This is a genomic window from Microcella alkalica, from assembly GCF_014595885.1.
Lineage (GTDB): Bacteria > Actinomycetota > Actinomycetes > Actinomycetales > Microbacteriaceae > Microcella > Microcella alkaliphila_B.
On sequence record NZ_JABUKC010000001.1, the window covers coordinates 618,513 to 842,168 of the forward strand.

Annotated in this window: 215 protein-coding genes, 3 tRNA genes and 1 other RNA gene (2 of these 219 running past the window's edge); 140 read left to right on the forward strand and 79 right to left on the reverse strand. The window is 72.9% G+C overall.

All coding sequences use genetic code 11. The features are described from left to right. On the forward strand, window positions 1-31 hold the 3' portion of the coding sequence (locus ID804_RS03005) for a hypothetical protein (protein ID WP_169077456.1). Its footprint begins 230 nt before the window's first position; the window shows 31 of its 261 coding nt (coding positions 231-261); its start codon lies off the left edge, out of view; its stop codon occupies window positions 29-31. 24 nt (window positions 32-55) lie between these two features. Here ID804_RS03005 and ID804_RS03010 read toward each other — a convergent pair whose 3' ends face one another. Then, on the reverse strand, window positions 56-1,138 hold the full coding sequence (locus ID804_RS03010) for a phosphotransferase (protein ID WP_169077457.1): 1,083 nt from the start codon (window positions 1,136-1,138) through the stop codon (window positions 56-58). Between the two features lie 79 nt (window positions 1,139-1,217). Here ID804_RS03010 and nudC point away from each other — a divergent pair, with 79 nt between their 5' ends. Together nudC and ID804_RS03020 are read left to right on the forward strand one after the other, a co-directional pair. Beyond that, a complete protein-coding gene (gene nudC / locus ID804_RS03015; RefSeq protein ID WP_169077458.1) occupies window positions 1,218-2,156 on the forward strand; it encodes an NAD(+) diphosphatase in 939 nt (312 codons plus the stop codon). Continuing rightward, the gene (locus ID804_RS03020) at window positions 2,153-3,898 is read left to right on the forward strand and encodes an ATP-dependent helicase (RefSeq protein WP_169077459.1); all 1,746 of its coding nucleotides are present in this window, start codon (window positions 2,153-2,155) and stop codon (window positions 3,896-3,898) included. The genes nudC and ID804_RS03020 overlap by 4 nt, the downstream gene beginning before the upstream one ends. Here ID804_RS03020 and ID804_RS03025 read toward each other — a convergent pair. Both ID804_RS03025 and ID804_RS03030 read right to left on the reverse strand, forming a co-directional pair. Then, window positions 3,870-4,664, reverse strand: coding sequence for a hypothetical protein (locus tag ID804_RS03025; protein ID WP_169077460.1), 795 nt, complete (start codon window positions 4,662-4,664; stop codon window positions 3,870-3,872). The genes ID804_RS03020 and ID804_RS03025 overlap by 29 nt on opposite strands. A 34-nt stretch (window positions 4,665-4,698) precedes the next feature. Next, the gene (locus ID804_RS03030) at window positions 4,699-6,066 is read right to left on the reverse strand and encodes a zinc-dependent metalloprotease (protein ID WP_169077461.1); all 1,368 of its coding nucleotides are present in this window, start codon (window positions 6,064-6,066) and stop codon (window positions 4,699-4,701) included. 175 nt (window positions 6,067-6,241) lie between these two features. Between ID804_RS03030 and ID804_RS03035 the strand changes: the two genes are divergently transcribed. The 5 genes from ID804_RS03035 to ID804_RS03055 all read left to right on the forward strand — a co-directional run bounded on the left by ID804_RS03035 (window position 6,242) and on the right by ID804_RS03055 (window position 12,729). Next, window positions 6,242-7,351, forward strand: coding sequence for a YlbL family protein (locus ID804_RS03035; RefSeq protein ID WP_317451144.1), 1,110 nt, complete (start codon window positions 6,242-6,244; stop codon window positions 7,349-7,351). 112 nt (window positions 7,352-7,463) lie between these two features. After that, window positions 7,464-10,382 (forward strand): UPF0182 family membrane protein, encoded by a 2,919-nt coding sequence (locus ID804_RS03040; RefSeq protein WP_188219139.1) that lies wholly within the window; start codon window positions 7,464-7,466, stop codon window positions 10,380-10,382. A 6-nt stretch (window positions 10,383-10,388) separates the two neighbouring features. Next, window positions 10,389-11,258, forward strand: coding sequence for a class I SAM-dependent methyltransferase (locus ID804_RS03045; protein WP_169077463.1), 870 nt, complete (start codon window positions 10,389-10,391; stop codon window positions 11,256-11,258). 111 nt (window positions 11,259-11,369) lie between these two features. After that, on the forward strand, window positions 11,370-12,599 hold the full coding sequence (locus ID804_RS03050) for a GAF domain-containing protein (protein WP_169077464.1): 1,230 nt from the start codon (window positions 11,370-11,372) through the stop codon (window positions 12,597-12,599). 53 nt (window positions 12,600-12,652) lie between these two features. Further along, a tRNA-Met gene (locus tag ID804_RS03055) sits at window positions 12,653-12,729 on the forward strand. 432 nt (window positions 12,730-13,161) lie between these two features. Here the strand turns inward: ID804_RS03055 and ID804_RS03060 are convergent. Next, window positions 13,162-14,055, reverse strand: coding sequence for a ribokinase (locus tag ID804_RS03060; protein ID WP_211160895.1), 894 nt, complete (start codon window positions 14,053-14,055; stop codon window positions 13,162-13,164). Between the two features lie 41 nt (window positions 14,056-14,096). On the opposite strand from ID804_RS03060, the gene ID804_RS03065 reads away from it, so the two are divergent. Then, a complete protein-coding gene (locus ID804_RS03065; protein ID WP_169077466.1) occupies window positions 14,097-14,903 on the forward strand; it encodes a carbon-nitrogen hydrolase family protein in 807 nt (268 codons plus the stop codon). 30 nt (window positions 14,904-14,933) lie between these two features. Here ID804_RS03065 and ID804_RS03070 read toward each other — a convergent pair whose 3' ends face one another. Further along, window positions 14,934-16,133, reverse strand: a complete 1,200-nt coding sequence (locus ID804_RS03070) for an aminotransferase class I/II-fold pyridoxal phosphate-dependent enzyme (RefSeq protein WP_169077467.1) — start codon at window positions 16,131-16,133, stop codon at window positions 14,934-14,936. Window positions 16,134-16,189: 56 nt separating this feature from the next. Further along, the gene (locus ID804_RS03075; RefSeq protein WP_169077468.1) at window positions 16,190-16,843 is read right to left on the reverse strand and encodes a TetR/AcrR family transcriptional regulator; all 654 of its coding nucleotides are present in this window, start codon (window positions 16,841-16,843) and stop codon (window positions 16,190-16,192) included. Between the two features lie 229 nt (window positions 16,844-17,072). On the opposite strand from ID804_RS03075, the gene ID804_RS03080 reads away from it, so the two are divergent. Together ID804_RS03080 and ID804_RS03085 are read left to right on the forward strand one after the other, a co-directional pair. Next, entirely contained in the window at window positions 17,073-18,527 is a 1,455-nt protein-coding gene (locus tag ID804_RS03080; RefSeq protein ID WP_169077469.1) for a S1C family serine protease, read from the forward strand. 18 nt (window positions 18,528-18,545) lie between these two features. Further along, the gene (locus ID804_RS03085; RefSeq protein WP_169077470.1) at window positions 18,546-19,589 is read left to right on the forward strand and encodes a glycosyltransferase family 2 protein; all 1,044 of its coding nucleotides are present in this window, start codon (window positions 18,546-18,548) and stop codon (window positions 19,587-19,589) included. A 12-nt stretch (window positions 19,590-19,601) separates the two neighbouring features. On the opposite strand, the gene ID804_RS03090 is transcribed toward ID804_RS03085, so the two are convergent. Continuing rightward, on the reverse strand, window positions 19,602-22,385 hold the full coding sequence (locus ID804_RS03090) for a CDP-glycerol glycerophosphotransferase family protein (RefSeq protein ID WP_169077471.1): 2,784 nt from the start codon (window positions 22,383-22,385) through the stop codon (window positions 19,602-19,604). Window positions 22,386-22,486: 101 nt separating this feature from the next. On the opposite strand from ID804_RS03090, the gene ID804_RS03095 reads away from it, so the two are divergent. Beyond that, window positions 22,487-23,785: a CDP-glycerol glycerophosphotransferase family protein gene (locus ID804_RS03095; protein ID WP_396789695.1), complete on the forward strand. Its 1,299-nt coding sequence runs from the start codon at window positions 22,487-22,489 to the stop codon at window positions 23,783-23,785. A 45-nt stretch (window positions 23,786-23,830) separates the two neighbouring features. Here ID804_RS03095 and ID804_RS03100 read toward each other — a convergent pair whose 3' ends face one another. The 4 genes from ID804_RS03100 to ID804_RS03115 form a co-directional block, all read right to left on the reverse strand. Next, a complete protein-coding gene (locus tag ID804_RS03100) occupies window positions 23,831-24,727 on the reverse strand; it encodes a hypothetical protein (protein WP_169077472.1) in 897 nt (298 codons plus the stop codon). Then, window positions 24,724-25,467 carry an ABC transporter ATP-binding protein gene (locus tag ID804_RS03105; RefSeq protein WP_169077473.1) on the reverse strand — a complete coding sequence of 248 codons (744 nt, stop codon included), beginning with the start codon at window positions 25,465-25,467 and terminating at the stop codon, window positions 24,724-24,726. The genes ID804_RS03100 and ID804_RS03105 overlap by 4 nt, the downstream gene beginning before the upstream one ends. Continuing rightward, a complete protein-coding gene (locus ID804_RS03110; RefSeq protein ID WP_169077474.1) occupies window positions 25,467-26,285 on the reverse strand; it encodes an ABC transporter permease in 819 nt (272 codons plus the stop codon). The genes ID804_RS03105 and ID804_RS03110 overlap by 1 nt, the downstream gene beginning before the upstream one ends. Window positions 26,286-26,406: 121 nt before the next feature. Next, window positions 26,407-27,099: a phosphocholine cytidylyltransferase family protein gene (locus ID804_RS03115; protein ID WP_169077475.1), complete on the reverse strand. Its 693-nt coding sequence runs from the start codon at window positions 27,097-27,099 to the stop codon at window positions 26,407-26,409. Between the two features lie 302 nt (window positions 27,100-27,401). Here ID804_RS03115 and ID804_RS03120 point away from each other — a divergent pair, with 302 nt between their 5' ends. Genes ID804_RS03120 through ftsY form a run of 4 tightly spaced genes read left to right on the forward strand, consistent with a single transcriptional unit; the run spans window position 27,402 to window position 31,198 of the window. After that, a complete protein-coding gene (locus ID804_RS03120) occupies window positions 27,402-28,457 on the forward strand; it encodes an ABC transporter ATP-binding protein (protein ID WP_317451146.1) in 1,056 nt (351 codons plus the stop codon). Then, on the forward strand, window positions 28,433-29,983 hold the full coding sequence (locus ID804_RS03125) for an ABC transporter permease (protein WP_169077476.1): 1,551 nt from the start codon (window positions 28,433-28,435) through the stop codon (window positions 29,981-29,983). The genes ID804_RS03120 and ID804_RS03125 overlap by 25 nt, the downstream gene beginning before the upstream one ends. Before the next feature lie 20 nt (window positions 29,984-30,003). Beyond that, window positions 30,004-30,273, forward strand: a complete 270-nt coding sequence (locus ID804_RS03130; protein WP_169077477.1) for a DUF3039 domain-containing protein — start codon at window positions 30,004-30,006, stop codon at window positions 30,271-30,273. A 52-nt stretch (window positions 30,274-30,325) separates the two neighbouring features. Further along, window positions 30,326-31,198, forward strand: coding sequence for a signal recognition particle-docking protein FtsY (gene ftsY, locus ID804_RS03135; protein ID WP_169077478.1), 873 nt, complete (start codon window positions 30,326-30,328; stop codon window positions 31,196-31,198). 12 nt (window positions 31,199-31,210) lie between these two features. Here the strand turns inward: ftsY and ID804_RS03140 are convergent, their stop codons facing one another. Continuing rightward, entirely contained in the window at window positions 31,211-31,723 is a 513-nt protein-coding gene (locus tag ID804_RS03140) for a gamma carbonic anhydrase family protein (protein WP_169077479.1), read from the reverse strand. A gap of 59 nt (window positions 31,724-31,782) precedes the next feature. Here ID804_RS03140 and ffh point away from each other — a divergent pair, with 59 nt between their 5' ends. Further along, the gene (ffh, locus tag ID804_RS03145) at window positions 31,783-33,372 is read left to right on the forward strand and encodes a signal recognition particle protein (RefSeq protein ID WP_169077480.1); all 1,590 of its coding nucleotides are present in this window, start codon (window positions 31,783-31,785) and stop codon (window positions 33,370-33,372) included. A 9-nt stretch (window positions 33,373-33,381) separates the two neighbouring features. On the opposite strand, the gene ID804_RS03150 is transcribed toward ffh, so the two are convergent. Further along, a complete protein-coding gene (locus ID804_RS03150) occupies window positions 33,382-33,822 on the reverse strand; it encodes a DoxX family protein (RefSeq protein ID WP_169077481.1) in 441 nt (146 codons plus the stop codon). Between the two features lie 9 nt (window positions 33,823-33,831). Between ID804_RS03150 and ID804_RS03155 the strand changes: the two genes are divergently transcribed. The 7 genes from ID804_RS03155 (at window position 33,832) to ID804_RS03185 (ending at window position 38,813) form a co-directional block, all read left to right on the forward strand. Then, complete coding sequence (locus ID804_RS03155) at window positions 33,832-35,274, forward strand: amidase family protein (RefSeq protein WP_223158890.1); 1,443 nt, start codon at window positions 33,832-33,834, stop codon at window positions 35,272-35,274. 4 nt (window positions 35,275-35,278) lie between these two features. Further along, window positions 35,279-36,070 carry an LLM class F420-dependent oxidoreductase gene (locus ID804_RS03160; protein ID WP_169077482.1) on the forward strand — a complete coding sequence of 264 codons (792 nt, stop codon included), beginning with the start codon at window positions 35,279-35,281 and terminating at the stop codon, window positions 36,068-36,070. 186 nt (window positions 36,071-36,256) lie between these two features. Then, window positions 36,257-36,742 (forward strand): 30S ribosomal protein S16, encoded by a 486-nt coding sequence (gene rpsP / locus ID804_RS03165; protein WP_169077483.1) that lies wholly within the window; start codon window positions 36,257-36,259, stop codon window positions 36,740-36,742. A gap of 6 nt (window positions 36,743-36,748) precedes the next feature. Then, complete coding sequence (locus ID804_RS03170; RefSeq protein WP_169077484.1) at window positions 36,749-36,985, forward strand: RNA-binding protein; 237 nt, start codon at window positions 36,749-36,751, stop codon at window positions 36,983-36,985. A gap of 5 nt (window positions 36,986-36,990) precedes the next feature. Beyond that, on the forward strand, window positions 36,991-37,641 hold the full coding sequence (rimM, locus tag ID804_RS03175) for a ribosome maturation factor RimM (protein WP_169077485.1): 651 nt from the start codon (window positions 36,991-36,993) through the stop codon (window positions 37,639-37,641). A 9-nt stretch (window positions 37,642-37,650) separates the two neighbouring features. Continuing rightward, the gene (gene trmD / locus ID804_RS03180) at window positions 37,651-38,334 is read left to right on the forward strand and encodes a tRNA (guanosine(37)-N1)-methyltransferase TrmD (protein ID WP_169077486.1); all 684 of its coding nucleotides are present in this window, start codon (window positions 37,651-37,653) and stop codon (window positions 38,332-38,334) included. Window positions 38,335-38,336: 2 nt separating this feature from the next. Next, a complete protein-coding gene (locus tag ID804_RS03185) occupies window positions 38,337-38,813 on the forward strand; it encodes a hypothetical protein (RefSeq protein ID WP_169077487.1) in 477 nt (158 codons plus the stop codon). Between the two features lie 40 nt (window positions 38,814-38,853). Here ID804_RS03185 and map read toward each other — a convergent pair whose 3' ends face one another. Both map and ID804_RS03195 read right to left on the reverse strand, forming a co-directional pair. Continuing rightward, window positions 38,854-39,621: a type I methionyl aminopeptidase gene (gene map / locus ID804_RS03190; protein WP_169077488.1), complete on the reverse strand. Its 768-nt coding sequence runs from the start codon at window positions 39,619-39,621 to the stop codon at window positions 38,854-38,856. A gap of 22 nt (window positions 39,622-39,643) precedes the next feature. Continuing rightward, a complete protein-coding gene (locus tag ID804_RS03195) occupies window positions 39,644-40,297 on the reverse strand; it encodes a TetR family transcriptional regulator (protein WP_169077489.1) in 654 nt (217 codons plus the stop codon). Between the two features lie 204 nt (window positions 40,298-40,501). Between ID804_RS03195 and rplS the strand changes: the two genes are divergently transcribed. From rplS to ID804_RS03235, 8 genes are all read left to right on the forward strand, one after another. After that, entirely contained in the window at window positions 40,502-40,849 is a 348-nt protein-coding gene (rplS, locus tag ID804_RS03200) for a 50S ribosomal protein L19 (RefSeq protein ID WP_169077490.1), read from the forward strand. 158 nt (window positions 40,850-41,007) lie between these two features. Beyond that, entirely contained in the window at window positions 41,008-41,817 is an 810-nt protein-coding gene (gene lepB / locus ID804_RS03205; RefSeq protein ID WP_169077491.1) for a signal peptidase I, read from the forward strand. A gap of 3 nt (window positions 41,818-41,820) precedes the next feature. Further along, window positions 41,821-42,501, forward strand: a complete 681-nt coding sequence (locus ID804_RS03210; protein ID WP_169077492.1) for a ribonuclease HII — start codon at window positions 41,821-41,823, stop codon at window positions 42,499-42,501. 10 nt (window positions 42,502-42,511) lie between these two features. Continuing rightward, on the forward strand, window positions 42,512-42,835 hold the full coding sequence (locus ID804_RS03215; RefSeq protein WP_169077493.1) for a DUF2469 family protein: 324 nt from the start codon (window positions 42,512-42,514) through the stop codon (window positions 42,833-42,835). Window positions 42,836-42,942: 107 nt separating this feature from the next. Next, complete coding sequence (locus ID804_RS03220) at window positions 42,943-43,293, forward strand: YraN family protein (protein ID WP_169077494.1); 351 nt, start codon at window positions 42,943-42,945, stop codon at window positions 43,291-43,293. Beyond that, complete coding sequence (locus tag ID804_RS03225) at window positions 43,293-44,825, forward strand: YifB family Mg chelatase-like AAA ATPase (protein WP_169077495.1); 1,533 nt, start codon at window positions 43,293-43,295, stop codon at window positions 44,823-44,825. The genes ID804_RS03220 and ID804_RS03225 overlap by 1 nt, the downstream gene beginning before the upstream one ends. Beyond that, entirely contained in the window at window positions 44,825-46,063 is a 1,239-nt protein-coding gene (dprA, locus tag ID804_RS03230; protein ID WP_223158891.1) for a DNA-processing protein DprA, read from the forward strand. The genes ID804_RS03225 and dprA overlap by 1 nt, the downstream gene beginning before the upstream one ends. A gap of 95 nt (window positions 46,064-46,158) precedes the next feature. Beyond that, window positions 46,159-47,091 carry a phosphodiesterase gene (locus ID804_RS03235; protein ID WP_169077789.1) on the forward strand — a complete coding sequence of 311 codons (933 nt, stop codon included), beginning with the start codon at window positions 46,159-46,161 and terminating at the stop codon, window positions 47,089-47,091. On the opposite strand, the gene ID804_RS03240 is transcribed toward ID804_RS03235, so the two are convergent. Further along, window positions 47,088-47,636 carry a MarR family winged helix-turn-helix transcriptional regulator gene (locus ID804_RS03240; RefSeq protein ID WP_169077496.1) on the reverse strand — a complete coding sequence of 183 codons (549 nt, stop codon included), beginning with the start codon at window positions 47,634-47,636 and terminating at the stop codon, window positions 47,088-47,090. The two genes, ID804_RS03235 and ID804_RS03240, sit on opposite strands and share 4 nt — an antisense overlap. 107 nt (window positions 47,637-47,743) lie before the next feature. On the opposite strand from ID804_RS03240, the gene ID804_RS03245 reads away from it, so the two are divergent. Continuing rightward, entirely contained in the window at window positions 47,744-49,891 is a 2,148-nt protein-coding gene (locus ID804_RS03245; RefSeq protein ID WP_169077497.1) for an MMPL family transporter, read from the forward strand. Window positions 49,892-49,966: 75 nt separating this feature from the next. Continuing rightward, the gene (locus ID804_RS03250) at window positions 49,967-50,890 is read left to right on the forward strand and encodes a tyrosine recombinase XerC (protein ID WP_169077498.1); all 924 of its coding nucleotides are present in this window, start codon (window positions 49,967-49,969) and stop codon (window positions 50,888-50,890) included. A gap of 6 nt (window positions 50,891-50,896) precedes the next feature. Here ID804_RS03250 and ID804_RS03255 read toward each other — a convergent pair whose 3' ends face one another. After that, window positions 50,897-51,457, reverse strand: coding sequence for a M23 family metallopeptidase (locus tag ID804_RS03255; RefSeq protein ID WP_188219140.1), 561 nt, complete (start codon window positions 51,455-51,457; stop codon window positions 50,897-50,899). A 277-nt stretch (window positions 51,458-51,734) separates the two neighbouring features. Between ID804_RS03255 and rpsB the strand changes: the two genes are divergently transcribed. The 10 genes from rpsB (at window position 51,735) to ID804_RS03305 (ending at window position 59,237) form a co-directional block, all read left to right on the forward strand. Next, window positions 51,735-52,652: a 30S ribosomal protein S2 gene (gene rpsB, locus ID804_RS03260; protein WP_169077500.1), complete on the forward strand. Its 918-nt coding sequence runs from the start codon at window positions 51,735-51,737 to the stop codon at window positions 52,650-52,652. Window positions 52,653-52,684: 32 nt separating this feature from the next. Further along, the gene (gene tsf, locus ID804_RS03265) at window positions 52,685-53,512 is read left to right on the forward strand and encodes a translation elongation factor Ts (RefSeq protein ID WP_169077501.1); all 828 of its coding nucleotides are present in this window, start codon (window positions 52,685-52,687) and stop codon (window positions 53,510-53,512) included. Window positions 53,513-53,623: 111 nt separating this feature from the next. Further along, window positions 53,624-54,334, forward strand: a complete 711-nt coding sequence (pyrH, locus tag ID804_RS03270) for a UMP kinase (protein ID WP_169077790.1) — start codon at window positions 53,624-53,626, stop codon at window positions 54,332-54,334. Between the two features lie 21 nt (window positions 54,335-54,355). After that, a complete protein-coding gene (locus tag ID804_RS12405; RefSeq protein WP_169077502.1) occupies window positions 54,356-55,249 on the forward strand; it encodes an EamA family transporter in 894 nt (297 codons plus the stop codon). A gap of 56 nt (window positions 55,250-55,305) precedes the next feature. Continuing rightward, window positions 55,306-55,860 carry a ribosome recycling factor gene (gene frr, locus ID804_RS03280; RefSeq protein ID WP_169077503.1) on the forward strand — a complete coding sequence of 185 codons (555 nt, stop codon included), beginning with the start codon at window positions 55,306-55,308 and terminating at the stop codon, window positions 55,858-55,860. After that, entirely contained in the window at window positions 55,861-56,877 is a 1,017-nt protein-coding gene (locus tag ID804_RS03285; protein WP_169077504.1) for a phosphatidate cytidylyltransferase, read from the forward strand. After that, window positions 56,874-57,461 (forward strand): DivIVA domain-containing protein, encoded by a 588-nt coding sequence (locus tag ID804_RS03290; RefSeq protein WP_169077505.1) that lies wholly within the window; start codon window positions 56,874-56,876, stop codon window positions 57,459-57,461. Before ID804_RS03285 ends, ID804_RS03290 begins: the two co-directional genes overlap by 4 nt. A gap of 36 nt (window positions 57,462-57,497) precedes the next feature. Then, window positions 57,498-58,184 carry an aggregation-promoting factor C-terminal-like domain-containing protein gene (locus ID804_RS03295; protein ID WP_317451147.1) on the forward strand — a complete coding sequence of 229 codons (687 nt, stop codon included), beginning with the start codon at window positions 57,498-57,500 and terminating at the stop codon, window positions 58,182-58,184. A 10-nt stretch (window positions 58,185-58,194) separates the two neighbouring features. Beyond that, window positions 58,195-58,497, forward strand: a complete 303-nt coding sequence (locus ID804_RS03300; RefSeq protein WP_169077506.1) for a hypothetical protein — start codon at window positions 58,195-58,197, stop codon at window positions 58,495-58,497. Window positions 58,498-58,517: 20 nt separating this feature from the next. Continuing rightward, entirely contained in the window at window positions 58,518-59,237 is a 720-nt protein-coding gene (locus ID804_RS03305; protein WP_188219141.1) for an alpha/beta hydrolase, read from the forward strand. A 36-nt stretch (window positions 59,238-59,273) separates the two neighbouring features. Here ID804_RS03305 and ID804_RS03310 read toward each other — a convergent pair whose 3' ends face one another. Beyond that, entirely contained in the window at window positions 59,274-60,335 is a 1,062-nt protein-coding gene (locus ID804_RS03310) for an AI-2E family transporter (protein ID WP_169077508.1), read from the reverse strand. 77 nt (window positions 60,336-60,412) lie between these two features. Beyond that, a complete protein-coding gene (locus tag ID804_RS03315; RefSeq protein ID WP_169077509.1) occupies window positions 60,413-62,836 on the reverse strand; it encodes a DivIVA domain-containing protein in 2,424 nt (807 codons plus the stop codon). A gap of 264 nt (window positions 62,837-63,100) precedes the next feature. On the opposite strand from ID804_RS03315, the gene ID804_RS03320 reads away from it, so the two are divergent. Together ID804_RS03320 and ID804_RS03325 are read left to right on the forward strand one after the other, a co-directional pair. Beyond that, the gene (locus ID804_RS03320) at window positions 63,101-64,978 is read left to right on the forward strand and encodes a DUF8094 domain-containing protein (RefSeq protein ID WP_169077510.1); all 1,878 of its coding nucleotides are present in this window, start codon (window positions 63,101-63,103) and stop codon (window positions 64,976-64,978) included. Then, the gene (locus ID804_RS03325; protein WP_188219142.1) at window positions 64,978-65,907 is read left to right on the forward strand and encodes a co-chaperone YbbN; all 930 of its coding nucleotides are present in this window, start codon (window positions 64,978-64,980) and stop codon (window positions 65,905-65,907) included. The genes ID804_RS03320 and ID804_RS03325 overlap by 1 nt, the downstream gene beginning before the upstream one ends. 24 nt (window positions 65,908-65,931) lie before the next feature. Here the strand turns inward: ID804_RS03325 and glgB are convergent, their stop codons facing one another. Together glgB and ID804_RS03335 are read right to left on the reverse strand one after the other, a co-directional pair. Then, a complete protein-coding gene (gene glgB, locus ID804_RS03330; RefSeq protein WP_223158892.1) occupies window positions 65,932-68,190 on the reverse strand; it encodes a 1,4-alpha-glucan branching protein GlgB in 2,259 nt (752 codons plus the stop codon). Further along, window positions 68,190-70,211 (reverse strand): alpha-1,4-glucan--maltose-1-phosphate maltosyltransferase, encoded by a 2,022-nt coding sequence (locus tag ID804_RS03335; protein ID WP_188219143.1) that lies wholly within the window; start codon window positions 70,209-70,211, stop codon window positions 68,190-68,192. The genes glgB and ID804_RS03335 overlap by 1 nt, the downstream gene beginning before the upstream one ends. A 499-nt stretch (window positions 70,212-70,710) precedes the next feature. Here ID804_RS03335 and glgP point away from each other — a divergent pair, with 499 nt between their 5' ends. Together glgP and cofC are read left to right on the forward strand one after the other, a co-directional pair. Further along, window positions 70,711-73,263 (forward strand): alpha-glucan family phosphorylase, encoded by a 2,553-nt coding sequence (gene glgP / locus ID804_RS03340; RefSeq protein WP_169077795.1) that lies wholly within the window; start codon window positions 70,711-70,713, stop codon window positions 73,261-73,263. 8 nt (window positions 73,264-73,271) lie between these two features. Further along, on the forward strand, window positions 73,272-73,904 hold the full coding sequence (cofC, locus tag ID804_RS03345) for a 2-phospho-L-lactate guanylyltransferase (RefSeq protein ID WP_317451148.1): 633 nt from the start codon (window positions 73,272-73,274) through the stop codon (window positions 73,902-73,904). Window positions 73,905-73,920: 16 nt separating this feature from the next. On the opposite strand, the gene ID804_RS03350 is transcribed toward cofC, so the two are convergent. Beyond that, entirely contained in the window at window positions 73,921-76,542 is a 2,622-nt protein-coding gene (locus ID804_RS03350) for a bifunctional FO biosynthesis protein CofGH (RefSeq protein ID WP_317451149.1), read from the reverse strand. A 681-nt stretch (window positions 76,543-77,223) separates the two neighbouring features. Between ID804_RS03350 and ID804_RS03355 the strand changes: the two genes are divergently transcribed. Next, window positions 77,224-77,757 (forward strand): type IV toxin-antitoxin system AbiEi family antitoxin domain-containing protein, encoded by a 534-nt coding sequence (locus tag ID804_RS03355; RefSeq protein ID WP_169077512.1) that lies wholly within the window; start codon window positions 77,224-77,226, stop codon window positions 77,755-77,757. Here the strand turns inward: ID804_RS03355 and ID804_RS03360 are convergent. Beyond that, window positions 77,697-78,380 (reverse strand): HAD-IA family hydrolase, encoded by a 684-nt coding sequence (locus ID804_RS03360; RefSeq protein ID WP_317451150.1) that lies wholly within the window; start codon window positions 78,378-78,380, stop codon window positions 77,697-77,699. The two genes, ID804_RS03355 and ID804_RS03360, sit on opposite strands and share 61 nt — an antisense overlap. Then, on the reverse strand, window positions 78,377-79,414 hold the full coding sequence (gene cofD, locus ID804_RS03365; RefSeq protein ID WP_169077513.1) for a 2-phospho-L-lactate transferase: 1,038 nt from the start codon (window positions 79,412-79,414) through the stop codon (window positions 78,377-78,379). Before cofD ends, ID804_RS03360 begins: the two co-directional genes overlap by 4 nt. Before the next feature lie 196 nt (window positions 79,415-79,610). On the opposite strand from cofD, the gene ID804_RS03370 reads away from it, so the two are divergent. The 13 genes from ID804_RS03370 to mutM all read left to right on the forward strand — a co-directional run bounded on the left by ID804_RS03370 (window position 79,611) and on the right by mutM (window position 92,041). Continuing rightward, complete coding sequence (locus tag ID804_RS03370; protein ID WP_169077514.1) at window positions 79,611-80,459, forward strand: nitrilase-related carbon-nitrogen hydrolase; 849 nt, start codon at window positions 79,611-79,613, stop codon at window positions 80,457-80,459. An 11-nt stretch (window positions 80,460-80,470) separates the two neighbouring features. Beyond that, complete coding sequence (gene hydA / locus ID804_RS03375; protein WP_169077515.1) at window positions 80,471-81,934, forward strand: dihydropyrimidinase; 1,464 nt, start codon at window positions 80,471-80,473, stop codon at window positions 81,932-81,934. Between the two features lie 27 nt (window positions 81,935-81,961). Next, window positions 81,962-82,978: a TIGR03842 family LLM class F420-dependent oxidoreductase gene (locus tag ID804_RS03380; RefSeq protein WP_169077516.1), complete on the forward strand. Its 1,017-nt coding sequence runs from the start codon at window positions 81,962-81,964 to the stop codon at window positions 82,976-82,978. Further along, entirely contained in the window at window positions 82,975-83,898 is a 924-nt protein-coding gene (locus ID804_RS03385) for an ABC transporter permease (RefSeq protein WP_396789711.1), read from the forward strand. The genes ID804_RS03380 and ID804_RS03385 overlap by 4 nt, the downstream gene beginning before the upstream one ends. Beyond that, window positions 83,895-84,728, forward strand: coding sequence for an ABC transporter ATP-binding protein (locus tag ID804_RS03390; RefSeq protein WP_169077517.1), 834 nt, complete (start codon window positions 83,895-83,897; stop codon window positions 84,726-84,728). Before ID804_RS03385 ends, ID804_RS03390 begins: the two co-directional genes overlap by 4 nt. Beyond that, on the forward strand, window positions 84,725-85,501 hold the full coding sequence (locus ID804_RS03395; protein WP_169077518.1) for an ABC transporter permease: 777 nt from the start codon (window positions 84,725-84,727) through the stop codon (window positions 85,499-85,501). The genes ID804_RS03390 and ID804_RS03395 overlap by 4 nt, the downstream gene beginning before the upstream one ends. Before the next feature lie 101 nt (window positions 85,502-85,602). Further along, a complete protein-coding gene (locus ID804_RS03400) occupies window positions 85,603-86,751 on the forward strand; it encodes an ABC transporter substrate-binding protein (protein WP_169077519.1) in 1,149 nt (382 codons plus the stop codon). A 97-nt stretch (window positions 86,752-86,848) separates the two neighbouring features. Continuing rightward, entirely contained in the window at window positions 86,849-88,078 is a 1,230-nt protein-coding gene (locus ID804_RS03405) for an FAD-binding domain-containing protein (protein ID WP_169077520.1), read from the forward strand. 41 nt (window positions 88,079-88,119) lie between these two features. Next, the gene (locus ID804_RS03410; RefSeq protein ID WP_169077521.1) at window positions 88,120-89,487 is read left to right on the forward strand and encodes an aspartate aminotransferase family protein; all 1,368 of its coding nucleotides are present in this window, start codon (window positions 88,120-88,122) and stop codon (window positions 89,485-89,487) included. Between the two features lie 74 nt (window positions 89,488-89,561). Beyond that, a complete protein-coding gene (locus ID804_RS03415) occupies window positions 89,562-90,089 on the forward strand; it encodes a YceD family protein (RefSeq protein ID WP_169077522.1) in 528 nt (175 codons plus the stop codon). Window positions 90,090-90,133: 44 nt separating this feature from the next. Beyond that, the gene (gene rpmF / locus ID804_RS03420) at window positions 90,134-90,337 is read left to right on the forward strand and encodes a 50S ribosomal protein L32 (protein ID WP_055856078.1); all 204 of its coding nucleotides are present in this window, start codon (window positions 90,134-90,136) and stop codon (window positions 90,335-90,337) included. Window position 90,338: 1 nt separating this feature from the next. Further along, window positions 90,339-91,091: a ribonuclease III gene (gene rnc / locus ID804_RS03425; RefSeq protein WP_169077523.1), complete on the forward strand. Its 753-nt coding sequence runs from the start codon at window positions 90,339-90,341 to the stop codon at window positions 91,089-91,091. Next, entirely contained in the window at window positions 91,091-92,041 is a 951-nt protein-coding gene (gene mutM, locus ID804_RS03430; protein WP_169077524.1) for a bifunctional DNA-formamidopyrimidine glycosylase/DNA-(apurinic or apyrimidinic site) lyase, read from the forward strand. Before rnc ends, mutM begins: the two co-directional genes overlap by 1 nt. 406 nt (window positions 92,042-92,447) lie before the next feature. Here the strand turns inward: mutM and ID804_RS03435 are convergent, their stop codons facing one another. Then, the gene (locus ID804_RS03435; protein ID WP_169077525.1) at window positions 92,448-93,521 is read right to left on the reverse strand and encodes a GNAT family N-acetyltransferase; all 1,074 of its coding nucleotides are present in this window, start codon (window positions 93,519-93,521) and stop codon (window positions 92,448-92,450) included. Window positions 93,522-93,638: 117 nt separating this feature from the next. Here ID804_RS03435 and ID804_RS03440 point away from each other — a divergent pair, with 117 nt between their 5' ends. After that, a complete protein-coding gene (locus tag ID804_RS03440; RefSeq protein ID WP_169077526.1) occupies window positions 93,639-97,358 on the forward strand; it encodes a chromosome segregation SMC family protein in 3,720 nt (1,239 codons plus the stop codon). A 39-nt stretch (window positions 97,359-97,397) separates the two neighbouring features. On the opposite strand, the gene ID804_RS03445 is transcribed toward ID804_RS03440, so the two are convergent. From ID804_RS03445 to ID804_RS03460, 4 genes are all read right to left on the reverse strand, one after another. After that, entirely contained in the window at window positions 97,398-97,835 is a 438-nt protein-coding gene (locus ID804_RS03445) for a VOC family protein (protein WP_169077527.1), read from the reverse strand. A 56-nt stretch (window positions 97,836-97,891) separates the two neighbouring features. Further along, window positions 97,892-99,547 carry an alpha-amylase family protein gene (locus tag ID804_RS03450; protein WP_169077528.1) on the reverse strand — a complete coding sequence of 552 codons (1,656 nt, stop codon included), beginning with the start codon at window positions 99,545-99,547 and terminating at the stop codon, window positions 97,892-97,894. Further along, window positions 99,544-100,533 (reverse strand): TIGR03885 family FMN-dependent LLM class oxidoreductase, encoded by a 990-nt coding sequence (locus ID804_RS03455; RefSeq protein WP_169077529.1) that lies wholly within the window; start codon window positions 100,531-100,533, stop codon window positions 99,544-99,546. Before ID804_RS03455 ends, ID804_RS03450 begins: the two co-directional genes overlap by 4 nt. Window positions 100,534-100,644: 111 nt before the next feature. After that, complete coding sequence (locus ID804_RS03460) at window positions 100,645-101,937, reverse strand: nicotinate phosphoribosyltransferase (RefSeq protein WP_169077799.1); 1,293 nt, start codon at window positions 101,935-101,937, stop codon at window positions 100,645-100,647. A gap of 69 nt (window positions 101,938-102,006) precedes the next feature. On the opposite strand from ID804_RS03460, the gene ID804_RS03465 reads away from it, so the two are divergent. The 6 genes from ID804_RS03465 to ID804_RS03490 all read left to right on the forward strand — a co-directional run bounded on the left by ID804_RS03465 (window position 102,007) and on the right by ID804_RS03490 (window position 107,886). After that, entirely contained in the window at window positions 102,007-103,497 is a 1,491-nt protein-coding gene (locus ID804_RS03465) for a cryptochrome/photolyase family protein (RefSeq protein WP_169077530.1), read from the forward strand. Window positions 103,498-103,506: 9 nt separating this feature from the next. Next, window positions 103,507-104,346 (forward strand): glutamate racemase, encoded by an 840-nt coding sequence (gene murI, locus ID804_RS03470; protein ID WP_169077531.1) that lies wholly within the window; start codon window positions 103,507-103,509, stop codon window positions 104,344-104,346. Beyond that, the gene (rph, locus tag ID804_RS03475) at window positions 104,343-105,104 is read left to right on the forward strand and encodes a ribonuclease PH (RefSeq protein ID WP_169077532.1); all 762 of its coding nucleotides are present in this window, start codon (window positions 104,343-104,345) and stop codon (window positions 105,102-105,104) included. Before murI ends, rph begins: the two co-directional genes overlap by 4 nt. Beyond that, window positions 105,101-105,709: an RdgB/HAM1 family non-canonical purine NTP pyrophosphatase gene (gene rdgB, locus ID804_RS03480; RefSeq protein WP_169077533.1), complete on the forward strand. Its 609-nt coding sequence runs from the start codon at window positions 105,101-105,103 to the stop codon at window positions 105,707-105,709. The genes rph and rdgB overlap by 4 nt, the downstream gene beginning before the upstream one ends. Before the next feature lie 191 nt (window positions 105,710-105,900). Then, entirely contained in the window at window positions 105,901-106,605 is a 705-nt protein-coding gene (locus tag ID804_RS03485) for a metal-dependent transcriptional regulator (protein WP_169077534.1), read from the forward strand. Window positions 106,606-106,614: 9 nt separating this feature from the next. Continuing rightward, window positions 106,615-107,886 carry an Nramp family divalent metal transporter gene (locus ID804_RS03490; protein ID WP_169077535.1) on the forward strand — a complete coding sequence of 424 codons (1,272 nt, stop codon included), beginning with the start codon at window positions 106,615-106,617 and terminating at the stop codon, window positions 107,884-107,886. 27 nt (window positions 107,887-107,913) lie between these two features. Here the strand turns inward: ID804_RS03490 and ID804_RS03495 are convergent, their stop codons facing one another. Further along, a complete protein-coding gene (locus ID804_RS03495; protein ID WP_169077536.1) occupies window positions 107,914-108,765 on the reverse strand; it encodes a DedA family protein in 852 nt (283 codons plus the stop codon). Window positions 108,766-108,988: 223 nt separating this feature from the next. Between ID804_RS03495 and ID804_RS03500 the strand changes: the two genes are divergently transcribed. Further along, window positions 108,989-109,282, forward strand: a complete 294-nt coding sequence (locus tag ID804_RS03500; RefSeq protein WP_169077537.1) for a hypothetical protein — start codon at window positions 108,989-108,991, stop codon at window positions 109,280-109,282. A gap of 1 nt (window position 109,283) precedes the next feature. Here ID804_RS03500 and ID804_RS03505 read toward each other — a convergent pair. Beyond that, window positions 109,284-109,365: transfer RNA gene (locus ID804_RS03505), tRNA-Leu, on the reverse strand. A 90-nt stretch (window positions 109,366-109,455) separates the two neighbouring features. Here ID804_RS03505 and ID804_RS03510 point away from each other — a divergent pair. Together ID804_RS03510 and ID804_RS03515 are read left to right on the forward strand one after the other, a co-directional pair. Then, on the forward strand, window positions 109,456-109,647 hold the full coding sequence (locus tag ID804_RS03510; RefSeq protein ID WP_169077538.1) for a hypothetical protein: 192 nt from the start codon (window positions 109,456-109,458) through the stop codon (window positions 109,645-109,647). A 65-nt stretch (window positions 109,648-109,712) separates the two neighbouring features. After that, window positions 109,713-109,961 carry a hypothetical protein gene (locus ID804_RS03515; RefSeq protein WP_169077539.1) on the forward strand — a complete coding sequence of 83 codons (249 nt, stop codon included), beginning with the start codon at window positions 109,713-109,715 and terminating at the stop codon, window positions 109,959-109,961. On the opposite strand, the gene ID804_RS03520 is transcribed toward ID804_RS03515, so the two are convergent. After that, window positions 109,958-111,436 (reverse strand): helix-turn-helix domain-containing protein, encoded by a 1,479-nt coding sequence (locus ID804_RS03520; protein ID WP_169077540.1) that lies wholly within the window; start codon window positions 111,434-111,436, stop codon window positions 109,958-109,960. The two genes, ID804_RS03515 and ID804_RS03520, sit on opposite strands and share 4 nt — an antisense overlap. A gap of 101 nt (window positions 111,437-111,537) precedes the next feature. Here ID804_RS03520 and gabT point away from each other — a divergent pair, with 101 nt between their 5' ends. The 3 genes from gabT (at window position 111,538) to ID804_RS03535 (ending at window position 115,318) form a co-directional block, all read left to right on the forward strand. Continuing rightward, on the forward strand, window positions 111,538-112,896 hold the full coding sequence (gabT, locus tag ID804_RS03525; RefSeq protein WP_169077541.1) for a 4-aminobutyrate--2-oxoglutarate transaminase: 1,359 nt from the start codon (window positions 111,538-111,540) through the stop codon (window positions 112,894-112,896). Between the two features lie 64 nt (window positions 112,897-112,960). Next, entirely contained in the window at window positions 112,961-114,421 is a 1,461-nt protein-coding gene (locus tag ID804_RS03530) for an NAD-dependent succinate-semialdehyde dehydrogenase (protein WP_169077542.1), read from the forward strand. A 144-nt stretch (window positions 114,422-114,565) separates the two neighbouring features. After that, the gene (locus ID804_RS03535; RefSeq protein WP_169077543.1) at window positions 114,566-115,318 is read left to right on the forward strand and encodes a type 1 glutamine amidotransferase; all 753 of its coding nucleotides are present in this window, start codon (window positions 114,566-114,568) and stop codon (window positions 115,316-115,318) included. A gap of 42 nt (window positions 115,319-115,360) precedes the next feature. Here ID804_RS03535 and ID804_RS03540 read toward each other — a convergent pair whose 3' ends face one another. The 3 genes from ID804_RS03540 to ID804_RS03550 all read right to left on the reverse strand — a co-directional run bounded on the left by ID804_RS03540 (window position 115,361) and on the right by ID804_RS03550 (window position 116,765). Next, window positions 115,361-116,146: a ZIP family metal transporter gene (locus ID804_RS03540; RefSeq protein WP_317451152.1), complete on the reverse strand. Its 786-nt coding sequence runs from the start codon at window positions 116,144-116,146 to the stop codon at window positions 115,361-115,363. A 66-nt stretch (window positions 116,147-116,212) separates the two neighbouring features. Next, entirely contained in the window at window positions 116,213-116,575 is a 363-nt protein-coding gene (locus tag ID804_RS03545) for a hypothetical protein (RefSeq protein ID WP_169077544.1), read from the reverse strand. Next, the gene (locus ID804_RS03550) at window positions 116,559-116,765 is read right to left on the reverse strand and encodes a hypothetical protein (RefSeq protein WP_169077545.1); all 207 of its coding nucleotides are present in this window, start codon (window positions 116,763-116,765) and stop codon (window positions 116,559-116,561) included. Before ID804_RS03550 ends, ID804_RS03545 begins: the two co-directional genes overlap by 17 nt. 165 nt (window positions 116,766-116,930) lie before the next feature. Between ID804_RS03550 and ID804_RS03555 the strand changes: the two genes are divergently transcribed. The 7 genes from ID804_RS03555 to ID804_RS03585 all read left to right on the forward strand — a co-directional run bounded on the left by ID804_RS03555 (window position 116,931) and on the right by ID804_RS03585 (window position 122,254). Continuing rightward, window positions 116,931-118,157 (forward strand): CpaF family protein, encoded by a 1,227-nt coding sequence (locus tag ID804_RS03555; protein ID WP_169077546.1) that lies wholly within the window; start codon window positions 116,931-116,933, stop codon window positions 118,155-118,157. After that, entirely contained in the window at window positions 118,154-119,014 is an 861-nt protein-coding gene (locus ID804_RS03560) for a type II secretion system F family protein (RefSeq protein WP_169077547.1), read from the forward strand. The genes ID804_RS03555 and ID804_RS03560 overlap by 4 nt, the downstream gene beginning before the upstream one ends. Next, window positions 119,002-119,949 carry a type II secretion system F family protein gene (locus ID804_RS03565; RefSeq protein ID WP_317451153.1) on the forward strand — a complete coding sequence of 316 codons (948 nt, stop codon included), beginning with the start codon at window positions 119,002-119,004 and terminating at the stop codon, window positions 119,947-119,949. Before ID804_RS03560 ends, ID804_RS03565 begins: the two co-directional genes overlap by 13 nt. 316 nt (window positions 119,950-120,265) lie before the next feature. Beyond that, entirely contained in the window at window positions 120,266-120,469 is a 204-nt protein-coding gene (locus ID804_RS03570) for a hypothetical protein (RefSeq protein ID WP_169077548.1), read from the forward strand. Window positions 120,470-120,555: 86 nt separating this feature from the next. Then, window positions 120,556-120,810, forward strand: a complete 255-nt coding sequence (locus ID804_RS03575) for a hypothetical protein (RefSeq protein ID WP_169077549.1) — start codon at window positions 120,556-120,558, stop codon at window positions 120,808-120,810. Window positions 120,811-120,951: 141 nt separating this feature from the next. Then, window positions 120,952-121,632, forward strand: a complete 681-nt coding sequence (locus ID804_RS03580) for a DNA cytosine methyltransferase (protein ID WP_169077550.1) — start codon at window positions 120,952-120,954, stop codon at window positions 121,630-121,632. 10 nt (window positions 121,633-121,642) lie between these two features. After that, a complete protein-coding gene (locus tag ID804_RS03585; protein ID WP_169077551.1) occupies window positions 121,643-122,254 on the forward strand; it encodes an HNH endonuclease in 612 nt (203 codons plus the stop codon). A gap of 4 nt (window positions 122,255-122,258) precedes the next feature. Here the strand turns inward: ID804_RS03585 and ID804_RS12530 are convergent, their stop codons facing one another. From ID804_RS12530 to ID804_RS03625, 9 genes are all read right to left on the reverse strand, one after another. Next, complete coding sequence (locus ID804_RS12530; RefSeq protein WP_432612527.1) at window positions 122,259-122,594, reverse strand: DUF7169 domain-containing protein; 336 nt, start codon at window positions 122,592-122,594, stop codon at window positions 122,259-122,261. 132 nt (window positions 122,595-122,726) lie between these two features. Next, window positions 122,727-123,080 (reverse strand): hypothetical protein, encoded by a 354-nt coding sequence (locus tag ID804_RS03590; protein WP_169077552.1) that lies wholly within the window; start codon window positions 123,078-123,080, stop codon window positions 122,727-122,729. 290 nt (window positions 123,081-123,370) lie between these two features. Further along, window positions 123,371-123,628 carry a hypothetical protein gene (locus ID804_RS03595; RefSeq protein WP_169077553.1) on the reverse strand — a complete coding sequence of 86 codons (258 nt, stop codon included), beginning with the start codon at window positions 123,626-123,628 and terminating at the stop codon, window positions 123,371-123,373. Then, window positions 123,625-123,927 (reverse strand): hypothetical protein, encoded by a 303-nt coding sequence (locus ID804_RS03600; RefSeq protein ID WP_169077554.1) that lies wholly within the window; start codon window positions 123,925-123,927, stop codon window positions 123,625-123,627. The genes ID804_RS03595 and ID804_RS03600 overlap by 4 nt, the downstream gene beginning before the upstream one ends. After that, on the reverse strand, window positions 123,924-124,280 hold the full coding sequence (locus ID804_RS03605) for a hypothetical protein (RefSeq protein WP_169077555.1): 357 nt from the start codon (window positions 124,278-124,280) through the stop codon (window positions 123,924-123,926). Before ID804_RS03605 ends, ID804_RS03600 begins: the two co-directional genes overlap by 4 nt. Before the next feature lie 456 nt (window positions 124,281-124,736). Further along, window positions 124,737-125,873 carry a phage major capsid protein gene (locus ID804_RS03610; protein ID WP_169077556.1) on the reverse strand — a complete coding sequence of 379 codons (1,137 nt, stop codon included), beginning with the start codon at window positions 125,871-125,873 and terminating at the stop codon, window positions 124,737-124,739. 374 nt (window positions 125,874-126,247) lie between these two features. Continuing rightward, window positions 126,248-126,610 (reverse strand): HNH endonuclease, encoded by a 363-nt coding sequence (locus ID804_RS12490; RefSeq protein ID WP_169077557.1) that lies wholly within the window; start codon window positions 126,608-126,610, stop codon window positions 126,248-126,250. After that, entirely contained in the window at window positions 126,610-127,155 is a 546-nt protein-coding gene (locus ID804_RS03620) for a hypothetical protein (RefSeq protein ID WP_169077558.1), read from the reverse strand. Before ID804_RS03620 ends, ID804_RS12490 begins: the two co-directional genes overlap by 1 nt. 330 nt (window positions 127,156-127,485) lie before the next feature. Beyond that, window positions 127,486-129,084, reverse strand: a complete 1,599-nt coding sequence (locus ID804_RS03625) for a recombinase family protein (RefSeq protein ID WP_169077559.1) — start codon at window positions 129,082-129,084, stop codon at window positions 127,486-127,488. Window positions 129,085-129,198: 114 nt separating this feature from the next. Between ID804_RS03625 and ID804_RS03630 the strand changes: the two genes are divergently transcribed. The 4 genes from ID804_RS03630 (at window position 129,199) to ID804_RS12175 (ending at window position 131,829) form a co-directional block, all read left to right on the forward strand. Further along, window positions 129,199-129,585, forward strand: coding sequence for a TadE/TadG family type IV pilus assembly protein (locus tag ID804_RS03630; protein WP_169077560.1), 387 nt, complete (start codon window positions 129,199-129,201; stop codon window positions 129,583-129,585). A 16-nt stretch (window positions 129,586-129,601) separates the two neighbouring features. Then, window positions 129,602-130,045: a hypothetical protein gene (locus ID804_RS03635; protein ID WP_169077561.1), complete on the forward strand. Its 444-nt coding sequence runs from the start codon at window positions 129,602-129,604 to the stop codon at window positions 130,043-130,045. Continuing rightward, window positions 130,045-130,500, forward strand: a complete 456-nt coding sequence (locus ID804_RS03640) for a pilus assembly protein TadG-related protein (protein ID WP_169077562.1) — start codon at window positions 130,045-130,047, stop codon at window positions 130,498-130,500. The genes ID804_RS03635 and ID804_RS03640 overlap by 1 nt, the downstream gene beginning before the upstream one ends. A gap of 63 nt (window positions 130,501-130,563) precedes the next feature. Beyond that, on the forward strand, window positions 130,564-131,829 hold the full coding sequence (locus ID804_RS12175; RefSeq protein ID WP_211160898.1) for an SDR family NAD(P)-dependent oxidoreductase: 1,266 nt from the start codon (window positions 130,564-130,566) through the stop codon (window positions 131,827-131,829). A 21-nt stretch (window positions 131,830-131,850) separates the two neighbouring features. Here ID804_RS12175 and ID804_RS03650 read toward each other — a convergent pair whose 3' ends face one another. Then, complete coding sequence (locus ID804_RS03650) at window positions 131,851-133,074, reverse strand: MFS transporter (protein ID WP_169077563.1); 1,224 nt, start codon at window positions 133,072-133,074, stop codon at window positions 131,851-131,853. Between the two features lie 58 nt (window positions 133,075-133,132). Here ID804_RS03650 and prfB point away from each other — a divergent pair, with 58 nt between their 5' ends. After that, entirely contained in the window at window positions 133,133-134,242 is a 1,110-nt protein-coding gene (prfB, locus tag ID804_RS03655) for a peptide chain release factor 2 (protein ID WP_169077564.1), read from the forward strand. Between the two features lie 36 nt (window positions 134,243-134,278). On the opposite strand, the gene ID804_RS03660 is transcribed toward prfB, so the two are convergent. Continuing rightward, window positions 134,279-134,650, reverse strand: a complete 372-nt coding sequence (locus ID804_RS03660) for a rhodanese-like domain-containing protein (RefSeq protein ID WP_223158893.1) — start codon at window positions 134,648-134,650, stop codon at window positions 134,279-134,281. A gap of 113 nt (window positions 134,651-134,763) precedes the next feature. On the opposite strand from ID804_RS03660, the gene ID804_RS03665 reads away from it, so the two are divergent. The 5 genes from ID804_RS03665 (at window position 134,764) to ID804_RS03685 (ending at window position 138,917) form a co-directional block, all read left to right on the forward strand. Then, complete coding sequence (locus ID804_RS03665) at window positions 134,764-134,925, forward strand: hypothetical protein (protein ID WP_169077565.1); 162 nt, start codon at window positions 134,764-134,766, stop codon at window positions 134,923-134,925. 112 nt (window positions 134,926-135,037) lie between these two features. After that, window positions 135,038-135,805: a cell division ATP-binding protein FtsE gene (ftsE, locus tag ID804_RS03670; RefSeq protein ID WP_169077566.1), complete on the forward strand. Its 768-nt coding sequence runs from the start codon at window positions 135,038-135,040 to the stop codon at window positions 135,803-135,805. Next, complete coding sequence (ftsX, locus tag ID804_RS03675; RefSeq protein ID WP_169077567.1) at window positions 135,802-136,716, forward strand: permease-like cell division protein FtsX; 915 nt, start codon at window positions 135,802-135,804, stop codon at window positions 136,714-136,716. Before ftsE ends, ftsX begins: the two co-directional genes overlap by 4 nt. Window positions 136,717-136,798: 82 nt before the next feature. Beyond that, window positions 136,799-137,275, forward strand: a complete 477-nt coding sequence (gene smpB, locus ID804_RS03680; protein ID WP_169077568.1) for an SsrA-binding protein SmpB — start codon at window positions 136,799-136,801, stop codon at window positions 137,273-137,275. A gap of 85 nt (window positions 137,276-137,360) precedes the next feature. After that, a complete protein-coding gene (locus ID804_RS03685) occupies window positions 137,361-138,917 on the forward strand; it encodes an MFS transporter (RefSeq protein WP_317451154.1) in 1,557 nt (518 codons plus the stop codon). 40 nt (window positions 138,918-138,957) lie between these two features. On the opposite strand, the gene ID804_RS03690 is transcribed toward ID804_RS03685, so the two are convergent. Beyond that, window positions 138,958-139,620, reverse strand: coding sequence for an SIMPL domain-containing protein (locus ID804_RS03690; RefSeq protein ID WP_169077570.1), 663 nt, complete (start codon window positions 139,618-139,620; stop codon window positions 138,958-138,960). 187 nt (window positions 139,621-139,807) lie between these two features. On the opposite strand from ID804_RS03690, the gene ssrA reads away from it, so the two are divergent. Both ssrA and ID804_RS03700 read left to right on the forward strand, forming a co-directional pair. Beyond that, window positions 139,808-140,178, forward strand: a transfer-messenger RNA (tmRNA) gene (ssrA, locus tag ID804_RS03695). A gap of 56 nt (window positions 140,179-140,234) precedes the next feature. Beyond that, entirely contained in the window at window positions 140,235-140,609 is a 375-nt protein-coding gene (locus tag ID804_RS03700) for a YccF domain-containing protein (RefSeq protein WP_169077571.1), read from the forward strand. On the opposite strand, the gene ID804_RS03705 is transcribed toward ID804_RS03700, so the two are convergent. The 7 genes from ID804_RS03705 to ID804_RS03735 are packed head-to-tail and all read right to left on the reverse strand — an operon-like array spanning window position 140,606 to window position 149,198. Then, the gene (locus ID804_RS03705; RefSeq protein ID WP_317451155.1) at window positions 140,606-142,753 is read right to left on the reverse strand and encodes a S9 family peptidase; all 2,148 of its coding nucleotides are present in this window, start codon (window positions 142,751-142,753) and stop codon (window positions 140,606-140,608) included. The two genes, ID804_RS03700 and ID804_RS03705, sit on opposite strands and share 4 nt — an antisense overlap. Window positions 142,754-142,762: 9 nt before the next feature. Then, entirely contained in the window at window positions 142,763-144,244 is a 1,482-nt protein-coding gene (locus ID804_RS03710; protein WP_169077572.1) for a sodium/solute symporter, read from the reverse strand. Next, the gene (locus ID804_RS03715; protein ID WP_169077573.1) at window positions 144,241-144,660 is read right to left on the reverse strand and encodes a heavy metal transporter; all 420 of its coding nucleotides are present in this window, start codon (window positions 144,658-144,660) and stop codon (window positions 144,241-144,243) included. The genes ID804_RS03710 and ID804_RS03715 overlap by 4 nt, the downstream gene beginning before the upstream one ends. Further along, complete coding sequence (locus ID804_RS03720) at window positions 144,657-145,418, reverse strand: LytR/AlgR family response regulator transcription factor (RefSeq protein ID WP_169077574.1); 762 nt, start codon at window positions 145,416-145,418, stop codon at window positions 144,657-144,659. Before ID804_RS03720 ends, ID804_RS03715 begins: the two co-directional genes overlap by 4 nt. Then, the gene (locus ID804_RS03725; RefSeq protein ID WP_169077575.1) at window positions 145,415-146,617 is read right to left on the reverse strand and encodes a histidine kinase; all 1,203 of its coding nucleotides are present in this window, start codon (window positions 146,615-146,617) and stop codon (window positions 145,415-145,417) included. Before ID804_RS03725 ends, ID804_RS03720 begins: the two co-directional genes overlap by 4 nt. Window positions 146,618-146,650: 33 nt before the next feature. Further along, window positions 146,651-146,899 (reverse strand): YbdD/YjiX family protein, encoded by a 249-nt coding sequence (locus ID804_RS03730; RefSeq protein WP_169077576.1) that lies wholly within the window; start codon window positions 146,897-146,899, stop codon window positions 146,651-146,653. Between the two features lie 13 nt (window positions 146,900-146,912). Then, window positions 146,913-149,198, reverse strand: a complete 2,286-nt coding sequence (locus ID804_RS03735) for a carbon starvation CstA family protein (protein WP_169077577.1) — start codon at window positions 149,196-149,198, stop codon at window positions 146,913-146,915. 292 nt (window positions 149,199-149,490) lie between these two features. On the opposite strand from ID804_RS03735, the gene ID804_RS03740 reads away from it, so the two are divergent. Genes ID804_RS03740 through ID804_RS03750 form a run of 3 tightly spaced genes read left to right on the forward strand, consistent with a single transcriptional unit; the run spans window position 149,491 to window position 151,167 of the window. Continuing rightward, window positions 149,491-149,919: a hypothetical protein gene (locus ID804_RS03740; RefSeq protein ID WP_169077578.1), complete on the forward strand. Its 429-nt coding sequence runs from the start codon at window positions 149,491-149,493 to the stop codon at window positions 149,917-149,919. Further along, entirely contained in the window at window positions 149,913-150,134 is a 222-nt protein-coding gene (locus tag ID804_RS03745) for a helix-turn-helix transcriptional regulator (RefSeq protein ID WP_169077579.1), read from the forward strand. The genes ID804_RS03740 and ID804_RS03745 overlap by 7 nt, the downstream gene beginning before the upstream one ends. A 7-nt stretch (window positions 150,135-150,141) precedes the next feature. Then, entirely contained in the window at window positions 150,142-151,167 is a 1,026-nt protein-coding gene (locus ID804_RS03750) for an NAD(P)-dependent alcohol dehydrogenase (protein ID WP_211160899.1), read from the forward strand. Between the two features lie 31 nt (window positions 151,168-151,198). Here ID804_RS03750 and ID804_RS03755 read toward each other — a convergent pair whose 3' ends face one another. From ID804_RS03755 to aroA, 4 genes are read right to left on the reverse strand one after another with little or no spacing between them, the layout of a single operon-like run. Next, a complete protein-coding gene (locus ID804_RS03755) occupies window positions 151,199-151,708 on the reverse strand; it encodes a septum formation family protein (protein ID WP_169077580.1) in 510 nt (169 codons plus the stop codon). Between the two features lie 4 nt (window positions 151,709-151,712). Then, entirely contained in the window at window positions 151,713-152,564 is an 852-nt protein-coding gene (locus tag ID804_RS03760; RefSeq protein WP_169077581.1) for an inositol monophosphatase family protein, read from the reverse strand. 50 nt (window positions 152,565-152,614) lie between these two features. Continuing rightward, on the reverse strand, window positions 152,615-153,661 hold the full coding sequence (rsgA, locus tag ID804_RS03765; RefSeq protein WP_169077582.1) for a ribosome small subunit-dependent GTPase A: 1,047 nt from the start codon (window positions 153,659-153,661) through the stop codon (window positions 152,615-152,617). A 10-nt stretch (window positions 153,662-153,671) separates the two neighbouring features. Further along, window positions 153,672-155,072, reverse strand: coding sequence for a 3-phosphoshikimate 1-carboxyvinyltransferase (aroA, locus tag ID804_RS03770; protein WP_169077583.1), 1,401 nt, complete (start codon window positions 155,070-155,072; stop codon window positions 153,672-153,674). 132 nt (window positions 155,073-155,204) lie between these two features. On the opposite strand from aroA, the gene ID804_RS03775 reads away from it, so the two are divergent. Both ID804_RS03775 and ID804_RS03780 read left to right on the forward strand, forming a co-directional pair. Further along, window positions 155,205-155,810: a sigma-70 family RNA polymerase sigma factor gene (locus ID804_RS03775; RefSeq protein WP_188219145.1), complete on the forward strand. Its 606-nt coding sequence runs from the start codon at window positions 155,205-155,207 to the stop codon at window positions 155,808-155,810. Further along, window positions 155,807-156,049 carry a zf-HC2 domain-containing protein gene (locus ID804_RS03780; protein ID WP_169077585.1) on the forward strand — a complete coding sequence of 81 codons (243 nt, stop codon included), beginning with the start codon at window positions 155,807-155,809 and terminating at the stop codon, window positions 156,047-156,049. The genes ID804_RS03775 and ID804_RS03780 overlap by 4 nt, the downstream gene beginning before the upstream one ends. Window positions 156,050-156,115: 66 nt before the next feature. Here the strand turns inward: ID804_RS03780 and ID804_RS03785 are convergent, their stop codons facing one another. Continuing rightward, window positions 156,116-159,874 (reverse strand): multifunctional oxoglutarate decarboxylase/oxoglutarate dehydrogenase thiamine pyrophosphate-binding subunit/dihydrolipoyllysine-residue succinyltransferase subunit, encoded by a 3,759-nt coding sequence (locus ID804_RS03785; RefSeq protein WP_169077586.1) that lies wholly within the window; start codon window positions 159,872-159,874, stop codon window positions 156,116-156,118. Between the two features lie 128 nt (window positions 159,875-160,002). Between ID804_RS03785 and guaB1 the strand changes: the two genes are divergently transcribed. From guaB1 to ID804_RS03800, 3 genes are all read left to right on the forward strand, one after another. After that, complete coding sequence (gene guaB1 / locus ID804_RS03790) at window positions 160,003-161,442, forward strand: GMP reductase (protein ID WP_169077587.1); 1,440 nt, start codon at window positions 160,003-160,005, stop codon at window positions 161,440-161,442. A gap of 115 nt (window positions 161,443-161,557) precedes the next feature. Further along, window positions 161,558-162,880, forward strand: a complete 1,323-nt coding sequence (locus tag ID804_RS03795) for a hemolysin family protein (RefSeq protein WP_317451156.1) — start codon at window positions 161,558-161,560, stop codon at window positions 162,878-162,880. Next, complete coding sequence (locus ID804_RS03800; RefSeq protein ID WP_169077588.1) at window positions 162,877-163,926, forward strand: hemolysin family protein; 1,050 nt, start codon at window positions 162,877-162,879, stop codon at window positions 163,924-163,926. Before ID804_RS03795 ends, ID804_RS03800 begins: the two co-directional genes overlap by 4 nt. Here the strand turns inward: ID804_RS03800 and ID804_RS03805 are convergent. Further along, window positions 163,923-165,017, reverse strand: coding sequence for an NADH:flavin oxidoreductase/NADH oxidase (locus tag ID804_RS03805; RefSeq protein WP_169077589.1), 1,095 nt, complete (start codon window positions 165,015-165,017; stop codon window positions 163,923-163,925). The two genes, ID804_RS03800 and ID804_RS03805, sit on opposite strands and share 4 nt — an antisense overlap. Window positions 165,018-165,223: 206 nt before the next feature. Between ID804_RS03805 and ID804_RS03810 the strand changes: the two genes are divergently transcribed. Further along, window positions 165,224-166,069 carry an ADP-dependent NAD(P)H-hydrate dehydratase gene (locus tag ID804_RS03810; RefSeq protein WP_169077590.1) on the forward strand — a complete coding sequence of 282 codons (846 nt, stop codon included), beginning with the start codon at window positions 165,224-165,226 and terminating at the stop codon, window positions 166,067-166,069. A 59-nt stretch (window positions 166,070-166,128) separates the two neighbouring features. Here ID804_RS03810 and ID804_RS03815 read toward each other — a convergent pair whose 3' ends face one another. The 4 genes from ID804_RS03815 to ID804_RS03830 form a co-directional block, all read right to left on the reverse strand. Next, on the reverse strand, window positions 166,129-166,857 hold the full coding sequence (locus ID804_RS03815) for a hypothetical protein (protein ID WP_169077591.1): 729 nt from the start codon (window positions 166,855-166,857) through the stop codon (window positions 166,129-166,131). Window positions 166,858-167,358: 501 nt separating this feature from the next. Next, entirely contained in the window at window positions 167,359-168,144 is a 786-nt protein-coding gene (locus ID804_RS03820) for an amino acid ABC transporter ATP-binding protein (RefSeq protein WP_169077592.1), read from the reverse strand. Beyond that, window positions 168,141-169,004 (reverse strand): amino acid ABC transporter permease, encoded by an 864-nt coding sequence (locus ID804_RS03825; protein ID WP_169077593.1) that lies wholly within the window; start codon window positions 169,002-169,004, stop codon window positions 168,141-168,143. The genes ID804_RS03820 and ID804_RS03825 overlap by 4 nt, the downstream gene beginning before the upstream one ends. Then, window positions 169,004-169,849: an ABC transporter substrate-binding protein gene (locus ID804_RS03830; RefSeq protein WP_169077594.1), complete on the reverse strand. Its 846-nt coding sequence runs from the start codon at window positions 169,847-169,849 to the stop codon at window positions 169,004-169,006. Before ID804_RS03830 ends, ID804_RS03825 begins: the two co-directional genes overlap by 1 nt. Window positions 169,850-170,092: 243 nt before the next feature. Between ID804_RS03830 and ID804_RS03835 the strand changes: the two genes are divergently transcribed. The 4 genes from ID804_RS03835 to ID804_RS03850 are packed head-to-tail and all read left to right on the forward strand — an operon-like array spanning window position 170,093 to window position 174,216. Then, entirely contained in the window at window positions 170,093-171,391 is a 1,299-nt protein-coding gene (locus ID804_RS03835; protein ID WP_211160901.1) for a glycosyltransferase 87 family protein, read from the forward strand. Beyond that, on the forward strand, window positions 171,388-171,705 hold the full coding sequence (locus tag ID804_RS03840; RefSeq protein ID WP_169077595.1) for a thiamine-binding protein: 318 nt from the start codon (window positions 171,388-171,390) through the stop codon (window positions 171,703-171,705). Before ID804_RS03835 ends, ID804_RS03840 begins: the two co-directional genes overlap by 4 nt. A gap of 6 nt (window positions 171,706-171,711) precedes the next feature. Next, window positions 171,712-172,908 carry a benzoate/H(+) symporter BenE family transporter gene (locus ID804_RS03845; RefSeq protein WP_169077596.1) on the forward strand — a complete coding sequence of 399 codons (1,197 nt, stop codon included), beginning with the start codon at window positions 171,712-171,714 and terminating at the stop codon, window positions 172,906-172,908. Window positions 172,909-172,917: 9 nt separating this feature from the next. Then, window positions 172,918-174,216: a GNAT family N-acetyltransferase gene (locus ID804_RS03850; protein WP_169077597.1), complete on the forward strand. Its 1,299-nt coding sequence runs from the start codon at window positions 172,918-172,920 to the stop codon at window positions 174,214-174,216. A gap of 4 nt (window positions 174,217-174,220) precedes the next feature. On the opposite strand, the gene ID804_RS03855 is transcribed toward ID804_RS03850, so the two are convergent. Beyond that, window positions 174,221-176,251 (reverse strand): M3 family metallopeptidase, encoded by a 2,031-nt coding sequence (locus tag ID804_RS03855; protein ID WP_169077598.1) that lies wholly within the window; start codon window positions 176,249-176,251, stop codon window positions 174,221-174,223. A 132-nt stretch (window positions 176,252-176,383) separates the two neighbouring features. Between ID804_RS03855 and ID804_RS03860 the strand changes: the two genes are divergently transcribed. Further along, window positions 176,384-177,031: a helix-turn-helix domain-containing protein gene (locus tag ID804_RS03860; RefSeq protein ID WP_169077599.1), complete on the forward strand. Its 648-nt coding sequence runs from the start codon at window positions 176,384-176,386 to the stop codon at window positions 177,029-177,031. Further along, the gene (locus tag ID804_RS03865; RefSeq protein ID WP_169077600.1) at window positions 177,028-177,249 is read left to right on the forward strand and encodes a hypothetical protein; all 222 of its coding nucleotides are present in this window, start codon (window positions 177,028-177,030) and stop codon (window positions 177,247-177,249) included. Before ID804_RS03860 ends, ID804_RS03865 begins: the two co-directional genes overlap by 4 nt. A 75-nt stretch (window positions 177,250-177,324) precedes the next feature. Here the strand turns inward: ID804_RS03865 and ID804_RS03870 are convergent, their stop codons facing one another. The 3 genes from ID804_RS03870 to valS form a co-directional block, all read right to left on the reverse strand. After that, window positions 177,325-177,558: a hypothetical protein gene (locus tag ID804_RS03870; protein ID WP_169077601.1), complete on the reverse strand. Its 234-nt coding sequence runs from the start codon at window positions 177,556-177,558 to the stop codon at window positions 177,325-177,327. 2 nt (window positions 177,559-177,560) lie between these two features. After that, complete coding sequence (locus ID804_RS03875) at window positions 177,561-178,013, reverse strand: GNAT family N-acetyltransferase (protein WP_169077602.1); 453 nt, start codon at window positions 178,011-178,013, stop codon at window positions 177,561-177,563. Window positions 178,014-178,106: 93 nt separating this feature from the next. Then, a complete protein-coding gene (valS, locus tag ID804_RS03880; protein ID WP_169077603.1) occupies window positions 178,107-180,692 on the reverse strand; it encodes a valine--tRNA ligase in 2,586 nt (861 codons plus the stop codon). Between the two features lie 265 nt (window positions 180,693-180,957). Here valS and ID804_RS03885 point away from each other — a divergent pair, with 265 nt between their 5' ends. Beyond that, window positions 180,958-181,905 (forward strand): trypsin-like serine peptidase, encoded by a 948-nt coding sequence (locus tag ID804_RS03885; RefSeq protein WP_169077604.1) that lies wholly within the window; start codon window positions 180,958-180,960, stop codon window positions 181,903-181,905. Window positions 181,906-181,975: 70 nt separating this feature from the next. Here ID804_RS03885 and ID804_RS03890 read toward each other — a convergent pair whose 3' ends face one another. Both ID804_RS03890 and ID804_RS03895 read right to left on the reverse strand, forming a co-directional pair. Next, on the reverse strand, window positions 181,976-182,917 hold the full coding sequence (locus tag ID804_RS03890) for a hypothetical protein (protein ID WP_169077605.1): 942 nt from the start codon (window positions 182,915-182,917) through the stop codon (window positions 181,976-181,978). Between the two features lie 88 nt (window positions 182,918-183,005). Next, window positions 183,006-184,379: an MFS transporter gene (locus ID804_RS03895; protein WP_317451157.1), complete on the reverse strand. Its 1,374-nt coding sequence runs from the start codon at window positions 184,377-184,379 to the stop codon at window positions 183,006-183,008. Between the two features lie 313 nt (window positions 184,380-184,692). On the opposite strand from ID804_RS03895, the gene ileS reads away from it, so the two are divergent. From ileS to ndk, 4 genes are all read left to right on the forward strand, one after another. Continuing rightward, entirely contained in the window at window positions 184,693-187,953 is a 3,261-nt protein-coding gene (ileS, locus tag ID804_RS03900; RefSeq protein WP_169077606.1) for an isoleucine--tRNA ligase, read from the forward strand. Next, entirely contained in the window at window positions 187,950-189,332 is a 1,383-nt protein-coding gene (locus ID804_RS03905) for a bifunctional folylpolyglutamate synthase/dihydrofolate synthase (RefSeq protein ID WP_169077607.1), read from the forward strand. Before ileS ends, ID804_RS03905 begins: the two co-directional genes overlap by 4 nt. Further along, complete coding sequence (locus ID804_RS03910; protein WP_169077608.1) at window positions 189,329-189,718, forward strand: DUF4233 domain-containing protein; 390 nt, start codon at window positions 189,329-189,331, stop codon at window positions 189,716-189,718. Before ID804_RS03905 ends, ID804_RS03910 begins: the two co-directional genes overlap by 4 nt. 62 nt (window positions 189,719-189,780) lie before the next feature. Next, window positions 189,781-190,203, forward strand: a complete 423-nt coding sequence (gene ndk, locus ID804_RS03915) for a nucleoside-diphosphate kinase (RefSeq protein WP_169077609.1) — start codon at window positions 189,781-189,783, stop codon at window positions 190,201-190,203. Window positions 190,204-190,295: 92 nt separating this feature from the next. Here ndk and ID804_RS03920 read toward each other — a convergent pair whose 3' ends face one another. After that, complete coding sequence (locus tag ID804_RS03920) at window positions 190,296-190,952, reverse strand: vitamin K epoxide reductase family protein (RefSeq protein ID WP_317451158.1); 657 nt, start codon at window positions 190,950-190,952, stop codon at window positions 190,296-190,298. 337 nt (window positions 190,953-191,289) lie between these two features. Here ID804_RS03920 and ID804_RS03925 point away from each other — a divergent pair, with 337 nt between their 5' ends. Genes ID804_RS03925 through ID804_RS03940 form a run of 4 tightly spaced genes read left to right on the forward strand, consistent with a single transcriptional unit; the run spans window position 191,290 to window position 197,267 of the window. Beyond that, the gene (locus tag ID804_RS03925) at window positions 191,290-194,016 is read left to right on the forward strand and encodes an Rne/Rng family ribonuclease (RefSeq protein ID WP_169077610.1); all 2,727 of its coding nucleotides are present in this window, start codon (window positions 191,290-191,292) and stop codon (window positions 194,014-194,016) included. A 6-nt stretch (window positions 194,017-194,022) separates the two neighbouring features. Continuing rightward, window positions 194,023-195,066, forward strand: coding sequence for a permease (locus ID804_RS03930; RefSeq protein WP_169077611.1), 1,044 nt, complete (start codon window positions 194,023-194,025; stop codon window positions 195,064-195,066). 1 nt (window position 195,067) lies between these two features. Next, a complete protein-coding gene (locus ID804_RS03935; protein WP_317451159.1) occupies window positions 195,068-195,808 on the forward strand; it encodes a TIGR03943 family putative permease subunit in 741 nt (246 codons plus the stop codon). Between the two features lie 34 nt (window positions 195,809-195,842). Then, complete coding sequence (locus ID804_RS03940) at window positions 195,843-197,267, forward strand: hypothetical protein (RefSeq protein WP_169077613.1); 1,425 nt, start codon at window positions 195,843-195,845, stop codon at window positions 197,265-197,267. A gap of 3 nt (window positions 197,268-197,270) precedes the next feature. Here ID804_RS03940 and ID804_RS03945 read toward each other — a convergent pair whose 3' ends face one another. Beyond that, window positions 197,271-197,552, reverse strand: coding sequence for a DUF4031 domain-containing protein (locus ID804_RS03945; RefSeq protein WP_169077614.1), 282 nt, complete (start codon window positions 197,550-197,552; stop codon window positions 197,271-197,273). A 154-nt stretch (window positions 197,553-197,706) separates the two neighbouring features. On the opposite strand from ID804_RS03945, the gene rplU reads away from it, so the two are divergent. The 16 genes from rplU (at window position 197,707) to ID804_RS04025 (ending at window position 212,659) form a co-directional block, all read left to right on the forward strand. Next, window positions 197,707-198,015, forward strand: coding sequence for a 50S ribosomal protein L21 (rplU, locus tag ID804_RS03950; RefSeq protein WP_169077615.1), 309 nt, complete (start codon window positions 197,707-197,709; stop codon window positions 198,013-198,015). 15 nt (window positions 198,016-198,030) lie between these two features. Further along, on the forward strand, window positions 198,031-198,282 hold the full coding sequence (rpmA, locus tag ID804_RS03955; protein WP_169077616.1) for a 50S ribosomal protein L27: 252 nt from the start codon (window positions 198,031-198,033) through the stop codon (window positions 198,280-198,282). 130 nt (window positions 198,283-198,412) lie between these two features. Continuing rightward, complete coding sequence (obgE, locus tag ID804_RS03960) at window positions 198,413-199,924, forward strand: GTPase ObgE (protein ID WP_169077617.1); 1,512 nt, start codon at window positions 198,413-198,415, stop codon at window positions 199,922-199,924. Next, complete coding sequence (gene proB / locus ID804_RS03965) at window positions 199,921-200,709, forward strand: glutamate 5-kinase (RefSeq protein ID WP_169077618.1); 789 nt, start codon at window positions 199,921-199,923, stop codon at window positions 200,707-200,709. The genes obgE and proB overlap by 4 nt, the downstream gene beginning before the upstream one ends. A 42-nt stretch (window positions 200,710-200,751) precedes the next feature. Beyond that, on the forward strand, window positions 200,752-202,026 hold the full coding sequence (locus ID804_RS03970) for a glutamate-5-semialdehyde dehydrogenase (protein WP_169077619.1): 1,275 nt from the start codon (window positions 200,752-200,754) through the stop codon (window positions 202,024-202,026). A 51-nt stretch (window positions 202,027-202,077) separates the two neighbouring features. Continuing rightward, a complete protein-coding gene (locus ID804_RS03975) occupies window positions 202,078-202,284 on the forward strand; it encodes a hypothetical protein (RefSeq protein WP_169077620.1) in 207 nt (68 codons plus the stop codon). Window positions 202,285-202,297: 13 nt separating this feature from the next. Next, window positions 202,298-202,921 (forward strand): nicotinate-nucleotide adenylyltransferase, encoded by a 624-nt coding sequence (gene nadD, locus ID804_RS03980; protein WP_169077809.1) that lies wholly within the window; start codon window positions 202,298-202,300, stop codon window positions 202,919-202,921. Next, complete coding sequence (locus tag ID804_RS03985) at window positions 202,918-204,441, forward strand: hypothetical protein (RefSeq protein ID WP_169077621.1); 1,524 nt, start codon at window positions 202,918-202,920, stop codon at window positions 204,439-204,441. The genes nadD and ID804_RS03985 overlap by 4 nt, the downstream gene beginning before the upstream one ends. A gap of 31 nt (window positions 204,442-204,472) precedes the next feature. Beyond that, complete coding sequence (gene rsfS / locus ID804_RS03990; protein ID WP_169077622.1) at window positions 204,473-204,859, forward strand: ribosome silencing factor; 387 nt, start codon at window positions 204,473-204,475, stop codon at window positions 204,857-204,859. Between the two features lie 99 nt (window positions 204,860-204,958). Next, a complete protein-coding gene (locus tag ID804_RS03995) occupies window positions 204,959-205,348 on the forward strand; it encodes a TFIIB-type zinc ribbon-containing protein (protein ID WP_169077623.1) in 390 nt (129 codons plus the stop codon). A gap of 121 nt (window positions 205,349-205,469) precedes the next feature. After that, window positions 205,470-205,545 (forward strand) — tRNA-Ala (locus ID804_RS04000). A 167-nt stretch (window positions 205,546-205,712) separates the two neighbouring features. After that, window positions 205,713-207,062, forward strand: a complete 1,350-nt coding sequence (locus ID804_RS04005; RefSeq protein WP_169077624.1) for a pyridoxal phosphate-dependent decarboxylase family protein — start codon at window positions 205,713-205,715, stop codon at window positions 207,060-207,062. 45 nt (window positions 207,063-207,107) lie between these two features. After that, entirely contained in the window at window positions 207,108-209,000 is a 1,893-nt protein-coding gene (locus ID804_RS04010; protein ID WP_169077625.1) for an outer membrane protein assembly factor BamB family protein, read from the forward strand. Beyond that, entirely contained in the window at window positions 208,997-210,838 is a 1,842-nt protein-coding gene (locus ID804_RS04015; protein ID WP_169077626.1) for a hypothetical protein, read from the forward strand. Before ID804_RS04010 ends, ID804_RS04015 begins: the two co-directional genes overlap by 4 nt. After that, complete coding sequence (gene pdxH, locus ID804_RS04020; RefSeq protein ID WP_169077627.1) at window positions 210,835-211,506, forward strand: pyridoxamine 5'-phosphate oxidase; 672 nt, start codon at window positions 210,835-210,837, stop codon at window positions 211,504-211,506. The genes ID804_RS04015 and pdxH overlap by 4 nt, the downstream gene beginning before the upstream one ends. Before the next feature lie 88 nt (window positions 211,507-211,594). Next, window positions 211,595-212,659 (forward strand): LLM class flavin-dependent oxidoreductase, encoded by a 1,065-nt coding sequence (locus ID804_RS04025; protein WP_169077628.1) that lies wholly within the window; start codon window positions 211,595-211,597, stop codon window positions 212,657-212,659. Here ID804_RS04025 and ID804_RS04030 read toward each other — a convergent pair. The 4 genes from ID804_RS04030 to ID804_RS04045 are packed head-to-tail and all read right to left on the reverse strand — an operon-like array spanning window position 212,656 to window position 215,583. Continuing rightward, window positions 212,656-213,855 (reverse strand): cation:proton antiporter, encoded by a 1,200-nt coding sequence (locus ID804_RS04030; protein ID WP_169077629.1) that lies wholly within the window; start codon window positions 213,853-213,855, stop codon window positions 212,656-212,658. The two genes, ID804_RS04025 and ID804_RS04030, sit on opposite strands and share 4 nt — an antisense overlap. A 2-nt stretch (window positions 213,856-213,857) precedes the next feature. Beyond that, the gene (locus ID804_RS04035; protein WP_169077630.1) at window positions 213,858-214,358 is read right to left on the reverse strand and encodes a cation:proton antiporter regulatory subunit; all 501 of its coding nucleotides are present in this window, start codon (window positions 214,356-214,358) and stop codon (window positions 213,858-213,860) included. Window positions 214,359-214,406: 48 nt separating this feature from the next. Next, window positions 214,407-215,279, reverse strand: coding sequence for a UbiA family prenyltransferase (locus tag ID804_RS04040; protein ID WP_169077631.1), 873 nt, complete (start codon window positions 215,277-215,279; stop codon window positions 214,407-214,409). Between the two features lie 52 nt (window positions 215,280-215,331). Then, window positions 215,332-215,583: a hypothetical protein gene (locus ID804_RS04045; RefSeq protein ID WP_169077632.1), complete on the reverse strand. Its 252-nt coding sequence runs from the start codon at window positions 215,581-215,583 to the stop codon at window positions 215,332-215,334. Between the two features lie 215 nt (window positions 215,584-215,798). Here ID804_RS04045 and ID804_RS04050 point away from each other — a divergent pair, with 215 nt between their 5' ends. Together ID804_RS04050 and ID804_RS04055 are read left to right on the forward strand one after the other, a co-directional pair. After that, window positions 215,799-217,010, forward strand: coding sequence for a phosphotransferase family protein (locus ID804_RS04050; RefSeq protein ID WP_188219146.1), 1,212 nt, complete (start codon window positions 215,799-215,801; stop codon window positions 217,008-217,010). A gap of 46 nt (window positions 217,011-217,056) precedes the next feature. Next, on the forward strand, window positions 217,057-217,530 hold the full coding sequence (locus ID804_RS04055; protein WP_169077634.1) for a hypothetical protein: 474 nt from the start codon (window positions 217,057-217,059) through the stop codon (window positions 217,528-217,530). Window positions 217,531-217,600: 70 nt separating this feature from the next. Here ID804_RS04055 and ID804_RS04060 read toward each other — a convergent pair whose 3' ends face one another. The 3 genes from ID804_RS04060 to ID804_RS04070 all read right to left on the reverse strand — a co-directional run bounded on the left by ID804_RS04060 (window position 217,601) and on the right by ID804_RS04070 (window position 220,982). Continuing rightward, complete coding sequence (locus tag ID804_RS04060; RefSeq protein ID WP_169077635.1) at window positions 217,601-218,269, reverse strand: response regulator transcription factor; 669 nt, start codon at window positions 218,267-218,269, stop codon at window positions 217,601-217,603. Then, complete coding sequence (locus tag ID804_RS04065; protein WP_169077636.1) at window positions 218,266-219,843, reverse strand: sensor histidine kinase; 1,578 nt, start codon at window positions 219,841-219,843, stop codon at window positions 218,266-218,268. Before ID804_RS04065 ends, ID804_RS04060 begins: the two co-directional genes overlap by 4 nt. A gap of 62 nt (window positions 219,844-219,905) precedes the next feature. After that, window positions 219,906-220,982 (reverse strand): App1 family protein, encoded by a 1,077-nt coding sequence (locus ID804_RS04070; RefSeq protein ID WP_169077637.1) that lies wholly within the window; start codon window positions 220,980-220,982, stop codon window positions 219,906-219,908. Window positions 220,983-221,139: 157 nt separating this feature from the next. Between ID804_RS04070 and ID804_RS04075 the strand changes: the two genes are divergently transcribed. From ID804_RS04075 to ID804_RS04090, 4 genes are all read left to right on the forward strand, one after another. Beyond that, entirely contained in the window at window positions 221,140-221,784 is a 645-nt protein-coding gene (locus tag ID804_RS04075; RefSeq protein WP_169077638.1) for a TetR/AcrR family transcriptional regulator, read from the forward strand. 238 nt (window positions 221,785-222,022) lie between these two features. Then, window positions 222,023-222,859: an ABC transporter ATP-binding protein gene (locus ID804_RS04080; RefSeq protein WP_169077639.1), complete on the forward strand. Its 837-nt coding sequence runs from the start codon at window positions 222,023-222,025 to the stop codon at window positions 222,857-222,859. Next, complete coding sequence (locus ID804_RS04085; RefSeq protein ID WP_169077640.1) at window positions 222,856-223,584, forward strand: ABC transporter permease; 729 nt, start codon at window positions 222,856-222,858, stop codon at window positions 223,582-223,584. The genes ID804_RS04080 and ID804_RS04085 overlap by 4 nt, the downstream gene beginning before the upstream one ends. Continuing rightward, on the forward strand, window positions 223,581-223,656 hold the beginning of the coding sequence (locus ID804_RS04090; protein WP_169077641.1) for an ABC transporter permease. The gene runs 656 nt beyond the window's last position; the window shows 76 of its 732 coding nt (coding positions 1-76); its start codon is at window positions 223,581-223,583; its stop codon lies off the right edge, out of view. The genes ID804_RS04085 and ID804_RS04090 overlap by 4 nt, the downstream gene beginning before the upstream one ends.

Sequence of the window (223,656 nt, forward strand, 5' to 3'; positions counted from 1 at the left end):
CATCGCGCGCGCGATCGCCGCGGGCTCCTAGCCCGCCCGGGAGGCGCCGCGCCGGTCAGTCGCGCGGCGTCGGGGGCGTCGGCGGGGTCACCGCGCTGCCCGCCGATGCCGGCGAGGCCGGCGATGCGGCTGACGCCGGCGAGCCGGCCGGCGCCACCGGCGCCCCGAGGTCGGCGAGCTCGTGCGCCTCGGTGAGCGTCGCCGGTCGGTCGGCTGCCGCGGTGAGCGGGTTCGTCATGTCGCGATGCACGCGGTCGAGCAGGGCGTGCAGCATCTCGACGGCGTCGTCGACGATCTCGGTCGAGCGCGTCGTCGTGCCGTGCAGCAGCCAGCGGGCCACTTCGAGCTCGGCGGCGAACACGGCGCGGCGGCCGAGCTCGCGGTCGTGGATGCCGCGCGCCTCGTGATAGGCCGCGAACGCCGCGTCGGGCACGGCGGCGTCGGAGGAGCCGAGCAGCCAGAACAGGTCGCGGGCCGGGTCGGCGACCTGCAGTCGAGCCCAGCCGAGCACGCCCGTGACGGTCTCGCCGATCGAGAGGAACGAGCCGGCCGAGAGCGAGCCGTTGATGACGGTGGGGGTGAACTGCCACAGCGACTGGTCCTCGCTCGCGAGTTCCCAGCGGCGCAGCAGGCCGGCCGGCACGAGTCCTGTCTCGTGCGCGCGGTCGAGCGTGGCGACGGCCTCGCGCATGACGTCGACGGCGCGCAGCTGCGGCAGCCCGACGTCGGCGACGACACTCGTCGGCAGCGCGTGCACGGCGGCGATCGCATGCCCCATGGAGGCGGCGAGCCCCGGCGTGATGGCCTCGAGCGGCACGCTCGTGCCCTCGACGAGCTCGTGCACGACGGCGCGGGAGCCGCCCGCGGGCGTCTGCCCGACGAAGCGCGGCACGGCGAACGGCAGGCGCGCGCGCACGCCGTCGCTGAGCGCGCGCAGCGCGATGAGGTCGGCCGACTGCTCGGCCTCGGCGGGCTCGGTGCGCGGCAGCCGGATCACGAGCCGCCGCCCGTCGCGGCTCGTCAGCACGGCCGCGTCGACGTCGCCGCGGCTCGAGCCGAGTCGGGCGGCGTGGGTGACGTCGAGGCCGGGCACGGCCGCCGTCGCGAGCGCGGCTAGAGTGAGGGGGGATCCGGCCATGCCCCCCAGGGTAGGCGGCGGGCACCCCACCATCGCCCTGCGCCACGCAGTTCCCGACCGGCAGACGGAGGCAGCCACCATGCATCGATCGCTCACCGCGATGCTGCCGCTCTCGCGCTACCGCGTCGACCGCGACGACGCCGCCCGCACGCGCCCGGCGCTCTTCGACGAGCTGTGGGCCGAGCCGACGACGCGCATCCTGCCGGTGTGGCGCGGCGAGCTGCTCATGGCCTCGCTCGATCCGGCGGCGCTCGCCCTGCTGCCGGTGCAGGCCGCCCCGACGGATGCCCTGCGCATCTACCTCGGCCGCTCGACCGACGACGCGCCCGACCTCCCGGCCGGCGCGGCCATCGTCGCCGTCGTGCTCGACGACGCCAGCGCTCCGGCCCTCGCGAGCGACATCGCCCAGTGGGCGAACCCGCGCACGCTCGGGCACGCGCTCGGCGATCGCGATGCGGGGCTCGCCGTCGAGGCGCTCGGCATCGCGAACTGGCACGCCGCCCACGCCTTCTCGCCGCTCAGCGGCGCCCCGACCGACCCGGCCCGCGGCGGCTGGGTGCGCGTCGACCGCGAGACCGGTCGCGAGCTCTTCCCGCGCACCGACGCCGCCGTCATCGTGGCGGTGACCGATCCCGACGACCGGCTCGTGCTCGGCTCGAACGCGCAGTGGGAGGCCAATCGCTTCTCGCTGCTCGCGGGCTTCGTCGAGCCGGGCGAGTCGCTCGAGGCCGCCGTCGTGCGCGAGGTGCGCGAGGAGTCGGGGCTCACCGTCGTCGACCCGGTGTACGCCGGCTCGCAGCCGTGGCCGTTCCCGGCCTCGCTCATGCTCGGCTTCCGCGCCCGCCTCGATGCGGATGCTCCGCAGGAGCTGCGCCCCGACGGCGCCGAGATCCTCGACCTGCGGTGGTTCAGCCGCACCGAGCTCGCCGCCTCGCTCGACGAGATCAGCCTGCCAGGGCGCACCTCGATCGCCCGCGCCCTCATCGAGGACTGGTTCGGGGGCCCGATCGACGCATGAGCGGCACCGACCCCGATCGGCTGCTCGCGCAGCTCGACGAGCAGCAGCGCGTCGTCGCCGAGAGCCTGCTGGGCCCGGTGTGCGTGCTCGCCGGCGCGGGCACGGGCAAGACCCGCGCGATCACGCACCGCATCGCCTACGGCGTCGCGACCGGGGCCTACGACCCGAAGCGCGTCATGGCGCTGACCTTCACGACGCGCGCGGCCGGTGAGCTCGTCGGCCGGCTGCGGGCGCTCGGGGCCGAGGGCGTCTCGGCCCGCACCTTCCACTCCGCGGCGCTGCGGCAGCTGCACTACTTCTGGCCGACCGTCGTCGGCGGCGCCCCGCCGCGCGTGCTCGACGGCAAGGGACCGCTGCTCGGCCAGGCGGCCTCGACGCTCAGGCTCGGCCTCGACACCGCCGCGCTGCGCGACGCGGCCGCCGAGATCGAGTGGCGCAAGGTGCAGAAGCTCTCGCTCGACGACTACGCCCGCGCGGCGGAGAGCCGCACGATGCCGGCGAAGCTGCCGGTCTCGGCGATGGTCGACCTGCACCGGCAGTACGAGGCCATCAAGGACGAGCGGCGGCAGATCGACTTCGAGGACGTGCTGCTGGCGATGGCGGGGATGCTCGAGGTCGAGCCGCGCGTCGCCGAGCAGGTGCGCGAGCAGTACCGCTTCTTCGTCGTCGACGAGTACCAGGACGTCTCGCCCCTGCAGCACGACCTGCTGACGCTGTGGCTCGGCGGCCGGCGCGAGCTGTGCGTCGTCGGCGACGCCTCGCAGACCATCTACTCGTTCGCGGGGGCCTCGAGCGACTACCTCGTGCGCTTCGGCAGCGAGTACCCGGAGGCGACGGTCGTGCGCCTGGAGGACAACTACCGCTCGACCGAGCAGATCGTGACGCTCGCCAACCGGCTCATGCGCGGCCGGCCGGGCGCCCTGACGCTGCGCGCGGCCGCCGCCGAGGGCGGGCCCGCTCCCAGCGTCACGGCGCACGCCGACGACGCGGCTGAGGCATCCGCCGTCGCCGAATCGATCGCGCGCCGCATCGCCGACGGTGCGGCGCCCGAGTCGATCGCGGTGCTGTTCCGCATCAACACGCAGTCGATCGCGCTCGAGGCGGCGCTGCGGCGCGCGGGCGTGCCCGTGCTGACGCGCGCGAGCAGCCGCTACTTCGACCAGCCGGAAGTGCGCCAGGCCATCATGCTGCTGCGCGGCGCGGCGATCTCGATCGGCGACGAGCCGCTGTTCAAGAGCGTCAGCGACGTGCTGCGCGGGCTCGGCTGGCGGCAGGATCCACCGGAGGGCGCGGGGGCCGAGCGCGCCCGCTGGGAGAGCCTGACCGCTCTGCTCGGCCTCGCGGAGGAGGCGCCCGCGGGCACGACCCTCGCCGAGTTCGTGCGCGAGCTGCAGCGCCGCGCCGAGCAGCAGCACGCGCCCGCCCGCTCGGCCGTCACCCTGGCGACACTGCACGCGGCCAAGGGCCTCGAGTGGGAGACCGTCTACATCGTCGGTCTCAGCGAGGGCACCGTGCCGATCACCTTCGCGTCGAGCCTCGAGGCGATCGACGAGGAGCGCCGGCTGTTCTACGTCGGCATCACGCGCGCGCGGCGCTCGCTCGAGCTGTCGTGGGCGCAGCGACCCAGCGCGAGTCGCGCCGAGCGCGCGCCGAGCCGGTTCCTCGACGAGGTGCGCGCGCCGGGGCAGCCGCCCGTCGGCGTGACGGGCGGGGTCAGCCGGCGAGGGGCTGCACGGCGCTGAGCCCCAGCCCGAGGCAGCCGCAGCGGTCGGAGGGCGCCCACGACTGGCGGTGCCGGCGACCCGTGACGGCGTCGATGCGCACGCTCAGGGTGTCGCGCTCGCGCAGGATGCGCAGCGCCTCGATCGCCGCCTCCGTCGCCAGCAGGGGAGCATCGGCGTGCGCGGGCATGCCCCACAGCTGCGCCTCAATCGCCGGCCACGAGGGGTCGGCGGCCGTGCGCGCCTGATCGACGCAGGCGAGGCACGCCGTCTCGCCCGGCTCGACACGCGGGCCCACCGTCGCCGACTGCTCGCCGATGATGATCGGCACGTGCACGATGTCGCGGCGCAGCCAGGCGAGGTGCTCGGTCGGGTCGATGACGTGGTGGCTCACGAGCACGGCGGCGTCGATCGAGGCGTCGACGACGCCCGCGCCGTGGGCGGCGGCGATGACGGGATGCCCGGCATCGGCCACGACGCGCGCGATACGCCCCGCGGCGGGCACCGCTCCGATCACAGCGACGCGCCGCACCGCGGGAGCGGGCAGCGGCGCGAACGCGGGCTCGAGAAGCGCCAGCAGCTCGGCGACGCGAGCGGGGGTGACGCCGAGCGTGGAGGCGAGCATGCCGACGCCGGTGCGCGGCACGCCCGTGGCGAGCGCGGCGATGAGCCGGGCATCCCCGTCATCGACCGGATCGATGACGGCGACGACGGGGTCGACGCCGATCTGCATGCTCGTCGGCGTGCGCCAGACGAGCGGGCGACGGGGGTCGATGCGCAGAACCATGCGCACATGATGCGCGGGGCCCTGCGGGGTGGCCCTAGTTGCTCACAGGGGGGCCGTCGCCCTCGACGGGCCGGTCGCCCTCGTCGGCGAGCAGCTCGCTGAGCGCCTGGTCGAAGGCGTCGTCGTCGACGGGGCCCGCCTGCAGGGTCGCGATGACGCGCGAGGGGTCGTCGATGTCGTCGCCGGTCGGCAGCAGGTCGGGGTGATCCCACAGCCCGTCGCGCGCCTCGGTGCCGACCGCGTCGGTGACGGCCCGCCAGAACGCGGCGGCCTCGCGCAGTCGGCGCGGGCGCAGCTCGAGCCCGACGAGGGTCGCGAAGGCAGACTCGGCCGGGCCGCCCGCGGCGCGACGGCGCCGCACAGTCTCGGCGACGGCGTCGGCGCGCGGGAGGCGAGCCGTCGCATCCGCCGTCACGACGTCGACCCAACCCTCGATGAGGGCGAGCGTCGTCTCGAGGCGGCCGAGCGCGGCGAGCTGCGCCTCGGTCTTCGGCGGGATGAGCGCGCCGCTGGAGAGGATCTCGCGCAGGCTCTCCGGGTCGGCGGGGTCGAAGTCCTCCGCGACCGACTCGATGCGCGTGGCGTCGATGCTGAGCCCGCGGGCGTAGTCGGTGATGGCGCTGATGACGTGGGCGCGCAGCCACCGCGCGTGCCGGAACAGCCGCGCGTGAGCGAGCTCGCGCACCGACAGGTAGAGGTGCACCTGGTCGGCCGAAATGTCGAGGCCCTGCCCGAAGGCGGCCACGTTCTGCGGCAGCAGCGCCGCCTGCACATCGTGGTCGTCGCGGCCCGGCAGCAGGGGGATGCCCACGTCGCCGCCCGAGACGACCTCGGCGGCGAGCTGGCCGACGACGTGGCCGAGCTGGATGGAGAACAGCGTGCCGCCGAGCGAGCGCATGATGCCGCTCGCGTCGCCCATCATCGCCTTCAGCTGCTCGGGCACCTGAGTGTCGAGCGCCTCGGTGAGGGCGTCGGCGATCGAGCGCGCGACGGGCTCGGCGAGACTGCTCCAGATCGGCAGGGTGCGGCGCGCCCAGTCGGCGCGCGTCAGCAGCGCCGGCTCGGAGGTCAGCTGGGTGATCGCGGTCGCCTCGTCGAGCCACAGCGCGGCCACGTGCAGCGCCTGGCGCAGCGCCTCGACCTCGGCATCGGTGGGCGTGAGGGCGCCGGTCGCGGCGATGCGCCCCGCCTCCTCGCGCGCGAGCTTCTCGTCGATGCCGTCGACGGGCGCACTCATCGCCCGCTGCAGCTGACCCATGAGCCGCGCGATCATCGCCGGATCCGCCGGCAGGCCTGCGGCGCCCGCGAGCTTCGCGGGGTCGATGTCGCCCTCACCGGCCAGGAAGCGGCGCATCATCTCGCGGAAGTCGTCCTCGGGCCCGCCGAGGGAATCGTCAGCCATGCGCTTTACGCTAACGCCGCGCCCGCGCTCGTCGAGCGGGTTTCGCCCTAGGCTGACGAGCGGTGCGCCCGCGGCGGGCCCGCGCCGGGCATCCGCCCCGCGCCCCGATCGCAGCCTCCTCGCCCGCCCGCCCCGACCTGACCACGCCGCCCGGCCGGCGACGGAAGGACAGCCCGTGTCGCTCTTCACCGACGGCGTCGACGTCGACCACGAGTCGGCGCGCTCGCGCAGCCGCCGCGTCGGCTGGCTGCTGCTCGCGGTGACGCTGTTCGGCGTGCTCGGCATGGCCGTGCTGCCCTCGCCGTACGTCATCGAGCGCCCCGGCCCCGTCTTCGACACCCTCGGCTCGGTCACGGTCGACGGCGAGGAGGTGCCGCTCATCACGATCCCCGACGAGCCGACCTACCCGACCGAGGGCTCGCTGAGCCTGCTGACCGTGAACGTGCTCGGCAACCCGGAGACGCGGCCGTCGTGGTTCGAGGTCGCGCGCGCGTGGCTCGACCCGCAGCAGTCGGTGGTGCCGCTGGAGTCGGTGTTCCCGCCCGGCGTCTCGACGGAGGATCGCCGCGAGCAGAGCCGCGTCGACATGGAGAACTCGCAGCAGGAGGCCATCGCGGCGGCGCTGCGGGCCATCGGCGAGCCGTACGAGAGCGTGCTGTACGTCGTCGAGCCGCAGGAGGGCGGCGCCTCCGAGGGCATCCTCGAGGCTGACGACGTCATCGTCTCGGTGAACGGCGAGGCGGTGCGGGATGTCACGGCGCTGCGCGCCGCGATCGCGGAGAACGGCACGACGACCCCCGTGTCGCTCGGCATCGAGCGCGACGGGCAGGAGCGCACGGTCGAGGTCACCCCGCGCTTCAGCGAGGGCCCCGACGCCGTGCCGGTCATCGGCATCCTCGTGGCGGGCGAGTACGAGTTCCCGTTCGACGTCGACATCGAGCTGTCGAACGTCGGCGGCCCGAGCGCGGGCATGATGTTCGCGCTCGGCATCATCGACAAGCTCACCCCCGGCTCGCTCGCCGGCGGCGCCGAGGTCGCGGGCACGGGCACGATCGCGGCCGACGGCACGGTCGGCCCCATCGGCGGCATCGTGCAGAAGATGTACGGCGCGATCGACGCCGGCGCCGAGGTGTTCCTGTCGCCGAGCGAGAACTGCGGCGAGCTCGCCGGCAGCATCCCCGACGAGCTCGAGGTGTTCCGCGTCGCGACGCTCGACGACGCGATCGAGGTGTTGCAGACGGTCGCCGACGAGGGCGATCTGAGCGCGCTGCCGCGCTGCGAGTGAGCGGGTTCGGGCGGCGCGCGCCCTGAGCGAACGGCGCTCGCATCCGAGGCGCCCACCAAGGTTGCCCCCGATAGGCTGACGGCGCTCGCCACCGACTCCTGGGAGACCCTCCGTGACGTCCACCGCAACGCCGCCCGCCAACCGAAGCCGGGCGACTCTCGCGATCTCGGCCGGCATCCTCGCCGTGCTCGTCGTGCTGTTCTTCGTCTTCGCGAACTTCTACACCGACGTGCTGTGGTTCGACCAGCTGGGCTACCTGCCGGTGCTGACGACGCAGTGGTTCGCGACCGCGGGGATGTTCCTGGTCGGCTTCCTGGGCATGTTCATCCCGGTCTACGCGAGCCTGCAGATCGCCTACCGCCTGCGCCCCGTCTACGCCAAGCTCTCCAGCCAGCTCGACCGCTACCAGGAGGTCGTCGAGCCGCTGCGCCGCGTGGCGATGCTCGGCATCCCGGCGGTGCTGGGCCTCTTCGCGGGCGTCGCGGCCGCGAGCCGCTGGCCGGTCGTGCTGCAGTGGTTCAACCGCACGCCGTTCGGCGAGACCGACCCGCAGTTCGGCCTCGACATCTCGTTCTACATCTTCGAGCTGCCGTTCTGGCGCGGCGTCGTAGCGTTCGCTTCCGGCGCCGTGCTGCTCTCGGCGATCGCCGCGGTCGCGACGAGCTACCTCTACGGGGCGATCCGCTTCACGGGCCGCGAGGTGCGCATCAGCCGCACCGCGCGCATCCAGCTCGCCGTCACGGCGGGCGTCTACATCGCGCTGCAGGCAGTCTCGATCTGGCTCGACCAGTACGCGGCGCTCGTGCAGCCCAGCGACGGGTTCCTCGCCGCCGGTGCCGGCTACACCGAGGTCTTCGCGACCATCCCCGGCCGGCAGATCCTCGCCGGCATCGCCGCGCTCATCGCGGTGCTCTTCATCATCACGGCCATCATCGGCCGCTGGCGCATCTCGATCGTCGGCACCGCGCTGCTCATCGTCTCGGGGCTGCTCATCGGCAGCGTCTACCCGTGGATCGTGCAGCGCTTCCAGGTCGAGCCGAGCGCGCGGTCGCTCGAGGCGCCCTACATCGAGCGCAACATCGAGGCCACGCGCGACGCCTACGGCATCACCGGCATCGAGGAGGTGCCCTACGCCGCGACTGTGACGGCGGAGGAGGGGGCGCTGCGGGAGGACGCGGAGACGACCGCGAACATCCGCATCATCGATCCCGCGCTCGTCACCGACGCCTTCGCGCAGCTGGAGCAGTTCCGGCCGTACTACGGCTTCCCTCCCTACCTCGACGTCGACCGCTACGAGATCGACGGGCAGACGCAGGACACGGTGATCTCCGTCCGCGAGCTCAACCCCAACGAGCAGACGGAGGAGAGCTGGTACAACTCGCGCATCGTCTTCACGCACGGCTACGGCGTCGTCGCGGCCGCGGGGAACGAGCGCGCGGCTGACGGGCAGCCCGTCTTCCTCGAGTCGGGCATCCCGGCCAGCGGGCCGCTCTCGGAGGCGGTCGGCGAGTACGAGCCGCGCATCTACTTCGGCGAGACCTCGCCCGAGTACTCGATCGTCGGCGCGCCGGAGGGTGCGCCCGCGCTCGAGCTCGACTACCCCTCGGAGGGCGGCGACGAGAACGACGCCTCGGGCAACCAGACCTACACCTTCACCGGCGACGGCGGCCCGGCGCTCGACAACCCGTTCAAGAAGCTGCTGTACGCGATCAAGTTCCAGTCGGAGCAGATCTTCCTCTCCGACGCCGTGAACGAGGAGTCGCAGATCCTCTACGACCGCACGCCGCTCGAGCGCGTGCAGAAGGTCGCGCCGTACCTCACGCTCGACCGCGACCCGTACCCGGCGATCGTCGATGGGCGCATCCAGTGGATCGTCGACGGCTACACGACCTCGGCGAGCTACCCGTACTCGACGTCGGTCGCGCTGTCGGCCGCGATCGCGGACACGTACACGCCGGCGCCGACCTTCCCGATCGACGACATCAACTACATCCGCAACTCGGTCAAGGCGACCGTCGACGCCTACGACGGCTCGGTGACGCTCTACGCGTGGGACACGGAGGACCCGCTGCTGCAGACGTGGCAGAAGATCTTCCCGTCGACGCTGCAGCCGATGGAGGAGATGGGGCAGGAGCTGCTCGATCACGTGCGCTACCCCGCCGACCTGTTCAAGGTGCAGCGCGACATCCTCGGCGAATATCACGTGACCGACCCCGGCTCGTTCTTCTCGCGCGACGACGAGTGGGTGACGCCGAACGACCCGGCAGCGCCGGGCGGCCTCGAGGCGCTGCAGCCGCCGTACTACCTGACGATGCAGATGCCCGGCTCCGAGGCCCCCGCGTTCACGCTGTACTCGACGTTCATCCCGGCCTCGGCGGGCGGCAACAGCCGCAACGTGCTCTACGGCTACCTCGCGGCGAACGCCGACGCGGGCGACGACTACGGCAAGCTCACACTGCTCACGCTGCCGCGCCAGACGACCGTGCCGGGCCCCGGCCAGGTGCAGAACCAGTTCGACTCGAACGCGACGGTCGCCCAGCAGCTCAACCTGCTGCGTCAGGGCGAGACCGAGGTCATCAGCGGCAACCTGCTGACCCTGCCCGTCGGCGGCGGCCTGCTCTACGTGCAGCCGGTCTACGTGCAGTCGACCGGTGGAACGAGCTACCCGCTGCTGCGCAAGGTGCTCGTCGCGTTCGGCAACGAGGTCGCCTTCGAGGACACGCTCGACCAGGCGCTCGACAGCCTGTTCGGCGGCGAGTCCGGTGCCGAGGCCGGTGACGGCGACGTCGACCCGGTCGACCCCGAGCAGCCCGACCCCGAGCAGCCGACCGACCCGGAGGCGCCGACCGAGCCCGAGCAGCCCGGTGACGCGACCTTCGAGGCGGCGCTGCAGGAGGCCCGCGAGGCGCTGCTGGCCCGCGAGGCCGCGTACGCCGCGAATGACCTCGTCGCGGCGGCGGAGGCCGACGAGCGCCTGCAGGCCGCGCTCGAGCGCCTCTTCGCGCTCAGCGAGCAGCAGCCGGAGGAATAGGGGGCCATGGGAGCGGGCGTCGAGCCCGAGTGGGTCGCGCTCAACCGCGCCCACTGGGACGAGAAGGTGCCCGTGCACCTGGCGAGCGAGTTCTACGACCTCGCGCCCCTGCGGCGCGGCGAGGGGCGGCTCTACCCCATCGAGGAGGCGGAGCTGCCCCGCATCGCCCCGCACGGCTGGGAGGGCCTGCGGGTGCTGCACCTGCAGTGCCACTTCGGCGCCGACTCGCTCGTGCTCGCGCAGCGCGGCGCCGAGGTCGTCGGACTCGACTTCTCGATGCCGGCCATCCGCGCCGCGCGCGAGCTGGCCGACGAGCTCGGGCTCGCCGACCGCACGCGATTCGTGTGCGCCGACCTCTACGACGCGCGTCACCGGCTGCCCGACCCGGAGGGCTTCGACGTCGTCTTCACGACGTGGGGCACGATCGGCTGGCTGCCCGACACCGCGGAGTGGGCGCGCATCATCGCGTGGTTCCTGAAGCCCGGCGGGCGGCTGTACTTCGCCGACGGGCATCCGACCGCGTTCGTGTTCGACGAGAGCGACGGCACGGTGCCGGTGCGCGGGGTGCCGTACCCGGTGCCGACCTACGGCTACTTTCGCGCCGAGGGACTCTCGCTCGACGACGATGCCGACTACGCCGACCCCGAGGCGACGCTCGCGAACTCGCGCACCGTCGAGTGGATGCACCCCCTCGGCCGCACCATCACCGACCTCATCGACGCCGGGCTCTCGATCGACTTCGTGCACGAGCACGACGCCGTGCCGTGGCAGATCTTCTCGGCCGCCGAGCGCGGCGATGACGGGCTGTGGCGCATGCCGGGTGAGCCGCTGCTGCCCCTCGGCATGAGCCTGGGGGCGACGCGTCGCCTCGACTGAGCGTCGCTGTCGTTCGCATTCCGAACGTTCGTCGTGTCCCCCCTTCTGCGGACACTGCGAAGGCGAGCACCGTTCGCCTATCCTGACCGCACCACGACACGGAGGTGCGATTTGACGACCGATCTCGCGGACGCGATGGCTGTCTCGCTGCGCCCGGTGCTCCGCGCGGCGGACGTGCTCGCGGGCGACGCGCGCTCCGCCCTGCCGCGCCCCACCGACGCCCCGCGTGCCGTCGCCGACGGGCCCACCGCTGACCGCATCCTCGTCGTCGGCTCCGGGCCGGCCGTGGGCTGGGGCGTCGTCTCGCACGAGCTCGGTGTGCCCGGCGCCCTCGCTCGCTCACTGCGCGCCGCGAGCGGCCGCGGCGCCCTCGTCGACCTCAAGGCCGACGAGCGCTGGAGCGCCCACGACATCGCCGATCGCCTCCGGCAGGCCTCGCTCGGCCGCTACGACGCCGCCGTCGTCGTGCTCGGCGACACGGACGTGCTCGCCGGGCAGACCTCGCGCGCCTGGCGCGACGGGCTGCACGAGCTGCTCGCTGCGTGGCGCGAGACCGGCGGCGCCGCCTCGCACCTGCTCATCGTCGAGATCCCGCGCCTCGACGCGGCCCCCGGGCTCCAGGGCGCCGTGCAGAGCTGGGCCGCCCGCCGCGCGCAGGAGTTCAACGCCATCCTCCACGAGCGCGTGGCGAGCGAGCCCGGCGTCACCGTCGTGCGCCTGCCCGAGACCCTCGCGCTGCGCCCCGACGGCTGGGCGCGCGGCGACTACGCCTTCCTCGGCACGCTCATCGCGGCGGCCCTCGTCGACGAGCTCGATCTCGCCGCGGGCGAGCCCGTCCAGCGGCGACCCGCCCTCGAGTCGGCCGACGCCGCGCGCAACGAGCTGCTCGTGCTCTCGCTCGCCGAGCACCGCGCGCGCCTGGAGTGGATCGTCACCGTCGCCGCCTCGGCCTTCAAGGCACCGACCGCGCTCGTGACGGTGCTCGGCCCCGACCGGCAGTGGCACGTCGCGCGCATCGGCTACCCCTCGGAGAGCCTGCCCATCGAGGACTCGTTCTGCCTCTACGCCGTCGAGCTCGACGAGCCGCTCATCGTGCTCGACGCGAGCGGCGATCCGCGCTTCGCCGGCAACCCGCTCGTCACCGGCCCCACCGGCGTGCGCTTCTACGCCGGCGCCGCGATCGAGGGCGCCGACGGCCGACCCGTCGGCGCGCTCTGCGTGCTCGACCGAGAGGCGCGCGCCGGCGTCACCGCCGCCGAGCGCACGCTGCTGCTGAGCCTCGCCCGCCGCGCGCAGGACGTCGTCTGGGCGGCCGAGCGCGAGCTCGCCATCGCCTCCTGACGCCGCCCCGATTCGACGGATGCTCTCGCCCCTGGTATCGTGGATTCTCGTGCCGCGGGGTGGAGCAGCTCGGTAGCTCGCTGGGCTCATAACCCAGAGGTCGTAGGTTCAAATCCTGCCCCCGCAACCACGTGAAGGCCCGGAATCCTCGGATTCCGGGCCTTCTGCATGTCGGGCGCACGGTGTCTCGAGCGCCCTGCTCGGCCGGCCGGTCGCGCCGCCGGAGCGTCACCCGGAGGGGTGGCAGACGGCCCGGTGCGCGTTCGCAAAACGCACGGGCGACGTGTCGTCGTGGCGCGCGCTCAGCGAGCGTTCGCCAGAGTGAGGAGCGGGAGTTCCGGGCCCCGCCCGGACGCGATGCCCCCTCGTGATCCCGCAGGGCCGGTGCCCGCCACGCTCGCCCCCCGAGCTCGCGCGCACCGGCCCCACCTCGTTCCGGGGACGGCGCACGCGGCGCGGCGGATGACCCCGCCTCCGCGGCGCGGAGGATGACCCCGCCTCCGCGGTGCGGAGGATGACCCCGCCTCCGCGGTGCGGAGGATGACTCCGCCTCCGCGCTCGGTCAGTCGCGAGGCGGCTGCGCGCCCCTCCACTGCACGGCGGCCGAGCCCGCGGCGACGCCGCGCTCGACGGCGGTCACGAGGTCGCCCCCGCGGTGCAGCTCCGCCGCGACGGCGCCGACGAACGCGTCGCCCGCGCCCGTCGTGTCGACGACCGGCACGCGCGGCGCCGGCACGGCGGCCGACTCGGCCGCGCCGCCCTCCGCGCGGCGCGCGAGCACGGCGCCCTCGCCGCCGAGCGTGACGACCGCGCTGCGGCAGCGCTCGAGCAGGGCGAGCGCGGCAGCGGCCGCCGAGCTCGCATCGGCGACGACGGTGCCGGTGAGATCGGAGGCCTCGGACTCGTTGACGACCAGGGGGTCGCAGACGGCGAGGAGGGCATCCGGCACGGGGCGGCTGGGGGAGAGATTCAGCACGACGCGCCCGCCCGCCGCGGCCACGGCGGCGGCGGCGGCCTCGACGGCGGGCAGCGGCACCTCGAGCTGCGCGAGCAGCACCGTGCCGGCGTCGAGCAGGGGTGCGATCGCCGCCGTGACGCGCTCGGGAGCGAGGCGGCCGTTCGCGCCGGGAGCGACGACGATCGAGTTCTCGCCGTCGCGGTCGAGGGTGATGAGCGCGACGCCCGTGGGTGCGTCGTCGCGTCGCTCGACGAGCGCGGTGTCGACGCCGCCGCCGTCGAGCGCCGCGAGCAGCTCGGTTCCGCCCGCGTCGGCGCCGACCGCGCCGACGAACACCGGTCGCGCGCCCTCTCGGGCGGCCGCGAGCGCCTGGTTGGCGCCCTTGCCGCCGGTGCCGACGACGACGTCGCCGCCCATGACGGTCTCGCCCGGGCGAGGGTGCCGTTCGACGGTCACGGTGGAGTCGGTGTTGGCCGAGCCGAGCACGATGAGGGTCATGGGCTCCATGCTCGCAGAGCGCGCGTGCGTAGGCTGGCCCCATGACCGACCGCACGGGCGTCGCCGTCGCGCAGTTCGCGCCGGGGGCCGATCGCGACGAGAACCTGGCGCGACTCCGAGCGCTCGCGGCGCTCGCCGTCGACCGCGGCGCGGGGCTCGTCGTGGCCCCCGAGTACAGCAGCTTCTTCGCCCCCGAGCTCGGGCCCGAGTGGGTGGCCGCCGCCGAGCCGCTCGACGGCCCGTTCGTGCGGGGGCTCGGGGCGATCGCGCGCGAGCTCGGCATCGTGCTCGTTGCGGGGCTGGTCGAGGTCGGCACGCGCGACGATCGGTTCCGCAACACGATCGTCGCCGTGGGGGTCGACGGGGGAGTGCTCGCCGTCTCGCGCAAGCTGCACCTCTACGACGCCTTCGGGGCGCTCGAGTCGCGCTGGGCGGAGGCGGGCGAGATCGAGCCGCCGCAGCTGTTCGCCTTCGCGGGGCTGCAGGTGGGCATCCAGACCTGCTACGACGTGCGGTTTCCCGAGGTGACGCGCCGCCTGGTCGACGCGGGCGCCGAGCTCGTGCTGATCCCTGCCGAATGGGTGCGCGGCCCGCAGAAGGAGCACCACTGGCGCACGCTCGTCACCGCGCGCGCCCTCGAGAACACGATCTACGTCGCCGCGGCCGACCATGCGCCGCCGATCGGCGTCGGCTGCAGTGTCGTCGTCGACCCGATGGGCGTCGTGGTCGCCGCCCTCGGCGAGCAGGTGGATGCGGCGGTCGCCTTCCCCACGCGCGCCCGGCTCGACGAGGTGCGCGCCGTCAATCCCGCACTGCGTCTGCGCCGTTTCGACGTCGTCGCCCGCTGACGCGTCACCGCGCACCGATGCGGTGCGCGGTCAGCCCCGCACGCCGCGTAGCCGCCGCGCAGCCTCCTCGATCGCCGCGTCGCTGCGGCAGAACGCGAAGCGCAGCGAGCTGCGGATCGCGGGGTCCGGGGAGCCGGGCGCGAACGCGCTCAGCGGGATCGACGCGACCCCGGCATCCCGCACGAGCTCGCGCGCGAAGGCCGCCGCATCGGTCACGCCCAGCGGGGCGGCGTCGGCCACGACGAAGTACGAGCCGCAGCTCGGTGCGACCGCGAAGCCGGCCTCGCGCAGCCCCTCGCTCAGCAGGTCGCGCCGTCGCGCGAGCGTCGAGCGGCACCGCTCGAAGAACGCGTCGGGCAGGCCGAGCCCGACGGCGACGGCCGGCTGGAACGGTGCGCCGTTGACGTAGGTGAGGAACTGCTTGACCGCCACCACCCGCTCGATCAGGTCGGCCGGCCCGGTGACCCAGCCGATCTTCCAGCCGGTGACGCGGAAGGTCTTCGCGGCGCTCGAGATCGTCAGCGCGCGACCGACCGCGCTCGGCACGGCGGCGATGGGCGTGAACGGGGCGTCGTCGAAGACGAGGTGCTCGTACACCTCGTCGCTCACGACGACCGCGCCGTGCGCGGCGGCCCGGGCCGCGATGCGCTCGAGCAGCTCGGGCGCGATGACCGAGCCGGTCGGATTGTGCGGGTTGTTCAGCAGCACCACGGTCGTGCGCGGTCCGATCGCCGCATCGATGTCGGCGGGGTCGGGCTGGAAGTCGGGCGCCCGCAGCGGGATCGTCGCGTGCCGAGCGCCGAGGAGCCCGATGATCGCGGCGTACGCGTCGTAGAACGGCGAGAGGGTCACGACCTCGCCGCCCCGCGGCACGAGCGCCAGCAGGGTCGCCGCGATCGCCTCCGTCGCGCCCGCCGTGACGAGCACCTCGGTCTCCGGGTCGGGCTGTGGGGCGCCGAATCGGGCGCGGTGCTCGCTGATCGCCGCGCGCAGCACGGGCATCCCTCGGCCGGGCGGGTACTGGTTGACCCCGGCCCGGATCGCCTCGACGGCCGCCTCGAGCACCTCGGCTGGTCCGTCCTCGTCGGGGAAGCCCTGGCCCAGGTTGACGGCGTCGTGCTCGGCGGCGAGCGCCGACATCTCGGCGAAGATCGTGGGCCGGGTCGACCCGTCGGGCGCGAGCAGGCCGGCGGCGGCGAGCGCGGCCCGCCACGGCTCCGAGGCAGTCATGGCGCTCACCCTACCGAGCGCGCCGAGCGGCGTTCCGCGGCGCGAGGAGGTGGCGCTCAGTCGTCGGCGGCGGCGCGCGAAGGCAGAGTGAGGCTCGTCGCCCAGTCGTAGAAGACGAGCTTGCCCGGCTGCGTGTCCTCCACCTGGGCGTCGACCCCGCGCGCCAGCAGGTCGCTGATGCCGCGGATGATCGTGTCGAGGTCGTCGTGCGGGGCCGTGATCGCGAGCCCCGCCGAGCACACCGACAGCACCGACGAGATCATCGTCGCGTCGACGTCGCGGCGCACCATGCCGACCTCCTGCAGACGCTGGATCATCTCGCCCCTGATGCCCACCTTCGGCACGTAGCGGAACGAGTGACTGCTGCGCATGATGCGGTTGAGGGCGTCGCGATCGATGACGAACAGCGTGCGCGAGAGGGGGCGCTCGTAGATGCCGGAGAGGATGTAGAGGTAGATGCGCGACAGCAGGCCGCCGCGCGGGTCGCGCTCGATGTGGTCGACGATGCCCGCGTACATCGCCGCGAACTCGCGATTGAGCATCGCGACCATGGCCTCGCTCGGCGACTCGAAGAGTTCGGCGACGCTGGGTTCGTCGAGGCCCGATCGCTCGGCGATCGAGGGCAACGTCACGGCGTCGTAGCCGCCCTCCATGAGGATGTCCGCCGTCGCGGTCAGGATGCGGTCGACGTCGTTGAGCGGTGGGGGCATCGGCGGCCTCGAGTTTCGGGTGGTGAGGTGGCGTTCGCAGTCTAGACGACGGAGGTGGAACGCCGAGTCCACCCCCTTCGGGGGACGCGATCGGGGTACAGGCGACCCCGTGCGGTGCTCCGACGTCGCAGAGACGCCACCAGTGCAAGCGGCAGGCCGCCCTCAGGCGCGGCAAATAGACTGCACAGGTTTGCGGAGGACGCTGACTGCGGCCGAAAGGAGACTCGCCATGACCGAGCACCCCACCACCCCCGAGCCGCCCCAGCAGCCCGAGTCCGGCGCGCAGCCGCAGCCTGCGGCGGGCGCCCAGCCCACCCCCGAGACGCCGGCGCAGCCGATCGCCGAGGCCCCCGCGACCCCCGCGCAGCTGAACGCCGACTCTGCCGCGACCCCCGCGCAGCCGACCCCCGGCGTCGCCGCGCCGCCCGCCGCGAGCGAGACCGCCGCAGCCGCGGCCCCGGCCGCGACCCCCTCGCCCGCCCCTGCCCCGGCTCCCCGCCGCTCGCTCGCCCCCACCATCGCGGCGCTCGCCGTGGGCGCCCTCATCGGCGGCGCGGCCGGAGGCGGCATCGCCGCCTGGGCCCTGTCGAACGACGGCGACGGCGGCGCGACCCCCGCCGGCCCCGCCGCGATCACCGTCAACGACCCGCAGGATGCGACGGTCGTCACGGGCGTCGTCGCGAAGGCGATGCCCTCGGTCGTCACGATCGAAGTCGCGGGCGGCGGAGCGCAGGGCAGCGGCTCGGGCGTCATCATCAGTGAGGACGGCTACGTCGTCACGAACGCCCACGTCGCGACGCTCGACGGCGCGGCGGCCGAGCCGAGCATCCGCGTCACGACCTCCGACGGCCGCCTCTGGAACGCGACGCTCGTCGGCGCCGACCCGATCGCCGACCTCGCCGTCATCCAGCTCGAGGGCGCGACCGACCTGACCCCGATCGAGTTCGCCGACTCCGACGAGCTCAACGTCGGCGACCGCGCGATTGCGATCGGCGCGCCCCTCGGGCTCGCCGGCACCGTCACCGACGGCATCGTGTCGGCCCTGAACCGCTCGATCACGGTGCAGTCCTCAGCAGTGCCCGACGCGCCCGAGGCGCCCCAGCCCGAGGGCGGCCAGAGCCCCTTCGAGTTCTGGAACTTCGACCTCCCCGGCGAGCGCCAGCAGGGCCCCTCGGCGTCGACGACGATCTCGCTCGCCGTGATCCAGACCGACGCGGCCATCAACCCCGGCAACTCCGGCGGCGCGCTGCTCGACAGCGAGGGCCGGCTCATCGGCATCAACGTCGCGATCGCGACGGCCGGCGGCGGTCAGGGCCAGGCGGGCAGCATCGGTGTGGGCTTCTCGATCCCGGCGAACCTCGCCGAGCGCATCGCGCAAGAGCTCATCGCGACCGGCTCGGCGAGCCACGGCCTCCTCGGCGCGACGGTCACCGACGCCGGCAGCGCCGCTTCGAGCGAGGTCGTCGGTGCGCTCATCGACTCGGTCGTGGCGGGCGGCCCGGCCGAGCAGGCGGGCCTGCGCGGCGGCGACATCATCACCGAGTTCAACGGCGTGCCGATCACCGATCAGGTCGACCTGACGGCGCAGGTGCGCGCCCTCGCCGGGGGCGCGAGTGCCGAGCTGACATACGTGCGCGGCGGCGACAGCGAGACGGTCACGGTGACGCTGGGCGAACTGCAGTAGGCACTAGCCTCGGGAGCTATGCAGCCCCCCTCGTCGCCCGGCGTGAGCTACGTCATGCCGGTCTACAACGAGGCGGCCTACATCGACGACGCGGTCGCGAGCGTGCTCGCGCAGCGGTACGAGGGCGAGCAGGAGCTCGTGCTCGCGCTCGGCCCGTCGACCGACGGCACCAGTGAGCGCGTCGCGGCGATCGCGGCGCGTGAGCCCCGCGTGCGCATCGTGCACAACCCGGAGATGGCGATCCCGATCGGGCTGAATCGCGCCATCCGGGCCGCGCGCCACGACGTCATCGTCCGGGTGGATGCCCACACCGAGCTCGCCCCCGACTACACCGCCACCGCCGTCGCGACCCTCACCCGCACGGGCGCGGCGTCGCTCGGGGGCCTCATGGTCGCCGAGGGGCGGACGCGCTTCCAGCGCGCCGTGGCTCGCGCCTACAACTCCAGGCTGGGGCTCGGCGGCGGCGCGTACCACGGCTCGGCCGTCGAGGGTCCGGCCGAGAGCGCGTACCTCGGCATCATGCGGCGCGAGGCGATCGTCGCGGTGGGGCTCTACGACGAGGGCCTGAAGCGCGCGGAGGACTGGGAGCTCAACTTCCGCCTCCGCAGCGCGGGCGAGGTGGTCTGGCTCGACCCGGCGCTGCGGGTCACCTACTGGCCGCGCGACACGTGGTCGAAGCTGTCGCGCCAGTTCGTCGCGACGGGCATCTGGCGCGGCGAGCTCGTGCGGCGCCACGGCGGGCGCCACCCGCTGCGCTACTTCGCGCCGCCGGCGCTCGTGCTCGCGAGCGCCGCCAGCCTCGTGGTGCTCGCGCTGCAGCTCTCCGGGGTGCTGGCGGGGCCCGCCTCGCTCGTGCTCGGGCTCGTGCACCTCGCGCCCGCGCTGTACCTGCTGCTGCTCGCGGCGCTGCTCGTGGTGCCGTCGAGCGGTCGCAGCCTCGCCGACCGCGCGACCTTCGCGCTCGTCATCGCGACGATGCACGTCAGCTGGGGTGCGGGGTTCCTCCGCGGCGCCCTGCTGGGCGCCCGCGACGCCGTCGACCGCTCGCGCATCGAGTCCTGAGGCGCGGCCGCCTCAGTCGAGCAGCCCTTCCGCGAGGATGCGCGCGACGACGCGCTCACTCGCCCGACCGTCGTCGAGCGGGTTGAACCGCGCGCGCCACGCGGCGAGGGCCGCGGGGTCGGGCGCGAGCGCGCCGCTCGCGAGATCGCGCAGGGTCGCCAGCAGCGCATCCCGCTCGGTGACCACGGGGCCGGGAGCCTCGGCGGCGACGTCGAAGTAGAAGCCCCGCAGGTCGCGGCGGTAGTGGTCGAGGTCGGGCATGTAGAGCACGAGCGGGGCATCCGTCGCCGTCACGTCGAACATGATCGAGCTGTAGTCGGTGACGACGACGTCGGCGGCGAGCAGGAGCTCCGTCATCGAGGGCGCGCTCGTCACGTCGAGAAGGCCGGGGGCGTTGAGGTCGCGCCCGTGCCGCAGTGTGCGGCTGTGCCCGCGCACGAGCAGCCCGTGCTCGCCGGGCAAGGCTCGCAGGTCGCGCGCGAACCCTGGCAGGTCGAGGTAGTCGACGATCTCGGTGCGGTCGTCGCGCCAGGTGGGGGCGTACAGCACCGCTCGCTGGCCGGGCGCGAGCCCGAGGCGGGCGCGCGCCGCGTCGCGGTCGCCGGTGACGAGCGCGTCGTCGCGCGGGTAGCCCTCGACCCAGATCGGCCCGCCGAAGTCGTACGCGCGGCGCAGGATCTGCGCGGCGTACGGGTTCTGCGCGAGCAGGATGCTCCAGCGGCGGCTCTCGCGGGTGACGGCCACGCGCGTGCGCAGGCCGACCTCGGGCCGGTCGAGCGCGAGGCGCTTGAGCATCGTGCCGTGCCAGGTCTGCAGCACGCGCTGGTGCGGGCGGGGCCGCCACCGCTTGCGCAGCCAGTCGTTGACGACGAGCAGGCGCGCGTCGGCGCGCACGCGCCACCACTCGGCCGAGCCCTCGACGATCGGCACGGCGCCCTCGGGCACGGCGACCGAGCGGTCGACGACCGACCAGTAGCGCACGACGTCCGGCCGCACGCGGGCGAGCTCACGGTCGATCGCGAGCGGGTTGCACGCCGCGACCTGGCTGTAGAAGCTCTCGAAGAAGACGGCGTTCTCGGGCGTCGCGGTGCGCGTGCGGTAGGCGCGCTCCAAGCGGCGCTGGGCGGATGCTCCGCGCTCGTCGTCCGCCAGGGGCGGCTCGACGCGCAGCACGAGGGTGCCCGCGTCGGCCTCGAGCCGCGCGCGCAGCAGCTCGGAGCGCACTTCGCCGCCGAGCTCCGCCTCGACGACGGCGCGCGCGCTCGGGCGCTCGGCGCCCTCGAGCGCGACCTCGAGCCGGTAGGCGTCGCTGCGCGGCGGGAGGGGCGGCGAGCCCCAGCGCGAGGCGAGCAGCGGACCTTGGGCGCGGTAGCGCGCGCCCTCCTGCTCGACCGCGAGCTCGATCGTCTGCCGAGGGCCGACGAGCGCCAGTCGCGCGATGCGCCCCGGCGCCTCGCCCTCGAGCGCGACCTTGCTCGCGCCCAGGTCGGCGCGCGTCACGCGCAGCCGCTGCGGGCCGTGCGGGGCGGCGGCGGGTTCCGTCGCCGCCGGCTCGCCGAGCAGCGCCAGCACGGCCGCGCGCACGCGCTCGGTCGCGCGCCCGTCGAGGTGGTCGACGTGCTCGTCGCGCAGCCACGCGGCGTGCGCGAGGGCCGCGTCGCGCGCGGGCCCCGGCTCGAGCACGGCGTCGAGGCGCTCGAGCGCCTCGGCCCACGTCGTCGCCGGGTCGCCGCCGCTGAACGCCCGGTACGGCGTGTAGAGCCCTCGCGTCGAGAGGTACCGGGCGAGGTCGGGGGCGAAGAACACGCTCGGCACGCCCGCGATGGCGGCGTCGAAGGCGATCGAGCTGTAGTCGGTGACGAGTGCGTCGAGGGCGGGCAGGGCGGGCGTGACTTCGACGAGCACGTCGGCGCCGAGCATCCTGATGCGATCGGAGGCCGCGGGCCCGCCCGCGTACGATCCGGCCCCGAGCGGGTGCGAGCGCACGAGCAGCGTCGTGCCCGTGCGCGCCGCCCACGCCGCGATCGTGCGCCACTCGTCGGGGGAGGGGATCGCCGCGTCGCTCTCGCCGTCGCGCCAGGTGGGCGCGTAGAGCACGACGCGGTCGCCGTCGCGCAGCGACCCGATCGTGCTGGCCACCAGGTCGCGCGCCTCCGCCCGCCGCGTCGCCGGCGTGCCGCGCAGCAGAACGTCGTCGCGCGCGTCGCCGAGTGCACGCACCCGATCGGCGGGCATCCCGAACGCCGAGCGGATGCGCGAGGCCACGAGCTCGGAGGCGACCGGGAAGAGCGTGATGCGCCCCGAGCCCGCGCGGTACAGCCGCGCCATGAGCGCGCGGGCGCCCGGCAGCGACCCGACGAGCGGCAGCCGCAGCGCGGCGCCCGTGTCGAGGTGCAGACGCTTGAGCGGGATGCCGTGCCACAGCTGCACGACGACCGCACCGCTCGAGCCGTAGCGGTTCGCGTCGCCGAGGCCGTGCGTGACGACGACGACCTTCGCCCGCAGGGTCTCCCAGAAGCCGCGGATGCCCGCCTTCGGCACCGCGCGCATGCCCCGTGCCGTCGCCGCCGCGAGCTCGTCGTCGCTCGAGGTGAGCCACGTCAGGTGCCGCTGCGGGTCGCGATCGCGGCAGAGCTCCCACAGCGCGAGAGCCCCCTCGCCCACCCCGATGCCGGAGGCGAAGACCCAGCGTCGCGGGTCGCGCGGCACGAGGCGCGCGGCGAGCGCGCCGAGCCCGTACAGCGGGGCGCGAGCGAGAGCGCGCGCGTTGCCGGCGCTGAACGTGAAGCGGGCCATCGCGGGCGATTCTTCCACGGCGCGGGCTGCGAGCGAACAACTGCATAACGGTTCGCCCGTTCCGTCGGCCGAGCATCGACGGCTGTGACCATGATGGATCAGTGAGCATCCTCAAGCAGCTGGCCACGGCGCGTCGGCTCGTCCGCAACATCCTGCGCTCGCGTCGCAATCGCGCCGCCCTCGAGACCCGCATGGCGAGCGTGCGGCCGCCGGCCGCCGGCAGCGTCGAGATCGCCGTCTACTTCGCCGACACGCGCGTCAACCTGTACCAGATACGGCAGTGGTACGCGCCGCTCGCCGAGCTCGCGCAGTACCACCCGGTCGCGATCATCGCGCGCAGCCCCGGCACGATGCTGACCCTGCTCGACGAGGCGCCCGTGCCGGCCGTGTACCTGCGCCGGGTCGTCGACCTCGAGCGCTTCGTCGCCGAGCAGCCGCTGCGCATCGTGTTCTACGTCAACCAGAACGCCAAGAACTTCCAGATGTTCCGCTACAGCCGCATGTGGCACGTGTTCATCAACCACGGCGAGTCCGACAAGATGTACATGACCACCAACCAGTACAAGGCCTACGACTACGCCCTCATCGCCGGCGACGCCGCCAAGGAGCGCCTGTCGCGCAAGCTCTGGAACTACGACGTCGAGGCCAAGACGATCGCGATCGGCCGCCCGCAGGCCGACCACTTCGCCGGTGAGCTGCCGTTCGCGCCCGACGACCGCACCGTCGTGCTCTATGCGCCTACGTGGGAGGGCGACCGGCCGGCGGCCGCGTACGGCTCGATCGCGAGCCACGGCGAGACGCTCGTGCGGGCTCTCATCGCGACCGGTCGGCACCGCGTGATCTACCGCCCGCACCCGCGTAGCGGCGTCGTCGACGCCGAGTACGGTCGCGCGAACGACCGCATCATCGCCGCGCTCGAGCGGGCGAACGCCGCCGACCCGGATGCCCAGCACGTGTTCGACGACGGCCCCGAGCTCGGCTGGCAGCTCGCCGCCGCGCACGTCGCGATCACCGACATCTCGGCGATGGTCTACGACCGACTGGCGACGGGCAAGCCGATCCTCATCACGCGCCCTGCGTCGCCCGAGGCCGAGATCGACGCGACCGGGTACCTCGGCGCGTGCGAGTGGCTCACCGCCGAGCGCGCCGACGAGATCGTGCCCGAGATCGACCGCGTGCTGACGAGCTCCGAGGCGCACGAGCGGCTGCGGCACTGGGTCGAGCGCTACTTCGGCGACACCACGCCGGGTGCGGCGACGGCTCGCTTCCACGCGGCGGTCGAGTCGCTCATCGCCGAGTGGGAGCGTGCCGCCGCCGTGCACGCCGGCGACCCGATCACGAGCGAGTCGAACCCCTTCGACGACGACGTCGACGAGGACGCGGCGCCCGGCGAGGGCTGAGCTCGCCGCCGCGAGCGGCGCGGCCGCCCGCACCTCGGCGCTTCGTCAGATCTCGAACTCGTCCTGCTCCGCGTCGTCGGCACGGCGCCGCTCGAGGCCGAGCCGCGGCAGCCGCACGGGCCCGAGCATGGCGCGCTCGCGCACGACGACGCGCCGCGGCTTCGGCGCGCCCGGCACGCGCGTCTCGAGCTCGAGGCTCGCCGGCCACACCGAGGGTGCTGGCCCGAAGGCCTCGCGCGCGTTCTGCACGATCTTGCGGCCGAGGATGTGGTTGCCCGTGCCGCCGATGACGGCGCCGATGCCGAACGGGATCGCCCGCCCGAGCACCGAGCCGCCCTGGGTGACGGTGAAGCGCCGCACAAAGCTCGTGCGCAGGCGGTCGGCGAGCGTGTCGAGCAGCGCCCGCGGCATGCTGCGGGTCACAACCTCGCCCCAGTAGGCGGTGCGCGGCGCGCCGCCGGTCATCTGCTTCGCGAACTGCGTGACGAGGTCCTTCCCGGCGCCGCCGAGCATGAGCGCCATGACAAGGCTCTGCGCGCGCTCCGGGTCGTCGACGGCGATGCCGTGCACCTCGGTCACCGACTGCGCGAAGAGCGCGCTGGCCTCCAGGAAGGCCACCGTCTCCGCCCCGCTCAGCGCGAGCGACGCACCGATCCCGACGGCCGGCACGACCGAGGCGGCGCCGACGGATGCTCCGCTCGCGGTCACGAGCGTCAGGTAGTGCCGCTCGAGCATGCGCACGATCTCGTCGGGCGACGCGTTCGGCGAACGGCGGCGCAGGCGTCGCACGTGGGCAAGCACGGCGGGGCGCTGCGACGACATGACGGCCTGCAGCACCCGCACCAGTCGCGGGTCGGCCTCGCCGCCCGGTGCGGCCCCGACACGGGCATCCGTCATGAGGGTCGGATCGGTGGGGGAGGGCTCGGCGGGCGTCGCGTTCATGAGGGGGAACCGTAGTCGCTGTTGTACGCCGCGAGAACCCCCTCGATCGGCCCGTCGAGCTGCAGTCGGCCCTTGTCCAGGTAGAGCCCGCGGGTGCAGAAGCGCTTGAGGTCGCGCTCGTTGTGCGAGACGAAGAACAGCGTGCGCCCGCCGGCGAGCAGCTCGTCGATGCGCTGGTAGCACTTGTCGCGGAAGGCCCTGTCGCCGACGGCGAGCACCTCGTCGACGAGTAGGATCGGCTCCTCCAGGCGCGAGATGACCGAGAACGCCAGACGCACCTTCTGCCCGCTCGAGAGGTGCTTGTACGGGGTGTCGACGGCCTCGCGCAGCTCGGCGAAGTCGATGATCTCGTCGTAGCGCTCGTCGATCTCGGCGCGCGTCATGCCGTGCAGCCCTGCGGTGAGGTGCACGTTCTCGCGCACCGTCAGGTCGTCGACAAAGCCGCCCGTGATCTCGATGAGCGGCGCGACGCCGCCGAGCACGTCGACGCGGCCCTCGTCGGGCAGCATGACGCCGGCGACGAGCTTCAGCAGCGTCGACTTGCCCTGGCCGTTGCGACCGACGACCCCGATCGCCTCGCCCGCGCGCACCTCGACGTCGACGCCGCGCAGCGCCCAGAACTCGTTCGGTCGAGACCGGCGGTTGCGGCCGGCGAACAGGTCTTTGAAGCTGCGGCGCCCGCGGCGGTTGCGCCGGAACCGGATGCCCGCCCCGACGACGCGGATGACGACGTCGCCCATCAGATCTCCTTCAGCACGGCGCGCACCATGCGCCGGAAGACGAGGATGCCCAGCCCGAGCGCAGCGAGGCTCATGACGGCGGCGATGATGACGGGCAGCGCCTCGACCTGGTCGGGGAAGAACGCCGCGCGGTAGAGCGAGATGATGCCCGCGAGCGGATTGAACGCCATCCACGTGTCGAGCCCGGCCGGCAGGTCGCTCAGGCCGTAGATGATCGGCGAGGCGTAGAACAGGAAGCGCAGCACGAGCTTGACGGCGCGCTCGAGGTCGCGGAAGAACACCACGAGCGGAGCGATGACGAGGCCGAGCCCGAGCGTCAGCGTCGCCTGCAGCGCGATCGCGACCGGCAGCCACAGCACGCCCCAGGTCAGCTCGGCGCCGAACACGATCGCGAACGCGACGACGACCGGGATCGCGAGCACGAACTCGACGCCCTTCGACAGCACGATGCGGGCGACCCAGACGCTGCGTGGCAGGCGTGTCGAGCGCACGAGCTTCGCATCCTTGATGAACGCGCGCGTCGAGTCGCCGATCGCGCCGTTGAACCACGTCCACGGCAGCAGGCCCGCGAGCAGGAAGACGATGTAGGGCGCCTCGCCGATCGAGCGGTCGACGATCTGCGTGAAGACGAACCAGTAGATGAGCGCCATCACGAGCGGGTCGAGCACCGACCACAGGTAGCCCAGGAACGACGTCGAGTAGCGCACCCGCAGGTCGCGGCCCGTCAGCAGCCACAGCGTCTGGCGATAGACCCGCGCGGGGGAGCGCGGCGGGCGCGACGGCGAGGCGAGGGTCACAGTCGATAACGCTAGCGGCATCCGCCCGGGGGTCGCCCTGCGGCGGGCGGGCGCACCGCGACCGAACGCGGAACGGCCCGCCCCCCGTGCGGGGAGAGGGCCGTCGCGCTGGCGTCAGGAGCCGATCAGCGGCGCGAGCCGATCAGACGAAGAGGTTCGCGCGCTCGAGGTCTTCCGCGAAGTCGATCTCGACCGCGTACAGGTCGGAGATGTCGAGCGGCTCGACCTTGAGGCCGTTCTGCTCGATCGCGAGCTCGATGCCGCGCTCGAAGTAGTCCTGGTCGGCCACGCGCTGCAGGTGGTGGATGAGCGTGGGCTTGTCGGTCGACGAGACGTAGTTGATGCCGACGGCCTCGCCGAGGCCACCGACGACCTGCTTCGAGAGCTCCTTGATGAAGCCCTCGGCGTCGACGGTGTACTTGACCTCCTCGTCGGAGACCTTCGAGGTGTTCACGCTGACGAATGAGCGATCGGCGTGCACGAGGCTCGCGGCGCGCACGAGCGCCTGCGGGTCGAAGACGACGTCGCCGTTCATCCAGAGCACGCCCTGCGAGCCGGTCGCCTTGAGGGCGCGCAGCAGGCTCTTGGAGGTGTTGGTCTGGTCGTACTGCTCGTTGTAGACGTAGTTGACGTCGGGGAAGGCGTCGATGATGTGCTCAAGCTTGTAGCCGACGACGGTCGTGATCGTCACGTCGGTGCCGAAGGCGGCGGCGATGTTGTCGTGCTGCTGCTGCATGATGGTGCGGCCGTCGCTGAGCTCGGTGAGCGGCTTCGGAAGGGAGCGGCCGAGGCGGCTGCCCATCCCCGCGGCGAGGATGACGATCTGCGTGGTCATGAGACCTCCTGTGTCTTCAGTCTGCGGCGCAGGCTCTGGGTGCGAGACGCTCCTCGCGAGATGCTCCTCCCGGGCGATTCTGCCCCGGGAGCGGTCGACCGGTCGGTGGTTGTTCACCGCGGCGACGGCTGCGCGCTATGGATCAGACACTCCGTTGTGCTCCCGGGAGTTTACCGGCCGTTCACCGAAAAAGGCAGGGTGATCGGCCGTTCCGTTGCCCAACCGTGACCACCCGTGCCGGAACTGCACAGCGTGCCCGGGGCGGCCCTCCGCGGCACGACCCCCGTTGCTAGCGTGGACGCGTGGAACCGTCGACACCGCCCCCGCCCCCCGACGCGGCTGCAGTCGTCGACGCGCCCAGCGGCCCCGACTCGAGCGCGACGTCGTCGGCGCCGCGATCGGGGAAGCGGGCCCCCGCGCAGCGCGCGCCGCGCACGCCGGCAGCGGGCGCCGTGAAGAAGGGCGGCGGGACGAAGAAGAGCACCGCAACGAAGAAGAGCGTCGCGGCGACGCAGGGTGCGACGCAGCAGCGCGAGTCGCCCGCGCCCGCCCCGCCCGTGCCCGCCTCACCCCCGCCCCCAGCCCCCCGCCGCGACGCACCCGTCGTGCTGCGCGTCGAGGGCCTGCGCAAGCGCTTCGGGCGCACGACCGCCGTCGACGGCATCGACCTCACGGTGCGTCGCGGCGAGATCTACGGCTTCGTCGGCCCCAACGGCGCCGGCAAGACCACGAGCCTGTCGATGATGACGGGGCTGCTGCGCCCCGACGGCGGCTCGGTCGTCGTCGGCGAGGACGACGTGTGGCGATCGCCGGAGGAGGCCAAGCGCGCGCTCGGCGTGCTGCCCGACCGCATGCGGCTGTTCGACCGACTCACGGGTGCGCAGATGCTCTACTACTGCGGCGTGCTGCACGGTCTCGATCGGCACACGGCCCGCTCCCGCTCCGACGATCTGGCGCGCGCGCTCGCGCTCGAGGGCGCCCTTGACCGCCCGGTCGCCGACTACTCGATCGGCATGATCAAGAAGGTCTCGCTCGCGGCCGCCCTCATCCACTCGCCCCGGCTGCTCGTGCTCGACGAGCCCTTCGAGGGCGTCGACCCCGTGTCGACCGCGCAGGCGATTGACCTCCTGCGCGCCTACGCCCGCGCGGGCGGCACGGTCGTGCTCTCGAGCCACAACATGGATCTCGTGGAGCGCGTGTGCGACGCGGTCGCGGTCATCGTGGGCGGCGCGATCCTCGCCGAGGGCTCGCTCGACGAGGTGCGCGCCGGCTCGAGCCTCGAGGAGCGCTTCGTCGAGCTCGCCGGCGGGCGCACGGCGGTGGAGGGGCTCGAGTGGTTGACGACGTTCTCCGACTGAGGCTCGCGCTGCTGGCCTCCGCCTTCCGCGGCGGTCGTCGTCTCGCCCGCACCGCGGTCGTCGCGGTGCTGCTCGTCGGCGGCGCCTGGGGCGCCCTCCTGCTCGCCGACCGCTTCGACCCGCAGGACTCGGGGCATCGGGCCGCGCTCGTCGTCATCGCGAGCGTGCTCGCCCTCGCGCTCGCCGTCGCCCCGCTCACCTCGGGGCTCGGCTCGGCCATGGAGCCCCGCCGCTTCGCCCCCTTCCCGATCCCCGCCCCGCGGCTCGCCGGCGCGCTCGCCCTCGCCGGCGCGCTCGGGGTGCAGGGGCTGGGGGTGCTCGTGGGGCTCGTCGCCTTCCTCACCGCCTGGGCGGGCACCGAAGCGGAGGGCGTCGCCGCGGCGACCGGTCTCGCCGGCGCGGTCACGGTCATCCTCGCCGGGCAGGCGCTCGTGGCGATCGCCGCGCAGGTCGCGGTCGCCCCGACAAGCGTGCGCACGGTGACCCACTTCGCGCGCGGCGTCGTCGCCCTGTGCCTCGTCACCGCGACGACCGCCGCCGTGCTCGCCGACCGCGGCCGCGACGACGACGAGCTCGGCGAGCTCGCGAGCGTGCTCGCCGCGACCCCGCTCGGCGTGCCGTGGGCGACCCCGGGCGCCGCGGGTGACGCGACCGGCTGGGGCATCGTCGGCTCGATCCTGCTCGCGGGGATGCTCGGCCTGGGCTGGGCGCTGCTCGTGCAGCGCCTGCTCGAGGCTCCCGAGCGCCAGCGCCTCGCCCCCCGCTCGCGCGGGCTCGGCCTGCTCGACGTCGTGCCGGCGACCCAGGGCGGGGTGATTGCCGCGCGGAGCATCCTCTACTGGACTCGCGACCCGCGGTACCGGCTCGCGCTCGTCGCCCTGCCGATCGCCCCCGTGCTCATGATGCTCGCCCTCGCCGTGGCGGGCGTCGACGCGTCGCTGCTGTGGCTCATCCCGCTGCCGGTGCTCGCGCTCTTCCTCGGCTGGTTCAGCCACAACGACGTCGCCTACGACCACACGGCCGTGTGGCTGCACGTGGCCGCGCACGTGCGCGGAGCATCCGACCGGTGGGGGCGCGCGGTGCCGCCGCTACTGCTCGGCGTGCCGCTCGTGCTGCTGCTCGCCCCGCTGTGCGCGCTGTGGTCGGGCCTGCCGGGCGCGGCGCCGCTGCTCGCCGGCGTGAGCCTCGGCCTGCTGCTGACCGGCATCGGCGTCTCGAGCGTCGCCTCGGCCGCCGCCCCGTACCCCGCGCCGCGGCCCGGCGCCGGGCCGTTCGACCAGCCGCCGCTCACGGCCGCGACCGCCGGCTGGTCGCAGGGGCTGTCGATGCTCACCATCCTCGTGCTCATGTCGCCCGCGCTCGTGCTGGCGTGGCTCGGGCTCACGAGCGACCCGGCGATGCTCGGGGTGGCCGCGGGCGTCGGCGCCGCCACGGGACCCGTCGTGCTCGTGCTCGGAGTGCTGCTGGGCGGGCGGGTGTTCCGGCGACGGGCCCCCGAGCTGCTCGACCTCGTGCTGCGCACCTAGGCGCGGCGTAGACTCGGCGCATGGCGACGACCGACAACTCCGGCACCGGTGGCGGCCTCGACGTGCTCGACCGTGAGCTCGAGAAGCTGCTCAACGAGGAGCAGCTGGAGGACGGCGATCACGAGCGCTTCAGCCACTACGTGCCGAAGAACAAGATCCTCGAGTCGGCTCTGACCGGCAAGCCCGTGCGGGCGCTGTGCGGCAAGAAGTGGACGCCCGGTCGCGACCCGGAGAAGTTCCCGGTGTGCCCCACCTGCAAGGAGATCTACGAGAGGATGCGCGACGAGTAGCGCCTGAGCGCGCTCGACCCGCACCGCGAGGCGCCCCACTAGCCTGGAGCGCATGGCGGAACGCTCCTGGAACCTCGGCGGCGCGCTGCGCGGCCTCTTCACGAAGCCGACGATCGACGAGTCGACGTGGGACGACCTCGAGACCGCTCTCATCCGCGCCGACTTCGGGCCCGACCTCACCGAGGCGATCCTCGACGAGCTGCGCGAGAAGGTCGCCCGCTACTCCACGACCGATCCAGCCGACCTCAAGCGCATGCTGCGCGAGTCGATCGAGGAGCGCCTGGCCCAGCACGACCCGACCCTCACCCTGAGCGCTCGCCCCGCCGTCGTGCTCGTCGTCGGCGTCAACGGCGTCGGCAAGACCACGACGATCGGCAAGTTCGCGAAGTTCCTCACCGGCTACGGCCGCAGCGTCGTGGTGGGCGCCGCCGACACCTTCCGCGCCGCCGCGGTCGAGCAGCTCGCCACGTGGGCCGACCGCGCGGGAGCATCCGTCGTCCGGCCGCAGCAGCAGGGGCAGGATCCCGCGAGCGTCGCCTTCCAGACGGTACAGCGCGCGATCGACGAGAGCATCGACATCGCCATCATCGACACGGCGGGGCGCCTGCAGACCAAGGCGGGACTCATGGACGAGCTCAGCAAGGTGCGCCGCGTCGTCGAGAAGCTCGGCCCCATCGCCGAGGTGCTGCTCGTGCTCGACGGCACGACCGGGCAGAACGGCCTCGCGCAGGCCGAGGCCTTCATCGAGCACGCGGGCGTCACGGGGCTCGTCATCACCAAGCTCGACGGCTCGGCGAAGGGCGGCTTCGTGCTCGCGGTGCAGGAGCGCACGGGCATCCCCATCAAGCTCATCGGCCAGGGCGAGGGCATCGGCGACCTGACGGGCTTCACGCCGCACGTCTTCGCGGCGTCGCTCGTGCCGTAGGCCCCGCGCGGCTCAGTCGGCGATCGCCGCGTGCGCGGCCGAGAGCATGAGGTAGGTCTCGGCGTTGCGGCGGATGCCCTGCCGCTCCTCTTCCGTCAGCTCGCGCCGCACTTTCGCCGGCACGCCGGCCACGAGCGACCCCGGCGGCACGATCGTGCCCTCGAGCACGACCGCTCCCGCGGCGACGAGCGAGCCTGCACCGATGACGACACCGTTGAGCAGGGTCGCGCTCATGCCGATGAGGCAGTCGTCCTCGACGGTGCAGCCGTGCAGCACCGCGCGGTGGCCGACGCTGACGCCCGCCCCGACGATCGTGGGATGCCCGGGGTCGCCGTGCACGACGACGCCGTCCTGCAGGTTCGAGCCCTCGCCGACGACGATGCGGTCGCGGTCGGCGCGCAGCACCGAGCCGTAGAACACGCTCGCCCTGGCGTGCAGCTCGACGTCGCCGATGAGCGTCGCCGTGGGCGCCACCCAGGCCTCCTCGTGCACGCGGGGCTCCGTCTCGAAAATGCGCCGTCGCATCCTCACTCCTCCCTCTCCCCGCCAGTCAAGCAGACCCGCCCGCCTAGAATGGGCGCATCATGGCGACCTTCGGCACCCTCTCCGACCGGCTGACTCAGACCTTCAGCGCCCTCCGCACGAAGGGCAAGCTGAGCCCGGCCGACGTCGATAAGACAGTGCGCGAGATCCGTCGCGCGCTGCTCGATGCCGACGTCGCGCTGCCCGTCGTGAAGGAGTTCACGAGCACCGTGCGCGAGCGCGCCCTCGCCGACGAGGTCAACCGCGCGCTCAACCCCGCCCAGCAGGTCGTGCAGATCGTCAACGAAGAGCTCGTGGCGATCCTCGGCGGCGAGCAGCGCCGGCTCGAGTTCGCGAAGAACCCGCCGACGGTCATCATGCTCGCGGGCCTGCAGGGCGCCGGCAAGACGACGCTCGCCGGAAAGCTCGCCAAGTGGCTCAAGGGCCAGGGTCACACGCCCCTGCTCGTTGCGGCCGACCTTCAGCGCCCGAACGCGGTCACCCAGCTGCAGGTCGTGGGCGAGCAGGCGGGCGCCGCGGTCTTCGCTCCCGAGCCCGGCAACGGCGTCGGCGACCCGGTGAAGGTCGCGAAGGATGCCGTGCAGCACGCCCGCACGCGTCTCCACGACGTCGTCATCGTCGACACGGCCGGTCGGCTGGGCGTCGACGCCGAGCTCATGAAGCAGGCGGCGAGCATCCGGAAGGCGGTCGACCCCGACGAGGTGCTCTTCGTCATCGACGCGATGATCGGTCAGGATGCGGTCGCGACCGCCCAGGCCTTCCAGGAGGGCGTCGACTTCACCGGCGTCGTGCTGTCGAAGCTGGATGGCGACGCGCGCGGCGGCGCCGCGCTCAGCGTCGCCTCGGTCACCGGCCGCCCCATCATGTTCGCCTCCACGGGCGAGGGCCTGGACGACTTCGAGCCCTTCCACCCCGACCGCATGGCGAGCCGCATCCTCGACCTCGGCGACATCCTGAGCCTCATCGAGCAGGCGCAGAAGGCCTTCGACCAGGAGGAGGCGCAGAAGGTCGCCGAGAAGTTCGCGACCGACAGCTTCACGCTGGAGGACTTCCTGGCCCAGATGCAGCAGCTCAAGAAGATGGGCTCGATCAAGGGCATGCTCGGGATGCTCCCCGGCGCCCGCGGCATGCGCGAGCAGCTCGACAACTTCGACGAGAGCGAGCTCACCCGCACCGAGGCGATCATCCAGTCGATGACGCCCGCCGAGCGGCGTATGCCGAAGCTGCTCAACGGCTCGCGCCGCCTGCGCATCGCGCGCGGCTCGGGCACGACCGTGACCGAGGTCAACGCGCTCGTCAATCGCTTCGAGCAGGCGGCGAAGATGATGAAGACCGTCGCGAAGGGTGGCGTGCCGAACGTGCCGGGAATGGGGCCCATCCCCGGCATGGGCGGGGGCGGCGGCGCTGCGAGCGCCCGCAAGGCCGCGGCGAAGAAGAAGGGCAAGGGCGGCTCGAAGTCGGGCAACCCGGCCAAGCGCGCGGCGGAGCAGGCGGCGCGCGCCCAGGGCGTGCGCCCCGGCGTCGCGGCCGGCGGCGCGGGATTCGGGCTCGGCGGCGTCGGCGGTGCCGGTGCCGGCACCGAGCCGACGGCGGAGGAGCTCGCGGCACTGCAGAAGTTCCTCGGGCGCTAGCGAGCCACCTCAGCGGTGCCGCACGGCGCGCGCCTCGCGCCAGGCCCGCCACGCCCCCGTCGACCACAGCGCCCACGCCACCAGCAGCGGCTGGAACAGCAGTCGGATGCCCCGCGCGAGGTCGGTGTCGAGCCCGAAGCCGTCACGGCCCTCGGTGAACTGCGCCACGTTGCCGGGGAAGATCGCGAGGAAGAACAGCGCCGTCGCCCAGCCGACCGGGATGCGCCAGCGCCCGAGCACGACGAGCGCCGCACCGAGCGCGATCTCGACGACCCCCGAGGCGACGACGACGAGGTCGGCGTCGACCGGCAGCCACGGCGGCACCTGCGCGAGGAACTCCTCGCGCGCGACGGTGAGGTGGGAGACCCCGGCGCCCGCGAGCGCGAGGCCGAGCAGCCAGCGCGCGAGCCGCTGCGGCCAGGAGGTTCCGGGTACGGGGCGGTCGCGCATCCGCCCAGCATGCCCGGCCGCGCCCGCGGAAGGCTGAACGGCGCCGTCGTAGGGTGGCGTCATGAGCCTCCCCGCCGCCGCGGAGCCCGCCGTCGCGACCGCCGCCGCCGTGCGCTCGGGCGCCTCGAGCGCCCTGGCCGAGACTCACGCCGCCCTCGACCGGATCGCCGCCCTCGACCCCGCGCTCGGGCGTTCCAGCTCGTGCGCGCCGAGCGGGCGCTCGCCGAGGCGGAGGCGGTCGATGCCCGCCTCGCCGCGGGCGAGCAGCTGCCGCTCGCGGGCGTGCCGATCGCCGTCAAGGACAACGTGCCCGTCGCCGGCGAGCCGATGCGCGTCGGCAGCGCGGCGACCTCCGACGCGCCCCAGCTCGCCGACCACGAGGTGGTCGCGCGGCTCCGCGCTGCGGGCGCCGTCGTCGTGGGCCTCACGCGCGTGCCCGAGCTCTGCGTCTTCGGCACGACCGACTCGGTGTTCGGCACGACCCGCAACCCGTGGAACCCGCAGCGCACGGCTGGCGGCTCCTCCGGCGGCTCGGCAGCGGCCGTCGCGAGCGGCATGGTCGCCGTCGCGCACGCCGCCGACGGCATGGGTTCGATCCGCATCCCGGCGGGGAACTGCGGGCTCGTGGGCGTCAAGCCCGGCTCGGGGCTCGTGCCGGCCGACATGGGCGCCCACAGCTGGTTCGGCATGAGCGAGCACGGCCCACTCGCGACCACCGCGGCGGATGCTGCGCTGCTGCTCGCCGTCATGGCCGGGGTGCCGGGCCTCGCCGCAGCGGCCGCGCCGGGGCCGAGGCTGCGCGTCGGGCTCGCGACGGGCATCCCGACGCCGCTCGCGATCCTCGACGACGCCTGGCGCCAGGCGGCGGAGCGCACCGCCGGGCTGCTGCGCGACGCGGGCCACGAGGTCGTGCCGCTCACGCTGCCGTACCCGGCCGACCCTGTGCCGGTGCTCGCGCGCTGGTTCGCGGGCGCCGCCGACGACGCCGCCGACGCGGGTCTTGACCTGCGCCTGCTCGAGCCGCGCGTGCGCGGCCACGTGCGCGCCGGCCGCGCGCTCGCGCGCCTGGGCGCCCTCCGGCCGGCTCCGGTCGACCGGCTGCGCCGCCGGGTCGAGGCCGCGACCGCCGACGTAGACGTCGTGCTGACGCCGGGCCTCGCGCAGGCGGGCCCGGTCGCCGAGGGCTGGCACCGCCGCGGCTGGGTCGCGAACCTGCGCGCCAACATCGGCTACGCCCCCTACGCGGCGCTGTGGAACCTGCTCGGTTGGCCCGCGGCGGTCGTCCCAGCGCCCGGCAGCACCGCCCACGGAACGCCGCTCGCCGTGCAGCTGATCGCGCGCCCGGCGGCCGACGGTGCGGGGGAGGCGCTGCTGCTCGCGCTCGCCGCCGAGCTCGAGGCGATCGCACCCTGGCAGCGCACAGCACCGGATGCCCGGGCATCCGTAGGCTGAGGGCGTGACCTCGCGACCCCTGCGCATCGGAGTCCAGCTTCAGCCGCAGCACGCCCCCTACGAGCTGATCCGCGACCGCGTCGCCGAGCTCGAGGAACTCGGCGCCGACATCGTCTTCAACTGGGACCACTTCTACCCGCTCTACGGCGAGCCCGACGGCCTGCACTTCGAGTCGTGGACGATGCTCGCGGCGATCGCCGAGCAGACCAGCCGCATCGAGCTCGGCGCGCTCGTGAACTGCAACTCGTACCGCAACCCCAACCTGCAGGCCGACATGGCCCGCACGATCGACCGCATCAGCGCGAAGGGCACGGGCACGGGCCGCTTCATCTTCGGCACCGGCTCGGGCTGGTTCGAGCGCGACTACGTCGAGTACGGCTACGAGTTCGGCACCGTGGGCTCGCGGCTGGACGACCTCGCGCGCGACCTGCCGATCATCCGCGACCGCTGGACGAAGCTGAACCCCGCGCCGACGCGCGACATCCCGATCCTCATCGGCGGCGGCGGCGAGAGGAAGACGCTGCGCATGGTCGCCGAGCACGCGAACATCTGGCACAGCTTCAGCGACGCCGCGACGCTCGAGCGCAAGCTCGGCATCCTCGACGACCACTGCGCCGCGGTCGGCCGCGACCGCGCCGAGATCGAGATCTCGGTCGAGCTGGGGTCGAAGTCGGTCGCCGAGATCGAGCAGCTGCGCGACCTGGGCGCGACGCTGTTCACGCTCGGTCTCACCGGCCCGGAGTACGACCTCGCCCCGGCGAAGGAGTGGCTGGCCTGGCGAGACGCCTTGCGCTGAGCATCCGGCCCATCGCGGATGCTCGCCCGCGGTAGGCGGCCGCCTCGGGAATCTGCAAGAATGGGGGGTCGAGTGCTCGCGCGCCCGACCCTCTAATCAGGCCAGCGAGCAACCCTTCCGAGCTCTCGCGCCGAGTGTGCCCCACGCAACCGGCCCGACTCACCCCCGTTCACACACTGGAGAATCGTGGCTGTCAAGATCCGTCTCAAGCGCATGGGCAAGATCCGTGCGCCGTTCTACCGCATCGTCGTCGCCGACTCGCGCACCAAGCGCGACGGCCGCGTCATCGAGGAGATCGGCAAGTACCACCCCACCGAGGAGCCCTCGGTCATCGAGGTCGACTCGGCGCGCGCGCAGTACTGGCTCAGCGTCGGCGCGCAGCCGACCGAGCAGGTCACCGCGCTGCTGAAGCTCACCGGCGACTGGGGCACCTTCAAGGGCGAGAAGGGTGCCAAGAGCACCGTTCGCGTCGCCGAGGCGAAGGAGGCCTTCCAGGTCGACGCCGCCAAGAAGCCCGTGCTGAAGCCCAAGGCCGAGAAGAAGGCCGAGGAGGCCCCGGCCGCCGAGGCGCCCGCCGCGGAGGAGGCTCCCGAGGCCGCCGAGGTCGAGGCGACCGAGGCTCCCGAGGCGGAGGCCGCTGAGGCCGACTCCGCCGAGGCCGACAAGGCCTGATGATTCGTGCTCGCTGACACGCTGGAGCATCTGGTCAAGGGGATCGTCGATCACCCTGACGATGTCGCCGTCGTCGCGCAGAGCACCGGTCGCGGCGAGGTCCTCGAGGTGCGCGTGCACCCCGAGGACCTCGGCCGCGTCATCGGCCGCGGCGGACGCACCGCCAAGGCCCTGCGCACCGTGATCTCGTCGCTCGCCGACGGTCGCCGGGTGCGCGTCGACGTCGTCGACACCGACCAGTAGCCGCTGTGGCCGAGGTCAAGATCCCGCGTCCGGAGGCGCCGGTGCCGCAGCTGCGCGTCGGCCGCCTGGTGAAGGCGCACGGGCTCAAGGGAGCCCTCAAGCTCGAGCTTTACACCGACGACCCCGAGCGCCGGTTCACCCCGGGCGCCGAGTTCGCGCTGCAGGTGCCGACGAGCTCGCCGTGGCACGGCCGCACGCTGACGCTCGCCGAGCTGCGCTGGTACAACGGCCAGCCCGTCGCGTTCTTCGAGGGCGTCGCCGACCGCACCGCCGCTGAATCGCTCGTGAAGGCGATCCTCTGGATCGACCAGGATGCCGCCGAGGAGCCCGAGGACGACGCCTGGTACGACTACCAGCTCGTCGGCTTGACGGCGCTGCGCGACGGCGAGCCCGTCGGCCGCGTCGTGCGCGTCGAGCACTTCCCCGCGCAAGACCTGCTCGTCGTCGACACGGGCGAGCGCGAGGTGCTCATTCCCTTCGTGAGCGCCATCGTGCCGAGCGTCGACATCGAGACCGGCACCGTGACGCTCACGCCTCCCACTGGGCTCTTCGAGGACATCGCCGAGGAGCCCGAGCCGGCTGCGGCGCCGAGCGCCGAGACGGGCGACACCGGCGATTCCGGCAACCCCGGCGACCCCGCGCGGCCCGAGCTCTAGGGTCGAGTCGTGCGCATCGACGTCGTCACGATCTTCCCCGAGTTCTTCGGGGTGCTCGACGTGTCGCTGCTCGGCAGGGCCAGGCAGGCCGGCGTCATCGATGTGCGCGTGCACGACCTTCGCGATGCCGCGCACGACCGCCACCGCACCGTCGACGACACCCCGTACGGCGGCGGCGCCGGCATGGTCATGAAGCCCGAGCCCTGGGGCGAGACGCTCGACGGCATCGTCACGCCGAGCTCGACCCTCATCGTTCCGAGCCCGGCGGGGCATCCGTTCACCCAGGCGACGGCGCGCGAGCTCGCCGGCCGCGAGCACCTCGTGTTCGCCTGCGGCCGCTACGAGGGCATCGACCAGCGGGTCGTCGACCACTACGCTGACCGCATCGAGGTGCGCGAGCTCAGTCTCGGCGACTACGTGCTCAACGGCGGGGAGGTGGCGGCGATGGCGATCATCGAAGCGGTCGGCCGCCTCGTGCCCGGGGTCATCGGCAACCCCGCGAGCCTCGAGGAGGAGAGCCACGAGGCGGGCCTGCTCGAGTACCCGAGCTACACCAAGCCCGCCGTGTGGCGCGAGCTGGCCGTGCCCGAGGTGCTGCTGAGCGGCAACCACGGTGCGATCGCCGCGTGGCGGCACGAGCGTCAGCTCGAGCGCACGCGGCGCGTGCGACCCGATCTGATCGGCGGCGAGTGACCGTGGGCGCGCGACTGTGGATGCTCGCGCAGCCGGCCGTCGCGGCCCTCGCGCTTGCGGGGTTCGCGGCGGCGATCGCATTCCAGGCCGCGGGCCGCACCGACCTGATCCCCTCCGTGCAGGCGCTCATCACGGCGTCGTTCGTCTACCCGGGGCTCGCCGTGTCGATGATCGTCAACCAGGCCATCGTGCTCGCCCGGCGGCCCCGCGAGCTCACGACGCTCGAGAAGCTGCTCGTCGTCGCCCAGCTCGGCATCGCCGGGCTGCTCGCGCTGACCTCGCTCGAGCCGGGCGCGCTGCTGCTGGGCTTCCTGCTCTGGCCGCTGCTCATCGCGGTGGCGGTCGCGGCGTGCTGGACGATGACGGCGACGACCGTGCGCTCGCGTCGCGAGCAGCGCCGACCGCTCGAGGAGGGCGATGACGGCGAGCTCGACGACCGCCCGGGCACGGGCGAGTTCGCGGCGGCGCCCGTCGCGTGAGGGCGGCGCCCGTCGTCGGAGGGCGCTCGGCCGAGCTGCCTCAGCCCCGAGCGGTGAGCACGAGCGGCCCGTCGGCCGTGATGGCGACCGTGTGCTCGGCGTGCGCGGCGCGCGCGCCGGTGCGGCTGCGCAGCGTCCATCCGTCGGCGTCGGTGTAGATCTCGTCGGTGTCGTGGATGAACCACGGCTCGATCGCGATCACGAGGCCTGCCTTGAGCTTGAGGCCCCGACCGGCGCGCCCGTCGTTGGGCACGTGGAGGTCGCCGTGCATCGTGCGGCCGACGCTGTGACCGCCGAAGTCGAGGTTCACGAGCAGGCCGGCGTCGTGAGCGACGTCGCCGATCGCGGCGGAGATGTCGCCGAGTCGGCCCCCGACGCGCGCCGCGTCGATGCCGGCGGCGAGGGCGCGCTCGGTCGTGGCGATGAGGCGCAGATCCTCCTCGCGAGGCGTGCCCACGACGATCGTCGTCGCCGAGTCGGCCACCCAGCCGTCGACGGAAGCGGCGAAGTCGAGCGAGAGCACGTCGCCGTCGCGCAGCACGTAGTCGTGCGGCAGACCGTGCAGCGCCGCGTCGTTGACCGAGGTGCAGATGACCTTGCCGAACGGCGAGCCGCCGAACGAGGGGTGGTAGTCGATGTAGCAGCTCTCGGCGCCCTGCGCCCGGATCATCTCGTGCGCGAGGGCGTCGAGCTCGAGCAGATTGACGCCCACGGCGGCGGCGGCGCTGGTGGCCTCGATGACGCTCGCGACGAAGCGTCCCGCCGGTCGCATCTGCTCGATCTCGGCGGGGGTTCTCAGTTCGATCATGGGAGCTCTCGGTGGGCCGCCGTCAGGGGCGGGGGAGCGGGATGTGCGTCTTCAAGTATGCGGTGCACAGCTCGCGCGTCGACTCGATGAAGCGCTCGTCGCCGTTGGGGTCGAGCTGGAACGCCCGCCCCAGCAGACCGCTCGCGATCTCGACGGCGACCTCCACGTGGAAGACCAGGTCGTCGTCGGGCTCGAAGTCGTAGGTCTGCCCGATCTGCTGCGCGAACGCCCGCGCCAGGATCGAGTTGTTGCTGAGCTCCGGGTTCAGGAACCGCTGGTCGATGACGTCGCCGAACCGCAGCGCGCGGAAGCCCGGCACCTCGCGGTTCATCTCGACGAAGATGTCGAGCGTGCGGTCGAACGACGACCAGGGCTCGGGCGGCGAGTTCTCGACGTTCTCGCGCACTCGCTCGAGGTACTGCTCCATGTTGCGCACGGCGAGCGCGCGCAGCAGCGTCTGGATGTTCGGGAAGTAGCGGTAGACGACGCCGACCGAGCTCTTGGAGCGCTTCGCCACCGCGCTCGTGGTGACGCCGTCGATGCCGCCCTCGTCGACGAGCACCGCGGCCGCGTCGAGCAGCGTCTCGATGCGCTCAGCGCTGCGCTGCTGGATCGGCTCGGTGCGCATGACGACCTTGTCGGTCGCGAGCGTCGGTTCCTGCGTCTCGTCGGACATCGCCCGTCTCTCCCCCTCGGCAGCGCCCGGGCGTCGGCGCGAGCGCTCGCGCGGATTCGCCGGACGGCGCCCAGTATGGCATCATTTCACTTTGTGCCTCGGCACGGCTCTGCCGCAGGGGAGCCGTCGCCACCGGGGCCTGCACACCCCACGACATCCTTCCTACCGCGACCGACCTGCGGCCGTCGCAGAGAGCGAACAGCCATGCACATCCTCGACCACGTCGACGCAGCCAGCCTGCGGTCCGACATCCCCGAGTTCCGCGCCGGCGACACCGTCAAGGTGCACGTCAACATCGTCGAGGGCAACCGCTCGCGCATCCAGGTCTTCCAGGGCGTCGTCATCGGCCGCTCGGGCGAGGGCGTCCGCGAGACCTTCACGGTGCGCAAGGTCAGCTTCCAGGTCGGCGTCGAGCGCACCTTCCCCGTGCACTCCCCGGTCATCGACCACATCGAGGTCGTCACCCGCGGCGACGTGCGCCGCGCCAAGCTCTACTACCTGCGCGGCCTCCGCGGCAAGAAGGCGAAGATCAAGGAGAAGCGCGACAGCTAGGCTGTCGAGCGCACTCGACAAGGGCCCCGTCGGCATCTCGACGGGGCCCTTCCGTCATCTCGGGCACGACCCTTTCCCCGAGGTGGGCGGGTCGGCCGCGGCGGGTCCGCTGCCTGCGCGGGGTGCCGCCTAGACTGATCGTGAGGCACAGGGGAGTCATGGACGAGAACGCAGCGCAGCCGGCGGACGCGGCATCCCCGTCGCCCGACGAGCGCGTCGAGGCCGGTTCCGCGACGCGGGCGGCCGACTCCGTCGATGAGCGCCCGAGCCGCCGTCGCGGTGTGCTGCTCTTCCTGCGCGACGTCGTCGTCATCGTCGGCGTCGCTCTGCTGATTTCGTTCCTCATCAAGACGTTCCTCATCCGCTCCTTCTACATCCCGAGCGACTCGATGATGGACACCCTCGTGCAGAACGACCGCATCATCGTCAACCAGCTCGTGCCCGAGGTCGTGCCGATCGAGCGCGGCGACGTCGTCGTGTTCCGCGATCCGGGCGGGTGGCTCGCGCCGCTGCCCGAGCAGGAGACGACGCCCATCCAGGCCGCCTTCGACTGGCTCGGCTCGCTCGTGGGCCTCTCCGCCTCCGACAGCGAGGAGCACCTGGTCAAGCGCGTCATCGGCCTGCCAGGCGACCGCGTGACCTGCTGCAACGACCTCGGTCAGATGAGCGTCAACGGCGTGCCCCTCGAGGAGCCCTATGTCCGACTCCCGGCCGGCGTGACTGCCGCGAGCGGCGAGGACTTCCAGGTCGAGGTGCCCGCCGACTCGCTCTGGGTCATGGGCGACAACCGCTACGACTCGTGCGACTCGCGGTGCAACCGCAACACCTTCACCGAGGGCTTCGTGCCGTTCGACGACGTCGTCGGTCGCGCCGTCGTCATCAGCTGGCCGCTGGACCGCTGGACCTGGCTCGACAACTACCCCTTCGTGTTCGACGGCGTCGGCGACGCCTCCGCCCCTGCCGAGTGACCGGTGCCGGTCGCTGACCCCACTCTCGACGTCGAGGCCGCCCTGCTGGAGCAGGGCGCCCCCGTCGTCATCGGCATCGACGAGGTGGGCCGCGGTGCGATCGCGGGCGTCGTCGCGGTCGGCGCGTGCGCGATCGTCTCGGTGGCGGATGCCCCTCCCGCGGGCCTGCGCGACTCCAAGCTGCTCAGCGCCCCGCGTCGTGCCGCGGTCGAACCGCTCGTGCACGCGTGGGCGGCGGCCGTGGCGGTCGGCGAGGCCGAGCCGGCCGAGGTCGACGAGCTCGGCATCGTGGCGGCGCTCGGCCTCGCGGGTCGGCGGGCCCTGGTGCGCCTGTTCGAGCTCGGCGTCGACGTGGGCGGCTCCACGGTGCTGCTCGACGGCAGCCACGACTGGCTCACTCCCGCGCTGGTCTCGCCGCCGCGCGTGCTCGCGCGCGTCAAGGCTGACCGCGACTGCGCGGCGGTGGCGGGAGCATCCGTCGTCGCGAAGCAGCATCGCGACGCGCTCATGGTCGCCGACCACGACCGCTGGCCGGTCTACGGCTGGTCGGGCAACAAGGGCTACGGCAGCGCCGCGCACCTCGCGGCGATCGCCGAGCACGGCCCGTCGGCGCGGCATCGGCTGACCTGGTTGCGCTCGTCGGCCGCAGCGGCCGCCGCGGAGCAGCTGCCCATCTCGGTCTAGACTGCGTGCGATGGACGACGACGATTTCGAGGACTACGACCGCGAGGTCGAGCTCGCCCTCTACCGCGAGTACCGCGACGTGGTGTCGCAGTTCCAGTACGTGGTCGAGACCGAGCGGCGCTTCTACCTCGCCAATGAGGTGACGCAGGTCGTGCGCGAGGTCGCCGGTGACTTCTTCTTCGAGCTGACCCTCACCGACGTGTGGGTGTGGGATGTCTACCGCAGCGACCGCTTCGTCAAGAGCGTCAAGGTGCTGACCTTCAAGGACGTCAACGTCGAGGAGCTCGGCAAGAAGGAGCTCAAGCTGCCCAAGGAGCTCGCGCTCGACGAGTAGAGCCTCCGCTCCTCCCCAGGCCCCCCTCTGGGCTCTTCTCCCGCGGTTCGCGGCTGCGCCGCCGTGCGCGGGCGGATGCTCGGCCATCCTCCTGCGCAGGAGGAACCATGGCGCGCAAAGACGTACTGGGTCGCACGGGTGAGCAGCTCGCGGTCGACCACCTGATCGACCAGGGCTTCGAGATCATCGAGCGCAACTGGCGCTGCCGCGACGGCGAGATCGACATCGTCGCGCGCGAGGGCCGCACGACCGTCGTCGTGGAGGTGAAGACGCGCGGCGGCACCGCGTACGGGCATCCGCTCGAGGCGATCACGCCCGTGAAGCTCGCCCGACTGCGCAGGCTCGCCGGGGCGTGGTGCGCCGCGCACGGGCCCGTCACGGCCCTGCGGATCGACGCCATCGCGGTCGTCGCGGGCCGCGCGGGCATCGAGATCGAGCACGTCAGGCAGGTGGCCTGATGCCGGTCGCGCGCACGAGGGCCGTCGCCCTGACGGGCGTCGAGGGCGCGCTCGTCGAGATCGAGGCCGACCTCGCCAACGGGCTGCCGGCCTTCACGATCATCGGGCTGCCCGACGCGGCGCTCGGCGAGGCGAAAGACCGGGTGCGCTCGGCCGCCGCGAACTCCGGCGTCGAGCTGCCGGCCCGCAAGGTCACCGTCAATCTCTCCCCGGCGTCGCTGCCCAAGCACGGCTCGGGCTTCGACGTCGGCATCGCCGTGGCGGCGCTCGCCACGACCGGTGCGCTCGCACTCGACCGGGTGGCCGAGACGGTGCACATCGGCGAGCTCGGGCTCGACGGGCGGCTCCGCCCCGTCGCGGGGGTGCTGCCCGCGGTGCTCGCGGCGCGGCGTTCGGGCGCGCGGCTCGTCGTGGTGCCGTGGGGCAACCGTGACGAGGCCGAGCTCGTGCCGGGCATCCGCGTCGTGGCGGCAGCGACACTGCGCGACGTGCTCGCGCTGCACGGCGCCGAGCTCGAGACGCCGGCCGAACCCGTCGAGCCGATCGCCGGGCCGCCGGTGGCCGCGGCGCGCGAGACGGGCGGCGACCTCGCCGACGTCATAGGGCATCCCGAGGCGATCGAGGCGCTGCAGGTGGCCGCGGTCGGCGGGCACCACCTGATGATGCTCGGGCCGCCCGGCGCGGGCAAGACGCTGCTCGCCTCGCGCCTGCCCGGGCTGCTGCCCGACCTCGACGTCGACGCGGCGATCGAGGTCTCGTCGGTGCGCTCGCTCGCCGGGCTCGGCGTGGGCTCGGCGCTCGAGACGAGGCCTCCCTTCGAGGCGCCCCACCACAGCGCGACGATGGCCGCGCTGGTGGGCGGCGGCAGCGGGCTCATCCGCCCCGGGGCGATCTCGCGGGCCGGGCATGGCGTGCTCTTCCTCGACGAGGCGCCGGAATTCTCCAGCGTCGTGCTCGACGCGCTGCGCCAGCCTCTCGAGACGGGCGAGATCACGATCCACCGTGCCCGCACCGTCGCTCGGTTCCCGGCGCGCTTCCAGCTCGTGCTCGCCGCGAACCCGTGCCCGTGCGGGCAGGCCGGCACGGGGGACGACGAGTGCACGTGCACGCCGAACACGCGGCGGCGCTATCTCGCCCGGCTCTCGGGGCCGCTGCTCGACCGCGTCGACCTGCGCCTGACCGTGCGGCGCGTGGGCTCGGTGCAGCTGACCGGTTCGGCGTCGGGCTCCCTCACGACGGCCGCCGCGCGCGAGCGGGTCGCGGCGGCGCGACGGCGCACGGCGTCCCGCTGGGGGCAGGAGGGCTGGCGGCTCAACGCCCACGTCCCCGGTGCGGTGCTGCGCGGGCCTCGCTGGCGCCTCGAGCCGCGCGAGCGCGCGCTCCTCGACCGCGCGCTCGAGCGCGGCGCCCTGACCATGCGCGGCTACGACCGCGTGCTCCGCGTCGCGTGGAGCATCGCCGATCTCGACGGCGACGATCGCCCGCTCGCCGAGCACGTCGGCCGAGCGCTGTTCCTGCGGAAGGGGATCTGATGATCGACTGGTCAATGCCGGCGCACGAGCGCGCGGCGCTCGTCACCGGGGTGGGGCGCTCGCCCGACTCGGAGGGCGACGTGCAGGAGGCGCTCGCGCGAGCGCTGTGGAGCATCCTCGTCGAGCCGGGTGATGGCGACGCGGGGCTCCTGCTCGGTGCGGTCGGTGCGATCGAAGCGGCGAGGCTGCTGCTGGAGGAGCCCGTGCCGCGTCGCCTCGTCGAGGCGACCCAGGGCGAGGTGGCGGATACCCGGGCGAAGGCCGCGATCGCGCGCTGGCTGCCGCGCCGCCGTCACGACGACCTCGTGCGGGCGCTGCGCTCCGCGCAGCGGGTCGGCGCGACGCTCGTGGTGCCCGGTGACCTCGACTGGCCCGCCTCACTCGACGACCTCGGCCCCCACGCCCCGGTCGCCCTCTGGGTGCGGGGCGACCCCGCGCTGCTGCGCCGTGACGGCATCGCCGTCGTCGGCGCTCGCGCGGCCACCGGCTATGGCGAGCACGTCGCGATGGAGCTCGCGGCCGGGCTCGTGCAGCGCGACCTCGCCGTCGTCTCCGGAGGCGCCTACGGCATCGACGGCATGGCTCATCGCGCGGCGCTCGCGTCAAGCGGCGACACGGTCGCCGTCCTCGCCGGCGGCGTCGATCGGTTCTACCCGACCGGGCATGACGGGCTGCTGACCCGTATTGCTCAGCAGGGGGCGGTCGTCGCCGAGGCGCCCTGCGGCACGGCGCCGACGCGGTGGCGCTTCCTCGAGCGCAATCGCGTCATCGCGGCGCTCGCCGGCGCCACGGTCGTCGTCGAGGCGGGCCGCCGATCCGGCGCCCTCAGCACCGCCCGCGCCGCGCTCAAGCTCGGCCGGCCCGTCGGCGTCGTGCCCGGCCCCGTCACGAGCGCCGCGAGTGCCGGGTGTCACGCCTTCCTGCGCGAGCAGCACGCCGAGTGCGTCACGAGCGCGGCGGAGGCCGCCGCGCTGCTGCCGAGCACGCGGGCGGCGGTGCTGGAGGAGCTCGACGCCGTCGAGGTCGGGGCCGGCTCGTCGCACTGGGATCCCGACGGGCTCCGCACGCGCGTGCTCGACGCACTGCGGCCCCGCAGGGAGCAGAGCGTCGACGAGCTCGCACGCGCCGTCGGGGAGTCGGCCGCGCGGATCCGCTCCGCGCTCGGGGCGCTCGCGCTCGACGACCGCGCGGAAGCCCGCGATCGCGGCTGGGTGCGGCGAGCGGCGCCGGTGGGCTGAGCACGGAGGTCGGAACGTCAGGAACGGTCGGGAACAATCAGGATCGGGGCAGAAGGCGAACGGAGTTCAGAGCCGAGCGCTAGGGTGCTCCCGTGATGCAGCTCGGGCAGTACCCACCCGCGGTGCGCGTCGTCGCGCACCTCTCCGACACCCACCTCCTCGGCGAGGGCCGCGCCCTCTACGGCGCCGTGCCCGTCGAGGATCGCCTGCGCGTCGCCCTCGAGCGGCTCGAGGCCTCGTCCGTGCGTCCCGACGCGATCGTGTTCACTGGTGACCTCACCGACCTCGGCGAACCGGACGCGTACCGCCGGCTGCGCGCCGCGGTCGAGCCGGTCGTCGGCCGACTGGGCGCCGAGCTCGTCTGGGTCATGGGCAACCACGACGAGCGCGCCGCGTACTCCGCGCTGCTGTTCGACGAGGAGCCGAGCGATCGACCGCAGGACCGCGTGCACGACATCGGCGGCCTGCGCATCATCTCGCTCGACACCACTGTGCCCGGCTACCACCACGGCGAGCTCGAGGCGCAGCAACTGGAGTGGCTGCGCGAGGTGCTGTCGACCCCGGCGCCCCTCGGCAGCATCCTCGCGGTGCACCATCCGCCGATCCCGACGCCGCTCGAGGTCATGTCGGTGCTCGAGCTCCACCGGCAGCACGAGCTCGCCGAGGTCATCACCGGCAGCGACATCCGCGCCATTCTCGGGGGTCACCTGCACTACTCGACGCACGCGACCTTCGCCGGCATCCCCGTCCATGTCGCCTCCGCCACCTGCTACACGCTCGACCTCGGGGCCGACGCGCGGCGGCTGCTCTCCGGCGTCGACGGCCAGCAGTCCTTCGACCTCGTGCACGTGTACGACGAGGTCGTCGTGAGCTCGACCGTGCCCCTCGCGGCCTTCCCGGAGGCGACCGGATTCTCGACCGATTACCGGCCCATGATCGAGGGCATGTCACCCGAGCAGCGGCTCGAGCAGCTCTCGAGCAAGCGCTCGCCGTTCAACCGCAACGAGGCCGCGGCGAGCGAGGTCTAGGCGCCCGGCCCGGCCACGCCGCGGTCGGCGGTTCCGGGCGGCGGGGGAGGGGCATCCGCCCGCCACGCCCGGGGCCGGCTCTCACCGCCCGCGTGGTCGCGATAGGTGTCGACGACGCGCTGCAGGTACCGGGTGATCGCGGCTTGCTCCGCCTCGTCGAAGTCGTGGATCGCACGGTCGACCGCGGTGACCATCGGCACGATGCGCTGCATGGCGCGACCCACCGACGCCGGCTCGGGCACGACGAGCGTGCCGCGGCGGTCGTCGGGGTTCGGCGTGCGGCGCACGTGCCCGAGGCCCTCGAGGCGGTCGATGACCGTCGTGACGGCTCCTGATGACAGCTCGAGCCGCTCGGCGAGCGCGGTCGGGCTGAGCGCACCGGCGACGATGAGGTGCTGCATGGCGGCCAGGTCGGTCGCGTTGACGGAGAGCTCGCCGCCGAGCGAGCGCTCGAAGTCCTCCGTCACGTCGAGAATCTCGCGCAGCAGGAGCGTCGCGAGGTGGGACGTCCCGAAGCTGGGAGTCCGCTGGGCCGATTCGCTCATCGTCACAGTGTACGGCTAGATTCTTCGAGAGTCATGTATCTCGATAATCGAGATAAAACTCGCCGTCAGCCCATCGGCGCTTCCCGCGCCCCTCCGAGGAGCCTCCCTTGATCGCGATCACGCGTTTCATCACCGCTGCCCGAACATCCTGGATCGTCCTCGTCGCCGGGCTCGCCGCGACGGTGGGGCTCTTCATCGCCGCCGGGTACCAGAGCGCCGACTCGGCGCCGCCGGTCGGTCTGCCCGATTCGGCCGAGTCGATCCAGGTCGCCGACCTGCAGGAGCAGTTCAGCGACGACGACGCTACGAGCGGCATCCTCGTCTTCGGCCGGGAAACCGGGGAGCTCGATGAGGCCGACCTCGCCGCGATCACCGAGCGCACCGTCGAGCTCGGCGACATCTCCCTCGACGGCTTCGTGCCGCCGCCCACCGTCTCGGAGGACGGCACCACGGCGCTCGTCGTCGTGCCGCTCGAGATCGAGGAGAGCGTCTCGGTGCAGGCCGAGCGCGCCGACGAGATCCGCGCGATCGCCGCCGACGGGCTCCCCGACGGCATCGAGGTCTGGTTCACCGGGGCGGAGGGCTTCCTCGTCGACATCTCCGCGGTGTTCGCGGGCGCCAACTTCGTGCTCCTGGGCGTCACGGCGCTCGTCGTGGCGGTGCTGCTCATCGTCACCTACCGCAGCCCGGTGCTGTGGATCGTGCCGCTCGCGGTCGTCGGCGTCGCCGACTTCATCGCGGGCATCGCGGCCCGCCTGGTCGCGGACGCCTCCGGCATCACGCTCGACGGCTCGGTCACGGGCATCCTCTCGGTGCTCGTGTTCGGCGCAGGCACCAACTACGCGCTCCTGCTCATCGCGCGCTACCGCGACGAGCTGCGCCTCAACCAGGATCGCCGCGAGGCGATGGCCATCGCCCTGCGCGGCGCCGGCCCCGCCATCATCGCGAGCGGCTCGACCGTCGCGCTGGCCCTGGCGACCCTGCTGTTCGGCGAGCTCTCCGGCAACCGCTCGCTCGGCCTCGCCGGCGCCGTCGGCATCGTCGTCGCCATGGCGTACGCGCTCATCGTGCTGCCGGCCGCCCTCGTCGTCTTCGGCCGCTGGCTGTTCTGGCCGCTCGTGCCGCGCTACGGCACGCGCGACACGATCTCGCGCAGCCCCTGGGGCAAGCTCGGCCGCGCCGTCAGCAAGCGGCCCATCGTCGTGGCGATCGTCGGGTTCCTCGTGCTCGGCGCCATGGCCTCGGGGCTCTCGACGCTCACGGTGGGCCTCTCGCAGAACGACCGCTTCATCGTCAAGCCCGAGGCAGTGCTCGGCCAGGAGCGCATCGCGGAGGCCTTCTCCGCCGGCAGCACGGCGCCCGCCGCCGTCATCGTGCCCGTCGGCGACGTCGACGAGGTGACCGAGGGTCTGCTCGAGGTCGCCGGCGTCGACGAGGTGCGCCCGGGCCCGGCGAACGACGACATCGCCCAGCTCGACGTCGTGCTCGACGCCGACCCCGAGAGCGCCGAGTCGTTCGCCATCATCGCCGACCTGCGCACCGCCCTCGACGACCTCGGCGACGGTTCGGGCCTCGTCGGCGGCATCGACGCCGAAGGGCTTGACCTGCGCGACGCGCAGCAGCGCGATCAGAACCTCGTGATCCCGCTCATCCTCGTGCTCGTGCTCGCCGTGCTCATCGTGCTGCTGCGCTCGCTGCTGGCTCCGCTGCTGCTGCTCGTCGCGGTCGTCGCGAGCTTCTTCAGCGCCGTCGGCATCGGCTCGATCCTGTTCGAGACCGTCTTCGGCTTCCCGGGCGTCGACACGAACGTGCTGCTGTTCAGCTTCCTGTTCCTCGTCGCGCTGGGCGTCGACTACTCGATCTTCCTCGTGACGCGGGCGAAGGAGGAGGTGCCGGTGCTCGGCACGTCGGAGGGCATGATCCGCGCCCTCGCGGCGACGGGCGGCGTCATCACGAGCGCGGGCATCCTGCTCGCTGCGGTCTTCGCGGTGCTCGGCGTGCTGCCGCTCATCACGCTCACCCAGGTCGGCGTCATCGTCTGCGTCGGCGTGCTCATCGACACCCTGCTCGTGCGCACGGTCATCGTGCCCGCGATGGCCTTCATCGCCAAGGACCGCTTCTGGTGGCCGCGTCGGCCCGAGCTGTCGGATGCCGATGCCGCCGCTCGCGGCGCGAACGGGCAGGCCGAGCGCATGCCCGACGAGGTCGCGGCGGCCACGCCTGCGACCGATCGCGAGGCCGTGCCCACCGCCTGAGCTGCGACTCGCCCGTCCCGCCCGCCCCGGCCTGTCGTCGGGGCGGGCGTCGGCGTTCGGGCGCATGCTGGGGGCGTGCACGAGCCCGCCACCCCGCTGCGTCAGGCGGTCGACGACTACCTGCGGTCGGTCGCGCTCGAGCGGGGCGCCTCCTCCCACACCGAGCGGGCCTACCGCGGCGACCTCGAGACCCTGCTCGCCTTCGTCGACGCGCGCGGAGCCGAGCCCGACCCGGCGCTGCTCGACCTCGAGCTGCTGCGCGAGTGGGTCTGGCGGCTCAACGACGAGGGCCTCGCCGCCTCGACACTCGCCCGGCGCACCTCGACGGTGCGGGGGTTCACCGCGTGGCTCGCGCGCACCGGCCGCGCCCCTGGTGACGCCGGCGCCCGGCTGCGGGCCCCCCGGCCTGGTCGCCACCTGCCTCGCGTGCTGACGCGGGCGCAGGTCGACGAGGTGCTCGAGGTGCTCGACGCGCGCGCCGGCTCGGGCGACCCGCTCGCGCTGCGTGATCGGGCGATCGTCGAGCTGCTGTATGCGAGCGCCCTGCGCGTGAGCGAGCTGGTCGGCCTCGACCTGGCCGACGTCGACGATGCTCGCCGCACCGTTCGTGTGCTCGGCAAGGGCGCGAAAGAGCGCGTCGTGCCGTTCGGGATGCCCGCCCAGCGCGCCCTCGACGCCTACCGCGACCGCGCGCGGCCCGCGATCGCGACCGAGCGCTCGGGCGATGCGCTGTTCCTCGGCGCCCGGGGGGCGCGCGAGTCGACGCGCGCCGTCTACGCTCTCGTCGCGGGGCTGCTGGCCGAGCTGCCGGGGTCGGGCCCCTCGGGCCCGCACGCGCTGCGGCACACGGCCGCCACCCACCTGCTCGACGGCGGGGCCGACCTGCGCGCCGTGCAGGAGCTGCTCGGCCACGCGAGCCTCGGCACGACGCAGATTTACACGCACGTGAGCGCCGAGCGCCTCGCCGAGGCCTACCGCACGGCGCACCCGCGCGCCTGAGCTCGTTCACGCGACGTCGCCGAGCGGCAGCAGCACCGCGCGCGGCAGCCCGCCTAGCCAGCGCAGCGGCGAGACGTACTCGCCCGCCTCGCGCACCCCGAGGTGCAGGCACGGGCTCGAGCAGTGGCCCGGCTCGAGCGTGCCGATGACCTGGCCCGCCTCCACCCGGTCGCCGACCGCGACGCTCGGCGACACCGGCTCGACGCTCACGAGCAGCTGGCCGGAGCGGATGGTGACCACGCCGCGGTCGACGACACGACCGGCGAAGTGCACGGCTCCGCCCGTCGCCGCGAGCACCTCGACGGCCTCCCCGGGGGCGGCGAGGTCGACCCCGCGGTGCCCCGCGGCGTACGGAGTCGGAGGAGGCAGAAACGGTCGCAGCACGCGGCGCGGGGCGTCGAGCGGCCAGACCCAGCCCGGCGCCGGCTCGGCGGCGGCGGCAGCCGCCGCGCGGGCCGGCGGGGCCGCCGCCGCGGGCGCGGGGGGCGCGGCCGCGGCAGCGGCGGGCGAGCTCGCCACGGCGACGAGCGCGAGCAGGGGGAGCAGGGCGAGGCGGCGCGGGCGCATGGCGTCCAGGGTGCGCGCCCCGGGCATCCGCGCACGCCGCTCGAGGGCGATCGGCGGAGAACCGGCGGCCGCCCGGGCGGGGGAGGCGCGGTGGTATGCTGGGCGACGCAGTCGGCGCGTCCGGCTGACTTCGCGTGCCCACCACGGCGCACACCTCCCTCAGTCCCGCACGACGCCCCGGCAACGGGGCGGACTCGCGCGGGTGGAGGCAGCGCCGGGCACCAGGACCCCACCCGTCGGGCGGGGCGACAACTGAGAACAGAACAGGAGTACGGCCATGGCCGTCGTCACCATTCGCCAGCTGCTCGACAGCGGCGTGCACTTCGGGCACCAGACCCGCCGCTGGAACCCGAAGGTCAAGCGCTTCATCCTCACCGAGCGCAGCGGCATCCACATCATCGACCTGCAGCAGTCGCTCGCCTACATCGACAAGGCCTACGACTTCGCCAAGCAGACCGTCGCCCACGGCGGCACGATCCTCTTCGTCGGCACCAAGAAGCAGGCGCAGGAGTCGATCGCCGAGCAGGCCACGCGCGTCGGCCAGCCCTTCGTCAACCAGCGCTGGCTCGGCGGTCTGCTGACCAACTTCTCGACCGTCTCCAAGCGCCTCGCGCGCATGAAGGAGCTCGAGGAGATCGACTTCGACGACACCACGAAGGGCTTCACCAAGAAGGAGCTCCTCATCAAGCGTCGCGAGCTGGACAAGCTGCACAAGACGCTCGGCGGCATCCGCAACCTCACCAAGACCCCGAGCGCCCTGTGGGTCGTCGACCCCAAGCGCGAGCACCTCGCGATCGACGAGGCCAAGAAGCTCGGCATCCCCGTGATCGGCATCCTCGACACGAACGCCGACCCCGACGAGCTCGCCTACCCGATCCCGGGCAACGACGACGCGATCCGCTCGGTCGCGCTGCTGACGCGCATCATCGCCGACGCCGCCGCTGAGGGCCTCATCGAGCGCCACCAGAAGCCCGAGGCCGCCGGCAACGTCTCGGCCGTTGAGCCCCTCGCCGAGTGGGAGCGCGAGCTGCTCGAGCAGAGCGCCGCCGCGGAGGCCGCCCCGGCCGCCGACGCCGCGCCCGCCGCTGAGGCCGCCCCGGCCGCCGAGGAGGCGCCTGCCGAGGCCGCCGCCGAGGCGCCCGCCGAGGAGGCGCCGGCCGACGAGGCCGAGGCTCCCGCCGAGAACGCTTCCTGAACCCACCGCGACCTACGAGAAGGAGTCCCTCCATGGCCAACTTCAGCCTGGAAGACGTCAAGAACCTGCGCGAGCGCCTCGGCACCGGCATGGTCGACACGAAGAACGCCCTCGTCGAGGCCGATGGTGACATCGAGAAGGCCGTCGAGATCCTGCGCCTGAAGGGCGCGAAGGGCAACGCGAAGCGCGCCGACCGCTCCACGAGCGAGGGCCTCATCGCCGCGCACGAGGCCGACGGCGCCGCGACGCTCATCGAGCTCGCCTGCGAGACCGACTTCGTGGCCAAGGGCGACAAGTTCGTCGCCCTCGGCGAGAAGGTGCTTGCGGCCGTCGCCGCCGCCGGCGCCTCGACCGTCGAGGAGGGCCTCGCGGCCCCCGTCGACGGCTCGACCGTCGCCGACGCGATCAACGACGAGGCCGCCATCATCGGCGAGAAGATGGAGCTGCGTCGCGTGGCGCGCGTCGAGGGCGAGAAGTTCGCCGTCTACCTGCACCGCACGAACAAGGACCTGCCGCCGCAGGTCGGCGTCATCGTCGCCTACACGGGTGACGACGCCGACACCGCGCGCAGCGTGGCCCAGCACATCTCGTTCGCCGACCCGCAGTACCTCTCGCGCGACGAGGTGCCGGCCGAGGCCGTCGAGAACGAGCGTCGCATCGTCGAGGAGATCTCGCGCAACGAGGGCAAGCCGGAGGCCGCCCTGCCGAAGATCGTCGAGGGTCGCCTCGGCGCCTTCTTCAAGCAGGTGGCCCTGCTCGAGCAGGACTACGCGCGCGACAACAAGCTGTCGATCGCGCAGGTGCTCAAGGACGCCGGCCTGACCGTGACGGGCTTCGCCCGCTTCAAGGTCGGCGCCTAGTTCCGATGCGGTGACGGGGTCCGGTTCGCGTGAGCGACCGGACCCCGTTCCCATGCCCGGCCCCCACTCACTACCCTGACGATGACGACCCCGACGAAGACAGAGGAACCCATGACCGATCGCCGCCGCCGTGTCCTGCTCAAGCTCTCGGGTGAGGCGTTCGGCGGTGGCTCTCTCGGCGTGAACCCCGACGTCGTGGGCGCGATCGCGCGCGAGATCGCCGAGGCGGCGAAGGAGGTCGAGGTCGCGATCGTCGTGGGCGGCGGCAACTTCTTCCGCGGCGCGGAGCTCAGCCAGCGCGGCATGGACCGCGGGCGCGCCGACTACATGGGCATGCTCGGCACCGTCATGAACGCCCTGGCCCTGCAGGACTTCCTCGAGCAGGCCGGCGCCCAGGTGCGGGTGCAGTCAGCCATCCAGATGACGCAGGTCGCCGAGCCGTACATCCCGCTGCGCGCCGAGCGCCACCTCGAGAAGGGCCGCGTCGTCATCTTCGGCGCCGGCGCGGGTCTTCCGTACTTCTCGACCGACACCGTCGCGGCGCAGCGCGCGCTCGAGATCGGCGCCGACGAGGTGCTCGTGGCGAAGAACGGCGTCGACGGCGTCTACTCCGACGACCCCCGTCGCAACCCGGACGCGCAGCGCCTCGACGAGGTCAGCTACCAGGAGGCGCTCGTGCAGGGCCTGAAGGTCGTCGACTCGACCGCCTTCAGCCTCTGCATGGACAACCGCATGCCGATGATCGTCTTCGGCATGGAGCCGCAGGGCAACATCGCCAAGGCGATCCGCGGCGAGCGCATCGGCACGCGCGTCTCGGCCTAGCGGCGAGCCCCGGCGCCCCGCGTGCTCGCCGCCCTGCTCATCGCGGGCGGCGCCGTCGCGCACGCCGCCTGGAACCTCGTGCTCAAGGCGACGCCCGCCGGCGGCGTGCGGTTCCTGGCGCTCACGGTCGTCGTCTCCGTCGCGGTGCTCGCCCCGCTCGGCGCTGCGCCGCTCGCCGCTGCCGTCGTCGAGCGGCCCTGGCTCGTCGCACCGCTGCTGCTGAGCGGAGCCCTGCACAGCGGCTACTTCCTGCTGCTGCAGCGCGCGTACCGGGCGGCCGACGTCTCCGTCGTATACCCGGCGGCCCGGGGCACCGGCCCGCTGCTGAGCGTCGTCGCGGCCGTCGTCGTGCTGGGTGAGCGTCCCGGCGCGCTCGCCCTCGTCGGTGCCGCGGTCGTCGTCACCGGCGTCGTCGTCATCGGTCTCGTGGGCGCCCGCGCGCCGGGCGCGCCGCGCAGCGGCGATGCGGCGGATGCCCGTGGCCGGCCCCGCCTCGCCCGCGGCGTCGCGCTCGGCGCGGCCGTCGGCGTCGTCATCGCCGGCTACACGCTCCTGGACGCGGTGGCGGTGACGCGGCTCGGGCTCGAGCCGGTCGCCTGGTTCTGGGGCAGTCTCGTGGTGCAGCTGCTCGTGCTGGGGCCGTGGCTGGCGGCGAGGCCGCGATCGGCGGCGGCGACCGCCCGCCGCCACCTGCCTGCGGTGCTCGCGGTGGGCATCCTCTCGCCGCTCGCCTACGTGCTCGTGCTCGCAGCCTACGAGCTGGCGCCGGTCGCGATCGTCGCTCCGGCGCGGGAGGCGAGCGTCGTGCTCGTCGCCCTCGCCGGCTGGCTGCTGCTGCGCGAGCCGCACCCGGCGCAGCGCCTCGTCGGCAGCGCGATCGTGCTCGCCGGGGTGGCGCTGCTCGCGGTCGGGTGAGGCCGTCGCCGGGCCCCCGCCCACTACACTCGACACCGACCCACGAAGGAGTTGCCGTGATCACCGATGTTCTCGCCGAAGCCACCGACAAGATGACGAAGGCCGTCGAGGTCGCGAAGGAGGACTACGCGACCGTGCGCACGGGCCGCGCGAACCCGCAGCTCTTCCAGAAGATCATGGTCGACTACTACGGCACGCCGACGCCGCTCGGCCAGCTCGCGAGCCTGCAGAACCAGGATGCCCGCACCCTCGTCGTGACGCCCTACGACAAGAGCGCCCTGAAGGAGATCGAGAAGGCGATCGTCAACTTCCCGAACCTCGGCGCGAACCCGAGCAACGACGGCACGATCATCCGCGTGACGATGCCCGAGCTCACGGAGGACCGCCGCAAGGAGTACGTGAAGATCGTCAAGGGCAAGGCGGAGGACGCCAAGGTCGCGATCCGCAACATTCGCCGCAAGGCGAAGGAGGACCTGGACAAGCTCAAGAGCGAGGTCGGCGACGACGAGGTCGCGCGCGCCGAGAAGGAGCTCGAGGCCCTCACCAAGCGCCACACCGATGCGGTCGACGAGGCGCTGAAGAAGAAGGAAGCCGAGCTGCTCGAGGTCTAGATGACCGACTCCTCTTCGGGCGCTCCCGACGCCGCGAGCCCCTCGACCCCCGCCGCCCCCGCGCCCGCGGGAGCGGCCCGCCGTCGTCGCGGCGCCGTCGCGCGCGCCGACGTCGAGGCGAAGATCCACGACGTCGAGGTGGCGCTCGCCGACCTCGAGGCGCGAGCCCGCGAGATGGATGCTCGCATCGAGGCTCGTGCCGGCCGCAACCTGCCCAAGGCCATCTTCTTCGGCCTCGTGCTGGGGCTGTCGCTGCTGTTCAGCCTCATCGTCGTCAAAGAGCTGTTCATGGTCTTCGGCGCGGCGCTCATGGTCTTCACCGTCTACGAGCTCGCGAGCGCGCTGCGGTTCGCGGGCCGCGACATCCCGCGCATCCCCCTCGTGATCGCCTCCCTCGCGGTCGTGCCCTCCGCCTTCTATCTCGGGGCCGAGGGGCTGTGGTGGTCGTTCCTGGCGGGCGCGGTGTTCGTGAGCCTGTGGCGCCTGGCGGAGTCGGTGCGGCCCTCGATGCGCCGACCGGGCGTCTCGCTGCCGGTCGACCTGGGTGCCGGCGTCTTCGTGCTCGCGTACGTGGCGCTGCTGGGCGGCTTCGCGATCGTCATGACGGCGGAGGAGGGCGGCCAGTGGTGGACCCTGGCGTACCTCATCGTCGTCATCTCGATCGACACGGGCGCCTACGTCTCGGGCCTGTCGTTCGGCAAGCACCCGATGGCGCCGCGCATCAGCCCCAAGAAGACGTGGGAGGGCTTCGCTGGCTCGGTGGTCGCCGCCCTCGTCGCGGGCGTGCTGCTGGCGTGGCTCATGCTTGGCGAGGAGTGGTGGGTCGGCGTGGTGCTCGGTCTCGCGCTCGTGGGCACCGCCACGCTCGGCGACCTCACCGAGTCGCTCATCAAGCGCGACCTCGGCATCAAGGACATCTCCACGTGGCTGCCGGGCCACGGCGGCTTCCTCGACCGGCTGGATTCGATCCTGCCGTCGACGATCGTCGCGTACGTGCTGTTCACGCTCCTGGCATGACGGCCGCGTCGGTCGCGGTCGGGCAGAATACTGGGGTGAGCGCGACCTTCCCGATGGCCCGCAAGGGCAAGCCGGGCTACGACGTCGACGAGGTCGAGACCTTCTTGGCGGATGCCCGGCGCGCGTACGCCACCCTCGACGGCGGCGGCCTCACGAGCGACGACATCCGCCACACGGCGTTCCGCGTGGTGCGCCGCGAGGGCTACTCGGTGCGGCACGTGGATGCTGCGCTCGAGCGCCTCGAGGAGGCCTTCGCCGCGCGCGAGCGCGACCGCGCGATCGCCGAGCGCGGCGAGGAGGCGTTCTACCGCGAGACGCGCGAGATCGCCCAGGAGATCGTCGACCGGCTCGCGAGGCCCGAGGGCCGCCGCTTCCGCCGGGCGAGCGCCCTCGCCCGCGGCTACCACCCGGCTGACGTCGACGCGTTCACCGCGCGGGTGTCGCGGTACTTCCAGGATGGCGACCCGCTCACGGTCGACGCGGTGCGCACGATCGCCTTCCGCAGCCGCTTCGGCGGGTACGACGAGACCCAGGTCGACGTGGTGCTCGACGCGGTCATCCGGGTGATGCTGGCCGTCCGCTGAACATCACGATCCGGTCTCGGGTAGACTGGCGAGATCGTGGGTAAGCATGCAGCGCAGAAGACGCGCCTCGCACCGCCGGCCAGGAGCCCCTTCTCGGGCCCGTCGAGCCGACGCGGCGGGGCCTCCGCCAGCCGACCCCAATTGCCGGAGCGCCACGTGCGCTCCCCGTGGTCGCTCCCGATCTTCAGCTCGATCGCGGTGGTCTCGCTCGCGCTCGTGTCGATCTCCGACACCTCGACGCCCGCCGCGGCGATCGAGGCGATGGCGCCCGGCGCCCCCATCGTGGGGCAGGAGTTCACGGCCACGGCCGAGCACTCCATCGCAGCCAGCGTCGCGAGCTACGAGATCGTCGAGCCCGAGCCCGAGCCGGAGCCCGCGCCCGCGGCGGCCGGGTTCGCCCCGGTCGCCGGCACCCCCGATCCGGGCACGGCTCAGGCGATCGCGGCCGACATGGTCGCCGCGCGCGGCTGGGGCTCGGCCGAGTTCGACTGCCTCGTCGCGCTCTGGAACAAGGAGTCCGGCTGGAACGTCTACGCGATGAACCGCAGCTCGGGCGCCTACGGCATCCCGCAGGCGCTGCCTGGCACGAAGATGGCGACGGCGGGTGCCGACTGGCAGACCAACCCGGCGACCCAGATCACCTGGGGTCTCGGCTACATCCAGGCCCGCTACGGCACGCCGTGCGGGGCCTGGGCGCACAGCCAGTCGGTCGGCTGGTACTAGCGGGCGCCGCGTGCCCCGCTCGAACCGGCCGCGGCATCGGCGTGCGGCCGAGCCCGACGACGACGCCCTCGACCTCGACCGCCTGCGCCGAGGCCTGAAGCGCGTGGAGTCCAAGCGCTCCGGCCAGTGGAACGTGCAGCCGGTGACCGCTGCCGGCGCCGTGAAGTCGTACGTCTGCCCCGGCTGCCGCGGCGAGGTGGTGCCGGGCGTCGCGCACCTGGTCGCGTGGCGTGCCGACGGGCTGCTCGGTGAGCAGGCCGACCTGGCCGATCGTCGTCACTGGCACGAGCACTGCTGGCGCATCGCGCCGTGAGCGTGGGGGAGGATGGTGCGGTGACCGATCTGATCCGCGGCGGCTCCCTGCTGCCCGCCCGACGCGAGAACATCGAGCTGTCGACGGATGACGGACTCACGCTCGTCGGCGAGCTGAGCCTGCCGCTCGAGCGCGACCCCGTGGCGACGCTCATCTGCCTGCATCCGCTGCCGACCGCGGGCGGATTCATGGATTCGCACATCATCCGCAAGGCCGCGGCTCGCCTGCCGGCGCTCGCCGATCTCGCCGTGCTGCGCTTCAACTTCCGCGGCGTGACGAGCCCGCGCGGCACGTCCGAGGGCTCGTTCGGCCACGGCGATGCCGAGCGCTTCGACCTCGCGGCGGCCGTGCGCTTCGCCGAGCAGCGCGGCCTGCCGAACCGCTGGTTGCTTGGCTGGTCGTTCGGCACCGAGGTCGCCCTCAAGCACGGGCTCGCGCACGACGTCGTGGGCGCCATCCTCCTGTCGCCGCCGCTGCACCGCACGAGCGACGACGAGCTGGCGGCGTGGGCGGGCAGCGGCAAGCGCCTCGTGGTGGTCGTGCCCGAGCTCGACGACTACCTGCGGCCGGCCGAGGCCGAGCAGCGCTTCGCGCTCGTGCCCGAGCGCGAGCTTGTCGCGGTCGAGGGCGGCAAGCACCTGTGGGTGGGCGAGAACCAGACCTTCCGCGTGCTCACCGAGGTGGTCGAGCGGCTGAACCCCGCGGCGCTGCCGCTGCCGACGACCTGGCCGGGGGCGTAGCGCCGCCGCGCGCCTCGCCGACGATTCGGTGAGGCGCTACAGCCGCTCCTGCCGCGGCACGACGACCTGGTCGATGATGAGCAGCACCGAGGCCGCGACGGGGATGGCGATGAGCGCGCCGAGCACGCCGAGCAGCGTGCCGCCGACGAGGGCGGCGATGACGACGACCGCGCCGGGCACCTTGACCGCCCGGTTCATGATGTTGGGGCTCAGCACGTACGCCTCGACCTGCATGTAGATCAGGTAGTAGACGCCCGCGGCGATGACGGTCGACATCGACTCGGGGTTCGCCACGAGCTGGGTCAGCACGATGAGCACCGAGCCGGAGAGCGTTCCGACGAGCGGCACGAGGGAGAACAGGAAGGCTACGAAGGCGAACAGCGCGGGGTACTCGGCGCCGATGATCGACAGGAACACGAAGCTCAGCACGCCGTTGACGAGCGCGAGGCTCGCCTGCCCGACGACGTAGCGGCCGACCGCGGAGGAGACCTGCTCGGCGATGCCGACGAACGTCGTGCGGCGCGACGCCGGCACGAGTCGGTAGAGGGCGTGCTTCATGCTCGACAGCGAGGCGACGAAGTACAGGGTGAGGATGAGGATGATGAGCCCGCCGAACACGCCGGAGGCGATGCCGATGCCCACCCCGAGCACGCCGCCGCCGATCTCGGCGAGGTTCGCGGGGTCGCTGACGAAGGCGATCCCCGCGTCGACGGCCTCCTGCACGTTCAGCAACTCGACGGGCACGAAGGTCTGCAGGGTCGCGATGAGCTCATCGAGCGAGCGCACCGAGCCCAGCAGATCGGTGACCTGCTGGATGAGGCGCGTAACCTGCTCCACGATGACGGGCACGATCGCGAAGATCAGGCCGGTGAAGATGCCGAGCACGCCGGCCAGCACGGTGACGATGGCGGCCCAGCGCGGCCACTTGCGCGCCTCGAGCCACGAGACGATGGGGTCGAGGCCGAGCGCGATGAAGAGTGCCGCGCCGATGTAGGTGATGATCGTCGCGAGCGAGGTGATCGCGCCGCCGATGAGCAGCGCGACGAGCACGCCGAGGCCGCCGAAGAGCCCGAAGCGGAAGGCGTTCTGGATCTTCACGCGGGCGACCTCTCGTCAGGGGGCGGATGCTCGCGCGCCTCCGTCGCGGATCGCGCGCCGAGAGGCACCCGGCCTGCTCACTCGTCGCTGATCGAGCCCGAGATCCTCTCTGCCTGCGACAGTACCCCGCGCAGCCCCTCGAGGTAGCCCGCCACGGCGTCGCGCTCGACGCGCAGACGGGCCAGGCGCTCCTCGGCCTCGGAGACGAGGGCGCTCGTGCGCTGCTCCGCCTCGGCGAGCATGGCTGCGGCGCGCTGCTCGGCGTTGGTGAGCACCTCGCGCGCGGTGGCGTCGGAGCTCGCGCGCAGCTCGTCGGCCTCGGCCCGGGCCTCGCGCGTGAGGCGCTCCGCCTCGGCGCGGGCCTCCGCCGCGGCCTGCTGCGCCGCAGAGAGCTGCGCGGTGGCCTCGTCGAGGTACTTCTGGGTCTGCAGGCTGGCCTCCTGCTGGCGGCCGAGGTAGTCGCGCTCGGCCTCGTCGCGGCGGGCCGCGAGCTCGACGTCGAGGTCGACGCGCGCCTGCTCGGCGGCGCGCTCGAGGGTCGCGCGCTGCTCGTCGATCTCGCGGGCGAGGGTGGCCCGTGCCTTCGCGGCCTCGTCGGCGAGGCGGCGCTCCTGGTCGCTCTCGGCCTTGGCGAGCCGCGCGCGGCGCGCGGTCTCGTCGGCTTCGAGCGCGGCGAGGCGCTCGGCGATCTCGGCGTCGAGGGCGCCGCGGGCCGCGGCCTCGGCGCGCTCGGCCTCGCCGCGGCGCTCGGCGAGCTCGGCCTCGAGCGCGGCGCGCGTCGTGGTGCGCTCGCGCTCGAGCTCGGACCGCGCGGCCGCGAGCTCCTGCGACAGGGCGCTGCGCGCGGTCGTCAGCTCGCGCTCGAGGTCCGCGCGGGTGGTGCTGCGCTCGCGCTCGAGCGCGGCCGCGGCCTCGCTCGAGCGCGACTCGAGGGCGCTGCGCTGCTCGTCGAGCGCGGCCTCCACCTCGGTGCGCTGCTGGGTCGCGTACGCATCGGCGGATGCTCGCACGTCGGCCGCGTAGGCGTCGGTCTCGGCGCGCAGGTCGAAGGCGTAGCTCTCGGCCGCGGTGCGCGTCTCGAGCGCGGCCGCCTCGGCGGCGCGACGGAGCTCGTCGGTCTCGGCCTTCGCGGTGGCGCGCAGCTCGTCGACCTCCGCCTTCGCGGTCGCGCGCAGGGCGAGCGCGTCGGCCTTCGCCTCGCCGCGCAGCTGCTCGGCGTCGGCCGCGGCGGCAGCGCGGGCCTCGGCGGCGGCGGCGTCGGCCTCCTGCCGGGTCGTGCGCGCGTACGCGTCGGCGGCGTCGCGCGCCTGGGTGGCATCGGTCTCGGCGGTCGTCCGCAGCTCGGCCGCGCGAGCCTCGGCCTCGGCACGCACGCTCGCGCCGTGCGCGTCGGCGGCGGAGCGGATCTCGACGGAGTACGCGTCGGCGGCGGTGCGAGTGCGCTCGGCGTAGGCGTCGATCTCGCCGCGCACCTGCTCGGCGTAGGCGTCGGCGTCGCCGCGCACCTGAGCGACGTAGCGGTCGGCCTCGGAGCGCGCCGCCTCGAGCTCGGCGCGGAGGTCGGCGCGCGCCGTCGTCAGCTCCGCCTCCAGCGCCGCGCGCGAGCTCTCCTGCAGCTCGTCGACGGTGCGGCGGGTCGTCGACTCGAGCGACTCGACGGCGGCGCGACGCTGCGCCTCCTCCGCCTCCCACTCGGATCGTGCGCGGGCCAGCTCGCTCTCGGTGCTCGCCCGTGCGGTCGTGAGCTCGTGCTCGAGCTCGGCGCGCCCCGCCTCGATGTCGGCGGCGAGCTGGGCGCGCAGGGTGGCGCTCTCGCTCTCGAAGCGCGCGCGCTCCTCCGCGGTCTCGCGGGCGAGCTCGGCCGCGGCCGCGCGGGCCTCGGCGGCCTCGCGGTCGGCGACGACGCGCAGCTCGGCGGCGTCGCGCTCGGCCTCGGCGCGCAGCGCGGCGGCCTCGCGCTTGGCCATGGCGCGCGCCTCGGCGGCCTCGGTGGCGACGGCACCGCGGATCGTCGCGGCCTCGCGCGTCGCCTCCTGCACGAGCTGGTCGGCGTCGTCGCGGGCGCGCTCGAGGGTCTCCTCGGCGGCGCGCGTGGCGTTCTCCATGGTCGCGGCGGCGCGCTGCGCCGCCTCGGCCACGAGCTGCTCGACGCGCTCGGCGGCCTCGGCCTGCAGCCGCTCGACGTCGGCCTGCGCGGCGGTGCGCACGCGCTCGGCGTCGATGTCGGCCTGGCTGATGAGTCGGGTCGACTGCTCCTCGGCGAGCCGCAGCGTCTGCTCGAGCTTGGTGCCCAGCCCGGCGTAGGTGGGGCGACCGACCTCGTCGAGCTCGGCCTGGAGGTCGTCGACGACGGCCTGGAGGCGCTTGAGCTCCTTCGCCGTCTCGGCACGGTCGCTGTTGGCCTTGATGACGTCGCGCCGCAGCTCCTGGATCGCCTTGTCGACCTCGTCACGCTTGTAGCCGCGCATCTCGGTGCCGAAGTCGCTGTCGATCGCTGCCACGTGTGGTCTCCCTGTCCGAAAGGCGAACGGGTTCGAGTGTATCCGTCACGTCGAGAACCCCCTCCTGGGCGTCGGCTGGGCCGGAGCGGGGCACGTGAGCCGGCTTCCGCTAAGCTGGAACGTCTTTGTTCTGCTGGCCGGAGCCCCCGAACCCGGGTGCTCCGTCCGAGATCCGTTGCTTGAGGGTGCGCGACCGCCGCCCGCAGCGGACGGTCGGGACGCGCGCGAGCGAGCGCGCCGGGCCAGCATGAGAGGAGTGAACCCGTGCGATTCATCATCGCGATCGTGCTGTTCGTCGTCGCCTTCGTCGGCATCGGGCTCGGCATCGCGGAGCGCACCGTCTTCGCCGAGGCCGACCGCGTCACCGAGACCGTCGAGCTCGACTCGACCGCCCCGGTGACCGTCGTCGACGGCTCGGCGCTCAACGCCTTCGACGGCCGTCAGACGCTCGCCATCCTCGGCGGCGTGCAGGCCGGCCCCGCCCCCGAGCCGAGCGCGGCCCCCTCCGGCTCGCCGAGCGCCTCGCCGAGCCCCGCACCGAGCGCCTCCGCGTCGGCCGAGGAGGCCGCGGCGAGTGAGACGGATGCGATCGCCGCCGCCTACGGCACGACGATCGACGTGCTCGGCTGGGTCGGCGAGTCGAGCTACACGCTCGTCACGTGGGATGCGGAGGCGGGCGAGCTCGTCACCGAGGAGATCACGGGCGCGGAGTCGACCGTTCCCTCGCCGCTCGGCAGCGACCTCTGGTACGGCGAGTTCGACGGTGCCGGCGAGCTCGGCCTGACCGTCAACGTGCCGGAGGACGTCTCGCTGCTCATCGTCTCCGACGGCACGCTGCCGGCGCCGCAGGAGTTCTCGATCACCTGGCCGCTCGACGTCACCTCGCCGCTCGCGACGCCGCTCACAGTCGGCGGCTTCGCCGCCCTGCTGCTCGGGCTGCTCGCGCTCATCTGGGCGCTGTGGCACATGCGCAAGCAGCGCGGCCCGCGCCGCAAGAGCTCGCGCGGCCCGCGGATGCCGCGCGTGCCGAAGCCCTCGCGCTACCGGCCCGCGAAGTCGAGCACGTTGCTCGGCCGCGCGAAGGGTCGCCGCGCGGCGCGACGCGTGGCTCTGCTGCCGCTCGGGCTTGCGGGAGCCCTCCTGCTCGGCGCCTGCTCGCCGAGCGGTGCGGTGCTGACCGAGCCCACGGAGGCCGCGAGCGCAACCGCGAGCGACGAGCCGGAGGCCGAGCTGCCGCACGTCGCGGTCACGGGCCGCCAGGCCGAGCGCGTCGTCGAGCGCGTCGCGGCGACGGTGGCCGAGGCCGACGCCGCCGCGAACGGCGACCTCGCCTCCTCGCGACTGACCGGCCCGGCGCTCGAACTGCGTCAGGCGAACTACGCGGCCCGCGCCAACAACGGCGAGATCGGCGCGCTGCCGGCGATCCCGACCGGATCGGTGGACCTCGTGCTGCCGCAGCAGACCGAGATCTGGCCGCGCCAGGTGTTCGCCGTCGTGACGAACCCCGACGACGAGACGGTCGCGCCGGTCGGCCTCGTGCTCACCCAGGCCAGCCCGCGCGAGCAGTACAAGGCGAGCTACATCGTCACGCTCGAGCCGCAGGCCGTGCTCCCCGAAGTGCCGCCCGCCTCGCTGGGCACGGCGTTCCTGCCGCCCGACACCCCGTTCCTCCCCATCCAGCCCGCGACGATCGTGCCGTCGTACGCCGAGGTGCTGCTGCTCGGCGAGGCCGGGGCCCCGAACTTCGAGCTCTTCCAGGCCGAGGGTGACAGCCTGCGCACGCAGATCGGCTTCGAGAAGAAGGAGGAGCGTCGCGCCGCGATCCCCTCGACGGCCGCGATCGACTTCACCAACGCGGCGAGCGACGCCGAGGTGGTCACGATGTCGACCCTCGACGCCGGTGCACTCGTGCTCGGCTACCTGACCGAGACCGAGACGGTGACGCCCGTGCAGTCGGGCGCCGCCGTCAACGCCAGCGGCGCGGTCGCGGCGCTCGCCGGCGTCGAGTCGAGCGAGCGCGGCATCACCGCCACGTACGGCGTGCAGCTGCTGTTCTACGTCCCCTCACTCGAGAACCCCGACGACCCCGTGGTGCTGCTCGGCTACACCCAGGGGCTCGTCGCCGCGTCGGAGGTGCCCTGATGGATCCCCGTTCCCTGCCCGCCGCGATGCGCGGCGCCGTCGACCTCTCCGGTCTCGTCCGGCAGGCGAGCGCGCCGCCGCCCGCGCCGCGCCCCGCTGAGGGGTCGAGCGGGTCGGCCAGCGGAGCCGCCGGCAGCGGCGTCGCGCGCGAGGCCGACGACGCGAGTTTCGGCGCGGTCCTCGAGCTCTCGCAGCGCGTGCCCGTCGTGGTCGAGTTCTACGCAGCCGGCATCGAGCCCGCGCTCGAGCCGATCGTGGCCGCGTACGGCGGCCGGCTCGCGCTCGTGACCGTGGACGGCAACCGCGCGCCGCAGGTCGCGCAGGCGTTCCAGGTGCAGCAGGTGCCCGCCGTCGCCGCCGTGATCGGCGGTCGACCGCTGCAGCTGTTCGTCGGCATGCCCGGCGAGGCCGAGGTGCGCCAGGTGCTCGATCAGGTGCTCGAGCTCGCGGCCCAGCAGGGCGTGACGGGCAGCCTCGATGCGGGCGACGCCGCCGCTGAGCCGGCCGAGGAGCCGCTGCCGCCGCTGCATCAGGAGGCCTACGACGCGATCGCCGCCGGCGATTACGCGACCGCAGCATCCGCCTATCGCACGGCGATCGCGCAGAACCCGCGCGACGCCGACGCCGTCGCCGGGCTCGCCCAGGTGAGCCTGCTGCAGCGGCTCGAGGGCGCGGTGGCGGCCGAGATCCGCTCCGCGGCGGCCGAGCGACCGACCGATGCGGATGCTCAGCTCGCCGTCGCCGACCTCGACCTCAGCGGCGGCCACGTGGAGGACGCGTTCGGGCGCCTGCTCGAGGTCTTCCCGAGCCTCGACGCCGACGGCCGCGGGGCCGTGCGGCAGCGCCTGCTCGACTACTTCGAGATCGTCGGCGCGGAGGACCCGCGCACGATCGCAGCGCGCCGGCGCCTCACTGCTCTGCTCTACTGAGCCGCGGCGCCGGGCGGCGCGAGGTCACTGCGGCGCGAGCCAGAGCCCGGCGAGCGGCGGCAGCGTGAGCTCGGCCGAGGCCGGGCGTCCGCCCCACGGGCTGTCGGTGCCGGTGACGACGCCGAGGTTGCCGACGCCCGATCCGCCGTACTCGTGCGCATCGGTGTTGACGACCTCGCGCCACGTGCCGCCGTGCGGCAGGGGCAGGCGGTAGGGGCCGACCGGGTTGCCGCTGAAGTTGAACACGCCGACAAGCGGGCTGCCGTCGGCGGCGCGACGCTCGAACGCGATGACGTTGTTGCCGGCGTCGCCGCCCTCGAGCCACGAGAAGCCCTCGGGTGAGTTGTCGAGCTGCCACAGCGCAGGGGTGGCGCGGTAGACGGCGTTGAGGCGCGCGACGAGCGAGTGCAGGCCGCGGTGCACGGGCTGGTCGAGGATCCACCAGTCGAGCCCGCGCTCCTCGCTCCACTCGCTGGGCTGGCCGAACTCCTGCCCCATGAACAGCAGCTGCTTGCCGGGGTGCGCCCACATGAAGGCGAGGTAGGCGCGCACGTTGGCGAGCTTCTGCCACTGGTCGCCGGGCATCTTGTGCAGCAGGGAGCCCTTGCCGTGCACGACCTCGTCGTGACTGATGGGCAGCATGAAGTTCTCGCTGAAGGCGTAGAGGAACGAGAAGGTGATCTCGTTGTGGTGGTGCGAGCGCCACATCGGGTCGCGCTGGAAGTACGACAGCGTGTCGTGCATCCACCCCATGTTCCACTTCATGCCGAAGCCGAGCCCGCCCTCGGAGGTCGCGCGCGTCACGCCCGGCCACGAGGTCGACTCCTCGGCGATCATGACGATGCCCGGCACGCGCTTGTACGCGGTCGCCGTGGCCTCCTGCAGGAAGCTGATCGCCTCGAGGTTCTCGCGCCCGCCGTGCTGGTTGGGCAGCCACTGCCCCTCCTGCCGCGAGTAGTCGAGGTAGAGCATGCTCGCCACGGCGTCGACGCGCAGGCCGTCGATGTGGAACTCCTCGAGCCAGTACAGGGCGTTGGCGACGAGGAAGTTGCGCACCTGGCTGCGGCCGAAGTCGAAGATGAAGGTGCCCCAGTCGGGGTGCTCGCCGCGGCGCGGGTCGGGGTGCTCGTAGAGCGCCTCGCCGTCGAAGCGGCCGAGCGCCCACTCGTCCTTCGGGAAGTGCGCCGGCACCCAGTCCATGATCACGCCGATGCCGGCCTGGTGCAGGCGGTCGATGAGGTAGCGCAGGTCGTCGGGGCTGCCGAAGCGCGACGTGGGCGCGAAGTAGCCCGTGACCTGGTACCCCCACGAGGGGCCGTACGGATGCTCGGCGAGCGGCATGAACTCCACGTGCGTGAAGCCCAGCTCGGTGACGTAGGCGATGAGCGGCTCAGCGATGTCGCGATACCCGAGCCCGGGCCGCCACGAGCCGAGGTGCATCTCGTAGACGCTCATGGCGCCGTCGTGCGGGTTCGCGGCGGCACGCCGCGACATCCACTCGCCGTCGCCCCAGGTGTAGTGGCTCTCGCCCACGACCGACGCGGTGGCGGGCGGCGTCTCGGTGTAGCGCGCCATCGGGTCGGCGCGCGTAACCCACGCGCCGTTCGCGCCGAGGATCTCGAACTTGTAGGTCGAGCCAGCCCCGAGGCCTGGCACGAAGAGCTCCCAGACGCCGTTGTCGTCGAGGCGGCGCATGGCGTGCAGGGCGCCGTTCCAGCCGTTGAAGTCGCCGATGACGCGCACGGCCTGCGCGTGCGGCGCCCACACGGCGAAGCCCGTGCCATCGACGCCCTCGTGCTGCTTGCGGTGGGCGCCCATCCAGTGCCAGAGCTGCTCGTGGCGGCCCTCGCCCCACAGGTGCAGGTCGATCTCGCCGACGCTCGGCACGAAGCGGTAGGGGTCGTCGGCGTTCCAGTCGGGGCCGCCGTCGTAGGTGGTGCGCACCGTGTAGGCCTGACCCTCGTCGGCTCCGCCCGGCAGCACACCGTGCCAGAGGCCGTCGGCGTCGTGCGCGAGCGGGTGCTCGCTGCCGTCGGCCCGCACGATCGTGACGGTGGCGGCGAGCGGCCGCACGACGCGCACGACCCAGCCCTCGTCGCCGAAGTGCTGACCCAGGGCGTCGTGCGGGCGGGGGTGGCGAGCCTCGACGAGCGCGCGGCGGTGGTCGGGATGCAGGGGTGCGGGCCTCGACGACGCGACGGGCGTCGAGGCGGTGGGCTCGGCATCCCCGCTCATGCCGGCGGTGCCGGAGGCGTGCGCGCGCGTCTGCTTCTCGTTCGCCATTACAGGCCCTTCGGGTAGTCGATGCGGAGGATGTGCACGGGCTCGGTGAACGCGTCGAGACGCACGTAGTTGTGGGCGCCCCAGCGGTACCGCGCGCCCGTGAGGAGGTCTTTCACGTCGAAGGTGCTGCCTGGCTCGAGGCCGAGCGCCGCCAGGTCGAGGTGCACGGTCGTCTCGCGCACCGAGTGCGGGTCGACGTTGGCGACGACGATGATGCCGTCGGTGCGACCCGAGCGTACGAAGCGGCCGGGCAGCACCTTCGAGTAGACCAGGATCGCGTCGTCGTCGCTGTAGTGCACCGTCAGGTTGCGCAGCTGCCGCAGCGCGGGGTGCTGCGCCCGGATCGTGTTGAGCTGCGTCAGGAACGGGGCGATCGTCGAGCCGTTCTTCGCCGCCGCGGCCCAGTCGCGCTGCTTGTACTCGTACTTCTCGTTGTCGATGTTCTCTTCGCTGCCCGGCCGCGCGACGTTCTCGATGAGCTCGTAGCCGGCGTAGACGCCCCACGTCGGGCTCGCCGTCGCGGCGATCGCGGCGCGGATGCGGTACGCGGGAATGCCGCCGAACTGCAGGTACTCGGTGAGGATGTCGGGGGTGTTGACGAAGAGGTTCGGGCGCAGGAAGGCGCTCGTCTCGTGGCTGAGCTCGGTGAGGTAGGCCTCGAGCTCGGTCTTGGTGTTGCGCCAGGTGAAGTACGTGTACGACTGCTGGAAGCCGACCGCCGCGAGCGACTGCATCATCGGCGGGCGCGTGAACGCCTCGGCGAGGAAGACGATGTCGGGCCGCTCGGTGTTGATCTCGTGCAGCAGCCACTCCCAGAAGTCGAGCGGCTTGGTGTGCGGGTTGTCGACGCGGAAGATCGTGACGCCGAGGTCGATCCAGTACCGCACGACGCGCAGGATCTCCTGCCGCAGCCCCTCGGGGTCGTTGTCGAAGTTCAGCGGGTAGATGTCCTGGTACTTCTTCGGCGGGTTCTCGGCGTACGCGATCGAGCCGTCGGGCAGCGTCGTGAACCACTCGGGGTGCTGCTGCACCCACGGGTGGTCGGGGGCGCACTGCAGGGCGAGGTCGAGGGCGACCTCGAGGCCGTTCTTGCGGGCGGCGCCGAGGAAGGCGACGAAGTCGTCGACCGTGCCGAGGTCGGGGTGGATGGCGTCGTGACCGCCCTCTGCCGCGCCGATGGCCCACGGGCTGCCGGGGTCGTGCGGGCCCGGCGTGAGGGTGTTGTTCGGCCCCTTGCGGTTGACGCGGCCGATGGGGTGGATCGGCGGCAGGTAGAGCACGTCGAAGCCCATCTGGGCGACGGCGGGCAGGCGCCGGGTCGCGGTGCGGAACGTGCCGCTGACCCACGAGCCGTCCTTCTTGCGCTTGGCGCCCTCGCTGCGGGGGAAGAACTCGTACCAGCTTCCGACGCCCGCGCGGCTGCGCTCCACGCGCAGCAGCTGCTCGGCGCTGAGCGTGACGTGGCTCATGAGCCGGTGGCGCTGCAGGGCTGCCACGACGCGGGCGTCGTTCGCGACGGCGAGCCGGGCCGCGGGCGTCTGCTTGGTGTTCTGCATGGCCTTGCGGGCATCCGCGAGGGTTCGGGCGTCGGGCGAGCCCTTGGCGAGGCCGCGGGCGCGCTCGAGCAGCTGCGCGCCGGCGAGCAGCATGACGTCGACGTCGACGCCGGCCTCGATCTTCACGGTCGCGTTGTGGTGCCAGGTCGCCCAGTCGTCGGTGTAGGCGCGGATCTGCCAGCGCCACAGGCCCTCCTGCTCGAGCAGGGCCTCGGCGTGCCAGCGGTCGGTGCCCTTCACGCGCATCTCGAGCGGCAGCTCGGTGGTCTCGCCGTCGGGAGAGAGCAGCACGAGGTCGCCGCCGAGCACATCGTGACCCTCGCGGAAGATCGTCGCGGCGAAGGGCACGACCTCGCCGGCGTAGGCCTTGCTCGGCCACCGGTCTTCGGGCTGCTGGGGTGAGAGGTGGCGGATGGGGATCCGGCCGATGCGGGGGCTGAAGGGGGAGTGCTCGATCGCTGCCACCCTTCGACGCTACCCCCGAGAGGTGCTCTGACGGCAGCGGATGTTGAGGGCGCGCCCAGTCGTGGGTGATGGATGCTCGGCGCGACTCGCACGGGCACGCTCGAGTGTCAGCAGAAGGGGGGACAGAAATGTACCCCGGCAGGGGTACGCGAATTGCGTTCATCTCCGTCGGAGAGAGGGCGCCGGAGCGTACTCTCGGCACTACGGGAGAGCAACTCCAGCGGTCGACCCGAAGTCGCCGGCGGCCCTCCCGAATCCGACGGGACCCGAATCCGGCGGATGAGCCGCAGGACCGAGACCCGCCTCAGGCGGGGACCGGTCCTGCTTCTCGTTGGGGGCCGCATCGACGGTCGTCGGGACGCGCGGCGGTCGTTCGCGGGCGAACGGGGTGGAACCGATTCCACGCCGGCGGCGCCGCGGTTGCGGCCGCCCAGTTGCTCTCGCCTAGGCTGTCCCTCCGTGGGCGTCACCACCCCGCCCGCGACGAGGAGTGATGAGCGTGAAGGCGATCCGCCGATTCACCGTCCGTACCGTGCTGCCCGAGTCGCTCGCCGCCGTCGGCGACCTCGCCGCGAACCTCCGCTGGTCGTGGCACGAGCCCACTCGACGCCTCTTCGCGCGGATGGACCCGCAGCGCTGGGACGAGCTCGGGCACGACCCCATCGCCCTGCTCGGCGGCATCGATCCCGAGCGACTTCAGGCCCTCGCCCACGATGAGAGCTTCATCGCCGAGGCCGAGGCGCTGCGCGACGACTTGCGCCGCTACCTCAGCGAGCCGCGCTGGTACCAGTCGCTGCAGGGCGCCCCCGCCCGCATCGCCTACTTCTCGCCCGAGTTCGGCATCGCCTCGGCGATCCCTCAGTACTCCGGCGGCCTCGGCATCCTCGCCGGCGACCACCTCAAGAGCGCGAGCGACCTCGGCCTGCCGCTCATCGGCGTCGGTCTCTTCTACAAGGCCGGCTACTTCCGGCAGGCGATCGACCGCGACGGCTGGCAGCGCGAGAGCTACCCCGTGCTCGACCCCGACGGCCTGCCCATGCAGCTCGTGCGCGACGCCGACGGCGCCGCCGTGCTCGTGACCCTCGCCCTGCCGGGCGGGCAGGCCCTGCACGCGCGCGTGTGGCAGATGACGGTCGGCCGGGTCGTGCTGCTGCTGCTCGACACCGACATCCACGAGAACCCGGAGGAGCTGCGCGGCGTCACCGACCGCCTCTACGGCGGCGGCGGCGAGCACCGGCTGCTGCAGGAGCTGCTGCTCGGCGTCGGCGGCGTGCGCGCCATCAAGCACTACGTCGAGGTGAGCGGCACCGCGGCCCCCGAGGTCTTCCACACCAACGAAGGCCACGCCGGGTTCCTCGGCCTCGAGCGCATCAGCGACCTCATCGCGCAGGGCCTGAGCTTCGACGAGGCGCTGCAAGTGGTGCGCGCCGGCACGCTCTTCACGACTCACACCCCGGTTCCGGCTGGCATCGACCGCTTCGACATCGGCCTCGTGGAGCGCTACTTCTCGACCGGACTGCTGCCGGGCGTCGACGTCGCCGACGTGCTCGCGCTCGGCGCCGAGGACTACGAGGGCGGCGACTCGGGCGTGTTCAACATGGCCGTGATGGGCCTGCGCCTCGCGCAGCGCGCCAACGGCGTCTCGAAGCTGCACGGCGAGGTCTCGCGCGGCATGTTCGGGCAGCTCTGGCCGGGCTTCGACGCGGCCGACGTGCCCATCACCTCGGTGACGAACGGCGTGCACGCCCCCACCTGGACCGACCCGCTCATGTCGGGCCTCGTGCACCAGCGCCTCGGTCACTTCGACACGACCGCCGCCGACTGGGCGGGCTCGGCGATCAGCGACGCCGACCTGTGGGAGGTGCGCCGCGCCATGCGCGAGCAGCTCGTGCAGGACGCCCGCTGCCGCGTGAAGGCGGCCTGGGCGGAGGAGAACCCCGGCATCGCGGCCCCCGCGTGGATGGACTCGCTGCTCGACCCCGACGTGCTCACGATCGGGTTCGCGCGGCGCGTGCCGACCTACAAGCGTCTGACGCTCATGCTCCACGACCAGGAGCGCCTGCGCGCCCTGCTCACCGACCCCGAGCGCCCCGTGCAGCTCGTCATCGCCGGCAAGTCGCACCCGGCCGACGACGCGGGCAAGCAGCTCATCCAGCGCCTCGTGCAGTTCGCGAGCGCGCCCGAGCTGCGCGAGCGCATCGTCTTCCTGCCGAACTACGACATCGCCATGGCGCGCGTGCTCTACCCGGGTACCGACATCTGGCTCAACAACCCGCTGCGCCCGCTCGAGGCGTGCGGCACCTCGGGCATGAAGGCGGCGCTCAACGGCTCGCTCAACCTGTCGATCCTCGACGGCTGGTGGAACGAGTACTACGACGGCGAGAACGGCTGGGCGATCCCGACGGCCGATGCCGCCGGTGACGGCGCCGAGCGCGACAAGCTCGAGGCGAACGCGATGTACGACCTCATCGAGCACCAGGTCGCGCCGCGCTTCTACGACCGCGACGAGGAGGGGCTGCCGCGCCGCTGGCTGCGCAGCATCCGGCACACCCTCGCGACGCTCTCGCCCGAGCTCTCGGCCGACCGCATGGTGCGCGAGTACGTCGAGCGCCTCTACGTGCCGGCCGCCGAGGCTCACCGCGTCATCGTGCAGCAGGGCCACGTGCCGGCGAAGCACCTGTCGGAGTGGAAGCAGCGCGTGACCGCCGAGTGGCCGCGCGTCGCCGTCACGCACGTCGAGTCGGGCGGCGTGGAGTCGCCGCAGCTCGGCGACGAGCTCGAGGTGCGCGCCTACGTCGAGCTCGGCGCGCTGTCGCCGGAGGACGTGCTCGTCGAGGTCGTGCACGGCCGCGCCCGCAACGGCGACGACCTCGTGGACGTGCAGCGCCAGCGCCTGGAGCTCTCGAGCCACGAGCTCGGCCAGCCCGCCGTGTTCGCGGGCACCGTGCGATTGGCCCGCTCGGGCCCCTTCGGCTACACCGTGCGCGTGACGCCGCGCCACGAGCTGCTGGCGTCGCCGGCCGAGCTCGGGCTCGTCGCCGTCGCGCACTGAGCCGGGTCGTGATCGCGGCGGCGGCGTCGGGGGCGGATGCCCCTGACGCCGCCGCCCCCGTCGGTCTCGTCGTCCCCGTGCGGGGCGGCGTTCGCGGCAAGAGCAGGCTGGCGCTCGAGCCGCACCGCCGCGCCGCGCTCGCGGCGGCCTTCGCGCTCGACACGGTGGCGGCGGCGCGGGCGGCGGCGCTCGTCGGCGACGTTGTCGTGGTGGGCGCCCTGCCGGAGCCGGTCGCGGGGGTGCGCGTGCTGGCTGACCCCGGCGAGGGGCTGCTCGCCGCGATCGCGGTGGGGCTCGCGGCGTTGCCGTCGGGCGGCGCGTCGGCGGTGCTGCTCGGCGATCTGCCCGCGCTGCGGCCGGAGGAGCTCGACGACGCCCTCGCCGCGGCCGGGCGTCACGAGCGCGCGTTCGTGCCCGACGCCGAGGGCTCGGGCACGGCGCTCATCGTTGCCCGGGCCGGGGCGCCGCACGTTCCAGCGTTCGGTGAGGGCAGCGCCGAGCGGCACCGCGCGGCGGGGTACGTCGAGCTCGTGCTGCCGGCCGGGTCGGGTCTGCGGCGCGACGTGGACACGCTCGAGCAGCTGCGAGCCGCGGCATCCCTCGCCCTGGGCCCGCGCACGCGCGCGCTGCTCGAGGCCTGACGCGGCTCGGCGGCGCCTACGCGCCGGCGCGCACCTCGGTGATCGTGAGCGAGAGGCGTCGCCCGGTGGCGGCGTAGCCCTGCTCGCGGTGCGCCTGGGCTGCGGCGCGGCGCTCCTCGCTCGGCTCGCCGTACGTCGTCGTGCGCTGCCACGCCTCGCGTCCGATGCCGGCGGCGAGCGCCTCGAGCTCGGCGACGGTCTTCTCCGAGCCGTGGTCGGCGCCGGCCATGCGGCTGATGGTCTCCTCCATGAGGGTGCCGCCGACGTCGTCGGCCCCGCCCTGCAGCATGAGCTGCGTGCCGGTGGTGCCGAGCTTGACCCACGAGGTCTGGATGTGGTCGATGCGCCCGTGCAGCATGAGGCGCGCGACGGCGTGCACGGCGCGGTTCTCCTGCGCGGTCGGGCCGGGGCGTGCGACACCGGCGAGGTAGACGGGCGAGTTGGCGTGCACGAACGGCAGCAGCACGAACTCGGTGAAGCCGCCCGTGGTGTCCTGGATGCCGGCGAGGGTGCGCAGGTGGCCGACCCAGTGCGTCGGGTTGTCGACGTGCCCGTACATCATGGTGCTCGACGAGAGGATGCCGAGGCGGTGCGCGGTGGAGACGATGTCGATCCAGGTCGACGCGGGCAGCTTGCCCTTGGTGAGCACCCAGCGCACCTCGTCGTCGAGGATCTCGGCTGCCGTGCCGGGGATCGTGTCGAGCCCGGCCTCCTGCAGCGACCGCAGGAACTCCTCGTACGACAGCCCGGTGCGGCTGGCGCCGTTGACGATCTCCATGGGGCTGAAGGCGTGCAGGTGGATGCCCGGCCGACGCCGCTTGACCTCGCGCGCGAGGTCGGCGTAAGCGGTGCCCGGCAGGTCGGGGTGGATGCCGCCCTGCATGCAGATCTCGGTCGCCCCCAGCTGCCACGCCTCGTCGACGCGGTCGCCGACCTGCTGCATCGACAGCGTGTACGCGTCGGCGTCGGTGCGCCGCTGGGCGAAGGCGCAGAACCGGCAGCCGGTGTAGCAGACGTTGGTGAAGTTGATGTTGCGATTGACGACGTAGCCGATGCGGTCGCCGACCGTGTCGCGGCGCACGTCGTCGGCGAGCGACGCGAGCGCGTCGAGGTCGGCGCCGTCGGCGTCGAGCAGGGTGAGGTAGTCGGCGTCGCTGAGCCCGGCGGGAGCATCCGCCGCCCTCATGAGCGCCGCGCGCACGCCTGTCGAGATCGCGAGGGATGCCCGGTGCGGCCTCGTCGTGTCGCCGACGGCTTCGCGCAGCGCCTGCCAGTCGCCGTACACGTCGTCGATGTCGCTGCGGGTCTCGGTGCGCCGGCCCTCGGTGTCGATCGCGGTGTGCAGGTCGACGCGTCCGGAGCCGGCCCAGTCGGGGTCGGGCTCCTGCCACGGCAGGCCGACGGGCAGCGCCGACTCGTCGGCGAGGCCGTCGGGGGCGGCGAGGGCGCGCACGTGGGGGAGGACGCGCGGGTCGAGCCAGGGCTCCTCGGCGCGCACGTAGTGGGGGTGCGCGGTGAGGCGCTCGCGCAGGGTGAAGCCCGAGAGCGCGGTGAGGCGCGCGAGCTCGTCGATCTGCGGCCAGGGCCGCTCGGGGTTGACGTGGTCGGGGGTGAGCGGGCTCACGCCGCCCCAGTCGTCGATGCCGGCGCGGATCAGCAGGCCGAGCTCCTCGGCGTCGGTGAGGTTCGGCGGTGCCTGCAGGCGCGCGCCCGGGCCGAGCACGAGGCGGGCGACGGCGACGGCGGCGATGTACTCCTGCAGGTCGAGGTCGTCGGCGGCGCGCATGGCCGTGCGGGGCTTGGCGCGGAAGTTCTGGATGATGACCTCCTGGATCGCCCCGAAGCGCCGCGAGGTGGCGCGCAGGGCGAAGAGGCCGTCGACGCGCTCGGCGTAGGTCTCGCCGATGCCGAGCAGCAGGCCGGAGGTGAACGGCACGGAGGAGCGGCCCGCGTCTTCGAGCACGCGCAGCCGAACATCCGGGTCCTTATCGGGGCTGCCGAAGTGGGCGAGGCCGCGCGTCTCGAACAGGCGCCGCGAGGTCGTCTCGAGCATCATGCCCATGCTCGGCGCGACGGGCTTGAGGCGCTGGATCTCCTCCCACGTCATGACGCCCGGGTTGAGGTGCGGCAGCAGCCCCGTCTCTTCGAGCACTCGGATCGCGACGGCGCGCAGGTAGTCGATGGTCGAGTCGTAGCCGTGCGCGTCGAGCCACTCGCGCGCGGCGGGCCAGCGATCCTCGGGCCGGTCGCCGAGGGTGAAGAGCGCCTCCTTGCAGCCGAGCGCCGCGCCCTGGCGCGCGATGTCGAGCACCTCGTCGGGGCTCAGGAAGGGCGCCTTGCCCTGCGCGGCGAGCTGGTTCGGGGTCTGCACGAAGACGCAGTAGTGGCAGCGGTCGCGGCACAGGTGCGTGAGCGGGATGAACACCTTCCGCGAGTACGTGATGACGTCCGGGCGGCCGGCGCGCTCGAGACCGGCGTCGCGCACCCGTCCGGCGACCGCGAGCAGGCGGTCGAGGTCGTCGTGCCGGCAGTGCAGCAGGGTCTCGGCCTCGGTCGCGTCGAGCGTCACCCCCGATTCGGCGCGCTTGAGCGCGCGCGAGAGGGCGGATGCGGTGGGCACGAACGCTGCGTCGGTCACGAGGTCTCCGTGGTCGGCTGCGGCCCGCGGCGCGCGTGCGGCGCCGTGGCGAGCGGAGGGGCGCGGGCACGCCGACCCGCGGAGGGTGCGGCGGGCGAGTGCCGCCGCGGTGAGCACTCCCAAGTCGGGCGCGCTGCGTGAGTGCGGCCAGCCTAGTGCGCGGGTCTGCTCGCTCGCCGGTCCGCGCGCCGCGCGTGCGAGCATCGAGCCGCTGGATCCCGTTCCGGCCGCCCGTGTCGCCCTGGTACAGCATCCGCCTGACACGCCCCGCCCCGCCCCGCCCCGACCTTCCCGCTCATCCCAGCCACCTCTCCTGCCCTCCGCTCCCCTTCGGTGGGCCGGCGTGGTGACTCTGCGAATTGCGGAAGATCGCGAGCCGGCTTCGCGAACTTCCGCCGTTCGCAGAGTGCCGTGGTGGCACCCAGGTGCCGCCCGCCGCCCGCCGCCCGTGCGCGAGGGCCAGCGGGCTGGACCGGCGACCTGGCGAGCCCCGCACAGGCCGCGTGGCGCCTGCGTCGCACGACCAGCACGCCGATACCGCCCCAGCGCGAGAGGCGAGGGACCGCCCGACGACGCTCCTCCCCAGCTCGACTCGCGCGTGCGTCGACCACGGGTCGGCCGGCATGAGCCCGTGCGCACGGTCTCGTGCATGAGCATCCGAGGGTGGCAGTGGGATGGAACATGGAGCCGGTGATCCGACGGTACGGCGGCATCGCGTCGCGGGCTGAGCTGCTCGCCGCGGGGTGGACGCCCACCGACCTGTGGCTCGCCGACAAGTACGGCGACCTCGACCGCATCCGTCGCGGCTGGTACGCCTCGAGCGACCTCCCCGACGATGCTCGAGCGGCCTGGGCGGCCGGCGGGCCGCTCGCCTGCGTGAGTGCGCTCCTGCACCACGGCATGCTCCCGCCCGACGACGACGACGCCGCCCTCGGCCTGCACATCGCGATCGCCGCCGATGCGCACCGAATCCGACGAGGCCCCGACGAGGCGCGTGCCGCCACCCTGGTCGTTCCGCACTGGAGCACCGCCGACCGGTGCTCCGGCTCGCGCCTGGCCGTGTCGCCCTCCGTCGCCCTGCGTCAGGCGCGCGGCTGCACGAGAGCCGTCAGAGCGCGCGTGCGCTCACTGCCGAGGGCTGCGCAGCCTGTCGTTCACCACGAGCCGCGGATGCGCGGGCTCTCCTCGTGCAGCGTCACCGTCGCGCGGCGGTAGTCGGCGAGCCGGTGCAGGCCCGCCGTCTCGGGGCCGACCGCATCACCGCGCACGACGACCCGGGCGCCCGCCGCGAGGCCCGCGCGCACCCCCGCCGCGGTGTCCTCGACGACGACGCAGCGGGCCGGGTCGACGTTCAGCTGCGCGGCGGCGAGCAGGTAGCACGCGGGGTCGGGCTTGCCCGCGGGCACGTCGTCGGCCGTCACGAGCACGGGCGGCGTCGGCAGCCCCGCCGCCTCCAGCCGCGCGCCCACGAGCAGGGCGTTCGCCGAGGTCACGATCGCCCAGGGCGCGCCGAGCTCGGTCAGCCGGGTCAGCAGCTCACGCGCCCCCGGCAGCGCCACGGTCTCGTGCACGAGCTCCAGCTCGCGCGCGTCGAGCCAGGCGGCCGCCTCGGCGGGGTCGCCGTCGGGCAGAAAGCGCCGGATCGTCTCCTCCGCCCGCACGCCGTGCGCGACGGAGAGCACCTCCTCCGGGTCGACGCCGAAGCGCGCCGCGAAGTCGCGCCATGCCTGGTCGACGGCGCTGGTGGTGTCGACGAGGGTGCCGTCGTTGTCGAAGAGCAGGGCATCCGCGTCGATCGCCGCCGTCGGCGCGGGCGAGGGGGAGGCCGCGGTGCTCACGGGCGTCTCCGCAGCTCGAGCGCGAAGTCGAGCGCGTCGCGAGCGAGGTCGGCGGCCGTGTCGAGGTCGCGCATCAACAGCGGCACCGCGCGCGCCTCGATGCCCGCATCCTCCACGTCGGCGAGCGCCGCGGCGTCCTCCTCGGCGAGCAGCCAGCCGTCGAGCAGGCCGCGGGCGCCCGACTCGGCGTGCACGACTCGCGACCGAGCGCCGTAGTGCCGAGCGACCGCCGCGGCATCCGTCGCCACGCCGATCGCCTGCAGGCAGGCGTCGGCCATGCCGCGCACCGCCGCGCCGGCGATGATCGGCGACACGCCCACGACGGTGCCGGGGGAGGCCGTGACCGCCTGCGCCATGCCGGGGATCGACAGGATCGTGCCGATCGACACGACGGGGTTCGAGGGCGCCACGAGCACGACGTCGGCGCCGAGCAGGGCGTCGAGCGCGCCGACCGACGGGATCGCCCGGTGCAGGCCGTGCTGGTGGAACCGCAGGGCGGGGATGCTCGCCCGATGCCGCGTCCACCACTCCTGGAAGTGCAGCTCGCGCTCGCCCGACGCGAGCTCGTCGTCGCCGGCTGCCTCCGGGTCGGCGATGACCACGTGCGTGTCGACCTCGTCGTCGGTCGCGGGGTGCAGGGTGACGCCGAGCTCCCAGCGCTGCTGCAGTCGGCGCACGACCTCCGAGGGCGTCAGGCCGTCGCGCAGCCACGCCGAGCGGGCGATGTGCGTGCCGAGGTCGAGGTCGCCGAGCGTGAACCACGGCGGCGTGACCCCGTACGCCTGCAGCTCGCCCGAGACGCGCTCGCTCTCGCCGACGCGGCCCCAGCCGCGCTGCTCGTCGTTCTGCCCGCTCAGCGTGTACAGCATCGAGTCGAGGTCGGGGGTGATGCGCAAGCCCGCGAGCCACCAGTCGTCGCCCGTGTTGACGATGACGTCGACGGATGCTCCCGGCCGGTGGCGGCGCACCTCCTCCCGTACGCCGCGCACGAAGCGCGCACCTCCGACGCCGCCCGCGAGCACAGTGATCCGCACGGCTCTACGGTATCCGCGCCCCGCTGGGGGGTCGGCGCTCGCCGCGGCTCGTAGCGGCGGTGCTCGTTCGTGCGCGTCTCTGGCCCGGCGCGCATCCGCGGGCCTAGGTTTTACGCACGCGTCATTGAGCGAAACGAGCCGGTAATGCTCGCCCCGCACACTGACCCCAGTTCAACGATGAGAAGGGGTTTCATCAATGTCAGTCATCCGCGCTGCGATCACTCAGACCACCTGGACGGGTGACAAGGAGTCGATGATCGCCAAGCACGAGCAGCTCGCGCGCGACGCCGCCGCCGACGGAGCGCAGATCATCTGCTTCCAGGAGCTCTTCTACGGCCCCTACTTCGGCATCATCGAGGACGCCAAGTACTACGACTACGCCGAGCCCGCCGACGGGCCCACCGTGCAGCGCTTCGCGGCGCTCGCCAAGGAGCTCGGCATCGTGATGGTCCTCCCGATCTACGAGGAGGACATGCCGGGGGTGTACTACAACACCGCCGTCGTGGTCGACGCCGACGGCACCATCCTCGGTAAGTACCGCAAGCACCACATCCCGAACCTCGACCGCTTCTGGGAGAAGTTCTACTTCCGCCCCGGCAACCTCGGCTACCCCGTCTTCGACACCGCCGTCGGCAAGGTCGGCGTCTACATCTGCTACGACCGGCACTTCCCCGAGGGGTGGCGCGAGCTGGGCCTGGGCGGCGCCGAGCTCGTGTTCAACCCGAGCGCGACGAAGCCCGGCCTGTCGAACCGCCTGTGGGAGCTCGAGCAGCCCGCCGCGGCCGCCGCGAACCAGTACTTCATCGGCGCCAACAACCGCATCGGCACCGAGAGCGACGAGTTCGGCGACCTCGCCGTGACGTTCTACGGCAGCTCGTACTTCGTCGACCCGCGCGGCAACTACGTCGGCGACGTCGCGAGCCAGGACCAGACCGAGATCGTCATCCGCGACCTCGACCTCGGGCTCATCCGCGAGGTGCGCAACAGCTGGCAGTTCTACCGAGACCGCCGGCCCGACTCGTACACCGCGACGGTGAAGCCGTAGGGGGCGCCGAGATGTCGACCCTGCTCATCCGCGGCGGCACCGTCGTCTCCGCCACCGGCCGCGGCGCGGCCGACGTGCTCGTCGACGGCGAGACCATCGTCGCCGTGCTCGCCCCCGGCTCGACCCTGCTCGGGCACGACCTGGCCGCATCCGTCGACACGGTCGTCGACGCGACGGGCAAGTACGTGATCCCCGGCGGCATCGACGCGCACACCCACATGGAGCTGCCCTTCGGCGGCACCGCCGCGATCGACACCTTCGAGACCGGCACGATCGCCGCAGCCTGGGGCGGCACCACGAGCATCATCGACTTCGCCGTGCAGACCGCCGGCCAAAAGGTCTTCGACGGGCTCGCCGCCTGGCACGAGAAAGCGGCCGGCAACTGCGCGATCGACTACGGGTTCCACCAGATCGTCGGCGGCGTCGACGCCGATTCGCTGGATGCCCTGCCCAAGCTCGTCGACGAAGGCATCACGAGCTACAAGATGTTCATGGCGTACCCCGGCGTGTTCTACGCCGACGATGCGCAGATCCTCCGCGCCATGCAGGTCGCCGCCGAGCACGGGCTCATGACGATGATGCACGCCGAGAACGGCCCCGCCATCGACGTGCTCGTGGCGCAGCTGCTCGAGCAGGGCAAGACCGACCCGTACTACCACGGGGTCGCCCGTGCCTGGCAGATGGAGGAGGAGGCCACGCACCGAGCGATCATGCTCGCGCACCTCACCGGCGCCCCGCTCTACGTCGTGCACGTGAGCGCCAAGCAGGCCGTCGAGCAGCTCGCCGCCGCGCGCGACCGCGGCCAGAACGTGTTCGGCGAGACGTGCCCGCAGTACCTCTACCTGTCGCTGGAGGAGCAGCTCGGCGCGGTCAGCGAGCAGTACGGCGCCTTCGAGGGCGCGAAGTGGGTCTGCTCGACGCCGCTGCGCTCGCGCGCCGAGGGCCACCAGGACCACATGTGGCAGAGCCTGCGCACGAACGACCTGCAGATGGTCTCGACCGACCACTGCCCGTTCTGCATGAAGGGGCAGAAGGAGCTCGGCCTCGGCGACTTCTCGAAGATCCCGAATGGCATCGGCTCGGTCGAGCACCGGATGGACCTCATGTACCAGGGCGTCGTCACGGGCGAGATCACGCTCGAGCGCTGGGTCGAGATCACGAGCACCACCCCGGCGCGCATGTTCGGCCTCTACGGCAGGAAGGGCGTCATCGCGCCCGGGGCCGACGCCGACATCGTCGTCTACGACCCGAACGGCCACACCTCGATCGGCATGCCCGTCGACGCGGCCGGCAACCCCACCGGCAGGAAGCACCACATGAACATGGACCACGCCGCGTGGGAGGGCTTCGAGATCGACGGGAAGGTCGACACGGTGATCTCGCGCGGCTCGGTCGTCATCCAGAACGACGCCTTCCACGGGCGGGCCGGGCACGGTCAGTACCTGCGCCGCGGCCTGAGCCAGTACCTGGTCTGAGCGCCGACGAGCACGAGAGGAGCATCCATGGAATTCGGCGCCGTCCTGCAGACCAACCCGCCCGCCAGCCGCACCGTCCACCTCGCCAAGCTCGCCGAGCAGTACGGCTTCAGCCACGTGTGGACCTTCGACAGCCACATCCTGTGGCAGGAGCCGTACGTCATCTACTCGGCGATCCTCGCGCAGACGCACCGGGTGAAGGTCGGGCCCTTCGTCACGAACCCGGCCACGCGCGACTGGACGGTCACCGCGAGCGTCTTCGCGACCCTCAACGAGATGTACGGCAACCGCACGATCGTCGGCATCGGCCGCGGCGACTCGGCGGTGCGCGTGACCAACGGCAAGCCGACGACGCTCGCCGAGCTGCGCGAGTCGATCCACGTGATCCGCGAGCTCGGCAACTCGCGGGCCGTCGAGTACCACGGCGCGACGCTGCAGCTGCCGTGGAGCCACGGCAGCGAGCTGGAGGTGTGGGTCGCCGCGTACGGACCCCTGGCGCTCAAGCTCACCGGGGAGGTGGGCGACGGCTTCATCCTGCAGCTGGCCGACCTCGACATCGCGAAGTGGATGATCGAGACCGTGCGCACCGCGGCCGATAATGCCGGGCGCGACCCGATGAGCGTGAAGTTCTGCGTCGCGGCGCCCATGTACATCGGCAGCGACTGGGATCACATGCGCAACCAGACGCGCTGGTTCGGCGGCATGGTCGGCAACCACGTCGCCGACATCGTCGCCAAGCACGGCGCGAACTCCGACGTGCCGCGCGCGCTGACCGACTACATCGCCGGGCGCGAGGGCTACGACTACAACACGCACGGCAAGGCCGGCAACGACCACGTCGACTTCGTGCCCGACGAGATCGTCGACCGGTTCTGCGTGCTCGGCACCGCGAAGGATCACCTCGAGAAGCTCGAGGCCCTGCGCGAGCTCGGCGTCGACCAGTTCGCCGGCTACCTCCAGCACGACAACAAGGAGGAGACCCTGCGGGTGTACGGGGAGACGATCATCCCCGCGATGCGCGACGCGAAGCGGGCCAAGGCGTGACCGACGCCGCGATCGCCCTCACGCCGCCGCGACGGCGCGCGCGCGATCGCGGTGCGCGCCTGCGACTGTGGGGGTACGGCCTGCTCGGCATCGTCGTGCTCGGGCTGGTCTGGGAGCTCTACAAGGCCCTCGGGCCGGAGGACGGCGTCGTCGTCGGCGGGGCGCGCGTGCTGCCGCGCACGACCGACCTCGCCATGCCGCACCTGTGGGAGATGGCGTCGCGGCTCGCCGAGCCCGTGACACGGGCCGACGGGGCTCGGCCGCTGTGGCTCGAGATCGTGCTCGCCGCCGCCCTCACGCTCGGCATCGCTGCGGCCGGGTGGGTCGTCGGCGTCGTCATCGGCATCGCGCTCGCGCTCGTCATGCAGCGCTGGCGCCTGGCCGAGTCGGCGATGCTGCCGTGGATCGTGCTGAGCCAGACGGTGCCGCTCATCGCCTTCGCGCCGCTCGTGCGCAGCTGGGGCGCGCGCATCGAGATCGGCGCCTTCGAGTGGCAGGACTGGATGAGCGTCGCCGTCATCGCGAGCTACCTGGCGTTCTTCCCCGTCGCGGTCGGCGCCCTGCGTGGGCTGCAGGCGCCCGACGCGATCCACCTCGAGCTGCTGCGCACCTACTCGGTGGGCTGGTGGGCGACGCTGCGCAGTGTGCGGCTGCCCGCCGCGGTGCCGTACCTGCTGCCCGCGCTGCGCCTCGCCGCGGCCAACGCCGTGGTCGGCGCGATCGTCGCCGAGGTCTCGACGGGCCTGCAGGGCGGGCTGGGGCGCCTCATCATCCAGTACGCCGGCCAGGCCAGCGGCGACCCGGCGAAGGCGTGGGCGCCCATCGGCGGCGCGATCGTGCTCGGGCTCGTCGCAGCGGGCTCCGTGGCGATCCTCGGCCTCATCTTCCGGAACTACCGACGCGCGGAGGCGACCGCATGACCACTACCCCAGCAGGCACGGCAGCGACCGCGAGCGCCGTGAGCGTGCGCGGCGCCGACAAGGTGTTCGCGACCAAGCGCGGCGAAGTCGTCGCGCTCACCGGCATCGACCTCGACGTCGCGCCCGGCGAGTTCGTCTCGCTCATCGGCCCCTCCGGGTGCGGCAAGTCGACCCTGCTGCGCCTCATCGCCGACCTCGACTCGCCCACGAGCGGCACGGTCGAGGTGTTCGGCACGAGCGCGCACCAGGCTCGCCTCGATCAGCGGTACGGCATCGCCTTCCAGCAGGCCGGGCTGCTGCCGTGGCGCACGGTCGCCGCCAACATCGCCCTGCCGCTCGAGCTGCACGGCGTCGGTGCCGCCGAGCGCGCGGCGCGCGTCGACGAGCTCATCGAGCTCGTCGGGCTCGGCGACTTCGCGCAGCAGTACCCGGACCACCTCTCCGGCGGCATGCAGCAGCGCGTCGCGATCGCGCGGGCGCTCGCCGAGAAGCCCGCGCTGCTGCTCATGGACGAGCCCTTCGGCGCGCTCGACGAGATGACGCGCGAGTACCTGCAGGCGGAGCTGCTGCGCATCGCGGCCGAGACTCGCGCCGCCGTGGTGTTCGTGACCCACTCCATCCCGGAGGCGGTGTACCTCAGCGACCGGGTCGTCGTGATGTCGCCGCGGCCCGGCCGCATCTCGGCGATCGTGCCGATGAACCTGGGGCGCAGCGCCGACCGCGCGGAGGACATCCGCGAGGACGCGGCGTTCTTCGAGATGATCACGGCCGTCCGCGAGGCGCTGCACGGCGCCCCCGTGACCGGTGCGCGCGGGGTCGAGACGCGATGAGCTCCGCGGCGATCGGGCGCGAGGCGAGCACCGCCGAGCGCGTCGGCGCGCCGATCGTGCTCGGCGTCGTCGTCGTCGCGCTCTGGCAGCTGCTCGCCGGCAGCGGGCTCATCGAGGCCTACCTGCTGCCGAGCCCGCTCGCGATCGGGCAGGAGATCGCCGAGTTCCTGCCCTCGATGCTGAGCGCCGCGGGGCTCACGGGGCTCAATGCGCTCGTCGGCCTGCTCGTCGGCACACTGCTCGGCATCGTCGGGGCGCTCCTGGCCTCCGCCACGCGCCTCGTCGACGGGATGCTCGCCCCCGTCGTCGCGGCGCTCTCGGTCGTGCCCATCGTGGCCCTCGCCCCCGTGCTCAACTCGGCATTCGGCGCCGACGCGCAGACCGGGCGGCAGCTCATCGCCGCGCTCGCCGCCTTCGTGCCCGTCTTCATCAACACCGCGCGCGGGCTGCGGCAGACCCGGCCCGTGCACCGCGACCTCATGCGCGTCTACGCCGCGTCGCCGTGGCAGACGATGCGCACCATCACGCTGCGCACGGCCGCGCCGTTCACGTTCACGGGCATCCGCCTCGCCTCCTCGCTCGCCGTCATCTCGGCGCTCGTCGCCGAGTACTTCGGCGGCCCGCGCGGGGGCCTGGGCGGCCTCATTTCGACCTCGGCCGCCTCGAGCGCCTACGCCCGCGCATGGGCCTACGTCGTCGCGGCGATCGTGCTCGGGCTCGTGTTCTACCTCGTCGCGCTCGCCATCGAGCGCCTCGTCTCCCGTCGCCGTTGACGCCGAGACGCCCCCGGCACCTCTCCGCACCACCCGCTCCATTCGTCCCACCCGCGTCACCACCGCACCACCACCCCCGGGAACCACCGAAAGGACAGCACATGACCCACAGCACCCGTCGCCTCGCGACGATCGGCGCGATCGGCCTGACCGCCGCGCTCGCCCTCTCCGCCTGCGCCGCCGACTCCGGCGGCACCGACGGCGGAGGAGGCTCCGACGAGCTCACGCAGGTGAAGCTCCAGCTCCAGTGGCTGCCGCAGGGCCAGTTCGCCGGCTACTTCGCCGCGCAGGATCAGGGCTACTTCGAGGAGGCGGGGCTGGAGGTCGAGATCATCCCCTCCGGCGGCGACATCGTGCCGCAGGACGCCCTCGCCAACGGCGACGTCGACTACGCCATCGCCTGGGTGCCGAAGGTGCTCGGCTCGATCGAGGCGGGCGCGAACGTCACGAACATCGCGCAGATCTTCCAGCGCTCCGGCACCCTGCAGGTCGCGTGGGCCGACAGCGGCATCGAGTCGGTCGCCGACTTCGAGGGCAAGAAGATCGGCTCGTGGGGCTTCGGCAACGAATGGGAGATCTTCGCCGCGATGGCCGAGGAGGGCCTGGACTCGACGACTGTCGAGATCATCACGCAGGACTTCAACATGAACGCCTTCCTCGCCGGCGACATCGACGCGGCGCAGGCCATGACCTACAACGAGTATGCGCAGGTGCTCGAGACGGTGAATCCCGAGACGGGTGAGCTGTACACGCCCGACGACCTCAACGTCATCAGCTACGAGGACACGGTCGGCGCGATGCTGCAGGACGCCATCTGGGCCGACACCGAGCGCCTCGAGAGCGACGAGGAGTACCAGGAGACGACCGTCGCCTTCCTCAAGGCCGTCATCAAGGGCTGGGTCTACGCCGCCGAGAACCCGCAGGAGGCCGCCGACATTGTGGGCGCCGCCGGCTCCGGCTGGGGCCCGAGCCACGAGCTCTGGATGGTCAACGAGACGAACAAGCTCATCTGGCCCGCGCCGAACGGCATCGGCTACATCGACGAGGCCGCCTTCGACGCCACGGTCGAGGCCGCGCTCATCGCCGTCAACGAGACCGGCGCGCGCCTCATCACCGAGGAGCCCGGCGACGGGGTGTGGACCAACGAGTACATCGAGCGAGCGCTCGCCGAGCTCGAGGAGGAGGGCGTCGACGTGCGCGGCGAATCCTTCGAGCCGATCGAGGTCGAGCTCAGGGAGGGCGGCAACTAGCCCGGCCTCGCCGACCGATCGGGGGCGGGATGCTCGCGCCGAGCATCCCGCCCCTCTTCGCCCCTCGCTCTCAGCCGACAGGCCCCACGATGGCGGCATGACGATCGACGCCACGCGCGCCGCGGGCCTCGCACGGCTCGCCGACTTCGTGCCCCGAGCTGGCCGCGCCTACGCCGCCGAGCGCAACCACGACCGCGGCCCGGGCGACCGCGCGAACGTCTCGACGCTCGCGCCGTGGGTGCGGCACCGGCTCGTGACCGAGCGAGAGGTCGTCGAGGCGGTGCTCGCGCGGCACTCGCCGCAGGCCGCGGAGAAGTTCGTGCAGGAGGTGCTGTGGCGCACCTACTGGAAGGGCTGGCTCGAGCTGCGGCCGAGCGTCTGGGGCCGCTACTGGGCGGGCCTCGAGCCCGTGCTCGCGGGCCTCAACGCCGACGCCCGCTCGCGCTACGACGACGCGATCGCCGGCCGCACCGGCATCGACGGCTTCGACGACTGGGCGCGCGAGCTCGTCGAGACCGGCTACCTGCACAACCACGCGCGCATGTGGTTCGCGAGCATCTGGCTGTTCACCCTGCGCCTGCCGTGGCAGCTCGGCGCCGACCTCTTTCTGCGCCATCTGCTCGACGGCGACCCGGCCTCGAACACGCTCAGCTGGCGCTGGGTCGCGGGCCTGCAGACCGCGGGCAAGACCTACCTCGCGACCGCCGACAACATCGCCCGGTACACCGACGGCCGCTACCGGCCGCGCGGGCTCGCGACCGAGGCGATCGTGCCCGACGACGACCCGGTGCCGCCCGCGGCGCCCGCGCCGACGCCGACGCCGCTGCCGAGCGGGCGCGTCGTGCTGCTGCTGCACGAGGACGATCTGCACGCCGAGAGCCTGCTGCCGGCGATCGCCGCCGCGGGCGCCGAGGTCGTCGCGGTCGCGGCGCCGACCGCGGGGGAGCGGCGCTCACCGGTCGCGGCGACGGCCGAAGGGCCGGCACGGTTCACCGCGCAGGCGCTCGACGACGGCCGCGATCGCGCCGCGCGCGCCCTCGCAGTGCCGGCGATCGCGCTCGACGGGCTCGAGGCATCCGTCATCGCCGCGGCCGCGCGCGAGCACCGCGCGACCGCTGTCGTCACCCCGTATGCGCCCGTCGGCCCGACCCGCGACCCGCTCGACCGGGCCAGCGCGGATCTCGCGACCGAGGGCCTGCCGCTCGCGACGGCGCTGCGCGAGTGGGATGCCCTCGCCTGGCCGCACGCGACGCGCGGGTTCTTCCCCTTCAAGGAGCGCATCCCTGCTCTGCTGCGCACGCAGCGAATCGGCCTCGACCGGGGATAATGAGCGACATCCCGTCCCTCCGACACAAGGACCGATAACCGATGACCGACACTCTGCACCGGTCGCCCCTCACCCAGCCCGACCTCGACCCGGCCGACGGCGCCCGGGCCCTCGAGCTCGATCGCCAGTACGTCTTCCACTCCTGGAGCGCGCAGGCCACCCTCAACCCCTTCGTCATCGCCGGCGCCGCCGGCAGCGAGGTGTGGACGCACGACGGCGAGCGCTACCTCGACCTCTCGAGCCAGCTCGTCAACACCAACATCGGCCACTCGCACCCGAAGGTCGTCGAGGCGATCCAGCGCCAGGCCGCCGAGCTCGCGACCGTCGCGCCCGCGCACGGCAACCTCGCCCGCGGCGAGGCCGCGAAGCGCATCGTCGAGAAGGCCGGCCCCGGCTTCGCGAAGGTCTTCTTCACCAACGGCGGCGCCGACGCCATCGAGAACGCCATCCGCATGGCGCGCCTCACCACTCGCAAGCACAAGGTCATCTCGACCTACCGCAGCTACCACGGCAACACGGGCGCCGCGATCGCCGCGACCGGCGACTGGCGCCGCATGCCCAACGAGTACGCGTGGGGCCACCTGCGCGTGTTCGGGCCGTTCCTGTACCGCAGCGAGTTCCACGCCACGACCGAGGCGGAGGAGTGCGAGCGCGCCCTGCAGCACCTCGAGCGCACCATCCAGGCCGAGGGCGCCGACACGATCGCGGCGATCGTGCTCGAGTCGGTGCCGGGCACGGCGGGCATCTTCGCCCCGCCGGCCGGGTACCTCGCTGGCGTGCGCGAACTGTGCGACCGGTACGGCATCGTCTGGATCGCCGACGAGGTCATGGCGGGCTTCGGCCGCACCGGCGAGTGGTTCGCCTGGCAGGGCGAGTCGGTCAACCCGACCGGCGTCGTGCCCGACCTCATCGCCTTCGCCAAGGGCGTCAACTCCGGCTACGTGCCGGTCGGCGGCGTCGTCATCTCGCCGGAGATCGCGGCGGCGTTCGACGAGCGCGTCTTCCCCGGCGGACTCACCTACTCGGGCCACCCGCTCGCCATGGCGTCGATCGTCGCCTCGATCGACGCGATGACCGACGAGGGCATCGTCGAGAACGCGAAGATGATCGGCGAGCAGCACCTGGGCCCCGGCCTGCGGGCGCTCGCCGAGAAGCACGAGATCATCGGCGACGTGCGCGGCCTCGGCGTGTTCTGGGCGCTCGACCTCGTCACCGACCGCGCCACGCGCGAGCCCGTGCCGGCGAGCGTCATCGCGACGCTCAAGGCCGAGCTCATGGCGCGTCGCGTGCTGCCGTTCGCGGCCGACAACCGACTGCACGTCGTGCCGCCGTGCATCATCACCCCCGACGAGGTCGCGCGCGGCCTCGCGGCGATCGACGAGGCGCTGTCGGCGGTGGCGGCGGGCTAGTCGCCGCACCCTTGGCGAGGGGCGGGCATCCATCAGGCGGATGCTCGCCCCTCGTCATGCGAGAATGGAGCGTTATGCCTTCCTCGCCCTACCGCTTCGACGTGCGCGACCTCTGGCACCGAGCCGGAGAGATGCGCGAGACGTCGCGCAGCTTCGACGTGCCCGAGCAGCTCGGAGCCTCCGTGGCGACCGTGCCCGCCGGCACGCCCCTCACGCTCGACGCGCGCTTCGAGGGGCTGCACGAGGGCATCCTGGTCTCGGGCCACGTCACGACGACCGCCGTCGGCGAGTGCGTGCGCTGCCTCGACCGCGTCGAGCTGCCCGTCGACGTCGCATTCCAGGAGGTTTTCGCGTATTCTCCTGACGACGCCTTCGACTACACGGTTCACGACAACCACGTGGATTGTGAACCGGTTGTTCGGGATGCGGTAGTGCTGTCGCTGCCGTTCCAGCCGGTGTGCCGACCTGACTGCCCCGGTCTCGACCCCGAGACCGGCGAGCGACTGGCCGACCACCCGGAGCGGAAGCCGCGCGAGGTCATCGACCCGCGCTGGGCCGCCCTGCAAGGCTTTGCGACAGAGACCACCGAGACCACCGACTGAGACTCCGGCGCCGCTGCGCGCCGACACGAGAGAGAGAAGAGATCATGGCTGTTCCCAAGCGGAAGAAGTCGCGCGCCAACACCCACGCGCGCCGCTCGCAGTGGAAGGCGGAGGTTCCCACCCTCGTCAAGACCATCGAGAACGGCAAGGTCGTCTACAGCCTGCCGCACCGCGCCCGCGTGGTCGAGGACTCGGCGGGCACCCCGCTGTTCCTCGAGTACAAGGGCCGCAAGGTCGCTGACGTCTAAGGTGACCCAGGCCGCGTCGTCTCCCTCGAGGCGCACGCTCACGCCCACGAGCGCTCGTGCGAGCGCGCCGGATCGTTCGGCGCTCGCCCGAGCGCTCGGCGTCGTTATCGACCCCGCCCTTCTCGAGCTCGCGCTCACCCACCGGTCGTGGGCGTACGAGAACGGCGGGGCGGCGAACAACGAGCGCCTCGAGTTCCTCGGCGACGCCATCCTCGGGCAGGCCGTCACGGTCATGCTCTACACGCGGTTCCCGGACCTCGACGAGGGCGACCTCGCCAAGCGGCGCGCCTCGCTCGTGTCGGCGGCGGCGCTCAGCGAGGTGGCCCGCACGATCGGGCTCGGCGACCACCTCAAGCTCGGCAAGGGCGAGGAGCTCACCGGCGGCCGCGACAAGTCGTCGATCCTCGCCGACACGCTCGAGGCGATCATCGGCGCGACCTTCCTCGACTGCGGCGACGACGCCGCCACCGAGCTCGTGCTGCGCCTCGTCGCCCCGCTCGTCGCCGACCCGGCCCGCTTCGGTGCCGCCATGGATCCGAAGACCTCGCTGCAGGAGCTCGCCGCGCAGCTCGGGCACGGCCTGCCCGTCTACGAGCTCAGCGACACCGGCCCCGACCACTCCAAGCGCTTCACCGCGACCGTGCTGCTCTCGGGCGAGGCGGTCGCCTCCGGCGAGGGCACGAGCAAGAAGCAGGCCGAGATGGCCGCCGCTCTCGCCGCCTGGCAGTCGCTGCAGGGTCGCACCTCGGCCTGATGCCCGAGCTGCCCGAAGTCGAGGTCGTGCGCCACGGCCTCGCCCCCGCCGTCACCGGTGCCACCGTCACGAGCGTGCGCGTGCTCGACGAGCGCTCGCTGCGCCGCCACGACGGGCCGGCCGAGGACTTCGTCGACCGCCTGACCGGTGCCCGCATCGACGCCGCGGTGCGGCGCGGCAAGTTCCTGTGGATGCCCGTGGCCGTCGGCGACGCGGCCCCCGCCGGCCAGACCGGTGCGTTCAGCGACCCGGTCGAGGCCGTGGTGGTGCACCTGGGCATGAGCGGGCAGGTGCTGCTGCGCGGCGTCGACGCCGAGGTGGCACCGCTGACGCGCATCGTGCTCGGCATCGAGCATCCGCAGCACGGAGCCCTGCGCGTCGACTTCGTCGACCAGCGCATCTTCGGGTCGATGGCGATCGACGCCCTGCAGCCGACCGGCGACGGCGCCGCCGGCGGCTACGGCAGCGCGCTGCCGCTCGTGCCGGGCCAGGTCGCGCACATCGCGCGCGACCCGCTCGACCCCGCGTTCGACGAGGCGCGCTTCCTCGCCGCGCTGCGCGGGCGCCGCACCGGCATCAAGCGCGCGCTGCTCGACCAGGGGCTCGTGAGCGGCATCGGCAACATCTACGCCGACGAGTCGCTGTGGGCGGCGCGCCTGCACTACGACCAGCCGACGTGGTCGATCTCGACGCGCAAGGCGCGCGAGCTGCTCGGCGAGGTGCGCATCGTGCTGCGGCGCGCGCTCGAGGAGGGCGGCACCTCGTTCGACGCGCAGTACGTCAACGTCAACGGCGCCTCCGGGTACTTCAGCCACTCGCTGCGCGCCTACGGCCAGCACGGCTCGCCGTGCTCGCGGTGCGGGCGGCTCATCGTGCGCGAGCAGTTCATGAACCGCGGCTCGCACTTCTGCCCGCGCTGCCAGCGGCTGCGCGCCGCGGCTGCGGCCTGAGCCGGGCATCCGCCGCTCGGCGTGAGGCGGGCATCCGCCGCTCGGCCCACGTCGCCGCCCCACTCTCCCCGCGCATTGTCCTCTCGTCACGCTGCCCAAAGTGCTCACGCGCGGTCTCTCGGTCAGTTGTTGCTGCCCGATGCGCATGCGACCGCAACAGCTGACCGACAGACGCCGTCGGTGACGCGGGCGACGCCGTTCGGGGCGATGGTCGCCGCACGACCAGCGCGCCACGACCATCGCTGGACGAGCCGCGGCGGGCGACCCGCGGCGGGCGACCGCCGACGCCTCAGCCGGCGCCTGAGCCGAGAAGTGGCACCTGAGCCCGAATATTCCGGCACACATGCCACTTCTCGGCTCACTCGCGCGGCGGCGCGCGAGTGCGGGCATCCGCCGACGCGCGTCGCTACAGGTCCTTCCGCCAGGCGCCCTCATACACGAACGGCACGAAGCCGAGCGCCTCGTTGACCGAGAGCATGTGCCGGTTCTCTTCGGCGTTGTAGGTGATGATCGCCGGATGCCCGGGCGACACCTCGTCGAGGAACCGCAGGTTCTCGGCCTTCAGCAGCATGCCCAGGCGGTGCCCGCGGTGCTCGCGCAGCACGATCGTGTCCTCCTGGTTGACGGGCCGCGAGCGCTCGGCCGGCACGGTGAACTCGGTGAAGCCCACCAGCTGCCCCGAGGGCACGTGCTCGGCGGCGGCGACGACCGGGGTGCGCGGGCTCGCGGCCTCGAGCGCTTCGTCTTCGAGCAGCCGCTCGACGGTCCAGACGTCCTCCGGCTCCTCGAGTCCCGCGCTGGGCGCGTCGGTGCTCATGCGGGTGAGCAGGTGCGCGATGTCCTCCCGCCATTCGGGCGGCGTCGGCCCCGCCCAGGTGTGCACGCGGTAGTCGGCCCCCGCGGCGGCGCGCGACGCCTCGCGCACCGAGGCGAGCACTGAGGCGGCGAGCGGCAGCGGCAGGCGGCTGCCGCGCTCGACCTGCTCGAGCCGGTAGCCGAGCGACTGCAGCAGTCGCACCTCGGGCGTGCCGGCGGGCACCGAGCCGAAGCCCGTGGGGGAGGGGATGCGGATGCCGCCGCGCTTCCACGACGGCGCATAGACGATCGCGCGGGTGCGGCCGTCGGCGCGGGCGATCGTCTCGAGGTGCGCGGCGAGGGCGGCGCCGACACCGGCGCCCCGCGCATCCGGCAGCACTTCGACGCCCAGCCACGCGGTGTCGGCGGCCTCCTCGGTGCGCGTCTCGTAGATGGCGCGCGCGACGAGACGGCCGTCGAGGCGCGCCGCGAACAGGCGCTTGGGCTCGAAGGTGGTCTTGCGCCAGCCCGGCAGCAGCTCCTCGGCGGTGTAGCTGAGCTCGTCGGTGCCGGAGTCGTGCTCGTTGACAGCGTTGCGCACGTCGACGCAGGCGATGAACTCGGCTGCGTCGGCGGCGTCGAGGCTCGCAGGGATCGTCACCTCGGTGATCGTGATCTCGGGCATCGGATGCCCTCCTCTCGCAGTGCGCGGGCGCGCGGCCAGCCCGCCAGACTAGCCGCCCGCGACCCGGTACGGTAGGCGCAGTCCACCCCGACCCCTCGCCCGCGGAAGGAGCTGCGCGTGCACCTGAAGAGCCTCACGCTCAAGGGCTTCAAGTCGTTCGCGCAGCCGACCACCTTCCAGTTCGAGCCGGGCGTCACGTGCGTCGTCGGGCCGAACGGCTCGGGCAAGTCGAACGTCGTCGACGCCCTCGCCTGGGTCATGGGCGAGCAGGGCGCGAAGACGCTGCGCGGCGGCAAGATGGAGGACGTCATCTTCGCCGGCACCGCCACGCGCGGGCCGCTCGGCCGTGCCGAGGTGCAGCTGACGATCGACAACAGCGACGGCGCGCTGCCGATCGAGTACACCGAGGTGACGATCTCGCGCACGCTGTTCCGCAACGGCGGCAGCGAGTACGCAATCAACGGCACCGCCTGCCGTCTGCTCGACGTGCAGGAGCTGCTGAGCGACTCCGGTCTCGGCCGCGAGATGCACGTCATCGTCGGCCAGGGTCAGCTCGACGCCGTGCTGCACGCGAGCCCGGAGGAGCGACGCGGCTTCATCGAGGAGGCCGCCGGCATCCTCAAGCACCGCCGCCGCAAGGAGAAGACGGTGCGCAAGCTCGAGGCGATGCAGGCGAACCTGACGCGCTTGAACGACCTGGCCGGCGAGATCCGCCGTCAGCTGACCCCGCTGGGTCGGCAGGCGGAGATCGCGCGTGAGGCGCAGACGACCGCCGCGATCGTGCGGGATGCCCGCGCTCGACTGCTGGCCGACGAGGTGGTCTCGCTGCGCACCGCGCTCGCCGACCACCAGCGCAGCGAGAGCGAGCGCACGAGCGAGCGCATCGTCGTGCAGGAGCAGCTCGACCAGGCCCGATTGCGCGTCGCGCGCATCGAGAGCCAGATGGTGGGCGACGCCGTCGACGAGGCGCGCCGCATCGCCCACGGGCTCGAGCAGATGCAGGAGCGCGTGCGCTCGCTCAGCACGCTCGCCCAGCAGAAGCTCACGCTGCTGAGCCAGCAGGCCGAGCTGCCCGGCATGCAGTCGACGGTGACGCAGGCGATGGTCGACGAGGCGCTCGCCGAGGCCGAGGCGCTGCAGGCCGGCGTCGCCGACGTCGAGCGCGCCGTCGGCGAGGCGGCCGCCCGCACCGCGACCTCACGCGCCGCGCTCGACTCGCTCGACGAGGAGATCGCCGCGCAGTCGGCGCTCGTCTCGCAGCACGACCTCGAGCTCGCGGGCCTCGCGAGCCGCGTCGACGTCGCCCGCTCGACCCTCGCCGCCGCGCGCGGCGAGCTGCTGCGCCAGCAGAACGCGCTCGAGGCGGCGCTCGCCCGCCAGGAGTCGACGCGCGCCGAGCTCGCCGCCCTGCCCGAGCTCGACGGCGGCGACGAGGCCGACGCCGAGCTGGATGCGGCGCTCGCCACGGCCGACGCGCGCGTCGCGCAGCTCACGACGACGATCGACGGCGAGCGGGATGCCCTGCACGCCCTGGAGCGCGAGCGCGACGCTCTCGCCGCCCGCGTGAGCGCCCTCTCGCAGGCGATCGACTCGGGTGACGGCGCCACGGGTCTCATGGGCTCGGAGGGCGTGCGCGGTCTCGTCGCCGACCACCTGCAGGTCAAGCCCGGTTTCGAGGCCGCGATCGCGGCGGCGCTCGGCAGCCTCGCCGAGGCGGTGCTCGTCGACGACCTCGACGCCGGGCTCGCGGCGCTCGACCGCGCGCGCGAGGCGGAGGCCGGCCGCGTCGAGGTCGTGCTCGCCGAGCTGCGCGGCGCACCCGCCGAGGGTCTCGGCCTGCGCTCGACGAGCGGCCTCACGCCCGCCGTCGACATCGTCACCGCCCCGCCCGGCGTCGCCGACTTGCTCGCCCGCACCCTCATCGCCGACGACCTCGCCGCGGCGCGCGCCGCGTGGCCCGCGATCGAGCGCCTCGGCGCCGTCACCGACTCGGTCAGCATCGTCACGCGCGACGGCGACGTGCTCACCCGCAGCGTGCTGCGCGGCGGCTCGGGCGCCGGTCGCAGCCGCCTCGAGCTCGCCGCCGAGCGCGACGCCGCAGCCGACCGTCTCGCCGAGGTGACGACGGGCATCGAGCGCGCCCGCTTCGCCCTTGACACCTCGCGCACCGCCCTCGCCGACGCGAAGCGCGCGGCGACCGAGGCGCTCGCCGCCGTGCGCGACCAGGATGCCCAGCGCGCCGCACGCAGCGAGCAGGTCTCGCGCGCTCGCGCCCAGGCCGAGGCGGCCGAGGCGGAGGCCGCGCGCCTGGCGACCTCGCTCGAGAAGGCGCAGGAGGTCGTTCGCGAGGCCGAGTCGGGCGTCGCGCGCGCTGAGAGCGCCCACGCCGATTTCGCGGCCCGCCCGCGCCCGATGCTCGACGCGAGCGCCCGCGACGGCCTGGTCGCCGAGCTCGAGCGGGCGCGCGCGACCGAAATGGAGCGCCGCATCGAGCTCGAGACCGCGCGCGAGCGCGTGCGCGCCGAGCGCGAGAAGGCCGTGCAGCTCGAGCGCCGCCGCGAGGCCGAGCGCGCCGCGGCCGAGGATGCCGCGCGCCGCGCCGTGCTGCGGCAACGCCAGGTCGAGCGCGCCGCGGTGGTCGCCGACGCGCTGCCGGCCGTGCTGAACGCCGTCGACCGCTCGGTCGCCGAGGCGCGCGTCGCCCTGCACGCCGCCGAGGCCGCGCGCGCCCAGCAGAACGAGGAGCTCGTCGAGCTGCGCCGCACCGAGTCGCAGCTGCGCGAGCGCCTGCACGCGATCACCGAGAACGTGCACGGCCTCGAGCTGCAGATCTACGAGAAGAAGCTGCACCTCTCGCAACTGCTCGAGCGCGCGGGCGACGAGCTCGGTCTCGTCGAGGAGGTGCTCGTCGCCGAGTACGGCCCCGCCGTGCCGGTGCCCGACGACGACGACCTGACCGCGGCCGCTCGCGCGGTCGCCGACGCGGTTGCCGCCGAGGCCGCCTCGCGCGTGAACCCCGACCCGGATGCTCCGCTCTTCGACCCGACGAGCGACGAGGAGTCGGCCCGCGTCGCCGAGCTCGTCGCCGAGGGCCGCGCGCACCCGCTCGCGCAGCCCGGCGCGGGCGCGGCGGCCGAGACTGCCGAGGCCCCCGCGGGTCGGCCCTTCGTGCGCGCCGAGCAGCAGGCGCGCCTGGCCCGCGCCGAGCGCAAGCTCAGCCAGCTCGGCCGCGTGAACCCGCTCGCGCTCGAGGAGTTCGCCGCGCTCGAGCAGCGCCACAAGTTCCTCAGCGAGCAGCTCACCGACCTCGCCAACACGCGCCGCGACCTGCTCGCGATCATCGACGAGCTCGACGAGACGATGCAGCACATCTTCGCCGCCGCCTTCGCCGACACGAAGGAGGCCTTCGACCGCGTCTTCCCGATCCTGTTCCCGGGCGGCACGGGGCAGCTGCTGCTGACCGACCCGGAGAACATGCTCACGACGGGCATCGAGGTGACGGTCAAGCCCGCCGGCAAGAAGATCGAGCGCCTGAGTCTGCTGTCGGGCGGCGAGCGCTCGCTCGCGGCGGTCGCGCTGCTCATCGCGATCTTCAAGGCCCGGCCGAGCCCGTTCTACATCATGGACGAGGTCGAGGCCGCCCTCGACGACGCGAACCTCGGCCGCCTGCTGACGATCTTCCGCGACCTGCGCGAGAACTCGCAGCTCATCATCATCACGCACCAGAAGCGCACGATGGAGATCGCCGACGCCCTCTACGGCGTGAGCATGCGGCAGGACGGCGTGAGCGCCGTCGTCGGCCAGCGTGTGCAGGCGCCCGAGGCCGCTGCGAGCTGATCCGCGCAGTTGCCGTGCTCGCGGGCGCGACTCGGCGCGTCAGCCGGTGGTGAGCCACTGGGCCAGCATGACGATGATCCCGCTCGGCCCCCGCACGTAGGTGAGCTTCACCGCGCCCTGGTAGTCGGCGACGCCGCGCAGGGGGTGGAACCCGTGTCGCGCGGCGGTCGCGAGGGCGGCGTCGAGGTCGTCGACCGAGAAGGCGACCCGGTGCATCCCGATCTCGTTCGGCAGCGTCGGATCGGTCTCGATCGCCTCGGGGTGCAGGTACTCGAACAGCTCGATCTGGCCGTCGCCCCCGGGCGTCCGCAGCATGGCGATGCGCGCGTGGTTGCCGTCGAGCCCGACGGCCGTGTCGGCCCACTCGCCGCTGACCTCGTCGCGCCCCACCACCATCAGCCCGAGGTCGGTGAAGAACGCGATGGCCTGGTCGATGTCGCGAACGGCGATCCCGACGTTCTCGAACCTGATGGGCATGGTCGGATGCTAGACCTCGCGACGGCCGCTCGACCAGTGCCGCGATCGCGCCGCAGTCACGACAGCCTCTTGTCGTCGCCGTCGTGCACGCGCAGCCACCGGTGGTCGAAGGCATCGAGCGCGAGGGCCACCCGGCCGCGGTCGTCGGCGACGACGTCGCCGTCGCGCAGCAGCTCGACGAGCTCGCTGCTCGGTCCCATGCCGTCGGGCAGCGCGAACTCGACCTCCTGCGGGTCGGAGGAGAAGTTGTGCACGGCGATCATGCGCCCCTCCGCCCCCTGAACCGCGTGCACGAGCACCGCGTCGACCCCCGAGTCGATGAGCGTCAGCTCGCCCCAGCCGATCTCGGCCGAGGCGCGGTAGCGCCGGATGAGCTTCTCGAAGAACGCCAGCAGCGAGTCGGGGTCGGTGCGCTGGTCGGCGGCGTTGACGTGCGCGGGCCCGAAGCCGTCGGGGGTGACGGGCGCGACGAGCCGCCGAGCCCGAGCGCGCGAGAACCCGCCGTTCGCCCCCGAGTTCCACTGCATGGGCGTGCGCACGGCCAGCCGGCCGGCCTGGTCGAGGTTCTCGCCCATCCCGATCTCCTCGCCGTAGAAGATGACGGGGGTGCCGGGCAGCGAGAACAGCAGGCTGTAGACCATCCGCACGTGCCGCGGGTCGCCGGCGAGCATCGGGGGCAGCCGGCGGCGGATGCCCCGGTCGAACACGCGCATGCCCTCGTCGGGGGCGAAGGCCTCGAAGACCTCCTGCCGCTCGGCGTCGCTGAGCTTGTCAAGGGTGAGCTCGTCGTGGTTGCGCACGAAGTTGGCCCACTGGTTCTCCTGCGCGAGCACGGGCCGCTCGCGCAGCGCCTCGGCGAGCGGCCGGGCATCCTGCCGGGCGAGCGAGAGGTAGAGGCGCTGCATGCCGACGAAGTCGAACTGCATGGTGAGCTCGTCGGCCGCCTCGCCGCCGAAGTACGCGTACTGCTCGGCGTAGGGCAGGTTGACCTCGCCGAGCAGCACGGCGTCGCCCGTGCGCCGGGTGAGGTACTTGCGCAGCGAGCGCAGCAGCTCGTGCACGTCGACGTTCGGGTCGCTCTGGTCGAGGAAGGGCACGGCGTCGACGCGGAAGCCGCTGAGGCCTAGCTCCATCCAGAACCCCATGACCTTCGCGATCTCGTCGCGCACCTTGGGGTTCGCGAGGTTGAGGTCGGGCTGGTGCCGGTAGAAGTTGTGCAGGTAGTACTGCTCGGTCTTCTCGTCGTACTGCCACACGCCGTCCTCCTGGTCGGGGAAGACGTTGGTGGGGGCATCCTTCGGGATCTCGTCGCGCCACACGTAGAAGTCGCGGTAGGGGTTCGTGCGGCTCGAGCGCGCCTGCTTGAACCACGGGTGCTGATCGGAGGTGTGGTTGACGACGAGGTCGGCGATGACGCGCATGCCGCGATCCTTGGCGGTGCGCAGCACCTCGACGAGGTCGCCGTGGTGGCCCAGCCTCGGGTCGACGCCGTAGAAGTCGATGATGTCGTAGCCGTCGTCGCGCCCCGGCGTCGGGTAGAAGGGCATGAGCCACAGGCACGTCACGCCGAGCTCGGCGAGGTAGTCGACGCGGTGGGCGAGCCCTTCGAAGTCGCCGACGCCGTCGTCGTTGAAGTCCATGAAGGTCTCGAGGTCGAGGCAGTACACGACCGCGGTCTTCCACCACAGGTCGCCGGTGTCGGTGAGCCTCATGCGCGCGCCCCCGCGGGCTGCGCCGACTCGGTGAAGGCGGCGAGGATGCTCGGCGCGACCTGCTCGAGGAACGCGCGCTGCTCGGTCGGCACGTGATGCACGTAGGCGCCGTCGAAGCCCTGCGCGAGCATCCCCCCGATCGCGTCGACGACGGCGGAGGCGCTGTCGGTGACGACGACGGAGCCGCGCACGTCGTCGGGCCGCACGTGCGCCGCGGCCTGCGCGAACGCGCGGGGCGAGTCGAGATCCCAGCACAGCGGGGGAGCGAACACGTTGGTGCGCCACTCGTGGAAGGCCTGCTCGAGCGCCCGCTGCTCGGTCTCGGCCCACGCGACGTGCACCTGCACGAGCACGTCGCCGCGACCGCCGGCGTCGCGGTAGGCGTCGGAGACCCGACGCAGCTTCTCCTCCGACTGGTTCACCGTGATGAGCCCGTCGGCCCACTCGGCCGCCCAGGCGGCGGTCTCGGGCGTGACGGCGGTGGCGATGAGGGGCGGCGGCGTCTCGGGGCGGGTCCAGAGCCGGGCGTGGTCGACGCGCACGAGGCCGTCGTGGGTGACCTCCTCGCCGGCGAGCAGGCGGCGGATCACATCGACGCACTCGCGCAGGCGCGCGTTCCGCACCTCCTTCGGCGGCCACGCGTCGCCCGTGATGCGCTCGTTGAGGTTCTCGCCGCTGCCGAGCGCGACCCAGTAGCGGCCCGGGTTCATGACCTCGAGCGTCGCGATCGCCTGCGCGCTGATCGCGGGGTGGATGCGCTGCCCGGGCGCGTGCACCTGCCCGATGCGCAGCGTCTTCGCGCGCTCGAGCGCGGCGCCCATCCAGGCGAACGAGAAGGCCGAGTGGCCCTGCTCCTCGCTCCAGGGGGCGAAGTGGTCGCTGCCCATCGCGTCGGTGAAGCCCACCTGCTCGGCGAGGGCGACGGCGTCGAGCAGCGTTCTCGGGTCGAGCTGCTCGTGCGAGGCGTGGAATCCGATGCGGGTCATGCGTCCTCCTTCGACCGCACCGACCCTAGAGAGGGCGACGGATGCGCGTCGCGAAGCGTCCCCCGCGCCCGGCGCCGCGGCCGGCGGCGAGACGCGCCCCGCCTCGCGCCCCTACCGGAAGACGGTCGGCAGCACCGGCTCGCCCCGCGCGAGGCGGAACGCCTCGGGCGGCAGCTCGGCGATCACGGCGGCGTGGTGCTCGCGCGCCCGCCGCACGCCCTCGGGGCCGGTATAGCGAACATCCGCCTCGCCGTCGCGCAGCAGCGTCGCGGTGAGCGGCCGCACGGTGCCGCCGTGCGTCTCGACGACGGTCGCCTCGGCCTCCGGCTCGCCGTCGCGGTCGTCGTCGACGACGACGTGCTCGGCGAGGGCCCGCCCGTGCAGCAGCAGCCGCTCACCGCGCTTGGCGCCGCCGAGCGACACCTTGTCGATGCTCTTCTTCGCGACGGGCATCCACGCCTCGTCGGCGTCGCCGCGGTGCGCGACGAGCTTGTAGACGAAGCCCGCCGCGGGCGAGCCGGAGCCCGTCACGACGGAGGTGCCGACACCGAAGCTGTCGACGGGGGCACCGCGCAGCGCCGCGATCGTGTGCTCGTCGAGGTCGTTGGTGACGGTGATGCGGGTGCCGGTGGCGCCGAGCGCGTCGAGCTGCTCGCGCACCTCGCGCACGAGCGAGGGCAGGTCGCCGGAGTCGAGCCGCACCGCGCCGAGCTCGGGCCCCGCGACGCGCACGGCCGTCTCGATGGCCGCGCGCACGTCGTAGGTGTCGACGAGCAGCGTCGTGCCGGTGCCGAGCGAGTCGACCTGGGCGCGGAAGGCCTCCTCCTCGGTGTCGTGCAGCAGCGTGAACGAGTGCGCGGCGGTGCCCATGGTGGGAATTCCCCATCGACGCCCCGCCTCGAGGTTCGACGTCGCGCTGAAGCCGGCGATGTAGGCGGCGCGGGCGGCGGCGACGGCGGCCTCCTCACCGGTGCGGCGCGAGCCCATCTCGGCGAGCGGGCGGCCCTCGGCGGCGGCGACCATGCGGGCGGCGGCCGTCGCGACGGCGGTGTCGTGGTTGAGGATGCTCAGCACGACCGTCTCGAGCACGACCGCCTCGGCGAACGTGCCAGTGACGGTCAGCAGCGGCGAGTTCGGGAAGTACAGCTCGCCCTCCCGGTAGCCGTGCACGCTGCCGGTGAAGCGGAAGTCGGCGAGGTAGGCGAGCGTCGCGTCGTCGACGACGCGGTGGTCGCTCAGCCAGTCGAGCTCAGGCGTGCCGAAGCGGAAGTCGGCGATCGCCTCGAGCACGCGCCCCGTGCCGGCGACGACGCCGAACCGGCGACCGCCCGGCAGGCGGCGCCCGAACACCTCGAACACGCACCGCCGATGGGCGCGACCCGACCGCAGCGCGGCCTCGATCATCGTCAGCTCGTAGCGGTCGGTGAGCAGCGCTGTCGTCACGCGCTCAGCCTAGGCCTCTAGCTTTCGACCGTGACCGATCCCGTCCGCTGGCTCACGGCCGAGCAGCTCGGCCCGCACTTCGATGACGGCGGGCTCGTGATCCTCATCGAGAACCACGAGGTGTTCCGGCGGCGCCCGACGCATCGGCTCAAGGCGCACCTGTACCTGAGCGCGCTGCGGCACCGGGCGCGCGAGCTCGGTGACCGGTGCGAGTACGTGCAGGCGAGCTCCTACGCGGCGGCGCTGCGCGAGCGCGGGCTCATCGGCGAGCGGCTCGAGGTGGTCGGAGCGACGTCGTGGGCGCAGGCCCGGCTGGTGGAGGGGCTCGGGGCGAGCATCCTGCCCGATCGGGGCTTCGTGACCGACCGCGCGACGTTCGCGGCGTGGGCGGAGGGGAAGAAGCCGACCCAGCTGCTCATGGACCGCTTCTACCGCGAGGTCAGAGAACGGACCGGCATCCTCATGGAGGGCGACCAGCCCGTCGGCGGGCAGTTCAGCTTCGACCACGACAACCGTCAGCGGCCGCCGAAGGGTGCCGTGTCGCTCGGGCTGCCCGAGCCGTGGAAGCCCGTCGAGGACGACATCGATGCGGGCGTGCGCGAGACGCTCGATCGGCTCGAGGCCGACGGCGTGCGGTTCCTGGGCGCGGATGCTCCGCGCGCGTTCGCCGCGACGCGCGACGAGGCCCTCGCCGCCCTCGACGACTTCATCGCCACGAGGCTGCCCGATTTCGGCCCGTTCGAAGACGCCTCGCTGCAGGGCGACGACACCATGGCCCACAGCCGGCTCAGTGTGCCGCTCAACCTGGGGCTGCTGCATCCGCTCGAGATCGTCGACCGCGTCGTGGCGGAGCACGACGCGGGGCGCGCCCCCCTCAACAGCGTCGAGGGCATCGTGCGGCAGCTCATCGGCTGGCGCGACTGGGTGTGGCACCTGTACTGGCACCTGGGGCCCGACTACGTCGAGCGCAGCAACTTTCTCGCGGCGACGACGCCGCTCCCGGCCGAGTGGTGGCAGCTCGACGGCGCAGAGGTGCAGGCCCGCTGCCTGTCGCACGTGCTCGACGCCGTCGGACGCACCGGCTACGCGCACCACATCCAGCGCCTCATGGTGCTCGGCAATTTCGCGCTGCAGCGCGGGTACGACCCGGCCGAGCTGACGGCGTGGTTCCAGGGCGCGTTCGTCGACGGTACGCCGTGGGTGATGCCCGCGAACGTCGTCGGCATGAGTCAGTTCGCCGACGGCGGCATCGTCGCGACGAAACCGTACGCCTCGGGCGGTGCGTACATCGACCGCATGAGCGACTTCTGCGGGTCGTGCCGCTTCTCGCCCTCGAAGCGACTGGGCGAGGATGCGTGCCCGTTCACCGCCGGGTACTGGGCCTTTCTCGACCGGGTCGAGCCGCGCATCCGCGGCAATCACCGCATGGCGCAGCCGCTCGCGGGGCTGCGCAGGCTCGCCGACCGCGAGGAGGTCGTCGCGCAGGAGCGCGCGCGGACCGCGTACGGAGGCGCCCTCTAGACTTCCGGGGTGAGCAGCGCGCCGATCGGAGTCTTCGATTCCGGCGTCGGCGGCCTCACCGTCGCCCGCGCGATCATCGACCAGCTGCCGCGCGAGCAGTTGCTCTACCTCGGCGACACCGCGAACGGCCCGTACGGCCCGCGCCCGATCGCCGAGGTGCGCGAGCACGCCCTCGCGGTGCTCGACGAGCTCGTCGACCAGGGTGTGAAGGCGCTCGTGATCGCGTGCAACACGGCGAGCGCGGCGATGTTCCGCGACGCGCGCGAGCGCTTCGAGCAGGGTCACGGCATCCCAGTGATCGAGGTGATCCAGCCGGCCGTGCGCCAGGCGGTGCGCCGCACCCGCTCGAAGCGCATCGGCGTCATCGGCACCGAGGGCACGATCCGCTCCGGCGCCTACACCGACGCCTTCGTCGCCGACCCCGAGCTCGTCGTCACGACGGCGGCCGCGCCGCGCTTCGTCGAGTTCGTCGAGGCCGGGGTCACGACGGGCCCCGAGCTCATGGCCGTCGCCGCGGAGTATCTGGCCCCCCTGCGCGAGGCCGACATCGACACGCTCGTGCTCGGCTGCACGCACTACCCGCTGCTCGCCGGCGCGATCCAGTACGTGATGGGCCCGGAGGTCTCGCTCGTCTCGAGCGCCGAGGAGACCGCCTACGACGTCTACCGTCGCCTCGTCGAGCACGACCTGCTGTCGCAGTCGGCAGATGCTCCGCGCCACGTCTTCGAGGCCACGGGCCCCGACACCGCACGCTTCCGGCAGCTCGCCGCCCGATTTCTCGGCCCCGAGGTCTCGCGCGTCGAGACCTTCGCGACCGGCACCATCCCTCTCCCGAAAGGCACCCCATGACGACGATCGCCGAATCCACCGGCCTCGGCTCGACGAAGCGCGCCGACGGTCGCGCCGCCGACCAGCTGCGGCCGGTCACGATCGAGCGCGGCTGGAGCGCGCAGGCCGAGGGCAGCGCGCTCATCAGCTTCGGCGGCACGAAGGTGCTGTGCACGGCGAGCTTCACCAACGGCGTGCCGCGCTGGCTGACCGGCAAGGGCACGGGCTGGGTCACCGCCGAGTACGGCATGCTGCCGCGCTCGACGAACAGCCGCATGGATCGCGAGAGCGTCAAGGGCAAGGTGGGAGGCCGCACGCACGAGATCTCGCGCCTGATCGGCCGCAGCCTGCGCGCCGTCGTCGACACGAAGGCGCTCGGCGAGAACACGCTCGTCATCGACTGCGACGTGCTGCAGGCCGACGGCGGCACGCGCACCGCCGCGATCACGGGCGCGTACGTCGCGCTCGCCGACGCGATCGAGTGGGGCCGCGCGCAGGGCTTCATCGGCAAGAAGGCCGTCGCGCTCAAGGACTCGGTCGCGGCCGTGAGCGTCGGCATCATCGACGGCGTGCCGCTGCTCGACCTCGCCTACGTCGAGGACGTGCGGGCCGAGACCGACATGAACGTCGTCGTCACGGGCTCCGGCCACTTCGTCGAGGTGCAGGGCACCGCCGAGGGCGCGCCCTTCGACCGCGCCGAGCTGGATGCCCTGCTCGACCTCGCCGTCGGCGGCTGCCGCACCCTGGCCGAGGCGCAGCGCGAGGCGCTCGGGCGATGAGGGTCGTCGTCGCGACGCACAACGCGCACAAGGTGGCCGAGCTGCAGCGCATCCTCGGGGCGCAGGTGCCCGACCTCGAGCTCGTCGCCTACGACGGCCCCGCGCCGGCGGAGGACGGCGACTCGTTCGCCGCGAACGCCCTCATCAAGGCCAGGACCGCTGCGGCGCACACGGGTCTTCCCGCGATCGCCGACGATTCCGGCATCTCGGTGGATGCCCTCGACGGTGCGCCGGGCATCCACTCGGCCTACTACTCGGGGCAGCGCGATGACGCGGCCAACGTGCGCCACCTGCTGAGCGAGCTCGCCGCCCTCGGCTCCGACGCCGACCGCACCGCGCGGTTCACGTGCGCCGCGGCGCTCGTCGACCCGACCGAGACGGTCGACGGTGCACCGTTCGAGCTCGCCGCCCTCGGCGTCTGGCCCGGCCGCGTCGCGGCCGAGCCGGCCGGTGGGGGAGGCTTCGGCTACGACCCGATCTTCGTGCCCGACGGGCTCACCGTCACGAGCGCCGAGATCAGCGCCGACGAGAAGAACGCGATCAGCCACCGCGCCCGGGCCTTCGCGGCGCTCGCCGCGGTGCTACGCGCCCGCGCCGCCCGCTAGCGCGCCTGCCGCGCGCGCCGCGACCCTCGCGGTGCTCGCGGCCCAGAAGTGTGCCGATTCGTGGCGAATGGGCCGAAACATTTGGGCTCATTCGCCACAAACCGGCACTTTCGCGTGCGGGGGTGAATCAAACCGCCGCACGCGCGGCCCTGCTCCCGGTGCCCGCGGCCCCGCCCCGTACCCTGGAGGGCATGGTCGAGTCGGGGGTGCGCGCGGCGCTGAGCGGCGCCGCCTCGACCGCCGCCGACGACTACCTCAAGGTCATCTACTCGCACACCGAGTGGCAGCCCGAGCCGATCACGCCGAGCCAGCTCGCCACGCGACTGGGGCTCGCGCCGTCGAGTGTCACCGAGATGGTGAAGAAGCTCGCCACCGCGGGCCTCGTCGACCACCGCCCGTACTCGGCGATCACGCTCACGGCCGAGGGCGAGCGCCGCGCGCTGCGCATGCTGCGCCGCCACCGCCTCATCGAGACCTGGCTCGTGCGCGTGCACGGCTACGGGTGGGATGAGGTCGACGACGAGGCCGAGGTGCTCGAGCACGCGATCAGCGACCGCCTGCTCGACGCGATCGACGCGCAGCTGGGGCGGCCGACGCGCGACCCGCACGGCGACCTGATCCCGACGGCGAGCGGCGAGCTCGTGCGCCCCGACGCCGTGCGGCTCGACGCGGCGCCGTTCGGCTTCACGGGCCACGTGGTGCGCATCAGCGACCGCGATCCCGACGTGCTGCGCGTGCTCGACCGCCTCGGCATCGCGCTCGACGCGCCGCTGTGGGTCGCGCACGAGCCGACCGAGGGCGCCGGCATCGCGATCGTGCGCGCGGAGGGCGGCGAGGTCGTGGTGTCGCCGAGCGTCGCTGCCGCGGTGTGGCTCGAGCGGAGCATCCGGCCCTAATATTTCGGCATGCCGAAAAATGCGACGGATGCCCTGCCGCGCGATCCCCGCCCGGTGACCGCCGCGCGCCGCGGCCTGCTCGTCGCTCCGCTGCTCGGCCCCGCGCTCGTCGCCGGCGTCGCCTACCTCGACCCGGGCAACGTCGCCGCGAACATGACCGCGGGAGCCCTGTTCGGCTACCTGCTGGTGTGGGTCGTCGTGACGGGCAACGTCATGGCGTGGCTGATCCAGTACCTGTCGGCGAAGCTCGGCATCGTCACTGGGCAGAGCCTGCCCGAGGCGCTCGGGCGGCGGTTCCGGCGCCGGCCGGCGCGACTGGCGTACTGGCTGCAGGCCGAGGCGGTCGCGATGGCGACCGACGTCGCCGAGGTCATCGGCGGTGCCGTCGCCCTGTACCTGCTCTTCGATCTGCCGCTCATCGTCGGCGGGCTCATCACGGGCGTCGTGTCGATGCTGCTGCTCGTCGTGCAGTCGAGCCGCGGGCCGAAGCCGTTCGAGCGCGCCATCACGGGGCTCATGCTCGTCATCGCGATCGGGTTCTGCGCCGGCCTCGTCATCGGCCCGCCGGATGCGCAGCAGACGCTCGGCGGCCTCGTGCCGCGCTTCGACGGCACCGAGTCGGTGCTGCTCGCGGCGAGCATCCTCGGCGCGACGGTCATGCCGCACGCGATCTACGCGCACTCCTCGCTCACGCGCGACCGCTTCGGGCTCGTCGCGGCGGGCGCCGAGCGGCGCCTCGTGCTGCGGGCCACGAAGGTGGACGTGACGATCGCGCTCGCGATCGCCGGCAGCGTCAACGTGGTGATCCTGCTGCTGGCGGCCGCGAACCTGCAGGGCGTCGAGGGCACCGACTCGCTCGAGGGCGCGCACGCCGCGCTCGGAGCCGCCCTCGGCGAGCCGGTCGCGCTGCTGTTTGCGATCGGGCTGCTCGCCTCGGGCCTCGCCTCGACCTCGGTCGGCGCCTACGCGGGCGCCGAGATCATGCGCGGGCTGCTGCGGGTGAGCATCCCGCTGCTGGCGCGGCGGGCGATCACGATCGCGCCCGCGCTGCTGCTGCTCGTGCTCGGCGTCGACCCGACGCTCGCGCTCGTGCTGAGCCAGGTCGTGCTGAGCTTCGGCATCCCGTTCGCGCTCATCCCGCTCGTGCGGCTCACCGCCGACCGCGGGCTCATGGGCGACTCCGTCAACGCCCGCGTCACGACGGCGCTCGCGATCGTGGCCGCGGGCCTGCTCGTCGCCCTCAACGTGACGCTGCTGGTGCTGCTCGCGCTCGGCGGCTAGGGCCGAGTCGAGGGTGGCGCTCGGCGGCTAGAGCAGTCCGTCGGGCTTCTCGTGCTTGCCGTCGGGCTTGCCGACGAGCTTGCGCGGGTCAGGGCGGTGCTCGCCGTCGTGCTCGGCGGAGTCGTGCCCGCCGCCGTGCCGCGCGTGCGCCGGAGCCTCGTGACGGCCGTCGTGTTCCGGCTCGTCGAGCTCGACGACGTCGACGACGACGGGCGTGCCGGCCGCCTCGAGCGCCTCCTCCTTCTTGCGCTCGCGGCGCTCGTGCAGGGCGTGGTAGCCGATGCCGAGCAGCGCGAGGCCGATGACGGTGAGCAGCACGACGTCGATGTACTCGGTCACGACCTCCGAGACGCCCGGGATGTGCGCGACGCCCCAGCCGAGCACCGTGAGCCCGACGGCCCACAGGAACGCGCCGAGGGTGTCGAAGAGGAAGAAGCGGCGGTAGGGCATCCGGCCGACGCCCGCAGCGACCGGCGCGATCGTGCGCACGACGCCGATGAAGCGGGCGATCGTGATGGCGAAGCCGCCGTACTTGGCGAAGAAGGCCTCGGTGCGCGCGACGCTGCGCTTGGAGAAGAAGCCCGCCGACTTGCGCTCGAAGATCGCCGGGCCGGCCTTGCGCCCGATGAGATAGCCCAGGTTGTCGCCGCCCATCGTCGCGATCATGATCGACAGCGCGACGAGCCAGATCGGCTGCGGGATGACGCCGGTGTAGGTGAGCACGCCCGTGATGATGAGCAGCGTGTCGCCCGGCAGCAAGAAGCCGACGAGCAGCCCAGTCTCGACGAACACGATCGCGCAGACGACGATGAGCGCCCACGGCCCGGCCGTCGTGATGATGCCCTCGACGTCGAAGAGTCCGATGTCGGTGGCGAGCATGGCGGCTCCGGAGGTGAGGGCGGTTCGGCGGTGGTCGGCTCAGAGTATCGCGCGCGAGGCTATGCACCGACTGGCGGGCGGGCGAACGCTTTGTGACGGGGGGTGGATGCTCGGCGCGCGCCGCTCAGCGGCCGCGCCCCGACTCGCCCGACGTCGGCAGCCCGCTCTACGCTGGTGCCCACGGTGGCCGGACCGCTCGAGCAGCGTCCGGAGGGAGCCACGCGTGCACCGCACGAACCACTGGCACCCGATGCTCGCCGCCGTCGAGGTCGAGCCCGGCGTGTGGCAGCTCACGAGCCAGACGGGCCCGTACGCGATCGTGCGCCTGCTCGAGATCGGGGGCGAGCGCGGCTACCGGGCGACGACGTACGCCGAGCCGCGCATCCTCATCGGGTATCGACGCACGCTGCGGGCGGCCTGCGAGGCGGCGCACCGGCACTGGCTGCGCCAGCACGGGCCCGACCCAGGCGAGCACCAGTACCCCGACCTCTCGGGCTGGCGAGGGCGATCGCGCTGAGTGCGGAAGGAGGGACTTGAACCCTCACGCCCGAAGGCACAGGAACCTAAATCCTGCGTGTCTGCCGATTTCACCACTCCCGCTGGTGAGGCGTCAGTCTAACGAGGCGGCGTGCACCCGGCGGGTCGGCCGACCCCTCGCGGCGAGGCCAGCGCAGGCGTAGCATCCGCGGCATGAACGGCAGCGAGCCGCGCAGCGGCACCTCTGAGACGCAGGCGGTGTGCCCGCTCTGCGCGCACGCCATGGACGAGCACCGCATCGACCATTCCGGCCGTGACGCGGTGCTGCACTGCCCGGTCGACTATCTGCCCGAGCCGGACGATCGCCGCCCGCTCAACGAGCTCGGCATGCCGCGTCGCGACTGACGCGCCGCGGGCTCGGTCGCGATGCGTGCTTCCGGGGCGACGGATGCTCGGCTAGCGTTCGACGCATGATCGCGCGCCTCGCCCTGCCGCTGCTCGGCCTCCTGCTGCTCGGCGCCGGGGTGTGGGTGCTCGCCACCTACCCGATCGAGGTCGGCTGGTTCGCGTTCGGGTTCGGCGAGGGGGCCGCGCCCGACCTCACGCCGGCGATCTCGACGCTGACGACGATCGGGCTCGCCCTGCTCGTGCTCGGCGGCGTGCTGCTCGGCGCCGCTCTGGGCTTCGCGCTCGGCCGACGTCGCCCGTCGAGCGCCTAGGCCCGCCCGGCCGCGACGAGGGCCGCCCACAGCTCGGCGCGCGCCGGGAACGACCCGAGGTCGCGCCCGAGCAGCTGCTCGGCGCGCTTGACCCGTGCGCGCAGCGTGTGGCGGTGGATGCCGAGCCTCGCCGCCGCCGACTCGGCCACCGCGTCGGCCGCGAGCCACTCGCTGAGCGTGCGCACGAGCTCGTCGCGCGAGCGGGCGTCGTGCTCGTCGAGCGGAGCGAGCACGGAGGCCGCGATGCGGCGCGTGTCGTCGCCCGAGAGCGAGGCGAGCACGCCGTCGTCGCGCAGCATCGCGTAGTCGACCAGGCGCTGGTCGCCGCTCGCCCGGTCGGCCGCGCGCCCGGCCTCGTCGACCGCGGTCGACAGGGCCGCGTAGCGCGCACCGCGCACGAAGCCGCCGGTGAGGCGCACCCGGTCGGCGAGGTAGTCGAGCACGGGGGTCTCGGCCTCCGGCACGATGATGACGACGCGCTGCCCGTCGCGCGCGTGGAACACGGCGCCGCGCGCGCGCTCGGCGCGGGATTCGAGCAGGTCGAGCAGCGCCGCGCGGCGCGCCCCCCGGGCATCCACCACCGCGACCGTGAGCGGCTCGCTCGGCAGGGCGCCCCACAGCGCACGGGAGGTCGCGGCGACGAGCTCGCGCTCGCCGCGCAGCAGCGCCGCGAGCAGCCCCGAGCGCAGGTGGTCGAGAGTGCGGGCGAGGGTGCGATCCTGCTCGAGGGCGAGACCGGTCATCGCGACGACGCTCGTGATGACGGCGCGCACGGCGTCGTCGTGCTGGGCGGCGGCGCCGACGACGAGCACGCCGCGCAGCGCCTCCGAGCGACCGAGGGTCTGCAGGGCGACCCCGTCAGCGACGACCGCGGCGCGTCGACCCTCGGCGAGCATCCGCCTGGCCTCCTGCAGCGCCTCGGGGGTGACGGGCCCGCCGTGCACGACCTCAGCGTCGGTGCCGAGCAGTGCGACGGGGGCGTCGACGCGGCGGCCCAGCTCGGCGACGACCTCGGCGAGGCCCCCGGGCTTGAGCGCGGCGACGGCGATGGCGCGCTGCGCCTCGAGGGTCCAGCGCACGCGGGCGTAGCGCTCGGCAGCGATCGCGTCGGCGGCGGCGCGCGCGACCGCGATGAAGGGGATGCGGTAGGGCACCTCGAACAGCGCGATGCCCGCCGCCTCGCACGCGGCCGCGAGCGGCTCGGGCGTGCCGGCGCGCACCACCTCGGTGCCGAAGCCGACCGCCGGCACCCCGCGCTCGGCGAGCCGAGCGACCCATGGCGCGATGTCGGCGTCGTCGTGCCACTGCGTGCCCGTGGTGAGCAGAGCATCGCCCGGGGAGAGGAACGGGGTCGGGTCGGCGAGGTCGCTCGAGTGCACCCAGGCCCAGCGGCGGTCGAGGGCCGCGTCGTCGGCGCGAACCAGGCGCAGGGCGAGGCTGCGGTCGGCGAGCATCGTGCGCAGCGAGACGGGCATGGGGCCTCCAGAGGGCGGATGTCCACGCTGTACAGCGGGAGCATCATCATTGTACGAAGCGAACAGAAGCGATCGCGAGCCGCCGCCCTACGCTGGCCCGCATGAGCATGACCGTCACCGCGCCCGAGATCGTCGGCGGCCCCTCGCTGCCGCAGGAGCGCCGCCTCGTCACGAGCATTCCGGGCCCGCTGAGCGAGCAGTGGATCGCGCGCAAGCAGGCGGCCGTCTCGAGCGGCGTCGGCACGATGATGCCCGTCTACGCGGTCGCCGCGGGCGGCGGCGTCATCGTCGACGTCGACGGCAACTCGCTCATCGACCTCGGCTCGGGCATCGCCGTCACCAACGTCGGCAACGCCGACCCGCACGTCACGGCCGCCGTCATCGAGCAGGTGCAGCGCTTCACGCACACCTGCTTCACGATCACGCCCTACGACGGCTACGTCGAGGTCGCCGAGGCGCTCAACCGGCTCACCCCCGGTGACCACGCCAAGCGCACCGCCCTGTTCAACTCGGGCGCCGAGGCCGTCGAGAACGCCATCAAGATCGCCCGCTACTTCACCGGCAAGTCGGCCGTCGTCGCCTTCGACCACGGCTACCACGGCCGCACCAACCTCACCATGGGCCTCACCGCCAAGGCGATGCCCTACAAGGCCGGCTTCGGCCCGTTCGCGCCCGACATCTACCGCGCGCCCATGTCGTACCCGTTCCGCGACGGCCTCAGCGGGGCCGAGGCGGCCGAGCGCGCCATCCACATGATGGAGCGCCAGATCGGCGCCGACCGCATCGCCGCGATCATCATCGAGCCCATCCAGGGCGAGGGCGGCTTCGTCGTGCCCGCGAAGGGCTTCCTGCCCGCGCTGCAGGCCTGGGCGAACGCCAACGGCGTCGTCTTCATCGCCGACGAGGTGCAGACCGGCTTCGCGCGCACCGGCCAGATGTTCGCGAGCGAGGACGAGGGCATCGTGCCCGACCTCATCACCCTCGCCAAGGGCATCGCGGGCGGCCTGCCGCTCGCCGCCGTCACCGGCCGTGCCGAGATCATGGATGCTCCGCACGCGGGCGGCCTCGGCGGCACCTACGGCGGCAACCCCATCGCGACGGCCGCGGCGCTCGGCGCCCTGGCCGCCTACGACGAGCACGACCTGCTCGGCCGGGCCCGTGAGCTCGAGGCGATCATCCTCGCCGAGCTCACGGCCCTCCAGCAACAGGATGCGCGCATCGGCGACATCCGCGGGCGCGGCGCCATGATGGCGATCGAGCTCGTCGACGCCGACGGCAAGCCCGACGCCGCCCTCACCGGCCGCGTCGCGAAGCACTGCCACAACGCCGGCGTCATCGTGCTGACCTGCGGCACCGACGGCAACGTCATCCGCCTGCTGCCGCCGCTGTCGATCAGCGACGAGCTGCTGCGCGAGGGCATCGGCGTCATCGGCGAGGCGCTCGCCGCGAACGCCGCCTAGCCGCACCCACCGACCACCCCGCGGGCCCGCCACCACCGCATCCTTCGAAGCGAAAAGGGACACCATGATCACCGAAGCCGAACTGCTCGCCAAGCTGCCCCGCGGCCTGTACATCGACGGCGAGTGGGTCGACGCCGAGGGCGGCGCGACGCTCGCCGTCAATGACCCGTCGACGGGCGAGCTGCTCGTCGAGATCGCGAGCGCCTCCGTCGCCGACGGCAAGCGCGCCATGGACGCGGCCGCGAACGCCCAGGCCAGTTGGGGCGCCACGGCGCCGCGCGTGCGCGGCGAGATCCTGCGGCGCGCGTTCGAGCTCGTCACCGAGCGCGCCGACGAGTTCGCGCTGCTCATGACGCTCGAGATGGGCAAGCCGCTCGCCGAGTCGCGCGGCGAGGTCGCCTACGGCGCCGAGTTCCTGCGCTGGTTCAGCGAGGAGGCCGTCCGTATCACCGGCCGCTTCGGCTCGAACCCCGAGGGCACCGGCCAGATCGTCGTCTCGCACGCACCCGTCGGCCCCTCGTTCCTCATCACGCCCTGGAACTTCCCGCTCGCGATGGCGACCCGCAAGATCGCGCCCGCGATCGCCGCCGGCTGCACCTCGATCATCAAGCCCGCCGCGCTCACGCCGCTCACGACGATGTACTTCGTGAAGGTGCTGGAGGAGGCGGGGCTGCCCAAGGGCGTCGTCAACGTCGTCACGACCGCCAAGTCGGGCGCGCTGTCGGCCGAGATCATCGCCGACCCGCGCCTGCGCAAGCTGAGCTTCACGGGCTCGACCGAGGTCGGCCGCATGCTCATGAAGCAGGCCGCCGACGGCATCCTGCGCACGTCGATGGAGCTCGGCGGCAACGCCCCCTTCGTCGTGTTCGAGGATGCTGACCTCGACAAGGCCATCGACGGCGTCATGCTCGCCAAGTTCCGCAACATCGGCCAGGCCTGCACGGCGGCGAACCGCATCCTCGTGCAGGCGTCGGTCGCCGACGAGTTCGGCCGCCGCGTCACCGAGCGCGTCGCCGCCATGAAGATGGGCCGCGGCACCGAGGAGGGCGTGCAGATCGGCCCGCTCGTCGACGACAACGCCGTGCAGGGCTCGCACGAGCTCGTGCAGGACGCCGTCGCGAAGGGCGCCACGGTCACGACCGGCGGCGTCGTGCCCGACCGCGCCGGCTCGTTCTACCCGCCGACGGTGCTCACGGGCGTGCAGCCCGGCACGCGCCTGCTGAGCGAGGAGATCTTCGGCCCCGTGCTCGCCATCGTGCCCTTCGAGACCGAGGACGAGGCGGTCGAGTTCGCCAACGCGACCGAGTACGGCCTCATCAGCTACGTCTACACGCAGGATCTCGCGCGCGGCATGCGCATGATCGACCGCCTCGAGACCGGGATGATGGGCCTCAACGCCGGCGTCATCTCCAACGCGGCGGCCCCGTTCGGCGGCGTCAAGCAGTCGGGCATCGGCCGCGAGGGCTCGCTCGAGGGCATCGACGAGTACCTGACGACGAAGTACACGTTCATCCCGAAGGCGTAGTCCTTCCGCGGAGGCCAGGTCTCCGCCGCCGGGCGCTGTGGTGGCCGCCCGGCGGCGGATCCCGTCCCCGCCGGGCGCTGTGGTGGCCGCCCGGCGGGGAATCTCCACTCCCGCCCCGCGCTGGCGCGCCCTACCCTCCGGAGCATGCTCGTGACCCCTGCATCGCAGACCGCCCAGCCCGCCGTGCTCGTCGTGCAGCACGACGTCGACGACAACCTCGGCGAGCTCGCGCCGCCGCTCGCCGAGGCGGGCATCCGCATCGTCGTGTGGGATGCCGGTCGCGTGCCCGACGGCGCCCCGGCGAGCCTCGATGGCTTCAGCGGCGTCATCTCGCTCGGCGCGTACGCGGGCGTGCGCGACGAGGCCGAGAAGCAGTGGATGCCGGTCGAGAAGGCGCTGCTGCGCGAGGCGATCGATCGGCGGATGCCCGTGCTGGGTCTCTGCTTCGGCGCCCAGCTGCTCGCCGCCGCGTCGGGCGCCGCGTTCCGCCCGTCGCCCGTGCCCGAGCTCGGCTGGACCCGCGTGACCCCCACGCCGGAGGCCGCCGCCGACCCGGTGGTCGCACCGCTCGCTTCCGACGGCGAGCTCGACGTCTTCCACTACCACTTCGACTCGTTCGAGCTGCCCGAGGGCGCCACGCTGCTGGGCGAGACGAACGGCATCATCGAGGCCTTCCGGGTGGGGGAGTGCGCGTGGGGCCTGCAGTTCCACCTCGAGGTGGGGCTTGCGACGCAGCTGGCGTGGATCGCCGGCGACCGCCCCGGCTTCGAGCGCGTCGGCGCCGACCCCGAGCACCAGGAGGCGCTGAGCCACGAGAAGTGGCGCGAGTACCGCGACCGCGCGCACGCGGTCGGCGCGGCGTTCGCGGCCGAGGTGCGGCGGTTCGCGCAGACGTGAGCCGGGCATCCGTCGCCGGCCGCACGAGCGGGGGCGGCGGGGTCAGCCGAGCTGCGTGAGCGCGAACGACAGCGCGAACCCGAGCGCCGCCCACAGGCCGGTGAGCGAGCGGTCGGCGTCGAACGCCTCCGGGATCATGGTGTTGGCGACCATGGCGAGGATGCCGCCCGCCGCGACCGTCTGCACCCCCGCGATCACGCCGCTTGGCGCGTCGGCGAGCACGAGGAACCCGAGCGCCGCGGCGAGCCCCGAGGCGAGCGCGATGCCGCCCCACACGCCGAAGACGTAGCGGGCGCTGCGCCCCTCGTGCCGCATGCCGGCGGCGCTCGAGAGCCCCTCCGGGATGTTCGAGACGGCGACCGCGATGAGGATCGGCAGGCTCACCGCGCCGCCTTCGGCGAGCGAGAGACCGAGCACGAGGCTCTCGGGCACGCCGTCGAGCAGCGCGCCCACGGCGACCGCGAGCCCGATAGCCGTGCTCGCGGCGGGGGCGGGCGAGGCGTGGATGCCCGGCGCGCTCTGCAGCGCGATCGACCGTTTGCGCGCGCGGGCGCCCTGCCGCGCGAGCAGCAGGTCGGCAACGACGAAGATGACCGCCCCGAGCAGGAACCCGGCGAGGGTCGGAGCGAGGCCGCCGGTCTCGTGCGCCTCGACGACGAGCTCGAAGGCGAGCGTCGAGATGAGCGCGCCGGCGCCGAACGCCATGACGCCGGCGACGACGGCGTGGGGCACGCGCGCGAGCCAGCCGATGACGGCGCCGACGACGAGGAAGGCGGCGGCGCCGAGCCCCGCGCCGCCGGCGGCGAGGGCTCCGAGCAGGTCGGGCACGGCTCCTCCGATCCGCCGGCGCGCGCGGCCGTCGGGGTCAGCCTACGACCGCGCGCGGCGTTCGGCTCAGCGCCGCACGGCGGCCCGCGAGCGCAGGCGCGCGAGCAGGTGCGCGGTGGCGACCGCGACGATGATGCCCGCCCAGACGAGGCCCGCGCCGAGCAGCAGCAGCTCGGCCTCGAGGGAGCTCGCGGCGACGATCTCGTCGATCTCGGCGCGCGTTGCGGGGCGCGGCAGCGCGTCAAGCAGGGCGACGCGCGAGGCGCCGATGGCCCACAGCGTCGCGGTCAGTGCGGCGCCCAGCGCGAGCAGAGCGATCGCGAGCGGGTAGCCGCGGTGCAGCTCGCGCTCGCGCCGTCGGAACTCGCCGACGGTCAGGATGCGCGACGCGGGCGGCGCGGCCCGGCCGGCGTCAGCCGACGGCCGCATCCGTCGAGGCCGACGAGCGCTCGGGCCGCGGCGGGGTCGCGGTCTCGCCGCCCTCCAGTCGGTGGCCGAGCTTCCACATCCAGCCCAGCAGCACGGTCACGCCGATGGCGAGCACGACCCCGAGCACCGTGGTGACGCCGCTCAGGTCGAGGTCGATGGCCTGCGTCGAGCTCATCGCGATCACGGTCATCGTGCGCCTTCGGGGGTCGGGGGAACACCAGCGGAAAACGGGGTTTCGTCAATAACAGCACATTCCGCGGTAGAACGCACGGGTTTTTTCTCGAGCGTGCGGCGGGCATCCGCACTGTGGAGAAGCGACGGATGCTCGGCCGCGGCTCGGGTGATCATCCTGCGCATGTCCTCCGCCGTCTCCGTCATCACCGACCGGGTCCGCGAGCGCATCCGCAGCGAGCGACTCGACCTGCGCCGCGACCCGGATGCCGCCGAGCGGCTCGTCCGGGAGGAGCTGCGCTCGTACGCCGAGCGCTCGCTCGCCGGATCGTTGCCGCGCATCGCCGACGAGGCGCACGCCTTCGGCCAGGTGCTCGCGGGCATCACCGGCTACGGCCCGCTGCAGCCGTACTTCGACGACCCGACCGTCGAGGAGATCTGGATCAACCGCCCCGACGCCGTCTTCATCGCCCGCGCGGGCGTGAGCGAGCGCGCGGACGTGCGCCTCACCGACGAGCAGGTGCGCACGCTCGTGGAGCGCATGCTGCAGGCGACCGGCCGCCGCGTCGACCTGAGCTCGCCCTTCGTCGACGCCTCGCTGCCCGACGGCTCGCGCCTGCACGTCGTCATCCCCGATGTCACGCGCTCGCACTGGGCGGTCAACGTGCGCAAGTTCTCGCAGCGCATCCGCAGCCTCTCGCGCCTGGTCGAGCTCGGCTCCCTCACGCCGCAAGCCGCCGAGTTCCTGCGCATGGCGGTGCTCGCCGGCTGCAACATCCTCGTGTCGGGCGCGACGCAGTCGGGCAAGACGACGATGCTCGGCGCGCTGCTGGCCGGTGCGCGGTCGAGCGAGCGCATCGTCACGGTGGAGGAGACCTTCGAGCTCGACCTGCACGCCCCCGACTGCGTCGCCATGCAGTGCCGCACGCCGAACCTCGAGGGTCTCGGCGAGATCTCGCTGCGGCGGCTCATCAAGGAGGCGCTCCGCATGCGCCCCGACCGCCTCGTCGTCGGTGAGGTGCGCGAGGCGGAATCGCTCGACCTGCTCATCGCCCTCAACAGCGGGCTGCCCGGCGCCTGCAGCCTCCACGCCAACAGCGCGCGCGACGCCCTCGTGAAGCTGTCGACCCTGCCGCTGCTCGCCGGGCGCAACATCGACGCCTCCTTCGTCGTGCCGACCGTCGCGAGCGCCATCGACTTCGTCGTGCACTGCGAGCTCACGCCCGGCGGTCAGCGCCGCGTGGCGGAGATCGTGGCGCCGACCGGTCGCGTCGAGGGCTCCGGCATCGAGGCCGACACCCTGTTCCGGCGTGCAGGAGACCGGCTCGTGCCGACCGGGCTGCACCCCGCTCGCGTCGAGAAGTTCGTCACCGCGGGGCTCGACGTCCGCATCGTGACGGAGGCCGCATGACCGCGATCGCCGCCCTGCTGCTCGCCGCCGGTGTGCTGCTCATCGCCTCGCCCTGGCTGTGGCCCCGCACTGCTGAGCCCCGTGACCGACGGCGCTCGCTCGCCCCTTTCGCCGAGCTGCTCGCCCGCGCCGGCTTGTCGACCGCCAGCCCCGTCGTGCTCCTCGCGGTCGTCGTGCTCTCCGGCGTCGTCGGTGGGGCGCTCGTGCTGCTGCTCGTGCCCGTCGTGGCGCTCGCGCCCGTCGCGGGCGTCGTCGGCGCGAGCCTGCCGATCCTCGCGCTGCGAGCGCGGGCCGCCGCGCGACGTCGCGCGCTGCGGCAGGTGTGGCCTGACGTCGTCGACCACCTCGTGTCGGGCATCCGCGCCGGTCTCGGTCTGCCCGAGGCGATCGGCGCGCTCGCCGAGGCGGCACCCGAGGCCGTGCGGGGGCCGTTCCGCGAGTTCCGCCGCGAGTACACGCGCACCGCCCGCTTCGGCGAGGCGCTCGACGACCTCAAGACCGCGCTCGCCGACCCCGTCGCCGACCGCATCGTCGAGACCCTGCGCATGGCGCGCGAGGTCGGCGGCACCGAGCTGCCCGCCGTGCTGCGCGCGCTCGCGCAGTACCTTCGCACCGACGCGGCCGTGCGCTCCGAGGTCGACGCCCGGCAATCGTGGGTGCGCAACGCGGCGCGATTGGGCGTGGCCGCGCCGTGGGTCGTGCTGCTGCTGCTCGGCACACGGCCCGAGGCCGCGGCGGCGTACAACACCGCGGGCGGCGCCGTGCTCGTGCTCGTCGGCCTCGGGGTCTCGCTCGTGGCCTACCGGCTCATGATTGCGCTCGGTCGGCTGCCGGAGGAGGGGCGGTGGTTCCGGTGACGCCCTCGATCGCCCTCGCCCTGCTCGCCGGCGCCGCCCTCGGCACGGGGCTCTGGCTGCTCGTGTCGCTCGCGCCCCGCATCGGGCGCCCGCGCCTGACGACGCGGCTTGCGCCGTACCTCGTCGACGTGTCGGCGGAGGCGCGCGAGATGACGAGGCCCCGCAGCGTCGACCCGCTGCCCATCGTCGGCGCCGTGCTGGCGCCGCTCGTCGCCGGCCTCGGCCGCGTGCTCGAGGGCGTGCTCGGCGGCGCACCCATCATCCGCACGCGCCTGCGGCAGGCCGGCTCGACGCTCACCGTCGACGCCCACCGCGCGCGCCAGCTGCTCGGCGCCGCGGCCGGCGCCGTCGTCGGGGCGGTCGCGGGGCTCATCGCCGGCCGTGAAGGGGTCGGGCCGATCCCGATCGCCGCGGCGGGCCTCGTGGCCGGCGCGATCGCTGGCATCGGGGCGACGGATGCCCTGCTCGCGCGCGCCGCCCGACGACGAGTCGCCCGCATGAGCGAGGAGCTGCCGACCGTGGTCGAGTTCCTCGCGCTCAGCGTCTCGGCGGGCGAGTCGATTCTCGACGCCCTGCGCCGCATCGCGACGACCGGTTCGGGAGAGCTCGCTGGCGAACTGGGGCGCGTCGTGTCGCGCGTGGACGCCGGGCAGCCGATCGCTCGCGCGCTCGCCGAGCTGCGCGACGAGCTCGCGATGCCCGCGGTCGCCCGCCTTGTCGATCAGATGCTCGGTGCGCTCGAGCGCGGCACACCGCTCGCCGACGTGCTGCGCGCGCAGGCGCTCGACGCACGAGAGGAATCCAAGCGGCGCATCCTCGAGGCCGCCGGCAAGCGCGAGGTGGCGATGCTCGTGCCGCTCGTGTTCCTCATCCTCCCGGTCACCGTGCTGTTCGCCATCTGGCCAGGCCTCATGGTGCTCCAGCTGGGTCTCTGAGTCGAGCAGGGGGCGCTGTGGAGAGCTCGCGCCTCGCTCGACGCGCGCCGCGCATCCTGTCGGCGCTCCACCGTACGAAAGGATCCGTCATGTCCCGCACACTCGCCCTCGTCGACCGCCTTCGCCGGGAGGATCGCGGCGACGTGCCCGGCTGGGTGCTCATCACCTTGATGACTGCCGGAACGGTTATTAGCTAGTGATCTAGCTGTGGGAGTTATCTAGCTATGAAGTAGCTGAGTAAGCCCCGATAGTCCCTGGACGTATGCTTATGCTTTCCTGGACGTCGATGCCGGCGTCGTCACCCAGGAGGAACACCATGCCCGTCCCCATCATCACGAACCGCCTGATGGCGGGCCACGCGGAGAGGCTCGCCGCCATGGAGAGACGGGCGACGCGGCTGGCTGCGGAGGCTGAGCTCGCGGCGGCAGAGGTGGAGATTGCTCGCCACGGCAAGACGAGTGAGAACGTCGCGAGGTGGCAGGCGGCGTGGTACGCGGTGAAGGCGACTGCTCGGAGGTGACGCGACTCCAGTGGCCGTCCCGTGTTGGCGGGCCACATTTCTACTTAGCAAGCACCACCCCACCGCCACCGCTAAGGAGAACGATCATGAGCAGCAAGAACATCAGCGCCGCCATCAAGGCCCTCGACGCCGAGCTGAGCGCCGGCCACGTCGAGCAGGAGGACGTCGCCGCCTACCTGGCCAGCGTGGACGAGGTCATCGAGACCGCCCGCGCCGTCAAGAAGCTCTACGCCGCTGAGGTCGCACGCGAGGCTAGCAAGAAGTCGCGGGCCAAGAAGGCCGCCGAGGTCGCCGCCATGCAGGCTCGGCTCGCGGAGCTGGAGGCCAGCGCCACCGCGTGAACCGCCTACACGACTAGCCCCCGCGTCCAGATGGATGGCGGGGGCTTCGTCGTTGTCTCATCTCACGCCTCGACACTCGGGGGTCGCTCGGATTCGGCGCGTTCGGCCTCGAACGTCGCACCCCCTCGGTACTCTGAAGCCATGTCTTCAAAGCCTCGCCTCCTCGACCTGTTTAGCTGCGCTGGTGGGGCTGGGATGGGCTATCACCGGGCAGGATTTGAGGTCGTTGGTGTCGATATTGATCCGCAGCCGCGTTACCCGTTTGAGTTCATTCAGGCCGACGCCCTGACTCTCGACCCGGACTTCCTCGCCTCGTTTGACGCCATCCACGCGTCGCCGCCCTGCCAGTCGTACTCCGACCTTGCGAAGCGGAACGCCAACGCCCACATGTGGCCTCGGCTGATCGAGCCGGTGCGCGAGATGCTGCAGAGCCTCGGTGTGCCTTACATCATCGAGAACGTCGAGGGCGCTCCTCTGCTCAACCCGACGGTGCTCTGCGGAACGATGTTCCCTGGGCTGCGCGTGATCCGCCACCGCCTGTTCGAGTCGAACATCGAACTGGTGGCGCCGCCCCACGGAAAGCACCCTCTCGTCTTCACGCATGACAAGCGCAAGGCGCATTACGGGAAGCTGGACCAGAACGTCTCCTTCGTTCAGGTCACCGGAGGCGGGAACTGCTCCATCGCGAACGCCCGTGACGCGCTTGGCATTGACTGGATGAACAAGCACGAGCTGAACGAGTCGATTCCGCCCGCATACACGGAGTACCTCGGCGCTGCGCTTATGCGTGCCGTGAAGCAGGAGACGCAGATCGCGGCCTAAGCTCACCTTTATGGCGGGCAGCGCAAAGTCGCGAATCAGGCAGTATTTCCGCGACCACGCGGGCGAGGTGGTTACCGCTGCGCAGCTGCAAGCGGTCGCGCAGCCGGTCAGTGAGTGGGCTCGCCGCGTGCGTGAGCTGCGCGACGAAGAAGGCTGGCCCATCCGCACCAACCACGACACGCAGGACCTGAAGCCCGGCGAGTACATGCTTGTCGGTGAGCCGCCTGCTCAGTCCACCAAGGCGATGGTGCGCACCATGTCGCAGCGGTTGCGAGCGCAGGTGCTTGACCGCGACGGCTCGACCTGTCAGATGTGCGGCAAGACCGCCGGTGACATCGACCCGGACACTGGTCGGCTAGTTCGCCTACACATTGGCCATATCGTGGACAAGAGCTTCGGCGGCGAGGACAAGCTCGCGAATCTTCGCACCCTCTGCTCCACCTGCAACCAGGGCGCCAAGAACATCACGACCGAGAAGCCTTCGACCATCTGGCTCCTGTCCCAGGTGCGACGCGCTGGGAACGGGGAGCAACTCGCCGTCTACAACTGGCTGAAGTCGAAGTACGAAAGCCAGCCCACAAGCCCTGTGGCCAGTTCTGAGCTCCCCGGATTCGATGGCTGACGTTCTATCCGTCGGTAGCTTCTGAGGCCTCAGAATCCAACCGAGCGAGAGCAGCCTCCAGCCGTTTGGTCGCGACATGGAGAGTCCGGTCGGCGTGGGCCATGGCGCGGCGGGCCTTCACGGCCGCGTCGTGGACGTGGCGGCGGCGGGTGTCCATCACGATGTGGGGTGTCGGGTCGGAGACGAGGCCTTTGCTGCGCTCGGTGGTGTCCTCCTTCAGGACGGGTGTCCGTCCGAGGCGCCACTCTGCCTCGGTGGCATCCACGTCGATGAGGACCTGCCGCACTCGGAGCTGAGCCGTAGCCAGTGCTCGGACTCGCGGATCAGTCAGACCGGCCATCAGAGCTCCCAGTCCTTCGGCAGGTGGCGCGGCGGCTGCGGGGTCGGCTGCCAGATCGACGGCGTGTCGTCGCCATCGGGCAGGACAGTGGTTTCGTCGGGCTTGGTCATGGTGCGGTCCTTTCGACTGTGTTCATGCGTGCAGTTGCCCGTACTTCTCCTGCGCGCGAGTCACGCGACACGGCGAGCAGGTCTGATTCAGTCCGGAGAGCCGGCGCAGGTCAGGGGCGAAAGCGGAGAACGGGAGCGCGACGCAGCAGCGGTTGCAGGTCTGCAGGCCGTCGGGACGGACACGGGCGCGGTCGGCCTCGACCTGCTCAGGGGTTCGGGCGCGAAGGTCGGCAGCGCGGCGAGCTCGATACGCCTTGGCCTTCTCGGCTTTGCGCTCGGCGTGGCAGCGGGTGCAGATCGTGCGGCCGGGCTCGAAGTTGTTGGCGGGCTGGCGAGTGTCGCAGTGCGGACAGCGGCGGTACAGCTCGGGAGTCATCGCACACCTCCACCGAGGGCATAGGCGAGCGGTGCGAAGGGCAGCGCGAGGAAGGCGATGGTGGACAGTGCCAAGGCGGCGCTGCGGAGGGTGGTGAGAAGGTTCGTCATGTCTAGCGGGCTCCAAAATAGGAATAGACCCCCGAGGCCATCCCTGCCGCTAGAAAGGGATGACCCCGAGGGTCTGGTCTTGATGCAGCCGAAACGAGCTAGCGGCTCTCGGCTGAGCTCGGCGCGGGGCCGAGGTGAGTCGGGGTGGTAGCGACAGTTCGAATATGTCGCGACCGGGGCTCAGTTCAGGGCGTTCCCGGGGTATCCCGGACTACGTGGCGTGTGGCCGAAGCGCTCGACCGCGCGACGGTAGGACTCACGGTTCTGGGCGCGGCGGCGCTCGGCTTTGACGGGGTCCTGGCGCATGGCGCGGAAGCGCTCCCGCTCGCAGGCTTTGCAGCGGTATGCCAGGCCGGTGACGCGGGATCGGTCGAAGCCGAAGGCGTCAGCCGGCTTCCACTCGTGGCAGTGACTACAGGGGTACTCGCTCGCGGTCATGAGGCGGCCTGCTGCTGGGCCTGCTGCTTGATGAGCGCCAGGCGGGTCGCCGTTCCCTTCGGGGCCTGGGCCGTCTTGCGGGCCTGGTCGCGCTCGTCACGGAGGACACGGCGCAGGCTGTTCACCGAGCCAGCGAAGGTCGCCAGGGTGCGGGTCTGGGCGGCGCCGGTGGTTGCGATCTGGTCGTCGAGCTCGCGGGCGAGTTCGCGGGCGAGGGCGACGGCGGCTGCTTGCTCGGGGAGGGAGTAGATCGGGTCGGCCGCGAGGGTGACCTCTAGGGCTTCGGCCATCGTGGTCATCGGTTCACCCCGTACTTCCGCTCGAAGTAGGCCACCAGCGCGCGGGCGAAGTGGCTGTTGCCCGCGTCCTTCCCGGCGTCCGAGGCCTGCGCGAGGCTGTGGAGCTGCGTCAGCTCGGCCGAGCGGCCGTGAAGGGTGCCGAGCGAGGCCACGAGATTGACGTTCGAGCCGGCGAGGTAATCGCGGACGCTCGGGTGAATGGATTTCGCGGCGGTCAGCTCAGCGGAGAGACGCTCGTTGTGGGCGCGGAGGTCGGTGAGCTCGGCGTCCAGCTGCGAGGCCTTCTCCTCGGCTTCCACAAGGAGTCGCTCCAGCAGCCGAACGCGGCCAGAGGCGGATTGGAAGTTGAACATGATGCCTCCAGAGGCGGAATGGTGCTGCGGGCAGGGTTGGGGATTCGAAAGGCCAGCAGGGAGGGACGAAGGTTGCCGGGAGTCTGGCCCGGGGGCGTCCAGCCACGGGAATGACCCCGCCTACCCCCCCTGGCGCGGAGATTGTGGGTGGCGCGGGCAACAAGAGCGGCTGTGTCATGCCTGCTCTCGTCACCCGCGCCGGTACTGGCTGAAAGTGCACAAGCCACCTTCAGACAGCAGTTGAGGGCAGCGCCGACACCGGCGGAGACCAGACGAGGCAGAGACGTCTGATCGATCACGGTCACGGTGTCGGCGCTGCGGGCGCGGCAGCTGCTCCCAACCCCAGAGAGCGGCTGCTACTTCACCGGTGGGTCGCCTTCATCGGCACCGGTGCGTGGTGACCTGGCCGGCTGTTGAGGCCGACCAGGCCTGCTGACCGAGGTCAGCGGGTGCTGCTTACGCGGCGGTCAGGTCCACCAGCGCGAGCGCAGCGGGCGACTTCACGTCGAAGCCGAAACGGCCCTCGGTGCGAGCGCGGACGCGGTTCGAGTCGAAGCCGCTGATCGCGTCCCACTCGGTCACGATGCCCGAACGGTCCACGCTGATCGACACCGCGTTGGTGTCGAGGACCAGCGCGGTGCCAGCCGGGATGCCCGGCGTCGTGAGAGTGGTCAGCCCCCAGATCGCCTTGAGGGGCGAACCCTCCAGCGGCTCGCCCGACACGTAGTGCTGGTCCGAGCCCTTGGCCAGTCGGATGGTCCGGTAGTCAGCCGGGTTCACGATGACGAGGTTCGGGTTGTACCCGAGTTCGGACACGCTGTCCGCGCCAACGTAGATGCTGTCGGCGGGGCTGTTCGTGTAGGCGATCGACTGGATGCCCGAGGCGGTCGTGAAGGCAGTGAGCGCGAGCTCCGTGACCTTCTGCAGCACGCCGAACTGGAGCTCGCCGGACAGGAACGACTCGAGGTCGCGGTTGTCCTCGAGCAGGTACTTATCGACGTACTCGGACAGGTGCGCGACGACCTTCAGCTCGTTCGGCACGGCCGCCACGGTGAAGACCGAGGTCGGCTTGGTTGCACCAGCAGCGACGACGTCCGCGTTGTTCGTGCGCACCGACTGGCGGAGGTACGAGTATTGCGGGGTGTCGCGGATGATCGTCGGGACCAGCGAGAGGAGGCCGATGTTGCCGCCGCCCATCGGGATGGGCTTGGACTCCAGCGCGACCGGGCTGGTCGAGCTGCCAGCGGCCACGAGCGCCTTCACGCCCGGGGCCGCAGCGGTGCGGGTCATCGACTTGATCGAGTCAGCCGAGAGGTAGCCACGGTCGTCGCCGTGACCGTCCACGGTGGCCGACTTGGCGCCGGGGCCAGGCTGGAAGGCCGAGTCGGAGCCAAGTGCTGCCACCTGGCCGATGAGCTCGGCGTTCTGCTCGCCGCGGTCGATGGCCGCCTTGAGCTCGATGGCACGGGCAGAGCCCGCCTGAATCTCGGCCGCCTCAGCCTCGGTGAGGTCGCGGCCGGTGGCCTTGGCACTGGCGACGATCGCCGACAGCTTGGCCTGGATGGAACGGAGTTCCTGAATGGTGTTGCTCATGGTGATGCTCCTTGGGAAGGGACTGGATGCCACCGTGCTGGTGGCGGGAGTCCGCTTCTCCTGGCGGGAACGCGCACGGCACTGCACCGCTCTCTGCTCGCCTGAGCCTCGGAGACGGTGGTCGACGTGTCGTCGCGAACTGGCCGGCCAGATGGTCTGCGCTTGCAGGTCTGGGGCGGGGTTGCTGCTGGCGCGACAGGGACAGTCGCGGGATGCAGCTGACCGGCGCGAAGCCGGTGGACTGTGGGGGCGGCGGGACTCTGCCCACTTTCTCCCTACACCTTCATATACCACATCGGGGGCGGGTGCCCGGGGTGCCGTCGAGCTGGTTTGGGGCCCTGGGGCAGCGTTGTTGCGCGGTTGTTGCAATGCCCCTAGCGGCGCGGTGTTGAACGGTAGGTCAGGGGCACCGGGTCGATGCGGAGGTTACGGGTAGCCCGGAAGGTCGGTTCGGCATAGATCGCGAGCAGCCAGGCGATGCGGTCGGGCGGGACACCGACTGCGGTCATCCACTCGACTGGGTCGGTGTTGCTCTTGTCTCGGTTGCACGGGCCACACGCTGGGACGAGGTTGTGGGGCAGGCTGCTGTCTCGGTGGGTGTACGGGTAGAAGTGGTCCACCTCGGTGGCCGGCGCTCCGCAGTAGACGCAGAGCCACCGGCGGATGGTGGGGGAGCCCCAGCGTCGGGCCGCGCGATCACGGAGGAGGCGGGTCTCGCGGAAGGGGGCGTGCGGCATCAGAGGGCGAGGGCGCGGGCTTCGAGGTCCCACGGGCGCTCGGTCCAGAAGTACCAGCAGGCGTCGCGCTCGCTCGGCGCATCGGGGTGACAGCGGGTGACGTCGCTCGACCGGTTGTGGCGCTGGCACTGGGTCAGCTCGTCGTTCCACAGCTCACCGGGCTGGAGGAAGGCCGGGGGCTCCGGGAGCGGGTCGTCTCGGTAGAGCTCGGCGACCTGGCGCTGAAGTCGCCGCGCTTCACGGGCCTCCCGGCTTCGATCGCCTCGGCGGTAGCTCGCCGCTGAGTGCTGAGGGACCAGGCGGGGCGCCGCCGCCAGGGCAGGCGAGACGCGGAACCCGTGGAAGCCGGCCACACCGCGCCGGGTGGACTCGCGGAAGCCGCGCCGGCGAAGCAGCTCGAAGAAGGCTCGGTCGGAATACGGGTAGCCGCCTGCCACGGCAAGGCGGTAGAGCGCCTTACGCGGGGCCCAGCCGTCGGGGTCGAGGTCGAACAGGCGGGACAGGCCAGCGGTGTACGGCGGGCGCTGAAGCGTGAATGCAGTCATGGTGTGGCTCCGGGGGTAGGGCGAAGCGAGCAACGTCGTTGCTCCGAGTGACTGCGTTGGAATCGAGTGTGGCGCAGTCGGGCGGGGATTGGCCGGGTGAGTTTCGGGTGGGCGTGTCGCCGAGGGCTCCGGCCGCGCTATTGAGGGTGGGGTGAGAAAGGGACCCCAGGGTGTGAAAGTGACAGGTATTAACAACTAATAGGGAAGGGGGTGCCCTTCGCGCCCTTTCTACCCTTGGCAGAGCCAGCAACCCAGCGTTTGCAAGGAAGTTGCAAGGGCGGTTTTGGGCGGCAAGGGCAGTTTCGGAGGGGGCAGAAGTGCTGCGAGGGCTCAGTCGGGGTCGCTGGCGTAGTACCCCGTGCTGACTTCGCGAGGCGCCGGCTGGCGCGGGAGCAGCAGTCCACGGCCCAAGAAAGCGGGTGCGTCGGGGTCGTCGGGGTCGATCCAGAGCGGGACAAGGCGCTCCGGCTGGTACACCGTGGAGCCCTTGGTCTGGGTAGGGAGGAGCTCAACCCGGTCGAGGCCGAAGCGCTGGAGCAGGTCACGGCGTGCGAAGTCGTCGGCGTCGGCCCAGGCTTCGGCGATGGTGCGACCGGTGGGGACCCAGCGCTGCGTGATCGTCGCAGGAGTCGCCTGGAGCTCCGCACGGCGGCTCTTCAGGGTCTGGAGGGCGGCGGCAAGCCGGGATACGTCCGCGTCGTCGTGGGCCATCTGGGCGAGGGTCTGATCGATGGCCGTCTGCACGGAGGCCAGTTCGTCGGCGGTAGCGGGGTTGGTGACGACTTCTTCAAGGCTGGCTTCCGGCCAGTGGCCGCGGTCCTGGAGGAACTGGTCTGAGATGGCACGGTCAGCCAGTTCGGCGGTCATGTTCGGAGCGGGGCAGGTGCCACCGGCTTTGCGGGAACAGGTGTAGGTCGGGCGCCCTGAGCGAACCGTGACCCACAGCTTGGCCCCGCAGACGCCGCAGAAGAGCAGGCCGCTCAACAGGCGGGCCTTGCGCGGGACTCTGCGAGGCTGACCGGATGAGACCTTCCCGCTCTTGATACGGGCGCGAAGCTTCGCGCTGGTGTCGGAATCGAGGGCAGCGGGAAAGGGCTGAAGCGGGAGACCGTTGTCGTCGAGGACGAGCGACCAGACCTTCTTGCCGTCCACGAGGCGGGAGACGCTGACGCGGCCGAGCACGGCATCGCCGGTGAGGATGGCCGCCACGGCAGGCCAGGACCAGACGCCGGTGCTCAAGCCGGTGGGGTCCGTGCCAGCCAGCTGGGCGAGGCGATAGGGCGAGCGAGTGGTCGGGACGCCTTCCACCGTCAGGATGTCGGCAAGGCTGTTGATCGGGCGACCATCGAGAGCCCACGCCGCCATGCGGCGAATGGTTGCGACCTCGGTGGGCTCCAGCACGAGGGTCCGGCCTCTGCCGCTGGGATGCGGGGCCGAGCGATAGCCGTAGGGGACCGTACCGCCCTTGAAGCGACCCTGCTTCTGGTTGGAGCGGATGGCCGCAGAGACGCGCATCGCGGTGTTGTCGGCCTCGGTGCGGGCGACTTCTGAGAGGACGGCTGCGGTCAGACGCCAACCGGACTGCGACGACCGGATGCCATCCTTCCAGGCGATGAACTCGGCTGACGGGTTTCGGTCGAGTACGTCGACCAAGCGGCCCATGGCAGAGATGCCCTGGCGGCTCCAGCGGTCGAGCTTCCACACGATGAGGACTGCAGCCTCACCGCTGTCCAGCATGCGGAGGGCTTCGTCGGCGTTGGCGCGTGACTTGCGCCCGGAGAGGCCGTCATCGGCGAAGACGCGAACTACGGTGAGACCCTCGGCGTCCGCGAAGGCACGGAGGTCCGCCTCCTGGCGCTGCACGCTGTCGGAGACACCGTCGTTGGCATCCGACACCGAGAGCCGAAGGTAGAGGACAGCTGCTTTCATGAGAATAGATTACTGCGAAAAGTCCGGCGGTCTCGTGATCGTGATCTGGGCGCTCGCGGGGCCTGCGCTCTCCGGAGTGTTCCAGCAGGCGATCGATCGGGTCACCGGCTTCTGATGCGGCAGTGGCGCAGCGACGCGGGCTCGGCCACGGTCGAGTTCGTGCTCGTCGGCACCCTGCTGACGCTGCTCGCCCTGTCAGTCATGCAGATCGCCCTCGCCGCCCACGTGCGCTCGACCCTCATCGACGCGGCGGCCGAAGGGGCGCGGCAGGCGGCGCTCGCCGACAGTTCGCTCGCCGCCGGGGTCGAGCGCAGTCGCGACCTCATCATCACGGCGCTCGGCCCCGGGTACGCACGCGCGATCGAGGCGACGACGAGCGAGGGCGAGGGCTATCCGATCGTCGTCGTCACGGTGCGCGCACCCCTGCCCCTGCTGGGGCTCGCAGGGCTCGACGAGGGGCTGGAGGTGTCAGGCCGTGCGGCCATCGAGCCGCGCGGCTGAGGCGCTCCGCGCACGCGTGCGTCGAGCATCCGCCGCGGAGGTGGGCTCGGCGTCGATCGAGTTCCTCGTCGCCGGGCTGCTGCTGCTCGTGCCGATCGTCTATCTCGTCGTGCTCGTCGCGACCGTGCAGTCGGCCGCACTCGCGACGGAGGGGGCCGCGCGTCAGGCGGCGCGCGTGTTCGTGCAGGCGCCGAGCGTCGGCGACGGTGAGGCCGCCGCCGTGCGAGCCCTCGAGCTCGCGCTGGCGGACCACGGCGTGACCGCCGAGACGAGCATCGCGGTGACCTGCCGACCCGAGCCGACCGAGTGCCTCGCGCGCCGCGGGTGGGTCACGGTGTCGATCGAGGCGAGCGTGCCGCTGCCCCTCGTGCCGAGCATCCTCGATGTGACCGCGCCGCTCGCCGTGCCGATCGAGGCGAGCGCGACGCAGCAGGTCTCGCGGTTCCGGGGTGCGCCGTGATGACGAGCACTCGCCTGCGGGGCGCGGGCGCTGACGACGCCGGCTCGATCCTGCCGCTCATCGCCGGCTTCGTCGCGCTCTCCCTCGTGCTCGTGCTGCTGGTCACGGCCGCCACTTCGCTCTACCTGGAGCGCAAGCGGCTCTTCACGCTCGCCGACGGCGCCGCACTCGCCGGCGCGGAGTCGTTCGAGCTCGACGACATCGAACTCGCGGGCGAGTCGCTGCGCCCGCGCCTCACCTCCGCCGCGGTCGCGCGCGACGTCGCCGCGTACCTGCGCGAGGCGCCGCTCGGCGGGCTCGACGAGGTGAGCCTCGACCGCGCCGCGACCGACGACGGCACGACCGCGGTCGTCACGCTCTCGTCGTACTGGCGGCCTCCCGTCGTGACGCTCTTCGTGCCCGAGGGCGTGCGCATCGAGGTGACCGCCGAGGCGCGCAGCGTGCTGCGGAGGTAGCGTGCCCTCAAGCCGGCTGGGCGGCTTCTGCATGCTCCCAGAGGGTGTGGTTAGGTTGCTTGCATGGCTGAACTGGCTGGCTCCTCGATCCTCATCCTCGGCGCGACCGGGGGTTTGGGTCGGCACCTCGTTCGACAGCTCGCCGACGCCGGCGCCCGCCTCGTGCTCACCGGCCGCTCGCAGGCCGCGCTCGACGCGCTCGAGGTTCCGGGCATCGCCATCGCCGGCGACCTGCGCGATCCCGAGCTGCCCCGTACCCTCGTCGCGACCGCGATCATGGCCTACGGCCGCCTCGACGGCGTCGTCAACGCCACCGGTGTCGTCGCCTTCGGCCCCGCCGCCGAGGTGAGCGACGAGGTGCTCGACGAGCTGTGGCAGATCAACGCCCTCGCCCCCATGCGCATCGTGCGCGCCGCCGCTCCCGCCCTCGCCGAGGCGAAGGCCGAAGGCTCGCAGCCGTTCATCGTGCACTTCAGCGGCCTCGTCAGCGAAGCCCCCACCGCCGGCCTCGGCGCCTACTCGGCCGTGAAGTCGGCCCTCGCCGTCTACCAGCAGGTCGCCGGCCGCGAGCTGCGCCGGCAGGACATCCGTGTGCTGGATGCCCGCCCCGGCCACACCGAGACCGAGCTGTCGCGACACCCCATCGCCGGCGAGACGCCGAAGCTGCCCACCGGCTACGACCCCGAGGGCGTCGCCCGCCGCGTCATTGCCGCCATCGTCGCCGACGAGAAGGATCTGCCCTCGAGCGCCTTCACCGAGGTGCCGGCCGCCGAGTCGCAGATGGTGCCCGTCGAGCCCGCCGACATCAACACCGGCGCGCACCCCGCCGTGCGCATGGCTGCGCAGATGCCGCTCGAGGCGTCCGCCCCCGTGACGAGCAGCTCCGAGCCGTCGAGCGCTGCCGAGCAGGCACCGGTCGAGGAGGCCTCCCCCGAGGCGCCGGCCGAGGGCGAGGCGCCCGTCGAGGCGACCGCGACGGATGAGGCTCCGGTCGACGCGCCCGACGTCGAGGAGGCCGACGGCGGCTCCGCGGCGAGCGCGGCGAGCGCGGCCTCAGTCGCGAGCCCGGCGTCGCCCGACAGCGCGGCGAGCCCCGCGAGCGTCGACAGCCCCGCCTCCGTCGAGAGCGCTCCGTCTGCGCCCGACGACGCCGCCGCGGAGGGCGACGAGCCCGAGAGCGACGAGCCCGTGCACGCCGAGGCCGTCGAGTACGTGGCGCCCGAGCCGCTCGTCGAGCCCGGCAGCGAGCAGAGCGAGACGCATGAGCATGGCGACGCGCACGAGCACGGCGACCACGAGCACCACGACCACGAGCCGCACCGCTCGTAGGCGGCGCGGCCTGCAGCCCCGCTAACCCTCGTCGCGCGGCAGCTGGCGCGGGATGAACCGGGCGAGCAGCACGGCTCCGACGAGCCCGACGACGCCGAACGCGGCGGCACCCGTGACGAGGCCTGCGAGGGCGGTGACCGCCGACAGCAGCACGGGCGCGCCGGCCGAGCCGACATCCATCGTGAACCGCCACGCGCTGAGGAACGGCGCGGGGTTCTCGCGGCCCGCGAGATCCGAGCCCATCGTCATGAGCACGCCCGCGCCGATGCCGTTCGCGAGCGCCAGCCACACGGCGACCGCGACGAACCACGGCACCGGGTCGGCGGCGCCCGCCGACAGCGCGAGGCCGATGAGGCCGAGACCGAGCCCGATCATCGACGGCACCGCGGTGTAGAGGCGCCCGAAGCGATCCATGAGCCAGCCGCCGAACCAGAACAGCGCGAAGTCGACGCCGCCCGCGACGCCGATGACGAGCGCCGTCTCTGCCTCGCCCACGCCGATGCTGACCGCCCACAGGGGCAGGATGACCTGCCGCACCGAGCGCAGCGCCGCCACGGTGAGCGCCGCGACGCCGAGCCGGGCGAGCACGTGCCGGCGCGCAGCGATTGTGCGGAACACCCCGCCGAGCCCGAGCGCCGAGCCGGCGGGCGTCGAGCGGTGGTGCAGCATCCGCTCGGGGTCGGGCAGCGCCACGATGCTCACCGCGACCAGCACGCACATCGCGAGGGCGAACCACAGCACCGAGGTGACGTCGCCCGTGGCGGCCACGAGCGCCGCCGCGACGAACGGGCCGACGAGCAGCCCGAAGCGGAACGTGCCGCCGAGCGTCGAGAGGGCTCGCGCGCGAAAGGCGGCGGGCACGACGCTCGTCAGCAGCGCGTGCCGGGCGAGCCCGAACACGGCGGCGGCGAACCCGATGACGAGCATGCCTGCGGCGAGCATCCACGGGGCGGTCGCCGCGATCGAGAGCAGGATGCCCACCGCGGCGAGCCCGGAGGCGCCGAGCATCGTCGACCGCTCGCCGAGGCGCCCCACGATCCAGCCGGCGGGGATGTCGCCGAGCAGCACGCCCACGACGAGCATCGAGGCGACCAGGCCAGAGCCGGCCAGGTCGGCGCCGAGGCGACCCGCGAGCGCCGGGATGAGCGGCATGATCGCGCCCTCGCCGATCGTGAACAGGGCCGTCGGCACGAACGCGGGTGCGGCGATCGCCCTCCAGCGGAAGACGGGCTCGGCGGTCGGCATGACGGGGCGAGCCTACGCCCGGACCGGCCCGCGAACCCGCGACTAGGCTGGGGGCGACATGATCGAACTCGACCTCGCCGAGCGCATCGCCGCCGCCCGCTCCACCTTCCGCGACATCCAGCAGGTCGTCGACGTCGAGCGGCTCACCGCCGACGTCGCCGAGCTCAGCGAGCAGGCGAGCGCCCCCGACCTGTGGGACGACACCGAGCGCGCGCAGAAGGTCACGAGCGCGCTGAGCCATCGGCAGGCCGAGCTGCGCCGCATCACCGAGCTGCAGCAGCGCCTCGACGACCTCGACGTGCTCATCGAGATGGCGAAGGAGGCCGACGACGAGGAATCGGCCGCCGAGGCCACCGCCGAGCTCGCCGCCATCGAGCAGACGCTCGGCGACATGGAGGTGCAGACGCTGCTCGACGGCGAGTACGACGACCGGCCCGCGGTCGTGACGATCCGCGCCGGCGCGGGCGGGGTCGACGCCGCCGACTTCGCCGAGATGCTCATGCGCATGTACCTGCGCTGGGCCGAGCAGCACGGCTACACCGCGACCGTCATGGACACCTCGTACGCCGAGGAGGCCGGCATCAAGTCGGCGACCTTCCAGATCGATGCCCCCTACGCCTTCGGCACGCTCAGCGTCGAGGCCGGCACGCACCGCCTCGTGCGCATGAGCCCCTTCGGGGCGGCGGGCAAACGGCAGACGAGCTTCGCGGCCGTCGAGGTGATCCCGCTCATGGAGGAGACGGCCGAGATCGAGATCCCCGAGTCCGACATCCGCGTCGACGTCTTCCGCTCCTCGGGCCCCGGCGGGCAGAGCGTCAACACGACCGACTCGGCCGTGCGCATCACCCACCTGCCGACGGGCACGGTGGTGTCAATGCAGAACGAGAAGAGCCAGATCCAGAACCGCGCCGCCGCGATGCGCGTGCTGCAGTCGCGCCTGCTGCTCATCCAGAAGGAGCAGGAGGCGGCGACCAAGAAGGAGCTCGCCGGCACCATCACCGCCAGCTGGGGCGACCAGATGCGCTCGTACGTGCTGGCGCCGTACCAGATGGTGAAGGACCTGCGCACCGAGTACGAGGAGGGCAACCCCTCGAAGGTGTTCGACGGCGACCTCGACGGCTTCATCGCCGCCGGCATCAAGTGGCGCAAGCGCAAGACCGACGACTGATCGACCCGGCGCTCGCGCCGCTCGAGCACTAGGGCGTCAGCGCACGATCTCGAGCCCGGTCGCGGAGGCCGCGGCGTCGAGCCCGCCGGCGTTGACGAGCGAGGTGAAGCCGAGCTGCTCCATGCGGTCGATTGCGGCGGCCGAGCGGTTGCCCGAGCGGCAGTAGACGACGACGTCGGCGTCGGTGGGCAGTTCGCCGACGAGCGCGTCGAAGTCGGCGCCCTGCACGTCGATGTTGAGCGCGCCCTCCAGGTGGCCGCTCGCGTACTCCTCCGCGGTGCGCACGTCGAGCACGATCGTGCTCTCGGTGACGGCGATCTCGTCGGCGGGGGTCGAGCAGGCGCTCGTGCCGGTCGCGAGCGCGACGGCGACGAGGGCGGCGGTGAGCAGGCGGCGCAGGCGGGGCATGGTTCCTCCATGGTCAGTGCAGCGGCGTCGGATGCGCGCCGCGTCGACAGCAATATACCCCCGGGGGTATTATGGTGTCGATTCGATCGCCCCTCGACCTCCAGGAGGAACCCATGTGTCAGGCCGTCACCTGCCGACGCTGCGGCAAGACGACGTGGGCCGGCTGCGGCCAGCACGTCGACCAGGTCATGCGCCGCGTGCCGAGCAGCCAGCGCTGCCAGGGGCACGAGCGCGAGCCGCGCACGGGCCTGTTCGCGCGGCTCTTCGGGCGCTGAGCACGCGCCGGGCATCCGCGCCCTGGCGGTCGTCGCCCACCCGCCGCCGGATACCCGGCCGCTCGGGTGTCGCTCCTGATCGCCTCCGCACCCCGGCTTAGGCTGACGCGCGATGATTCGATTCGACGAGGTCACCAAGGTCTACCGCGGCACCGCGAAGCCGGCGCTCAACAGCGTCAGCCTCGAGGTGCTGAGCGGCGAGTTCGTGTTCATGGTCGGCGCCTCCGGGTCGGGCAAGTCGAGCATGCTGCGGCTCGTGCTCAAGGAGGACCGCCCGACCTCGGGGTCGATCCACGTGCTCGGGCAGGATCTCAACCGCATCTCCAGTCGCAAGGTGCCGTACTTCCGGCGCAACCTCGGCGTCGTGTTCCAGGATTTCCGGCTGCTGCCGAACAAGACCGTCTTCGACAACGTCGCTTTCACCCTGCAGGTGATCGGCAAGAGCAAGGGCTTCATCCACGAGGCGGTGCCCGACGTGCTCGCCATGGTCGGCCTCGACGGCAAGGGCGAGCGGTTCCCGCACGAGCTCTCCGGCGGTGAGCAGCAGCGCGTCGCGATCGCGCGCGCCGTCGTCAACAAGCCCGCGATCCTGCTCGCCGACGAGCCCACCGGCAACCTCGACCCCACGACGAGCATGGGCATCATGACGCTGCTCGAGCGCATCAACGCCAACGGCACGACCGTGCTCATGGCCACGCACGACGCCGGCATCGTCGACCGGCTGCAGCGCCGCGTCGTCGAGCTCGTCGGTGGCCGCGTCGTGCGCGACGAGCGCGGCGGCGGGTACGTCACGCAGGCGATCCCGCACGTGCAGCCCGACATCGTCATCCCCGCCGCCGGGCCGGGCGTGACGCCGACCCCGACGGAGGGCCTGCGATGAGGCTCGCGCTCGTGCTCGGCGAGGTCGGCCAGGGCCTGCGCCGCAACCTCTCGATGGTCGTCTCGGTCGTGCTCGTGACCTTCATCTCACTGACCTTCGTCGGCACCGCCATCCTGCTGCAGGCGCAGATCACGCAGATGAAGTCGTACTGGTACGACCGCGCGCAGGTCGCCGTGTACTTCTGCACTGACTTCTCCACCGTCGGCACCTGCAATCAGACGGCAGCGACGCCGGAGCAGATCGCGCAGGTCGAGGCGCAGCTCGAGTCGGCGACGCTCGCGCCCTTCATCGACGCCTACTACTTCGAAGACCGCGAGCAGGCCTTCGAGAACTTCCAGGAGCAGTTCGAGGGCAACGCGATCGCCTCGCTCGTGACGCCCGAGCTCATGACCGAGGCCTACTGGGTCAACCTCGTCGACCCGACCCAGAGCCAGATCCTGGCGGATGCCCTCTCCGGGCTCGCGGGCGTCGAGAGCGTCGTCGACCAGCGCAGCTACCTCGACCAGATCTTCGACATCCTCAACGCCTCGAGCTTCACGGCGATCGGCATCGCCGCGCTCATGCTTGTCGCGGCGGCGCTGCTCATCGCCACGACGATCAGGCTCAGCGCGTTCTCGCGCCGGCGCGAGCTGGGCATCATGCGGCTCGTGGGCGCCTCGAACCGGTTCATCCAGACGCCGTTCGTCATCGAGGGCGTCGTCGCGGCGCTCATCGGCTCGATCCTCGCCGCGGGCGCGGTCGTGGCGATCGTGCAGTTCTTCGTGCAGGGCTACCTGTCGCAGACGCTGCCGCAGACCTCGTTCGTGAACCTCGACGACGCGCTGCTGGTCGTGCCCGTGCTGCTCGGGGTCGGGGCGCTGCTCGCCGCCGTGTCGGCGAACGTCGCCATCTCGCGCTACCTGCGCGTGTAGCGCGGCGCGCGCGCCGGGTATGCTGGAGGGCTGCTCGCGCCCGCGGGCGAGCATCCGCCCACGACACCGGAGGTGACGGCACATGCCCAAGGAGCAGGGTCGCAAGGTCGTCGCCACCAATCGCAAGGCGCGCCACGACTACACGATCGAAGACACCTACGAGGCCGGCCTCGTGCTGAGCGGCACCGAGGTGAAGTCGCTGCGGCAGGGCCGCGCGAGCCTCGTCGACGGCTACGGCTACATCGACGCCGGTGAGGCGTGGCTCGACGCCGTGCACATCCCCGAGTACTCGCAGGGCACGTGGACGAACCACGCCCCGCGCCGCAAGCGCAAGCTGCTGCTGCACAAGCAGCAGATCGTCAAGATCAGCCAGAAGACGAAGGAGGGCGGCTACACGCTCGTCCCCCTGAGCATCTACTTCAGCGACGGCCGGGCGAAGGTCGAGCTCGCCGTCGCGAAGGGCAAGCGCGAGTACGACAAGCGACACGCCCTGCGCGAGAAGCAAGACAAGCGCGAGGCCGATCGCGCCATGCGGCTGCGCAACCGCATGGGGGAGTAGCCGGCCCGGCCGATCGCGCCGCCTCCGAACGCCCTGATGGGCGCCTGAACGGCATGCCAGGATGCCCGGCGTAGGCTCCTCGTTCGTGACCGCACGATCCGAGCCCGCCGCCCGCCCCGCCGCCGACGCCGCGCCCGGCCGCTCGGCGCAGGCCGCGCCCGGCCCCGACGGCATCTCGGAGCGCACCCGCTGGCAGGCATTCTCGGTCGCCGTCGCGGTGGCGTCGCTGACGATCCTCGACCTGTCGAAGGTCAACGTCGGCATCCCCGCCATCGAGCAGGCCTTCGGTGCCGGGCCGACGCAGATCCAGCTCATCGTCGCCGGCTACGTGCTCGCCTTCGGCATCGTGCTCGTGCCCGCCGGCCGCTACGGCGACCTGCACTCGCGGCGGCGCATGTTCCTCATCGGGCTCGTGGTGTTCCTGCTCGCGAGCCTCGCGTGCGCGGTCGCGCCGACGGTCGAGCTGCTCGCGGCCTCGCGCATCCTGCAGGGCGTCTCGGCGGGCCTGCTCATGCCGCAGGTGCTCGGCCTGACCCAGCAGCTCTTCACCGGCGAGGCGCGCGGCCGCGCGTTCGGCATCTTCGGCGCCGTCATCGGCCTCGCGACCGCGTTCGGCCCGACGCTCGGCGGTCTGCTCATCGGCGTCGGCGGCCCCGACCTCGGCTGGCGGCTCATCTTCTGGATGAACGTGCCGCTCGTCATCGCGCTCTTCCCGTTCGCCTATCGGCTGCTGCCGCGCACGCAGCTCGCCGCGCAGGGGCCGCGCGATCTCGACCTCGTCGGCACCGCGCTGCTGGGCGGCACGGTGCTGAGCCTGATGCTGCCCTTCGTGCTCACGACCGGCTCGCCCGACGACGACCCGGCGCGCTGGTGGTGGCTCGCCGCCTTCGCCGGGCTCGCGACGCTGTTCGTGCTGTGGGAGCGCCGCTACGGCGCTCGCGGCCGTGCCGCGATCGTCGACTTCGCGCTGTTCCGCATCGGCGGCTATCGCAACGGCACCCTCATCTCGCTGTTCTACTTCGCGGCGATGCCCGGGCTCTTCCTCACCCTGTCGCTCTTCCTGCAGTTCGGCCTGGGCCTCGAGCCGGTCTACGCGGGCATGGTGACGATCCCGTTCGCCCTCGCCTCCGCCGTCACTTCCTGGTACAGCGGCCGCGTCGTGACGCGCTTCGGCCGCCCCATCGTCGTGTGGGGCATCGTCGCCGTCGTCGCGGGGCTCGGCGGCGTGCTCGCCTCGGCGTTCCTGCTGCCGCCGGCGGTGTCGCCGTGGGCGGTCGCGGGCTTCATGACGCTCGCGGGGGCGGGCGGCGGCGCGGTCATCGCGCCGAACCAGACGCTCACCCTCGCCGACGTGCCGCTCACCTCCGCGGGCGTCGCCGGCTCGATCGGGCAGGTCGGCCAGCGCGTGGGCACGGCCGTCGGCATCGCGGCGGCGACCGCCGCCTTCTACGCCACCATCTACGCCGAGCGCGGCGACGCCGGTCGCGTGACCGTCTTCCAGGACGCCTTCCTGCACGCCGCCCTCGTCATCCTCGGCTTCGTCGCCGCGGCGCTCGCGCTCGCGCTCGTCGACCTGCGCGCTCGCCGCGCGGGTACGCTCGAGCACTCGCCGAGCGCCGATCGCGAGCGCGTCGACGCCTGACCAGGCCGCATCGTGTGCCTGGGCGGATGCTCGGCGCGCGTCAGCGCGCGATCGCGCGCAGCTCGACCGTCGTGCGCAGCTCGATCGGCTCGGGCCGCAGCTCGACGGCGCCCGCGCCGCCCGCCGCCGCGGCGGTGAGCATCATGCGGTCCATGCGCGGCATCGGCCCGTCTTCGCCGAGCATGCCGGCATCGGCGATCGCGACGACGTCGACGCTCGCGCGGCCGAGGCTGCGGGCGTAGGCCTGGGCGGCGCGCACGGCGTCGCGCACGGCGGCGTCGCGCACGGCATCCATCGCGTCGGCGCGCACGGCGTCGTCGAGCGACCAGTCGACGCCGTGCACCTGCACGAGCGGGTCGCTCGAGAGCAGGTCGAGCACCTCAGGCAGGGCGTCGAGGTTCGCGGCGACCAGGCGCACGGCGCCGCTCACGGCGGCGCGGTGGCGCAGCACGGGCGAGCGCTGCTCGCCGACCCACTCACGCTCGGCGTGCACGCGCAGGTCGTCGAGCGACCAGCCGGCCAGTCGTCCCGCCGCCTCGAGGGCGGCGAGGGCGTCGGCAGCGCGGTCGGCCGACGCGCGCGCGGCGTCGAGCACGGCCTCGCGCTCGGCGCCGGTCGCCGCGACCGTGAAGCTCACCTCGGCGCGGTCGGGCTCATGCTCGACGCGGGCCGTGCCGCGCACCGTGATGGTCGTCTCGGTCATGGGTCTCCTTCGACGGATCGTCAGGCGTGACGTATACTGTAGGGCTGTGCTCGCGAGAGCACTCGCAGGGCCGCAGGGCTCGCGCCGAGCATCCGCTCGAGGCGACGACACGGCCCCTTCAGAACTCCACAGCGCGTGATGATGACCCACCTCTCACGACCCGGCGCACGCCGGGCGAGGTGCGCAGGGGGATGATCGGTTTCGACATTGCCTGCGAAACGATGAGAAGCGGGTCGAGGATGCAGAGTTATCTCGTAAACGCTCTCTGCAAACAATAGGTGCCAATGCTAAGCGCACCGACTTCGCTCTCGCCGCCTAAGGCAGAGTAGATAGTCCGTCAGTCCGGGTTCGCCTCCGCCCCGGCCACTGGCGTCATCGAGGAGGCTTGCCGCGCGGTCGTGTCTCAGGGCCGCGCGGGACGTGAACTGAGGCTGGGCTCGTCGACCTAGGAGTCTGCAACAAAGGTCGGAGCCGAGTAGAACGTCTCAGCAGACTGCACCCGGAGAAGGCATCGGCTCACAGCAGTGGACGGGGGTTCGATTCCCCCCATCTCCACCACCGGTCATCATCACGCGCTGTGCGAGGCACTCCGACCGACCCCGATCGAGGCCGCCGTGCGCACGCTGCTCAACATCATCTGGCTCGTGCTCTCCGGCCTGTGGCTCTTTCTCGGCTACGCGCTCGCCGCCGCCATCATGTGCGTGCTCATCGTCACGATCCCGTGGGGCATTGCCGCGTGGCGCGTCGGCGTCTACGCGCTGTGGCCCTTCGGCAAGACCGTCGTCGACCGGCCGACCGCGGGCGTCGGCTCGGCGATCGGCAACGTCGTCTGGGTCGTGCTCGCCGGCTGGTGGCTCGCGCTCGGCCACATCGCCTCGGCGCTCGCCCTCGCGATCACCATCATCGGCATCCCGTTCGCGTGGGCGAACCTGAAGATGCTGCCCGTGGCGCTGCTGCCGCTCGGCAAGCAGATCGTCGACCAGCCCTAGCCGAGGTTCGCCGGGCGTCGCCACTCCTCGCCCAGCACGTGCTGGCCGAGGAAGGCGAACACCGTCTCGTACCAGACGATCGCGTGCTGGGGCTTGAGCACCCAGTGGTTCTCGTCGGGGTAGTACAGGAAACGGTGCGGCATCGTGTCGTCGTCGTCGGCGAAGCGGGAGGCGAGCTCCGACCACAGCCGCAGGCTCTCGCCGATCGGCACGCGGTAGTCGCGGTCGCCGTGGATCACGAGCAGCGGCGTGACGATGCGCTCGAGCGCCGTGTGCGGCGAGTTCGCCGCCAGCCCCTCCTCGTCGAAGATGCTGAGCCAGTAGGCGGAGTTGTCGGTCGTGCCGCCGAACTGGTCGAGCGCCCACAGGCTCGCGTGCGTGACGATCGCGCGGAAGCGGTCGGTGTGCCCGGCGACCCAGTTCGCCATGTAGCCGCCGAACGAGCCGCCCATCGCGGCGGCGCGCGTCTCGTCGATCTCGGGCCGACGCTCGACGGCGTCGGTGATCGCCATGAGGTCGGTGTAGGGCTTCTGCCCCCACGCGTTCCAGCCGCGGGCGATGAAGTCGAGGCCGTAGCCGGTCGACAGCGCCGGGTCGGGCAGCAGCACGGCGTAGCCGCGCGCGACGGCGAGCTGCGGCGCCCAGCGCCAGCTCCACGCGTTCCAGCTGTTGAGCGGCCCGCCGTGGATCCACAGCAGCAGCGGCGCGGGGGCCTCCGCCGAGGCGCCCTCCGGCGTCAGCAGCCAGCCGCGCACGCGCGCGCCGTCCTCCGCGGTCGTCTCGACCTCGACGAGGACGCCGACGGGTGCGGGCACGGGGGCCGGCGTCGCAAGCGGCGTCACGTCGCCCGTGCGGGCATCGATGCGCACGGGATGCGGGGCCGCCTGCCACGACGACCGCAGGGCGATCGCGTCGCCGGTTCGAGCATCCACCCGAAAGTTCGTGTAGGCGTACGGGTCGCTCGTCAGGCGCTGCACGGGGCCGCCGTCGAGCGGCACCCGGAACACGGGCGCGCGACCGTCGTCGTCGGCGGTCACGAGCAGGCTCTCGCCGTCGGGGGCGAAGGCGAGCTCGGCGGGCCAGCGGTCCCACCCGGCGGCGAGGCGGCGCGGCTCGCCGCCGTCGAGCTCGCGCACCCAGAGCTCCTGGTCGCCGGGGCCCTGCGGCGTGCTGAAGGGGGCGCGCACGTAGGCCAGCAGGCGCCCGTCGCGGCTCAGCGCGGGGCTTTCGTAGTGCACGCCCTCCTCGCCGGCGAGCAGGCGGCGCTCGCCGGTCGCGACGTCGATCGAGACGAGCTCGTAGCGCTCGAGGCCGCGCGCGGGCACCCGCAGCGCGGCGACGAGGGTGCGGCCGTCGGGCGTGAGGGCCTGGCCGGCCGTGTCGGCGCTGCGCCCGGGTGCGGGCGTGAGGTCGCGCGGTCGCGGCAGGGCGCTCGGGTAGGGGGTGTGCGCGGCGTCGATCGCCTCGCTGCCGGCGGTCGCCTCACCGAGGGAGAGCGGCGCCGACGCGGCGGGCGCTGCCGCGGGTGAGCGGTCGGGCACGACGTCGGCGAGCTCGTCGAGGGCGAGGGCGAGCAGGTGTGGCTCGGCGGGGCCCAGGTCGTGATCCCAGTAGCGCACCGGGTAGGTCTCGTGCAGGATGGCCGCGACCTTCCGCTCGGTGCGCGAGGCACGGGCGGCGGCGTCGTGCTCGATCGAGGTCGAGCTCGGCAGCAGGTCGGCGGCGATGACGACGGTGTCGGCCTCGAGCGCGGTCGCCGCGACGCCCGAGACGCCGCCGGCGAGCCGCGTGACGGGCCGGGCGTCGCCGCCGCCGGCGGGCAGCAGCCACAGCTGCGCCTGGTCGAGATCCTTCTCGGCCTCGACGTCGTCGCGGGCGGAGACGAACAGCACGTCGCCGCGGGGCGTGAACGCGACGCCCGCCTCTCCCTTGGCCGAGCGCGTGAGGCGGCGCGGGGAGCCGCCGCCGCTCGCGGGCACCTCCCACAGTGCCCGCTCGTTATTCGTGCGATCAGCCGAGAGCGTCGCGACGGTGAGCACGACGCGCTCGCCGTCGGGCGAGAGCGCGAGCCCTTCGACGCGCGGCAGGGCGATGTAGGCCTCGAGGTCGTGGAACGGGGTGGCGGGCGTCGTCGGTTGGGTCACCCTTCGACGCTAGTCGGATGCTCCTGCACGCGCCCGGGAGCGCTCAGGCTGGTGCAGCCGCGCCAGCACGCGGTCGGTGCTCACGGGTGTGCGCCCGTCGACGAGCGACACGGCGACGGTCGTGAGTGTGGCCGCACCGATCGTCCAGAGCCCCGGCTGGGCCAGCGCCGACGACAGCCAGCCCGCGCTCGGCCCGACCGCGGCGGAGGCGAGCAGCGCCGCCGCGCACGAGAGCGCGCCGACGAGCATCCCCGCGACCGCGCCGCGCGCGGTCAGCCGGCGCCACCAGATGCCGAGCAGGATGATCGGCGAGAGCGCGGAGGCCGCGAAGACGAAGACCGTGCCGACGCTCGTCACGAGGCCCTGCGGCGCGGTCGCGAGGGCGACGACGAGCGGCACGGCGGTGCAGAACAGGGCAGCCCAGCGGAAGGAGCGCACCGTGCCGTGGAAGAGATCCTGACTGACCGCGCTCGAGAGCGACACGATGAGCCCGGAGGAGGTGCCGAGGAAGGCCGCGAGCGCGCCGGCCACGACGAGCGCCGTGAGCAGGTCGCCGACCGGGCCGGGCAGCAGCCGCGAGGGCAGCTGCAGCGCGACGGTGTCGGCGACGCCCGGCGCGGCGAGGTCGGGGGCGGCGATGCGCGCGATGAGGCCAATCGTGCTCGAGGCGACGTAGAAGCCGCTGATGAGGATGATCACGCCGACGGTCGTCCAGCGGGCGGAGGCGCCGGTGGGGCTCGTGTAGAAGCGCACGAGCACGTGCGGCAGGCCGACCGTGCCGAGCAGCAGCGCGACGAGCAGCGAGGTCGTCGCGTACGCGTCGAGCCCCGCCGGCCCCGCGTTCTGGGGGAAGACCAGCTCGGGGTCGATCGTCGGCTCGACGCCCGAGAGGGTGAGGGTCAGGAAGATCGCCGGCACCGCGAGCGCGGCGAACTTCAGCCAGAACAGGAACGCCTGCACGAAGGTGATCGAGCGCATGCCGCCCGCGGCGACCGAGCCGCCCACGACGACGGCGACGGTCGTCGCCCCCACCCACGGCGGAATGTCCGCAACGACGCCGAGCGCGAGCGCGGCGCCGTGCAGCTGCGGCACGATGTACAGCCAGCCGATGATGAGCACGAGGGCGCTCGTGAGCCGTCGCGCGAGCACCGAGTCGAGGCGGGCCTGGATGAAGTCGGGGATCGTGTACGCGCCGCTGCGCCGCAGCGGCGCGGCGACGAGCATGAGCACGAGCAGATAGCCGGCCGCGTAGCCGATCGGGAACCAGAACGCGTCGGAGCCGGACAGCAGCACGAGCCCCGACAGCCCGAGGAAGGTGCCGGCCGAGAGGTACTCGCCGCTGATGGCCGAGGCGTTCCACACCGGTCGCACCGTGCGCGAGGCGACAAAGAAGTCGCTCGTCGTGCGCGAGATGCGCAGGCCCCACACGCCGATGACGGCGGTCACGACGACGACGGCGACGATCGCCCCGATCGAGAGCGCGGGGTTCACTCGTGCTCCACCAGTTGCCGGAAGCGCCGCTCGAGCCGACGGCTCGCGACGGCGTAGGCCACGGCCCAGCCGATCATGAGCGGGTAGAAGCCGTACGCGTGCACGAGCCACGACACCGGCACGCCGCCGATCGTCATGGCCTGCAGCTGCGGCAGCGCGCTCATGCCGACCGTCACGACGAGGAGGGCGACGGCGAAGGTCAGCAGGCACAGCAGCGCGAGCCGGCCGTGGGCGCGCATGAGGGTGCGCGTGAACAGCGCCTCCGCCTCGTCGACCTCCCAGCGCGCGGGCCGCGCGATCGGCTCGGTGCGGGGCGCCGCCACGTCGACAGAGGTGACGCGCTCGCGGGGCGGTCGCGCCCCGGCGCGACGCGCATCCGCCGCCTCGGGGGAGGGGTGGGCCGCCTCGGGCGTCATCGCGACGCCTCGGGCGGCCGCAGCATCGCCTCGCGCACGAGGGCGATCGAGCGGCGGCTCACGGGCACCTCCTCGCCGGCGACCGTGAGGGTCGGATGCGCGCCGCCGAGCTTCACGGCCGTGATCGCGTCGCGCCGCACCAGATACGAGCGGTGCACGCGCAGGAAGCCCGCGCGCTGCCAGCGCTGCTCGAGCTCACTGATCGGCTCGCGGATCAGGTGGCTGTCGTGCTCGGTCACGAGCCGCGAGTAGTCGCCCTGCGCCTGCACCCAGCGCACCTCGCTGCGGTGCACGACGCGCAGCACATTGCCGACGCGCACCGGGATGCTCTCGTCGGGCTCGGCGTCGCCGGCGTCGCCCGCGCCCGCCGGCTCGCGCAGCGCGAGCACGCGCGACACGGCCCGCTGCAGCCGCTCGCGGCGGATCGGCTTGAGCACGAAGTCGACGGCCTGCACGTCGAAGGCCTCCACGGCGCCCGCCTCGTCGGCCGTCACGACGACGATCGCGGGCGGCTCGGCGAAACGCGCGACCGCGCGGGCGATGTCGAAGCCCGAGATGCCGGGCATGTGGATGTCGAGGAAGGCCGCGACGACCTCGCGCTCGGCGAGCAGGCGCAGCGCCTCCGCGCCGCTCGCCGCGCGGTGGATCGCACCGATGCGCGCGTCGGCCCGTAGCATCGACTCGAGCTCGTCGAGCACGCGGCGCTCGTCGTCGGCGATGAGCACGTCGATGCGGGCGGGCTCCGGGCGCGCCGTCATCGCTCGCCCGCCCTCGCGGTCGAGGGTGCGGTCTCGTTGAAGGGCTGCGACTTCGGGATGCGCATGCGCACCATCGTGCCCGCCTGCTCGGCCGTCTCGATGACGAGCGCGTGGTCGTCGCCGTAGATGCTGCGCAGACGCGCGTCGACGTTGCGCATGCCGATGCGGTCGGGGCGCTCGTTGGCGGTGAGCAGCGCGCGCAGGGCATCCGGCCGCATGCCGACGCCGTCGTCGTCGACCGTGATCTCCGTGTGGGTGCCGTCATCGCGCGCCGCGATGACGACCGTGCCGCCGGCCTCTCGAGGTTCGAGCCCGTGGCGGATGGCGTTCTCGACGAGCGGCTGCAGGCTCAGGAAGGGGATGACCGTCGAGAGCGTCTCCGGCTCGATGCGCAGGGTGACGCTCAAGCGGTCCTCGAAGCGGGCGCGCTCGAGCTCGACGTACGAGTGCACGCTCGTGAGCTCGTCGGCGAGCGTCGTGAACTCGCCCTGCGAGCGCAGCGTGTATCGGATGAAGTCGGCGAAGTCGAGCAGCAGGTCGCGCGCCCGCTCGGGGTCGGTGCTCGTGTACGAGGCGATGACGCTCAGTGCGTTGTAGATGAAGTGCGGGCTGATCTGTGCGCGCAGCGCCCGCAGCTCGGCCTCGGCGAGCGCGGCGCGCGAGGTCTCGAGCTCGCCGAGCTCGAGCTGGGCGCCGCACCACGCGGCGACCTCGCTCGTGGCGCGCACGAGCGGCGGCCGCAGGCGCGGCGCGAAGGCGATGATCGCGCCCACGACGCGGCCATTCGCGACGACGGGCGCTCCGACGGCCTCCACGCCCGCCGCATCGGCGTCATGGCCCGCGAGCAGCTGCCGCTGGCCGGAGGCGAGCACCTCGGCGGCGAGGCGAGCGGCGGCGCCATCGCTGTCAGCGCGACCGTCGACCGAGATCACGCCGCGCTCGTCGGCGATCGCCACGGCGTCGCTGCCGAGCAGCGTGCGCAGGGCCCGTGTCGCGCGGTGCGCGCCGTCGCCGCGCAGCCCGCCGCGCAGGTTCACGGCCGCGCGCGAGGCGAGCGACAGGGTGCGGAAGGTCGCCCGGTCGGCGTCGCTGCCCAGCTCGCGCGCGCCGCGGGCGTGGCGCCGCACGAGCTGCGCGAGCAGGGTGACACCGACGCCGAGCACGAAGGCGAGGGCGACGGCGAGCACGAGCTCGGGCATCCGCGCACCTCGTCTTCGTCAGCCGTCAGGGGGTCAGCAGCAGCGGGCGCCGGGGTCGGCGTCCATCTCCGCCATTCTGCTCCTCCAGAACTCGCGCTCGGTCAGCGGCGCGTGATCCGTGCCGTGCGTGCGCTCGTGATGCCGCACGTAGGCGGGGTACGCGCCCTCGCCCATGAGCTCGCGCACGTACCAGGCGACGGCGCGCCACCCCCGGGCGAGCGCGGCGGCGCCCGCCCGGGCCGTGGAGGCCAGGGCGGGACGCCGTGCTGCGGTGCTCGTCATCGACGCCAGCGCCTCAGTGCCGCGCCGAGACCGGTCGCACCGACTCGTCGAGCTCGCTCCACCGGCGCTCGAGAGCCTTCTCGGCCTTCGTCGCGAAGAACCCGGCGGGCGCGTAGCGCCGCGAGGCGACGGGCGCATCCTCGTGGTTCTCGCCGCCGCCGGCGCGGATGGCGCGCACCGTGGCGATGAGCGCGGTGATGACGACGACGATCGCGAGCGTCACGAACACGATCGACAGGATGCCCTGCACCATCGTGTTGCGCACGACCGCCTCCATCGCCTCGACCGTCTGCGCCGTGCCGAACGAGGTCTCCCCGGCGGCGAGCGCGTCGCGGAAGGCGAGGTGGTTCGCCCAGTACCCGACCTGCGGCACGGGGGAGAAGATCTTGAACATCGACGCGGTGATCGTGACGACCGCCGCGAAGGCGAGCGGCACGCCGATGATCCACAGCCAGCGCACGTAGCTCCTGCCGCGCTTGGCGACGATCGCCAGTACGACCGCGAGCGCGATGACCGCGAGCAGCTGGTTGGCGATGCCGAACAGCGGGAAGAAGGTGTTGATGCCGCCGAGCGGGTCGGTCACGCCGAGGATCAGGATGTAGCCCCAGCCGGCGACCATGATCGCCGTCGTGATCCACACCCCGGGCCGCCAGCCGGTGTCCTTGAACTTCGGGATCACCTGGCCGATCGAGTCCTGCAGCATGAACCGCGCGACGCGCGTGCCGGCGTCGACCGCGGTGAGGATGAACAGCGCCTCGAACATGATCGCGAAGTGGTACCAGAAGCCCGCCATCGCGGCTCCGCCGAACACCTGCTGCATGATCGTCGCGATGCCGAGGGCGAGCGTCGGGGCGCCGCCCGTGCGCGAGACGATCGACTCCTCACCGACCGCCTCGGCCGTGCCGGTGAGCATGTCGGGCGTGAGATTGACGCCCATGAGGCCGAGCGAGTTGACGAAGGCCACCGCGCCCTCGACGGTGCCGCCGGTCGCGGCCGCCGAGGAGTTCATCGCGAAGTAGATGCCGCGGTCGAGCGAGATCGCCGCGACGAGCGCCATGATCGCCACGAACGACTCCATGAGCATGCCGCCGTACCCGATGAAGCGCGTCTGGCGCTCCTTCTCCACGAGCTTCGGCGTCGTGCCCGAGGCGATGAGCGCGTGGAACCCGGAGAGGGCGCCGCAGGCGATCGTGACGAACAGGAACGGGAAGAGCGAGCCGGAGAACACCGGGCCGATCTCGCCGCCGGCGAACTCGCTGAAGGCGGGCACCGCGATCTCGGGGCGCACGAGCACGATCGCGCCGGCGAGCATGACGATGACGCCGATCTTCATGAAGGTCGAGAGATAGTCGCGCGGCGCGAGCAGCAGCCACACCGGCAGCACCGCGGCGATGAAGCCGTAGATGATGATGCCCCACGCGATCGTCGTGCGGTCGAGCGTGAAGAGCTCGGCGCCCCACGGTGTCTCGGCGACCCAGCCGCCCGCGACGATCGCCGCGATGAGCAGGATGAAGCCGATGACCGAGACCTCGGTGATCTTGCCGGGGCGCAGGTAGCGCAGGTAGACGCCCATGAACAGCGCGATCGGGATGGTCATGCCGACGCTGAAGACGCCCCACGGGCTCTCGCCGAGGGCGTTGACGACCACGAGCGCGAGGATCGCGATGATGATGAGCATGATGAGCAGCGAGGCGATGATCGCCGCGGTGCCGCCGATGCGGCCGAGCTCGTCGCGCGCCATCTGGCCGATGGTGCGGCCGCCGCGGCGCATCGAGAAGAACAGCACGAGGTAGTCCTGCACGGCGCCGGCGAGCAGTACGCCGACGATGATCCAGATCGTGCCGGGCAGGTAGCCCATTTGCGCGGCGAGCACGGGGCCGACGAGGGGGCCGGCGCCGGCGATCGCGGCGAAGTGGTGACCGTAGAGCACGCGCCGGTCGGTGGGCACGTAGTCCTTGCCGTCGGCGCGCACCTCGGCGGGCGTCGCGCGCCGGTCGTCGGGCCGCGTGATGTACCGCTCGATGACCTTGGAGTAGAAGCGGTAGCCGATGAGGTACGTGCAGACGGCCGCGAACACGAACCAGATCGCGTTGACGGTCTCGCCGCGCACGATCGCGAGCATCACCCAGGCGACGCCGCCGAGCAGGGCGATGGCGCTCCAGAGCAGGATCTTCGGCAGGGTCCAGCGGCTCTCGCGCTCACGCTCGGCGGCGGGCAGCTCGGTGGGGGGCAGGGCCGGGTCGGGTTCGAGGCCGTCGGCACGGCCCTCGATTGTCGAGGGGGGTGGCTGTGACGTCATGAGGCTCCTCCAGGGGTCGCGTCGTTGCGTGCGGTCAGGCTAGGAAGCGGCGCTGGCGCGCGGAGGGGCCCGCTCGACGGGTGGCCGTTCGGTGCGACGAACGGCGCGTCCGTGCGACGGATGGCGGGGCGGGCGGGCCGCCGCGCGGGGGTCGAGGGCGGCGGGGGCGACGGCGACGGGCATCCGCCCCCTCGGTCGAGATGTCAAAGAATCTTGACAGAATGTCCGTCACGCTTTACCTTGGCCATGTCAAGCATTCTTGACACACCCCGCAATCGCGAAGGAGAGCCCCATGGCCCAAGAGGAGAAGGTCGCCTGGATCGGCCTCGTCGTCGGCCTCGTCACCGGCGTCGTCTACACGGCGGTGCTGCTGAGCCGCGCGGCCGGCGGGCCGCTCGTCGAGACCCCGTACGTCGACGCGATGCTGTGGAGCGTCGGCATCGGCGTCATCGTGACGGCCGTCGTCACGATCGTCGTCGCCGTGCTGACGCGCCGCGACGGTCACGGCACCGACGTGCGCGACCGGCAGATCAGCGCCCGCGCCGAGCACACCGCGCGCGCCGTGCTCGTCGTCGCGGGGCTCGGGGCCCTCGTCCTCGCGATGCTCGAGGCCGACCATTTCTGGATCGCCCACGCCCTCTTCGCCGGCTTCTACCTCTCGGCGGTGCTCGAGGGCATCACGAAGGTCGCGCTCTACCGCGGGGGCGTGCCCTCGTGGTGAAGCCGACGCGCGTCGAGAACCGCATCCGCGCCCTGCGCTTCGCCCACGGTGAGATGACGCAGGCCGAGCTCGCTGAGCGCATCGGCGTCACCCGCCAGACGGTCATCGCGATCGAGCAGGGCAAGTACTCGCCGTCGCTCGAGGTGGCCTTCCAGATCGCGCGCGTCTTCGGGGCGCCCCTCGACGACGTCTTCCAGTACCCGAGCGAGAGTTGAGCCGAGCATGACCACGACATCCTCCCCGAGCGCCACGATGGGCGCCCTCCTGCAGCGCGGCTACGGCGGCGTCGAGACCCTCGCGGTCGGGCGGGCGCCGGTGCCCGCGCTGCGCCCGGGCCACGTGCTCGTGCGGGTCGCGGCGGCGAGCCCCGACTCCGGCACGATCCACCTCATGACGGGTCGGCCGACGATCGTGCGGCCGTTCCTCGGCCTCCGCACCCCGCGCCAGCCGATCCCGGGGCTCGCCTTCGCGGGCGTCGTCGAGGCGGTCGGCGAGGGCGTCGAGGGTTTCGCGGTCGGCGACGCCGTGGCGGGCTCGGCCCCCGGAGCGTTCGCCGAGCGGGTCGTGGCGCGGGCGACGAAGCTCGCGCGCATCCCCGAGGGCGTCACGATGACGGATGCCGCGGCGCAGCCGATCTCGGCCGTGACGGCCCTGCAGGCGGTGCGCGACGTCGCCCGCGTGGAAGCCGGCCAGCGCGTGCTCGTGATCGGCGCCGGGGGAGGGGTCGGCTCGGCCCTCGTGCAGCTCGCCGTGCTCGCCGGGGCGCGCGTGACGGGCGTCGCGAGCGCGGCGAAGGCGGCGTTCGTGCGCTCGCTCGGCGCGGAGCGCACGATCGACTACCGCGCCACGCCCGAGCCCGCCGACTGGGGCCGCTTCGACGTCGTCATCGACACCGCCGACGGCCGCGGTCTCAGCGTGCTCCGGCAAGCGCTCGCGCCGCGCGGGGCGCTCGTCATCGTCGGCGCCGACCATGCCGGCGGGCCCGTGCTCGACGGGCTCGACCGGCAGTTCCGCGCGGCGCTGCTGAACCCGTTCGTGCGGCACCGCCTGGCGATGGTGATGCAGCGCGAGTCGGGCGCCGACCTCGCGGTCGTGCTGGAGCACCTGGCGAGCGGGCGGATGCGCTCCGCCGTCTCCGAGGTCGCCCCCGTCGCCGACGCCCTCGCGGCGATCGCGCGACTGCAGCGCCGCGAGGTGGCGGGCAAGGTCGTCGTCGACCTGACAGGCCTCGCGGCACTCGCCGGCTGAGCCGGCGACGCGGTCGCGGGTCGCGCCGCCCCTAGCCCTGCGCCGAGCCCGCGAGGCTGCCCTCGACGGGCCCCTCGGGGTCGAAGATCACGCAGAGGATCTCGCGGTCGCCCTCGGCCCAGCTGCCCTCCGTGGGGAAGTAGTAGCTGAAGTCGTAGGGCGAGGTGTCCCAGTCGCCGCCGACGAAGGCCTCGAACTCGCTCAGGCACTCGGCGTCGGCGAGCTCGAAGATCGCCTGCTGGCCGGGGTACTCCTCGTCGGGCATGATCACGGAGGCGTACACCTCGCTGTCGTGCGACTGCTCGCACGGCACCGTCGGCACCGTCTCGACCTCCTCCGCCGCCTCGGCGTCGTTGAGGCAGTCGCCGACCTGGATGGTGAAGACGTCGGTGGTGTCGTCGCCCTCGACGACCGCGCCGTCGGCGTCGCGCTGCGGGCCGCCGGTCAGCTGGTCGAGGAAGGCGCAGCCACTGAGGCCGAGCGCGGCCGCGAGGGTCAGGGCGACGAGCGCGGGTCGCGCTCCTGGCACGGTGCTGGGCATGGGCTCACTCCTCTTCATCGGCGGCGGCACTGCTGGCGTGATCGCCGCGCGCGGGGGCGACGAGGTCGAGCACCTCGTCGTGCAGCAGTCCGTTGGTGGCGAGCGCGCTGCCGTGCCACGGCCCCGTCTCGCCGTCGACGGAAGTGAAGCGCCCGCCGGCCTCCTCGACGATCGGCTGCAGGGCCGCCATGTCGTAGGGCTGCAGGTCGAACTCGCCGGCGACGTCGATGACGCCCTCGGCGACGAGCATGTACGACCACATGTCGCCGATCGCGCGCGACCGCCACGCGGCGCGCGTGAGCCGCAGCAGGCCGTCGAGCCGCCCGGCGTCGTCCCAGCCGGGCAGGCTGTTGTACGAGATCGAGGCGTCGGCGAGGTCGCGCACGCCGCTCACCCGCAGCGGGCGGGCATCCGTCTCGGCCGCCGGGCCGGTGCGCTGCACGAAGGCGCCGAGGCCGCGCGCGCCCCACCAGCGGCGCTCGAGGGCAGGCGAGCTCACGACGCCGACGACCGGCTCGCCGTCGACGGCGAGGGCGATGAGCGTGCCCCAGATCGGGATGCCGCGCAGGAAGTTCGCGGTGCCGTCGATGGGGTCGATGATCCACTGGCGGTGGGCGCTGGCCCCCGTGCCGGCGGCGGTGCCGTACTCCTCGCCGAGGATGCCGTCGTCGGGCCTGGCCTCGGCGAGCCCGTCGCGGATGACGCGCTCGACGGCCCGGTCGGCGTCGGTGACGGGCGTGCGGTCGGGCTTCGTCGTCACCTCGAGGTCGACGGCGCGGAAGCGGTCGAACGACACGGCGTCGGCGCGCTGGGCCAGCTCGAGGGCGAGCGCCAGATCGGCGCTGAGGTCGGTCACGGCTCTCACAGTAGCGCCGCGCGGGGCCGCGCCAGTAGAGCGAGATCCGCTCAGTACGCGGGTCGGGTGAGGGTCGTCAGCAGCCGCTGCAGCGAGTCGAGGCGCTGCGGGCCCAGCTCGCCGAGCTCACCGCTCGCCGCCCGCTCGACGAGTTCGCAGTCGGGCGAGTCCGGAAGGTGCGTGCAGCCGCGCGGGCACTGCTCGGCGACGACGGCGAGGTCGCCGAAGGCGCGCACGATGCTGTCCGGGTTCACGTGCCCCAGGCCGAACGAGCGCACGCCGGGGGTGTCGATGATCCACCCGCCGCCGGGCAGCCGCAGCGATACCGTCGAGCTCGACGTGTGGCGCCCGCGGCCCGTCACGGCGTTCACGTGCCCCGTGGCGCGCTGGGCCGACGGCACGAGCGCGTTGACGAGCGTCGACTTGCCGACGCCGGAGTGCCCGACCGCGACCGTCGTGCGGTCGCGCAGCAGCCCCATGAGGGTCTCGATCGGCGGATGCTCGGCCGAGCTCGTGACCACGCGCACGTCGAGCCCCGCGAAGTGGGCGAGGAACTCGCTCGGATCGGCCAGGTCGGTCTTCGTCACGACGAGCAGCGGAGCGATGCCCGCGTCGAACGCCGCCACGAGGTACCGGTCGACGAGCCGCGGCCTCGGCTCGGGGTTCGCCGCCGCGACCACGATCATGAGCTGGTCGGCGTTGGCCACGACGATGCGCTCGACCGCGTCGGTGTCGTCGGCGCTGCGCCGCAGCAGGGTGCGGCGCTCGTGCACCCGCACGATGCGACCGAGGGCGCCCTCCTCGCCGCTCACGTCGCCGACGACGTCGACGCGGTCGCCCGTGACGATCGCGGTCTTGCGCAGCTCGCGGGCGCGCGTGCAGAGCACCTCGCGCTCGGTCGGCGCATCCTCGTCGACGAGCGCCAGGTAGCGCCCGCGGTCGACGGTCACGATGCGGCCGACGACGGCGTCGTCGTGCGCGGGGCGCTGCTTCGTGCGCGGGCGGTTCGCCTTCGGGTTCGGCCGGGCGCGCACGACCGATTCGTCGTACGCGCCGTACGGCTCGTCCTCGTCGTCGTCGAGCGGCAGCCAGCTCATGCGCGGGGGGTCACGCCTCGGCGATCGTCGAGGCGACCAGGCGCGCCCACAGCTCGGGGAATTCGGGCAGCGTCTTCGACGTCGCCGCGATGTCGTCGATGTCGATGCCGTCGACTGCGAGGCCGATGATCGCCCCGGCGTGCGCCATGCGGTGGTCGTCGAACGCGCCCCAGTCGGCGGCGTGCAGCGGGGCCGGCTCGAGCGCGAGACCGTCGGGCAGCTCGGTCGCCGTGAGACCCGCGCGGGTCAGGTCGTCGGCGAGCGCGGCGAGCCGATCGGTCTCGTGACCCCGCAGGTGCTCGATGCCCGTGATGCGGCTCGGCGACTCGGCGAGCGCCGCGAGGGCGACGAGCGCGGGAGCGAGCTCGCCCCCGCGCGAGAGGTCGAGCTCGAGGCCGGGCATCCGCCGACCGCCCAGCAGGCCCTCGCCGCCGTCGACGACGAGCGCGCCGCCCTCGCGGCGCACGCTCGCGCCGAACCGCGGCAGGATCTCGATGAGGTCGGCGCCGACCTGCGTCGTCTCGGCCGGCCACCCATCGATCGCGACGGTGCCGCCCGCGACGACCGCCGCGATGAGGAACGGCGCCGCGTTCGACAGGTCCGGCTCGATGACGACCTCGCGACCGCGGATCGGACCGGGCGCGACCACCCAGACGCCCTCATCCGGGCTCAGCACCTCGACGCCGCGCTCGGCGAGCGTCGCGATCGTCATCTCGATGTGCGGCATCGACGGCAGGCGCTCGCCCGTGTGCCGCAGCGTCAGGCCCTCGGTGAAGCGCGGTGCCGCGAGCAGCAGGCCCGAGACGAACTGGCTCGAGGCGCTCGCGTCGATCGCGACCTCGCCGCCGCGCACCGCGCCGGTGCCCCACAGGCTGAACGGCAGCGCGCCGCGACCGTCGTCGTTGACGTCGACGCCGAGGGCGCGCAGCGAGTCGATCGTCGTGCGCATCGGGCGCCGGCGCGCGGCCTCGTCGCCGTCGAAGGCGACCGGCCCGAGCGCGAGCGCGGCGACCGGCGGCAGGAACCGCATGACCGTGCCGGCGAGCCCGCAGTCGATGCTCGTCGAGCCCTCCAGCTCGGCCGGGGGCGTCACGCGCAGGTCGGGGCCGTAGTCGCCGTCGCCCTCGACCTCCTCGATGCTCACGCCGAGCGACCGCAGCGCCTCGATCATGAGCGCCGAATCGCGCGAGTGCAGCGGGCGGCGCAGCAGCGAGGGGCCGTCGGCAAGTGCCGAGAGCACGAGCTCGCGGTTCGTCAGGCTCTTCGACCCCGGCAGCGTCAGCCGGGCCACCAGCGGGCCGGTCGCGCGCGGAGCCCGCCAGGGGCCCCCGCCGCCGAGCGACTCCGAGACACCGGCGCGCTCGTCGTCGTAGGGGGTGAAGCGCGGCGAGGAATAGGTGAAGACCTGCATCGGTTACAGGGTATCGGCAGCAGGAGCGAAGGGAGCCACGGGATGACGAGCGCCGTCCTCGAGCACGTGGGCACCGCATCCGCCCCCACGCGCGACCGGGCGCCCCAGGCGCCGGTCGTAGACTCGGGCCCGATGACTGACGAGCTCGCCGAACGACGACGGCTGTTCCAGGAGCAGGCGCTCCCGTACATGGACCAGCTCTACGGCGCTGCCATGCGCATGACGAAGAACCCGGCCGACGCCTCCGACCTCGTGCAGGAGACGTTCGTGAAGGCCTTCGCCGCGTTCGGCCAGTTCGAGCAGGGCACGAACCTCAAGGCGTGGCTCTACCGCATCCTCACCAACACGTTCATCAACGTGTACCGCAAGAAGCAGCGCGACCCGTACCAGGGCTCGACCGACGAGCTCGAAGAGTGGCAGCTCGGCAGCGCCGAGTCGGCGACGTCGAGCTCGAGCCGCTCGGCCGAGGCCGAGGCCATCGACCGGATGCCCGCGAGCGCCGTGAAGGACGCGCTGCAGTCGATCCCGGAGGACTTCCGCCTCGCCGTCTACTTCGCCGACGTCGAAGGGTTCTCGTACCAGGAGATCGCCGACATTATGAAGACCCCGGTGGGCACCGTCATGAGCCGACTGCACCGCGGCCGGCGCCTGCTGCGCGAGCTGCTCGCCGACTACGCCCGCGAACGCGGGATGACCCTCTCCGAGACTGCCACCACCCGAACGAGGAGCACGACATGACCGACTGCGGCTGCGACAAGGCCAAAGCCGAACTGGAGGAGTTCCTGCACAACGAGCTCAGCGCCGAGCAGTGCCAGGACATCCGCGACCACATGGCCAACTGCGACGACTGCTCAGCCGAGCACCTCGTCGGCCTCACCCTCACCACCAAGGTGAAGGAGGCCTGCCAGGAGAAGGCGCCTGAGGAGCTGCGGGCGATGATCCTCGGCAGCATCGAGCGCTTGGATGCTCGCGCCTGAGCTCACCGTCACGCGAACGGGCCCGCGCCTCCCGAGGGAGGGCGGGCCCGTTCCGCGTGCAGCGACCTAGTCGGCGAGCGCGGCGTCCATGATCGCCGCGTGCTCCTGCGCGCTGCGCTTCGTCGAGCCCGTCGCGGGCGAGGCGGATGCCGGGCGCGAGATCACGCGGACCCCGCGACCGCCGCGCTTGGCGCTCTCGATCGCGAAGAACGGCCACGCGCCCTGGTTCTCGGGCTCGTCCTGCACCCACACCAGCTCGGCGTTGGGGTAGCGGTCGAAGACCGCCTGCAGCTCGGCCTCGGGCAGCGGGTAGAACTGCTCCAGGCGCACGAGGGCCACACCCTGCGTGCCGCGCTTCTCGATCTCGCTCTTGAGGTCGTAGTGGATCTTGCCGGCGTGCACGAGCACGCGACGGACCGACTGCGGGTCGGTGACGTTCACGTCATCGAGCACGGGCTCGAAGCGGCCCTGCGTGAAGTCGGCGACCTCGCTCGTCGCGCCGCGCAGGCGCAGCATCGCCTTCGGCGTGAAGACGATGAGCGGGCGGCGCGGGCGCGCGTAGGCCTGGCGGCGCAGCAGGTGGAAGTACGACGCGGGCGTCGACGGCCGCGCGATCGTCATGTTCTCCTCGGCCGCGAGCTGCAGGTAGCGCTCGATGCGCGCCGACGAGTGGTCGGGGCCCTGGCCCTCGTAGCCGTGCGGCAGCAGCAGCACGACGCTCGAGCGCTGGTTCCACTTCTGCTCGGCCGACGAGATGAACTCGTCGATGATCGTCTGCGCGCCGTTGGCGAAGTCGCCGAACTGGGCCTCCCACAGCACGAGCGCGTCGGGGCGCTCGACCGAGTAGCCGTACTCGAAGCCCATCGTCGCGTACTCGCTCAGCAGCGAGTCGTAGATCCAGAACTTCGCCTGGTTCTCGGCGAGGTTCGCGAGCGGCAGCCACTCCTGGCCGTTCGCGCGGTCGTGCAGCACCGCATGGCGCTGCACGAAGGTGCCGCGACGCGAATCCTGGCCCGACATGCGCACGGGCGTGCCCTCCATGAGGAGGGAGCCGAGCGCGAGCAGCTCGCCGAAGCCCCAGTCGATGCCGCCGTTGCGGCTCATCTCGACGCGCTTCTTCAGCATCGCCTGCAGCTTCGGGTGGATGGAGAAGCCCGCCGGCGGGTTGTCGTGGGCGTCGCCGATGTGCTGCACGACCTCCACGGGCACGCCCGTCGTCTCCGGTTCCGCGGCGAGGGTCTCCATCGCCGGGCCGGCCGGCGCGCCGTCGACGACGGGGATCGACCCCGTCTGCGCGGCGTGCGTCTCGGCGAAGGCGACCTCCAGGCGCTCCTGGAAGTCGCGGTGCGCCGCCTCGAACTCGTCGGGCGTGATGTCGCCGCGGCCGACGAGAGCCTCGGTGTACAGGGTGCGCACGCTGCGCTTGGCCTCGATGAGGTTGTACATGAGCGGCTGCGTCATCGAGGGGTCGTCGCCCTCGTTGTGCCCGCGGCGGCGGTAGCAGACGAGGTCGATGACGACGTCGCGCTTGAACTCCTGCCGGTAGGCGAAGGCGAGCTCGGCCACGCGGACGACGGCCTCGGGGTCGTCGCCGTTGACGTGGAGGATCGGCGCCTGGATGGTCTTCGCGACGTCGGTCGAGTAGATCGACGAGCGCGCCTCGGTCGGCGGGGTGGTGAAGCCGACCTGGTTGTTGACCACGACGTGGATCGTGCCGCCGGTGCGGTAGCCGCGCAGCTGCGACAGCTGCAGCGTCTCCAGCACGACGCCCTGGCCGGCCATCGCGGCGTCGCCGTGCACGAGCACGGGCAGCACGCCGTACTGGCCGTCGCCCTTGCGATCCTGCTTGGCCCGCACGATGCCCTCGAGCACGCCATTGACGGCCTCGAGGTGCGAGGGGTTCGCGGCGAGGTAGACGGGGATCTGCTTGCCGCTCATCGCGGTGAAGACGCCCTCGGTGCCGAGGTGGTACTTCACGTCGCCGGAGCCCTGCACGCTGCGCGGATCCTGCGTGCCCTCGAACTCGCGGAAGATCTGCCCGTACGTCTTGCCGGCGATGTTCGCGAGCACGTTCAGGCGCCCGCGGTGGGCCATGCCGATCGCGACCTCGTCAAGCTCGGCCTCGGCGGCGCCCTGCACGACCTCGTCGAGCAGTGCGATGAGCGACTCGCCGCCCTCGAGGCTGAAGCGCTTCTGGCCGACGTACTTCGTCTGCAGGAAGGTCTCGAACGCCTCGGCCTGGTTGAGCTTGCCGAGGATGCGCATCTGCTCGTCGTGCGTCGGCTTCTGGTAGGGCTTCTCGAGCATGCTCTGGAACCAGCGACGCTGCGTCGGATCCTGGATGTGCATGTACTCGATGCCGACGGTGCGGCAGTAGGTGTCGCGCAGCACGCCGAGAATCTCGCGCAGCAGCATCGTGCGCTTGCCGCCGAAGCCCGCAGTGACGAACTCGCGGTCGAGATCCCAGAAGGTCAGACCGTGGCTGGCGATGTCGAGGTCGGGGTGCGAGCGCTGGCGGTACTCCAGCGGGTCGACGTCGGCCATCATGTGGCCGCGCACGCGGAACGAGTTGATGAGCTCGTGCACGCGCGCCGTCTTGTTGACGGCGTCGGCGAGGTCGACGTGGATGTCCTGCGCCCAGTGGATCGGGTCGTAGGGGATGCGCAGGTCGGCGAAGATGTCCTCGTAGAAGCCGCGCTCGCCGATGAGCAGCTCGTGCACCTTCTTCAGGAACTCGCCCGACCCGGCGCCCTGGATGACGCGGTGGTCGTAGGTCGAGGTGAGGGTGATCGTCTTGCCGATGCCGAGGTCGGCGAGCGTCGCCGGGGCCGCACCCTGGAACTCGGCCGGGTACTCCAGCGCGCCGGCGCCGATGATCGCGCCCTGGCCCTTCATGAGGCGGGGCACCGAGTGCACCGTGCCGATGCCACCCGGGTTGGTGAGCGAGATCGTGTTGCCCTGGAAGTCGCCGGCGGTGAGCTTGTTGTCGCGCGCGCGCTTGACGACGTCCTCGTAGGCGCCCAGGAACTCGCCGAAGCCCATGGTGTCGCACTTCTTCACACCGGGGACGAGCAGCGCGCGCGTGCCGTCGGGCTTCGGCAGGTCGATCGCGATGCCGAGGTTGATGTGCGCCGGGGTGACGACGACGGGCTTGCCGTCGACCTCGTCGTAGTAGACGTTCTGGCTCGGGAACTCGCGCAGCGCCCGCACCATCGCCCAGGCGATGAGGTGCGTGAACGAGACCTTGCCGCCGCGCGTGCGCTTGAGGTGGTTGTTGATGACGATGCGGTTGTCGATCATGAGCTTCGCCGGGATCGTGCGCACGCTCGTCGCGGTCGGCACGCTCAGCGAGGCGTCCATGTTCGCCGCGAGGGTCTTCGCCATGCCCTTGAGCGGCGTGACGGTGTCCTGAGCAGGCTGCTCGTCGCCGCCCGAGGTGGCGGAGGCGGCGGCGGGTGCCTGAGCGGGGATGGGCTGCCGCTGCGGGGGAGCCGAGGTCGTGCGGGCGACCGGCTGGCTGCCCGTGATCGGCACCGAGGCGGGGGGCACGGAGGCCGCCGCCCCAGCGGAGGAGGGCGCGGCGTCGGGCGCATCCATCGGGATGGGCGCCGGGGGCGCCGCAGCCGCCGCCTGCTCGGCCGCGGGCGGAGCGGCCTCGGCGAGCGCCGACTGGTGGTACTTCTCCAGGATGGGCCACCACGAGGGGTCGACCGATTCCCGGTTCTGCTTGTACTGCTCGTACATCTCGTCAACGAGCCACTCGTTGGCACCGAACTCGCCCGCGGCGCCGCCGTCGGGGCTCACTCCGGTCACTTGGCTTGACACAGCCGACCGCCCACTTCCGTTTCGCTAGATGCTCGGATCTCGGAACCCTCGCTGGTCCCCAGCCCGACAAGCCTACCCACTCGGAACTGGCCGGGCGGGCAGAGAGGGGTCGCCGTAGGGTGAAAGATGTGCGATTCCTCCACGAGCCTCCGGCCCACGATCTGACCTACTCCGACGTGTTCCTCGTCCCCAGCAGGTCGGGGGTCGGCAGTCGCCTCTCGGTCGATCTGACCGTCGACGATCCGACCGGTCTGCGCATCCCGGTGGTCGCCGCGAACATGACCTCGGTCACCGGTCCGCGCCTCGCCGCCGCCCTCGCTCGCCGCGGAGGGCTCGGCGTGCTGCCGCAGGATCTGCCGCTGCCCGAGCTCGACGCCGCCATCCGCGCCGTCAAGGATGCGCCGACCCTCGTCGACCCGCTCGTCACCGTGACGCGCGGCACGACGATCGCAGAGGCCCTGCGGCGTGCGCCCGACACTCCGGGCGCCCTGCTGACGATCATCGACGCCGACGGCGAGCCCGAGCGGTGCATCCCCGTCGCCGCGCTGCGGCACGCGCTGCCGGAGTCGGCGGTCGGCGACCTCGTCGTCGACGCCGTGCCCGCCCTCGACGACGAGGACGTCACCGATCCGCGGCGCGCCTTCGACCTCATCGACGCGGCCGGCGTCGAGGCCGTCGCGGTCGTGCACCACGGCCGCATCGTCGGCAGCCTGAGCGCGCGCAGCGCCGTGCGCGCCACCCTCTACACCCCGGCGACGGATGCCCGGGGCCGGCTGCGCGTCGCCGCCGCCGTCGGCGTCAACGGCGACCCCGCCGCGCGCGCGAAGGCCCTCGTCGAGACGGGTGTCGACGTCATCGTGCTCGACACCGCGCACGGGCACCAGGAGCAGATGCTGCACGCCGTGCGGGCCGTCGCCGCGCTCGGGCTCGGCGTGCCGATCGTCGCCGGCAACGTCGTGACCCCCGAGGCCGTGCGCGACCTCGTCGACGCCGGCGCCGACGTGCTCAAGGTCGGCGTCGGGCCCGGCGCGATGTGCACCACGCGCATGATGACCGCGGTCGGTCGGCCCCAGTTCTCCGCCGTGCTCGACACGGCGCAGGCCGCACGCGAGCTCGGCGCGCGGGTCTGGGCCGACGGCGGCGTGCGCTACCCGCGCGACGTCGCGCTCGCCCTCGCCGCCGGCGCCTCCGCCGTCATGGTCGGCTCGTGGTTCGCCGGCACGCTCGAGGCGCCCGGCGAGATCGAGGTCGACGAGCAGGGGCGCTGGTTCAAGAGCTCGTGGGGCATGGCCTCCACGAAGGCGGTCGAGCAGCGCTTCCGGCGGCTCGACGCCTTCGAGCTTGCGCGGCGCACACTCTTCGCCGAGGGCATCTCGAGCTCGCGCATCCTGCTCGATCCGCAGCGGCCGTCGATCGACGACCTGCTCGACATGATCACCTCCGGGCTGCGCTCCTCGATGACCTACGCGGGCGCGGCGACGCTGCCGCAGTTCCACGAGCGCGCCGTCGTCGGCGTGCAGTCGGCGGCGGGCTACGAGGAGGGCAAGGCGCTGCCGGTCTCGTGGTGACGCGCGCCGGTGGCCGGCCCAGCGGTGCTCGTTATACTCGCCCGCATCATGGATGACCCGCCGTCTGCACCGTCCGAACCCAGTCATAGTCCCTCGCCGATGATCGGGGGCCGCCGTGGGCACTGAGTGGATCCTGCTCGGCGCGGGCGTGCTGCTGACCATCGGCACCGGCCTGTTCGTGGCGAGCGAGTTCGCCCTCGTCAACCTCGACCGCTCCGACCTCGAGGCGCGCCAGGCGCGCGGGGAGCGACGCCTCGGCCCGACGATCGCGGCGCTCAAGATCACCTCGACGCACCTCTCGAGCGCTCAGCTCGGCATCACCCTGACGACGCTGCTCACGGGCTACACGATGGAGCCCGCGATCTCCGTGATGCTCGCCGGCCCCCTGACCGTCCTCGGTCTGCCCGAGGGCGCCGTGAGCGTCGTCGGCACGATCGTCGCCGTCGTCATCGCCACGCTGCTGTCGATGATCGTCGGCGAGCTCGTGCCGAAGAACTTCGCGCTGTCGCTGCCGCGGCAGACGGCCAAGGTCGTCGTGCCGTTCCAGTCGGTGTTCACGACGGTCTTCCGGCCCGCGATCGCGCTGCTCAACAACACGGCCAACGCCATCCTCCGCGCCGTCGGCATCGAGCCGAAGGAGGAGCTCAGCGGCGCCCGCACCGCCGAGGAGCTCGCCTCGCTCGTGCGGCGCTCCGCGAGCGAGGGCTCGCTCGAGGCCGACACCGCGACGCTGCTGTCGCGCACGCTCGCGTTCTCGCAGCACACCGCCGCCGACGTCATGACCCCGCGACCCCGCGTCGCCGCGATCGACCGCGCCGACTCGGCCGCCGACGTCATCGAGCTCACCCGACGCACCGGCTTCTCGCGGTTCCCGGTGACCGACGACTCGATCGACGACATCGTCGGCATCGTGCACGTCAAGCAGGCCGTCGCCGTGCCCCACGACCGTCGGCCCGACGTGCCCGCCTCGGCGCTGCAGACCGAGGCGCTGCGCGTGCCCGAGACGATGATGCTCGACACCCTGCTCGGCGAGCTGCGTGGCCGCGGCTATCAGATGGCCGTCGTCGTTGACGAGTACGGCGGCACCGCCGGGGTCGCGACCCTGGAGGACCTGGTCGAGGAGCTCGTCGGCGAGGTGAGCGACGAGCACGACCGCGTGCTCGTGGGCGTCGTGCGCTCGCGCGACTGGCTGACCTTCCCCGGCATGCTGCGACCCGACGAGCTGCGTGACCGCGTTGGCGTCGCCGTGCCCGAGGAGGGCCCGTGGGAGACCGTCGGCGGCTGGCTCATGGCGGAGCTCGGCCGACTGCCCGAGGTCGGCGACACCGTCGCGATCGATGCGGGCGTCTTCCGCGTCGAGCGGCTCGACGGTCGCCGCATCGACCGGGTGCGCTTCACCCCCACGCCGGTCACGGGCGAGCTGGAGGTGACCCGATGATCGACACCGCCGACCTGTGGGGCCTCGCCTGGCTCGTCGTGCTGCTCGCCGGCAACGCGTTCTTCGTCGGCGCCGAGTTCGCGGTCATCTCCGCCAAGCGCTCGCAGATCGAGCCGCGCGCCGAGGCCGGCTCACGTGCCGCCAAGACGGCGCTGTGGGCCATGGAGCACGCGACGCTCATGCTCGCCACGAGCCAGCTCGGCATCACCGTGTGCTCGCTGCTGATCCTCAACGTCTCCGAGCCGGCGCTGCACCACATCCTCGAGATCCCGCTCGAGCTCACCGGGCTGCCGTACGAGGTCGTGAGCGGCATCGCCTTCGCGATCGCGCTCATCATCGTGTCGTTCCTGCACGTCGTGCTCGGCGAGATGGTGCCGAAGAACATCTCCTTCTCGCTGCCCACGCGCTCGGTGCTGCTGCTCGCGCCGCCGCTCGTCGCCGTCGCGCGCGTGTTCGGCTTCCTCATCCGCGCCCTCAACGCGACCGCGAACGGCGTGCTGCGCCTGTTCAAGGTCGAGCCGAAGGACGAGGCGACGAGCGCCTTCACTCTCGAGGAGGTCGCGACGATCGTCGAGCAGTCGCAGCGCGAGGGGCTGCTGGAGGACCGCTCGGGCGCCCTCACGGCCGCCTTCGAGTTCACGGCGAAGAAGGTCGACGACGTCGCCGTGCCCATGAACGAGCTCGTGCACCTGCCGGAGGACGCCTCGCCCGCCGACGTCGAGCGCGCCGTCGCGCAGCGCGGCTTCAGCCGCTACGTGCTCGTCGACGACGAGGGCGAGCCCACCGGCTACGTGCACCTGAAGGACGTCATCGACCTCGACGAGGACGAGTTCGACGACCCGGTACCGCCCAAGCGCATCCGCCGCCTCGTGTCGATCCTCGCGAGCGCCGACCTGGAGGACGGCCTCGCCGTCATGCGCCGCTCCGGCGCGCACCTCGCCCGGTCGGTCGACGCGCAGGGCCGCACCACCGGCGTGCTGTTCCTCGAGGACATCATCGAGGAGCTCGTCGGCGAGGTGCAGGACGCCACTCGGCGCCGCCCCTAGAAGAACGCGCGGCGGTACTGCGGCGGCACGAGCTGCTCGAGCGCGGCCTCGTCGCCGAGGGCGCGCGCGAAGCTCAGCGCGGCGTGCGGATCGCGCATCCACTGACGCCCCATGAGGATGGCGTCGGCCTGCCCGGTCGCGACGATGCGCTCGGCCTGCTCAGCCTCCGTGATGAGCCCCACCGCGCCCACCGCGACGTTGCCCTCGCGGCGCACGTGCTCGGCGAGGGGCACCTGGTACCCGGGGCCGACCGGGATCGCGGCGCGCACCAGGCCCCCGCTGGAGATGTCGAAGAGGTCGGCGCCCGCCTCCAGCGCCCACTGCGCGACCGTCGCCGTCTGGTGCTCGTCCCAGCCGCCCTCCGTCCAGTCGGTCGCCGAGAAGCGCACCAGGATCGGCACGTCGACCGCCGCGCGCACCGCGCGCACCACGTCGAGCACGATGCGGGCCCGGTGCTCGAGCGAGCCGCCCCAGGCGTCGTCGCGCAGGTTCGACAGCGGCGACAGGAACTGGTGCAGGAGGTACCCGTGGGCGGCGTGCACCTCGACGAGATCGAAGCCGGCCGCGACGGAGCGGCGGGCGGCGTCGGCGAAGGCGGCCACGACATCCGCGATGCCCTGCTCGTCGAGCGCTACCGGGGTGTCGTAGCCTTCGAAGGCGATCGCCGACGGGGCCACCGTCTGCCAGCCCGCCTCGCTCGCCGGCATCGTGCCGCGACCCGACCAGCCCTCGACCGTCTCGCCCCACTCGGGGTAGATGCTCGCCTTGCGGCCGGCGTGCGCGAGCTGGATGCCCGCCGCCGCGCCCTGGCCGTGGATGAAGTCGACGACGCGGCGCCAGGCCTCGGCCTGCTCGTCGTTCCAGATGCCGGTGTCGTGCGGGCTGATGCGGCCCTCGGGCACGACGGCGGTCGCCTCGGCGATCACGAGGCCCGCGCCGCCGCGCGCGAACGAGCCCAGGTGCACCAGGTGCCAGTCGGTGGGCACGCCGTCGCGCCGCGGCACCGAGTACTCGCACAGCGGGGCGACCCACACGCGGTTGCGCAGCGTCAGGTCGCGGACGGTGAGGGGGGAGAAGAGCGCAGTGGTCACGCTTCGATGCAAGCAGGTGGCGGCCTGGCGTATTCCGAGAGGGGGATGCTCGGCGCGGGGCTCGCGGCGCGCGGCGCTCGACGGCCGGGGTCTGACGCGCAGGTCGGCGGGCCGGGCTCGGCCGGGCTCCTGAGCGGGCCCGGCGCTCGCCGAGCGCACCTGAGCGGGCCCGGCGCTCGCCGAGCGCACCTCGATAGGGTGGCCGCGTGACCGGCCCGAGACTGTTCAGCCCCGACGACGCCGCCCGACTCATCGCCGTTCCGGGCGAGACCGACGACAAGTACCGGCGCGGCGTGCTCGGCGTCGTCACCGGGTCGGTCGAGTACCCGGGCGCCGCCGTGCTGGGAGTCGAGGCCGCCCTGCGCACCGGCGTCGGCATGGTGCGGTACCTGGGGCCCGCGCGCGCCACCGACCTCGTGCTGCAGCGCCGCCCCGAGGCGGTGACGGAACCCGGCCGCGTGCAGGCCTGGCTGCTGGGCAGCGGGATGCCCGTCGCCCGCACCGGCTCCGAGCTCGAGCCCGCCGCGCGCGAGCGGCTGCACCACGCGCTTGACTCCGGCCGCCCGCTCGTGCTCGACGCCGGAGCCCTCGACCTTGCCGCCGCGACCGACGCCCCCGCCGTCATCGTGCCCCACGCCGGCGAGCTCGCCCGCCTGCTGCGCCTCGAGCGCGAGGCCGTGCACGCCGACCCGCTCGGCTCCGCCCGCGCGGCCGCCGAGCGCTTCGGCGTCACCGTGCTGCTGAAGGGGCACACGACGCACGTCGTGGGCGCCACCGGCGAGGAGCTCGTGGCGCGATCGGCGCCCGCGTGGCTCGCGACGGCGGGTGCGGGCGACGCCCTCGCGGGCATCCTCGGGGCTCTCGTCGCGACGCACGCCGACGCGGTCGTCGACGACGCGGCCCTGCTCGGCCGGCTCGCGGCGGCCGCCGCGGTCATCCACGGGCTGGCGGCGCAGCGCGCCTCGGCCGGCGGACCCTTCACCGTGCTCGACCTCTGCCGCGAGCTCGGCCCGACGGTCGCGCAGCTCGTGAAGTACCGCCCGGCCGTGTAGGGCTCGCGCGCCCGAGCCCCGCGACACCCGCCCTTCTGGGTTCCGCCCTGGGCTCTGTGTCACCGCCTCGGCGGGAAGCGGAACCCCGCCGCCCGCAGCCGCGCCTCGAGTCGCCATGGTGCTGCCGCGACCGACCACCCCACCCGCGCCATGCCCCGCACCTGGGGTCTGATCTCGTCCTCCCGCTCCTTCTCGTCGACGACGACCTGCTCCGCGGAGCGCCCGCCGCGCAGCGCGGGGTCGAGGTACTTCGCGCGCCCGTCGAACTCGAGCACGAACCGCTGGTCGGGCCAGTAGCAGTCGACGGAGTACCGCCGCCCCGAGTCTCCGCGGAACTCCTGCTGCAGCTCGGGCATCGGCAACCCCAGCAGGTGGATGCTCGCCCGCAGCAGCGACTCGCCCGCGCTCTCGGCCCGCGCGTCGGCGAGCTTCGCGACCAGCAGTGCCCGCGACCGCCCTCGCCGCACGGGCACGCGCTCGGCCTCACGCAGCAGGTTGTCGCGCGAGATCGCGGGTCGCGAGAACCAGGGGCCGTCGAGTCCGCGCAGCGCGGCGTCGGCGGCCATGAGTCCGGCGGCGAGCGGCTCGCGCGCGGCCGTGTCGATGACCGTGCGCGCCAGCGAGGTGACCGGCAGCCCGTCGATGACGGCTCCCGGGTCCGGTCGCGTGGTCGTGTGTCGAACCAGGACGCCTGCCCGTCGTCCCCAGTCATGTCGAGGGCCGACGCTGTGCACTGTCGTCGGCCAGGCCGAGATCGCGGGCAGGCGCCACAGCGCGAGCGCACTCACGTCGCTCAGGAGATCGCCGTCCGCAAGCGCAGTCGCCACCGCGTGGAGACGCGCCCGGTAGCGGGCGTCGTGGTCCAGTGCCGCCCAGGTGCTGCCAGCGAGGAAGCTCCCTCGCGCGAGCCTGACCAGCGTGCCGCGGTCTGTCGCGCGTTCGACTGCGCGGCGGTCTGCCGGAGTGAGTCCCCGTGTGTGAATCAGCCCGCGCGCATTGGCTAAGGCGTCGAGATGCCGCATGGGGCGATGGTGGCTCAGTTCGACCTGACGAGCAGGATCACGCTGCCCCTCTGGGGAGGGAGCGGATTGCGAGGATCAGGGGAGGAGCGGCTCGACCGGCCGACCTGCTCAAGAGGGAGCCTGTTCGCGCATGAGGTGTCGGGTTGAACCGGCACCCTGTGCGCAAACCGGCACCGTCTCGGAAGTTGCCGGTGCCGCGCGGGGCGGCGGCCCGCCGCGGGCGCGGCAGCGCGGGGCGGCGCGAGGCTCGGCGCGGCGGCGCGCCGCTCAGGCGCCGCGGTAGCGCGCGAGGAAGGCGCGCGTGCGCTCTTCGCGCGGCGCCGCGAAGAGCTGCGCGGCGGGCCCCTGCTCGAGCACGACGCCTCCGTCGAGGAACACGACTCGGTCGGCGACGTCGCGCGCGAACGCCATCTCGTGCGTCGCCATGACGATGGTCGTGCCCTCGGCGGCGAGCTCGCGCACGAGGTCGAGCACTTCGCCGACGAGCTCCGGGTCGAGGGCGGAGGTGATCTCGTCGAGCAGCAGCACCTCGGGGCTGGTGGCGACGGCGCGCACGATCGCGACACGTTGCTGCTGCCCGCCGGAGAGCCGGTCGGGGTACTCGCGCGCCTTGTCGGCGAGCCCGACGCGGTCGAGCAGCTCGAGGGCTCGCGCCTCCGCGCTGGCTCGCGGCTCGCGCAGCACGCGCCGGGCGGCGAGCGTCACGTTGTCGAGCACGCGGATGTGCGGGAACAGGTTGAACTGCTGGAACACCACGCCCATCCGCGCGCGCACCCGGTCGGCGTCGACGCGCGGGTCGCTGATGTCGTCACCGCGGAGGAAGATCTGCCCGTCGTCGAGCCCCTCGAGCAGCGTCACGCACCGCAGCAGGGTCGACTTGCCCGACCCGGAGGCCCCGATGAGCGCCACGACCTCGTGCTCGCGCACCTCGAGGTCGATGCCGCGCAGCACCGGGGTCGCGCCGAACGACTTGCGCACGCCCTGAAGCCGCAGCACGGCATCCGTCGATGCGGGGCGGATGCCCGCCGCCGCCTCGCGCGCACCGCCCGTCATACGATCGATCCGATCTGCTCGCGCGCCCGCAGCCGCGCCGTGTACCAGTCGGTGAGCCGGATCATCGGCAGCGCGAGCAGCACGAACAGCAGCCCGGCCAGCACGTACGGCGTGAAGTTGAAGTTCTGCGCGGTCTCGATCTGCGCGGCGCGCACCGCGTCGACGACGCCAAGCACGGAGATGAGGCCGACGTCCTTCTGCATGGCGACGAAGTCGTTCATGAGCGCGGGCGTGACCTTGCGCACCGCCTGGGGCAGCACGACGATGCGCATCGTCTGGCCATGGCTGAGGCCGAGCGAGCGGGCGGCGAGCCGCTGCGAGGGATGCACGGCCTCGATGCCGGCGCGGAACACCTCGCTCACGTAGGCCGAGTAGGTGAGGATGAGCGCGATCGTGCCCCAGAACTGCGCCGAGTTGCGCGGGAACAGCTCCAGGCCCGGCACCCCGAACCCGACGAGGAAGAGCACGATGATGAGCGGCAGCCCGCGGAACAGGTCGGTGTACGCCGCCGCGAGCGCCCGCAGCGGGAAGAACACCGGCCCGCGCAGCGTGCGCAGCACGGCGAGGAGCGTGCCGAGCAGCGCCACGCCGACGACGGCGACGGCGAGCACCTGGATGTTGACCCACAGCCCCTCGATGACGCGCGGCCACGCGGCGATCGCGACGTCGAGATCGAAGAAGCTCTGCCGCACGCGCTCGAAGCCCGGCGTGTTGACGACAGTCAGCCAGATGAGTGCGGCGAACACGATCGTCGACACGAGCGACACCGCGACCGAGCGCGTCGTCTGGCGGCGGCGGTAGGCGCGCCGCTCCAGCTCGACGGCGCTCGGCGCGGTGTCGTCGAAGGGTCGGGTCGGCACTACTGCAGGATAGGCGCGCCCGCGTCGGCGCCCAGCCACTGCTCGGCGATCTCGGCCAGGCGGCCGGACTCGCGCAGGGCATCCACGGCGGCGGTGACGTCGTCGGTGAGGGGGGAGTCCTTCTCGAGCACGAAGCCCCACTCGTCGCTCACGCCGGCCGCCTCGGGAAGCTGTCCGAGCAGCACGCCGCCGGTGAGCTCGACGCCCGTGAGGTAGAACGCGGTCGGCAGGTCGACGACGATCGCGTCGATCTGGCCGTTCTCGAGGGCGAGCTTGGCGTCGTCGTTGGAGTTGAAGGCCTGGACTCCGGCGGTGGGGGCGATGACCTGCTCGATGACGTCGAAGCTCGTGGTGCCGGTCGCGGCGCCGATGCGCAGCTCGGCGAGGTCGGCGAGCGAGGCGGCGGAGGCGGCCGGCGAGCTCTCGACGGTGATGACGGCCTGCGGGGTGGCGTAGTAGGGCGAGGAGAAGTCGACGTTCGCGGCGCGCTCCTCGGTGATCGTGTACTGCTGCAGGTTGACGTCGAAATCCTTCGGGCCGGGCTGGATCGCCGCCTCGAAGGTCGTGCGCACCCAGACGACGTCCTCCGCGGCGAAGCCCAGCTCCTCGGCGACGGCGTAGGCGACGGCGGCCTCGAAGCCCTCGCCCGACTCGGGCGCGTCGTCGATGACGTACGGGTAGTAGGCGGGCTCGCCGGTCGCGACAGTGAACTTGCCGGGGGTGACGTAGTCGCTGTCGCCCTCGGTGCCCGTGCCGGAGTCGGCGGGCGTGCAGGCGGCGAGGCCGGCGAGCAGGGCGGCGGCACCGGCGAGGGCGGCGGCGCGGCGCAGGGCGGGTCGGGTCATGGCGGTCTCCTCGGTGCAGGATGGCGGGTCGGTGCGGGAGGGAGGAACGGAGCTGGCGGGAGGAACGATGCGGCGTAACGAGGCGTGCGGCTCAGCCCGGTCAGCAGGATCGGGGCTGCCCCTCCATTCTCGCCCGCTCCGGCCCCGCGCACGCTCGGCCCGGCTGGATTGTTACGTCGTGTTCCGCGCGCGGGTCGTCGCGCCCGAGACGGCCGCGGCCGCCGCGCCCACTACGCTGGCCCGGTGACCGAGCCCGCGATCGCGTTCGCCGCCGCGCGCGGTCGCCTCGCCGCTCTCGCCGCGCATCCGGTCGCGATCTGGGTGGCGTTCGCCGCGGTGCACCTGTGGCTCGGAGCGCTCAACCTGCGCGGGCCGGGTCTGCCACTCGGCGACGTGACGCTCGTGTACCTGTTCTGGGTCGAGCGCGGGCTCATTGCGAACGACTGGGTCGGCATCGACTCGTCGTGGGTGTACCCGATCGTGGCGCTGCTGCCGATGCTGGCGGCGTACGTGCTCGGCCCCGAGCCGTACGCGGTCACCTGGCTCACGCTCGTCATGCTGCTGAACGCGGGGGCTCTGCTCGTGCTGACGGGCACGGGGCGTCGCGTGCGGCATCCGCTCGCCGCCTGGTGGTGGATGCTCTTCCTCCTGCTGCTCGGCCCCATCGCGCTCGGCCGCCTCGACTCGATCACCGCGCCGCTCGCGGTCGCCGCGGTCGCCCTGCTCGCCCGCCACCCTCGGATCGCCGCCGGGCTGCTCGCCGTCGGCGCGTGGATCAAGGTGTGGCCGGCGGCGATCCTGCTCGCGGCGGTGGTGGCCCTGCGCGAGCGCGGGGCCGTCGTGCTGACGATGGTCGGGGTGACGATGCTCGTCGTCGCGGGTGGACTCGCGGTCGGCGCGGGCGGCTCGCTGCTGTCGCCGCTCACGGAGCAGTCGGGGCGCGGCCTGCAGGTCGAGGCGCCCCTGACGACGCCCTGGCTGTGGGCGGCGTGGGCGGGGCAGTGGAGCGCGCGCGTCTACTACGACCGCGACATCCTCACCTGGCAGGTGTTCGGCGAGGGCACGCAGCAGGCGGCCGCCGTCGCGACGCCGGTGCTCGCGATCGTCGTGCTCGTCATCGTGGCGCTCGGTCTGCTGGCGCTGCGCGCGGGGGCGAGCGAGGCGCGGCTGGTGCCCGTGCTGGCGCTCGCGCTCGTCATGGCGCTCGTGGTCGTCAACAAGGTCGGGTCGCCGCAGTTCGTGGCGTGGATCGCCGCGCCGGTCGTGCTGGGCCTGCTGTGGCGCACCCGGGGCGGCGAGCGCTTCGCCGTGCCGGCCGTGCTCGCGCTCGTCATCGCCGGGCTCACGCAGATCGTGTACCCGTTCGAGTACGGCGCGCTGCTCGGGCTGCAGACGCCGCTGCTGGTCGTGCTGACGCTGCGCAATCTGCTCGAGGTGGTGCTGCTCGGCTGGGCGCTCGTGCGGCTCGTGGGGCTGTGCCGTGCCAGGCTGAGCGCAGCGGCTCGCCACGTCGGCGCCGCGCAGGAGGGAGCATCCGCATGATCGTCGCCTTCTCGGTCGCCCCGTCGGGCGGCTCGTCGTCGGATTCGGTGCACGACGCGGTCGCGGCCGCCGTGCGCGTCGTGCGCGAGTCGGGGCTGCCGAATCGCACGAGCAGCATGTTCACCGAGCTCGAGGGCGAGTGGGACGAGGTCATGGAGGTCGTGCGCCGCGCGACGGAGGCCGTCGGCGCGTACGGCTCGCGCGTGTCGCTCGTGCTGAAGGCCGACATCCGGCCAGGGCACGTCGGCGAGCTCGACGGCAAGGTCGAGCGCCTCGAGGCGGCCCTCGAGCGCCAGCAGCTGACGCAGCAGTAGCCCTCGATGCTGCAGCCGATCCTCGCCGGTGTCATCGGCGCCGTCACCGGCTTCGCGAGCTCGTTCGCGCTCGTCATCGCGGGCCTCATCGCGGTCGGCGCCACGCCCGCCGAGGCGGCCTCGGGGCTGCTCGCGCTGTGCCTCGGGCAGGCGGTACTCGCGATCGCGCTGTCGTGGCGGTTCCGCATGCCGCTGTCGTTCGCGTGGTCGACGCCGGGCGCGGCGCTGCTCATCGCCGCCGAGGGCACGACGGGCTCGTACGCCGCGGCGATCGGCGCTTTCGTCGTGGCGGGCCTGCTCATCGTGCTGACGGGGCTGTGGGGGCCGCTCGGTCGTGCGATGACGCGCATCCCGATGCCGCTCGCGGGGGCGATGCTCGCGGGCATCCTCTTCCCGATCTGCCTCGCCCCCGTCACGGCGGTCATCGACGAACCGCTGCTGGCGATCCCGGTCGTGCTCGTCTGGCTCGTGCTGGTGCGGCTCGCGCCGCGCTGGGCGGTGCCGGCCGCGATGGCGGTCGCGGTCGTGGCGATCGCGGTGACGGCGTCGCAGTCGGGGATGCTCGACGCGACCGTCGCGCCAGCCCTCGTGCTGACGGCGCCGGTGCTCGACCCGCTCGTGATCTTCTCTCTCGGCATCCCGCTCTACATCGTCACGATGGCGGGGCAGAACGTGCCGGGCTTCGCGGTGCTGCGCACCTTCCAGTTCGCGCCGGTGCCGGCCCGGGCGATCCTCGTCGCGAGCGGCGGCATGACCGTGCTCACGGCGCTCCTCAGCGGCTTCGCCCTGAACCTCGCCGCCCTCTCCGCGGCGCTCATGGCGGGACCCGACGCGCACCCCGACCCGCGCCGCCGCTGGGTGTCGCCGGTCGCGGGCGGCGTCACGTACGTGCTGCTGGGCCTCGCCGCGGGCGTCGCGACGGCCGTCGTCGCCGCGGCCCCGCCCATCCTCATCATCGCCGTCGCGGGGCTCGCCCTGCTCGGCGCCTTCACGACCGGGCTCGTGAGCGCCTTCGAGGCGCCCGAGACGCGCCTGACCGCCGCCGCGACGCTCATCGTGGTCGCCTCGGGCGTCGTCGTCGCGGGCATCGGCAGCGCGTTCTGGGGGCTCGTCGTCGGCGCGCTCGTGCTCGTCGTCACGACGTGGCGACCGACGCGCCGCCGCGAGGCCGAGGCCCTGTCGAGCGACGCCGACGCTGACTAGCCTGGGCGGATGCACGCCGACTTCCGCAGCATCCCCACCGACCCCGCCTCGACCGAGGCGCTCGCTCGCCAGGGGCTGCGCTACGAGCTCGTCGGCGACGACGTCGCCCGGCAGGATGCGCTGACGCAGGCCGCGGCGCGCGGCTTCTACGGCACCGAGCTCGAGCAGGCGGGCCTCGACGAGCGCCGACCGGCCTTCGCCGAGCGCCGCACGATCGGCGTGTGGGATGACTCCGCCGCCGACCCTGCGACCCCGATCGCGACGGTCGACAGCTGGACGACCCCGCTCGGGATGCCCGGCGGCGGCTCGCTGGAGTCGTGGGCGATCAGCATGGTGACGGTCGCGCCGACGCACCGCCGCCGCGGCATCGCCCGGGCCCTGCTCGAGGGTGAGCTGCGGGCCGCGATCGCGAACGGCACCCCGATCGCCGTGCTCACCGTCTCGGAGTCGACGATCTACGGCCGCTACGGCTTCGGCCCCGCGACGTGGTCGGGCGAGCTCGTCATCGACACCAAGCGGTCGCGCTGGGTCGGCCCCGTGCCGGCCGGCCGCGTGCACCTCGTGCCTCGGGCTTCGGTGAAGGAGTTCGGGCCGCCGATCGAGCAGCGGGCGCGCCGCCACGGCAGCATCGCGCCGTGGGACGGCTGGTGGGATCGCCAGCTGGGTCTGCGCCCCTCCGAGGCGGGCTCGTCGCGCGATATCCGGGCCGTGCGCTACGACGACGAGGCCGGCGAGCCCCAGGGCTTCGCCGTCTACCGCGTGAAGGATGCCCCCGTCGACTTCACGAAGCACCCCGTCGAGGTGATCGAGCTCGTCGCGGCGACCGACGACGCCTACGCCGCGCTGTGGCGCTACCTGCTCGAACTCGACCTCGTGCACGAGGTGGTCGCCTGGCAGCGCAGCGTCGACGAGCCCGTGAAGTGGATGGTCGCGGATGCCCGTGCCGTGCTCACCCGGTCGGTGACCGACCACCTGTGGGCGCGCATCCTCGACGTGCCCCGGTGCCTCCAGGGCCGCACCTGGCAGCGCCCCGGCCGCCTCGTGCTCGACGTCGCCGACGACCTCGGCCTCGCCGGCGGGCGCTTCGCGCTCGAGGTCGACGCCGCGGGCACCGCGCGGGTGACGTCGACCGACGAGCCGGCCGACGTCACGCTCGGCGTCGCCGCCCTCAGCTCGCTGCTGCTGGGCGGGGCGAGCCCGATCACGATGGCCGCCGCGGGCCGGCTCGCGGGCGAGCCGGCCGCGGTCGAGCTGCTGCACGGCATGGCGGTCACGCCCACGCCGCCGACCCTCGGCTTCTGGTTCTAGGCGCTCAGGCGGCGAGCCCGCGGCGCGTCAGGAGCGGCTCGATGACGGCGTCGCGACCCCGGAACGCACGGTAGGCCTCGAGCGGGTCGCCCGCGCCGCCGAGCCCGAGCACGTGCTGCCGGAAGCGATCGCCGTTCGCGCGCGTGAGGCCGCCGTTCTCGCGGAACCACTCGACGGTGTCGGCGTCGAGCACCTCGCTCCAGATGTAGCTGTAGTAGCCGGCCGAGTACCCGCCCGAGAAGGTGTGCGCGAAGTAGGTCGACGAGTAGCGCGTCGGCACGGCAGGGTTGTCGAGCCCGGCCTCGGCGAGCGCCTGCGCCTCGAACGCGGCGACGTCGGTGACGGCGGCGGCCTCGGCCGCGCTCAGCCGGTGCCACGCCTGGTCGAGCAGCGCCGCGGCGAGGTACTCGCTCGTGGCGAAGCCCTCGCCGAAGGTCTGCGAGGCGCGGATGCGCTCGACCAACTCGGCGGGGATGCGCTCGCCGGTGACGTGGTGCACGGCGTAGTCGTCGAGGATCTCGGGCCAGAGCATCCACATCTCGTTCACCTGGCTGGGGAACTCGACGAAGTCGCGGTAGACGTTCGTGCCGGTGAAGCTCGGGTACACGACGTGCGCGAACAGGCCGTGCAGGGCGTGCCCGAACTCGTGGAAGAACGTATTGACCTCGTCGTAGGTGAGCAGCGTCGGCTCGCCCGCGGCGGGCTTGGGCACGTTGAGGTTGTTGACGACGATCGTCGGGTGGTCGAGCAGCTCGTTCTGACCGATGAGCTCGTTCATCCACGCGCCGCCGCGCTTGGAGTCGCGCGTGTACAGGTCGAGCAGGTACAGCCCGAGCTGCGAGCCGTCGTCGTTGCGCACCTCGAACACGCGCACGTCGGGGTGGTAGCCCTGCAGGTCGGTGCGCTCCTCGAACGTGATGCCGTACACCTTCGTCGCGGCGGCGAAGACGCCCTGCTGCAGCACGCGCTCGGCCTCGAAGTAGGGGCGCAGCTCGCCGAGGTCGACGTCGTACTCGGCCTTGCGCACCTTCTCGGCGTAGAAGGCCCAGTCGTGGGCCTCGATCGGGTGGCCGGCGAGCCCCTCGAGCTGCGCCTGCTCGCGGCGGGCGTTGCGCGCGGCGACCGGAGCGAGCTGGCCCAGCATCGCCGCGACCGCCTCGGGCGTCTTCGCGGTCTGGCCCGCGGTGACCCAGGCGGCGTGGCTCGCGAAGCCGAGCAGCTCGGCGCGCTCGGCGCGCAGCCGCACGATCTCGAGCAGCACGGCGCTGTTGTCGTGCTCGTTGCCGCGCGCGGCCCGCTGACGGGATGCCCGCATGACGCGCTCGCGCAGGTCGCGGTTCGTGAGGCTCGCCAGGTGCGGGTGCCCCGTCGGCAGCACGAGCGTGATGAGGTGCTTGCCCTCGAGCCCGCGGTCGGCGGCGGCCTGCGCGGCGGCGGAGATCTCGCCGGCGGTGAGGCCGTCGAGCTCGGCGACGTCGTCGACGACGACGGCGAGGTCGTTCGTGTCGGCGAGCAGGTTCTTCTCGAAGCGGGTCTCGAGCACCGACAGGCGCTGGTTGAGCTCGGAGAGGCGGGCCTTGGCCTCGTCGTCGAGGCCCGCGCCGGCGAGCGTCATGCGCGTGAAGCGGCGCTCGACGAGGTAGCGCTGCTCGGCCGTGAGGTCGAGGGAGTCGAGGTGCTCGTGCAGGTGGCGGATGCGGGCGTAGAGCGCGCCGTCGAGCTCGATCGCATCCTGGTGCGCCGAGAGCACGGGGGCGAAGCGCTCCTCGAGCTCGGCGAGCTCGTCGCTGGAGTCGGCCGACGACTGGTTGAAGAAGACCCGCAGCACGCGCGTGAGCGTCTGCCCGCTCTGCTCGAGGGGCACCATCGTGTTCTCGAACGTGGCCATGTCGCGCCGCCGCGTGATGTTCGCGATCTCGCGGCGCTGCTCGTCGATGCCGGCCTCGATCGCCGGCGCGTAGTGCTCCAGCCGCAGCTCGGAGAAGGGGGGCAGCTGGTACGGCAGCGGGCTGGGGGAGAGGAAGGGGTTGCTCATGCGGCCAGCCTAGGTCGGGCGTGCGACCGCGAGCGAGCATCCGCAAACAACTCTCTGCAAACGGATGTCTGCAAAAAGTATTCTGCAAAGAGGTAGTTGCAAAGATGCCTTTGCAAGCGTATCTTTGCAGTCATGGGACACGATCCGAACGCGAGGGCAGACCTCGAAGGCCTCAAGGCCCTCGCGCACCCGCTGCGCGTCACGATCATCGACGCGCTCTCCACCTACGGCCCGCAGACCGCGAGCATGCTCGCCGAGCGGCTGGGCGAGTCGAGCGGCTCGACGAGCTACCACCTGCGCCAGCTCGAGAAGCACGGCTACGTGCACGAGCTCGCCGAGAAGGGCACCGGCCGCGAGCGCTGGTGGCAGCGCGTGCAGGCGCCCATCTACCTCGGCGACGACGAGCTCAACCAGAGCGAGACCGGCCGTGAGGTCTCCCGCGTCGTCATGCGAGAGTTCGCCCACCACCGAGAGCAGTACCTTCGCGACTTCATCGACCGCGGCATGACCGAGCTCAGCGAGCAATGGCAGCACGCCGCGAGCCTCAACATGGCCAACGTGCACGTCACGGCCGAGCAGCTCGAGCAGCTGCACCACGACGTGCACGAGATCATTCAGTCGTTCGTCGAGCGGCACCGCGGCCAGCGCGTGCCTGGCTCGCGACCCGTGCTCGTGCAGTTCTACGCCTTCCCGGTCGTCGACGGGGAGGAGATCCCCGCCGACGGCAGCACCCCCACCACCGCAACCACCACCGATTCCGCGAAGGAGGACCGAGCATGAGCGCCGTCACCATCGACACGTGCATGATCACCATCCAGCTGCCGCGGCGTCGCACGCACGTTCTCCGTCGCCTCGCCATGGGCGCGGGCATCGCCCTGCTCACCTGGTCCGGCGCGCGCGCCGAGGCCCCCGGGCACGACGAGCACGCCAGGCTGCTGGCGACCGAGAGCGCCGTGCGTCGCACCCGCGACGGCTTCCGCTACGGCTTCGTGCAGTAGCACGCGCCGCACGCCGAACGGGCGCGCCGATCCCTCCTGGTCGGCGCGCCCGTTCGTGCGTTTGGGGGAGGGCCGCTAGTGCAGCGCGTCGTGCGTGACGGTCACGGCGCCGTCATGGCCCTCGCGGATGACCGTGCCGTCGTCGAGCTCGACGACCGGGCGGTTCTCGAGCCACGTGAGGGTCCAGCGCCACTGCGTCGTGTCGCGGCCCAGCAGGTCGCCCTCGACCGCACGGATCGCCGCGCGCACCGCGGGCGAGACGCGCGCGGGCGGCTCGCCGCCCACGGCCCAACGGGTTCCGAGCTGCATGCTCAGCACTCCTTCTCGTAGGTCACCCAGCTCGTGCGGGTCGCGAGCCGGTCGTACACGCGCTGCGCGCGGTCGTTGTCGTGCGCGGTGATCCAGCGCAGGGTGCCGCCGCCGTGCGCGGCCGCGTGGGCGGCGACGGCGTCGATGAGCGCGGTGCCGGCACCGGTGCCGCGCAGCTCGGGGTCGACGTAGAGGTCGTCGAGGAACCACCCGGGGCCCGCGGTGAAGGTGTCGGGCTGCTCGCGCACGTGCGCGAAGCCCCGAACCTCACCGTCGACGACCGCGACGAACGCGGTGAGCGGGTGCCGGGCATCCATGAGCCAGGCCCACACGCCGTCGAGCACCGCCTCGTCGAAGGCGGTCTCGTAGAAGTCGCCGTACGCAGTGAACAGTCGTCGCCAGGCGTCGTGATCGGTCGCTTCGATGCGCCGGATCGTCAGGGGGCGAACGGTCATGCGCTCAGTGAACCACGACGCGCGCCCGGCCCGTCAGCACGGGTGGGCGCGCGTCGTCGACGAAGCCTCAGGCCCCGCCGAGGTGGCCCTCGATCAGCCTTCCGGCGTCGGCGCGAGCTCGATGGCGAGCACCGCGACCTCGTCGCCCTGCTGGATGTCGAGCACGTCGATGCGGCCCACCGCCTTGAGGTCGGCTGCCGCCTCGGCGAGCAGCAGCGGCGCGGCGATCGTCGCGTGCGCGACGGGCGTCTTCTGCGAGGCCTTCGCGTCGGTCTTCGCGCGGCGGATGCCGATGAGCGCCTGCGACACGAGCGGCAGCAGGCCGCTCGGCGCGGCGTCGACGCCGAGCTCGTCGACGGTCGGCCAGGCGGCGCGGTGCACGCTCGAGTCGTGCGTCCAGCTCCAGACCTCCTCGGTCGCGAACGGGATGACCGGCGCGAGCAGGCGCAGCATGACGTCGACCGCCCGGCGCAGCGCGGTCACGGCGCTCGCCTGCCCGTCAACCCGATCGCCCGCATCGCCGGGCGTGGAGCCGTAGGCGCGCTCCTTCACGAGCTCGAGGTAGTCGTCGCAGAAGGTCCAGAAGAACTGCTCGGTGACCTCGAGCGCCCGCGCGTGGTCGTACTCCTCGAAGGCGCGCGTGGCCTGGCGCACCACGTCGCCGAGGGTGGCGAGCATGTCGACGTCGAGCGGGTCGGTCACGACCGCCTCGCCGTCGGGCACGGGGAAGGAGTAGACGAACTTGGCGGCGTTGAGCACCTTGATCGCCAGGCGCCGGCCGATCTTCATCTGCTTGGGGTTCTGCGGGTCGAAGGCCGCGTCGGTGCCGAGGCGCGAGGAGGCCGCCCAGTAGCGCACCGCGTCGGAGCCGTGCTCGTCGAGCATGCCCTGCGGCGTGACGACGTTGCCCTTCGACTTCGACATCTTCTTGCGGTCGGGGTCGACGATGAAGCCCGAGATGCCGGCGTGCTTCCACGGGATCGTGCCGTGCTCGAGCTCGGCGCGCAGCACCGTCGAGAACAGCCAGGTGCGGATGATGTCCTGCCCCTGGCTGCGCAGGTCGTAGGGGAAGACCAGGTCGAACAGCTCGGGGTCGTCCTCCCACTTCGCCGCGATCTGCGGGGTGAGCGACGAGGTCGCCCACGTGTCCATGATGTCGACCTCGCCGACGAACCCGCCGGGCTGGCCGCGCTGGGCCTCGTCGAAGCCGGGGGCGGGCATCGACGACGGGTCGACCGGCAGCGCGTCTTCGCTCGGCACGATCGGCTCACCGGTCGGCTCGCCGTGCTCGTCGAGGCGGTACCAGACGGGAATCGGCACGCCGAAGAAGCGCTGACGCGAGATGAGCCAGTCGCCCGAGAGCCCGCCGACCCAGTTCTCGTAGCGCACGCGCATGAAGTCGGGGTGGAAGGCGATGTCGCGGCCGGCCTGCAGCAGGCGCTCGCGCAGCTGCTCGTCGCGTGCGCCGTTGGCGATGTACCACTGGCGGGTCGTGACGATCTCGAGCGGCTTGTCGCCCTTCTCGAAGAACTTCACGGGGTGGGTGATCGGGCGCGGGTCGCCGATGAGGTCGCCCGACTCGCGCAGCAGCTCGACCATGCGGGCCTTCGCGCTGAAGACGGTCTTGCCGGCGAGTTCGGCGTACACGGCGAGACCGTCGCCCTCGATGCCCTCGGGCGCCTCGGCGAGGATGCGCCCGTCCTTGCCGAGGATGGGCCGCGTCGCGAGGTCGAGCTCGCGCCACCACACGACGTCGGTGACGTCGCCGAAGGTGCAGACCATGGCGATGCCGGAGCCCTTGTCCTGCTGGGCGAGGTGGTGGGCGACGACCGGCACTTCGACGCCGAACAGCGGCGTGCGCACGGTGGTGCCGAAGTACGGCTGGTAGCGCTCGTCATCGGGATGCGCGACGAGCGCCACGCAGGCGGCGATCAGCTCCGGCCGCGTCGTCTCGATCTCGATCGTGCCGCCGTCGGGCTTGTGGAAGCTCACCCGGTGGTACGCGCCGGGCATCTCCTTGTCTTCCAGCTCGGCCTGCGCGACGGCCGTGCGGAAGGTGACGTCCCAGAGCGTCGGGGCGTCGGCGCGGTACGCCTCGCCGCGAGCGAGGTTGCGCAGGAAGGCGCGCTGCGCGACGCGCTGCGCCTCGTCGCCGATCGTGCGGTAGGTCTGCGTCCAATCGACGCTGAGGCCCAGCGCGCGCCAGAGGTCTTCGAACTGCTGCTCGTCCTCCACGGTGAGGCGCTCGCACAGCTCGATGAAGTTGCGACGGCTCACCGCCACCTGCTCGGCGGGCTTGCCGGTGCCGCCGCCCTCGAAGGGCGGGGTGAAGTCGGGGTCGTACGGCAGCGAGGGGTCGCAGCGCACGCCGTAGTAGTTCTGCACGCGACGCTCGGTCGGCAGCCCGTTGTCGTCCCAGCCCATCGGGTAGAAGAGGTGCTGGCCGCGCATCCGCTGGAATCGGGCGGCGAGATCCATGTGGGTGTAGCTGAAGACGTGGCCGATGTGCAGCGAGCCCGACGCCGTCGGCGGGGGAGTGTCGATCGCGAAGACGCAGTCGGGGCCGGCGGCGAGCGCGGCGGCGCGGTCGAAGCGGTAGGTGCCCTGCGCCTCCCACACCTCGCCCCACTTCGGCTCGAGACCCTCGAGGGCGGGCTTGTCGGGGATCGCGTTGCTCATGGGTTCTCGCTCCGTATGGGCGGCACCGTGTCAGGGAAGGGGTGCCTGGTTGGGATGTGCCTCCATCGTACCGGGGAGCCCGCGGCCGACCGAAGACGCTACCGGCGCAGGGAAGCCTGCGACCGAGATTGTCGTTAAGAGACAGACCTTTCTGTCTATTCGAGAATGACGACCCCCGAACGGGGGTGAGGGTTCAGCATCGCATCACGTCGTGATCGCGGCCCGTCGGGGGCTCACGGCCGACGCGTCAGTGCAGAGGAGCAGCATGTCCCACCACCCCACGCGCGCCCGCTTGGGCGCCGCCGTCGCGATCCTCGCGGCGGCCCTGCTGGCCGCGCCCGCGGCCGCGACCGCAGCACCGAGCCAGAACGGGCTCGAGAACGGCATCGAACGGCACGTGCCCGCGCACGCCGCGTCGGCGGCCGCGTACTGGACCCCCGAGCGCATGCGCTCGGCGATCCCCGCCGAGGTGCTCGTCGCCGATGACGCGCGCCGTGCGAAGGATCGCCCGGTGAAGCAGGTCGAGGCCGGCGCCCCGATGGAGGTGCGAGCGCAGAAGCCCAAGCCCAACGCGACGCAGGTGTCGCCGATCTCGTACGTCGGCAAGGTCTTCTTCACCCTCAACGGCGGCAACTACGTCTGCTCGGGCAACGCGGTGTCGTCGGCGAACGAGCTCACGGTCTCGACCGCCGGCCACTGCGTCAACGAGGGCGGGGGCGCCTACGCCTCGCGCTGGATCTTCGTGCCCGCCTACAACAACGGTGCCGCGCCCTACGGGCAGTGGACGGCGACCGAGCTCGTGACCACCTCGGCGTGGGCCCAGCGCGGCGACATCAGCTACGACGGCGCCTTCGCCGTCATGGCGCCGCTCAACGGCCGCACGCTGAGCGACACGGTCGGCGCGACCGGCATCGCCTTCAACCTGGCCCGCGGCCTCAGCTACACGGCCTACGGCTACCCGGCGGCGAGCCCCTTCAACGGCCAAACGCTGCAGCGCTGCGCCGGCACGGCGAAGCCCGACCCGTACGGCCAGTCGCAGTCGCAGGGCATCCCGTGCGACATGACCGGCGGCTCGTCCGGCGGCCCGTGGTTCACGAGCTCGGGCGTGCAGAACTCGGTGAACAGCTTCGGCTACACCGCGGTGCGCAACACCATGTTCGGGCCGTACTTCGGCTCGGCCATCCAGCAGGCGTACCAGTCGGCGGCCAACTGACCGCTCGCGCCTGAGCGAGAGCCCCGCGGAGTCCACGCCGCGGGGCTCTCTCATGGGCTCGACGGCGGCGCTACGGCAGCAGGCGCACGACCTCGACGGTGCGGTGCACGACCTCGCCGTCGGCGTTCTCGGCGGTGACCGTGTAGGTCTGGCTCTCCTCCGAGCACTGGTAGGCGAACTCGTAGGTCGCCGTCGCCGGCACCGTCTGGTACGGCTCGGCGCGCGCGTCGAGCGTGCCGATGCCGAACCAGACCGTCTTCGCCCCCTCGACGCTCCAGCTCCAGAACATTGGCACCGAGCCGCTCTCGTCGGGGCAGTTGGCAGTGTTCTCGGCTTCGAAGATCGTGAACTCCGGCAGGGGCGCGGGCGGCGCCTCGGTCGGCGTGGGCGTGGGGCTCGGCGTCGGCGACGCGGTCGGCGAGGCGCTCGGGCTCGCCGAGGGGCTCGCGCTCGCCGACGGCGAGGCGCTCGCGGAGGTCGACGGGCTCGCCGAGGGCTCGGCGACGAGGGTGCCGCCGCGCTGCAGCAGCACCAGGGCGAGCACCGCGAGCGCGATGAGCAGGATGCCCGCGATGACGATCATCGCGATCGCCGCCCCGCTGAGGCGGCGGCCCTCGCTCTCGGCGCTGGCCGGGGCGGCGGTCGCAGCCGCACCGCCCCCGATGGGTGCCGCACCGAGCGGGAAGATCGGGTCGGCGGCGGCCGGAGCGCGGAACACCTGCGTGGGCGCGGTCGGCGGCAGCGGCGCTGCCGGCGGCGGCACCGCGGCGCCGGCAGCGCCGAAGGCGCTCGTGAAGGCGCGGGTCGGGGCGTCGCCCGAGTCGACGGCGTCGTAGGCCTGCGTCGGCGCGTCGCCCGCCGAGCCGACGTCGTACGCCTCGGTCGGCGCATCGCCCGCCGCGCCGGCGTCTGACGCGGGGTCGTCGCGCACCGGCTCGAACGGCCGAGTCGCGTCGTCGTCGCCTGCGCCCTGGCCGGGCATCCGGTCGTCGGGTGTGCGCTCGTCGGTCATGTCGCCCCCTGCCTGCCGAACGGAGACCGCCCCCGCTCGCGGCCAGTGTAGGCCGCGCGCGGGGGCGGGAGGGGAAGCCGGAGCCGGGTCAGCGAGGCGCGACCGTGGCCTCGTCGAGCGACAGCGGCGCAGCATCCTCATCGCGGTCGACGCGCATCCGGATCGCGACGAGCGAGGCGACGAGCGTGATGAGCGACATGCCGGCGAGCACGATCGCCGGGTGCCACCACGCGTTGTCGGTCGCGGCGCCGAGCGCGCCGGTCAGCGACGGCACGAAGCCCGAGACGACGGCGGCGAGCGCGTAGGCGAAGCCGAGCGCCGAGTAGCGGTAGCGCTCGTCGAAGAGCTCGGTGAAGATGCCGCCGAGCGCCGCCCAGCTCATCGTGGGCAGGATGCCGCCGATCACCATCATGCCGACGAGGAAGCCGAACGAGGCCTCCTGCAGGAAGAAGTAGATCGGGAACGACACCAGCAGCGTGCCGAGCGCGCCGATCGCGATCACGAGCCCCGAGCCGATGCGGGTCGCCCACGCGCCGAACAGCGGAATGGTCACCAGCTGCAGCAGCCCGCCGATCGTCGTGGCGATGAGCAGCTGGTTGTAGTCGTAGCCGAGCACCGCCGCGCCGTAGTTGATCGTGTACGTGTTCATGAGCGAGTACGAGCCGATGCCGAGCAGCGCGACGCCCACGGCGACGACGATCGTCACCGGCTGCGCGCGCAGCAGGGCGGCGAGGGGGATGCGCGGGGCGCGGCCCGCTCCCTTGACGGCCGCGAAGACCGGCGTCTCGGTGATCGCCAGGCGCAGGTAGAGCGAGATCGCCAGCAACGGCAGCGCCGTGAGGAACGGCACGCGCCAGGCCCACTCGACGATCTCGTCGGTCGTGAGCGAGAGCGTCAGCCACAGGAACGCGACCGCCGAGAGGATCGAGCCGATGGGCGAGCCGAGCTGCGGCATCGCGGCGGCGAAGGCGCGCTTGGCGCGGCTCTCGTGCTCGGTCGCGATGAGGATCGCACCGCCCCACTCGCCGCCGAGCGAGATGCCCTGCAGCACGCGCAGCAGCACGAGCAGGACGGCGCCGATCCAGCCGGCCTGCTCGAACGTCGGCAGCACGCCGATGAGCGCCGTCGCGACGCCCATGAGCGTGATCGTGACGATGAGGGTCGTGCGGCGGCCGATGCGGTCGCCGAGGTGGCCGAACAGGATCGCACCGAGGGGGCGGATGACGAACGCGACGCCGATCGTGGCGAGCGCGGCGAGGTTCGCCCCCACGGGCCCGAGCGGCTCGAAGAAGAGCGGCCCCGCGAAGAAGGCCGAGAAGTAGGCGAAGAGGTAGAAGTCGTACGACTCGAGCGACGTACCGACGAGGGAGGCCCAGCGCGCGCGACGTGCGATGCGAGGGTCGGAGGGGGCGGGGGTCTGGGAGAGCGTGGTTGGCGCTTCGCCACGCGATGAAGTAGTCACGAGCACCACAGCGTAGGGGTCGCGCGGCGTATTCCCGGCGGGCGTGCCCCGCGCGTTCGGTACGATGGGCGCACAGACTGCGATCCGGCCATCACCGGGGAGTCCTCGGAAGAACAGCGGGATGCTCGGCCTCGAGCAGCCCGGCCAGTAGACCCGAGCGGGGCAGGCCCGTCACAGCCGCAGATGAGGGGCCGGAGCATCCGCCCGCCAGCACGGCGGAACGGAGGGCATCGGCAAGCGGGGTGGTACCGCGGCGGGCTCGACGAGTCCTGTCGTCCTCGCGGTGAGTGCGCAGCAGACACCGGAGAACCCCATGGGCTACCCCCGCCACCGCGACGACCAGGGCGTCGTTGCCTCCCCGCGCTTCCCCGAGCTCGAGCACGAGGTGCTCGACTACTGGGCGTCGAACGAGACCTTCCTGCGCTCGATCGAGCAGCGCGAGGGCTGCGAGGAGTGGGTGTTCTACGACGGCCCGCCGTTCGCCAACGGCCTGCCGCACTACGGCCACCTTCTGACGGGCTACGCGAAGGACGTCTTCCCGCGGTTCCAGACCATGCGCGGCAAGCAGGTGCACCGCCGCTTCGGGTGGGACACCCACGGTCTGCCCGCCGAGCTCGAGGCGATGAAGCAGCTCGGCATCACCGAGAAGGCCGAGATCGAGCAGATGGGCATCGAGGCGTTCAACGCCAAGGCCCGCGAGAGCGTGCTGCGCTACACCGACGAGTGGGAGACCTACGTCACGCGGCAGGCCCGCTGGGTCGACTTCGACAACGACTACAAGACGCTCGACATCACGTTCATGGAGAGCGTGCTGTGGGCCTTCAAGACGCTGCATGAGAAGGGCCTCGCCTACGAGGGCTACCGCGTGCTGCCCTACTGCTGGCGGGATGAGACGCCGCTGTCAAACCACGAGCTGCGCATGGACGACGACGTCTACCAGATGCGCCAGGACCAGTCGGTGACCGTCACCTTCCCGCTCGTCGGCCCGAAGGCCGAGGCGCTCGGCCTCACCGGCGTGAAGGCCCTCGCCTGGACGACGACGCCGTGGACCCTGCCGACGAACGCGGCGCTCGCCGTCGGCCCCGACATCGAGTACGTCGTGCTGCCGGCGGGCCCGAAGGGGGCGGCGGATGACCGAGGCCAGTCGGGCGCGCGGGACGCGGTCGCCGGCGAGAGCCAGTACCTGCTCGCCAACGACACCCTGGGCGCCTACGTGAAGGAGCTCGGCTACGAGACCGCGGCCGACGCGCACGCGGCGATCACGCGGCGGATGCCCGGCCGCGAGCTCGGCGGCGTGCACTACGACCGCCTCTTCGACTACTACGCCGACGTCGAGACCTACGGCATGCAGCACGCCTGGCAGATCCTCGTCGCCGAGTACGTCGCCACCGGCGAGGGCACCGGCATCGTGCACCAGGCACCCGCGTACGGCGAGGACGACCAGGCGGTCTGCGCCGCCGCGGGCATCCCCATCATCATCTCGGTCGACGACGGCGGGCGGTTCCTGGCCGCCGTGAGCGACGTCGCGGGCCTGCAGGTGTTCGAGGCGAACAGGACCCTCACGCAGCGCATCCGCGAGCAGGGCCGCCTGCTGCAGGTGCGCAGCTACGAGCACAGCTACCCGCACTGCTGGCGCTGCCGCACGCCGCTCATCTACAAGGCGGTCTCGAGCTGGTTCGTGCGCGTCACCGAGATCCGCGACCGCATGCTCGAGCTCAACGAGCAGATCCGCTGGGTGCCCGAGAACGTCAAGCACGGCCAGTTCGGCAAGTGGCTCGAGGGCGCGCGCGACTGGTCGATCAGCCGCAACCGCTACTGGGGCAGCCCCATCCCGGTGTGGAAGAGCGACGACCCCAACCACCCGCGCGTCGACGTCTACGGCTCGCTCGCCGAGCTCGAGGCCGACTTCGGCGCCCTACCGCGCAACGCCGAGGGCGAGGTCGACCTGCACCGGCCGTTCATCGACAGCCTGACCCGCCCGAACCCTGACGACCCGACGGGCCGCTCGACGATGCGTCGCATCGAAGACGTCTTCGACGTGTGGTTCGACTCCGGCTCGATGCCGTTCGCGCAGGTGCACTACCCGTTCGAGAACGCCGACTGGTTCGAGGGCCACAACCCGGCCGACTTCATCGTCGAGTACATCGGGCAGACCCGCGGCTGGTTCTACACGATGCACATCCTCGCCACGGCGCTGTTCGATCGCCCCGCGTTCTCGAACGTCATCAGCCACGGCATCGTGCTCGGCAACGACGGCCAGAAGATGTCGAAGTCGCTGCGCAACTACCCCGACGTGTCGGAGGTGTTCGAGCGCGACGGCTCCGACGCGATGCGGTGGTTCCTGCTGTCGAGCTCGGTGATCCGCGGCGGCAACCTCATCGTCACCGAGGAGGGCATCCGCGCCGGCGTGCGCGAGTTCCTGCTGCCGCTGTGGAGCACGTACTACTTCTTCACCCTCTACGCGAACGCCGCCGGCGTGACGGATGCCCGTTGGCGCACCGACTCGCCCCACGTGCTCGACCGCTACCTGCTCGCCAAGACGCGCGACCTCGTCGAGACCGTGACGACCGAGCTCGAGAACCTCGACAGCCCGCTCGCGGCCGCCGCGCTGCGCGACTTCGCCGACGTGCTCACCAACTGGTACGTGCGCCGCAGCCGCGAGCGCTTCTGGGGCGGCGACGACCGCGACGCGATCGACACGCTCTACACCGTGCTCGAGACGCTCGCGCGCGTCGCGGCGCCCCTCGCCCCGCTCGTGAGCGAGGAGGTCTGGCGCGGGCTGACCGGCGGCGCGAGCGTGCACCTCACCGACTGGCCGGCGGCGGATGCCTTCCCCGCCGACCCGGAGCTCGTCGCGGCCATGGACCGCGTGCGCGCGATCGCGAGCTCCGGTCTCGCGCTGCGCAAGGCGCAGAGCCTGCGCGTGCGCCTGCCGCTCGCCTCGCTCACCGTCGTCACCCCCGCTGCCGCCGCGCTCGCGCCGTTCGCCGACATCGTGCGCGACGAGCTCAACGTCAAGGCCGTCGAGCTCGTCGAGTTCGACGACTCGCTGACCGCGGCGTACGGCATCACGCGCCGCCTCGCCGTCAACGCGCGCGCCGCGGGCCCCCGCATCGGCAAGCAGGTGCAGCAGGCCATCGCCGCCGCGAAGGCCGGCGACTGGTCGGTCGCGGGCGAGGGCGTGGTCGTCGGCGGCATCGCGCTCGAACCGGGCGAGTTCACGCTCGAGCTCGAGCTCGCCGACCCCGCCGCGGCCGTCGTCTTCCTGCCGGGGCAGGGCTTCGTGCTGCTCGACACGACGGTGACGCCCGAGCTCGAGGCCGAGGGCCTCGCGCGCGACGTCATCCGCGCCGTGCAGCAGGCCCGCAAGGATGCCGGGCTCGACGTGAGCGACCGCATCGCGCTGACGCTCGGCTCGCACGATGCGCCGGCGCGCGCCGCGATCGAGGCGCACCGCGAGCTCATCGGCGCCGAGACGCTCGCCATCTCGCTGAACGTGCGCGAGGCTGGGGGAGGCGAGGCGGTCGCCGTCGGCGCCGGAGCATCCGTGACGATCGAGGTGGAGCGCGCATGACCGACGCCAGCAGCCGCCGCGAGCCGAGCGAGCAGGAGCTCGCCGACCGGGCCGCGGCCGACGCCGTCTACACCGAGCTGCTCGCGCGGCTCGGCGAGGGCAGCCCGCAGCCGAGGCTCGAGCCGACGCGCCGCGCCGTCGAGCTGCTCGGCGACCCGCAGCGCTCGTACGGGGTGATCCACCTCACGGGCACGAACGGCAAGACGTCGACGAGCCGCATGATCGAGAGCATCCTGCGCGCCTACGGGCTGCGGGCGGGCCTCATGACGAGCCCGCACCTGGTGCGCGTTAACGAGCGCATCGTCATCGACGGCGAGCCGATCGCCGACCGCGCGCTCGCCGACAACTGGGCCGACATCCAGCCCTACCTGCTCATGGTCGACGCCGAGCTCACCGCCAATGGCGACGAGCCGCTCACGTACTTCGAGGCGCTCACCGTGCTCGCCTTCGCGTGCTTCGCCGACGCACCCGTCGACGTCGTCGTGCTCGAGGTGGGCATGGGCGGCGAGTGGGATTCGACCAACGTCGCCGACGGCGACGTCGCCGTGTTCACGCCCATCGCGCTCGACCACGAGAACCGACTGGGCCGCACCGTCAGCGAGATCGCGCGCACCAAGGCGGGCATCATCAAGCCCGCCGCGCAGGTCGTCTCGGCGCTGCAGAGCATCGAGGCGATGGACGAGATCCACCGCGCCGCCGAGCTCGACGAGGCTTCGGTCGCGATCGAGGGCGTCGACTTCGCGGTGCTGGATGCCCGCCTCGCGGTCGGCGGCCAGCTCATCGACGTGCGCGGCCGAGCGGGGGAGTACCGCGACCTCTTCCTGCCCCTCTACGGCGAGCACCAGGCGCACAACGCCGCCCTCGCGATCGCGGCCGTCGAGTCGTTCCTCGGCGGCGGGTCGCAGGCCCTCTCGATGGAGGTGCTGCACGAGGCGTTCGCGACCGTCACGAGCCCGGGCCGCCTGCAGCTCGTCGCGACCGAGCCGAGCGTGCTCGTCGACGCCGCCCACAACCCGCACGGCGCGCAGGCGCTCGCGAACGCACTGCTCGGCTCGTTCGCGTTCGAGGGCATCACGGCGATCGTCGGCATCCTCGCCGACAAGGACGCCCGCGGCATCATCGAGGCGCTCGACCCGGTCGTGTCGCGGTTCATCGTCACCCAGTCGGAGTCGGAGCGCGCCCTCGACGCCGACGAGCTCGCCGAGCTCGTCACCCACATCGCCGGCCCCGAGCGCGTGCGCATCGAGCCCGAGCTCTCGGTCGCGCTCGAGGAGGCCCGCGACGAGGCCGGCCCGAACGACGCCGTGCTCGTCACCGGCTCGATCACGCTCGTCGGCCAGGCCATCCGCCTCGCCGCGGAGGAGGGCTGGGGCCGATGACGACGGATGCTCCCGCCGGGCAGCCCGCCCGCAAGCCGCGCCGCCAGCGCTCGGCGACCGAGTCGCTGCTGAGCGTCGTGCTCATTCTCGAGGCGGTCGTGGTGTTCTTCGGCACGCTCGTGATCTTCGGCCTGCGCGTCGTCGACCCGGTGCTCGCGTTCGGGGGCGGCGCCGCGCTCATCCTGCTGCTCGTCATCGCCGCGCGCGTCGTGCGCTGGCGCTGGGGCCAGTGGCTCGGGCACGCGCTGCAGCTCGTGCTGCTCGCGACCGTCGTGCTCGAGGTGCTCGCCGGCCTCGCCGCCGCGATCTTCGTGGGATTCTGGATCTGGGCGTTCGTCAAGGGTCGCCAGCTCGATCGCGCGAACGGCGTGAGCCCAGCATCCTGACCGCACCTCTCGCTCTTTCTCTCACCACCGCACACCGACATCTACCGCGCCGGGAGGCCACCATGACCACGACCGTCGAAGAGACCCTCGTTCTGCTCAAGCCGGATGCGGTCGCCCGCAACCTGACCGGCGAGATCCTGCGCCGCATCGAGGCGAAGGGCTACCAGCTCGTCGATCTGCGCATGGTGCAGCCGAGTCGCGAGCTGCTCGCCGCGCACTACGCCGAGCACGAGGGCAAGCCGTTCTACGAGCCGCTCATCGAGTTCATGGAGTCGGGCCCCGTGGTCGCTGCCCGTGTCGCCGGGCACCGCGTCATCGAGGGCTTCCGCTCGCTCGCCGGCACGACCGACCCGACGACCGCCGCGCCCGGCACCATTCGCGGCGACCTCGGCCGCGACTGGGGGCTGCGCGTGCAGCAGAACCTCGTGCACGGCAGCGACTCGGCCGAGTCGGCCGAGCGCGAGCTCGCCCTCTGGTTCGCCTGAGCCGCCGGGCCGGCTAGCCGCGCTTCGGGCGCCCACACGGGCACTTCTGTCGAGACGGGTCTTCCAAGAGCCCGCCTCGACGCAAGCGCCCGCTAGAACAGGCTCGGCAGCAGGGTCGGGAACTGCGCGATGATCGCCACGACGATTCCCGCGTAGTTCGCCACGACGAGCACCCACGTGAACGGCAGCACGGCGCGGCCCACGCGCTGCGCCGCCCCGCCCTCGCCGGTGAGCCGGCCCGTCGCGAGCAGCCACGCGGCGAGCATCCAGAACATCGGGATCACCGCCGCCCAGACGAGCATGCACCACGGGCACAGCGCGCCGATCTCGTAGACGGCCTGCACGAACAGCCACGTGACGAACACCCACGCGGCCGACACCCCGGTCAGGAACAGCCACCAGAACCAGCGCGCGAACCTCGCACCGGCGAGCAGTGCGACCCCGACCGCCATCGGCGCGACGAAGCCCGCGACGCCCAGGAGGGGGTTCGGGAAGCCCAGCAGCGACGCCTGCCAGCTCGTCATGACGGTGCCGCATGAGATGAGCGGGTTGATGTCGCAGGTGATGACGTGGCTCGGGTCGATGAGCTTCGCGATGCGCTCGGTGATGAGCTCCATGGCGCCCCACCAGCCGAGCGCGCCCGTGACGAGCAGGAACACGCCCATCGCCCACGGGCGGCGCTCGCTCGGCGCCGCCTCGACGACGTGCGGGGAGTCGGGGCGCGTGGCGGTGGAGTCGGCGGCGGTCACGCTTCGATCCTGACGCATGCGGCGCGCCCGCGCTGGGGTCGAAGGTCCCCCTCCTGCGTGGGCCGTGCGATAATGAGGGGCAGTCGTCGCCAGCCGCGCTCGCGACGCACCAGAAGAAGCTTTCCGGGCACACCGTGCCCGGTCACCGGACATCATCGCGACCCCGCGTCGCGACCCGTCGGAGAACCGGTTCCGACAGGCGCAGTGAGAGTGCGCGAGCCACCGTGAGCCCCCTGGGCGGCCGTGGCTCGATAAGAGAAGAGTTTCGCAGCGGGTGCGCCCGTTGCCGAGAGTTCCCGTCCGGGCGCGGCCCGGGCGGACGAGGAGTGCACCAGCGATGGTGAGTGACGACAACGACACCGGTTCCAAGAAGCGCACGCGCCTGTTCGCGCCGCGATCGGCACGCAAGAAGGCGGATGCTCCGCCCGCGGCGCCCTCGCCCGACGAGGTGCCCGTGATCGAGCCCGAGGCGCAGGCCGAGCCGGCCGAGGTCGAGGCGCCGGCCGAGGCGCCCGCGCCCGCGGAGGCGGCCGAGGCCGCGCCCGCGGAGGCGGCCGGCGAGCCGGAGCAGCCTTCCGAGCATGCGGCGCCCGCCGAGGCCGAGCAGCCCGCCGGGCAGGAGCAGCCCGCCCCCGCCGAGGACGAGCCCGCAGCCGAGCCCGAGCAGCCCGCCGAGGCCGAGCAGCCCGCCGAGCCCGAGGCCCCCCGCTTCCCGGTGCTGAAGCCCGAGAGCACGACCTCGCTGCTGTTCTACGCGCCGCCGGCGGAGTACCTCGCGCCGCGTCCCGGCACCGGCCCGGCTCGCCCGGCGGATGACGACGACGAGGACGAGCCCGGCACCTCGAGCCGCCGCCGCTCGCGCTCGCGTCGCGGCCGCGGCGGAGCATCCGTCGACGCCGACCAGGGCACGACCGAGCGCGACGACCGCGCCGATCGCGTCGAGCGCCGCGATCGTCGCGACCGCGAGCGCCGCGCGCCCGAGCCCATCACCGAGCCGCAGCGCATCAAGGGCTCGACGCGGCTCGAGGCCAAGAAGCAGCGCCGCCGCGACGGCCGCGACGCCGGCCGCCGCCGCCCCGTCATCACCGAGGCCGAGTTCCTCGCCCGCCGCGAGAGCGTCGACCGCGTCATGGTCGTGCGCTCGAAGGAGGGGCGCATCCAGATCGGCGTGCTGGAGGATGGCGTGCTCGTCGAGCACTACGTCGCCCGCTCGCAGGAATCCAGCCTCATCGGCAACGTCTACCTCGGCCGCGTGCAGAACGTGCTGCCGAGCATGGAGGCCGCCTTCGTCGACATCGGCCGCGGCCGCAACGCCGTGCTCTACTCCGGCGAGGTCGACTGGGAGGCCGCGCAGGCCGAGGGCGAGAAGAACCAGCCCCGCCGCATCGAGCTCGCGCTCAAGCCCGGCGACCGCATTCTCGTGCAGGTCACGAAAGACCCGATCGGCCACAAGGGCGCGCGTCTCACGAGCCAGGTGAGCCTGCCAGGCCGCTACCTCGTTTACGTGCCCAACGGCTCGATGAACGGCATCAGCCGCAAGCTGCCCGACACCGAGCGGGCGCGCCTGAAGAAGATCCTCAAGGAGGTGCTGCCCGACAACGTCGGCGTCATCGTGCGCACCGCCGCCGAGGGCGCCACCGAGGAGCAGCTGACGCTCGACGTCAACCGCCTCACCGCGCAGTGGGCCGAGATCTCGAAGCAGGTCGCGAACCCCAACGCGCAGGCGCCGATGATGCTGCACAGCGAGCCCGACCTGCTCGTGAAGATCGTGCGCGACGTCTTCAATGAAGACTTCCGCGCCATGGTCATCCACGGTCAGGATGCCCAGCAGACCATCGAGGCCTACCTGCGGTCGGTCGCGCCCGATCTTCTCGATCGCGTGCAGCAGCACGAGGGCGACGTCGACCCCTTCGACGAGTACCGCATCACCGAGCAGATTGAGAAGGCCCTCGAGCGCAAGGTGTGGCTGCCCTCCGGCGGCTCGCTCGTCATCGACCGCACCGAGGCGATGACCGTCGTCGACGTCAACACCGGCAAGTTCGTCGGCTCCGGCGGCAACCTGGAGGAGACGGTCACCAAGAACAACCTCGAGGCCGCGGAGGAGATCGTGCGCCAGCTGCGGCTGCGCGACATCGGCGGCATCATCGTCGTCGACTTCATCGACATGGTGCTCGAGTCGAACCGCGACCTCGTGCTGCGGCGCCTCGTCGAGTGCCTCAGCCGCGACCGCACCAAGCACCAGGTCGCCGAAGTGACGAGCCTCGGCCTCGTGCAGATGACCCGCAAGCGCCTCGGTCTCGGCCTGCTCGAGACCTTCAGTGAGCAGTGCGAGGTGTGCGCCGGCCGCGGCCTCATCGTGCACCACGACCCCGTCGTGAAGCACCGCTCGAACGGTGGCGACCGCGGTGGCGACCAGGGCGGCTCGCGCCGCGGCGGTCGCGGCGGCGGCAGCGCTGGCGGCGGCAACGGCGGCGGCCAGCGTCAGCAGGGCGGCTCGTCGAAGCCCGCCGCGAGCACCGGCACGCACGCGATCACGGAGGACGTCTCGAAGGCGCTCGCCACGATCGCCGCGAAGACCGTGCACCACGAGCACGCGGGCGAGAGCGCCGCATCGCCCGCCTCCGCCCCTGCGGCATCCGGCTCGGCGGGCTCGGCCCCCGAGGCCGCCACCAGCGGTTCCTCGTCGGCGTCCGCGCCGACGCCCGAGGCGGAGGCCGCCGAGGCTCCCGCTCGCTCCGGCCGTTCGCGCGGCCGACGCGGCCGCGGTGGCCGTGCGACGGCCGAGGCGACCACGGGCGAGTCGGCGCCGACGATCGCGCTGCCGGTCATCGAGGTGCCCGTCATCGACCTGCCCGCGCAGCCCGCCTCGCGCTCGCGTCAGCGCATCGACCCGCAGGCCGCCGAGCAGCTGCTCGGCTCGGTGCTCGAGGCGCTGCCCGAGCCGCCGGCCCCCGGCACGCGCAAGCGCGGCTCGCGCCGCGTCTCGAGCGGCACGATCACGACCGCGACCGGAGAGGCCGGCGCCGCCGCCTCGCCCGCCGCCGACGCCGCGAGCGACGCCTAGCGATTCATGCCCGTCGCGCTCGAGACACCGCAGACCCGTGAGGCCCGCAGGGCCTCGCGGCGCTGGGGGGCCCGTCACCTCGTAGCGGCGGGCCTCGGGCTCGCCGGCATCGCGGGGCTCATCGCCCTGCGCGCGACGACGGCCGGGGCGGGGCCCGCCGGGCTGCCCGACGCCGCGCAGGATCTCATCACGCTCGCCACGAGCGTCATCATCGAGTCGCTGCCGTTCATCGTGCTCGGCATCGCCCTGTCGATTCTGGTGCAGGTGTGGATTCCCGAGCAGTGGCTCCTGCGCATCCTGCCCCGCAACCCCTGGGGTCGCCGGGCGGCCATCTCGCTCTTCGGCATGTTCCTGCCCGTGTGCGAGTGCGGCAACGTGCCGCTCGCGCGCGGCATCGTGCGCCGCGGCTTCACCGTGCCGGAGTCGATGGTGTTCCTGCTCGCGGCGCCCATCCTCAACCCGGTCACGATCCTCACCACGCACGCCGCTTTCGGCTTCGACGACGGCATTCTCGTCGCGCGCCTGCTGGGCGGGTTCCTCATCGCCAACGTGCTCGGCTGGCTGTTCTCGCTGCACCCCGAGCCCGAGCGGCTCCTCACCGGCCGGTTCGCCGAGCAGTGCCGCATCGACGACGGGCATCAGCACGGCACGCGCGCCGAGCAGACGATCGACCTGTTCGTGCGCGAGTCGAGCATCCTCATGCCGGCGCTCGTCATCGGCGCGATCGTCGCCGGCGCAGTGCAGGTGGCGGTGCCGCGCGACGTGCTCGTCGCGCTCGGCAGCGACCCGCTGTGGAGTGTGCTGGCGATGATGGCGCTCGCGTTCATCATCTCGGTCTGCTCGAACGTCGACGCCTTCTTCATCCTGCCGTTCGCCTCGACGTTCCTGCCCGGCTCGATCGTGGCGTTCCTCGTCTTCGGCCCGATCATCGACATCAAGATGCTCGCGCTCATGCGCACCACGTACGCCGCCCGCACGCTCGTGCAGGTCACCGTCATCGTCGCGCTGCTGAGCGCCGTGCTCGGACTGGTGGTGAACTATGTGGTCTAGCGTGCAGCGGTGGCGCGGCGTCGCCCTCATCGGCGCGATCGCCGCCGTCGCGATCTGGCTCGCGGTGACCGGTCAGCTCGTGCTGTACATCCACCCGCGCTACATCGTCTTCACGGTCGTCATGGCCGCGATCGCGCTCGTGCTCGTCGTCGCGGCGGTCGCCTCCGCGGCGTCGCGACGGGCGCGCGACCCCGAGGCCCCGGCCTCGCGCCGCGAGCGCGTGATCGGCCTCCTCGCGGCGGCCACCGCGGGCGTCTTCGTCATCGGGATGCTCGTGCTGCCGCCCGCCACGCTCAGCCAGGCCACGGCGCAGCAGCGGCAGATCAACGCCACCGCGGCCGACCTCGACGCCCTCGACGAGGCGGCCTCCGCCGACGACGCCGCCGTGGCCCGGTTCACCGTGCGGGAGTGGTCGGGCATCCTGCGCCAGACCAGCGACCTGTCGTTCTTCGCCGACAAGCCCGTGACCGACCTCGTCGGCTTCGTCGCGCCCGACCCGGACGCCCCGGAGGACGTCTTCTACGTCTCCCGCTTCGTCATCACCTGCTGCGCCGTCGACGCCCAGCCGCTCGGCGTGCCTGTGCACCTGCCCGGCTGGCAGGAGCGCTTCGCCGTCGACTCGTGGGTGAGCGTCTCGGGGTCGTTCGTGGCCAACCCGAGCGAGGCGAGCCAGCAGCCGCTCGTCGTCGAGCCCGACGCCGTCGAGGCGGTGGAGCAGCCGAGTGAGCCCTACCTCTTCTGAGCCGAGCACGCGCGTCGAGGAGCGCTTCCCTGGCATGGCGCGCGCGGCCGAGCACGGTCGCCAGCTGCGCGAGGAGCGCGAGCGCCGCCGCTTCGGCCGCGCCTTCGCCTGGCTCGTCGGCGGGCTCGTCATGCTCGCCGCGATCTTCACCGTGCTCGGCGCGCTGCAGGGGCCGAAGCTCGAGCAGGCGCAGGTCGACGCCGAGCGCGTCACCCAGCAGTCGGGGCAGCAGCTGCGGCTGTTCATGAACCAGCCGGTCGACGCCATCGACGCGAGCGCGCTCACCGTCGAGCCGAGCGCCGTCGCGAGCGTGAGCGTGCAGGGCGACCTCGTCGTCGTGCAGTTCGACGAGCGGCTGCGGCACGGCACCGAGTACACGGTGCGGCTGGAGGGCGTCGGGGCGCCCTCGCGCCCGAGCACGAGCACGATCGAGCACCGCTTCACGACGGCGGGCGCGAGCCTGCTGTACGTCGACCGCGCCGAGAGCGGCGATGACGAGGTGCTGCGCGCGGCCGTCGACGGCGCGGGTCGCGGCGAGGTCGTGCACCGTGCGCCGGGCATCCAGCACGCGGTGCCCGTCGAGGGCGTGCTCGTGGTGGCCCGCGACGGCGAGGGCGGCACCTCCGTGCTCGAATCGGTGGATGCCCGCAGCGGGCGCACCGAAACGCTGCGGCTGCCCGCCGGCGTGCGCGTCGATCGCGTGATCGCGCCCGGCGCGGGCACGACGATCGCGCTCGTGCTTTCGCCCGCGAGCGGCGCGACCGGAGCCGAGTCGCTCGCCCCGCGCACGCTCGCCCTGCTCGACATCGGCGGCGACCGCCAGGTGCGCCCCCTCGCCGACCTGGACGGCGAGCCGCTCACGGCGCTGGGGGCGTGGTTCCTGCCCGACGGCGCGCTCGTCGTGCACACGGTCGACGAGACGCTCGTGCGGCTCGACCCGGCGGCGCCCGAGGCGCTGCTGCCCGTGGGCGCCTACCCGACGGTGCACGGCGTCTCGAGCGACGGCGGGCGCGTGAGCGCGGCCGACAGCTTCGGCGGCGTCGCCCTCGACCTCGCCACGGGCGAGGAGGAGCGGCTCAACCCCTCCCTCGTGGAGGGCGAGGTCGCGTTCGCGGGCGAGACGCAGCTGACCGCGAGCGGGCTGCGCGTGGCCAAGGTCGCCGTCGCCGATGCCGTCTCGGGCGCCTTCGCGACCGTGCTCGTCGCCGACGACGGCGGGGGAGAGGCCCGCGTCATCGCCCGCACGATCGAGAACCGCGGCAGCCTCGGCCCCGTGCTGCTGTCGCCGAACGATCAGTACGTCGTCGTCGAGGTCACACCCGACGTCGCGGCGGCCGTCGGCGACGGTCGGGAGGTCGAGGAGCGCCCGACGAGCATCACCCTCGCCGTCATCGACCTCGCCTCCGGCCAGCTCGTGCGCACCCTCGAGGGCTTCGGCGCCGTCTGGGGCGTCGAGTAGGCGTCAGTCGCGCCGCAGCCCGCGCTTCTCGCGCTGGCTGACGCGCAGCCCTGCGGCGCTGAGTCGGGCGACGAGCTCCTTGCCGGTCACGGGCACGGCGCCCTGCGCAACGAGGGCGTCGTAGCGCTCCTCGGGATAGTCGTAGTGGTCGTGGTCGAAGCCGCGCTCGGGGATGCCCGCGGCGCGCGCGAAGGCGTGCAGCTCGTCGAGCGAATCGTCGCTCACGAGATGCCCCCAGAGCCGGCCGTGCGCGGGCCAGATCGGCTCGTCGATCAGCACGGCCATGCGAAGGATTGTAGGCTGGGGTCACGCGGTTCGAGCCGCGCCGGCTCTTTTGACCGGCCTGACCCGATCAGGTATGCTCGACCGTTGGCGTGCGCTGGGCTGTGCCCGCGCGAGACGCCGGAGTTTTCTTCCAAACCAGACGTAAGGGTGAACAGTGGTCTACGCAGTTGTGCGCGCCGGTGGGCGGCAGGAGAAGGTCGAGGTCGGCACGGTCGTCGTCCTCGATCGAGTCAAGGCGGGCGCGGATGGCACCATCCAGCTGACCCCCGTGCTCCACGTCGACGGTGACACGGTCACGACCGACGCCAAGAAGCTCGCGAAGATCACCGTGACGGCTGAGGTGCTCGGCGACCTCCGCGGCCCGAAGATCGTCATCCAGAAGTTCAAGAACAAGACCGGGTACAAGAAGCGCCAGGGCTTCCGCGCTGACCTGACCCGCGTCAAGATCACCGGCATCAAGTAAGAAGGGGCGCGAAGAATGGCACACAAGAAGGGCGCTTCGTCCACCCGCAACGGTCGCGACTCGAACCCCCAGTACCTGGGCGTGAAGCGCTTCGGCGGCCAGGTCGTGAAGGCCGGCGAGATCCTCGTCCGCCAGCGCGGCACCCACTTCCACCCCGGCGCGAACGTCGGCCGCGGTGGCGACGACACGCTGTTCGCCCTCGCGGCGGGCGCTGTCGAGTTCGGCAGCAAGGGCGGCCGCAAGGTCGTCAACGTCGTCAGCGCCTGAGGCCTCGCGCCTCGGCGGTCTCGACCGCAACGTCAGCGAATGGGCGGGCTTCGGCCCGTCCATTCGTCGTTCCGCCCCGATTCTCCCAGCGAGCGGATGCCCCGCTCATGACCCTCAGGAGGGCTCGACCATGGCGACCTTCGTCGACCGCGTGACCCTCCACGTGCGTGCCGGCCACGGCGGCCACGGCTGTGTGTCGGTGCGCCGCGAGAAGTTCAAGCCGCTCGCCGGCCCCGATGGCGGCAACGGCGGCGACGGCGGCGACATCATCCTCGTCGCCGACGCCGGTGAGACCACGCTGCTGCCGTACCACCGTCGCCCGCACCGCTCGAGCGACAACGGCGGCCCCGGCATGGGCGACAACCGCTCCGGGTTCTCCGGCGCCGACCTCGTGCTGCCGGTGCCGATCGGCACGGTCGTGCGCGACGCCGACGGCGAGCAGCTCGCTGACCTCACGGAGCCGGGCATGAGCATCGTCATCGCTCCCGGCGGTCAGGGCGGCCTCGGCAACGCGGCGCTCGCGACCACCAAGCGCAAGGCCCCCGGGTTCGCGCTGCTCGGCACGCCGGGCTTCGAGGGCGATGTGCTGCTCGAGCTCAAGACGGTCGCGGATGTCGCGCTCGTCGGATTCCCGAGCGCGGGCAAGTCGAGCCTCATCGCCGCGATCTCGGCCGCGAAGCCGAAGATCGCCGACTACCCCTTCACGACCCTGCACCCGAACCTCGGCGTCGTCGAGTCGGGTGAGAGCCGCTTCACCGTCGCCGACGTGCCCGGCCTCATCGAGGGCGCGAGCGAGGGCAAGGGCCTGGGCCTGGAGTTCCTGCGCCACGTCGAGCGCTGCAGCGCCCTGCTGCACGTGCTCGACTGCGCGACCCTCGAGCCGGGCCGCGACCCGCTGAGCGACCTCGACGTGATCCTCGGCGAGCTCTCGCAGTATCCCGTGCCGGAGGGCCAGACGCCGCTGCTCGAGCGCCCGCAGCTCGTCGCACTCAACAAGGTCGATGTGCCCGAGGGTCGCGAGCTGGCCGACCTCGTGCGACCCGAGCTCGAGTCGCGCGGCTACCGCGTGTTCGAGATCAGCGCCGTGAGCCGCGAGGGCCTGCGCCCGCTCACCTTCGCCCTCGCCGAGCTCGTCGAGGCCGATCGCGCCGCGCGCGCCGCTGAGCGCTCGACGCGCGAGCGCATCGTCATCCGCCCCAAGGCCGTCGACGAGGCCGACTTCACGGTTACCGTCGAGGGCACCCACGAGGGCCCGCTGTACCGCGTGCGCGGCGCGAAGCCCGAGCGCTGGGTGCAGCAGACCGACTTCACGAACGACGAGGCCGTCGGCTACCTCGCCGACCGCCTGGCGAAGCTCGGCGTCGAGAAGGAGCTCTTCGCCAAGGGCGCCGTCGCCGGCGCGACGGTCGTGATCGGCGGCCGCGACGGCATGGTGTTCGACTGGGAGCCCACGCTCACGAGCGCCGCCGAGCTCATGACCGCCCCGCGCGGTACCGACGCGCGCCTCGACGCGCTCAACCGCCCGACCACCGCCCAGCGACGCCAGAGCTACAAGGAGCGCATGGACGCCAAGGCCGAGGCCCGCGCCGAGCTCGAGCGCGAGCGCCAGGCCGGCATCTTCGACGCGGAGGACGAGGAGTGACCGCAGCCCTGCGCCGCGAGGTGACCGAGGCGCGTCGCGTCGTCGTCAAGGTCGGGTCGTCGTCGATCAGCGGTGAGAACGCCGCGCAGATCGGCCCCCTCGTCGACGCCCTCGCCGCGCTGCACGCGCGCGGTGCGGAGGTCGTGCTGGTGTCGTCGGGCGCGATCGCCACGGGCATCCCCTTCTTGGCGCTGGATGCCCGGCCCACCGATCTGGCGACGCAGCAGGCCGCGGCCGCCGTCGGCCAGAACGTGCTCATGGTGCGCTACCAGGAGAGCCTGTCGCGCTACGGCCTCGTCGCCGGACAGATCCTGCTCACCGCCACCGACCTCGAGCACGACACGCCCCGGCAGAACGCGCAGCGCGCCATGGAGCGCCTGCTCGGCCTGCGCGTGCTGCCGATCGTCAACGAGAACGACACGGTCGCCACTCAGGAGATCCGCTTCGGCGACAACGACCGCCTCGCGGCCCTCGTGAGCGAGCTCGTGCACGCCGAGCTGCTCGTGCTGCTGAGCGACGTCGACGCGCTCTACACGCGCCCGCCGCACGAGCCGGGAGCCGAGCGCATCGAGCGCGTCGCGCACGACGACGAGCTCGGCGGCGTCGAGCTCGGCGACATCGGCGCTGCGGGCGTCGGCACCGGGGGAGCGGGCACGAAGATCGCGGCCGCGCGCTACGCCGTCGGCCACGGCATCCCCGTCGTGCTGACGTCGACCGGCAACGTCGGGGCCGCCCTGCGCGGCGAGGCCGTCGGCACCTGGTTCGACGCCGCCCCGCGCGCCTGACGGCACGGGGGCGCGCGCGGCGCCGCGCCTAGACTGGAGGGCATGACCGCCCCCGACGCCGTCGCCGAGGCTCCCGCCCTCACCGACCTGCTCTCTGCCTCGAAGGAGGCCTCGCGCGAGCTCGCGACGCTCACCGCGAACGTCAAGAACGCCGCGCTCGAGGCGATCGCCGCATCGCTCGAGGGGGCCGTCGACCGCGTGCTCGTCGCCAACGAGCTCGACCTCGCCAACGGTCGCGAGAACGGCCTCTCGACCGGACTGCTCGACCGGCTGCGACTCGACGAGCAGCGCATCGCCGGCCTCGCCCGCGCCGTGCGAGACGTCGTCGCGCTGCCTGACCCGGTCGGCACCGTCGTGCGCGGCTCGACGCTGCCCAACGGCGTGCGCCTGAGCCAGGTGCGGGTGCCGTTCGGCGTGGTCGGCGCGATCTACGAGGCGCGCCCCAACGTCACGATCGACATCGCCGCGCTCGCGCTCAAGAGCGGCAACGCCGCCGTGCTGCGCGGCGGCAGTGCGGCCGAGAGCACCAACCGCGAGCTCGTCGCCCTCATCCAGGGCGCCCTGGAGTCGGTCGGCCTCCCGAGGGCCGCCGTGCAGACGATCGACCCGCTCGGCCGTGCCGGCGCGACCGAGCTCATGCGCGCCCGTGGGTACGTCGACGTGCTCATCCCGCGCGGCAGCGCCGACCTCATCCAGACCGTCGTGCGCGAGTCGACCGTGCCCGTCATCGAGACCGGCGCCGGAGTCGTGCACATCGTGCTCGACGCGAGCGCCGACGAGACCATGGCGGTCGAGATCGTGCACAACGCGAAGGTGCAGCGGCCGAGCGTCTGCAACGCGGTCGAGACAGTGCTCGTGCACCGCGACGCCGCTGCCCGCCTGCTGCCGCCGGTGCTGGGAGCCCTCCGGGCATCCGGCGTCACGGTGCGCGGCGACGAGCGCGCCCGCGCTGTCGACCCGACCCTCGAGCCCGCGACCGACGACGACTTCGCGACCGAGCACATGGCGCTCGAGCTGAGCGTCGCGGTCGTCGACGATCTCGACGCGGCGCTCGCGCACATCCGCCGCTTCTCGACCCAGCACACCGAGTCGATCATCACCGCCGACATGGCCAGCGCCGAGCGGTTCCTCGCCGAGGTCGACTCGGCCGTCGTCATGGTCAACGCCTCCACGCGCTTCAGCGACGGCGGCGAGTTCGGCTTCGGCGCCGAGGTCGGCATCTCGACCCAGAAGCTGCACGCGCGCGGCCCCATGGGCCTGCCCGAGCTTACGAGCACCAAGTGGATCGTGCGCGGCGACGGGCAGGTTCGCGCCTGACCGCGCGATAGACTGACCGCTGAAGCCTCGACCTCGTCAGGAGAGACCCGCATGACGCTCACCAGCCTCCTCATCGCCTCGGAGGAGCAGCTCGCGCCGCTCATCGCCCCGCCGCTCGTGATCGCCGGCGTCGCCGCGCTCGCGTTCCTCATGATGGGTCTCGTGACCTTCGCGTACCGCGACGTCGCCAACCGTCACGCTCACAAGCGCGCCGCGCAGGGCGGTCACGACGCCGGTCACGGCGCCGACCACCACTAGACCGGTCGCCGCGATCACTGCCGCCGCCAGCACGCCGACGCCCGCCCCCGCGCGGGCGCGGATCGGCATCATGGGCGGCACCTTCGACCCCATCCACCACGGCCACCTCGTGGCCGCGAGCGAGGTCGCCGCCCACTTCCAGCTCGACGAGGTCGTCTTCGTGCCGACCGGGCAGCCGTACCAGAAGCCCGAGGCGACCGAGAGCGAGCACCGGTACCTCATGACGGTCATCGCGACCGCCTCGAACCCGCGCTTCAGCGTCAGCCGCGTCGACATCGATCGCGGCGGGCCCACCTACACGATCGACACGCTGCGCGACCTGCGCGCGCGGTTCCCCGAGGCCGAGCTGTTCTTCATCTCGGGGGCCGACGCGATCGCGCAGATCCTCGACTGGAAGGACGTCGACGAGCTGTGGGCGCTCGCTCACTTCGTCGCCGTGAGTCGGCCCGGTCATCCGCTCACCGTGAGCGGCCTGCCGGAGGGCGACGTAAGCTTGGTCGAGATCCCGGCCCTCGCCATCTCGTCGACCGACTGTCGCGAACGCGTCGAGCGGGGGTCGCCCGTGTGGTACCTCGTGCCCGATGGCGTCGTCCAGTACATCGCCAAGCACCGCCTGTACCGGAGAACCACCTCATGACCAACGATCAGCCGCTCAGCCGCCGTGCCGCGCGCCTCGCGCAGCAGGCGGAGCAGGGTGAGCCCGCGCAGCACGACGGGATCTCGCCGGCGCCGCTGCAGCCCGCGGTGCCGTCGTCGGCGAGCTTCGCGGCGTCACGGCCGAGCGCCGCCGACGCGATCGACTACCGCACCGAGGTGCGCCCGCGCGTGCCGCGCTACGAGCCGGCGCCCCTGGAGTCCGTGCCTGAGCTGCCGTCGTCGAGCCCGCTCGCGCCGCCGTTCGCGCCGCCCACGGCCCCCGCGCCCGACCGCGAGGTGCGCTCGCGCGACTTCCGCCCGCGCAGCGATAGCGCCGTCGCCTCGAGCTTCGCCCCCGCCCAGCCCGATGACGCGCACCTCGACTACCGCACGCAGGGCGGGCCGCTCGACCTCGGCCACGCCGGTGGGGTGACGCCCGCCGCGGGTTCCTCGGCCTCGGCGCGCTCCGCCTCCGCGCCCCTCGCGCCGTCAGCGGCCGAGCCCGCCGTCGACCCGGCCTTCGCCGAGCTCGAGGGCCAGCCGGGGCCGCTCGGCGAGAACCCCCTCGTCATCGCGGAGTACACCATGACGCGGCGCGAGCTCCGCGCGCTGCGGGAGGCGCAGGCCGCGCAGGCGGGCGAGGCCGCCCCGGCGGGCGAGACCGTCGCGACCGACGCTGTCCCGACCGGGGCCGCACCGGTCGAGGCGGAGGCGACCGACGCCGAGGCGATGGCCGCCGCGCCGGCCGAGGCCGAGTCGGCCGACGCCGAGCCGGCCGAACAGGAGTCGGCCGACGCCGAGCCCGCCGACGCCGAACCCCTCGACCCCTTCGAGGCGCTGCTCTCGTCGCGCCCCTCGGCGCCGGCCGCCGACACGCCCGCCGAGACGCCCACCGAGGCGAACGGGTCGGCCGCGGCGGAGGAGCCCGCCGAGGAGCCCGCACCCGTGCACCTGTGGCAGCCCACCTCCATCGGCTCGGCCGCGCCCGCGCCGCTCATCGAGCCGGCGCCGCTCCAGAGCGACAGCGTCGCCTCGCCCGCGGGCTCGACCGCGACCGGGTCGCACTGGTCGGCCGGCTTCAGCGACCCGGCGGACGACCCCTTCGAGAACACCTTCAGTCGCCAGGTCGGCTCCGCCTCGGTCTCGACGAACGCCCTCGTGCTGCCGGAGATGCCGACCGGCAGCCTGACCGGCCCCGTGCCGGGCACGGGCGAGATCATCATCACGGGCATGGTCGAGGTGCCGACGAGCATCGCCTCCACCGGCGCTGTGCCCTCGGTGCACGACAGCCCCGACATCGACGAGCTGCTCGACGCGGGAGACCGCGAGTTCGTCAGCACCGACTCGGCTCCGGTGAGCGCGATCAACGCCGTGAGCAGCCACACCGCGACGCGCAACGTCATCGCGGGCCGCAAGCCGCGCGGCAACGCGCTCACGACGGTGCTCATCGTCTCGACCGTCGTCATGGCCGTCGCGGCGGTGACGATCTTCGTGGTCGCGGCCGTCAACGGTCTATTCTGATCACTCCCCGCCGCCCCACCCGAAGGATTCCGTGACCGCCACCGATCGCGCCATCGACCTCGCGAAGGTCGCCGCCCGGGCCGCCGACGACAAGCAGGGCGTCGACATCGTCGCGCTCGACGTCTCGGGGCCGCTGCCGCTCGCCGACGCCTTCGTGCTCGTGACGGGGCGCAACGAGCGCAACGTGCAGGCGATCGCCTCCGAGGTGGAGGACAGGATGATCGAGGCCGGCGCGAAGCCGCTGCGCCGCGAGGGGCGGGCCGAGGGCCGGTGGGTGCTGCTCGACTTCGGCGACGTCGTCGTGCACGTCTTCCACGAGGAGGAGCGCCTGTACTACTCGCTCGAGCGACTGTGGAAGGACTGCCCGGTCATCCCGCTCGACCTTCCGGCGCACGCTCCGGCGGGCGACGAGGCCTGAACCTCGCGCGGCGCTTGCCGCGATCGCGAGGCGGTGACTCGCACCGCGCGCTCCGCGCGCGCACAGGCGACGCATAGTCCCGCTCGCCAGCATCGGGGCATGAAATGCCCCACGGATGACTCCACTCTCGTGATGAGCGAGCGCAACGGCATCGAGATCGACTACTGCCCCCAGTGCCGGGGCGTCTGGCTCGACCGCGGCGAGCTCGACAAGATCATCGATCGAGCGGCGGGCATCGATGCCGCCGCGGCTGCGCCCGCGGCGTCCGCCGCACCGCGCGTCGACCTGCCCCGCGACGTGCCCCCGCCCCCGCAGAACGGCATGCCTGCACCGGGCTACGCCCAGCCGGGGTACCCCCAGCCCGCCTACGGGCAGCCGGGGTACGGCCGCCCGCGCTGGGGCTCGAACTCGCCGTCATCGGCGCCGCGCTACGGCCATGGGGCCTACCCGCACAAGCGCAAGCACTGGCTCAGCGAGCTGTTCGACTGAGGCGTCACGCGGGCGGCCGCACGGTCGGCGAGCGACGCTCCCGACCGGCTCGGCCGAATTGGTCGAGGCCGCCCGCGTGTACTACAGTGAACGAGTTGTCGGCGCGGTTCGCGCCGGTCACGGGCCTGTGGCGCAGCTGGTAGCGCACCTGCATGGCATGCAGGGGGTCAGGGGTTCGAGTCCCCTCAGGTCCACCACACGATTCCCGGCTTCGGCCGGGTTTCGTCGTCTTCGGCGCCTGCTGACCCGATCGGCGGGGCGGCGCGCCGGAGGTCGGCATCGTCGCCGGCCCGGCCCGAGAGGACCACCCGTGAGCAGCTCGCTCCCCGCCGCCCACCGTTCCGCCGCTGATCGCATGCACGTCGTGAGCGACGAGACCGCGCAGATCGCCGACATGGTGCTCGACTACGCCCGTCGTCGGATGATGAGCACCGACAACCCGCTCGACAAGCCGTTCTCGCCAGCGGAGCTCACCCGACTGGCCTCCGGCAGCATCGGCGAGGAGGGCATCGGCGCCCGCCGTGCCCTCGCTCTATTCGAGAACGTGCTGGCACCGTCGTGCATCACGACCGACCACCCGCAGTACCTCTCGTTCATCCCCTCCGCGCCGACGAAGGCGGCGACCGCGTTCGACCTCGTCGTCTCGGCGACCGCCGTCTACGGCGGGTCGTGGCTGGAGGGCTCCGGGGCCGTGTTCGCCGAGAACGAGGTGCTGCGCTTCCTCGCCCGCGAGTTCGGCCTGCCCGAGTCGGCGGGCGGCGTCTTCGTGCAGGGCGGCACGATCGGCAACCTCTCCGCTCTCGTCGCCGCGCGGGAGCACCGCGCCCGCCAGCTCGAGGCGGCCGGGCGCCCCCGCCCGGCGCGCTGGGTGATCGTCTGCGGAGCCGAGGCGCACTCCTCGATCGTCTCGGCCGCGCGCGTCATGGATGTCGACGTGGCCGTCGTGCCCGTGGGCGACAGCGGCATGCTGCGCGGGGATGCCGTCGAGCCCGCCCTGCTCGAGCACGGCGACGCCGTCATCGCGGTCGTCGCGACCGCCGGGTCGACGAACTTCGGCATCGTGGACGACATCGCCTCGATCGCTGCGCTGAAGGACGCGCACGACTTCTGGCTGCACGTCGACGGCGCCTACGGGCTCGCCGCGATGCTCGCGCCGAGCGCGCGGCACCGCTTCGCCGGGGTGGAGCGCGCGGACTCCGCGATCGTCGACCCCCACAAGTGGCTCTTCGCGCCCTTCGACGCCTGCGCGCTGCTCTACCGCGATCCGCACCACGGGCGGCTCGCGCACACGCAGCACGCCGAGTACCTCGACACGCTCACCGAGACCGCCGACTGGAACCCCTCCGACTACGCCGTGCAGCTGACCCGACGCTCGCGCGGGCTGCCGATGTGGTTCTCGCTCGCCACCTTCGGCGCGAGCGTCTACCGCGAGGCCATTGAGGCCTCGATCGAGCTCGCTCGCCGCATCGCGGATGAGATCGAGCGCCGGCCGGGCCTGCGCCTGGTGCGGCAGCCGCAGCTCTCGGTCGTCGTGTTCGAGCGCGACGGGTGGGAGGCGGCCGACTACGCCGCCTGGAGCGATCGACTGCTCGACAACCAGCACGCCTTCGTCGTGCCGAGCTCGCACACGGGCCGTGTGAACACGCGCTTCGCGATCGTGAACCCGCGCACGACCTTCGAGCAGTTGACGGCGATCCTCGACACGATGGACTGAGGCCGTGCGCCGCTGCGGCGCGAGCGCGGCCCTATGCTGACGCTCGTGACCACTGGGGCGCCCGAGTCGGCCCGAGTGCCGGAGGAGCCGCCGAGCCCGCGCTCCGGTGCCCCTGCGCTCGGCGCGGGTCGGGCTCGCGCGCTCACCGTGGTCGCCTGGCTCGTCACGCCGACCCTCGCGCTCGCGCTCGGCGTCGCGCTCGAGGCCGCGGACCGCGAGCCCGCCGAGGGCCTCGGGGGAGCATCCGCCCGCTATCTGCCCGCCGAGGGCGACCGGACCACGGCGCTGGATGCCGACGGACGGTCGATCGTCACGGAGCACGCTCGCAGCACGGGCATCGAGGCCCTGCTCACCGCCCCGACGCTCGTCGCCTCCAGCCTGCTCGGAGCGCTCGGCGAGGAGGACGCGATGCGCGCTCAGTGGTGGCGCGCCGAGCGCGTCGAGGAGGACGGTGCACGGTCGACCTCCCTGCACCGGCTGAGCCCCGACGGCGTCGCGCTCGCGGCAGTGTGGGGCGGCGAGCTCGGGTTCGTCTTCGAGCCCCACCTGCCGCTGCTGCCGGCTGGCGTGCGACCCGGCTCGGCGTGGAGCGCCAGCGGGACGGCGCTGCCTGGGGAGGCCCTCGCCTACGCCGCCGAGTTCTCGGCCTGGTCGCCCGCGGAGCCGCCCCTCGACGCGGCAGGAGACCCGATCCCCCTCACCGGCGGGTGCCTCGGCGTCGACGCCCGCCTGCGCATCAGCCAGCCGGGCGGCGGCTTCGAGCGGCAGATCGACGAGTCGACCGTGTGGTGCCCCGGCCGCGGCGCGGTGTGGAGCAGCGCGACCGTCGACGGCGTCGCGGTCGGCTTCACCGAGCAGCGCCAGGCCCGCCTGGTCGCCGCGCGAGCGCCGAGCGCCGCGGCTCCCTCCTGGCGCGACGTCGTCGAGCAGGATGCTCGACTCGGGGTCGGCGGGCAGCTCGAGCGCATCGTGCAGGACCCCTTCTTCGGCGCGGCGGCGACGGACGGGCAGTACTCCGTCCGGCCCGCCGTCACCGCCGACGGGAGGCTCGTGGTCGCGAACGACCGGGGCGACGACCTCGAGGTGTGGAGTCTCGCTGCGACGACGGCCGAGCTCGACTTGTCGGCGCATCCCGGGGGCACGATCGTCGCCGTGGGGTCGGCAGGAGGCCTCGTGCTCGCGGCGACCTCGCTGCGACGCATCGTGGCCTACGACCCGCTCGGTCGCCGCCTGTGGAGCACGCCGACGGACGAGCTCGTGCTCGCGGCGCCCGTCGCTGTCGACGACGGGTCGGGTGACGTCGTCGCCCTCACCCGCGCAGGCTCCGTCGTCCGCATCGCCGCAGCCGACGGGGGTGAGGTGTGGCGCACGAGCCTCGGAGGCGACGGGCGAGGCGAGCTCGCCGTCGCCGGCGGGCAGGTGCTCGCGTCGGACGAGCGCGGACGGGTGAGTGCGCTCCGGCTCGCCGACGGGGCGCTGCAGTGGCGATCCGAACCCGGCCTCGTCGATGCGCTCGCCGCCGACGCCGAGGCGGGGGTCGTCGCCGTCGCCACCGACGACGGCGCCGTGGTGCTCCTCGGGCTCGAGCGGGGCGAGGAGCGCGGCGGCACCCGGATGCCGGGCATCGCGACCGGGATCGTCGTCGCGGGCGACGCGGTCGTCGCGCTCACCGACGAGCGCCTGCTGGTGCTCGACGCGGACGACCTCGCCGTGCGCTGGTCGGGGGAGGGCGGGGCCGCGCTCCTCGGCGAGGGGGAGGCCGTCGCCGTCGTCGGGGCCGCCGACGTCGTGCTGCGGTCATCCGCGGACGGTGCAGAACGGGGCAGGCGCGAGCTCCCGGCCGAGGCGCTCGCCGAGTCGAGGGCGGCCGTCGCCGTCGGCGCGGCCGTGGTGGCGCTCGACACCGACGGCGGGCTGCACCGCTGGGAGCTCGAATGACGGCCCTCCGACGAGCAGGCGCGGCGCTCACGGGGTTCCTGGGTCGGCTCATCGTCGAGCCGGTGCGGCGCGGCCGCCTGCGCGACCACGCGTGGCCGCAGGGGCTGCGCCCCGTCGTCGCGGTCGGGGTGGGCGCGTTCTGGCTCGCCGTGGCCCTCATCGTCGCCGCCCCACTCGTCCGAGACCTGTCGCCGCTGACCGTCAGCGTCGGATCGACTGTCCTCTCGCTGCCGCGGACGCTGCTGCCGACGATCCTCTGGCTCGTGCTGCTCGCGGCGGTGCTCGCGCAGACCGCGGCGCTGCACGCCCGTCTCGTCGTCGCGATCGTGCTCACGTCGACGGTCTCCCTCGTCGTGCTCTTCCTCGGCGGGCTCGACCTCGGCGCGGACGCCGGCGCGATCACCGTGACGCCCGGCAAGGTCGTCTCCGTCGTCGTCGTCCTCACGCTCGTCGCGCTCCTGGTGGCGCGACGGCGCCGAGCGTTCGCGTGGTGGGAGTTCCCCGTCGTGCTGACCCTGATCGGCGCCGCGGCGGTGACGGCGATCGGTCGCAGCTCGTCGGCGAGCGCGGCCTTCGGCCTCGACTTCGCACCCGTGGCGACCTCGCTCGTCATCTCCTCGATCGGGCAGCTCGCCGTGCCGGCGGCGATCGCGGCGGGGGTCGCCGTCGCGGAGCTGGCGGTCGTCGCGACGGTGGCGGCGGTCGCCGCACTCCGGCGGGCGTCGACGCCCGCCACCCAGGTGGCCGTCGAGGCCGGAGTGGCGGATGCACCGCCCGGTCCTCCGCGCACCAGGAGGCTGCTCGTGGCGGCGCTCCTCGTCGTCGGGGCCTGGCGATGCCTCGAGCTCGCACTGGCGCCGGTGGTGGGAGAGCCGCTCGACGCCGACGCCGTCGGGCCATCGATCGTGCTGCTCGGCGCGCTCGGGCTGCTGTGGTGGGCGCTCGCGGCCGTGCGCCGGTCCGCGACGGCCTCCGTCGACGACGTGCTCGATCACCTGGACGGTATCGCGCTGCCGGTCGCCGTCGCGCTCTCCGTGACGCTCGCCCCCGTGGTGCTCGCGCTGCTGTCGGTGCAGATCGCGACGGCCTGGGGCGCCCCGCCCGAGCCGTCGGCGCTCGCGCTCGCGGCTGCGGAGACGCTGCGCGGCACCGTCGCACTCACCGCCGTGCGGCTCGCGGTGGGGGCGGCGCTCGTCGGCGCCGCCGTCGTGCTCGCCCGGCGAGGTCGTCGCGGTGCGCCCGAGCTGGTGGGGGCGATCGGCGTCGTGACCCTGGTGAGCACCGCGCCGCGGGCACTGAGCCTCGACTTCGGGTGGTCATCGGATGCGCTGGCGGCGCTGCTCGCGCTCGGGTCGCTCGCGCTCACCGGCGTGCTCCTCCTGCGCGGGCAGCTCGACGAGCGCCGACTGGCCCTTCTGGTCTCCGCTCTGCTCCTCTCCGCGGCCGCCGCGTGGCGCGACGTGATCGCCGACCCGCTCGGCGTCCTCCTGGGCGCGAGTGGCCTCGCGCTCGTGCTCCTCGGCTTCGTGTGGGGCTTCCTGACCGATGCCGAGGGGACCCACGGCGACAGCGCCCGCTACCCGCGCCCCACGCGGGTGCTGCTCTTTCTCGCGAACGCGGTGTTCGGCGTGGCTGTGCTCGCCTTCGGCGCGCTCGCGCGCGACGTCTCTGCCGGCATCGACCTGGATGCCTTCGCCCGCTCGGGCGACGAGCTGCTCGGCACCGCGCTCATCGTCGCGGCGGCGATGGCGGTGTGGGCCGGTGCCCTCCCCAGCCGACGCCCGCGAGCGCGCCCGCTCGGCCGGCTCTCGGCGGCCGGGCCTAGCGTGGAGCCATGACCGACGACTCGCGTGACGAGGCCCTGCGCAGCGCCCTGCGCACCCACACCGACTATGGCGCCGAGCGCCTCGAGGAGGCCGACGTCGCGGCCGATCCATTCACGCAGTTCACGGCCTGGCTCGCCGAAGCGGCCGAGCGCGGCGTCTACGAGCCGAACGCGATGGTGCTCGGCACGATCGACCCCGACGGCGCGCCCTCGATCCGCACGGTGCTGCTGCGCGGCGTCGATGAGCGCGGCTTCGAGTTCTACACCGACTACACCTCCCGCAAGGGCCGGGCGCTGCTGGCGAACCCCGCCGTCTCGCTCGTCTTCCCCTGGTACACGCTGCACCGGCAGGTCATCGCCTTCGGCGAGGCGCACTCGGTCGAGCGCGAGGCGAGCGACGCCTACTTCGCGGCCCGGCCGCGCGGCGCGCAGATCGCGGCGTGGTCGAGCGATCAGTCGCAGCCGATCGCCTCGCGCGAGGCGCTCGAGCAGAAGGTGCGCGACACCGAGCAGCGCTTCGAGGGCGAGGAGGTCGTGCCGCGGCCCGAGCGCTGGGGCGGGTTCCGGGTCGTGCCGCACCGGGTCGAGTTCTGGCAGGGGCGCACCTCGCGCCTGCACGACCGCCTGGTGTTCCGGGCGGCCGTGGGCGGGGGATGGGAGCTCGAGCGCATCCAGCCGTGAGGATGCTGCGGGAATACCGCGCGCATCCATGCGTTTGCATGATTCGATACGCTCGTATTGCCCGAGAACGCGAGAGAGACGGAAAGCCATGACCGCGACCATCGACCCGGCCCGCCTGCAGTTCGGCCTCAACACCTTCGGCGACGTCAGCCACGACGAGCACGGGCAGCCCGTGCCCTACCCGCAGGTGATCCGCGACGTCGTGGCAGAGGGCGTGCTCGCCGACCAGGTCGGCATCGACGCCTTCGCGATCGGGGAGCACCACCGCGACGACTACGCGGTCTCGGCCCCCGACGTGCTGCTCGCCGCGATCGCCGCGCGCACCGAGCGGGTGCGGCTCTCCTCCGCGGTGACGGTGCTGAGCTCGGACGACCCCATCCGCGTCTTCCAGCGGTTCTCGACGATCGACGCGATCTCGAACGGCCGCGCGGAGATCATCGTCGGGCGCGGCTCGTTCACCGAGTCGTTCCCGCTGTTCGGCTTCGAGCTCAGCGACTACCAGGTGCTCTTCGACGAGAAGCTCGACCTGCTCTCGCAGGTGCTGCAGGAGGGCCCCGTGACGTGGCAGGGCAGCACGCGCCGCCCGCTCGACGGCGTCGAGATCTACCCCAAGACCGCCTCGGGTCGCATCCCCACCTGGGTCGGCGTCGGCGGCAGCCCCGAGTCGGTCGTGCGCACCGCGCACTACGGCATGCCCATGATGCTCGCCATCATCGGCGGCGACCCGCAGCGCTTCGCCCCCTACGTCGACCTCTTCGGTCGCGCCCTCGACCAGATGGGCAAGGATCGCCTGCCCGTCGGCGTGCACTCGCCCGGCTTCATCGCCGACAGCGACGAGGAGGCCCGCGAGCTGTTCTGGCCGCACTACGCCACCGCGTTCGGCCGCATCGGCCGCGAGCGCGGTTGGGGCCCCACCACGCGCGAGCACTACGACGCCGAGATCGAGCACGGCTCGCTCTACGTCGGTGGGCCCGAGACCGTCGCGCGCAAGATCGCCGCGACCGTGACGGGGCTCGGCATCGAGCGCTTCGACCTCAAGTACACGACCGGCCCCGTGCCGCACGCGGCGAACCTGCGGGCGATCGAGCTCTACGGCACGCAGGTCATCCCGATGGTGCGCGAGCTCGTCGCCGAGGCGGTGCCGGTCGGCTAGGCCCCGGCGACGGGGGCGGATGCTCGCGCGCGGGCCGCGACGAGCATCCGCTGCTTGAACCACACCGCGTCGGGCACGCGCGCGAGCACCGAGCCGGCCACGATCGTGATGAGCACGTAGGCCGTCGCGAGCGGCGCGAGCTGCGGCTCGAGCCCGGCGGCGACGGCGAGGCCGGCGATCACGATCGAGAACTCGCCGCGCGGCGTGAGGGTGAGGCCGGCGCGCCAGCGTCCCGGCAGCGCGATACCGGCCTCGCGCGCCGCGAGCCACCCGGTCGCGACCTTCGTGCCCATCGTGGCGACGGCGAGCACGATCGCCGGAACGAGCACGGGCACGATGTCGGCCGGGTCGGTGGCGATGCCGAAGAACACGAAGAAGACCGCGGCGAACAGGTCGCGCAGCGGCGAGAGCACGGCCTCTGCCGAGCTCGCCACCTGGCCGGAGATCGCGATGCCGACGAGGAAGGCCCCGACTGCCGCCGAGACGTTGACCTGCTGGGCGACGCCCGCGACGAGCATCGTGAGGCCGAGCACGCCGAGCACGAGCGACTCGGCGTGGTGCGGCGAGAACAGCGCCGAGACGATGCGCCCGTGCTTGAGGGCGAGGAAGAGGATGAGCAGCGCGACGGCGACCGCGATCACGAGCGCCGTCGCGCCGGCGAGCAGGCCCGCCCCGATGACGAGGGCCGAGAGCACCGGCAGGTAGAAGGCCATCGCGAGATCCTCGATCACGAGGATCGACAGGATCGTCGGCGTCTCGCGGTTCGACAGACGGCCGAGGTCGCGCAGCACCTTCGCGATGACGCCCGACGACGAGACCCATGTGACGCCGGCGAGCGCGACCGCCGCGACCGGGCCCCAGCCGAGGATGAGCGCCATCGCCGCACCGGGCAGCGCGTTGAGCAGGGCGTCGAGCAGCCCCGCCCGGCGAGAGCCCTTGAGGCTGTCGACGAGCTCGCTCGCCGTGTACTCGAGCCCGAGCATGAGCAGCAGCAGGATGACGCCGATCTCGCTGCCGATCGCGAAGAACTCCTCGCTCGCCTCGATGGGCACGAGGCCGCCCTCGCCGATGAGCAGGCCGATGACGAGGAAGAGCGGGATGGGCGAGAACCCGAGCCGGTCGGCCAGGCGCGAGAGCAGACCGAGCACGAGCAGGAGGGCGCCGACCTCGATGAGGAGGAGCGTCGTCCCGTGCACGATCAGCCCGGCAGCGTTCCGTCGGCGAGCAGTCGCGCGAGCGACTCCAGCGCCGGCCGCGTGCCCACGACGATGAGCGTGTCGCCCGCCTGCAGCTCGGTCTGCGGCGTCGGCGAGGGGATCACCTCGCTGTCGCGCACGATCGCGACGACCGAGGTGCCGGTGAGGGTGCGCGCCTTCGTGTCGCCGAGGCACCCGCCGACGAAGGGCGAGGTGGCCGGCAGCAGCAGCTGCTCGGTGAACAGGCCCGCCGCCTGCTCGCGGATGCCGGCGAGCTGCCCCAGCATGACCGAGGCGCCGAGCACGTCGGCGAGGGCGAGCGCCTCGTCCTCGCTGAGGTGCACGCGCTCGCGGCACGCGTCGGGGTCGAGCTCGTCGAACACGCCGAGCTCGCGCTCGCCCGTGCGATGCGAGACGACGCCGATGCGGCGGCCGTTCTCGGTGACGATGTCGTGCCGCGTGCCGATGCCCGGCAGGTCGATCTTCTCGATGCGCACTCCCACGCGCTCACGGTATCAGCGGGCGGCGCCGTCGCCGTCGCCTCGCGGGCCTCAGGGGGCGGATGCGGGCGCCGCCGGCCCCGCCGCGCCTCCCGCCTCCCCGACGAGCAGGCCGCCGGCCCCGGCCAGGCTCACGACCGCCGCGAGCGCGGCGGCCATGATCACGCGGAACAGCGCTCGTGACCGCGGTGCCCGCCGCACGACGACGGCGCCGACGACGAGCAGCACGACCCCGCTCGCGGCGCCGATCGCGCCGAGGGGCGTCAGCCGTGCCGGCCCGACGACCCCGAGCACGGCGGCGAGGGCGAGGCTGCCGAGGGCGACGAGGCCGGAGGCGCGCGCACCGAGACGGTGGGGGAGGGCGCGGATGCCGTGCCGGGCATCCTCGTCGAGGTCGGGCAGCACGTTGGCGAAGTGCGCGGCGATGCCGAGGAGGGCGCCCATCGCGATCGCCCACCACGGGGCGGGCCGCGGCTCGGGGGCGGCGAGGGCGATGATGAGCGGCAGGCAGCCGAAGCCGATCGCGTAGCACGCGGTGGCCAGCAGCCCTCGCTTGAGGCCGAGGTTGTAGGCCCAGCCGCAGAGCAGGAAGACGGCGTGCGCGACGGCGACGCCGGGGCCGAGGGTCGCGGAGAGCGCGACGGCGCCGAGCGCGGCGCCCACCGCGAGCGCGAGCACGAGGCGGGCGTCGAGATCGCCGCGCGCGATCGGCTTGTCGCTGCGCCCGTCGGCCCGATCGCGTCGCGCGTCGAGGGCGTCGTTCGACCAGCCGATCGACAGCTGCTGCAGCAGGATCATGACCGTCACGAGAGCGGCGCGCGCGGGGTCGAGTCCTGCGGCGAGGCTCAGTGCGAGGGTGACGGCCGTGACGACGACCGTCGGCCCGCCGTGCGCCGCGGCGAGAAGGGCGCTCAGGCGTGGCATGCGCTCATGCTAGGGCGCGGCCGCCGGCTCGCCTCGCGCGGGCGGCGACGACTCACAGCGTCGGCAGCTGCAGGTCGCGGACGGTGCGCTCGTCGCTGATGCCCGTGAAGCCGCGCGTCGGCCCGCCGTCGGGGTCGGCGGTGAGCGCGAGCGTGCCGAGCGCAGAGACCGTGGTCGCGACGACGCCCACGACGGCGAGCCAGATGATGCGCCTGGTGTGCTCCGCGACGGTGCGCGGCGGCCGGAGCGCGCGGTGGAGGAGCCTCGTCGTCGAGGTTCGGCCGCGCGCGAGCAGCGTCCACATGGGGTGCCCCCTCGGGTCAGGGAACGCCGGCCATCTCGGGTCAGGGGCCGGTGGGCGATCGAGGTTCGGGTTCGATCGCTCGCGACCAGAGTAGACCTCACCGGCCCGCCGAGGAGAGAGACTTTCGCCTCGTTCGCGGCGAGACGCGCGGCGCGGTTCGCTCTCGCGCCCCGCATCCCTCATGATGAGGAGCGATGAGTGCCCACGATTCCCCCGTGCTCCACCGCGACGTGCTGCACGCCGTCGCGAGCTCGCTGGGCTCGTCGCTCGTCGACGCGCACGCGCTGCAGATCGAGCCCACCGGCCAGGGCTTCACGCACGGCTACCGGGTGACGCTGCGCGACGAGGCGGGCGGCACCGCCGATCACACCGTGTTCGTCGAGACCTCGCCGCCCGACACGACCCGGGCGGGCGTGCTCACGCTGACGCAGCCGGAGACGGGCGAGCGGGTCGACGTGTGGGTGTATCCGGCCGACCCCTCGCTGCCGGCGCTGCGCACCGCCGTCTACGCCGAGGCGGCCTCGATCGTGCTCGCGCGCCTGGGCCTGCCGGTCGAGGATCTGCGGGTGAGCCTCGCGGCCTACCGCCCCGGCAAGCGCGCGGTCGTCCGCGTCGACACGGCGCGCACCGCCTACTTCCTCAAGGTCGTGCGGCCCCCCGCGGCCGAGCCGCTGCAGGCCAAGCACACGCACTGGCGCCACGAGGGCGTTCCCGTGCCGACCGTGCTCGGCTGGAGCGAGGAGGGCCTCGTCGCCCTCGAGGCGCTCGCCGGCGTCGAGCTCATCTCGGTGCTCGATCGCGTGCCGAATCCGGATGCCCTGCTCGACGAGATCGTGCGCCTCATGCAGCGCATCGCCGCCGTGCCGTCGACCGCGCCCGCGCGCGCCTCGCTCGTGCGCCGCCTCGACTGGTACGAGGAGCGCCTGGTCGAGCAGCTGCCCGCCTACGACGGCCTCATCGAGCAGACCTCGCGCGCGATCGCCCGTCGGTTCCGCGCGGGCGGCACCCCGCCGCCGAGCCGCACCGTGCACGGCGACCTGCACCTGGCCCAGCTGCTCGTGGACGCCTCGGCGCCGACGACGATCACGGGCGTGCTCGACATCGACACCTCGGGCTGGGGCGACCCGGCCGACGACGCCGCCGCGCTGTACGCGCACCTCATCGCCACGGTCGTGCACGACGGCGGCAGCCGAGCCACGCTGCGGGCCTCGCGCGCCTCGGTGCTCGCCGACGGCTGGCGCCGACGCTGGTTCGCGTGGCCGGAGGCGGGCTTCGTCGACCGCGCGCACGCGATCGCCGCGACCCAGCTGCTCGGCCACGCCCTCGCGCGCTCGGCGGCCGGCTCCGACGACGCGGCCGTGCTCATCGAGCGCGCCCACCGGGTCGTCGCCGCGGGGGATGCCCCGCTCACCACGGCCGTCTGGTGACGCTCCGGGGCCCCGCCCCCGCACCCCTCACCACGGGCTCGGCCGCGTGAGAGTTCTCTCATGCTCGCTGCGCGCGCTCACGCCGCCTGCCACGATGGACTCGGCGCACCCTGCGCCCTCGACCCTTGACGGAGGTGCGCTCGTGGAGCAGCGCGGCTGGATCGCCCTCGGCGCCGCCTCGGCGCTCGGCCTCGGCGTGCTCGCGGGCGCGGCGGTGTCGGTGGCGACGGCCATGCCGCTCGTCGACTCCTCGGAGTCGGTCTCGATCGCACCGATCACGAACGCACCCGCCGACGGCAGAGGCACCACGAACGGCGGCGACCGCATGCCGAGCGCGAGCCCCTCGGCGGCGCCCTCCTCGTCGCCGGGGCCGTCGAGCTCGCCGACACCGAGCCCGACGCCGACACCGAGCCCGACGACGACCCAGGCGCCGCAGCCGGTGCCGGTCGCGCCCGCGCCGCAGCCGACCTCGGTGCAGTCGGTCGACGACGACGGCGACGACAGCTCCGACGACGGCTGACACCGGCTCGCGCTGACCCCGGCCCGCGTCGACCCCGGCCCGCGCCGAGCCTCGGCCGGGCATCCGCCGATCAGACCAGCCGGTAGCCCATGCCGCGCACCGTCTCGATGCGGTCGGCCCCGATCTTGCCGCGCAGGTAGCGCACGTACACGTCGACGACGTTCGAGCCGGGGTCGAAGTCGAAGCCCCACACGCGCGAGAGCAGCTGCTCGCGCGAGAGCACCTGCTCAGGGTGCTGCAGGAACTGCTCGGCGAGCGCGAACTCGCGCGCCGAGAGGTCGACCGCGCTCTGGCCGACGGTGACCCGGCGGGTGCGCAGGTCGAGGGAGAGGTCGCCGTGGCGCAGCACGGTCTCGGTCGTCGCGCTCGCCCGCCCCGCCTCGCGCAGCCGCAGGCGGATGCGCGCGAGCAGCTCGTCGAACTTGAACGGCTTCGGCACGTAGTCGTTGGCGCCCGAGTCGAGCCCCTGCACCGTGTCGTCGAGGCTCGTGCGAGCCGTGAGCATGATGACCGGGGTGGCGTCGCCGCGCTCGCGCAGACGACCCAGCACCCCGAAGCCGTCGAGCCCGCCCGGCAGGCCCACGTCGAGCAGCACGAGGTCGAACGAGCCCGTCGCGAGGTAGTCGAGCGCCTCGACGCCCGTGCCGACGACGGTCGGGGCGTAGCCGCTCGCCGTGAGTCCCTTCTCGACGAAGGTCGCGATGCGCGCCTCGTCCTCGACGACGAGGATGCTCGTCATCGCACCTCCTGGTTCGTGCGGTCGGCGGGCGCCGGGTCGGCCGCCGGCGGGGGAGCGGGCGCCTGGGGCGCGACCGGCACGACGATGCCGAAGCGCGATCCCGCCGGCGAGGTCTGCAGGCTCACGTGGCCGCCGTGCGCGCGGGCGATCGCCGCGACGATCGGGAGGCCGAGGCCCGAGCCGGCGACGCCGCGCCCCGTGTCGGCGCGCCCGAAGCGCTCGAAGATGCGCTCGCGAGACTCCTCGGGGATGCCCGGGCCCTCGTCGGCCACCCAGAACTCGACCGCCCCTTGGTACCCGCTTGCGCCGATGCGGATCGTCGAACCGGCAGGCGAGCACTTCGCCGCGTTGTCGGCCAGCTGCAGCCACGCCTGGGTGATGCGCGACGGCGACACGCTCGCGACGGCGTCGACCGCACCGTCGAGCACCCACTCGTGGTCCCCGATCGCCTGCACCTTGCCGAACACTGCGGCGGTGAGGTCGGCGACGTCGGTGGGCTCGGTGACGAGCATGCCGCGCTCGTTGCGGGCGAGGTCGTCGATGTCACTCACGAGGTCGGCCATGCGGTCGAGCTCGTCGAGGGCGAGGTCGCGCACGGCCCGCACCTCGTCGGGCCGCCCGGCGTCGAGCAGCTCGAGGTGGCCGCGCACGATCGTGATGGGCGTCTTGAGCTCGTGGCGCACGTCGTCGAGCAGCTGCCGCTGCGCGGTGAGCGCGCCGTCGAGACGGTCGAGCATCGCGTTGACGGTCGTCGTGAGCGCGCCGAGGTCGTCGCGCGAGCGCACGGGGATGCGCTCGGAGGTGTCACGGTCGGTGATGCGCTCGGCGGCGAGCCGCAGCTCGCGCAGCGGCGAGAGCAGGCGCCCGGAGACGAACCAGCCGACGAGGCCGATGAGCACGATCGTGAGGGCGCTGAGCCAGGCGTAGGTGACGAAGGCGCCGCCGACCTGGTCGACCTCGCGCTGCACGTCGATCGCGGTGACGTACGCGCCGAGCTCGGGCGAGTCGGCGATCTCGACCGGGGCGACGACGTAGCGCACGGCGCGCACGTCGTCGAGCGCCGTGGAGTTCGCGGTGCCGAGCACGACGGTGCCGCCGAGGGCCTCCTGCCAGGCGCGCTCGAGCAGGGCGGGGTCGTCGGCGAGCGAGAACGACTGCTCGACGGGCGGCGCCCAGCGCGGGGCGCCGTCGACGAGCGCGATGCTCGACTCGTGCCGGCCCGGGATCACGAAGGTCATGATCGCGCGCAACGCCTCGGTCGCCGAGTCGTAGACGGGCGGCTCGGGCGCCCCAGCGCTCGTGTCGGCGCCGTCGCCGCCCGGCTCGGTGGGTGCTCCGGCCGCCCCTTCAGCCGCCTCGTCGATCGAGGCGGCGGCGGGTGCCGTCGCGAGCACGGCGCGCGCGGACTCGACGGCGGCGAGCAGCTCCTGGTCGATGCCCTCGATGACGCGGTCGCGCTGCACGAAGTACGCGCTGATGCCCGCGAAGGTCATCCCCACCGTCGTGATCACGAGGATGTCGGCGAGGATGCGCGCCCGCACCGTGAAGGTCGGCAGGGTCAGCGCGCGGGGCATGCCCTCATTATCGGCACCGCGTCTGTCGCGGGGGCTCAGGATGAGAGGACTCTCACGCCCGCTCAGTCGAGGCGCGGCGTGTCGCTCTCGTCGAGCACGCCGCGCGCGCCGAGCTCGAGCGCGAGCCCTGCCCCGTCGGGCGCCCACACCCAGGGCGCGTCCGACGCGGTGGCCTCCGGGTCGTCGACGTGGCGGCGTCCTCCGGCGAGCACGGCCTCGCCCGTCGAGAGCTGACGGATCGCGACCGCCTCGACGTTCTCGGGGTGCGCGTCGGCGAAGTCGCGGTAGAGCTCCTCGTCGTGCTGGCCGTCGTCGCCGACGAGGATCCAGCGGATGGTCGGGAACTCCCGCGCGAGGCGCTCGAGGCTCGCGGCCTTGTGGTCTCGGCCGCTGCGGAACAGCCGATCGTGCGTCGGCCCCCAGTCGGTCAGCAGTAGCGTGCCCTCCGGGTACAGGTGCCGCGACAGGAACCGGTCGAGCGTCGGGGCGACGTTCCACGCGCCCGTCGAGAGGTAGACGACGGGGCACGACGGATGCTCGCGCACGATGCGCTCGTAGAGCACGGCCATGCCCGGCACGGGCTGGCGGGCGTGCTCGTCGAGCACGAAGGTGTTCCACGCGGCGAGGAAGGGCCGGGGGAGCGCGGTGACCATGACGGTGTCGTCGATGTCGCTCACGAGGCCGACCCGGGCATCCGGGCTCACGACGTGGATGGGGGCCTCGACGGGCGGGCTGTCCTCCACCTGCAGCTCGATCGTGCGCAGGCCCGGCTCGAGCTCGACGCGCACGTCGACGTCGATGACGCCCCCGCGGTCGGCGTAGACGGTGACCTGCTGGCCGCCCGCGCGCACCGTCACCTCGGCGCCGCCGATCGCGATGCTCGTGAAGCTGCGCCACCCGCGCAGCGCCTTGGCCGGGCGGTGCAGGTCGAGCCCCGGCTTGACGAGCAGCACGCGCGCGAGCACCCGGATCCAGCCGGGCCCGCCGTAGCCGGCGTAGGGCACGACGACGGGCACGAGCCCCCGCTTGCGGCCGCGGCGCTCGCGGATGCGGTGCACCGAGTCCTCGAGCGCGGCCGCGCGACGCGCCCACGTCGATCGGGGGGCGCGCGCGGCGGTGTCGGGAGCGTCGGCCGGCATCGCTCCAGTCTTGCATGCGGGTCATGCCCGCCCCCGACGTTCGATGAGCGAACAGCGTGGAATCGAACTCGAATATTCCTGCCAGGAAAAACAGTCGAACACTCAGGTTGCGCGCTAGCATCCAAGCAGCCCGGTCGTCGAAAGGTACCCAGCCGCTATGTCCTCCATCATCGAACTCAGCACGACGCTGCTCGCCGCGTCGGCTCCCATCCGCAACGAGCCCGTGCAGGCGCGCAGCACCGCGCGCCTGGCCGCCCTCCTCGACTCCGCCGCCGCGGTGATCGACGAGATCGGCTACGAGCGCCTGACGACGGCGATGGTCGCCGACCGCGCCGGCGCCTCCATCGGCACCGTCTACCGCTACTTCCCCGACCGCATCGCCGTGCTGCAGGCGCTCGCGGCACGCAACTCCGAGCGACTGCTCGAGCGCCTCGTCGGCGAGCTCGCCTCCGACGCCCACGCGACCGCGACCGACGCCGTGCTCGGCGTGCTCGAGGTCACCGTCGAGCTCTTCCGCATGGAGCCGGGCTACCGCTCGCTGCGCGTCGGCGACGTGCTCGACCTGCTGCCGCCGGCCGCCGACGAGACCGCCAACAGCGTCGTCGCCGGTGCCGTCGCCGCCGCGCTCCAGCAGCGCTTCGACGTCTCGGCCGACGACGCCGCGCGCCGTGCCATCGGCAGCGCCGTCGAGGTCATCGACGCCCTCGTCGCCCGCGCCTTCGCGCGCGACGCCGATGGCGACGCCGTACTGCTCGACGAGGCCCGCCGCGTCGTCCGCGCGACCCTCGCCGGCGTGCTCTAGGCGCCGCACGACCCCTGCGCGACCCGGCACCGCTCCGCCGGTCGTCGCCCTCACGAGAGCCCCTCGCCCGTCGGCGAGGGGCTCTCGTCGTCGGCGCCGAGCCCGGGCGGAGCATCCGCATCGTCTGCGCAGATGCCGAGAAAAGGGGAGCATTCGTGACGAACGGTCGGTGACGACTGCTTGACTGGGAACGCGCTGAGCGCACCCTCAGTGCTGATCCAACCGAGAGTCGAGCATCGTGATCGAGTTCCGCTCCATCTCCAAGCGCTTCGACGACGGCACCCTCGCCGTCGACGACTTCAGCCTCGTCATCCCCTCCCGCCGCACGACCGTCTTCGTCGGCTCGAGCGGCTGCGGCAAGACGACCCTGCTACGCATGATCAACCGCATGGTCGACGCGTCGAGCGGCGCGCTCGAGATCGACGGCGAGAACGTCTCCGCGATCGAGCCCGTGCAGCTGCGGCGCCGCATCGGCTACGTCATGCAGAACTCCGGCCTGCTGCCGCACCGCACGGTGATCGACAACATCGCGACGGTGCCGCGGCTCAACGGCGTTCCCAAGCGTGCCGCCCACGAGCGCGCGCTCGAGCTCATGGACACGGTCGGGCTCGATCGCGCGATGGCCAAGCGCTACCCCTCGCAGCTCTCCGGCGGCCAGCAGCAGCGCGTCGGCGTCGCGCGCGGGCTCGCCGTCGACCCCAACATCCTGCTCATGGACGAGCCCTTCGGTGCCGTCGACCCGATCGTGCGCGCCGAGCTGCAGCAGGAGCTGCTGCGCCTGCAGCGCGAGCTCGGCAAGACCGTCGTGTTCGTGACGCACGACATCGACGAGGCGTTCCTGCTCGGCGACCAGGTCGTCATCCTCGAGAAGGGCGCGCGCATCGCCCAGCGCGGTACGCCGGAGGAGATCCTCGCCAACCCCGCGAGCGACTTCGTGGCGAGCTTCGTCGGCGCCGACCGCGGCCGACGCGCATTGAGCATCCGCGAGGTCGACGGCGCTCGCGTGCTCGTCGACGCCGACGGCAACCTCGCCGGCCGGCTCGTCGACCGACCGGCGGAGGCGAGCGCCTCGTGACCTGGGTGCTCGCGAACCTCGAGCAGATCCTCGAGCTCTCGCTCACGCACCTGCGCCTGAGCCTGCTGCCGATCGTGCTCGGCTTCGTCATCGCGATCCCGCTGGGCTGGGTGGCGCACCGATACCGCCTCACGCGAGGCCTCATCCTCACGCTCGTCGGCCTGCTCTACACGATCCCCTCGCTCGCGCTGTTCGTCGTGCTGCCGCCGCTGCTCGGCACGCCGTTCCTCAGCGAGGCGAACGTGCTCATCGCGCTCACCATCTACGCGGTCGCGATCATGGCGCGATCGACGGCGGATGCCCTGGCGAGCGTCGATCCGGACATCCAGCAGGCCGCCACGGCCATGGGGTACTCCTCCTGGCGCCGATTCTGGGTGGTCGACCTCCCTCTCGCCGGGCCCGTGCTGCTCGCGGGCCTGCGCGTCGTCGCCGTGAGCACGGTGAGCCTGCTCACGGTTGGGGTCATCGTCGGCGTCGACAGCCTCGGCTACCTGTTCACCAACGGCTACCAGCGCGGCATCCTCGCCTCGGTGCTCACGGGCGTCGTCGTGACGGTGCTCATCGCCCTGCTGCTCGACCGCGTGCTCGCGCTGCTGGGCGCCTGGCTCATGCCATGGACGAGAGCGGGGCGCGCGAGTCGCCGGTCGCGCGTCGCGCAGCCCAGCCAGCTCGTCGATCGCGCGCCCGCGACGGTCGGCACGGGCGTGCAGGGGAGCGGCGCATGAACCTCTTCCTCGACGCCTTCGCCTGGATCGCCGCGCCCGAGCAGTGGAGCGGCTCCGGGTCGCTGCCGCAGA

What these genes read in the sequence shown, in the direction of transcription:
- ID804_RS03010 (WP_169077457.1), bottom strand. Translation starts at nt 1,138, where the DNA reads ATGGCCGGATCCCCCCTCACTCTAGCCGCGCTCGCGACGGCGGCCGTG.
- nudC (WP_169077458.1), top strand. Translation starts at nt 1,218, where the DNA reads ATGCATCGATCGCTCACCGCGATGCTGCCGCTCTCGCGCTACCGCGTC.
- ID804_RS03020 (WP_169077459.1), top strand. Translation starts at nt 2,153, where the DNA reads ATGAGCGGCACCGACCCCGATCGGCTGCTCGCGCAGCTCGACGAGCAG.
- ID804_RS03025 (WP_169077460.1), bottom strand. Translation starts at nt 4,664, where the DNA reads ATGGTTCTGCGCATCGACCCCCGTCGCCCGCTCGTCTGGCGCACGCCG.
- ID804_RS03030 (WP_169077461.1), bottom strand. Translation starts at nt 6,066, where the DNA reads ATGGCTGACGATTCCCTCGGCGGGCCCGAGGACGACTTCCGCGAGATG.
- ID804_RS03045 (WP_169077463.1), top strand. Translation starts at nt 10,389, where the DNA reads ATGGGAGCGGGCGTCGAGCCCGAGTGGGTCGCGCTCAACCGCGCCCAC.
- ID804_RS03060 (WP_211160895.1), bottom strand. Translation starts at nt 14,055, where the DNA reads ATGACCCTCATCGTGCTCGGCTCGGCCAACACCGACTCCACCGTGACC.
- ID804_RS03065 (WP_169077466.1), top strand. Translation starts at nt 14,097, where the DNA reads ATGACCGACCGCACGGGCGTCGCCGTCGCGCAGTTCGCGCCGGGGGCC.
- ID804_RS03070 (WP_169077467.1), bottom strand. Translation starts at nt 16,133, where the DNA reads ATGACTGCCTCGGAGCCGTGGCGGGCCGCGCTCGCCGCCGCCGGCCTG.
- ID804_RS03075 (WP_169077468.1), bottom strand. Translation starts at nt 16,843, where the DNA reads ATGCCCCCACCGCTCAACGACGTCGACCGCATCCTGACCGCGACGGCG.
- ID804_RS03080 (WP_169077469.1), top strand. Translation starts at nt 17,073, where the DNA reads ATGACCGAGCACCCCACCACCCCCGAGCCGCCCCAGCAGCCCGAGTCC.
- ID804_RS03085 (WP_169077470.1), top strand. Translation starts at nt 18,546, where the DNA reads ATGCAGCCCCCCTCGTCGCCCGGCGTGAGCTACGTCATGCCGGTCTAC.
- ID804_RS03090 (WP_169077471.1), bottom strand. Translation starts at nt 22,385, where the DNA reads ATGGCCCGCTTCACGTTCAGCGCCGGCAACGCGCGCGCTCTCGCTCGC.
- ID804_RS03100 (WP_169077472.1), bottom strand. Translation starts at nt 24,727, where the DNA reads ATGAACGCGACGCCCGCCGAGCCCTCCCCCACCGATCCGACCCTCATG.
- ID804_RS03105 (WP_169077473.1), bottom strand. Translation starts at nt 25,467, where the DNA reads ATGGGCGACGTCGTCATCCGCGTCGTCGGGGCGGGCATCCGGTTCCGG.
- ID804_RS03110 (WP_169077474.1), bottom strand. Translation starts at nt 26,285, where the DNA reads ATGCCGCTAGCGTTATCGACTGTGACCCTCGCCTCGCCGTCGCGCCCG.
- ID804_RS03115 (WP_169077475.1), bottom strand. Translation starts at nt 27,099, where the DNA reads ATGACCACGCAGATCGTCATCCTCGCCGCGGGGATGGGCAGCCGCCTC.
- ID804_RS03130 (WP_169077477.1), top strand. Translation starts at nt 30,004, where the DNA reads ATGGCGACGACCGACAACTCCGGCACCGGTGGCGGCCTCGACGTGCTC.
- ftsY (WP_169077478.1), top strand. Translation starts at nt 30,326, where the DNA reads ATGGCGGAACGCTCCTGGAACCTCGGCGGCGCGCTGCGCGGCCTCTTC.
- ID804_RS03140 (WP_169077479.1), bottom strand. Translation starts at nt 31,723, where the DNA reads ATGCGACGGCGCATTTTCGAGACGGAGCCCCGCGTGCACGAGGAGGCC.
- ffh (WP_169077480.1), top strand. Translation starts at nt 31,783, where the DNA reads ATGGCGACCTTCGGCACCCTCTCCGACCGGCTGACTCAGACCTTCAGC.
- ID804_RS03150 (WP_169077481.1), bottom strand. Translation starts at nt 33,822, where the DNA reads ATGCGCGACCGCCCCGTACCCGGAACCTCCTGGCCGCAGCGGCTCGCG.
- ID804_RS03155 (WP_223158890.1), top strand. Translation starts at nt 33,832, where the DNA reads ATGCCCGGCCGCGCCCGCGGAAGGCTGAACGGCGCCGTCGTAGGGTGG.
- map (WP_169077488.1), bottom strand. Translation starts at nt 39,621, where the DNA reads ATGATCGAACTGAGAACCCCCGCCGAGATCGAGCAGATGCGACCGGCG.
- ID804_RS03195 (WP_169077489.1), bottom strand. Translation starts at nt 40,297, where the DNA reads ATGTCCGACGAGACGCAGGAACCGACGCTCGCGACCGACAAGGTCGTC.
- rplS (WP_169077490.1), top strand. Translation starts at nt 40,502, where the DNA reads ATGCACATCCTCGACCACGTCGACGCAGCCAGCCTGCGGTCCGACATC.
- lepB (WP_169077491.1), top strand. Translation starts at nt 41,008, where the DNA reads ATGGACGAGAACGCAGCGCAGCCGGCGGACGCGGCATCCCCGTCGCCC.
- ID804_RS03215 (WP_169077493.1), top strand. Translation starts at nt 42,512, where the DNA reads ATGGACGACGACGATTTCGAGGACTACGACCGCGAGGTCGAGCTCGCC.
- ID804_RS03220 (WP_169077494.1), top strand. Translation starts at nt 42,943, where the DNA reads ATGGCGCGCAAAGACGTACTGGGTCGCACGGGTGAGCAGCTCGCGGTC.
- ID804_RS03225 (WP_169077495.1), top strand. Translation starts at nt 43,293, where the DNA reads ATGCCGGTCGCGCGCACGAGGGCCGTCGCCCTGACGGGCGTCGAGGGC.
- dprA (WP_223158891.1), top strand. Translation starts at nt 44,825, where the DNA reads ATGATCGACTGGTCAATGCCGGCGCACGAGCGCGCGGCGCTCGTCACC.
- ID804_RS03235 (WP_169077789.1), top strand. Translation starts at nt 46,159, where the DNA reads ATGCAGCTCGGGCAGTACCCACCCGCGGTGCGCGTCGTCGCGCACCTC.
- ID804_RS03240 (WP_169077496.1), bottom strand. Translation starts at nt 47,636, where the DNA reads ATGAGCGAATCGGCCCAGCGGACTCCCAGCTTCGGGACGTCCCACCTC.
- ID804_RS03255 (WP_188219140.1), bottom strand. Translation starts at nt 51,457, where the DNA reads ATGCGCCCGCGCCGCCTCGCCCTGCTCCCCCTGCTCGCGCTCGTCGCC.
- rpsB (WP_169077500.1), top strand. Translation starts at nt 51,735, where the DNA reads ATGGCCGTCGTCACCATTCGCCAGCTGCTCGACAGCGGCGTGCACTTC.
- tsf (WP_169077501.1), top strand. Translation starts at nt 52,685, where the DNA reads ATGGCCAACTTCAGCCTGGAAGACGTCAAGAACCTGCGCGAGCGCCTC.
- pyrH (WP_169077790.1), top strand. Translation starts at nt 53,624, where the DNA reads ATGACCGATCGCCGCCGCCGTGTCCTGCTCAAGCTCTCGGGTGAGGCG.
- ID804_RS03285 (WP_169077504.1), top strand. Translation starts at nt 55,861, where the DNA reads ATGACCGACTCCTCTTCGGGCGCTCCCGACGCCGCGAGCCCCTCGACC.
- ID804_RS03290 (WP_169077505.1), top strand. Translation starts at nt 56,874, where the DNA reads ATGACGGCCGCGTCGGTCGCGGTCGGGCAGAATACTGGGGTGAGCGCG.
- ID804_RS03325 (WP_188219142.1), top strand. Translation starts at nt 64,978, where the DNA reads ATGGATCCCCGTTCCCTGCCCGCCGCGATGCGCGGCGCCGTCGACCTC.
- glgB (WP_223158892.1), bottom strand. Translation starts at nt 68,190, where the DNA reads ATGGCGAACGAGAAGCAGACGCGCGCGCACGCCTCCGGCACCGCCGGC.
- ID804_RS03355 (WP_169077512.1), top strand. Translation starts at nt 77,224, where the DNA reads ATGGAGCCGGTGATCCGACGGTACGGCGGCATCGCGTCGCGGGCTGAG.
- ID804_RS03370 (WP_169077514.1), top strand. Translation starts at nt 79,611, where the DNA reads ATGTCAGTCATCCGCGCTGCGATCACTCAGACCACCTGGACGGGTGAC.
- hydA (WP_169077515.1), top strand. Translation starts at nt 80,471, where the DNA reads ATGTCGACCCTGCTCATCCGCGGCGGCACCGTCGTCTCCGCCACCGGC.
- ID804_RS03380 (WP_169077516.1), top strand. Translation starts at nt 81,962, where the DNA reads ATGGAATTCGGCGCCGTCCTGCAGACCAACCCGCCCGCCAGCCGCACC.
- ID804_RS03390 (WP_169077517.1), top strand. Translation starts at nt 83,895, where the DNA reads ATGACCACTACCCCAGCAGGCACGGCAGCGACCGCGAGCGCCGTGAGC.
- ID804_RS03395 (WP_169077518.1), top strand. Translation starts at nt 84,725, where the DNA reads ATGAGCTCCGCGGCGATCGGGCGCGAGGCGAGCACCGCCGAGCGCGTC.
- ID804_RS03400 (WP_169077519.1), top strand. Translation starts at nt 85,603, where the DNA reads ATGACCCACAGCACCCGTCGCCTCGCGACGATCGGCGCGATCGGCCTG.
- ID804_RS03405 (WP_169077520.1), top strand. Translation starts at nt 86,849, where the DNA reads ATGACGATCGACGCCACGCGCGCCGCGGGCCTCGCACGGCTCGCCGAC.
- ID804_RS03410 (WP_169077521.1), top strand. Translation starts at nt 88,120, where the DNA reads ATGACCGACACTCTGCACCGGTCGCCCCTCACCCAGCCCGACCTCGAC.
- ID804_RS03415 (WP_169077522.1), top strand. Translation starts at nt 89,562, where the DNA reads ATGCCTTCCTCGCCCTACCGCTTCGACGTGCGCGACCTCTGGCACCGA.
- rpmF (WP_055856078.1), top strand. Translation starts at nt 90,134, where the DNA reads ATGGCTGTTCCCAAGCGGAAGAAGTCGCGCGCCAACACCCACGCGCGC.
- mutM (WP_169077524.1), top strand. Translation starts at nt 91,091, where the DNA reads ATGCCCGAGCTGCCCGAAGTCGAGGTCGTGCGCCACGGCCTCGCCCCC.
- ID804_RS03435 (WP_169077525.1), bottom strand. Translation starts at nt 93,521, where the DNA reads ATGCCCGAGATCACGATCACCGAGGTGACGATCCCTGCGAGCCTCGAC.
- ID804_RS03445 (WP_169077527.1), bottom strand. Translation starts at nt 97,835, where the DNA reads ATGCCCATCAGGTTCGAGAACGTCGGGATCGCCGTTCGCGACATCGAC.
- ID804_RS03450 (WP_169077528.1), bottom strand. Translation starts at nt 99,547, where the DNA reads ATGAGGCTCACCGACACCGGCGACCTGTGGTGGAAGACCGCGGTCGTG.
- ID804_RS03455 (WP_169077529.1), bottom strand. Translation starts at nt 100,533, where the DNA reads ATGACCCGCATCGGATTCCACGCCTCGCACGAGCAGCTCGACCCGAGA.
- ID804_RS03460 (WP_169077799.1), bottom strand. Translation starts at nt 101,937, where the DNA reads ATGATCGAGGCCGCGCTGCGGTCGGGTCGCGCCCATCGGCGGTGCGTG.
- rph (WP_169077532.1), top strand. Translation starts at nt 104,343, where the DNA reads ATGACGACGATCGCCGAATCCACCGGCCTCGGCTCGACGAAGCGCGCC.
- rdgB (WP_169077533.1), top strand. Translation starts at nt 105,101, where the DNA reads ATGAGGGTCGTCGTCGCGACGCACAACGCGCACAAGGTGGCCGAGCTG.
- ID804_RS03485 (WP_169077534.1), top strand. Translation starts at nt 105,901, where the DNA reads ATGGTCGAGTCGGGGGTGCGCGCGGCGCTGAGCGGCGCCGCCTCGACC.
- ID804_RS03490 (WP_169077535.1), top strand. Translation starts at nt 106,615, where the DNA reads ATGCCGAAAAATGCGACGGATGCCCTGCCGCGCGATCCCCGCCCGGTG.
- ID804_RS03495 (WP_169077536.1), bottom strand. Translation starts at nt 108,765, where the DNA reads ATGCTCGCCACCGACATCGGACTCTTCGACGTCGAGGGCATCATCACG.
- ID804_RS03510 (WP_169077538.1), top strand. Translation starts at nt 109,456, where the DNA reads ATGAACGGCAGCGAGCCGCGCAGCGGCACCTCTGAGACGCAGGCGGTG.
- ID804_RS03515 (WP_169077539.1), top strand. Translation starts at nt 109,713, where the DNA reads ATGATCGCGCGCCTCGCCCTGCCGCTGCTCGGCCTCCTGCTGCTCGGC.
- ID804_RS03520 (WP_169077540.1), bottom strand. Translation starts at nt 111,436, where the DNA reads ATGCCCGTCTCGCTGCGCACGATGCTCGCCGACCGCAGCCTCGCCCTG.
- gabT (WP_169077541.1), top strand. Translation starts at nt 111,538, where the DNA reads ATGAGCATGACCGTCACCGCGCCCGAGATCGTCGGCGGCCCCTCGCTG.
- ID804_RS03530 (WP_169077542.1), top strand. Translation starts at nt 112,961, where the DNA reads ATGATCACCGAAGCCGAACTGCTCGCCAAGCTGCCCCGCGGCCTGTAC.
- ID804_RS03535 (WP_169077543.1), top strand. Translation starts at nt 114,566, where the DNA reads ATGCTCGTGACCCCTGCATCGCAGACCGCCCAGCCCGCCGTGCTCGTC.
- ID804_RS03545 (WP_169077544.1), bottom strand. Translation starts at nt 116,575, where the DNA reads ATGCGGCCGTCGGCTGACGCCGGCCGGGCCGCGCCGCCCGCGTCGCGC.
- ID804_RS03550 (WP_169077545.1), bottom strand. Translation starts at nt 116,765, where the DNA reads ATGACCGTGATCGCGATGAGCTCGACGCAGGCCATCGACCTCGACCTG.
- ID804_RS03555 (WP_169077546.1), top strand. Translation starts at nt 116,931, where the DNA reads ATGTCCTCCGCCGTCTCCGTCATCACCGACCGGGTCCGCGAGCGCATC.
- ID804_RS03560 (WP_169077547.1), top strand. Translation starts at nt 118,154, where the DNA reads ATGACCGCGATCGCCGCCCTGCTGCTCGCCGCCGGTGTGCTGCTCATC.
- ID804_RS03570 (WP_169077548.1), top strand. Translation starts at nt 120,266, where the DNA reads ATGCCCGTCCCCATCATCACGAACCGCCTGATGGCGGGCCACGCGGAG.
- ID804_RS03575 (WP_169077549.1), top strand. Translation starts at nt 120,556, where the DNA reads ATGAGCAGCAAGAACATCAGCGCCGCCATCAAGGCCCTCGACGCCGAG.
- ID804_RS03580 (WP_169077550.1), top strand. Translation starts at nt 120,952, where the DNA reads ATGTCTTCAAAGCCTCGCCTCCTCGACCTGTTTAGCTGCGCTGGTGGG.
- ID804_RS03585 (WP_169077551.1), top strand. Translation starts at nt 121,643, where the DNA reads ATGGCGGGCAGCGCAAAGTCGCGAATCAGGCAGTATTTCCGCGACCAC.
- ID804_RS12530 (WP_432612527.1), bottom strand. Translation starts at nt 122,594, where the DNA reads ATGGCCGGTCTGACTGATCCGCGAGTCCGAGCACTGGCTACGGCTCAG.
- ID804_RS03590 (WP_169077552.1), bottom strand. Translation starts at nt 123,080, where the DNA reads ATGACTCCCGAGCTGTACCGCCGCTGTCCGCACTGCGACACTCGCCAG.
- ID804_RS03595 (WP_169077553.1), bottom strand. Translation starts at nt 123,628, where the DNA reads ATGACCGCGAGCGAGTACCCCTGTAGTCACTGCCACGAGTGGAAGCCG.
- ID804_RS03600 (WP_169077554.1), bottom strand. Translation starts at nt 123,927, where the DNA reads ATGACCACGATGGCCGAAGCCCTAGAGGTCACCCTCGCGGCCGACCCG.
- ID804_RS03605 (WP_169077555.1), bottom strand. Translation starts at nt 124,280, where the DNA reads ATGTTCAACTTCCAATCCGCCTCTGGCCGCGTTCGGCTGCTGGAGCGA.
- ID804_RS03610 (WP_169077556.1), bottom strand. Translation starts at nt 125,873, where the DNA reads ATGAGCAACACCATTCAGGAACTCCGTTCCATCCAGGCCAAGCTGTCG.
- ID804_RS12490 (WP_169077557.1), bottom strand. Translation starts at nt 126,610, where the DNA reads ATGCCGCACGCCCCCTTCCGCGAGACCCGCCTCCTCCGTGATCGCGCG.
- ID804_RS03620 (WP_169077558.1), bottom strand. Translation starts at nt 127,155, where the DNA reads ATGACTGCATTCACGCTTCAGCGCCCGCCGTACACCGCTGGCCTGTCC.
- ID804_RS03625 (WP_169077559.1), bottom strand. Translation starts at nt 129,084, where the DNA reads ATGAAAGCAGCTGTCCTCTACCTTCGGCTCTCGGTGTCGGATGCCAAC.
- ID804_RS03630 (WP_169077560.1), top strand. Translation starts at nt 129,199, where the DNA reads ATGCGGCAGTGGCGCAGCGACGCGGGCTCGGCCACGGTCGAGTTCGTG.
- ID804_RS03640 (WP_169077562.1), top strand. Translation starts at nt 130,045, where the DNA reads ATGACGAGCACTCGCCTGCGGGGCGCGGGCGCTGACGACGCCGGCTCG.
- ID804_RS12175 (WP_211160898.1), top strand. Translation starts at nt 130,564, where the DNA reads ATGGCTGAACTGGCTGGCTCCTCGATCCTCATCCTCGGCGCGACCGGG.
- ID804_RS03650 (WP_169077563.1), bottom strand. Translation starts at nt 133,074, where the DNA reads ATGCCGACCGCCGAGCCCGTCTTCCGCTGGAGGGCGATCGCCGCACCC.
- prfB (WP_169077564.1), top strand. Translation starts at nt 133,133, where the DNA reads ATGATCGAACTCGACCTCGCCGAGCGCATCGCCGCCGCCCGCTCCACC.
- ID804_RS03660 (WP_223158893.1), bottom strand. Translation starts at nt 134,650, where the DNA reads ATGCCCCGCCTGCGCCGCCTGCTCACCGCCGCCCTCGTCGCCGTCGCG.
- ID804_RS03665 (WP_169077565.1), top strand. Translation starts at nt 134,764, where the DNA reads ATGTGTCAGGCCGTCACCTGCCGACGCTGCGGCAAGACGACGTGGGCC.
- ftsE (WP_169077566.1), top strand. Translation starts at nt 135,038, where the DNA reads ATGATTCGATTCGACGAGGTCACCAAGGTCTACCGCGGCACCGCGAAG.
- ftsX (WP_169077567.1), top strand. Translation starts at nt 135,802, where the DNA reads ATGAGGCTCGCGCTCGTGCTCGGCGAGGTCGGCCAGGGCCTGCGCCGC.
- smpB (WP_169077568.1), top strand. Translation starts at nt 136,799, where the DNA reads ATGCCCAAGGAGCAGGGTCGCAAGGTCGTCGCCACCAATCGCAAGGCG.
- ID804_RS03690 (WP_169077570.1), bottom strand. Translation starts at nt 139,620, where the DNA reads ATGACCGAGACGACCATCACGGTGCGCGGCACGGCCCGCGTCGAGCAT.
- ID804_RS03715 (WP_169077573.1), bottom strand. Translation starts at nt 144,660, where the DNA reads ATGACGCCCGAGGCGGCCCACCCCTCCCCCGAGGCGGCGGATGCGCGT.
- ID804_RS03720 (WP_169077574.1), bottom strand. Translation starts at nt 145,418, where the DNA reads ATGACGGCGCGCCCGGAGCCCGCCCGCATCGACGTGCTCATCGCCGAC.
- ID804_RS03725 (WP_169077575.1), bottom strand. Translation starts at nt 146,617, where the DNA reads ATGCCCGAGCTCGTGCTCGCCGTCGCCCTCGCCTTCGTGCTCGGCGTC.
- ID804_RS03730 (WP_169077576.1), bottom strand. Translation starts at nt 146,899, where the DNA reads ATGACGAGCACCGCAGCACGGCGTCCCGCCCTGGCCTCCACGGCCCGG.
- ID804_RS03735 (WP_169077577.1), bottom strand. Translation starts at nt 149,198, where the DNA reads ATGACGTCACAGCCACCCCCCTCGACAATCGAGGGCCGTGCCGACGGC.
- ID804_RS03740 (WP_169077578.1), top strand. Translation starts at nt 149,491, where the DNA reads ATGGCCCAAGAGGAGAAGGTCGCCTGGATCGGCCTCGTCGTCGGCCTC.
- ID804_RS03750 (WP_211160899.1), top strand. Translation starts at nt 150,142, where the DNA reads ATGACCACGACATCCTCCCCGAGCGCCACGATGGGCGCCCTCCTGCAG.
- ID804_RS03755 (WP_169077580.1), bottom strand. Translation starts at nt 151,708, where the DNA reads ATGCCCAGCACCGTGCCAGGAGCGCGACCCGCGCTCGTCGCCCTGACC.
- rsgA (WP_169077582.1), bottom strand. Translation starts at nt 153,661, where the DNA reads ATGAGCTGGCTGCCGCTCGACGACGACGAGGACGAGCCGTACGGCGCG.
- aroA (WP_169077583.1), bottom strand. Translation starts at nt 155,072, where the DNA reads ATGCAGGTCTTCACCTATTCCTCGCCGCGCTTCACCCCCTACGACGAC.
- ID804_RS03775 (WP_188219145.1), top strand. Translation starts at nt 155,205, where the DNA reads ATGACTGACGAGCTCGCCGAACGACGACGGCTGTTCCAGGAGCAGGCG.
- ID804_RS03780 (WP_169077585.1), top strand. Translation starts at nt 155,807, where the DNA reads ATGACCGACTGCGGCTGCGACAAGGCCAAAGCCGAACTGGAGGAGTTC.
- ID804_RS03800 (WP_169077588.1), top strand. Translation starts at nt 162,877, where the DNA reads ATGATCGACACCGCCGACCTGTGGGGCCTCGCCTGGCTCGTCGTGCTG.
- ID804_RS03820 (WP_169077592.1), bottom strand. Translation starts at nt 168,144, where the DNA reads ATGACGGGCGGTGCGCGCGAGGCGGCGGCGGGCATCCGCCCCGCATCG.
- ID804_RS03830 (WP_169077594.1), bottom strand. Translation starts at nt 169,849, where the DNA reads ATGACCCGACCCGCCCTGCGCCGCGCCGCCGCCCTCGCCGGTGCCGCC.
- ID804_RS03840 (WP_169077595.1), top strand. Translation starts at nt 171,388, where the DNA reads ATGATCGTCGCCTTCTCGGTCGCCCCGTCGGGCGGCTCGTCGTCGGAT.
- ID804_RS03845 (WP_169077596.1), top strand. Translation starts at nt 171,712, where the DNA reads ATGCTGCAGCCGATCCTCGCCGGTGTCATCGGCGCCGTCACCGGCTTC.
- ID804_RS03850 (WP_169077597.1), top strand. Translation starts at nt 172,918, where the DNA reads ATGCACGCCGACTTCCGCAGCATCCCCACCGACCCCGCCTCGACCGAG.
- ID804_RS03855 (WP_169077598.1), bottom strand. Translation starts at nt 176,251, where the DNA reads ATGAGCAACCCCTTCCTCTCCCCCAGCCCGCTGCCGTACCAGCTGCCC.
- ID804_RS03860 (WP_169077599.1), top strand. Translation starts at nt 176,384, where the DNA reads ATGGGACACGATCCGAACGCGAGGGCAGACCTCGAAGGCCTCAAGGCC.
- ID804_RS03865 (WP_169077600.1), top strand. Translation starts at nt 177,028, where the DNA reads ATGAGCGCCGTCACCATCGACACGTGCATGATCACCATCCAGCTGCCG.
- ID804_RS03870 (WP_169077601.1), bottom strand. Translation starts at nt 177,558, where the DNA reads ATGCAGCTCGGAACCCGTTGGGCCGTGGGCGGCGAGCCGCCCGCGCGC.
- ID804_RS03875 (WP_169077602.1), bottom strand. Translation starts at nt 178,013, where the DNA reads ATGACCGTTCGCCCCCTGACGATCCGGCGCATCGAAGCGACCGATCAC.
- valS (WP_169077603.1), bottom strand. Translation starts at nt 180,692, where the DNA reads ATGAGCAACGCGATCCCCGACAAGCCCGCCCTCGAGGGTCTCGAGCCG.
- ID804_RS03885 (WP_169077604.1), top strand. Translation starts at nt 180,958, where the DNA reads ATGTCCCACCACCCCACGCGCGCCCGCTTGGGCGCCGCCGTCGCGATC.
- ID804_RS03890 (WP_169077605.1), bottom strand. Translation starts at nt 182,917, where the DNA reads ATGACCGACGAGCGCACACCCGACGACCGGATGCCCGGCCAGGGCGCA.
- ileS (WP_169077606.1), top strand. Translation starts at nt 184,693, where the DNA reads ATGGGCTACCCCCGCCACCGCGACGACCAGGGCGTCGTTGCCTCCCCG.
- ID804_RS03905 (WP_169077607.1), top strand. Translation starts at nt 187,950, where the DNA reads ATGACCGACGCCAGCAGCCGCCGCGAGCCGAGCGAGCAGGAGCTCGCC.
- ID804_RS03910 (WP_169077608.1), top strand. Translation starts at nt 189,329, where the DNA reads ATGACGACGGATGCTCCCGCCGGGCAGCCCGCCCGCAAGCCGCGCCGC.
- ndk (WP_169077609.1), top strand. Translation starts at nt 189,781, where the DNA reads ATGACCACGACCGTCGAAGAGACCCTCGTTCTGCTCAAGCCGGATGCG.
- ID804_RS03925 (WP_169077610.1), top strand. Translation starts at nt 191,290, where the DNA reads ATGGTGAGTGACGACAACGACACCGGTTCCAAGAAGCGCACGCGCCTG.
- ID804_RS03930 (WP_169077611.1), top strand. Translation starts at nt 194,023, where the DNA reads ATGCCCGTCGCGCTCGAGACACCGCAGACCCGTGAGGCCCGCAGGGCC.
- ID804_RS03940 (WP_169077613.1), top strand. Translation starts at nt 195,843, where the DNA reads ATGGCGCGCGCGGCCGAGCACGGTCGCCAGCTGCGCGAGGAGCGCGAG.
- ID804_RS03945 (WP_169077614.1), bottom strand. Translation starts at nt 197,552, where the DNA reads ATGGCCGTGCTGATCGACGAGCCGATCTGGCCCGCGCACGGCCGGCTC.
- rpmA (WP_169077616.1), top strand. Translation starts at nt 198,031, where the DNA reads ATGGCACACAAGAAGGGCGCTTCGTCCACCCGCAACGGTCGCGACTCG.
- obgE (WP_169077617.1), top strand. Translation starts at nt 198,413, where the DNA reads ATGGCGACCTTCGTCGACCGCGTGACCCTCCACGTGCGTGCCGGCCAC.
- ID804_RS03970 (WP_169077619.1), top strand. Translation starts at nt 200,752, where the DNA reads ATGACCGCCCCCGACGCCGTCGCCGAGGCTCCCGCCCTCACCGACCTG.
- ID804_RS03975 (WP_169077620.1), top strand. Translation starts at nt 202,078, where the DNA reads ATGACGCTCACCAGCCTCCTCATCGCCTCGGAGGAGCAGCTCGCGCCG.
- ID804_RS03985 (WP_169077621.1), top strand. Translation starts at nt 202,918, where the DNA reads ATGACCAACGATCAGCCGCTCAGCCGCCGTGCCGCGCGCCTCGCGCAG.
- ID804_RS03995 (WP_169077623.1), top strand. Translation starts at nt 204,959, where the DNA reads ATGAAATGCCCCACGGATGACTCCACTCTCGTGATGAGCGAGCGCAAC.
- ID804_RS04015 (WP_169077626.1), top strand. Translation starts at nt 208,997, where the DNA reads ATGACGGCCCTCCGACGAGCAGGCGCGGCGCTCACGGGGTTCCTGGGT.
- pdxH (WP_169077627.1), top strand. Translation starts at nt 210,835, where the DNA reads ATGACCGACGACTCGCGTGACGAGGCCCTGCGCAGCGCCCTGCGCACC.
- ID804_RS04025 (WP_169077628.1), top strand. Translation starts at nt 211,595, where the DNA reads ATGACCGCGACCATCGACCCGGCCCGCCTGCAGTTCGGCCTCAACACC.
- ID804_RS04040 (WP_169077631.1), bottom strand. Translation starts at nt 215,279, where the DNA reads ATGCCACGCCTGAGCGCCCTTCTCGCCGCGGCGCACGGCGGGCCGACG.
- ID804_RS04045 (WP_169077632.1), bottom strand. Translation starts at nt 215,583, where the DNA reads ATGTGGACGCTGCTCGCGCGCGGCCGAACCTCGACGACGAGGCTCCTC.
- ID804_RS04060 (WP_169077635.1), bottom strand. Translation starts at nt 218,269, where the DNA reads ATGACGAGCATCCTCGTCGTCGAGGACGAGGCGCGCATCGCGACCTTC.
- ID804_RS04065 (WP_169077636.1), bottom strand. Translation starts at nt 219,843, where the DNA reads ATGCCCCGCGCGCTGACCCTGCCGACCTTCACGGTGCGGGCGCGCATC.
- ID804_RS04070 (WP_169077637.1), bottom strand. Translation starts at nt 220,982, where the DNA reads ATGCCGGCCGACGCTCCCGACACCGCCGCGCGCGCCCCCCGATCGACG.
- ID804_RS04075 (WP_169077638.1), top strand. Translation starts at nt 221,140, where the DNA reads ATGTCCTCCATCATCGAACTCAGCACGACGCTGCTCGCCGCGTCGGCT.